This is a genomic window from Thalassobaculum litoreum DSM 18839, assembly GCF_900102465.1.
GTDB lineage: Bacteria > Pseudomonadota > Alphaproteobacteria > Thalassobaculales > Thalassobaculaceae > Thalassobaculum > Thalassobaculum litoreum.
Genome location: NZ_FNBW01000010.1, coordinates 1 through 226,325 on the forward strand (window position 1 = coordinate 1; position 226,325 = coordinate 226,325).

Annotated in this window: 207 protein-coding genes, 4 tRNA genes and 1 other RNA gene (1 of these 212 running past the window's edge); 112 read left to right on the forward strand and 100 right to left on the reverse strand. The window is 68.5% G+C overall.

Annotated elements, in window-relative coordinates; translation table 11 throughout:
• On the reverse strand, window positions 1-5,432 hold a 5,432-nt coding region (locus BLS34_RS16120; RefSeq protein WP_093151848.1), incomplete at its 3' end, for a calcium-binding protein.
• A 205-nt stretch (window positions 5,433-5,637) separates the two neighbouring features.
• Here BLS34_RS16120 and BLS34_RS16125 point away from each other — a divergent pair.
• Together BLS34_RS16125 and rfaE1 are read left to right on the forward strand one after the other, a co-directional pair.
• The gene (locus BLS34_RS16125; RefSeq protein WP_093151852.1) at window positions 5,638-6,225 is read left to right on the forward strand and encodes an SIS domain-containing protein; all 588 of its coding nucleotides are present in this window, start codon (window positions 5,638-5,640) and stop codon (window positions 6,223-6,225) included.
• Window positions 6,222-7,691, forward strand: coding sequence for a D-glycero-beta-D-manno-heptose-7-phosphate kinase (gene rfaE1 / locus BLS34_RS16130; protein WP_093151855.1), 1,470 nt, complete (start codon window positions 6,222-6,224; stop codon window positions 7,689-7,691). Before BLS34_RS16125 ends, rfaE1 begins: the two co-directional genes overlap by 4 nt.
• Window positions 7,692-8,139: 448 nt before the next feature.
• Here the strand turns inward: rfaE1 and BLS34_RS16135 are convergent, their stop codons facing one another.
• Both BLS34_RS16135 and BLS34_RS16140 read right to left on the reverse strand, forming a co-directional pair.
• Window positions 8,140-8,601, reverse strand: coding sequence for an MmcB family DNA repair protein (locus BLS34_RS16135; RefSeq protein ID WP_028795921.1), 462 nt, complete (start codon window positions 8,599-8,601; stop codon window positions 8,140-8,142).
• Entirely contained in the window at window positions 8,598-10,043 is a 1,446-nt protein-coding gene (locus BLS34_RS16140; protein ID WP_093151857.1) for a pentapeptide repeat-containing protein, read from the reverse strand. Before BLS34_RS16140 ends, BLS34_RS16135 begins: the two co-directional genes overlap by 4 nt.
• 119 nt (window positions 10,044-10,162) lie before the next feature.
• Here BLS34_RS16140 and BLS34_RS16145 point away from each other — a divergent pair, with 119 nt between their 5' ends.
• A complete protein-coding gene (locus tag BLS34_RS16145; protein ID WP_093151860.1) occupies window positions 10,163-10,948 on the forward strand; it encodes a methyltransferase domain-containing protein in 786 nt (261 codons plus the stop codon).
• Between the two features lie 62 nt (window positions 10,949-11,010).
• Here the strand turns inward: BLS34_RS16145 and BLS34_RS16150 are convergent, their stop codons facing one another.
• Entirely contained in the window at window positions 11,011-11,841 is an 831-nt protein-coding gene (locus BLS34_RS16150; RefSeq protein ID WP_051245130.1) for a hypothetical protein, read from the reverse strand.
• Window positions 11,842-12,188: 347 nt separating this feature from the next.
• Between BLS34_RS16150 and BLS34_RS16155 the strand changes: the two genes are divergently transcribed.
• Together BLS34_RS16155 and BLS34_RS16160 are read left to right on the forward strand one after the other, a co-directional pair.
• Entirely contained in the window at window positions 12,189-12,944 is a 756-nt protein-coding gene (locus tag BLS34_RS16155; protein ID WP_093151863.1) for a protein phosphatase CheZ, read from the forward strand.
• A 118-nt stretch (window positions 12,945-13,062) separates the two neighbouring features.
• Window positions 13,063-14,163: a hypothetical protein gene (locus BLS34_RS16160; RefSeq protein WP_093151864.1), complete on the forward strand. Its 1,101-nt coding sequence runs from the start codon at window positions 13,063-13,065 to the stop codon at window positions 14,161-14,163.
• Between the two features lie 73 nt (window positions 14,164-14,236).
• Here BLS34_RS16160 and BLS34_RS16165 read toward each other — a convergent pair.
• Window positions 14,237-14,310 (reverse strand) — tRNA-Gly (locus BLS34_RS16165).
• A gap of 13 nt (window positions 14,311-14,323) precedes the next feature.
• A complete protein-coding gene (locus tag BLS34_RS16170; RefSeq protein ID WP_093151867.1) occupies window positions 14,324-15,199 on the reverse strand; it encodes an ion transporter in 876 nt (291 codons plus the stop codon).
• A gap of 84 nt (window positions 15,200-15,283) precedes the next feature.
• On the opposite strand from BLS34_RS16170, the gene BLS34_RS16175 reads away from it, so the two are divergent.
• The 4 genes from BLS34_RS16175 to BLS34_RS16190 all read left to right on the forward strand — a co-directional run bounded on the left by BLS34_RS16175 (window position 15,284) and on the right by BLS34_RS16190 (window position 17,650).
• Window positions 15,284-15,508 carry a hypothetical protein gene (locus BLS34_RS16175; RefSeq protein WP_028795927.1) on the forward strand — a complete coding sequence of 75 codons (225 nt, stop codon included), beginning with the start codon at window positions 15,284-15,286 and terminating at the stop codon, window positions 15,506-15,508.
• A 154-nt stretch (window positions 15,509-15,662) separates the two neighbouring features.
• On the forward strand, window positions 15,663-16,052 hold the full coding sequence (locus BLS34_RS16180) for a c-type cytochrome (RefSeq protein WP_028795928.1): 390 nt from the start codon (window positions 15,663-15,665) through the stop codon (window positions 16,050-16,052).
• 69 nt (window positions 16,053-16,121) lie between these two features.
• Window positions 16,122-16,721, forward strand: a complete 600-nt coding sequence (locus tag BLS34_RS16185; RefSeq protein ID WP_093151869.1) for a GNAT family N-acetyltransferase — start codon at window positions 16,122-16,124, stop codon at window positions 16,719-16,721.
• A complete protein-coding gene (locus BLS34_RS16190; RefSeq protein WP_215906129.1) occupies window positions 16,718-17,650 on the forward strand; it encodes a carbon-nitrogen hydrolase family protein in 933 nt (310 codons plus the stop codon). The genes BLS34_RS16185 and BLS34_RS16190 overlap by 4 nt, the downstream gene beginning before the upstream one ends.
• A gap of 159 nt (window positions 17,651-17,809) precedes the next feature.
• Here the strand turns inward: BLS34_RS16190 and BLS34_RS16195 are convergent, their stop codons facing one another.
• On the reverse strand, window positions 17,810-18,157 hold the full coding sequence (locus tag BLS34_RS16195) for a hypothetical protein (RefSeq protein ID WP_093151872.1): 348 nt from the start codon (window positions 18,155-18,157) through the stop codon (window positions 17,810-17,812).
• Window positions 18,158-18,359: 202 nt separating this feature from the next.
• Window positions 18,360-18,977: a J domain-containing protein gene (locus tag BLS34_RS16200; protein WP_245702000.1), complete on the reverse strand. Its 618-nt coding sequence runs from the start codon at window positions 18,975-18,977 to the stop codon at window positions 18,360-18,362.
• Between the two features lie 346 nt (window positions 18,978-19,323).
• On the opposite strand from BLS34_RS16200, the gene BLS34_RS16205 reads away from it, so the two are divergent.
• Entirely contained in the window at window positions 19,324-21,027 is a 1,704-nt protein-coding gene (locus BLS34_RS16205; protein WP_093151875.1) for an acyl-CoA dehydrogenase family protein, read from the forward strand.
• Window positions 21,028-21,043: 16 nt separating this feature from the next.
• On the opposite strand, the gene phnE (BLS34_RS16210) is transcribed toward BLS34_RS16205, so the two are convergent.
• The 4 genes from phnE (BLS34_RS16210) to phnC form a co-directional block, all read right to left on the reverse strand.
• Complete coding sequence (phnE, locus tag BLS34_RS16210; protein WP_175474257.1) at window positions 21,044-22,402, reverse strand: phosphonate ABC transporter, permease protein PhnE; 1,359 nt, start codon at window positions 22,400-22,402, stop codon at window positions 21,044-21,046.
• A 10-nt stretch (window positions 22,403-22,412) separates the two neighbouring features.
• On the reverse strand, window positions 22,413-23,270 hold the full coding sequence (phnE, locus tag BLS34_RS16215) for a phosphonate ABC transporter, permease protein PhnE (protein ID WP_169400897.1): 858 nt from the start codon (window positions 23,268-23,270) through the stop codon (window positions 22,413-22,415).
• Between the two features lie 84 nt (window positions 23,271-23,354).
• Window positions 23,355-24,281 (reverse strand): phosphonate ABC transporter substrate-binding protein, encoded by a 927-nt coding sequence (gene phnD / locus BLS34_RS16220; RefSeq protein ID WP_028795933.1) that lies wholly within the window; start codon window positions 24,279-24,281, stop codon window positions 23,355-23,357.
• A 77-nt stretch (window positions 24,282-24,358) separates the two neighbouring features.
• Entirely contained in the window at window positions 24,359-25,216 is an 858-nt protein-coding gene (gene phnC, locus BLS34_RS16225) for a phosphonate ABC transporter ATP-binding protein (protein WP_093151880.1), read from the reverse strand.
• A gap of 330 nt (window positions 25,217-25,546) precedes the next feature.
• Here phnC and BLS34_RS16230 point away from each other — a divergent pair, with 330 nt between their 5' ends.
• The 7 genes from BLS34_RS16230 to BLS34_RS16260 all read left to right on the forward strand — a co-directional run bounded on the left by BLS34_RS16230 (window position 25,547) and on the right by BLS34_RS16260 (window position 31,688).
• Window positions 25,547-26,362, forward strand: a complete 816-nt coding sequence (locus tag BLS34_RS16230; RefSeq protein ID WP_093151883.1) for a glycosyltransferase family 2 protein — start codon at window positions 25,547-25,549, stop codon at window positions 26,360-26,362.
• Window positions 26,355-26,711 carry a lipid-A-disaccharide synthase N-terminal domain-containing protein gene (locus tag BLS34_RS16235; RefSeq protein ID WP_211228987.1) on the forward strand — a complete coding sequence of 119 codons (357 nt, stop codon included), beginning with the start codon at window positions 26,355-26,357 and terminating at the stop codon, window positions 26,709-26,711. Before BLS34_RS16230 ends, BLS34_RS16235 begins: the two co-directional genes overlap by 8 nt.
• Window positions 26,711-27,640 (forward strand): ABC transporter substrate-binding protein, encoded by a 930-nt coding sequence (locus BLS34_RS16240; protein ID WP_038015616.1) that lies wholly within the window; start codon window positions 26,711-26,713, stop codon window positions 27,638-27,640. Before BLS34_RS16235 ends, BLS34_RS16240 begins: the two co-directional genes overlap by 1 nt.
• Window positions 27,641-27,787: 147 nt before the next feature.
• Window positions 27,788-28,510: a hypothetical protein gene (locus tag BLS34_RS16245; protein WP_028795935.1), complete on the forward strand. Its 723-nt coding sequence runs from the start codon at window positions 27,788-27,790 to the stop codon at window positions 28,508-28,510.
• Between the two features lie 43 nt (window positions 28,511-28,553).
• Window positions 28,554-29,303, forward strand: a complete 750-nt coding sequence (locus BLS34_RS16250) for an SDR family oxidoreductase (RefSeq protein ID WP_093151885.1) — start codon at window positions 28,554-28,556, stop codon at window positions 29,301-29,303.
• Entirely contained in the window at window positions 29,293-30,465 is a 1,173-nt protein-coding gene (zapE, locus tag BLS34_RS16255; protein WP_245702002.1) for a cell division protein ZapE, read from the forward strand. Before BLS34_RS16250 ends, zapE begins: the two co-directional genes overlap by 11 nt.
• Window positions 30,466-30,644: 179 nt before the next feature.
• A complete protein-coding gene (locus tag BLS34_RS16260) occupies window positions 30,645-31,688 on the forward strand; it encodes a hypothetical protein (protein ID WP_093151890.1) in 1,044 nt (347 codons plus the stop codon).
• A gap of 30 nt (window positions 31,689-31,718) precedes the next feature.
• On the opposite strand, the gene recR is transcribed toward BLS34_RS16260, so the two are convergent.
• From recR to ffs, 4 genes are all read right to left on the reverse strand, one after another.
• A complete protein-coding gene (gene recR / locus BLS34_RS16265; RefSeq protein WP_028795939.1) occupies window positions 31,719-32,312 on the reverse strand; it encodes a recombination mediator RecR in 594 nt (197 codons plus the stop codon).
• A gap of 24 nt (window positions 32,313-32,336) precedes the next feature.
• On the reverse strand, window positions 32,337-32,660 hold the full coding sequence (locus BLS34_RS16270; RefSeq protein WP_028795940.1) for a YbaB/EbfC family nucleoid-associated protein: 324 nt from the start codon (window positions 32,658-32,660) through the stop codon (window positions 32,337-32,339).
• Window positions 32,661-32,663: 3 nt separating this feature from the next.
• Window positions 32,664-34,616, reverse strand: a complete 1,953-nt coding sequence (locus tag BLS34_RS16275) for a DNA polymerase III subunit gamma/tau (RefSeq protein ID WP_093151892.1) — start codon at window positions 34,614-34,616, stop codon at window positions 32,664-32,666.
• 121 nt (window positions 34,617-34,737) lie between these two features.
• Window positions 34,738-34,828, reverse strand: an RNA gene (gene ffs / locus BLS34_RS16280) — signal recognition particle sRNA small type.
• A 161-nt stretch (window positions 34,829-34,989) separates the two neighbouring features.
• On the opposite strand from ffs, the gene eda reads away from it, so the two are divergent.
• The 4 genes from eda to BLS34_RS16300 all read left to right on the forward strand — a co-directional run bounded on the left by eda (window position 34,990) and on the right by BLS34_RS16300 (window position 37,795).
• Window positions 34,990-35,619 carry a bifunctional 4-hydroxy-2-oxoglutarate aldolase/2-dehydro-3-deoxy-phosphogluconate aldolase gene (eda, locus tag BLS34_RS16285; RefSeq protein ID WP_093151895.1) on the forward strand — a complete coding sequence of 210 codons (630 nt, stop codon included), beginning with the start codon at window positions 34,990-34,992 and terminating at the stop codon, window positions 35,617-35,619.
• Window positions 35,620-35,704: 85 nt separating this feature from the next.
• A complete protein-coding gene (locus BLS34_RS16290) occupies window positions 35,705-36,232 on the forward strand; it encodes a PAS domain-containing protein (RefSeq protein WP_175474258.1) in 528 nt (175 codons plus the stop codon).
• Between the two features lie 223 nt (window positions 36,233-36,455).
• Window positions 36,456-37,022, forward strand: coding sequence for a GNAT family N-acetyltransferase (locus BLS34_RS16295; protein ID WP_139189360.1), 567 nt, complete (start codon window positions 36,456-36,458; stop codon window positions 37,020-37,022).
• Window positions 37,019-37,795: a sulfite exporter TauE/SafE family protein gene (locus tag BLS34_RS16300; RefSeq protein ID WP_093151902.1), complete on the forward strand. Its 777-nt coding sequence runs from the start codon at window positions 37,019-37,021 to the stop codon at window positions 37,793-37,795. Before BLS34_RS16295 ends, BLS34_RS16300 begins: the two co-directional genes overlap by 4 nt.
• 78 nt (window positions 37,796-37,873) lie before the next feature.
• On the opposite strand, the gene BLS34_RS16305 is transcribed toward BLS34_RS16300, so the two are convergent.
• Both BLS34_RS16305 and aceA read right to left on the reverse strand, forming a co-directional pair.
• Entirely contained in the window at window positions 37,874-38,077 is a 204-nt protein-coding gene (locus BLS34_RS16305; RefSeq protein WP_028795945.1) for a DUF4170 domain-containing protein, read from the reverse strand.
• Between the two features lie 14 nt (window positions 38,078-38,091).
• Window positions 38,092-39,390: an isocitrate lyase gene (gene aceA / locus BLS34_RS16310; RefSeq protein WP_038015620.1), complete on the reverse strand. Its 1,299-nt coding sequence runs from the start codon at window positions 39,388-39,390 to the stop codon at window positions 38,092-38,094.
• A gap of 239 nt (window positions 39,391-39,629) precedes the next feature.
• Here aceA and BLS34_RS16315 point away from each other — a divergent pair, with 239 nt between their 5' ends.
• The 4 genes from BLS34_RS16315 to fzlA all read left to right on the forward strand — a co-directional run bounded on the left by BLS34_RS16315 (window position 39,630) and on the right by fzlA (window position 45,663).
• Complete coding sequence (locus BLS34_RS16315; RefSeq protein WP_093151905.1) at window positions 39,630-41,066, forward strand: helix-turn-helix domain-containing protein; 1,437 nt, start codon at window positions 39,630-39,632, stop codon at window positions 41,064-41,066.
• A gap of 4 nt (window positions 41,067-41,070) precedes the next feature.
• Window positions 41,071-42,420, forward strand: a complete 1,350-nt coding sequence (locus BLS34_RS16320) for a CoA transferase (protein ID WP_093151907.1) — start codon at window positions 41,071-41,073, stop codon at window positions 42,418-42,420.
• 83 nt (window positions 42,421-42,503) lie between these two features.
• The gene (locus BLS34_RS16325) at window positions 42,504-44,930 is read left to right on the forward strand and encodes a mechanosensitive ion channel domain-containing protein (protein ID WP_093151910.1); all 2,427 of its coding nucleotides are present in this window, start codon (window positions 42,504-42,506) and stop codon (window positions 44,928-44,930) included.
• 64 nt (window positions 44,931-44,994) lie between these two features.
• On the forward strand, window positions 44,995-45,663 hold the full coding sequence (fzlA, locus tag BLS34_RS16330) for an FtsZ-binding protein FzlA (RefSeq protein WP_028795950.1): 669 nt from the start codon (window positions 44,995-44,997) through the stop codon (window positions 45,661-45,663).
• A 16-nt stretch (window positions 45,664-45,679) separates the two neighbouring features.
• Here fzlA and BLS34_RS16335 read toward each other — a convergent pair whose 3' ends face one another.
• Entirely contained in the window at window positions 45,680-46,564 is an 885-nt protein-coding gene (locus tag BLS34_RS16335) for a matrixin family metalloprotease (protein WP_093151913.1), read from the reverse strand.
• A gap of 381 nt (window positions 46,565-46,945) precedes the next feature.
• Between BLS34_RS16335 and BLS34_RS16340 the strand changes: the two genes are divergently transcribed.
• From BLS34_RS16340 to BLS34_RS26235, 3 genes are all read left to right on the forward strand, one after another.
• The gene (locus BLS34_RS16340; RefSeq protein ID WP_245702004.1) at window positions 46,946-47,752 is read left to right on the forward strand and encodes an enoyl-CoA hydratase-related protein; all 807 of its coding nucleotides are present in this window, start codon (window positions 46,946-46,948) and stop codon (window positions 47,750-47,752) included.
• Between the two features lie 58 nt (window positions 47,753-47,810).
• Complete coding sequence (locus tag BLS34_RS16345; protein ID WP_038015623.1) at window positions 47,811-48,008, forward strand: hypothetical protein; 198 nt, start codon at window positions 47,811-47,813, stop codon at window positions 48,006-48,008.
• 139 nt (window positions 48,009-48,147) lie between these two features.
• Complete coding sequence (locus BLS34_RS26235) at window positions 48,148-48,393, forward strand: hypothetical protein (RefSeq protein ID WP_093151916.1); 246 nt, start codon at window positions 48,148-48,150, stop codon at window positions 48,391-48,393.
• 29 nt (window positions 48,394-48,422) lie between these two features.
• Here the strand turns inward: BLS34_RS26235 and BLS34_RS16355 are convergent.
• A tRNA-Arg gene (locus tag BLS34_RS16355) sits at window positions 48,423-48,499 on the reverse strand.
• A 161-nt stretch (window positions 48,500-48,660) separates the two neighbouring features.
• Here BLS34_RS16355 and BLS34_RS16360 point away from each other — a divergent pair.
• Window positions 48,661-50,439, forward strand: a complete 1,779-nt coding sequence (locus BLS34_RS16360) for an FAD-dependent oxidoreductase (protein WP_093151918.1) — start codon at window positions 48,661-48,663, stop codon at window positions 50,437-50,439.
• 78 nt (window positions 50,440-50,517) lie between these two features.
• On the opposite strand, the gene BLS34_RS16365 is transcribed toward BLS34_RS16360, so the two are convergent.
• The gene (locus tag BLS34_RS16365; RefSeq protein ID WP_139189361.1) at window positions 50,518-51,705 is read right to left on the reverse strand and encodes a hypothetical protein; all 1,188 of its coding nucleotides are present in this window, start codon (window positions 51,703-51,705) and stop codon (window positions 50,518-50,520) included.
• Between the two features lie 229 nt (window positions 51,706-51,934).
• Here BLS34_RS16365 and BLS34_RS16370 point away from each other — a divergent pair, with 229 nt between their 5' ends.
• The 3 genes from BLS34_RS16370 (at window position 51,935) to BLS34_RS16380 (ending at window position 56,495) form a co-directional block, all read left to right on the forward strand.
• Entirely contained in the window at window positions 51,935-52,765 is an 831-nt protein-coding gene (locus BLS34_RS16370) for a substrate-binding periplasmic protein (RefSeq protein ID WP_093151925.1), read from the forward strand.
• On the forward strand, window positions 52,762-54,408 hold the full coding sequence (locus BLS34_RS16375; RefSeq protein WP_093151928.1) for a sensor histidine kinase: 1,647 nt from the start codon (window positions 52,762-52,764) through the stop codon (window positions 54,406-54,408). Before BLS34_RS16370 ends, BLS34_RS16375 begins: the two co-directional genes overlap by 4 nt.
• 68 nt (window positions 54,409-54,476) lie before the next feature.
• The gene (locus BLS34_RS16380) at window positions 54,477-56,495 is read left to right on the forward strand and encodes a transglycosylase domain-containing protein (RefSeq protein ID WP_215906130.1); all 2,019 of its coding nucleotides are present in this window, start codon (window positions 54,477-54,479) and stop codon (window positions 56,493-56,495) included.
• A gap of 8 nt (window positions 56,496-56,503) precedes the next feature.
• On the opposite strand, the gene BLS34_RS16385 is transcribed toward BLS34_RS16380, so the two are convergent.
• Window positions 56,504-56,746, reverse strand: coding sequence for a (2Fe-2S)-binding protein (locus BLS34_RS16385; RefSeq protein WP_028795967.1), 243 nt, complete (start codon window positions 56,744-56,746; stop codon window positions 56,504-56,506).
• Window positions 56,747-56,829: 83 nt separating this feature from the next.
• Window positions 56,830-57,504, reverse strand: a complete 675-nt coding sequence (locus BLS34_RS16390; RefSeq protein ID WP_093151930.1) for a DUF1028 domain-containing protein — start codon at window positions 57,502-57,504, stop codon at window positions 56,830-56,832.
• Window positions 57,505-57,588: 84 nt separating this feature from the next.
• Between BLS34_RS16390 and BLS34_RS16395 the strand changes: the two genes are divergently transcribed.
• Window positions 57,589-58,560, forward strand: a complete 972-nt coding sequence (locus BLS34_RS16395; protein ID WP_093151933.1) for a ketopantoate reductase family protein — start codon at window positions 57,589-57,591, stop codon at window positions 58,558-58,560.
• Between the two features lie 195 nt (window positions 58,561-58,755).
• Here BLS34_RS16395 and BLS34_RS16400 read toward each other — a convergent pair whose 3' ends face one another.
• The 4 genes from BLS34_RS16400 to BLS34_RS16415 all read right to left on the reverse strand — a co-directional run bounded on the left by BLS34_RS16400 (window position 58,756) and on the right by BLS34_RS16415 (window position 61,920).
• The gene (locus BLS34_RS16400; protein WP_093151935.1) at window positions 58,756-58,935 is read right to left on the reverse strand and encodes a hypothetical protein; all 180 of its coding nucleotides are present in this window, start codon (window positions 58,933-58,935) and stop codon (window positions 58,756-58,758) included.
• 49 nt (window positions 58,936-58,984) lie between these two features.
• On the reverse strand, window positions 58,985-60,223 hold the full coding sequence (locus tag BLS34_RS16405; protein ID WP_093151938.1) for a pyridoxal-phosphate-dependent aminotransferase family protein: 1,239 nt from the start codon (window positions 60,221-60,223) through the stop codon (window positions 58,985-58,987).
• 96 nt (window positions 60,224-60,319) lie between these two features.
• On the reverse strand, window positions 60,320-61,444 hold the full coding sequence (aguA, locus tag BLS34_RS16410) for an agmatine deiminase (protein WP_093151940.1): 1,125 nt from the start codon (window positions 61,442-61,444) through the stop codon (window positions 60,320-60,322).
• Entirely contained in the window at window positions 61,432-61,920 is a 489-nt protein-coding gene (locus BLS34_RS16415) for a response regulator transcription factor (protein ID WP_084619104.1), read from the reverse strand. The genes aguA and BLS34_RS16415 overlap by 13 nt, the downstream gene beginning before the upstream one ends.
• A 107-nt stretch (window positions 61,921-62,027) precedes the next feature.
• Between BLS34_RS16415 and BLS34_RS16420 the strand changes: the two genes are divergently transcribed.
• Window positions 62,028-62,678 carry a pyridoxamine 5'-phosphate oxidase family protein gene (locus tag BLS34_RS16420; RefSeq protein ID WP_028795973.1) on the forward strand — a complete coding sequence of 217 codons (651 nt, stop codon included), beginning with the start codon at window positions 62,028-62,030 and terminating at the stop codon, window positions 62,676-62,678.
• A gap of 164 nt (window positions 62,679-62,842) precedes the next feature.
• Here BLS34_RS16420 and BLS34_RS16425 read toward each other — a convergent pair whose 3' ends face one another.
• Window positions 62,843-63,094, reverse strand: coding sequence for a hypothetical protein (locus BLS34_RS16425; protein ID WP_051245139.1), 252 nt, complete (start codon window positions 63,092-63,094; stop codon window positions 62,843-62,845).
• A 53-nt stretch (window positions 63,095-63,147) separates the two neighbouring features.
• Entirely contained in the window at window positions 63,148-63,915 is a 768-nt protein-coding gene (locus BLS34_RS16430) for a DUF3426 domain-containing protein (protein ID WP_028795975.1), read from the reverse strand.
• 175 nt (window positions 63,916-64,090) lie between these two features.
• Between BLS34_RS16430 and BLS34_RS16435 the strand changes: the two genes are divergently transcribed.
• The 3 genes from BLS34_RS16435 to BLS34_RS16445 all read left to right on the forward strand — a co-directional run bounded on the left by BLS34_RS16435 (window position 64,091) and on the right by BLS34_RS16445 (window position 68,631).
• The gene (locus tag BLS34_RS16435) at window positions 64,091-64,846 is read left to right on the forward strand and encodes an SDR family oxidoreductase (RefSeq protein ID WP_093151943.1); all 756 of its coding nucleotides are present in this window, start codon (window positions 64,091-64,093) and stop codon (window positions 64,844-64,846) included.
• A 181-nt stretch (window positions 64,847-65,027) separates the two neighbouring features.
• On the forward strand, window positions 65,028-66,905 hold the full coding sequence (gene recQ, locus BLS34_RS16440; RefSeq protein WP_245702006.1) for a DNA helicase RecQ: 1,878 nt from the start codon (window positions 65,028-65,030) through the stop codon (window positions 66,903-66,905).
• Between the two features lie 10 nt (window positions 66,906-66,915).
• On the forward strand, window positions 66,916-68,631 hold the full coding sequence (locus BLS34_RS16445) for a feruloyl-CoA synthase (RefSeq protein ID WP_093151948.1): 1,716 nt from the start codon (window positions 66,916-66,918) through the stop codon (window positions 68,629-68,631).
• An 80-nt stretch (window positions 68,632-68,711) separates the two neighbouring features.
• Here BLS34_RS16445 and BLS34_RS16450 read toward each other — a convergent pair whose 3' ends face one another.
• A complete protein-coding gene (locus BLS34_RS16450; protein WP_093151951.1) occupies window positions 68,712-69,698 on the reverse strand; it encodes an alpha/beta hydrolase in 987 nt (328 codons plus the stop codon).
• A gap of 98 nt (window positions 69,699-69,796) precedes the next feature.
• On the opposite strand from BLS34_RS16450, the gene BLS34_RS16455 reads away from it, so the two are divergent.
• Window positions 69,797-69,994, forward strand: coding sequence for a zinc-finger domain-containing protein (locus tag BLS34_RS16455; protein WP_028795979.1), 198 nt, complete (start codon window positions 69,797-69,799; stop codon window positions 69,992-69,994).
• A 13-nt stretch (window positions 69,995-70,007) separates the two neighbouring features.
• On the opposite strand, the gene BLS34_RS16460 is transcribed toward BLS34_RS16455, so the two are convergent.
• On the reverse strand, window positions 70,008-70,490 hold the full coding sequence (locus BLS34_RS16460; RefSeq protein ID WP_093151954.1) for a YHS domain-containing (seleno)protein: 483 nt from the start codon (window positions 70,488-70,490) through the stop codon (window positions 70,008-70,010).
• Window positions 70,491-70,714: 224 nt separating this feature from the next.
• On the opposite strand from BLS34_RS16460, the gene BLS34_RS16465 reads away from it, so the two are divergent.
• The 5 genes from BLS34_RS16465 to BLS34_RS16485 all read left to right on the forward strand — a co-directional run bounded on the left by BLS34_RS16465 (window position 70,715) and on the right by BLS34_RS16485 (window position 77,879).
• A complete protein-coding gene (locus BLS34_RS16465) occupies window positions 70,715-71,728 on the forward strand; it encodes an endonuclease/exonuclease/phosphatase family protein (RefSeq protein WP_093151956.1) in 1,014 nt (337 codons plus the stop codon).
• A 129-nt stretch (window positions 71,729-71,857) separates the two neighbouring features.
• Entirely contained in the window at window positions 71,858-74,689 is a 2,832-nt protein-coding gene (gene polA / locus BLS34_RS16470) for a DNA polymerase I (protein ID WP_051245141.1), read from the forward strand.
• A 12-nt stretch (window positions 74,690-74,701) separates the two neighbouring features.
• Window positions 74,702-75,628 (forward strand): arginase family protein, encoded by a 927-nt coding sequence (locus BLS34_RS16475; protein ID WP_093151959.1) that lies wholly within the window; start codon window positions 74,702-74,704, stop codon window positions 75,626-75,628.
• A gap of 75 nt (window positions 75,629-75,703) precedes the next feature.
• Complete coding sequence (locus BLS34_RS16480) at window positions 75,704-76,471, forward strand: Hpt domain-containing protein (RefSeq protein WP_028795983.1); 768 nt, start codon at window positions 75,704-75,706, stop codon at window positions 76,469-76,471.
• A gap of 46 nt (window positions 76,472-76,517) precedes the next feature.
• Complete coding sequence (locus BLS34_RS16485; protein ID WP_245702008.1) at window positions 76,518-77,879, forward strand: RsmB/NOP family class I SAM-dependent RNA methyltransferase; 1,362 nt, start codon at window positions 76,518-76,520, stop codon at window positions 77,877-77,879.
• A gap of 16 nt (window positions 77,880-77,895) precedes the next feature.
• On the opposite strand, the gene BLS34_RS16490 is transcribed toward BLS34_RS16485, so the two are convergent.
• Complete coding sequence (locus BLS34_RS16490; RefSeq protein WP_038015649.1) at window positions 77,896-78,489, reverse strand: TetR/AcrR family transcriptional regulator; 594 nt, start codon at window positions 78,487-78,489, stop codon at window positions 77,896-77,898.
• 214 nt (window positions 78,490-78,703) lie between these two features.
• Between BLS34_RS16490 and BLS34_RS16495 the strand changes: the two genes are divergently transcribed.
• The 7 genes from BLS34_RS16495 (at window position 78,704) to BLS34_RS16525 (ending at window position 89,560) form a co-directional block, all read left to right on the forward strand.
• Complete coding sequence (locus BLS34_RS16495) at window positions 78,704-79,852, forward strand: efflux RND transporter periplasmic adaptor subunit (protein WP_093151962.1); 1,149 nt, start codon at window positions 78,704-78,706, stop codon at window positions 79,850-79,852.
• 58 nt (window positions 79,853-79,910) lie between these two features.
• Window positions 79,911-83,108, forward strand: a complete 3,198-nt coding sequence (locus BLS34_RS16500; protein ID WP_051245143.1) for an efflux RND transporter permease subunit — start codon at window positions 79,911-79,913, stop codon at window positions 83,106-83,108.
• 143 nt (window positions 83,109-83,251) lie between these two features.
• On the forward strand, window positions 83,252-83,917 hold the full coding sequence (gene rpe / locus BLS34_RS16505) for a ribulose-phosphate 3-epimerase (protein WP_093152186.1): 666 nt from the start codon (window positions 83,252-83,254) through the stop codon (window positions 83,915-83,917).
• 13 nt (window positions 83,918-83,930) lie between these two features.
• A complete protein-coding gene (locus tag BLS34_RS16510; RefSeq protein ID WP_175474259.1) occupies window positions 83,931-85,580 on the forward strand; it encodes a heparinase II/III family protein in 1,650 nt (549 codons plus the stop codon).
• An 83-nt stretch (window positions 85,581-85,663) separates the two neighbouring features.
• The gene (locus tag BLS34_RS16515) at window positions 85,664-86,677 is read left to right on the forward strand and encodes an MraY family glycosyltransferase (protein ID WP_093151966.1); all 1,014 of its coding nucleotides are present in this window, start codon (window positions 85,664-85,666) and stop codon (window positions 86,675-86,677) included.
• Entirely contained in the window at window positions 86,674-87,615 is a 942-nt protein-coding gene (locus tag BLS34_RS16520; protein WP_093151968.1) for an NAD-dependent epimerase/dehydratase family protein, read from the forward strand. The genes BLS34_RS16515 and BLS34_RS16520 overlap by 4 nt, the downstream gene beginning before the upstream one ends.
• A 40-nt stretch (window positions 87,616-87,655) precedes the next feature.
• Window positions 87,656-89,560, forward strand: coding sequence for a polysaccharide biosynthesis protein (locus BLS34_RS16525; RefSeq protein ID WP_093151971.1), 1,905 nt, complete (start codon window positions 87,656-87,658; stop codon window positions 89,558-89,560).
• Window positions 89,561-89,660: 100 nt separating this feature from the next.
• On the opposite strand, the gene BLS34_RS16530 is transcribed toward BLS34_RS16525, so the two are convergent.
• Genes BLS34_RS16530 through deoA form a run of 4 tightly spaced genes read right to left on the reverse strand, consistent with a single transcriptional unit; the run spans window position 89,661 to window position 93,597 of the window.
• Window positions 89,661-90,173, reverse strand: coding sequence for a DUF2937 family protein (locus BLS34_RS16530; protein WP_093151974.1), 513 nt, complete (start codon window positions 90,171-90,173; stop codon window positions 89,661-89,663).
• Between the two features lie 12 nt (window positions 90,174-90,185).
• Complete coding sequence (locus BLS34_RS16535) at window positions 90,186-91,043, reverse strand: phytanoyl-CoA dioxygenase family protein (RefSeq protein ID WP_093151977.1); 858 nt, start codon at window positions 91,041-91,043, stop codon at window positions 90,186-90,188.
• Complete coding sequence (locus BLS34_RS16540; protein WP_093151980.1) at window positions 91,040-92,278, reverse strand: phosphopentomutase; 1,239 nt, start codon at window positions 92,276-92,278, stop codon at window positions 91,040-91,042. Before BLS34_RS16540 ends, BLS34_RS16535 begins: the two co-directional genes overlap by 4 nt.
• A complete protein-coding gene (gene deoA / locus BLS34_RS16545; protein WP_093151982.1) occupies window positions 92,278-93,597 on the reverse strand; it encodes a thymidine phosphorylase in 1,320 nt (439 codons plus the stop codon). Before deoA ends, BLS34_RS16540 begins: the two co-directional genes overlap by 1 nt.
• Window positions 93,598-93,780: 183 nt before the next feature.
• On the opposite strand from deoA, the gene BLS34_RS16550 reads away from it, so the two are divergent.
• On the forward strand, window positions 93,781-94,158 hold the full coding sequence (locus tag BLS34_RS16550) for a PRC-barrel domain-containing protein (RefSeq protein WP_093151985.1): 378 nt from the start codon (window positions 93,781-93,783) through the stop codon (window positions 94,156-94,158).
• A 48-nt stretch (window positions 94,159-94,206) separates the two neighbouring features.
• Window positions 94,207-94,434, forward strand: a complete 228-nt coding sequence (locus tag BLS34_RS16555) for a hypothetical protein (protein ID WP_028795995.1) — start codon at window positions 94,207-94,209, stop codon at window positions 94,432-94,434.
• 32 nt (window positions 94,435-94,466) lie between these two features.
• On the opposite strand, the gene purH is transcribed toward BLS34_RS16555, so the two are convergent.
• The 3 genes from purH to BLS34_RS16570 all read right to left on the reverse strand — a co-directional run bounded on the left by purH (window position 94,467) and on the right by BLS34_RS16570 (window position 97,863).
• The gene (gene purH, locus BLS34_RS16560; RefSeq protein WP_028795996.1) at window positions 94,467-96,053 is read right to left on the reverse strand and encodes a bifunctional phosphoribosylaminoimidazolecarboxamide formyltransferase/IMP cyclohydrolase; all 1,587 of its coding nucleotides are present in this window, start codon (window positions 96,051-96,053) and stop codon (window positions 94,467-94,469) included.
• 113 nt (window positions 96,054-96,166) lie between these two features.
• A complete protein-coding gene (locus BLS34_RS16565; RefSeq protein WP_245702010.1) occupies window positions 96,167-97,138 on the reverse strand; it encodes a DMT family transporter in 972 nt (323 codons plus the stop codon).
• A 32-nt stretch (window positions 97,139-97,170) separates the two neighbouring features.
• On the reverse strand, window positions 97,171-97,863 hold the full coding sequence (locus BLS34_RS16570) for an alpha/beta fold hydrolase (protein ID WP_093151988.1): 693 nt from the start codon (window positions 97,861-97,863) through the stop codon (window positions 97,171-97,173).
• Between the two features lie 90 nt (window positions 97,864-97,953).
• On the opposite strand from BLS34_RS16570, the gene bfr reads away from it, so the two are divergent.
• Window positions 97,954-98,445: a bacterioferritin gene (gene bfr, locus BLS34_RS16575; RefSeq protein WP_028795998.1), complete on the forward strand. Its 492-nt coding sequence runs from the start codon at window positions 97,954-97,956 to the stop codon at window positions 98,443-98,445.
• A gap of 152 nt (window positions 98,446-98,597) precedes the next feature.
• On the opposite strand, the gene BLS34_RS16580 is transcribed toward bfr, so the two are convergent.
• From BLS34_RS16580 to mutM, 9 genes are all read right to left on the reverse strand, one after another.
• On the reverse strand, window positions 98,598-99,002 hold the full coding sequence (locus BLS34_RS16580) for a hypothetical protein (protein WP_139189362.1): 405 nt from the start codon (window positions 99,000-99,002) through the stop codon (window positions 98,598-98,600).
• A gap of 273 nt (window positions 99,003-99,275) precedes the next feature.
• Window positions 99,276-101,732, reverse strand: a complete 2,457-nt coding sequence (gene gyrB / locus BLS34_RS16585) for a DNA topoisomerase (ATP-hydrolyzing) subunit B (protein ID WP_093151991.1) — start codon at window positions 101,730-101,732, stop codon at window positions 99,276-99,278.
• 15 nt (window positions 101,733-101,747) lie between these two features.
• The gene (gene recF, locus BLS34_RS16590) at window positions 101,748-102,941 is read right to left on the reverse strand and encodes a DNA replication/repair protein RecF (RefSeq protein WP_093151994.1); all 1,194 of its coding nucleotides are present in this window, start codon (window positions 102,939-102,941) and stop codon (window positions 101,748-101,750) included.
• Window positions 102,938-104,059, reverse strand: coding sequence for a DNA polymerase III subunit beta (gene dnaN, locus BLS34_RS16595; protein ID WP_028796002.1), 1,122 nt, complete (start codon window positions 104,057-104,059; stop codon window positions 102,938-102,940). The genes recF and dnaN overlap by 4 nt, the downstream gene beginning before the upstream one ends.
• Before the next feature lie 193 nt (window positions 104,060-104,252).
• Entirely contained in the window at window positions 104,253-105,656 is a 1,404-nt protein-coding gene (gene dnaA, locus BLS34_RS16600) for a chromosomal replication initiator protein DnaA (RefSeq protein ID WP_051245148.1), read from the reverse strand.
• 1,042 nt (window positions 105,657-106,698) lie between these two features.
• On the reverse strand, window positions 106,699-106,965 hold the full coding sequence (gene rpsT, locus BLS34_RS16605; protein WP_028796004.1) for a 30S ribosomal protein S20: 267 nt from the start codon (window positions 106,963-106,965) through the stop codon (window positions 106,699-106,701).
• Between the two features lie 130 nt (window positions 106,966-107,095).
• On the reverse strand, window positions 107,096-107,872 hold the full coding sequence (locus BLS34_RS16610) for an enoyl-CoA hydratase (RefSeq protein ID WP_028796005.1): 777 nt from the start codon (window positions 107,870-107,872) through the stop codon (window positions 107,096-107,098).
• 55 nt (window positions 107,873-107,927) lie between these two features.
• Entirely contained in the window at window positions 107,928-108,308 is a 381-nt protein-coding gene (locus BLS34_RS16615; RefSeq protein WP_028796006.1) for a hypothetical protein, read from the reverse strand.
• A 16-nt stretch (window positions 108,309-108,324) separates the two neighbouring features.
• Window positions 108,325-109,155, reverse strand: a complete 831-nt coding sequence (gene mutM, locus BLS34_RS16620; RefSeq protein WP_093151997.1) for a bifunctional DNA-formamidopyrimidine glycosylase/DNA-(apurinic or apyrimidinic site) lyase — start codon at window positions 109,153-109,155, stop codon at window positions 108,325-108,327.
• Between the two features lie 140 nt (window positions 109,156-109,295).
• Here mutM and ubiE point away from each other — a divergent pair, with 140 nt between their 5' ends.
• Genes ubiE through BLS34_RS16635 form a run of 3 tightly spaced genes read left to right on the forward strand, consistent with a single transcriptional unit; the run spans window position 109,296 to window position 112,604 of the window.
• Window positions 109,296-110,120, forward strand: coding sequence for a bifunctional demethylmenaquinone methyltransferase/2-methoxy-6-polyprenyl-1,4-benzoquinol methylase UbiE (gene ubiE / locus BLS34_RS16625; protein ID WP_093152000.1), 825 nt, complete (start codon window positions 109,296-109,298; stop codon window positions 110,118-110,120).
• Between the two features lie 17 nt (window positions 110,121-110,137).
• On the forward strand, window positions 110,138-111,679 hold the full coding sequence (ubiB, locus tag BLS34_RS16630; RefSeq protein ID WP_093152003.1) for a 2-polyprenylphenol 6-hydroxylase: 1,542 nt from the start codon (window positions 110,138-110,140) through the stop codon (window positions 111,677-111,679).
• Window positions 111,680-111,698: 19 nt separating this feature from the next.
• Window positions 111,699-112,604 (forward strand): DUF4743 domain-containing protein, encoded by a 906-nt coding sequence (locus BLS34_RS16635; RefSeq protein ID WP_093152005.1) that lies wholly within the window; start codon window positions 111,699-111,701, stop codon window positions 112,602-112,604.
• 168 nt (window positions 112,605-112,772) lie between these two features.
• Here the strand turns inward: BLS34_RS16635 and gluQRS are convergent, their stop codons facing one another.
• The gene (gluQRS, locus tag BLS34_RS16640) at window positions 112,773-113,627 is read right to left on the reverse strand and encodes a tRNA glutamyl-Q(34) synthetase GluQRS (RefSeq protein ID WP_093152007.1); all 855 of its coding nucleotides are present in this window, start codon (window positions 113,625-113,627) and stop codon (window positions 112,773-112,775) included.
• Between the two features lie 52 nt (window positions 113,628-113,679).
• Between gluQRS and BLS34_RS16645 the strand changes: the two genes are divergently transcribed.
• Window positions 113,680-114,348 carry an alpha/beta hydrolase gene (locus BLS34_RS16645; protein WP_093152010.1) on the forward strand — a complete coding sequence of 223 codons (669 nt, stop codon included), beginning with the start codon at window positions 113,680-113,682 and terminating at the stop codon, window positions 114,346-114,348.
• Window positions 114,349-114,578: 230 nt separating this feature from the next.
• On the forward strand, window positions 114,579-115,187 hold the full coding sequence (locus BLS34_RS16650) for an HNH endonuclease (protein ID WP_038015660.1): 609 nt from the start codon (window positions 114,579-114,581) through the stop codon (window positions 115,185-115,187).
• A gap of 176 nt (window positions 115,188-115,363) precedes the next feature.
• Here BLS34_RS16650 and BLS34_RS16655 read toward each other — a convergent pair whose 3' ends face one another.
• From BLS34_RS16655 to BLS34_RS16665, 3 genes are read right to left on the reverse strand one after another with little or no spacing between them, the layout of a single operon-like run.
• A complete protein-coding gene (locus BLS34_RS16655) occupies window positions 115,364-116,623 on the reverse strand; it encodes an MFS transporter (protein WP_028796013.1) in 1,260 nt (419 codons plus the stop codon).
• Window positions 116,620-117,054, reverse strand: coding sequence for a hypothetical protein (locus tag BLS34_RS16660; protein WP_139189363.1), 435 nt, complete (start codon window positions 117,052-117,054; stop codon window positions 116,620-116,622). Before BLS34_RS16660 ends, BLS34_RS16655 begins: the two co-directional genes overlap by 4 nt.
• Entirely contained in the window at window positions 117,051-122,009 is a 4,959-nt protein-coding gene (locus tag BLS34_RS16665; protein WP_093152013.1) for an NAD-glutamate dehydrogenase, read from the reverse strand. The genes BLS34_RS16660 and BLS34_RS16665 overlap by 4 nt, the downstream gene beginning before the upstream one ends.
• A gap of 314 nt (window positions 122,010-122,323) precedes the next feature.
• Between BLS34_RS16665 and BLS34_RS16670 the strand changes: the two genes are divergently transcribed.
• Entirely contained in the window at window positions 122,324-123,070 is a 747-nt protein-coding gene (locus tag BLS34_RS16670; protein WP_169400899.1) for a hypothetical protein, read from the forward strand.
• Here the strand turns inward: BLS34_RS16670 and BLS34_RS25505 are convergent.
• Window positions 122,991-123,656: a helix-turn-helix domain-containing protein gene (locus BLS34_RS25505; protein ID WP_139189365.1), complete on the reverse strand. Its 666-nt coding sequence runs from the start codon at window positions 123,654-123,656 to the stop codon at window positions 122,991-122,993. The genes BLS34_RS16670 and BLS34_RS25505 overlap by 80 nt on opposite strands.
• Window positions 123,657-123,836: 180 nt before the next feature.
• Between BLS34_RS25505 and BLS34_RS16675 the strand changes: the two genes are divergently transcribed.
• The gene (locus tag BLS34_RS16675) at window positions 123,837-124,538 is read left to right on the forward strand and encodes a hypothetical protein (RefSeq protein ID WP_139189366.1); all 702 of its coding nucleotides are present in this window, start codon (window positions 123,837-123,839) and stop codon (window positions 124,536-124,538) included.
• An 87-nt stretch (window positions 124,539-124,625) separates the two neighbouring features.
• Here BLS34_RS16675 and BLS34_RS16680 read toward each other — a convergent pair.
• Window positions 124,626-124,700: transfer RNA gene (locus BLS34_RS16680), tRNA-Gly, on the reverse strand.
• A 145-nt stretch (window positions 124,701-124,845) separates the two neighbouring features.
• On the reverse strand, window positions 124,846-125,400 hold the full coding sequence (locus tag BLS34_RS16685; RefSeq protein ID WP_139189367.1) for a putative pterin-binding protein: 555 nt from the start codon (window positions 125,398-125,400) through the stop codon (window positions 124,846-124,848).
• Between the two features lie 207 nt (window positions 125,401-125,607).
• Between BLS34_RS16685 and BLS34_RS16690 the strand changes: the two genes are divergently transcribed.
• From BLS34_RS16690 to BLS34_RS16710, 5 genes are all read left to right on the forward strand, one after another.
• Window positions 125,608-126,147, forward strand: coding sequence for a prolyl-tRNA synthetase associated domain-containing protein (locus BLS34_RS16690; RefSeq protein ID WP_028796018.1), 540 nt, complete (start codon window positions 125,608-125,610; stop codon window positions 126,145-126,147).
• A gap of 111 nt (window positions 126,148-126,258) precedes the next feature.
• Window positions 126,259-127,176, forward strand: a complete 918-nt coding sequence (trxA, locus tag BLS34_RS16695) for a thioredoxin (RefSeq protein WP_093152021.1) — start codon at window positions 126,259-126,261, stop codon at window positions 127,174-127,176.
• A 28-nt stretch (window positions 127,177-127,204) separates the two neighbouring features.
• Entirely contained in the window at window positions 127,205-127,873 is a 669-nt protein-coding gene (locus BLS34_RS16700; RefSeq protein ID WP_028796020.1) for an LON peptidase substrate-binding domain-containing protein, read from the forward strand.
• Window positions 127,860-128,099 carry a Trm112 family protein gene (locus tag BLS34_RS16705; protein ID WP_028796021.1) on the forward strand — a complete coding sequence of 80 codons (240 nt, stop codon included), beginning with the start codon at window positions 127,860-127,862 and terminating at the stop codon, window positions 128,097-128,099. The genes BLS34_RS16700 and BLS34_RS16705 overlap by 14 nt, the downstream gene beginning before the upstream one ends.
• Window positions 128,096-128,479, forward strand: a complete 384-nt coding sequence (locus BLS34_RS16710; protein ID WP_051245150.1) for a gamma-butyrobetaine hydroxylase family protein — start codon at window positions 128,096-128,098, stop codon at window positions 128,477-128,479. Before BLS34_RS16705 ends, BLS34_RS16710 begins: the two co-directional genes overlap by 4 nt.
• A 73-nt stretch (window positions 128,480-128,552) precedes the next feature.
• On the opposite strand, the gene BLS34_RS16715 is transcribed toward BLS34_RS16710, so the two are convergent.
• Window positions 128,553-129,845: a UbiH/UbiF/VisC/COQ6 family ubiquinone biosynthesis hydroxylase gene (locus BLS34_RS16715; protein WP_245702011.1), complete on the reverse strand. Its 1,293-nt coding sequence runs from the start codon at window positions 129,843-129,845 to the stop codon at window positions 128,553-128,555.
• Between the two features lie 358 nt (window positions 129,846-130,203).
• Between BLS34_RS16715 and BLS34_RS16720 the strand changes: the two genes are divergently transcribed.
• The 4 genes from BLS34_RS16720 to BLS34_RS16735 all read left to right on the forward strand — a co-directional run bounded on the left by BLS34_RS16720 (window position 130,204) and on the right by BLS34_RS16735 (window position 135,432).
• Complete coding sequence (locus tag BLS34_RS16720; RefSeq protein WP_028796024.1) at window positions 130,204-130,542, forward strand: P-II family nitrogen regulator; 339 nt, start codon at window positions 130,204-130,206, stop codon at window positions 130,540-130,542.
• 22 nt (window positions 130,543-130,564) lie between these two features.
• Entirely contained in the window at window positions 130,565-131,896 is a 1,332-nt protein-coding gene (locus tag BLS34_RS16725) for an ammonium transporter (RefSeq protein ID WP_028796025.1), read from the forward strand.
• 295 nt (window positions 131,897-132,191) lie between these two features.
• Entirely contained in the window at window positions 132,192-134,642 is a 2,451-nt protein-coding gene (locus tag BLS34_RS16730) for an FtsK/SpoIIIE family DNA translocase (RefSeq protein WP_093152023.1), read from the forward strand.
• A 139-nt stretch (window positions 134,643-134,781) separates the two neighbouring features.
• On the forward strand, window positions 134,782-135,432 hold the full coding sequence (locus BLS34_RS16735) for a LolA family protein (protein WP_038015665.1): 651 nt from the start codon (window positions 134,782-134,784) through the stop codon (window positions 135,430-135,432).
• Window positions 135,433-135,631: 199 nt separating this feature from the next.
• Here BLS34_RS16735 and BLS34_RS16740 read toward each other — a convergent pair whose 3' ends face one another.
• Both BLS34_RS16740 and BLS34_RS16745 read right to left on the reverse strand, forming a co-directional pair.
• Complete coding sequence (locus BLS34_RS16740; RefSeq protein ID WP_093152026.1) at window positions 135,632-136,003, reverse strand: cupin domain-containing protein; 372 nt, start codon at window positions 136,001-136,003, stop codon at window positions 135,632-135,634.
• Window positions 136,004-136,033: 30 nt separating this feature from the next.
• On the reverse strand, window positions 136,034-136,447 hold the full coding sequence (locus BLS34_RS16745; RefSeq protein ID WP_093152028.1) for a RidA family protein: 414 nt from the start codon (window positions 136,445-136,447) through the stop codon (window positions 136,034-136,036).
• A gap of 131 nt (window positions 136,448-136,578) precedes the next feature.
• Here BLS34_RS16745 and yddG point away from each other — a divergent pair, with 131 nt between their 5' ends.
• Window positions 136,579-137,472 carry an aromatic amino acid exporter YddG gene (gene yddG / locus BLS34_RS16750; RefSeq protein ID WP_093152031.1) on the forward strand — a complete coding sequence of 298 codons (894 nt, stop codon included), beginning with the start codon at window positions 136,579-136,581 and terminating at the stop codon, window positions 137,470-137,472.
• Here the strand turns inward: yddG and BLS34_RS16755 are convergent.
• The 3 genes from BLS34_RS16755 to gloB are packed head-to-tail and all read right to left on the reverse strand — an operon-like array spanning window position 137,469 to window position 139,365.
• Window positions 137,469-137,921: a cupin domain-containing protein gene (locus BLS34_RS16755; protein WP_093152034.1), complete on the reverse strand. Its 453-nt coding sequence runs from the start codon at window positions 137,919-137,921 to the stop codon at window positions 137,469-137,471. The genes yddG and BLS34_RS16755 overlap by 4 nt on opposite strands.
• A gap of 4 nt (window positions 137,922-137,925) precedes the next feature.
• The gene (locus BLS34_RS16760; RefSeq protein ID WP_093152194.1) at window positions 137,926-138,537 is read right to left on the reverse strand and encodes a glutathione S-transferase; all 612 of its coding nucleotides are present in this window, start codon (window positions 138,535-138,537) and stop codon (window positions 137,926-137,928) included.
• Between the two features lie 57 nt (window positions 138,538-138,594).
• On the reverse strand, window positions 138,595-139,365 hold the full coding sequence (gene gloB, locus BLS34_RS16765) for a hydroxyacylglutathione hydrolase (protein ID WP_028796033.1): 771 nt from the start codon (window positions 139,363-139,365) through the stop codon (window positions 138,595-138,597).
• 245 nt (window positions 139,366-139,610) lie between these two features.
• On the opposite strand from gloB, the gene BLS34_RS16770 reads away from it, so the two are divergent.
• The gene (locus BLS34_RS16770) at window positions 139,611-140,705 is read left to right on the forward strand and encodes a mandelate racemase/muconate lactonizing enzyme family protein (RefSeq protein WP_093152036.1); all 1,095 of its coding nucleotides are present in this window, start codon (window positions 139,611-139,613) and stop codon (window positions 140,703-140,705) included.
• 158 nt (window positions 140,706-140,863) lie between these two features.
• Here the strand turns inward: BLS34_RS16770 and BLS34_RS16775 are convergent, their stop codons facing one another.
• From BLS34_RS16775 to sdhC, 4 genes are read right to left on the reverse strand one after another with little or no spacing between them, the layout of a single operon-like run.
• Window positions 140,864-141,643 carry a succinate dehydrogenase iron-sulfur subunit gene (locus tag BLS34_RS16775; protein ID WP_028796035.1) on the reverse strand — a complete coding sequence of 260 codons (780 nt, stop codon included), beginning with the start codon at window positions 141,641-141,643 and terminating at the stop codon, window positions 140,864-140,866.
• 47 nt (window positions 141,644-141,690) lie between these two features.
• Window positions 141,691-143,481 (reverse strand): succinate dehydrogenase flavoprotein subunit, encoded by a 1,791-nt coding sequence (sdhA, locus tag BLS34_RS16780; protein ID WP_028796036.1) that lies wholly within the window; start codon window positions 143,479-143,481, stop codon window positions 141,691-141,693.
• Window positions 143,482-143,485: 4 nt separating this feature from the next.
• Window positions 143,486-143,890 (reverse strand): succinate dehydrogenase, hydrophobic membrane anchor protein, encoded by a 405-nt coding sequence (gene sdhD, locus BLS34_RS16785; RefSeq protein WP_028796037.1) that lies wholly within the window; start codon window positions 143,888-143,890, stop codon window positions 143,486-143,488.
• A 16-nt stretch (window positions 143,891-143,906) separates the two neighbouring features.
• Window positions 143,907-144,290, reverse strand: coding sequence for a succinate dehydrogenase, cytochrome b556 subunit (gene sdhC, locus BLS34_RS16790; RefSeq protein ID WP_028796038.1), 384 nt, complete (start codon window positions 144,288-144,290; stop codon window positions 143,907-143,909).
• 1,016 nt (window positions 144,291-145,306) lie between these two features.
• Between sdhC and BLS34_RS16795 the strand changes: the two genes are divergently transcribed.
• From BLS34_RS16795 to BLS34_RS16815, 5 genes are all read left to right on the forward strand, one after another.
• Complete coding sequence (locus BLS34_RS16795) at window positions 145,307-145,822, forward strand: pentapeptide repeat-containing protein (RefSeq protein ID WP_028796039.1); 516 nt, start codon at window positions 145,307-145,309, stop codon at window positions 145,820-145,822.
• Between the two features lie 124 nt (window positions 145,823-145,946).
• On the forward strand, window positions 145,947-146,786 hold the full coding sequence (locus BLS34_RS16800) for a class I SAM-dependent methyltransferase (protein WP_093152039.1): 840 nt from the start codon (window positions 145,947-145,949) through the stop codon (window positions 146,784-146,786).
• A complete protein-coding gene (locus BLS34_RS16805) occupies window positions 146,768-147,052 on the forward strand; it encodes a putative quinol monooxygenase (RefSeq protein WP_028796040.1) in 285 nt (94 codons plus the stop codon). Before BLS34_RS16800 ends, BLS34_RS16805 begins: the two co-directional genes overlap by 19 nt.
• 76 nt (window positions 147,053-147,128) lie before the next feature.
• Complete coding sequence (locus tag BLS34_RS16810) at window positions 147,129-147,950, forward strand: isocitrate lyase/PEP mutase family protein (RefSeq protein WP_093152041.1); 822 nt, start codon at window positions 147,129-147,131, stop codon at window positions 147,948-147,950.
• A gap of 140 nt (window positions 147,951-148,090) precedes the next feature.
• Complete coding sequence (locus tag BLS34_RS16815; RefSeq protein ID WP_093152044.1) at window positions 148,091-148,900, forward strand: isocitrate lyase/PEP mutase family protein; 810 nt, start codon at window positions 148,091-148,093, stop codon at window positions 148,898-148,900.
• Window positions 148,901-148,906: 6 nt separating this feature from the next.
• On the opposite strand, the gene BLS34_RS16820 is transcribed toward BLS34_RS16815, so the two are convergent.
• From BLS34_RS16820 to BLS34_RS16830, 3 genes are all read right to left on the reverse strand, one after another.
• A complete protein-coding gene (locus BLS34_RS16820) occupies window positions 148,907-149,626 on the reverse strand; it encodes a transporter substrate-binding domain-containing protein (protein ID WP_093152046.1) in 720 nt (239 codons plus the stop codon).
• Window positions 149,627-149,693: 67 nt separating this feature from the next.
• Window positions 149,694-151,547: a methyl-accepting chemotaxis protein gene (locus tag BLS34_RS16825; RefSeq protein ID WP_093152049.1), complete on the reverse strand. Its 1,854-nt coding sequence runs from the start codon at window positions 151,545-151,547 to the stop codon at window positions 149,694-149,696.
• 371 nt (window positions 151,548-151,918) lie between these two features.
• Complete coding sequence (locus BLS34_RS16830) at window positions 151,919-154,345, reverse strand: S8 family serine peptidase (RefSeq protein WP_093152051.1); 2,427 nt, start codon at window positions 154,343-154,345, stop codon at window positions 151,919-151,921.
• A 235-nt stretch (window positions 154,346-154,580) separates the two neighbouring features.
• Here BLS34_RS16830 and BLS34_RS16835 point away from each other — a divergent pair, with 235 nt between their 5' ends.
• From BLS34_RS16835 to BLS34_RS16845, 3 genes are read left to right on the forward strand one after another with little or no spacing between them, the layout of a single operon-like run.
• Window positions 154,581-155,357: a chorismate mutase gene (locus BLS34_RS16835; protein ID WP_175474260.1), complete on the forward strand. Its 777-nt coding sequence runs from the start codon at window positions 154,581-154,583 to the stop codon at window positions 155,355-155,357.
• A 28-nt stretch (window positions 155,358-155,385) separates the two neighbouring features.
• Window positions 155,386-156,483, forward strand: a complete 1,098-nt coding sequence (hisC, locus tag BLS34_RS16840; RefSeq protein ID WP_093152057.1) for a histidinol-phosphate transaminase — start codon at window positions 155,386-155,388, stop codon at window positions 156,481-156,483.
• Window positions 156,480-157,424: a prephenate/arogenate dehydrogenase family protein gene (locus tag BLS34_RS16845; protein ID WP_093152059.1), complete on the forward strand. Its 945-nt coding sequence runs from the start codon at window positions 156,480-156,482 to the stop codon at window positions 157,422-157,424. Before hisC ends, BLS34_RS16845 begins: the two co-directional genes overlap by 4 nt.
• 31 nt (window positions 157,425-157,455) lie before the next feature.
• On the opposite strand, the gene BLS34_RS16850 is transcribed toward BLS34_RS16845, so the two are convergent.
• Entirely contained in the window at window positions 157,456-158,076 is a 621-nt protein-coding gene (locus tag BLS34_RS16850) for a DUF1134 domain-containing protein (protein WP_215906133.1), read from the reverse strand.
• A gap of 103 nt (window positions 158,077-158,179) precedes the next feature.
• Window positions 158,180-158,956 (reverse strand): sterol desaturase family protein, encoded by a 777-nt coding sequence (locus BLS34_RS16855; protein ID WP_215906134.1) that lies wholly within the window; start codon window positions 158,954-158,956, stop codon window positions 158,180-158,182.
• 82 nt (window positions 158,957-159,038) lie between these two features.
• Between BLS34_RS16855 and BLS34_RS16860 the strand changes: the two genes are divergently transcribed.
• The 3 genes from BLS34_RS16860 to xth all read left to right on the forward strand — a co-directional run bounded on the left by BLS34_RS16860 (window position 159,039) and on the right by xth (window position 161,580).
• Window positions 159,039-159,836: a gamma-glutamyl-gamma-aminobutyrate hydrolase family protein gene (locus tag BLS34_RS16860; RefSeq protein WP_028796049.1), complete on the forward strand. Its 798-nt coding sequence runs from the start codon at window positions 159,039-159,041 to the stop codon at window positions 159,834-159,836.
• 262 nt (window positions 159,837-160,098) lie between these two features.
• Complete coding sequence (locus tag BLS34_RS16865; RefSeq protein WP_028796050.1) at window positions 160,099-160,785, forward strand: fumarylacetoacetate hydrolase family protein; 687 nt, start codon at window positions 160,099-160,101, stop codon at window positions 160,783-160,785.
• A gap of 3 nt (window positions 160,786-160,788) precedes the next feature.
• On the forward strand, window positions 160,789-161,580 hold the full coding sequence (gene xth / locus BLS34_RS16870; protein WP_028796051.1) for an exodeoxyribonuclease III: 792 nt from the start codon (window positions 160,789-160,791) through the stop codon (window positions 161,578-161,580).
• A gap of 182 nt (window positions 161,581-161,762) precedes the next feature.
• On the opposite strand, the gene BLS34_RS16875 is transcribed toward xth, so the two are convergent.
• The 3 genes from BLS34_RS16875 to BLS34_RS16885 all read right to left on the reverse strand — a co-directional run bounded on the left by BLS34_RS16875 (window position 161,763) and on the right by BLS34_RS16885 (window position 165,451).
• Window positions 161,763-162,254, reverse strand: coding sequence for a class I SAM-dependent methyltransferase (locus tag BLS34_RS16875; protein WP_028796052.1), 492 nt, complete (start codon window positions 162,252-162,254; stop codon window positions 161,763-161,765).
• 42 nt (window positions 162,255-162,296) lie between these two features.
• Window positions 162,297-162,743: a cyclic nucleotide-binding domain-containing protein gene (locus BLS34_RS16880; RefSeq protein WP_028796053.1), complete on the reverse strand. Its 447-nt coding sequence runs from the start codon at window positions 162,741-162,743 to the stop codon at window positions 162,297-162,299.
• A gap of 68 nt (window positions 162,744-162,811) precedes the next feature.
• Window positions 162,812-165,451, reverse strand: coding sequence for an ABC transporter transmembrane domain-containing protein (locus tag BLS34_RS16885; RefSeq protein WP_093152065.1), 2,640 nt, complete (start codon window positions 165,449-165,451; stop codon window positions 162,812-162,814).
• A gap of 244 nt (window positions 165,452-165,695) precedes the next feature.
• Here BLS34_RS16885 and BLS34_RS16890 point away from each other — a divergent pair, with 244 nt between their 5' ends.
• Genes BLS34_RS16890 through BLS34_RS16940 form a run of 11 tightly spaced genes read left to right on the forward strand, consistent with a single transcriptional unit; the run spans window position 165,696 to window position 178,549 of the window.
• Window positions 165,696-166,946 (forward strand): glycosyltransferase family protein, encoded by a 1,251-nt coding sequence (locus tag BLS34_RS16890; RefSeq protein WP_215906135.1) that lies wholly within the window; start codon window positions 165,696-165,698, stop codon window positions 166,944-166,946.
• 2 nt (window positions 166,947-166,948) lie between these two features.
• Window positions 166,949-168,253 carry a glycosyltransferase family 4 protein gene (locus BLS34_RS16895; RefSeq protein WP_215906136.1) on the forward strand — a complete coding sequence of 435 codons (1,305 nt, stop codon included), beginning with the start codon at window positions 166,949-166,951 and terminating at the stop codon, window positions 168,251-168,253.
• A complete protein-coding gene (locus BLS34_RS26680) occupies window positions 168,250-169,353 on the forward strand; it encodes a glycosyltransferase family 4 protein (RefSeq protein ID WP_215906137.1) in 1,104 nt (367 codons plus the stop codon). The genes BLS34_RS16895 and BLS34_RS26680 overlap by 4 nt, the downstream gene beginning before the upstream one ends.
• The gene (locus BLS34_RS16905) at window positions 169,350-169,940 is read left to right on the forward strand and encodes a histidine phosphatase family protein (RefSeq protein WP_093152067.1); all 591 of its coding nucleotides are present in this window, start codon (window positions 169,350-169,352) and stop codon (window positions 169,938-169,940) included. The genes BLS34_RS26680 and BLS34_RS16905 overlap by 4 nt, the downstream gene beginning before the upstream one ends.
• Complete coding sequence (locus BLS34_RS16910; RefSeq protein WP_093152070.1) at window positions 169,937-171,094, forward strand: glycosyltransferase family protein; 1,158 nt, start codon at window positions 169,937-169,939, stop codon at window positions 171,092-171,094. Before BLS34_RS16905 ends, BLS34_RS16910 begins: the two co-directional genes overlap by 4 nt.
• Window positions 171,091-171,858 carry a polysaccharide deacetylase family protein gene (locus BLS34_RS16915; protein ID WP_093152072.1) on the forward strand — a complete coding sequence of 256 codons (768 nt, stop codon included), beginning with the start codon at window positions 171,091-171,093 and terminating at the stop codon, window positions 171,856-171,858. The genes BLS34_RS16910 and BLS34_RS16915 overlap by 4 nt, the downstream gene beginning before the upstream one ends.
• Window positions 171,855-172,460, forward strand: a complete 606-nt coding sequence (locus BLS34_RS16920) for a hypothetical protein (RefSeq protein ID WP_139189369.1) — start codon at window positions 171,855-171,857, stop codon at window positions 172,458-172,460. Before BLS34_RS16915 ends, BLS34_RS16920 begins: the two co-directional genes overlap by 4 nt.
• Before the next feature lie 40 nt (window positions 172,461-172,500).
• Window positions 172,501-174,390 carry an ABC transporter ATP-binding protein gene (locus BLS34_RS16925; RefSeq protein ID WP_093152077.1) on the forward strand — a complete coding sequence of 630 codons (1,890 nt, stop codon included), beginning with the start codon at window positions 172,501-172,503 and terminating at the stop codon, window positions 174,388-174,390.
• Entirely contained in the window at window positions 174,387-176,366 is a 1,980-nt protein-coding gene (locus tag BLS34_RS16930; protein WP_215906138.1) for an ABC transporter substrate-binding protein, read from the forward strand. Before BLS34_RS16925 ends, BLS34_RS16930 begins: the two co-directional genes overlap by 4 nt.
• A gap of 15 nt (window positions 176,367-176,381) precedes the next feature.
• Window positions 176,382-177,380 (forward strand): ABC transporter permease, encoded by a 999-nt coding sequence (locus BLS34_RS16935; protein WP_093152080.1) that lies wholly within the window; start codon window positions 176,382-176,384, stop codon window positions 177,378-177,380.
• Window positions 177,377-178,549: an ABC transporter permease gene (locus tag BLS34_RS16940; RefSeq protein WP_093152082.1), complete on the forward strand. Its 1,173-nt coding sequence runs from the start codon at window positions 177,377-177,379 to the stop codon at window positions 178,547-178,549. Before BLS34_RS16935 ends, BLS34_RS16940 begins: the two co-directional genes overlap by 4 nt.
• Window positions 178,550-178,599: 50 nt before the next feature.
• On the opposite strand, the gene BLS34_RS16945 is transcribed toward BLS34_RS16940, so the two are convergent.
• Complete coding sequence (locus BLS34_RS16945) at window positions 178,600-179,691, reverse strand: class I SAM-dependent methyltransferase (RefSeq protein ID WP_139189370.1); 1,092 nt, start codon at window positions 179,689-179,691, stop codon at window positions 178,600-178,602.
• Window positions 179,692-179,868: 177 nt separating this feature from the next.
• Here BLS34_RS16945 and BLS34_RS16950 point away from each other — a divergent pair, with 177 nt between their 5' ends.
• Both BLS34_RS16950 and BLS34_RS16955 read left to right on the forward strand, forming a co-directional pair.
• Complete coding sequence (locus BLS34_RS16950) at window positions 179,869-181,062, forward strand: phosphoglycerate kinase (RefSeq protein ID WP_093152086.1); 1,194 nt, start codon at window positions 179,869-179,871, stop codon at window positions 181,060-181,062.
• 199 nt (window positions 181,063-181,261) lie between these two features.
• Window positions 181,262-182,863, forward strand: coding sequence for a phosphoenolpyruvate carboxykinase (locus BLS34_RS16955; protein WP_281241213.1), 1,602 nt, complete (start codon window positions 181,262-181,264; stop codon window positions 182,861-182,863).
• Window positions 182,864-182,883: 20 nt separating this feature from the next.
• Here BLS34_RS16955 and BLS34_RS16960 read toward each other — a convergent pair whose 3' ends face one another.
• From BLS34_RS16960 to BLS34_RS16975, 4 genes are all read right to left on the reverse strand, one after another.
• The gene (locus BLS34_RS16960) at window positions 182,884-183,495 is read right to left on the reverse strand and encodes an ATP-dependent Clp protease proteolytic subunit (RefSeq protein WP_093152091.1); all 612 of its coding nucleotides are present in this window, start codon (window positions 183,493-183,495) and stop codon (window positions 182,884-182,886) included.
• A 44-nt stretch (window positions 183,496-183,539) separates the two neighbouring features.
• Complete coding sequence (locus BLS34_RS16965; protein WP_093152093.1) at window positions 183,540-183,914, reverse strand: SRPBCC family protein; 375 nt, start codon at window positions 183,912-183,914, stop codon at window positions 183,540-183,542.
• Window positions 183,911-184,225, reverse strand: coding sequence for an ArsR/SmtB family transcription factor (locus BLS34_RS16970; protein WP_093152095.1), 315 nt, complete (start codon window positions 184,223-184,225; stop codon window positions 183,911-183,913). Before BLS34_RS16970 ends, BLS34_RS16965 begins: the two co-directional genes overlap by 4 nt.
• A 108-nt stretch (window positions 184,226-184,333) precedes the next feature.
• Window positions 184,334-184,792: a phasin family protein gene (locus tag BLS34_RS16975; protein WP_028796067.1), complete on the reverse strand. Its 459-nt coding sequence runs from the start codon at window positions 184,790-184,792 to the stop codon at window positions 184,334-184,336.
• 327 nt (window positions 184,793-185,119) lie between these two features.
• Here BLS34_RS16975 and mdh point away from each other — a divergent pair, with 327 nt between their 5' ends.
• The 6 genes from mdh to lpdA all read left to right on the forward strand — a co-directional run bounded on the left by mdh (window position 185,120) and on the right by lpdA (window position 194,109).
• Window positions 185,120-186,073 (forward strand): malate dehydrogenase, encoded by a 954-nt coding sequence (gene mdh / locus BLS34_RS16980; RefSeq protein ID WP_028796068.1) that lies wholly within the window; start codon window positions 185,120-185,122, stop codon window positions 186,071-186,073.
• 37 nt (window positions 186,074-186,110) lie between these two features.
• The gene (gene sucC, locus BLS34_RS16985) at window positions 186,111-187,280 is read left to right on the forward strand and encodes an ADP-forming succinate--CoA ligase subunit beta (protein WP_093152098.1); all 1,170 of its coding nucleotides are present in this window, start codon (window positions 186,111-186,113) and stop codon (window positions 187,278-187,280) included.
• Window positions 187,280-188,155 (forward strand): succinate--CoA ligase subunit alpha, encoded by an 876-nt coding sequence (gene sucD, locus BLS34_RS16990; protein WP_028796070.1) that lies wholly within the window; start codon window positions 187,280-187,282, stop codon window positions 188,153-188,155. The genes sucC and sucD overlap by 1 nt, the downstream gene beginning before the upstream one ends.
• Before the next feature lie 205 nt (window positions 188,156-188,360).
• Window positions 188,361-191,261, forward strand: coding sequence for a 2-oxoglutarate dehydrogenase E1 component (locus BLS34_RS16995; RefSeq protein ID WP_093152100.1), 2,901 nt, complete (start codon window positions 188,361-188,363; stop codon window positions 191,259-191,261).
• Between the two features lie 100 nt (window positions 191,262-191,361).
• Window positions 191,362-192,669 carry a 2-oxoglutarate dehydrogenase complex dihydrolipoyllysine-residue succinyltransferase gene (gene odhB, locus BLS34_RS17000; RefSeq protein ID WP_093152103.1) on the forward strand — a complete coding sequence of 436 codons (1,308 nt, stop codon included), beginning with the start codon at window positions 191,362-191,364 and terminating at the stop codon, window positions 192,667-192,669.
• Window positions 192,670-192,702: 33 nt separating this feature from the next.
• Complete coding sequence (gene lpdA / locus BLS34_RS17005) at window positions 192,703-194,109, forward strand: dihydrolipoyl dehydrogenase (protein ID WP_028796072.1); 1,407 nt, start codon at window positions 192,703-192,705, stop codon at window positions 194,107-194,109.
• 112 nt (window positions 194,110-194,221) lie between these two features.
• Here lpdA and BLS34_RS17010 read toward each other — a convergent pair whose 3' ends face one another.
• Window positions 194,222-196,426 (reverse strand): primosomal protein N', encoded by a 2,205-nt coding sequence (locus tag BLS34_RS17010; RefSeq protein WP_245702012.1) that lies wholly within the window; start codon window positions 196,424-196,426, stop codon window positions 194,222-194,224.
• A 253-nt stretch (window positions 196,427-196,679) separates the two neighbouring features.
• Between BLS34_RS17010 and fsa the strand changes: the two genes are divergently transcribed.
• The 3 genes from fsa to BLS34_RS17025 are packed head-to-tail and all read left to right on the forward strand — an operon-like array spanning window position 196,680 to window position 199,029.
• Complete coding sequence (gene fsa / locus BLS34_RS17015; RefSeq protein ID WP_028796074.1) at window positions 196,680-197,354, forward strand: fructose-6-phosphate aldolase; 675 nt, start codon at window positions 196,680-196,682, stop codon at window positions 197,352-197,354.
• Window positions 197,351-198,088 carry a DUF484 family protein gene (locus BLS34_RS17020; protein ID WP_028796075.1) on the forward strand — a complete coding sequence of 246 codons (738 nt, stop codon included), beginning with the start codon at window positions 197,351-197,353 and terminating at the stop codon, window positions 198,086-198,088. The genes fsa and BLS34_RS17020 overlap by 4 nt, the downstream gene beginning before the upstream one ends.
• On the forward strand, window positions 198,067-199,029 hold the full coding sequence (locus tag BLS34_RS17025) for a tyrosine recombinase XerC (protein WP_245702013.1): 963 nt from the start codon (window positions 198,067-198,069) through the stop codon (window positions 199,027-199,029). The genes BLS34_RS17020 and BLS34_RS17025 overlap by 22 nt, the downstream gene beginning before the upstream one ends.
• A gap of 75 nt (window positions 199,030-199,104) precedes the next feature.
• Here BLS34_RS17025 and BLS34_RS17030 read toward each other — a convergent pair whose 3' ends face one another.
• The 8 genes from BLS34_RS17030 to BLS34_RS17065 all read right to left on the reverse strand — a co-directional run bounded on the left by BLS34_RS17030 (window position 199,105) and on the right by BLS34_RS17065 (window position 205,821).
• Entirely contained in the window at window positions 199,105-199,911 is an 807-nt protein-coding gene (locus tag BLS34_RS17030; RefSeq protein ID WP_093152105.1) for an N-acyl homoserine lactonase family protein, read from the reverse strand.
• 96 nt (window positions 199,912-200,007) lie between these two features.
• Window positions 200,008-200,607, reverse strand: a complete 600-nt coding sequence (locus BLS34_RS17035; RefSeq protein ID WP_038015683.1) for a GNAT family N-acetyltransferase — start codon at window positions 200,605-200,607, stop codon at window positions 200,008-200,010.
• Window positions 200,608-200,684: 77 nt separating this feature from the next.
• The gene (locus BLS34_RS17040) at window positions 200,685-201,113 is read right to left on the reverse strand and encodes a DUF6691 family protein (protein WP_093152108.1); all 429 of its coding nucleotides are present in this window, start codon (window positions 201,111-201,113) and stop codon (window positions 200,685-200,687) included.
• A 4-nt stretch (window positions 201,114-201,117) separates the two neighbouring features.
• On the reverse strand, window positions 201,118-201,549 hold the full coding sequence (locus tag BLS34_RS17045) for a YeeE/YedE family protein (protein WP_215906139.1): 432 nt from the start codon (window positions 201,547-201,549) through the stop codon (window positions 201,118-201,120).
• A 235-nt stretch (window positions 201,550-201,784) separates the two neighbouring features.
• Window positions 201,785-202,831, reverse strand: a complete 1,047-nt coding sequence (locus BLS34_RS17050) for a site-specific DNA-methyltransferase (protein ID WP_093152222.1) — start codon at window positions 202,829-202,831, stop codon at window positions 201,785-201,787.
• 339 nt (window positions 202,832-203,170) lie between these two features.
• Window positions 203,171-203,875 (reverse strand): ribonuclease HII, encoded by a 705-nt coding sequence (locus BLS34_RS17055; protein WP_425441447.1) that lies wholly within the window; start codon window positions 203,873-203,875, stop codon window positions 203,171-203,173.
• A 136-nt stretch (window positions 203,876-204,011) separates the two neighbouring features.
• Window positions 204,012-205,259, reverse strand: coding sequence for a PA0069 family radical SAM protein (locus BLS34_RS17060; RefSeq protein ID WP_093152113.1), 1,248 nt, complete (start codon window positions 205,257-205,259; stop codon window positions 204,012-204,014).
• Window positions 205,260-205,329: 70 nt separating this feature from the next.
• Window positions 205,330-205,821 carry a MarR family winged helix-turn-helix transcriptional regulator gene (locus BLS34_RS17065; RefSeq protein ID WP_281241214.1) on the reverse strand — a complete coding sequence of 164 codons (492 nt, stop codon included), beginning with the start codon at window positions 205,819-205,821 and terminating at the stop codon, window positions 205,330-205,332.
• A 165-nt stretch (window positions 205,822-205,986) separates the two neighbouring features.
• On the opposite strand from BLS34_RS17065, the gene BLS34_RS17070 reads away from it, so the two are divergent.
• Window positions 205,987-206,409, forward strand: a complete 423-nt coding sequence (locus tag BLS34_RS17070; protein WP_028796084.1) for an organic hydroperoxide resistance protein — start codon at window positions 205,987-205,989, stop codon at window positions 206,407-206,409.
• A 52-nt stretch (window positions 206,410-206,461) separates the two neighbouring features.
• On the opposite strand, the gene BLS34_RS17075 is transcribed toward BLS34_RS17070, so the two are convergent.
• A complete protein-coding gene (locus tag BLS34_RS17075) occupies window positions 206,462-206,665 on the reverse strand; it encodes a DUF4169 family protein (RefSeq protein ID WP_028796085.1) in 204 nt (67 codons plus the stop codon).
• Window positions 206,662-207,693, reverse strand: coding sequence for an aminoglycoside phosphotransferase family protein (locus BLS34_RS17080; RefSeq protein ID WP_093152116.1), 1,032 nt, complete (start codon window positions 207,691-207,693; stop codon window positions 206,662-206,664). The genes BLS34_RS17075 and BLS34_RS17080 overlap by 4 nt, the downstream gene beginning before the upstream one ends.
• A gap of 27 nt (window positions 207,694-207,720) precedes the next feature.
• Between BLS34_RS17080 and BLS34_RS17085 the strand changes: the two genes are divergently transcribed.
• Window positions 207,721-208,458, forward strand: coding sequence for a glycosyltransferase family protein (locus tag BLS34_RS17085; protein ID WP_139189371.1), 738 nt, complete (start codon window positions 207,721-207,723; stop codon window positions 208,456-208,458).
• A gap of 7 nt (window positions 208,459-208,465) precedes the next feature.
• Here BLS34_RS17085 and moaB read toward each other — a convergent pair whose 3' ends face one another.
• From moaB to BLS34_RS17100, 3 genes are all read right to left on the reverse strand, one after another.
• On the reverse strand, window positions 208,466-209,077 hold the full coding sequence (gene moaB, locus BLS34_RS17090; protein WP_093152122.1) for a molybdenum cofactor biosynthesis protein B: 612 nt from the start codon (window positions 209,075-209,077) through the stop codon (window positions 208,466-208,468).
• Window positions 209,055-210,935 (reverse strand): lytic transglycosylase domain-containing protein, encoded by a 1,881-nt coding sequence (locus BLS34_RS17095; protein ID WP_093152124.1) that lies wholly within the window; start codon window positions 210,933-210,935, stop codon window positions 209,055-209,057. The genes moaB and BLS34_RS17095 overlap by 23 nt, the downstream gene beginning before the upstream one ends.
• A gap of 179 nt (window positions 210,936-211,114) precedes the next feature.
• Entirely contained in the window at window positions 211,115-211,993 is an 879-nt protein-coding gene (locus BLS34_RS17100; RefSeq protein WP_093152127.1) for a uracil-DNA glycosylase, read from the reverse strand.
• A 139-nt stretch (window positions 211,994-212,132) separates the two neighbouring features.
• On the opposite strand from BLS34_RS17100, the gene BLS34_RS17105 reads away from it, so the two are divergent.
• The 3 genes from BLS34_RS17105 to BLS34_RS17115 all read left to right on the forward strand — a co-directional run bounded on the left by BLS34_RS17105 (window position 212,133) and on the right by BLS34_RS17115 (window position 216,502).
• Window positions 212,133-213,773: an electron transfer flavoprotein-ubiquinone oxidoreductase gene (locus BLS34_RS17105; RefSeq protein WP_093152130.1), complete on the forward strand. Its 1,641-nt coding sequence runs from the start codon at window positions 212,133-212,135 to the stop codon at window positions 213,771-213,773.
• A gap of 64 nt (window positions 213,774-213,837) precedes the next feature.
• Entirely contained in the window at window positions 213,838-215,586 is a 1,749-nt protein-coding gene (locus tag BLS34_RS17110) for a tetratricopeptide repeat protein (protein ID WP_093152133.1), read from the forward strand.
• The gene (locus tag BLS34_RS17115; protein ID WP_093152135.1) at window positions 215,573-216,502 is read left to right on the forward strand and encodes a 4-(cytidine 5'-diphospho)-2-C-methyl-D-erythritol kinase; all 930 of its coding nucleotides are present in this window, start codon (window positions 215,573-215,575) and stop codon (window positions 216,500-216,502) included. Before BLS34_RS17110 ends, BLS34_RS17115 begins: the two co-directional genes overlap by 14 nt.
• A 29-nt stretch (window positions 216,503-216,531) precedes the next feature.
• On the opposite strand, the gene BLS34_RS17120 is transcribed toward BLS34_RS17115, so the two are convergent.
• The 3 genes from BLS34_RS17120 to BLS34_RS17130 form a co-directional block, all read right to left on the reverse strand.
• Window positions 216,532-218,871 (reverse strand): SEL1-like repeat protein, encoded by a 2,340-nt coding sequence (locus BLS34_RS17120; protein WP_139189372.1) that lies wholly within the window; start codon window positions 218,869-218,871, stop codon window positions 216,532-216,534.
• 79 nt (window positions 218,872-218,950) lie between these two features.
• Window positions 218,951-219,706 carry a hypothetical protein gene (locus BLS34_RS17125; RefSeq protein WP_028796092.1) on the reverse strand — a complete coding sequence of 252 codons (756 nt, stop codon included), beginning with the start codon at window positions 219,704-219,706 and terminating at the stop codon, window positions 218,951-218,953.
• Window positions 219,707-219,848: 142 nt separating this feature from the next.
• The gene (locus tag BLS34_RS17130) at window positions 219,849-220,253 is read right to left on the reverse strand and encodes a hypothetical protein (RefSeq protein ID WP_028796093.1); all 405 of its coding nucleotides are present in this window, start codon (window positions 220,251-220,253) and stop codon (window positions 219,849-219,851) included.
• A 94-nt stretch (window positions 220,254-220,347) separates the two neighbouring features.
• On the opposite strand from BLS34_RS17130, the gene BLS34_RS17135 reads away from it, so the two are divergent.
• Window positions 220,348-220,422: transfer RNA gene (locus tag BLS34_RS17135), tRNA-Gln, on the forward strand.
• Between the two features lie 4 nt (window positions 220,423-220,426).
• Here the strand turns inward: BLS34_RS17135 and BLS34_RS17140 are convergent.
• Both BLS34_RS17140 and BLS34_RS17145 read right to left on the reverse strand, forming a co-directional pair.
• Window positions 220,427-221,263, reverse strand: coding sequence for a class I SAM-dependent methyltransferase (locus tag BLS34_RS17140; protein ID WP_093152140.1), 837 nt, complete (start codon window positions 221,261-221,263; stop codon window positions 220,427-220,429).
• Between the two features lie 54 nt (window positions 221,264-221,317).
• Window positions 221,318-222,148 carry an MBL fold metallo-hydrolase gene (locus tag BLS34_RS17145; RefSeq protein ID WP_028796095.1) on the reverse strand — a complete coding sequence of 277 codons (831 nt, stop codon included), beginning with the start codon at window positions 222,146-222,148 and terminating at the stop codon, window positions 221,318-221,320.
• 248 nt (window positions 222,149-222,396) lie between these two features.
• Here BLS34_RS17145 and BLS34_RS17150 point away from each other — a divergent pair, with 248 nt between their 5' ends.
• Complete coding sequence (locus BLS34_RS17150) at window positions 222,397-223,614, forward strand: MFS transporter (RefSeq protein WP_175474262.1); 1,218 nt, start codon at window positions 222,397-222,399, stop codon at window positions 223,612-223,614.
• A 76-nt stretch (window positions 223,615-223,690) separates the two neighbouring features.
• Here the strand turns inward: BLS34_RS17150 and BLS34_RS17155 are convergent, their stop codons facing one another.
• The 3 genes from BLS34_RS17155 to BLS34_RS17165 form a co-directional block, all read right to left on the reverse strand.
• Complete coding sequence (locus BLS34_RS17155; protein ID WP_028796097.1) at window positions 223,691-224,380, reverse strand: response regulator transcription factor; 690 nt, start codon at window positions 224,378-224,380, stop codon at window positions 223,691-223,693.
• 122 nt (window positions 224,381-224,502) lie between these two features.
• Window positions 224,503-224,808 carry a DUF427 domain-containing protein gene (locus tag BLS34_RS17160; protein ID WP_093152146.1) on the reverse strand — a complete coding sequence of 102 codons (306 nt, stop codon included), beginning with the start codon at window positions 224,806-224,808 and terminating at the stop codon, window positions 224,503-224,505.
• A gap of 20 nt (window positions 224,809-224,828) precedes the next feature.
• Window positions 224,829-225,695, reverse strand: coding sequence for an alpha/beta hydrolase (locus BLS34_RS17165; protein ID WP_028796099.1), 867 nt, complete (start codon window positions 225,693-225,695; stop codon window positions 224,829-224,831).
• 113 nt (window positions 225,696-225,808) lie between these two features.
• Between BLS34_RS17165 and ribA the strand changes: the two genes are divergently transcribed.
• Window positions 225,809-226,325: the 5' portion of a GTP cyclohydrolase II gene (ribA, locus tag BLS34_RS17170; RefSeq protein ID WP_028796100.1), read on the forward strand. 680 nt of this gene lie beyond the right edge of the window; 517 of the gene's 1,197 nt are visible here — the first part of the coding sequence; its start codon is at window positions 225,809-225,811; the stop codon falls past the right edge of the window.

The window sequence follows — 226,325 nt, forward strand, 5'->3', positions numbered from 1 at the left end:
CCCGTCAGCGTGTCGTTGCCGTCGCCGCCGGTAACCGTATCGCCGCCGTCGCCGCCCGTCAGCGTGTCGTTGCCGTCGCCGCCCGTCAGCGTGTCACTGCCGTCCCCACCGGTGACGGTGTCATTGCCGTCACCGCCAGTCAGAGTATCCCCACCCGGGGTGGTGTCCTCTGCCGTTTCGGTGGGTTCGGTGTTCGCACTGAAGCGGAGTTGGGTATAGGGCGCGCCGCTCTCGTCGGTGCCGGTCGAGATCTCCGCAACCTCGAAGCCGCCAATCGCCTGGAAGCTGAAATCGGCAACCCCGTCGCCGTCGGTATCGACATTCACGGTGGTGCGGTCGTCGGCACCGATGGTTCGCGTGACGGTCAGAGCATCGGCATTCAGGGCCGACCCGTTGATCCGCACCGCATCGACCTGCTCCAGATCGAGAATGACGTCCCCATCATCGACCACGAAGGTGTCGGCACCGGCGCCACCCGTCATCCGGTCGGCCTCGGCACCGCCGTCGATCACGTCGTCGCCGGCCCCACCCGACATCTCGTCGCGCCCGGCGCCGCCTGACAGCGTGTCGCTGCCGTCGCCCGCGACGATCCGGTCGTCGCCGGCTCCGCCGTCGATCACGTCGTCGCCGTCATTGCCTTCCAAGTAGTCGGTGCCGTCATTGCCGAACAGCGTGTCGCGACCGGCACCGCCAAAGACTGAATCGCCGCCCTCGCCGCCGGACAGCAGGTCCTCGCCGTCGCCACCGACCAGAACGTCGCGATCGGCGCCGCCGGAAATCGTGTCGTCGCCCGCTCCGCCCGACAGGTTGTCGCGGCCGGCGGCCCCGGTGATCAGGTCGTTGCCGTCACCACCGGACAGATTGTCGCCGGCGCTGCCGCCAGCGAGAGTCGTGCCGTTCCAGCCAGCACCCGCGTCGCCCGCCAGGGAGTCGTCGCCGGAGCCGCCCTCGACCGTGTCGTTGCCGTCGCCGGACTGCACGGTGTCATTGCCGTCGCCACCGACTACGGAATCGTCGCCGTCATTGCCGTCGATGACGTCGTCGCCGCTGCCGCCATCGACGGTGTCGTTACCGGCGCCGCCGTCCAGCGTGTCGTTGTCCGCGCCGCCATCGACCAGATCGTCGCCGTCGCCGCCGGAAAGGGAATCCGCGCCTGCGTCGCCTTCGACGGTGTCGTCGCCGGCCCCACCGGCCGCGGTGTCGTCGCCGGAGCCACCGGCCACGCTGTCATTGCCGTCGCCACCGGCCAGGCTGTCATTGCCGTCGCCGCCCGCAACCGTGTCGTCCCCGTCGCCGCCGCCGACCGTGTCGTCGCCTGCGCCGCCCTCGGCCAGATCGTTGCCGGAACCGCCGTCGACGCTGTCATCGCCGTCGCCGCCTGCGACCGTGTCGTCGCCCGCACCGCCCTCGGCCGTGTCGTTACCGGCACCGCCGTCGACCACGTCGTTGCCCGAGCCGCCATCGACGCTGTCGTCGCCGTCATTGCCGGCCACCGTGTCGTCGCCGCTCCCGCCCTCGGCCGTATCGTTTCCGGCGCCGCCGTCGACCAGGTCGTTGCTTGCCCCGCCGTCCAGGCTGTCATCGCCGCCCCCGCCGGACAGGGTGTCCTCGCCCGAATTGCCGCTGACGACGTCGTTTCCGTCGCCGCCGTCCAGGCTGTCGTTGCCGATGCCGCCGGACAAGGTGTCCTCGCCCGACCCGCCCTCGGCGGTATCGTCGCCGTCGCCACCCAGGGCGATGTCGTCGTCCTCGCCGCCCAGCAGGCTGTCATTGCCGTCGCCGCCGGACAGGGTGTCGTCGCCCGCCTGGCCCGACAGGGTATCGTCGCCGCCGCCGCCGGAGACCACGTCGCCCGCCGACTTGGCCGAGATGTCGTCGTCGCCGTCGCCGGCCTCGATCGTGTCGTTCTCCGGCGTGCCGACCAGGGTGTCGGCGCCATCGGTGCCAAGCTCCGGCTCGAACGCCTCGAGGCTGATATCGACGCCGCCGGACCCGTTGTCGGTGACCGTCGGCGAGGTGAACAGGCCCTCCAGACGGATCGTGGAGTCGGGCGTCCCGTCGCCGTCGGTGTCGAGGCTGAGCGTGCTGCCGGTCTCGTCGCGGACCAGGGTGACGCCCAGTGTGTCGGCGCTGACCCCGGCGACCGAGATCACGTCCACGCCCGCCGCGAAGTCGCGGATCAGGTCGCCGTCGAGATCGTCCGCGGTCCCGGCGAAGGTGTCGGCGCCCGCGCCGCCGGCCAGACTGTCCGAACCGGCACCTCCGACGAGCGCATCGTCGCCGCCGTCGCCGTCGATGTCATCGGCGCCGGCGCCGCCGGACAGCAGGTCGTCGCCGTCGCTGCCGCGCAGGGTGTCGGCTCCCTCGCCGCCGTCCAGCGTGTCGTTGCCGCCACCGCCCGACAGCAGATCGGCACCGTCATTACCCTGGATGCTGTCGTCGGCGGCCTCGCCCAGAAGCTCGTCGTCGCCGGCCCCGCCGGTCAGGGAATCGTCGCTCGGCCCGCCATACAGCGTGTCGTCGCCGTCGCCGCCGGCCAGGGCGTCCTCGCCCTCGTTGCCGGAGAGCAGATCGTTGTCGGCGCCGCCCGCGACCGTGTCGTTGCCGGCACCCCCGTCCAGGGTGTCGGCCCCTTCGCCGCCGGACAGCAGGTCGTTGCCGTCTCCGCCATCGACGGTATCCTCGCCGCCGCCGGCCAGGACGGTGTCGTCGCCACCGGCGCCGGACAGCGTGTCAGCCGCGGCACCGCCGGTCAGCACGTCGTTGCCGTCGCCACCGGTGGCCAAGATCGGGCCCTGATCGCGGATGGTGAAGTCGGTATAGGTGGAGCCGTCGGCCGCGGTCCGGGTGACCGCCTCGACGTCGTTGAAATCGCCCTCAAGGGTGAGGGTCAGGTCGGCATTCCCGTCGCCGTCGGTATCGATCCGGATGCCTGTGGTGGTGCCGTCCTCGCTGCGCACCAGCTCGACCGCGTCCGCATCCAGCGACACGCCCTCGACCCGGACCACGTCGTCGTCGCCGAGATCGGCGATCACGTCGCCGTCGCCGGCCACGAAGACATCGCCACCAGCACCGCCGGTCAGGGTATCGGATCCGGCGCCACCGTCGAGACGGTCGCTGCCGGCCCCGCCGACCAGGACGTCGTTGCCGCCGTCGCCCTCCAGCGTGTCGTCGCCGCCACCGCCGTTGAGGGTGTCGTTGCCGCTGCCGCCTTCCAGGTAGTCGCGGCCGGAGCCGCCCTGGATCGAGTCGGCGCCCGCACCGCCATCGAGGCGGATGCCCGGACCGGACCAACTCACCGTGTCGTTGCCGGCGGTCACGCCGCTGGCGGCGGCGGAGACCTGGCCGCGGTCGAGCACGGAGCCGTCGGCGAACTCGATGTTCTCGATGGTCCGCAGGGTGTCGGTCCAATAGTCGATCTCGACCATGTCGGAGATCGAGTCCCAGCCGACGGCGTCCTCGGCCGCGGCGAGATAAAGCGTGGATCCGTTCAGCCAGAGGGTCACGTCCTCGGCGTTCAGGTCGCTCAGCTCCAGGGTATCGATGCCGCCATGGAGCAGCGTCGGCGTGCCAATATGACCGAGCGGGCTGCGGGTCTGGTACCAGTACTCGTCGATGATCCTGTCGCGGCCGTCGCCGGAGGCATACTGGTAGACATCGTCGCCGCCGCCGGCACGCAACAGGTCATTGCCCTCGCCCCCGACCAGGGTGTCGTCGCCCTCCGGCTCTGCGATGGCCGCGCCGCGGATGCCGCCGCTGCCCAGCAGCGTGTCCGCACCCGCACCGCCGGACAGCAGGTCGTTACCGTCGCCGCCGTCGATCGTGTCGTTGCCGTCGCCGCCCCGCGCCGTGTCGTTGCCGACACCGCCGCGGATCGAGTCGTTGTCCGCGCCGCCGTCGACCACGTCATTGCCGCCGCCGCCGACCAGCAGGTCATTGCCGTCACCGCCGGAGACCGTGTCGTCCGCCGCCCCGGCCACCACCGTGTCGTTGCCGCCCGCCGCATCGACGCCCAGCGCTGTGTCGGTCCAGCTCAGGCTCTCGTCGGCCGAGGTGCCGTCGAGGTTGGCGGTGATATCCTCGACCGACAGCTCGCTGCCATCGTCGAATTCCAGCGTCTCGATCCGGTAGTCGCTGTCGCGCCAGTTCTCGATGGTGATCTGGTCGGCCAGATCGCCGAGTTCATTGACCCCGTCGCGGATGCCGATGACCAGGTCGTCGCCGATGATGTCGAACCACAGATCCTCGGCGCCGATGCCAGGACCGAAGACGATCCGGTCGGCGCCGCCGTCGGTCACATAGGCGTTGTCGACATGGCCGAGCCCGTTCTCCGGGACGATCTTGTACTCGTCGACGATGGTGTCCTGGCCGTCGCCCAGGTTGAAGCTGTAGACGTCGTTGCCGCCGCCGCCGCGCAGCAGGTCGTCGCCGACCCCGCCGGACAGGTGATCGTGGCCGACCGCCTCGTTGGTGGTGCCGGCTTCGGCCGAGCCGTCGAGGGTGTCGTTGCCGATGCCGCCGACCAGAGTGTCGTCGCCGGTGCCGCCGAGCACGGAATCGTCGCCGTCGCCGCCATCGACCCGGTCGTTGCCGCCGCCGACCGACACGGTGTCCTGGCCGGAGCCGCCGGCCACACTGTCGACGCCGGCACCGGTAACCACCGCGTCGTCGCCGTCGCCGCCATCGATCTGGTTGTCACCGCCCGCCGCGTTGACGACGTCGTTGCCCGCGCCGCCGCCGATCGTGTCCGCGGCGTCGGTGGCCGTGATGGTGTCGTCACCGCCGCCGGCATCGATGCCGAGGGCCGGCCCATCCCACGTCACCGTGTCCGACTGGCCCGAACCCTCCAGGTCGGTGACCAGACCGGACACATCGATCGTGGTGCCGTCCTCGAACTGGATCTGCTCGATCGCCCGCAGGGGATTGTCGGCGTCGTTGAGGCGCAGCAGGTCGCTCAGACCGTAGAGATCGGTGTCGCCGTCGCGGATGCCGATGATCAGGTCGTCGCCGTCGAGGGAGACCCACAGGTCCTCATAGGTGATCCCCGCGCCGAACCGGATCGTGTCGGTACCGCCGTCGAGTTCGACAGGACTTCTGATCGACCCAAGGCTGATGCGCTCATGGAAGTAGTAGTAATCCTGGATCTCGTCGTAACCGTCGCCGCGGTTATAGAGATAGGTGTCGTTGCCGCCACCGCCGCGCAACGTGTCCGAGCCCGATCCGCCCGACAGCGTGTCGTCTCCGGTGGGCTGATTGAAATCGTTGATGTTACCGGCTGATCCGTCGATCAGATCGTCGCCGGCACCGCCCAACAGCAGGTCGTTCCCCTCCCGGCCGTCGAGAGAGTCGTTACCATCGCCTCCGAAGAGCGTGTCGTTGACGGCGCCGCCGAACAGCGTGTCGTCAGAATTAGTGCCGGTCAGATCGACCATGGGCAGGTTTCTCCCCCCTGGAGCGCGCAATCTATCCCCTCGACCTGCACATCGCAAATTTTATGCAAATTCTGGCTACCTGAGAATTTCGCAAGAACTGTTGAAGGATTCTCCGACACTTGGCAGGACGCCGCCGACGGGGTAAATCCTGGGCCGCTGCGGGCCTGATCGTCCCCAGCCGAATCGTGCGGAACCGGGGCCCCAGATGACCGCCAAGTCGTTGCTGGAAAAAGATTTCGAAGAACACGCGAGCGTAACGGGCTCAACCCGCGCGGCCGTCGAATCGGCCTTCGAAGAGTTGGTGGCCGCTTGCGCGTCATCCGTGTCCAATGGTGGAAAGTTGCTCTTTTTCGGCAACGGCGGCAGTGCCGCGGATGCCCAGCATCTGTCCACCGAGCTGGTCGTACGCTACGTCACGGACCGGGCAGCGATTGCCGCCCTGGCCCTGACGACGGACACATCCGCCCTGACGGCGGGTGCCAACGATATGGGGTACGACCGGGTCTTCGCCCGCCAGATCGAGGCGCTCGGACGCCCCGGGGACGTTGCCATCGGCCTCAGCACCTCGGGCAAGTCGCCGAACGTGCTGAAGGGGCTGGAGGAGGCAAAGGCGCGCGGCCTGATCGCCGTGGCCATGGTCGGCGCCAACCGGGAGCAGGTGGACCCGATCGCCGATATCGTGGTGTCGGTACCGGCCCGGGCGGCGAACCGGATCCAGGAAATGCACATCCTGATCGGCCACGCGCTGTGCGGCACGCTGGAGCGCCGCCTCGGTCTGGTGGAAGAAGAATGACCGACGAGTCCGAACTCGCCTCCCTCGTCGAGGACCTCGCCGGCATCCGCGTGCTCGCGGTCGGCGACCTGATGCTCGACCGTTTCGTCTACGGCGCGGTCGACCGGATCTCGCCGGAGGCCCCCGTCCCCGTCCTTCGGATCGAGCGCGAGACCGTGATGCTGGGCGGCGTGGGCAACGTGGCGCGCAACCTGCGGGCGCTCGGCGCGACCGTCTGCCTCGTCGCCGTGATGGGACGCGACCAGGAAGCCCGCGACATCAAGGGCCTGCTGCGCGACGACCTGGAGATCGAAAGCCATCTGATCGAGGACGAGGCGCGGCCGACCACGATCAAGACCCGCTACATCGCCGGCAGCCAGCAGATGATGCGCGCCGACCGCGAGCGGATCGTGCCGGTCTCCGCCAACCTGGAGGAGGAGATCGTCGCCCGCGCGGTCGCCGATCTGGCCCAGGCCAAGGCGATGGTGCTGTCGGACTACGGCAAGGGCGTTCTGACCGAGCCGGTGCTGCGGCGGCTGATCGAGGCCGCGGCCGAGCGCGGCGTGCCGGTGATCGTCGACCCCAAGGGAAGCGACTATGCCCGCTATGCCGGCGCCACCCTGGTGACGCCGAACCGCCGCGAACTGGCCGAGGCGACCGGCGGCATGGCGGACGGCGATGCTGGGATCGTCGAGACCGCCACCGCCCTGATCGAGGCGTCCGGCGTGAACGGCGTGCTGGTCACCCGCAGCCAGGACGGCATGTCCCTGGTGCGCGGCGGCGGGGTGGAACCGCTGCATCTCTCGGCAACCGCGCGGGAGGTCTATGACGTCTCCGGCGCCGGCGACACGGTGGTGGCGACCCTGGCGGCCGCGCTGGGTGCGGGGATCGCGGTGGAAGACGCCTGTCGGCTGGCGAATGTGGCGGCCGGAATCGTCGTCGCCAAGATGGGCACGGCGACCGCGGCGGCGAACGAGATGGCCGCAACCCTGCGCCAGCGCGAGCTGGATGTGGGCGAGTCCAAGACCCATACCCTGGAGGAGGCCCGCTCCCTGGCGCAGTCGTGGCGCCGTCAGGGCCTGAAGGTCGGCTTCACCAACGGCGTGTTCGACCTGCTGCACCCCGGTCACGTATCGCTGTTGCGACAGGCGCGCGCGGCCTGCGACCGGCTGGTGGTCGGGCTGAACAGCGATGCCTCGGTGAAGCGGCTTAAGGGGGAGTCCCGGCCGATCCAGAACGACGCCTCGCGCGCCCTGGTCCTGGGTTCGCTCGCCTCCGTGGATGCGGTCGTGATTTTCCCCGACGACACGCCGCTGGCGGTGATCGAGACCCTGCGGCCGGACGTTCTGGTGAAAGGAGCCGACTACACCGTGGCAACCGTGGTCGGCGCCGATGTGGTGCAGTCCTATGGCGGCCGGGTGATGCTGGCGTCGCTCGAGGACGGTCACAGCACGACCGCGACGGTCGCCCGGATTTCCAAGAAGTAAGAGTACTTCTCCAGAAGCCAGGTTTCAGGCAGGCCCGCTCTCGGACCCGCGCAACCGCCCGGGGCAAGGCCATTGAACGGCCTGCGCCCCGGTCTCGGTTGGATACTGGTCCCGGACAGGCCGGGACATCGGGCCCTTAGAGGGCGCCGGCGACCGCGGTCAGGGCGATCAGAGCCCAACCCATGCTGTAAGCGATCACGGTCTTCGCGACATCGATATTGGCCATGTCTGCCTCCACGTTCGGCGGCGGATCATCCCGTCGCCTTCTGCAGTGCAACATAGGGCGGAATAACGGTCAGGATAACTGACCAAAATGGCAGCGAATTAGTCGTGAAATAGAACCAATAATCGGTCGATTAATTCAAATATTGATCATTTATATTTTCAATAAGCCCGGCCTGACGCAGCTTTTCGCACCTGCAGCGCGACAGAACTGTCCGCCCCCCTCTTAGAGCCGGGGGTCCTCCAGGCCGCGCAGGCGGCGAGCGGCGGTTGCGGCAAAGCGCAGGGTGATCGCCTTGCGCCGGGCGGCGGCCAGCCGCACCACCGGGGCCTCGCGCAGGATTTCGGCGCCCCAGGCGTCGGCGACGATCAGGCCGCAGGTGTCGGGATCGGGCAGGCGCTCGAGCGGGAAGTCGGGCGAGACCGCGAAGAAGAACCGGTCGCAGAACGGCCCGTAATCCACCCATTTGCGGTCCGCGGCGAAATCGGGGATGCCGGATTTCACCTCCACGATCGTCACCGTGCCGTCCGGAGCCAGGGCGACGATATCCGCCCGCCGGCCGTTGGCCAGCCGCAGCTCGGTGACCACCGCATGCCCCAGATCCTCGAACAGCCGCGCCGCGCCGCGGGTGACGGCCCGGGTGATCGCGGCAGCCCCGTCCGTCTCCGGCCAGGGCGCCTGCGTCACAGGGCGACGTCCTGCGCGCCCCGGAAATCGGTGTCCCGGGTATCCGCGCCCCGCAGGTCGGCATCGGTGAGGATCGCATCTTGCAGATCGGCGCCGCGCAGGTTGGCGTCGCGCAGGTCCGCGCCTGTCAGATCGGTGTGCATCATGGCGGCGAAGGACAGGTCGGCGCCGCGGAAATTCGCCTGCGCCAGCCGGGCATGCTCCAGATGGGCGGTCCAGCGCTGGACGTTGGAGCCGATGATGTTGATCGGCCCGAGCCGGGCGCCGGTGAGATTGGCGCCGGTCAGGTTGGCACGGCGCAGGGTCACCCCCCGCATGTCGGCCTGGGACAGGTCGGACTTGCGCAGGTCGGCGAAGGCCATGTCCGACATCAGCAGTTCCATGCGGCTGAGGTCGCAGCCGGTGAGGACCACGAATTCCATCCCGGCCGCCGACAGGTTGATGCCGGACAGCGACTGACCGCTGGCGTCGCGCCGGGTCAGCACCGCCCGCTGTCCCTGACGTCCGGAGGACCGGATCCAGGCGTCATGGGCGATCAGCATGGTCCGCATCTCCATGCCCAGCGCATCCAGTACCTTGGGCAGGCGCGCGTCGCGGAACTGCGGCGCGTCCCGGTCCATGTTGGAGAACGCCGCGCCGGCCAGATCGGCGTCGGCGAGCTGGGTGTTGGAGAAGATCACATTGTACAGCACCGCGCCGTGAAGGATGGCACCGGTCAGGTTGGCCTCGGTCAGGTCGGCGCCTTCCAGGTTGCTGCCCGTCAGGTTGGCGTGGCTCAGATCGGCGCGGTTCAGCCGCACGTTGCGCAGGTTGGCGTCCGTCAGATCGGTCTGGACGACGAAGGCGTTCGACATCTTCGCGTTGGACAGGTCGGCGCGCAGGGCGGTGGCCGTCGCCGCGTCGGTGGAGGTCGTCTCGAAACCCGAGGCCACCAGGTTGCCGCGCTCGTCGGGTTTCAGCAGCACGCCGTCGCGCAGATCCGCCTCCTGCAGGACGGCGTCGGTCAGGTTGGCCCCGCGCAGACAGGCGCCGCGCATGTCGGCCCGCGACAGGGTGGCGTGGCGCAGGTCGGCGTGGCGCAGGTCGCAGGCGAACAGGTTGGCGCTGCCCAGCTTGGCATGGCGCAGATCGGCATGGCTGAGGCTGGCGCCGGTGAAATCCGCGCCGCCGAGATCGACGCCCTTCAGGTCGAGATAGCGCAGGTCGCAGCCGGCGAAACTCGCCCGTGCGCCACCGGTGCGGCCGCTCTCGAACTGGGCATGGGACTGGACCATCTGGTCGACGTCGCGCTGGCTGAGCTTGCGCAGCCGCAGCGAGGTCGGCCGGTCGTCGCGCGGGAACTCGTGCCCGGTCGCCTGCTCGGCCAGGGTTCCGGGCATGCTGTCCCGGGTCCGCGTTGTCTTGCCGGATTTTCCGGCGCTGCCGGCTTTACCGTCGGTCATTGACTTGTCGCCCGAACTCACCGGCCCCGTCCTTGGCCGGAAAATATGCTGTATCCTGCGTATCTCTACCATACCCCATGCCCGCCGACCGCCGCCGTCGACCCTCCGGAGCCGCAGAAATGACCTGGGACACCTCGCAATACCTGAAATTTGCCGACCATCGCCTGCGCCCCGCGACCGATCTCCTCGGCCGGATTCCCGTCGACGCGCCGCGTCGGGTGGTGGATCTCGGCTGCGGCACCGGCAACGTCACCGCCGTGCTGGCGGCCCGCTGGCCGACGGCCGAGATCACCGGGCTGGATCCGTCCCCGGAGATGCTGGACCGCGCCCGCGCCGACCATCCGGCCCTGTCCTTCCCGGCCCTGTCCTTCGACGTCGCGGACGCCGCTTCCTGGAGGGCTGAACCGCCGGTGGACGTGCTTTATTCCAACGCGGCGCTGCATTGGCTGGGCGACCACGGGGCGCTGTTCCCGCGCCTGTTCGACCAGGTCGCCCCCGGCGGCTGGCTGGCGGTGCAGATGCCCCGCAACTTCGCCGCCCCGTCACACACATCGGTCGCCGACGCGGCCATGGACGGGCCTTGGCGAAAGACGATAGAGCCGATGCTCAGCGCCCCGCCGACCCACGAGCCGGGTTTCTATATCGACCTGCTGTCGCCGCTGGCCGATATGCTCGACGTCTGGGAGACCGAGTACATCCAGATCCTGGAGGGAGAGAACCCGGTGGCGGAATGGACCAAGGGCACCTGGCTGCGCCCGTTCCTCGGCGCCCTGGAGGGCGCGGAGCGCGACGGGTTCGAGAGCGCCTACCGGACGCGGGTCCGCGCCGCCTATCCGCCGATGCCGGACGGCCGCACGGTCTTCCCGTTCCGGCGCCTGTTCCTGGTGGCCCGGCGCGCGGCCTGAGGGAACCGCAAGGGAGGGAACCCGACCTCCCGGGTAAGGGCTGGAGTTGGGGCCGGGCGCCCTCAGACCCAGTCGTGGGTCTGGGGGAAGTGGAAGGCGACGAAGCGGTAGGTCTCGCGCACCGCATCGCGCAGCCGGTCGTGCTTCTTCTCGACCGGAACGTTCCACATCTTGATCGCCTGGTCCCAGATGATCAGGCGCTGGTGCAACTCGTCGCGGATCTCGCGCACGTATTTCACCATGGCGTCATAGGATTTCAGCACCACCATGATCTCGCTGGTCTGCGCGTCGACCTGCTCGAACAGGCTCATGAAGCCCTGCATCGCAGGCCGCATCAGGATGCCGGCGCGGTTGACCTCTTCGTAGAAGTGCTTGTCTTCCTTGTAGAGCCTGCCGACCTTGTTCAGCTTCACCGCGATGCCGCGGGCGGAGTTGTAGCGGTCGCGCAGGGCCTCGATGTAGCAGAGCTCTCGGGCGAAGCGATCGATCATGTCGAGCACCTCGTCGCGCCGGCCGGCACCCAGCCCCAGGGACTCCGCGATCTTGGAGATGCCGTCGCGCACCTTCTGCTGCATGTTGGAATCCGTCGACATGCGCCGAAGCTCGGTCATATCCAGGACCACGGATTCGTCACCGGTCAGCCAGGTCGCCACCTGCACCATCAGCCGGTTCTTGGCCAGTTCGCGGTGGTGGTCCTCGACCCGCCAGGAGGCGGTGCCGTCCAGCAGTTCCGACGGGATACTGTCACCCGGTCGGATATCCTTCACGAATTTCAGGCTGTTGGCGGCGATGACCAGAAGCTTTCCGTCGGGAGAATCCGGCGAAATCCCGAACTCTGAGGACACGTCGTCGATCGGGATCACCGCGTCGATATCCCCGAGTTTGACATGCATCACGGGACTGCGGTCTCGGCCCGACAGTTCGAACCGCGTGTCCGGAAGCTGAAATACCCGATGCTGAAAAACGAAGTGGGTATTCGGATCCAGTTTGTCGCTCGTCTCAACGCTCGCCCCTGCGACAGCCATCCTGCTCAACCTTTTTTCGCCCAAGCAATTGCCAGACAGGCGCCTGTTCCAAGCCCATCGGCCCGCGGCGCCAATTTTGCGCAATAGCCTGAAAAATTAGTTAATGATGTCGTGAGCGGGTTTCAGTTCGACTCCCTCCCTCTAAGGGTTAACGTTTTTTTTAAGCATCCCGGCGAATATCCGCGCAGATCGTACCGAGGTGCCGGGAGAAGATGATGATGGCCGCCAAGCACGAGAAGCTCTTTTCAATAGAACGCCGGGCCAAAAAGGCCGGAGCGGCGGGTGTGCTTAAGAGCGCCAACACCGACATTCCGCCCATGGCCCTGGCCGATGGCGGCGTGGAGATGATCCTGGCGCAGATCGCCGAGCTCCGGCAGGAGGTCGCCGAACTTCGCGGCGTCAAAGAGACCGAAATCGCCGAAGACGACGACATGAAGCGGGACGTGCGCGTGGAAATCGCGCAGATGGTCCGCAGCATCGGCCGCGCCAAGACCCAGATCGCCGCGATCAAGAACCCGGTCATGGGCCGGGACGAGATGGAGAAGGCCTCACTCCAGCTCGAGGAAATCACCAAGCAGACCGAGGACGCCACCAACGAGATCATGTCGGCGGCCGACGAAGTCGAGCAGCTCTTGAAGCAGATCCACTCGCATACGGTCGAAGATCCGGATGTGGCGCTGCTGATCGACCATGCCAGCGAACGCCTCATCGCCATCATCGAGGCCTGCGCCTTCCAGGATCTGACCGGCCAGCGCGTCACCCAGGTGGTGAAGACCCTGCGGTACATCGAGAGCCGCGTGCTGGCGATGATCGATATCTGGGGCCTGGAGGCGTTCAAGGACGTCGACATTCCGGACGAAGGCACGATCGAGGGCGCGCATGACGAGCAGGATGAGCACGAGCTGCTGAACGGCCCGGCCCTGGGTGGCCAGGGTCTCAGCCAGGCGGATATCGACGCCCTGTTCGACTGACCGGCCGGCGCCGGTGGGTCGCCGACGCAGAGCCCCCGCCGGCATCGCGGTATTTCCTTCCACGGACGATCGTGCGATCTGACGGGGCCATGCCGTCGGACCACGGATGAGCCCTCCCATGAGGCGTGCCCCTTACGCACTGATCGCCGTCGCGGTGGCGGCCGTCGGCCTGCTGGCGCTCCGAGATACAGACGCCTTCCTGCGCCCGGACTTCTGGGCCGAGGACGGACGCGCCTTCTTCCGCGGCTGGAACATGTTCGGCTGGAGCTCCTTCATCGAGCCCTATGCCGGCTACCTGCACCTGATGCCGCGCATCGTCGCGGCGGCGGCCGGGCTGCTGCCGCTGGAATGGACCCTGGTCGTCTTCCTGGTGGGAGCGGCGGCGTTCAGCGCCTGGGCCAGCGTGACCCTCTTTCTGTGCCTCCCCGGACCGGCCGCCTGGCTCGGCGCGCTCACGCCCCTGCTGGCCTTCGGCGGCAGTGAGGTGCTGGGCACGCCCACCAACCTGCAATGGATCACCGCCATCGCTCTGGCCGCGATCGCCGTCTCCGCGCCGGGCGGAACGGCGAACAAGGCGGCGATGGTGGTCGTCGCCGGATTGTCGGGCCCGTTCTCCCTGATCTACCTGCCGGTCTTCGCGACCCGGCTCTGGCTGCTGCGTACCCACCGCCCCGAGGTCATCGTCTGCGCGCTGGCGCTCCTGTGCGGCGCGATCCAGGGCGGTTTCATCCTGTCCCAGCCGCAGGCCGGCGGCGGCACCCTCGGCCTGGCCGCCCTCGGAACCGCCGGCGATCTGGTGAAGGCCTCGGTCGGCTCATCCTGGGGCCTGGTCGCCCTGGCGGCGGCAACCGCCGGTCTGGCGGCCGGAACCTATCGTCTGCCGAGGGTCGGCCTCGCCGTGCTGGCCGGGCTGGTGCTGGCCGGCATCGCGGTCAAGTTCGCCCCCATGCCGGACATGTTCGCCGGCGGCGATGTCGGCCACCGCTACTGGTACGTTCCGTCGGGCCTGCTGCTGCTGAGCCTGGCGCTCATGCTGGCGGAGCCGGGGCGGTGGCTGCGCCGCGCCGGCGCCGTCGGGACCGTGGCCTTCCTGCTGGGCTACGCCTATCAGCCGTTCCTCGTTCCGGAACCGATCCATTACGGCTCCTGGGAGCAGGGCATCCGCGACGGCGTCTATCGATACCCCCCGGACAAGACGGTCCCGGTCCCGCGCCGCTGACGGCGGCCGGCCTGCGATCGGACAAGGGGACAGCGGGGCAATCTGGTCGGGGGAAATCCGGGCCGGGGAAATCTGGAGCGGGCGACCGGGATCGAACCGGCATCATCAGCTTGGAAGGCTGAGGTTCTACCATTGAACTACGCCCGCGAGGCGGCGGACTTTAGCCGCTGTGCCCCTCAGATTCCAGCGCGGACTTTTCCCCCCGCGCCCCCTCCTGCACCTCCCCCCGCGTCGCGGCGATTTCGGCCCGCAGCGCCTTCACTTCGGCCATGACGTCCACCAGGGTCGGCTCGCCCAGATGCAGGGCCGCCTCCTCGGCATGGGCCTGGCTCTGCATGGCGTCGACGATGATGCCGATGAACAGGTTCAGCACCGCGAAGGAGGTCAGCAGGATGAACGGCACGAAGAACAGCCAGGCAACCGGGAACACGTCCATCACCGGCCGCACGATGCCCATCGACCAGCTCTCCAGCGTCATCACCTGGAACAGCGTGTAGAATGACGCGCCGATGGTACCGAACCACTCCGGGAACGCGCCGCCGAACAGCTTGGTGGCCATGACCGCGAAGACATAGAAGAGCACGCCGAGCAGCATGACGACCGAGCCCATCCCCGGAATGGCATGGAGCAGCGCGCCGACCACCCGGCGCAGGGAAGGCACGACCGACACCAGACGCAGCACGCGCAGGATGCGGAAGGCGCGCAGCACCGAGAAGCCCTGCGAGGCGGGCACCAGGGCCACGCCCACCACCACCACGTCGAACAGGTTCCAGGGGTCGCGGAAGAACCGAGGGCCGCGGGCGAAGAGCTTGAGGGCGATCTCCGCGACGAAGACGCCCAGGATGATCGTGTCGGCCAGCACCAGCAGCGGCCCGGCCACCGCCATGGCCGTCGCGCTGGTCTCCAGACCGAGCGTGACCGCGTTCAGCACGATCAGGGCGGTGATCACTGCCTGGGCACGCCCGGATTCAACGACGGCGCGGACCCACTCCCGCGCGCCCGACACCGTACCCGCCCCCGACTGCGTCTCCAACATCCGATCCCCCGGCAGGTCCGCCGAACTGGCGGCCACGACAGCGCCTGAGCTAACGTCACCGGGGCTTCGGTTCAAGAGGCAAGCATGACGGATGGACGGCCGATCAATCCGGATGTGGATTTCCAGGCGGGTCTGCTTGCCGCGAAGGTCGCCCGCCGGGTGATCTCGCTCGACGACGCGGCGGCCGAGCTGTCCGATTGGCAGACGCGGACCCTGAGCGGACCGGCGGCCGAGCAATGGCGGACGGTGGAACCCCGCTCGCTGATCGTCACCCACATGATGAACCGCCTGCTCAAGCGCGGCTACTGATCCGCCCCGAAGGCGCCGACGTAGATGAAGCCGGTTCCGACAGATCGTCGCACGGCCTGTCGGAACCGGCGGCGCAGGGCCAGAATGCGGCCCTCTCGACGGGCCGACGCGACCGCAAGAGCCGCCGCCCACCCTGCTGACGATGGAGATCTCCATGCGTAGAACCGTCCTCGCCCTCGGCCTCGCCCTCGCGGCTGGCTCGATGGCCCTCACCCCCGCCGCCTCCGCCGAGGAGGGCGATGCGGCCGCCGGCAAGAAGGTGTTCCGCAAGTGCCAGGCCTGCCACACGGTGCAGGAAGGCAAGCACCGCCAGGGCCCCTCGCTCTACGGCGTGGTCGGGCGCAAGGCGGGCACCGCCGAGGGGTTCAAGCGCTACTCCGACGCCATGAAGGCCCATGACGTGGTCTGGGACGCGGAAAGCCTGAGCACCTATCTGGAAAACCCCAAAGAGGCGGTACCCGGCAACAAGATGATCTTCGTCGGGCTGAAGGACGCCCAGGATCGCGCCGACATCATCGCCTATCTGAAGCAGGCCGCCGAGTAGCCGGTCCGCCTGCGGTTGACCCGCTGCGGCGTCGCCGGTATTGCGGCGGACGCATCAGAGGGGAACGCCATGGCCGAGGGTGACCTGCGTCTGGAGACCATGACGGGCCGCGCCGCCATCGCGCCGGCGATCGACGCGCTGGCGCATCTGCGGATCCGGGTGTTCCGCGACTGGCCTTATCTCTACGACGGCTCGGTGGCCTACGAGGCGCAGTATCTCTCGGCCTTCGCCAATTCCGACGGCGCCATCCTGGTGGCGGCCTATGCGGGGGACGCCATGGTCGGGGCCTCGACCGGGCTCCCGCTGGCCCATGAGCACGCGGATTTCTCGGCACCGCTCGCCCGGGCCGGCTACGACCCGGACGAGATCTTCTACTGTGCGGAATCCGTTCTGCTGCCGGAATGCCGGGGCCGGGGCGCCTATCGCAGCTTCTTCGAGCGGCGCGAGGCTCATGCCCGCGCCCTGGGCTTCCGCATGGCGGCCTTCTGCGGCGTGCTGCGGCCGGACGATCATCCGGCCAGGCCCGAGACCCACACGCCGCTGGACCCGATCTGGCGGCGGTTCGGCTACCGGAAGCTTGACGGCGCCGTCGCCCGGTACAGTTGGACCGATGTCGGCGACAGCGAGGAGACCGCCAAATCCATGCAGTACTGGATCAAAGAGCTGTGAGCGCCGCCCGCGCCACTCTGCGGGTCGCCGCCGCGCAGTTTCCCGTCGGCCGGCCCTCCAGCCTCGACGCCTGGGCCGCCGGGATCGAATCCTGGGTCACCGAGGCAGCCGAGGGTGGGGCCGAACTGCTGGTGTTTCCGGAATACGGCGCCCTGGAGCTCGCCTCGACCTTCGGGTTGGAGATGGAGGCGGACCTGCCCGGCCAGATCCGCGCCGTCGGGGGCCTGATCGATCAGGTCGACGCCCTGCACGCGGAGCTCGCCCGGCGCCACGGGGTGCATATCCTGGCCGCCAGCCTGCCGGTACTGGCGCCGGATCTGGGCGGGCAGCCGGTGAACCGGGCCCGGCTGATCGGCCCTCAGGGCGGCATCGGCATTCAGGACAAGCGGATCATGACGCCCTGGGAGCGGGAGATCTGGGGCGTCACCGGCAATTCGGCCGCCCGGATCTTCGACACCGAGATCGGCCGGATCGGCGTCGCCGTCTGCTACGACGGGGAGTTTCCGCTGATCGTGCGGGCCATGGTCGCCGCCGGGGCGGAGCTGATCCTGATCCCGAGCGCCACCGAGACGATCGCCGGCGCCACCCGTGTGCGCATCGCCGGCCTCGCCCGGGCGCTGGAGAACCAGGTGCCAGTGGTGACCAGCCCGACGGTTGGCGACGCACCCTGGTCCCCGGCGCTGGACAGCAATCACGGCTCGGCCGGGGTCTTCGTGCCCGCCGACAACGGCCTGCCGTCCTCCGGCATCCTCACCGAGGGCGTGTTCGACCGGCCCGGCTGGGTGCATGCGACGATCGACTTCGCTCCGATCGTCGCCGTGCGGGAAAGCGGCGGCGTGCGGGGCCGACGCGACTGGCTCGAGCAGGTCGGCGCGGCGGAAGCCGACGCTGCGGCCGCCGCCGGCGTCGAGATCGTGCGGGTGGCGTGAGTACCGACGCGGTTCTCTCTTCCACACTGCCTGGACCTGTTCCGGGCCAAGCCCGTCCGCCGCATCGCACCCTCGTTCCGTGAGGGCGAAGCGGCTCCACGGTTCGTCCCGGAACAAGTCCGGGGAGTGCGATGTTGGCGGGCTCCTAAGAGCAACCTCTTAGGCGTAGCTCTTCTGGCTGATGAGCACGCTCATGACCGGCACCATCTGGCGCATGGCGTGGCCGATCAGGTCGGCCTTCTCGCGTTCGAGCCCTTCGACCTGGAGGTCGATCAGCAGCTCGTCACGGCGGCGGCCGCTGAGGTCGCTGTGCCAGCGCGACGGGATCAGGCCGCGCTTGGCGAACAACTCCAGCACCCGGGACATGACCTGCGGGTCGGCCACGGCGGTGATGGAGAAGCAGGCCACGACAGGCTCGGCCGCGGCATTGGCGGCGGAAGCGGTGGCGGAAAAGGCGGTGGCGGCGTTGGACGAGCCCGCGTTGGGACTCAGGTGCTCGGCGAGCATGAGAAATCTCCACAGATCGGTTCCTGGCGAATAGCACTGCCCCGGCCCTCGACGAGGACCGGGCGGCTAATTCGCCGACCGATGCGGCCGTTCCCGTAGGCGGCCTGCATGTGAAGATCGTTGCTCATGCCAGAGACGCTACGGAGACCCGAAGCGGCTGTCAAGCACGCGAAATAATATTACAATCGTATGCTAACCCTCTCTAATGGGTGAGCTTATCAAGCGCCTGGTTCAATTGACTCATCCGGTCGTGGTCGCCGAAGGCGCTGTCCGGATGGTAGATCATCGCCATGCGGCGCCAGCGACGCCGGATCGTGCCCGCGTCGGGCACTGCGGTCGGCGGGAAGCCGAGGGCGAACAGCGCCTCGCCGCGGGTCTGGACCCCGTTCGGCAGCACCGGCATGGCCAGATCGGCGATCAGGCCGCGCAGGGTGGTGTTTTCTTCGGACATCTCGTCGCGCGCCCGCTCCACCGCCGCTTCCGCCTTGCGATCGGCCTCGGTGACCACCGCGAGCTGGGACTCGCCCTTGGCCATCGACAGGGCCAGGGCCAGGGCCCGCCTCAGATCCGCGTGGGCGTGACCGGCCGGCAGGCGCATCTGCAAACGCGGTTTCCGCTTCAGCACCCGGCCCCGCGACGCCCCGGACTGCAGGGCGATCCGCTCCCGGTCCCCGGGCGCCGGCTCCCCCGGGTCCACGGTCCGAGCCAAGACGTCGCGGGGGATCAGCAGGAGCACCGCCCGGGCAAGGTCCGAGGGGCTGGCCTGGCGCTGTTCGGCGAGCCGCAGGACCGCATCGCGAAAGGAGGAGGCGCAGGGCACGACGTATGCCGCCCCCGTCGCGCCGGAACCTTTTGATTTTCCTCGAATATTCTCGTCCGGCGCTGTAGTGTCGGCGGAAATCACGCTCGCTCCATATCGTAGGAACCGTTGAGAAACACACAGGATATTGAGGTGTCGGCCGGATCATATCCGTCGAGTCGGCGCCTCGCAACCAGGAACGGGGTTTCAATTCGATACTCCGTTTCGCATCCATATCAAATTGTAAACAATGGGTTAACCAACAGGGTTAACACGGCGGCTGAATGCATGGGGTCTGGACCTCCAACGCCGACTGCACCATGGTGTGGAAACCTCCGGAAACGCTAGAGAATTGGGAGATCCCAGGATGAACGGCGCCGCCGTCGAGACCTTAACCACCGAAACCACGGACGCAGATACCCTTTCGCTTGCGCGCGAGGCGGTCGATGCGGCCGAAACCGTGCTTGCGACCGCCCGCCGGCGGGTTTCGGACCTCGTGGTGGTAAACGGCCGGTTCGACGGCGCCAAAATGGAGGCGGAACAGACCGCGGTCCACGGCCTCGCCTGGCTGGCGACCACGGTGGAAGCCTTGAAACGGCTGGTTTCCTGGGCCGACGACCTCGCCGACCAGGGCCGTGCCGGCGAGACCGAGAGGCTGATCCTCGGGGTGGCCGCGGGCGAGTATCTAGGGCAGATCCGCGGCGGCATTCCGATGGCGCAGACCGAAATGCTCCGCCCTCACGACCTGGGACTCGAAGAGGAAGATCTGTCCCCGCTTACAAGCAGTTCCTGCCAGAAGTTGATGCGCTATGGTAACGGTCAGACCGCCCGCGTGGCCCTGGCCGCCCGCCTGGCGGAAGCGATGGAGGCCGGCGACCCGGATGCCTTTGGCCATCACGGGTTGGACGAGACTCTGGCCATGGTGCGCGAACAGTTCCGCCGTTTCGGCGCCGACCGGGTCGAGCCCCATGCCCATCAGTGGCATCTGGAGGACCGGCTGATCCCGATCGAGGTGGTCGAGGCCATGGCGGAGCTCGGCACCTTCGGCCTGACCGTGCCCGAGGAGTATGGCGGGCTCGGCATGGGCAAGGAGGCCATGGTGGTGGTCTCCGAGACGCTCAGCCGGGCCTATATCGGCGTCGGCTCGCTCGGCACCCGCTCGGAGATCGCCGCCGAATTGATCCGCCTGGGCGGCACCGAGGACCAGCGCGCCCACTGGCTGCCCCGGATCGCCTCGGGCGAGATCCTGCCCACGGCCGTGTTCACCGAACCCAACACGGGATCGGACCTCGCCCACCTGCGCACCCGCGCCGAGAAGGCCGGCGACGTGTGGAAGGTGAACGGCAACAAGACCTGGATCACCCACGCCGCGCGCACGGACCTGATGACGTTGCTGGTCCGCACCAAACCGGACGAAACCGGCTACCGCGGGTTGAGCATGCTGCTGGCCGAGAAGCCGCGCGGCACGGAGGAGGACCCGTTCCCCGCCGCCGGCATGAGCGGCGGCGAGATCGAGGTGCTCGGCTATCGCGGCATGAAGGAATACGAGATCGCCTTCGACGGTTTCGAGGTGCCGGTCGGTAGTCTGCTCGGCTCCGAGGAGGGGCAGGGCTTCAAGCAACTCATGGCGACCTTCGAGAGCGCGCGCATCCAGACCGCGGCCCGCGCCGTCGGCGTCGCCCAGGCGGCGATGGAACTAGGGCTTCGTTACGCCAACGAAAGAGTTCAGTTTTCCAAGAAACTTCAGGCCTTTCCCCGCGTTGCCAACAAACTCGCGCGCATGGCGGCGGAGATCGCGGCGGCCCGCGCCCTTACCTTGCACGCGGCCCGCGAGAAGGACAGCGACCGCCGTTGCGATATCGAAGCGGGGATGGCGAAGCTGTTGGCCGCCCGGGTCGCCTGGGCGTGCGCCGACGACGCCCTGCAGATCCATGGCGGCAACGGCTATGCGCTGGAGTATCCGATCAGCCGGGTGCTGTGCGACGCCCGCATCCTGAACATCTTCGAAGGGGCGGCGGAGATCCAGGCCGGCGTGATCGCCCGAGGGTTGTTAAACCCAGGGCGGAACTGAGGGCCCGAGACGACCCTCAGTCGCGTCCGGCACCGGTCAGTTTGCGCCGGAGCCAGCCGGAGGTGATGTCCATGGCGATGACCACCATCAGGGTCAGCACGATGATGTAGAGGGTGTTCTCCCAGTCCTTGCCGGTGCGCAACGTCTCGACCAGTTTCAGGCCGATGCCGCCCGCCCCCAGCGCCCCGATCACCGTCGCCGATCGGGTGTTGGATTCCAGGTAATAGAGCGACTGGGAGATGAAGACCGGCAGGATCTGCGGGATCACCCCGAAGCGGTAGCGGGCAAGCGCCCCGGCACCCGTGGACTGCATGCCCTCGACCTGCTTGTTGTCGATGTTCTCGATCGCCTCGGAGAACAGCTTGCCCAGCGTGCCGGTGTCGGTCAGCGCGATCGCAAACACGCCGGTAAGCGGGCCGAGGCCGAAGGCGCGGATGAAGATCAGCGACCAGATCAGCATGTCGACGCCGCGCACGAAGTCGAAGAAGCGGCGGATGACGAAGCGGCTGACCGGCTCGGGATTGACGTTGGCGGCCGCCATGAAAGCCAGGGGCAGGCCGACCGCGGCGGCGACCACGGTGCCCAGGAAGGCCATGATCACGGTTTCCAGCAGCGCCTTGAAGACGTCGCCGTGCTGCCAGCCCTCGTTGCCCCAGAACTCGTCGACGATGAGGGCGGCGTTGGACATCTCCGGATCGATCCGCTCGTCGGACCAGGCCAGCGCCCACAGCTCGCCCGCCGAGAGGCCGTTCAACGGCGAGCGGAAGTCGAACCAGAAATCCTCCCAACCCCAGAAATAACGGAACACCAGGATCCGTCCGGAGGTCACCTGGGCGCGCTGGAACAGGCTGAGCTTGACGTCGACCTTCTTCGGGTTGAGCTCGATCCAGGACGGCACGTCGCCCTCCCAGCTCAGGGTGTCGCCGGCGGTGACCGTGAACGGCGCGCTCATCCCCGGCCCAGTGACGGTCAGGCGCTCGCCCTCGATGACGAAGGAGTATCCGCCGCCCATGTCGATATCGACCCGGCCCTCGTTGCCGCTGGCGCCGGTGACGCCGACCCAGTCGGGCAGCGACGCCTCGTCGTATGTGGCGGTGCGTTCGCCCTCCACGGCGACCTCGAACCGGTCGCGGCGCAGGTTCTTCTCCACGTGAACCTTGTAGGCGACGCTGTCGAGACCGAGCAGGACGCCCCGGTCGAGCCGGGACTTGGCGATCAGCTCGGGAACGCCGAAGGCGAAGAAGGCGTATGCGAGATAGACCACAACCAGGACCAGCAACCCGACCGGCCAGAGAAACTGGCGCCGGTGCGTCCGCAGGACGTCGCCATAGGTGCTCTCGAGACGGCCGGCCTCATCGGCGGTGATGGCGCTCATGGCGGCCTCCTCAGCGCGCGCCGACGAACATGCCGCCGACCAGGCGCCGGCGCACATGGCCGGAGATCTGGTCGATCACCATGATCGTCAGGAACAGCAGGACGAAGAGCGCGGCGATGTCGGCGCCGTTGGCCCAGCTGATCGCCTTGCGCAGCTCGGAGCCGATGCCGCCGGCGCCGACGAAGCCGAGGATCGCCGAGGCCCGGATGTTGATCTCGAAGCGCAGCAGCATGTAGCTGGTGTAATTCGGCAGCACCTGCGGCAGCACCGCCCAGCGCATGCGCTGGGTCCAGCTCGCCCCGGCGGCGGTCATGCCCTCCAGCGGACCGCGGTCGATGTTCTCGTTGACCTCGGAGAACAGCTTGCCGAGCGCGCCGGCGGTGTGGAAGGCGACGGCGATGATCGCCGGGACCGGCGAGGACCCCAGCATGAAGATCAGGAACAGGGCGAGGATCAGCTCGGGAAAGGCGCGGGTGATGTCCATGATCCGGCGTGCCACCGGGATGATCGGCGGCCAGACCTGCAGGTCCCGCGTCGCCGCGAAAGACAGGAACACGGCGAATACCGTCCCGAAAATGGTCGCCACGGCGGCCATGTTGATGGTCTCGATCAGGGCCGGGAGATAGATCCACAGCCGCTCGAACCACCCGGTGCCGGCCTCGGCGGTCTCGGACACGATGTTGCCCGGGTAGTCGAAGAACTTCTCCAGGCCCTGGACGAAGCCTCCGGAGTTCATCTCCTCGGCGCCGATGAAGCCCAGCACGACCAGGATGGCGAAGATCGCCGCCCCGAGGCCGGTATACAGACGCCGCCGCCGCTCCAGGGAGGAGGCGTGGGCCTGCAGCTGATCGACGGTGGTCATGGCCATGGACGGGCTCGCGCGGAGGGGGAGGCGGAATACGGAACGCCGCGCGATCCAGAGAGGACCGCGCGGCGCCGGAATGGGGCAGGATTACTTGCCGATCTTCGACTTGCGGGCGGCGACGATCACTTCGTATTCCGCGTGGGTGATCGGGGCCATGCCCTTCACTTCACCCGCCATGACGCCATAGGCGCACTCGGGGTCCATGGACTCCAGGCTGGCCATCAGGCCGGTCATCAGCAGTTTGACCTTCTCCGGCAGCGCCTTACGCAGCACGATCGGGCCTTCCGGGATGACCTTCGAACGCCAGATCTCGACCAGCTGGGTCATGTCGACCAGGCCGGCATCCGCCGCCTTGCGCAGGGCGCCGGAATTGTAGCCCTCTTCCCAGGCGCCGATGCCGTCGGCCCAGGTGACGCCGGCGTCGATGTCGCCGTTGGCGACCGCGACGATGGTCTGCTCATGGCCGCCGGTGAAGACGACATCGCCGAAATACTCGCCCGGGGTCATCGGGAAGCCGGCCGCCGGGATCTCGATCGACGGGATCAGGTAGCCCGAGGTGGAGTTCGGGTCGCCGAAGCCGAACTTCTTGTCCTTCAGGTCCTCAAGGCTGGTGATGCCGCTGTCGGCGCGGGCGAAGCCGATCGAGTGGTAGCCGTAGGAGCCGTCCACGTTGATCTTCACCAGAACCGGCTCGACGGCCTCGGGATCCTCAAGATAAACGGCGGCGTAGCCGGACGCGCCGAGCCAGGCCATGTCCAGGTTGCCACCCAGCAGACCCTCGATCACGCCATTGTAGTCGGCCGGGGCGAACAGCTTGGTTTCCACGCCGAGCAGCTTCTCGGTGCGCTCGCGCAGGCACTCGTTGGACCGCAGGCGGTCGGAGGCGTTCTCGCCGCCCAGCAGGCCGATGCGGAATTCCTTGATGCCCAGATCGGCCGCGGAGACCGGCGCGGTGCCGGCGAACGCGACCAGGGCAGTGACGGCAGCGGCCGCCGCAGTGCGCAGAAAGGTCATTGGTCTTCCCCTCGCTCAGAAATGAGCCGTTTGGTGTTGGCGTCGCCGGGTCTGGCTGACCGGTACGGTCGGCGGCGTCACCCCCCGGCGGAGGCGACGGCGCTTCCGACCGCCCGCAGACGCGGGCCGTCGGAATCCTGGGAGCCCGTCTCGTCCGGGCGGTCGTTGATGGTTGTGGAGGTCGCGGCCTCGTCGAACTCGGCGCCGGCGCCGTAGATCTCGCGCGCCGCGTCGGTGGTCAGCTCGGCCGCGGTGCCGTCGAACACCACCTTTCCGCCGCGCATCCCGACAATGCGGTCGCAATAGGTCCGCGCCGTGTCCAGGGTGTGCAGGTTGCAGACGACGGTCATGCCCTCCTGGCGGTTGATGTCGCGCAGGGCGTCCATCACCAGCTTGGCGTTCATCGGGTCGAGCGAGGCGATCGGCTCGTCGGCCAGGATGATCTTCGGGTTCTGCATCAGCGCCCGGGCGATCGCCACGCGCTGCTGCTGGCCGCCGGACAGGGTCCCGGCCTGCTGCAGCGCGGTCTCGACGATGCCGAGCCGCTCCAGCGCCAGCAGCGCCTCGTGGCGCTCGGCATCGGTGAACAGCTTGAAGACGCTTTTGACGATCCCCATCGAATTGGCGCGGCCGAGCATGACGTTGGTGAGCACGTCGAGGCGCGGGATGAGGTTGAACTGCTGGAAGATCATGGCGCAGTCGGCGCGCCAGTCGAGCAGGGCCTTGCCCTTGAGGTGGCTGATGTCGCGCGGGCCGAAGCGGATCGAGCCCGCGCTGGGATCGATCATCCGGTTGGTGAGCCGCAGCAGCGTCGACTTGCCGGCACCCGACCGGCCGATGATGCCGAGCATGGTGCCCGCGTCGACCGAAACATTGACGTTGTCAACGGCGGCGTTGGCGCCGAAGCGCTTGGTAACGTTCTGATAAATCAGCATGAGGGGCGAGCGGGCCTTCGAGCGTTGCGATGAGCGTTCGTGCGGTCCGTCCGACCAACCCGCCAGCCCCACCGCGCCAAGTCGCCAGCGCGCCGGGCGGTGCCGGTCGGGCGCTGCGACTTCCCAGCATGGCCGGCGCCGACGATCGGCTCCGTCGGAAGCCCATATAGCCCGCGGTCGATGACGCTTTGTTTGCAGTCGCGTTGCGATTTGGAGACTCAACGGGAACCGGAAGCCTGCCCGCGGCGTACTCCCTGCGTGATCTTCCTTGAAACTCGGACCCTTGCGGGGCTATCAGGGCGCCGACGTCAATACTGAAAGACCACGCCCGTGCCGGAGACATCCACCGCGCCGGCCGAGACCCCGCATACCGCGCCCGCGAGCGATCCGCTCCTGTCGGTGGTCGTCCCGGTCCTGAACGAGGAGGCCAATGTGGGTCCGCTGATCGCCGAGATCCGCGGCGCCCTCGACTCTGTGTGTGCGTATGAGATCGTGTTCGTCGATGATGGCTCGACCGACTCGACCGGCGCGAAACTGGCGGAACTGCGGGGTGACGTGAAGGAACTTCGGGTACTGACCCATTCCAGGCGCTCGGGACAGAGTGCCGGCCTGCGCAGCGGCATCACCGCCGCGCGCGGCCGTCTCGTCGCGACCCTGGACGGCGACGGCCAGAACGATCCGGCGGACATCCCGGCCCTGCTCAAGGCCTGGCAGGACGACCAGGAGGCCACGCCGCTGATGGTGACCGGCCACCGGGTGAACCGGCGCGACACCTGGGCCAAGCGCCGGGCTTCGCGCATCGCCAACGCCCTGCGCCGCGCCATGCTGGGGGACGACAACCCGGATACCGGCTGTTCGCTGAAGCTGTTCGAGCGCGCGCTGTTCCTGCGGTTTCCCTATTTCGATCACATGCACCGCTTCATGCCGGCCCTGGCGAAGCGCGAAGGCGCGCGGGTGACCGTCGTGCCGGTCAACCACCGCGCCCGGCATGCCGGGACATCGAAGTACCGGATCTTCGACCGGCTGGCCGTGGGCATCCCCGATCTGTTGGGCATGGTCTGGCTCATGCAGCGCGCGCCCGCCGACGTTGCGGTACGCGAGTCGGACGACAGCGCCACGGTCAGCGACGGAGCGACCCATGCTTGACACCCTCGCCGACAAGCTCATCGGCGCCTTCACCGGCATGTCGACGGAAGAGATCGTGATGGTCTGCGTCGGTTTCGGCGGTCAGGCCATGTTCACGATGCGGTTCCTGATCCAGTGGCTGAAGAGCGAGATCAGCCGCAAGAGCGTCATCCCCATCGCCTTCTGGTATTTCTCGCTCGCCGGCGGTGCTACACTGTTCGTCTACGCTCTGTGGCGCCAGGATCCGGTCTTCATCCTGGGCCAGGGAACCGGCCTTTTCATCTACGCCCGAAATCTCTGGCTTATCCACCGGGAACGCCGCGAGACCGAAGCCGCCGCCCGGGAATCCGCCAGAGAAGCAGTGCAATAATGGCCCCACGCATCGTCTCGTTGCTGCCGAGTGCGACCGAAGTCGTCACCGCCCTGGGTATGGGCGAGCACCTGGTGGGGCGCAGTCACGAATGCGACTACCCCGCAGAGGTGGTCGATGTTCCGGTGATGACCCGGCCGCGGATCAATCCGGCCAAGCCGTCGCGGGGTCTGCACCGTCAGGTCTCCAAGCTGATCACCAAGGCGCTGTCGGTGTTCGAGGTCGATGCCGACGCGCTGAAGGCGGCCAAGCCCGACATCATCCTGACCCAGCACCAGTGCACGGCCTGCGCGGTTTCCGAGGCCGACCTGAACGCGGCGCTGGCGACCTGGACCGGCAGCCAGCCCGTCGTGGTCTCCGTCGCCCCGGAGACCCTGGATCAGGTCTGGCGCAGTTTCGGCACGATGGCCGACGCCTTCGATCTGCGCTGGGCCGGCAACGAGCTGGCGGAGCGGGCGCGCGAGCGGGTCGAGATCATCGCCATGCGCGGCGCCGCGCTGGATCCGAAGCCGACCATCGCCTGCGTCGAATGGATCGATCCGCCGATGATCGCCGGCAACTGGGTGCCGGAGCTGGTGACCGCCGCCGGCGGCGTGCCGGTCATGGCGAAGAAGGGCCAGCACTCCGAATTCACCACCCTGTCCAAGCTCGCCAAGTCGGACCCGGACGCGATGATCTTCATGCCCTGCGGCTTCGACCTCGCCCGCACCATGGAGGAGGCGGCCCCCTTCATCGCCCGCCCGACCATCGCGGCGATGCGGGCGGTGCGGCAGAAGAAGCTCTGGGCGGTCGACGGCAACGCCTATTTCAACCGACCCGGCCCGCGGCTGGTCACCTCGCTTGAGATCCTGGCCGAGATCCTGAATCCCGGCGCCTTCAACTTCTCCCGCGAGGGCACCGCCTGGGCCACGGTCGCCGGATCGTCGTAACCGACCGCCAGGACCGCACAGGGATGGCACCGCGCCGGTACCGTGGCGGAACCTATCGTGACGGAACCGTCGCCGGATTGCCTTCATTTCGCCCTCTGGCTATGGTCGCCTCACGGTCCGAAATCACCTGACCGTGAGGAACTTTCCATGCGCCTTCCCTTAGCCGCCCTGCTCGCCGCCTCGCTTCTCCTCGCCGCCCCCGTGCAGGCCGAGGAAGCCGGCCCGATCACCCGCCAGGGTGTCGCCGACGACGAGGTCGTGATGATGCTGGAGGTCGAGGACTGGGTCGAGACGACCACCGCCACCGTGCGCATCTCCGCCGATCTGGCCGTCGAGGCCGGGACCTTCGGCGCCGCCCGCGACGAACTGGTCTCCACCCTTCAGGGCTTCGGCATCGACACCACCTGGCGGATCGTCCAGTTCAGCAAGCAGGCCGACGATGCCGGGTTCGAGCGGTGGAGCGTGACGGCCGAGGCCCGGCTGCCGGAAGCCGCCCTGTCGGATCTCTCGGCCAAGGCCAAGGGTGCCACCAAGCCGGGCCGTTCGCTGACCGTCGCCTCGATCGACTACTCGCCGACCATGGCGGAACGCGAGGCCGTCACCGACAGCCTGCGCACGCGTGTCTATGAGCGGGTCGGCAAGGAGATCGCCGCCCTGAACGCGGCCTTCGCCGATCGCAGCTTCCGGGTGCGCATGATCGATTTCACCCAGTCCTACCGCCCGGTGCCCATGGCCAAGGCGGAGATGCAGATGATGCGCTCCGACATGCCCCAGTCCGCCTCGGGCGGCGGCAGCGGTCTGGCCGGCGCCGAGAAGGCGAGCATCACCGCGCGGGTCCACCTGGCCGCCACCGCGCCGGCCGCTCAATAAGCCCGCCACTGGCGACGGGCACAGCTAAACGGGGGAATTCGCGATGTCCGACAAGGTCCTGATCGTCACCGGAGGCTCGCGCGGCATCGGCGCCGCGACCTGCCGCCTTGCCGCGGCCCAGGGCTGGGACGTCGCGATCAACTACACCGCCAACGCGACCGCCGCCGAGGCGGTCGCCAAACAGGTGACGGATGCCGGCCGGCGGGCGATCACCGTCAAGGGCGACATGGCCAGCGAGGCCGACATCCTGTCCCTGTTCGAGACGGCGGAGAAGGAACTGGGCCCGGTCGGCGGCGTCGTCGCCAATGCCGGCATCACCGGCAAGATCACCCGGGTCGAGGACATGAGCACCGCGGCCATGCAGGAGGTGATCAACCTCAACGTCATCGGCCTGATGATCACCAACCGCGAGGCGGTCCGCCGCATGTCGACCAAGCGCGGCGGCAAGGGCGGCCCGATCGTCAACACCTCCTCCATCGCGCCGCGTGTCGGCTCGCCGAACGAGTTCGTGCATTACGCCGCCTCCAAGGGCGCGGTCGATGCCTGGACCCTCGGCCTCGCCCGCGAGGTCGCCGGCGAAGGCATCCGAGTGAACGCCGTGGCCCCGGGCATGATCGACACCGACATCCACGCCACCGCCGGTGCGCCCGACCGGGCTTCGCGTCTCGGCGCCCTGGTGCCGATCGGCCGGGCCGGCACCGCCGAGGAGGTCGCCGAGGCCATCGTCTGGCTGCTGTCGGACCACGCCGCCTATTGTGTCGGAACCGTCCTGGAAGTGAATGGTGGCCGCTGACGGTGCGCAGAAGCTGGTCGTCGACTGCTCCGCTGTTCCCGACGGCCGGCCCCTGGAGCGATATGCCGCGCTGCTGAAGGCCGGCGCGATCACCGCGGATCCGGATCAGGAGGAGGCCGCCAGGCGACTCGACGCGCTTGCCGAGGCGGTTACCGGCTGGCGCGCGAAGTCGCCGAAGGGCGGCGGACTGGTCCGCCGCTTCCTGGGCGGCTGGGATTCCGGCAAGGCGGAGGTACCGCGCGGCGTCTACCTCTACGGTCCGGTCGGGCGGGGCAAGTCCATGCTGATGGACCTGTTCTTCGACGCCGCCGAGGTGGCGCACAAGCGGCGCGTCCATTTCCACGAGTTCATGCAGGAGGCGCACAGCCTCATCCACCACATCCGCCAGCGCGGCATCGGCGGCGAGATGCCCTTCGCCCGCGCCGCCCAGGAGATCGCGCGCGACGCGCATCTGCTGTGCTTCGACGAGATGGAGGTGCGCGACATCGCCGACGCGATGATTCTCTCGCGGCTGTTCACCGCCCTGTTCGAGCGCGGCGTGATCGTCGTCGCCACCTCGAACCGGCATCCGGACGAACTCTATAAGAACGGGCTGCAGCGCGAGCGCTTCCTGCCCTTCATCGAACTGGTGAAAGCGCGGCTCGACATCGTCGATCTCGGCGAGGGCACCGACTACCGCCTCGACCGGCTTGTGGGCGAGAAGGTCTACGTGACCCCCGCGGATGCCGCGGCCGAAAGGACCCTCGACCACCTGTTCGCCGAGATGACCGGCGGCGCCGTCCCCGAGCCGGATGTGGTGATCGTCCATGGCCGGGAAATGCCGGTCGAGCGCGCCGCCAAGGGCGTCGCCCGGTTCCAGTTCGAGGATCTGTGCGCCAAGCCGCTCGGTCCGGCCGATTTTTTGGCCCTGGCGAAGAAGTATCGCGCAATCGTGATCGACGGCATCCCGACCATGAGCGACGCCATCCGCGATCAGGCGCGCCGCTTCATGATGCTGATCGACGCGCTCTATGAACGGCACACCACCCTGGTCTGTTCGGCGGCGGACGAGCCGGAGGCGCTCTACGCCGGCTCCGACTGGGGGTTTGAGTTCGACAGGACGATCTCGCGCCTTATGGAAATGCGGTCCGAAGACTACGTCTCAAAACCCCATCGTCCATAAGGGCTCCGCCCGAGGCGCGATTTAATACTTCGCACCACGCGGATATGGCGAGATGCATTGCGTTTTGCGGAAATTTCCCTAAAAGACTTTGAATATTACGATGATCGTCTGCAGACTGTCGCCGGGACGATGCTTTGACAAAGCTTTATTGAGCGGCGACTGGGGAGAGCGACAATTCCATGCCCGATGCGACCGGCATGATCCACGAGATAGCGGAATACGATCGGGATTCGATCCACACACTTCCGCTTGCGATCGTACCGATTAAGACAGCCGCCATGCGCTCCGCGCGTCTGATCCGCAACGTGCGCCTGGAAACCCGCATCGAGCTGTTTCGCGAGAAGGGCATGGGGTCGGGACAGATCGCCGTCGAGGAAGTGCCGGACTTCTTCCCCGACCAGGGCGATCTGAAGGACGACATCCTGCTGCTGCGCCGGCTCAGCCAGCTTCCGGCCTTCGACCCCTATACCCTGCGGATCGGCCTGCGCCAGGCCGGCGTGGATATCCTCAGCCTGGACGCCTTCCAACTCTCGAGCGCCAAGAAGCGGGAACTGATGCCGCTGATGCAGAACATCACGCGACCGTTGATGCAGCATCTCTACGGCGATGGCGACGCCGCCGGGCCGAACGATCTGGAGACCCTGATCGAGCGGGTGGCGACCCCCGACACGGCCGTGGTCCGCAAGCGCATCGACAGCATGGCCAACGGTCTCGGCATCGGCGTCGAACAGCTCCCGGACATGCTGGAGAGCTATGGCGACACCTATCTGGCGCTGTCCTATTACCGCAGCTACTTCCTGTACTGCCTGCCGGCGGTGAACCGCCTGCTGTCCTGGATCGGCGATGTGAAGGATTCCGGCAACCTGCGCCACGACCAGTCGATGCAGAAGGCGATCGCCCGGGTGGAGGAGATCCTGACCTTCGTCTCCAACTCGGTGACGCGCCGGTTCAATGGTTTCGACCGCGAAACGGTCGTGCGCTGGGATCAGGTGACCGTCGAGACTTTCAACGCCGTGCGCGGCGCCATCTCCCGCCACCAGCGCAGTCTGGCCGAAGTGCTCTGCGGCCTGACGGTCAAGGTCTACGAGTGGGAGCAGAAGTTCCCGAGCGGCGGCGGCAGTCCGGACAAGCGCGCCGATTTCGTCGCCGCCGAGGTGAAGCCGGGTCTCGACCGGCTCTGGGCCATGGAGCGCCGGGCGCCCAAATTCGCCAACGCCGCCTGACCGCAGGCGATCAAACGTATAACCGTCGCGTCAGACGCTCTGCCGGGCCTTCATCGCCTGGGTCAGGGTGCCGTCGTCGAGATAATCCAATTCGCCCCCGACCGGCACGCCATGGGCCAGGCGGGAGACCGCGACATGGGCTCCCGCCAACCGGTCGGCGATGTAATGGGCGGTGGTCTGACCGTCGACCGTGGCGTTCATCGCCAGCACGACCTCGGTCACTTCCGCCGTATCGGCGCGGGCGACCAGGCTCTCGATGTTCAGATCCTCCGGACCGACCCCGTCCAGGGCGGAGAGCACGCCGCCGATGACGTGATAGCGCCCCTTGAAGGCCGCCGCCCGCTCCAGGGCCCAGACGTCGCCCACATCCTCGACCACGCAGATCAGGCCCGGATCGCGGCGCACGTCCTGGCAGATCGCGCAGGGATCGGTGGTGTCGAAATTGCCGCAAGTCCGGCAGGTCCGGATCGACCGCGCCGCCGCCGCAAGGGCCTCGGCCAGCGGCAGCATCAGCGACTCGCGCCGCTGCATCAGGTGCAGAACCCCCCGGCGGGCCGACCGGGGGCCAAGGCCCGGCAGCTTCGCCAGAAGATGCATCACTCTATCGAGATCGCCAGCGGCCATTGGTGCGCGTCCGATCCGCCGTTGTCAAAACGGCAGCTTGAAGCCGGGCGGCAGCGGCAGGCCGCCGGTGAGTTCCTTCATCTGCTCGGCCTGCAGCGTCTCCGCCTTGGCGCGGGCATCGTTCAGCGCGGCGACCAGCAGGTCCTCCAGCACCTCGGTCTCGGTGGCGTCCATCAGCGCCGGATCGATCTTGATCTTCCGGGCCGAACCCTTGGCCGTCATGGTGACCGACACCATGCCGCCGCCGGCGGTGCCCTCGATCTCCGTCTGCTCCATCCGCTCCTGCATTTCCTGCATGCGGGTCTGCATTTCCTGGGCCTGCTTCATCATCTGGCCGAGATTTTTCATCGCCTACGCCTCGTTTGCTTGACCCGCCCGGAGCGGGTCAGGGGACATATCGCTTTGCAGGTCGGCCGCCTCCGGTTCGGGCGCGGCCAGTTCGACCACCGTGTCTATCTCAGCGCCGGGGAACAGTTCCAGCACCTTGGCGACCACCGGGTGGGCCGCGAGTTCGGCCTGAACGGCCGCCTTCTGTGCCGCCTTCTGCTCGCGCAGGGTCGGACCGCCCTCCTGGTCGGAGATCTCGACGGTCCAGTCGCGCCCGGTCCAGCGCTGCAGATGACCGGCCAGCAACCCGATCAACCGGGAATCAACGCCCTTCTGCGGCCGCAGTTCCAAACGACCGGGTTCGACGGCGACCGGATGCACCTTGTTGGTCAACGTCGCGCCCAGGATCGCCTCGCCCCGGCGGAAGGCCAGTTCGGCCACGCCGGCGAAGTCGGTCGGCACCGGATCCAGAGCATCGTCGGGATCGCCGGCCGGCCCCTCGTCATCCTCGGGGGGCGGGCCGGCGGTGACGAAATCCGGCACACCATCGTCCGCGTAGCCCGGACCGTCGAAATCGCCGCCGGGATCGGCCGCCATCCCGTAGTCGGAGGACACGTGGTCCGGCACCGGATCGGGCGCCGGGGCCATCTGCGGCGACGCCGCGGGCGGCGGGGCGGCGGCAACCGTCGCCGCAGTGGCGGCGGGCATCGAGGGGGGTGCAACGGAGGCAGACGGACCGGCGGCGGCGGGCGCCGGCGCGGACGGGGCGGCGCCACCGGCCGGCAGCGCCGCACCGTCGGTCAGCATCCGCACCAGATCGGCGGGGTCGGGCATGTCGGCGCTATGGGCGACGCGGATGAGCACCATCTCGGCGGCGGCGATCGGCACCGGGGCGGTCTGCACCTCGCCCAGGCCCTTGGCCAGCATCTGCCAGGTGCGGGTCAGCGACGGTACCGCCAGAGTCTCGGCCAGCGCCTTGCCGCGCTCGCGCTCGGATTCGCCCAGATCGTTCGCCCCCGCCGCCTGCGGCGCGGCCTTCATCCGGGTGATCGCGTGGGTCAGTTCCATCAGGTCCTGGATCACCACGACCGGATCGGCCCCGCCGTCATACAGCTCCGACAGCACGGTGAGACCATCGGCGATCCGCCCGGCCATCACCGCCTCGAACAGGTCGTAGATCCGCACCCGGTCGACCAGGCCCAGCATGTCGCGCACGCCCTCGACCGTGACCGGTCCGGAGGCCAGCGCGATCGCCTGGTCCAGGATCGACAGCCCGTCGCGGGCGGAGCCGTCGGCGGCGCGGGCCACCAGCCGCAGCGCCTCGGCCTCGGCCTCCACGCCCTCGTCCCGGCAGACCCGCTCGAACAGCTCGACCAGCAGGGCGATGTCGATACGCCGCAGGTCGAAGCGCTGGCAGCGCGACAGCACCGTGATCGGCACCTTGCGGATCTCGGTGGTGGCGAAGATGAACTTGGCGTGTTCCGGCGGCTCCTCCAGCGTCTTCAGCAGCGCGTTGAAGGCGTTCTTGGAGAGCATGTGCACTTCGTCGACGATGTAGACCTTGTAGCGGCCGGCCACCGGCCGGTAGCGCACGTTCTCGATCAGCTCGCGCACGTCGTCGACGCCGGTATGCGAGGCGGCGTCCATCTCCAGCACGTCGACATGCCGGTCCTCGGCGATGGCGCGGCAGTTGTCGCACACCCCGCAGGGCTTCATGGTCGGCCCGCCCTGGCCGTCCGGACCGATGCAGTTCAGGCCCTTGGCGATGATCCGGGCGGTGGTGGTCTTGCCGACCCCGCGCACGCCGGTCAGCACGAAGGCATGGTGCACCCGGTTCTGCTCGAAGGCGTTGCGCAGGGTGCGCACGAGCGCGTCCTGGCCCTTCAGATCGTCGAAGGTCTGGGGCCGGTATTTCCGCGCCAATACCCGATACTCGCTCGGGGCGGCGTCCTGGGCGGAGGGCGGGGCGTCGTTCATCGCGCGATCATAGGGCGGCGTCCCCGCACATGAAAGAACGCGATCCCCGATTTCTCAGGGATCGACCAGTGGGATCGACCGGTGGGATCGATGGATGGGCTCGGACACGAAGGGGAGAGGTGGAAGACTGGCAGCGACCCGGACCGAAACTCGTTACGGCTGCTTCCTTCCGGACCTGACCGGGTTGGCGAGGAGCCCGTCCGCGCCAGCCTTCCACCCCCCATATAGGGTGTCGCCGGGGGGTGACGCAAGGACGGCGTCCCCGACCATGTGCAACGGCCCGGTCTCCTTGAGTTGCGGCCACGCGGCCCCTATCGTTGGGGCGCAGACGGACGCCACGAGCGGACGCACGCCAGAAGCCGAGAGAGCGACCATGACCCTCGCCGTGCGCGATATCCTGACCCGGGGGCCGGTGATTCCGGTCGTCACCATCGAAGATCCGAGCGACGGCCCGGACCTCGCCCGCGCGCTGCTGGACGGCGGCATCTCGGTGATCGAGGTGACGATGCGCACGCCGGCGGCCCTGGAGGCGGTCCGCGCGATCCGCGCCGAGGTGCCGGAGATGATCGCCGGCGTCGGCACCCTGCTCGACCCGGACCGGATCGCCGACGTGCTGGCGACCGGGGCGCAGTTCGCCGTCTCCCCGGGGCTGGACCTGTCGCTGGTCGCGGCCTGCAAGGCGGCGGGACTGCCCCTGCTGCCGGGCGTCCAGACGGTGTCGGAGGCGATGGCGGCGCGGCGCGCCGGGCTGGACACGCTGAAGTTCTTCCCGGCCAAGACGGCCGGCGGGCCGGCGGCCTTGAAGCAGATCCAGCCGGTGCTGCCGGACCTGCGTTTCTGTCCGACCGGCGGGATCGGGCCGTCGGACGCCCAGGACTATCTGGCCCTGGTGAACGTGCTCTGCGTCGGCGGCAGCTTCCCAGCACCGACCGACGCCATCCGCAGCCGCGACTGGGCCGCCGTGCGTGACACGGCCGGGCACGCGGCGGCGCTCAGGGGGTGAGCCGTCCCCAGGCCCCGGCCATCCGCTCTGTCGCCGTCCCCTGTCACGCGCTAGTATGACGACGTGCAAGCTTCGAGCGCATACGATGCAGGCTGACGACGACCCGGTGCTGGTATCCGCCATCGCCTTCTGGACCGAGCATCGCCCGGTCGGCGGATTGCCGACCCGCGGGGAGATCGATCCGCTCCGGATACCGCCGCACCTGTTCCCCTATCTGATCCTCGCCGAGGTGATGACCCCGCAGGGCCGGGTGCGCTACCGGGTGGTCGGCGACGAGATGGTGCATCGCTGGGGGACCAACTTCGTCGGGCGCCGCTCGGACGAGATCTTCTCCGGAGACTACCGCGCCTATCTGGAAGGCGCCTTCGCCCTGGCGATCAAGCATTGGCAGCCGGTCTTTACCGCCAGCCGCTTCCGCTGGGACGTGGGCGGATTCCTGTGGACCCGCCGGGTCATGCTGCCGATCGGCGCCACCGACCAGGGGCCGGTGACCCAGGTTCTGGTGGTGCAGACCTGGCCGAACAGCCGCGAGGACCGCCGCACCGATCCGATGGTCATCGTGCCGGGTACCGCCCCCGTGGAGAACGCCAAGGCGGTCCTGGTGACAACGTGATGTTTCTGCAACGCGCGCCGCACGCGATCCAGACCCGGCGAAAAATCTATGGAGACCCGTCCGGGTTTGCGGTATTTGCAAAGGTCTGACAGGGGACCAGACCTATGAACGACCGGCATACCCGATTGGAGCGACGACGACAGGTGCTTCCCAGCATCTGAACGCCCCCGTGCCGGCCGACCGGAACGGGGTTTCGACGCCCTCTCCGGATCAGGTCATCGCCATGTTTCACATCCGCGCCGAACTTCCCGCCGACACTTCCGCCGTCGAGCATCTGAACGACCTCGGTTTCGGCACCGATCGCAAGGGCCGCACCGTCTGGCGCCTGCGTCAGGGCCCGGTCGCCGAGGGCCTCGCCTTCGTCGCCGACGATCCGATCGACGGCCGGGTGCTGGCCACGATCCGGTTCTGGCAGGTGGATGTGGGCCGAGCCGATGCCGGCCAGGACATCTCCGCCGTCCTGCTCGGTCCGCTCGCCGTCTGCCCGACCATGCAGGGTCAGGGCCTCGGCCGCGCGCTGGTCTCCCACGGCCTGCAGGCGGCACGCGACGGCGGCTGGGACATCTGCCTGGTGTCCGGCGAGCCGTCCTACTACCTCCCCTTCGGCTTCGAGCCCGCCCCGCCTTACGGCTTCGAGATGCCGGGACCGCTGAAGGCCGGATGGCTGCAGGTCCGCGACCTGCGGGCCGGCGCGCTGGATGGGCTGCCGCGCAAGGGCACGCGACCGATCCGGCCCTGGAGGTGGGTTCGAGGAGCCGGTGACGTGACCGCGCTCCGGGCGGCCGGGTGAGCGGGCTCACCGCCGGCTTTCAAGACCTTGTCTTTCTGGGCTGGCAGGCCCCGATCTGGGCGGCCGTTGTCGGCGCCTGCATCGTCGCCGGCGTGGTGCGCGGCTTCACCGGCTTCGGCTTTCCGCTGATCGTCGTGACGTCCACCAGCCTGGTCATCGCGCCGGTGGAGATCGTCCCGATCGCGCTGCTGCTCGACATCCTGGCCGGGGTGCGGATGCTGCCCTCGGTCCGCCACGACGTGGACCGGCGCGGCGTGTCCTTCCTGGTGCTCGGCGCCCTGCCGGCGATCCCGCTCGGCGCCTGGCTGCTGTCCTCCCTCGACGCGGAGACCATGCGGCTCGCCATCGGCGTGATGGTGCTGATCGCCGTGCTGATCATCGCCCGGGGGTTCCAGATGGCTCGGCCTCCCGGTGCGCCGCTGCTGACCGGAACCGGCATGGCGGCCGGTTTCCTGTCCGGCACCATGGGCATGCCCGGCCCGCCGGTGATCCTGCTGTATCTCTCCTCGCCGCTGCCAGTGGCGACGCTGCGGGCGACCTCCATCGCCTTCTTCCTGTTCAGCGATCTGGCCGCGCTGGCCGCGATGCTCTGGTTCGGCATCATCACCGAGACGGTCGGTTGGCGCGCCCTGGTCCTCGCCCCGATCGTGGAGCTGGCCGTGCTCGCCGGTCGTCACCTCTACGGCATCGCCGACCCGAGCCATGTGAAGCGTGCCGCTCTGGTGTTGCTGACGGTGCTCGCGGTCGTCGCCATCGCCAAGAGCCTGCTCTAACGACGCCCGCCCAAATGCAGACCGCCTTCCCGGAGCGGAGCCGGGAAGGCGGTCGAAGGGAGTCCAACGCAGGGCGCATTACGCCGCCCGCGCGCCCTCCTGGACGATGGTGAAGCGGGCGAGGCAGATGGCCCGGGTCTCCACGGCGACTTCCTCCCAGGCCTTATGGGCCTCGTCTCGGCACAGGTATGGCCCCAGGATCCGCTCGGTTCCCTCCACCACGCGGTCGAAGGCGGTGCTGGCGTATTCGCCGCCGATCACCCAGTAACGATGTTCCGGCATGATGTGTCCTCCTCTCACTCGGCCGCGCTCTGCAGCGGGGCCTTCTTTCGGAACTGCGCCGCCTCGGTGCTGTCGGCGAGCGCGGTGGTGGACGACGCGCCGCCCTTGATGGCGACGGAGACCGCGTCGAAATACCCCGTGCCGACCTCGCGCTGGTGGCGGGTCGCGGTGTAGCCGTCCGCCTCGCTGGCGAATTCGGCGTTCTGCAACTCGGAATAGGCCGCCATGCCGCGCTCGGCATAGCCGCGGGCCAGCTCGAACATGCCGTGGTTCAGGCTGTGGAAACCGGCGAGCGTGACGAACTGGAACTTGTAGCCCATGGCGCCGATCTCGCGCTGGAACCGGGCGATATCGTCCTTGTCCAGGTTAGCCGCCCAGTTGAAGGAGGGCGAACAGTTATAGGCCAGCATCTGGTCGGGGAACTCCGACCGGATCGCCTCGGCGAAGCGCTTCGCCTGGTCCAGATCCGGCGTGGAGGTCTCCATCCACAACAGGTCGGAATACGGCGCGTAGGCCAGCCCCCGGGCGACGCAGCGCTCGAAGCTGGTGCCGTCCTTCAGCCGGTAGAAGCCCTCCGCCGTACGTTCGCCGGTGAGGAACGGGTGGTCGCGCTCGTCCACGTCGGAGGTGATGAGCTTCGCACTCTCCGCGTCGGTGCGGCAGATGATCAGCGTCGGCACGCCCATGACGTCGGCGGCGAGCCGGGCGGCGTTCAGCGTCCCGATATGCTGCTGGGTCGGGATCAGCACCTTGCCGCCCATGTGGCCGCACTTCTTCTCCGAGGCGAGCTGATCCTCGAAATGGATGCCGGCGGCCCCGGCCTCGATATAGGCCTTGGCCAGCTCGAACGCGTTCAGCGCGCCGCCGAATCCGGCCTCCGCATCGGCGACGATCGGCGCGAAGAAGTCGGTATCGCCGGACTGCTCCATCGTCTGGATCTGGTCGGCGCGCATGAAGGTGTTGTTGATCCGGCGGACCAGCTCCGGGCCGGAATTCACCGGGTACAGGCTCTGGTCGGGATACATCGCCCCGGCGCTGTTGGCGTCGGCGGCGACCTGCCAGCCGGACAGGTAGATGGCCTTCAGCCCCGCCTTGACCTGCTGCATCGCCTGGTTGCCGGTCAGCGCTCCGAGCGTATTGACATAGGGCTCGGTGTTCAGCAGGTGCCACAGCCGCTCGGCCCCGCGCCGGGCGAGCGTATGCTCGACCCGCACCGAGCCGGCCAGCCGTGCGACATCCGCCATCGCGTAGTCGCGCCGCACATTGTCGAAACGGCCCAGGCCGGTCTGGGTATGCTCCTCGAAACTGGTCATTCCTGCGGTCCTCTCCATCGGTCCCGCGGCGCCTTCTGCTGCGCCGCAATGCAAGGGAACCGTAGAAGCGGATCGAGGAAGACGTCCATAAGACGTTGTTTGAAAAAGAGTAAATATGTAACAGGCGTAAATCCAATCCGCCTATTCCTGTAAAATTCGTAAAGTGTTCGCATCCGCAAAAAACCCGCTCTAGACTGTCTTCCCGACACGCTGAGAGCCCAATGGGCGGACCAAGGGGAATGGAAAGCCTCGATCGCAAGGCCATGCTGGGCCACAAGGTCCGGCGCTTCAGAATGGATACCGGGCTGAGCCAGACCGAAATGGCGGCCCAGATCGGCATTTCCCCCAGCTATCTCAACCTGATCGAGCACAACCAACGGCCGGTGACCGTGCCGCTGCTGTTCAAGCTCGGCCAGACCTTCGAGATCGACCTGAAGGCCTTCGCCGAGGATGACGACCAACGCCTCGCCGCCGGCCTGTCGGAGGTGTTCGGTGACACCCTGTTCGAGGGCCAACGCGTCTCCGACCGCGAAATCCGCGAGCTGGTCGGCGCGGCGCCCGCCGCCGCCCAGGGCGTGCTCAGCCTGTATCAGGCCTACCGCCAGCTCTGGGAGACCGCCCAGGCGCTGGCCCACCGGGAGGGCGGCGACGGCGGCCTCGAAGCCTCGATGACCGTGGCTCCGGTGGAGGAGGTCCGCGACTTCCTGCAGGGCGAGAGCAACTATTTCGATCCGATGGAGCGGCTTGCCGAGCAGGTGTGGGAGAGCGCCGCCCTGGACCGAGACGCCCTGTTCGCCGGCCTGCGCGACCATATCGAACGCGACCACGGCATCGGCGTGCGGATCATGCCGGTTGAGGTGATGGGCGACACCCTGCGGCGCTGGGACCATCACCGCCGCCGCATTCTGATCTCCGAGTCGCTGCTCGCGTCGGGCCGGGTGTTCAACCTGGCGGTTCAGTTCGTGCTGATCACCGAGCGCGACCTGTTGGACGATCTGGTCGCCCGGGCGGGCCTGTGCGGCGAGGAGGCGCACGGACTGCTGCGGGCGACCCTGGCGGCCTATTTCGCCGGCGCGCTGATGATGCCCTATGCCCCTTTCCTGAAGGCGGCCCAGGAGCTGCGCTACGACGTGGAGCTGCTGCGCCGGCGCTTCGGTGCCAGCTTTGAGCAGGTCTGCCACCGGCTGACCACCCTGCAGCGGCCGGGCGCCCGCGGGGTACCGTTCTTCTTCCTGCGGATCGACAATGCCGGCAACATCTCCAAGCGGCTGTCCGGCGGCGGCTATCATTTCGCCCGGTTCGGCGGCACCTGCCCCCGGCTCGCGGTGCATGACGTGTTCCGCACACCGGGTCAGATCCAGACCCAGGTGGCTGCCCTGCCCGACGGCACGACCCTGTTCCTGCTGGCCCGCACCCTGGATGTCATCGGCGGCGGCCGCGACCCTTTGCAGCCGCGCTACGCCATCGCGCTGGGTTGCGAGTGGAAGGAGGCCAAGCACCTGGTCTATGCCGACGGCCACGACCCAAGGCGCAAACCGGCGGCCACGCCGGCCGGCGTGAGCTGCCGCGTCTGCGAGCGGCTCGACTGCACCCAGCGGGCGCATCCGCCCGTCAACCACCGCCTGCGCATCGACGACAGCATGCGCCGGACCCAGCCTTTCGACTTCGCGAGGTAGCCACATGGACGGATTTCTCGACCACATCGCCGGGGCGCTCGGCGATGACGAACCCGCATCCTTCACCGTCACCGGCGAGGGCGGCCTGCCCTCGGTCTTCGCGGTAACCGATCTGGCGGCCGCGACCATCGGCGCCGCCTCCGTCGAAGTCGCGCGGCTGATCGGCCAGGCCTGCGGCACGGTGCCGGGCGTGACGGTCGACCGCCGGCAGGCCTCGTTCTGGTACGACCTGACCTTCGAGGCCCTGGGCTGGGAGATCCCGGGGATCTGGGACTCGATCGCCGGCGATTATCCGACCAGGGACGGCTGGATCCGGCTGCACACCAATGCGCCGCACCACCGGGCCGCTGCCCAGCGGGTGCTCGGCGACCATGCCGACCGCGCCGCCATGGCCCCCGCCGTCGCCCAGTGGAAGGCGAAGGCACTGGAAGACGCGGTGGTGGCGGAGAACGGCTGTGCCGCGGAGATGCGCTCGATCGAGGCCTGGACGGCGCATCCCCAGGGCATGGCGGTCAACGCCGAACCGCTGATCCACATGGACTGGACCGACGGGTCGCCCGACGGCCGCGACGTCGACCCGGCCTGCCCGCTCGCCGGCCTCAAGGTCCTGGACTGCACCCGGGTGCTGGCCGGCCCCGCCTGCGGGCGGTTCCTGGCCGGGTTCGGCGCCGATGTGCTGCGGGTCGACCCACCCTGGTGGGAGGAGCCGCTGCTGGAACCGGATATGACCCTGGGCAAGCGCTGCACCGGCCTCGACCTGACCAAAGAGGCCGACCGGGAGACTTTTGCCCGGCTGCTGTCCGAGGCCGATCTGTTCGTTCACGGCTACCGCAGCGACGCGCTGGAGACGATCGGCTTCGGCTTCGAGACGCGGCGGACCCTGAACCCCACCCTGATCGACGTCTCCCTGGATGCCTATGGCTGGAGCGGGCCGTGGAAGACCCGCCGGGCCTTCGACAGCCTGCTGCAGATGTCGAGCGGCATCGCCCATGCCGGCATGATCCGCCGGGGTGCGGACAAGCCGGTGCCGCTGCCGGTCCAGGCGCTGGACCACGCCACCGGATATCTCATGGCGATCGGCGCCCTGCGCGGCATCGCCGAGCGGCGGTCAACCGGCCGGGTCCTGCGGGTCCGGGCCTCCCTCGCCCGCACCGCCAAGCTGGTGACCGACAACGACCCGGAGGACCTGGACGGCCCTCTGGCGCCGCGCGGCGCCGCCGACTTCTGGCCGCGGCCGGAGAGCACCGGCCGGGGACCGGCGCTGCGTCTGAAGCCGCCGGTGGCGATCGACGGCTGCGCGATGCGCTACGACCGGCCGGCGACCGCGCTTCGCTCGTCGCCGCCGACCTGGTAACCGGCCGCCGTGGTCGCCTGCACGGTTGACCTGGGGCCAGGAACGTTAATTTATGGGGGACCTTGACTGTTCCCGGATCCTTCATGCGCCTTCTGATCGTCTGCCTGGCTCTGGCCGCCGCCCTCCTCGCGGCGTCTCCCCTGTCCGCCCGGACCCCTGGCCTGGCCACCGGGTCGCCATCCGCGGAAACCTCCACAGAGACTTCCGCAGAGGCCCAGGAGACCGCGGGCCCGGAGGGTGCCGCGCCGGAAACCGCCGCCGATCTGCGTCGGCTGATCCAGACCCTTGAGGATCCCGAGCGCCGCGCCCAATTACTGTCCGACCTGCGCACTCTGCTGGAAGCCCAGAGCGGGACGGCCGTTGGCGGGACGGCCGTTGGCGATACCGCCGAAGCGCCCGCCCAAGGCGCGGAGCAGCCCCCGGCCGACGACCACTCGTTCAGCGACCAGCTGTCGGACGCGGTGATCAATCAGGGCGAGCGGGTGCAACTCGTGTTCTCCGAGGTGTGGGACGCGGTGATCGCCATCCGCGACCTGCCGGAGTGGCTGGACAGGCAGATCAACGTCGAATACCGCCGGGATTTCTGGATCGAGATCGCCACCGTCGGCCTCGGCTTTCCGATACTGGTGGCACTGATCGCCCGGTGGCTGACCGGCCTCGCCCTGGGCCGCACGATCCGCCGCCTGCGCGACGCCGAGGTGCCGTCGATCCAGGCGAAGATCTTCACCGCGATCTTCCGCACCATCCTGGAGGCCTTCACCGTGGCCGCGGTGCTCGGCGCCGGCTGGGCCGCCCTGGTGGTCGTGCCCCGCAGCTTTCAGGCCGAACAGATCGCCCTCGTGGTGATCCAGGCGATCGCCGTGCAGACCGGTATCGGCGTTCTCGCCCGGCTGATCCTGGCCCCCTACGCCCCGCATCTCAGGATCCTGCGGGTCGGAGACGAGATGGCCGCCTATCTCTATCTCTGGGTGATGCGCCTCACCGCCGTCGGCGTGATCGGCTACGTGATTTCCCAGACCGCCCTGCCGCTGGGTGCCGGGTATGTCGGCTCCCATGCCCTCGAGGTGGCCGCCGCCGCGGTGATGACCGGCATGCTGCTGATCCTCGTCACCCAGCTGCGGCCGACCGTCCGCGAGGCGATCCGAGGCGGCGGCAAGAGCGTCGTGCGCCGCCGCTTCGCCGATATCTGGAACCTGCTGGCCAGCCTCTACATCCTGGTCGGCTTCGGGATCTTCGTCTCCGGCGCCCAGGACGGCTTCCTGTTCATGCTGCGGGCGACCGTGATCTCGGTGGTCGCCGCCGCCGCCGCCCTCGCCGCCCAGCACCTCGCCAACAAGCTGCTCGACCGGCTGTTCGCCGTCGACGAGGAGCTCGAGAAGCGGTTTCCGGGTCTGCGCAAGCGGGCCAATCTGTATCGGCCGACCCTGAAGAAGGCGGTCGACATCGTGATCCTCGCCCTGGCCGCCGTCGCCATCCTCGAGGGCTGGAACGCCGGCGTGATCAGCGCGCTGGATACCCAGACCCAGACGGCGGTGCTGCGCTCTGCCGGCACGATCATCCTGGTGCTGATCGTCTGCGTGGTCGTCTGGGAGCTGACCGCCAGCGGCATCGCCCGGGCGCTGTCCGGCACCAATTCCGACGGCAGTCCGCGCGAGGCGAGCAGCCGGACCAAGACCCTGCTGCCCCTGCTGCGGCGGGCGGTGCTGGTCGCCCTGGTGGTGTTCGGCGGGCTGATCGTGCTCTCCGAACTCGGCATCGACATCGCGCCGCTGCTCGCCGGTGCCGGTGTCGTCGGTCTGGCCATCGGTTTCGGCTCCCAGGCGCTGGTGCGCGATGTGATCACCGGCCTGTTCATGCTGATCGAGGACACGGTGGCCGTCGGCGACGTGGTGACGGCCGGGGGCCATACCGGCGTCGTGGAGGACATGTCGATCCGCACCATCCGTCTGCGCGATCTGGAGGGCTCGGTGCACGTCATCCCGTTCGGCGACGTCACCACGGTGGTCAACCTGACCAAGGACTTCTCCTTCGCCCTGCTCGACGTGGGCGTGGCCTATCGCGAGGACACCGACCGGGTCAGCGTGGTGATCAAGGAGGTGGCCGACGAGATGCAGGCGGACGAGGCCTGGAGCGCGCTGTTCCTCGAGCCGATCGAGATCCTGGGCGTGAACGAGCTGGCCGACAGCGCGGTGATCATCCGCTGCCGGATCAAGACCCCGCCGATCAAGCAATGGGGCGTGAAGCGCGAGATGCTGCGCCGTCTGAAGAAGCGGTTCGACGCGGAGAACATCGAGATTCCGTTCCCGCACACCACCGTCTATTTCGGCGTCGACGCGGCCGGCAAGGCCCCGCCGGCCCATGTCACCCTGCAGGCCGAGCAGGCCGCGAAGCAGCTGGCGCCGCCGCCCGAGACCCCGCCCTCCGACACCGCGGTGCAGGAGACCCGGCCGCCCGCCCAGCCGGCCTCCGACCCGCCGCCGGAGAGTGAGGAAGGATCGACGCGGAGCTAGCGCTGTAGCGCCGGCCCGACCCGACCTGCTAGACTCCCGCTCTCCGTCGCGTTTCCCCCGGTCCATGCGCACGCTTTATCATCTGGCACTATCTCCGCAGTCCCGCCTGATCCGTCTGGTCCTGGGCGAGAAGCGCATGGAGGTCCATCTGCGCGCCGAACCGGTCTGGGAGCGGCGCGACGAGTTCCTGGCGATCAACCCGGCCGGCGAGGTTCCGGTGCTGGTGGAGGACGACGGCAGCACCATAGCCGGCTCCCAGGCCATCGCCGAATATCTCGAGGAATGCGACGACACCATTCCGCTGCTGCCCGGCACGATCGCGGACCGGGCGGAGATCCGCCGGCTGGTCTCCTGGTTCGACCGCAAGTTCGACCGCGAGGTGACCGACCTGCTGGTCGGCGAGAAGGTGATGAAGCGCTTTCTCGGCATCGGCGAGCCCTCGAGCTCCGCCATCCGCGCCGGCCATGCGAACCTGCAGATTCACCTGGCCTATATCGCCTGGCTGGCGGAGCGCCGGACCTGGCTCGCCGGCGACAAGTTCTCGCTGGCCGACCTCGCCGCCGCCGCCCACCTGTCCTGCGTCGACTATCTGGGCGACGTGCCCTGGGACCACGCGCCGGAGGCCAAGGAATGGTACGCCCGGGTGAAATCGCGCCCGGCCTTCCGCTCCCTGCTCGCCGACGCCGTCCCCGGCCTGCGCCCCGTGGGCCATTACGCCGACCTGGATTTCTGATTCCGGCCCGCGCCGGTCAGACGAAGATCATATCCACGTCGTTCGAAGTCAGGCCGATCAGCTTCACGGTGCCATCGTCCAGCCAGAGGGTGACGCCATCTATCGCGTCGGTCGCCCGCAGCATCACCCCGCTCAGCCGGTCGCCTTCCGCCGCCGAGAAATCGCTGATGGTGTCCTGTCCCGACCCGACGATGAACAGATCGGCGCCGCCGCCTCCGACCATGAGATCGTCGCCGAGACCTCCCGACACCAGGTCGTTTCCGAGATTGCCGAACAGTTGGTCGTCGCCGTTGCCGGCGATCAGCGTGTCGTCGTCCTGGCCGCCATACAGCGTGTCGTCGCCATTGCGGCCGAGCAATGTGTCGCCGGCCTGGTTACCATAGAGAATATCCGATCCGGCATTGCCGACGACCTCCTGCACCCCGTCCCCTCCGGCCTGCACGGTCGCCGCAAGCCCGGTGATCTTCGGGCCGTAAATCTCCTCCAGGTTGGCGATATCCAGATCGGTCGGTGCACTTGCGGCCGACCGGATGGCGGAGATCATGACGCTGTCGCTGGTCTGGTGCTCCAACCCGACGATGTGCCCCACCTCATGGATCGACAGGGTGGTAAAGATCTCGGGCTCGATGCGGTTCATGTCGGAGACGTCATAGACGACCTCACCCCAGTAATAGGCATAGGCCCAGATACCGAAGACGTTGTCGATCGAACCGGCGGTGAAGGCGACCTGATTCTCCGCCCCGGCGGAATGGGTCGAGAAGTCAACATTCGTCAGCGCTTCCCAGGTATCGAGCGCGGTATAGATCGATTCCTTCTGCGCCTCCGTGAAACCGTAGTCGAAGCTGACGGTAGCGGTAGCGATTCCGTTCCCGTCCGTGTCGTACAGCGGCGTGATCGACATCCTTGTATCCTCCCGTCCTGGGCGGAACGAGGGCTCGGTGTCCGACACCGCTCCGGCGGCGGAACGACCGCCTCAGCCTCCTATCCGCGTCGTTGCAGTGGCTATCCTAAGATTGTCGTCTCTTGTCCAGGCCGGCCACTCGCCGCTCCCGTCTCCGAGTTCCGGCGGTCCGCCTCACAACCATTCTTCACATATGGCTATCGTATTAGGATCACCGCAATAAGATCATTTCCCGTAAAAAAGGTGAAGCCCAAAACCCGAACCGCGCGGCTGGATCTACCGCTCGACACCCGAAAACGTCCGCCGCCGCAGAAACCGGTTTGACCGCCGCACGGTCAATCCCGCTACCCTGCGCCCGACCATAAGCGCTGGGAGGCGACCGTGCCCGAGACCTCTGTGACCGACACTCTCGTATCGTTCTCGCTGGAGGGCGGGCTTGCCCGCCTGACCTTGACCCGCCCCGAGGCGGGCAATTCGATCACCCCCGAGCTCGGCCTGGCGCTGATGAAGGCGTCGGTGCGCTGTGCGTCGGACAGCTCGGTGCGAGCGGTGCTGCTGACCGGTGCGGGCAAGAACTTCTGCGTCGGCGGCGACCTGAAGACCTTCAAGGAGGCCGGCCCCGGGGTCGGCGCCCTGATCAAGGAGACCACCGGTTACCTGCATGCCGCCTGCTCGACCCTGGCGCGGATGGACGCGCCGCTGGTGGTCGCCGTCCAGGGTGCCGCCGCCGGCGCCGGGCTGTCGCTGGCGCTGCTGGGCGACCTGGTCTACGCGGCGGAGAGTTCGAAATTCGCCATGGCCTATACCGCGGCCGGCCTGTCGCCGGATGGCGGGTCGACCTTCCTGCTGCCCCGGATGGTCGGCCTGCGCCGCGCCCAGGAACTGACCCTGACCAACCGTCGGCTCTCCGCCGCCGAGGCGGTCGAATGGGGCATCGCCACGGCGACCGTGGCCGACGACGTCCTGCTCGCCAAAGCGGAGGAGACCGCCCGCACTCTCGCCGCCGGCCCGACCCGGGCCTATGGCCGGGCCAGGCGCCTGCTGATCGACAGCTTCGACACCAGCTTCGAGGCGCAGATGGAGAAGGAAGGCACCGCCATCGCCGCCGCCTCGGTCGAGCCGGACGCCCAGGAGGGCCTCGACGCCTTCCTCAACAAGCGGGTGCCGGTCTATCGCGGCACGCCATGAGGGAGCCGATCGGCCGCTGCCGCGTTATCCCTCCGCAATGGCCACAGATGGGACCCCCATGATCGACAGAATCATTCAGACCGGCGTCATCGGCATCTGCACCGCGCTCTTCGTGCTGCTGGTGGGGGTCGCGGCGTGGTTTCAGCACCTCTACACCTGCTTCACCGAGGAATCCTGGGGCTTTCTCATCGCCGGCGCGATCTTCTTCCCGATCGCCATCATCCATGGCATCGGGGTCTGGTTCGGGTTCTGGTGACCATCGCCCGCCTCTGTGTGCGCATCCTTCGCCGTGGCGGGAGAGGGGCCGATTGCCTGCCGGGTATTTGGCCCCTCTCCCGGGGCTAGGGTTGCGCCATAGACAGCACCGCCCCCGCTCTGATTTTCGGTCCGCTGCTGTGCGGCTGTCGCCGCCGAGGCCCGAGGCGTCCCAGCGGCATCTGAGCGTCATCGAGAGCGGCTGCAACGCGCCGAGCCGCGAGATCATCCTGCGTCTGGAGGCTGGTATTCTGTCCTTCCTGAGCACCACGACGGTCTTCGGCACCGCCCTGGACATCATCCTGTCGGAGCTGGCTATGGAAGCGCTCTTCCCGGCCGACGACGAGACCGCGGCAGTGCTGCTGGACGGCCGGAGAAAGGGCTGACGGAGTCTCTGGAGGAGCGTCAGGGAAAATGGCGCACCCGACAGGATTCGAACCTGTGACCTCTGCCTTCGGAGGGCAGCACTCTATCCAGCTGAGCTACGGGTGCGGCTCGGGCGGAACCTACTGGCACTGAGGGCGTAAGGCAAGAGAAGCCTGACAGGTTCCGCATGCCGGCGCGGCGCTCGCCGCGGGTTGCCGTGTTGCGGTGGCTGTCGCACTCTTTTCCTCAATAAAAATCGCCAAACGACCGAACGGGGAAACACCACCATGACTTCCGAGTCCGCGCCAGGGTCGGCACCCGACGCCAAGCCCGCCTCCTCCCCCACCTCCTCCGCTGCGGCCGCGTCGCCCGCCGCCGAGACCGTCGATGTGCTGGTGGTGGGTTCCGGCGCCGGCGGGCTGTCGGCGGCCGTCACCGCCGCCCATCGTGGGCTCAGCGTGCTGGTGGTGGAGAAGGAGCCGGTCTTCGGCGGCACCACCGCGCGGTCCGGCGGCTGGCTGTGGATCCCCTGCAACGGCCCCTCGGCGCGCGAGGGCATCCAGGACACCCTGGAGGCCGCCCGCACCTACCTGCAGCACGAGGCCGGCAACCATTTCGACCCGGCCCGGGTCGACGCCTTCCTGGAGAACGGCCCGAAGATGGTCGATTTCTTCGAGGCCGAGACCGACGTCGCCTTCGTGACCGGTACCGCCTTCTCCGACTATCACCCGACCGCGCCGGGCGGGTCCGACGGCGGCCGGTCAATCTGCGCCGCGCCCTATGACGGCCGCCAGCTCGGCGACGAGGTGAAGCGCCTGCGCCCGCCGCTGAAGGAGATCACCTTTCTCGGCATGATGATCGGCTCGGGCAAGGAGCTGCTGCATTTCTTCAACGTGACCAAGTCCCTGACCTCCGCCGCGTTCGTCGGCCGGCGCCTGGTCAGCCATGCCGTCGACGTCGCCACCAAGGGCCGCTCCATGCGGCTGACAAACGGCAACGCGCTGGCGGGACGGCTGGCCAAGTCCGCCTTCGACCGGGGGGTCCGGCTGTGGACGTCGGCGCCGGCGGTCGACCTGGTCAGGGATGCCGACGGGGCGGTGACCGGTGCCGTGATCGAGCGCGAGGGCAAGCGGGTCACGATCGCCGCCCGCCGCGGGGTGGTGCTGGCCTCCGGCGGCTTCCCGCAGGACCTGGAGCGCCGCAAGCGGCTGTTCCCCCACGCGCCCAGCGGCGCCGAGCACCACTCCCCCGCGCCGGCCGGCAATACCGGCGACGGGCTGCGGCTGGCGGAGACCGCGGGCGCGGCACTGGACGAGAGCCTGCCGAACGCGGCGGCCTGGGTCCCGGTCTCCAAGGTGCCCTGGCCGGACGGGTCCGTCGGCGTCTTCCCGCATTTCATCGACCGCGCGAAGCCGGGGGTGATCGCGGTGGCGCCGAACGGCAAGCGGTTCGTGAACGAGGGCAATTCCTATCACGACTTCGTCCAGGCCCTGGTGACGGCCTGCGCCGGGGAACCCGGCGAGGCGCGCGGCTGGCTGATCATCGACCACCGGGCGATCCGCAAATACGGCCTCGGCTTCGCCAAGCCGTTCCCGCTGCCGCTTACCCCGTATCTGAACTCCGGCTACCTGAAGCGCGGGCGCTCCCTGGTCGAGCTGGCCCGCGCCATCGGGGTCGATCCGGAGACCTTCGAGCGGACCGTGACCCGCTTCAACACCTTCGGCCCCGGCGGCGACGACCCGGATTTCGCCAAGGGCTCCACGGCCTATAACCGCTTCCAGGGCGACCCGGAGATCCAGCCGAACCCCTGCGTGCATCCGCTGAACACGCCGCCGTTCTACGCGGTGGAGGTGGTGGTCGGCGATCTCGGCACCTTCGCCGGCATCCGGACCGACGCCAACGCCCAGGCCCTCGGCGCGGACGGCCGACCGATCCCCGGCCTCTATGCCGTCGGCAACGACAACGCCTCGATCATGGGCGGCAATTATCCGGGCGGCGGCATCACCCTGGGGCCGGCCATGACCTTCGGCTACATCATCGGCAACCATCTGGCCGAGACCGGCTGAGCGGCGCCCGCTCCATCCTTAGAATTAGGTAGAGGGCGATTCACGGCTCAGATCGAAACGATCTGAACCGATCGCGCTCTACACGATCACCCGGTCGAGCAGGCTGAGAAGCTTGGTGAGGTCGTCGGCGGCCAGCTTGCCGTCGCGGCTCTTGGCGGTGTGCTGGCGCCACACGGCCACGCCGTGGTTCATCGCCGAAATGGATGCCGCGATGTCCCAGAACAGGGTGCTGGAATCCTTCAGGAACTCGATGAAGGGCCGGGCATCGCCGCCGCGCACGAACAGGTCCTCATAGGCCTGGTTGTAGATCCGCAGGATCTCCGAGCTGTTCTTCAGGTGCCGGGCGAAGGCGGTCGTCACCTGACGGACCTTCTCCTCCAGCTCCTGGCGGATCTCCGATTTGACGTAGTGGGACGGCACGGCTCCCTTGGTATGCAGCCAGTCGGCGAAGCCCAACAGGGTGCGCTGGCCGCGCTTGTACTGGAACTCGTAATAGGTCACGCCCTTCCAGGAGTAGTAGATCTCGCCCGCCTGTTCGGGGTTGATGCGGAACACCTGGGTGATCGGCGCCAGGTAGTCGAGATCCTTGCCCTCCCACAGCTTCATGATGAACTGCTCGGTGATCTCCGCCGCCTTCGGCGAGGCGGGGTCGACCACCCGGGTGGTGATCGGCTCGAACTTGTTCAGAATGTATTTCTTGATCTCCTGGAACTCGCTGTCGGAGATCTCGAAATAGGCCTCCGGCGCCTTGATCCCGTCGGTCTCCAGCCGGTCCCGCAGCAGGAAGGGATCGAGCGAGGGAAGCTCCTCGATCAGTTCGATCAGACGACGGTCCCGGGCGATCGCCCGGCCCTCGTCCTCCCAGCGGAATCCCGTGAGATTGTACAGCGCTTCAGTCCGGCCGCGGGCCACGCTCAGGTCCAGGCTGTTGCCGCCGCCGGCGATCGCCTCGATGTCGAAGGGAATGTAGAGGAAGGTGGCGATGTCGCCCTTCTCCACCCGCGCCGTCATGTCGAAGGTGATGGTTCTGAGCTGGCCGTTCTCCAGGATCTCGGCGGTGCCGGAGGTTCCGGTCCGGACCGGTGCGGCGGCATCCTTGGGGCGCTTGATGAAGACGCTGTCGTTCAGGCCGCGATGGCCGAAAAGATACTGGTCGGCCTCGCCGCCGGCATCGGTCTCGAGCTTGTGGGTGATCGCGGCGACATTGAAGATGCGACTGGCTCCGGAAGCCAGTGTCTCGCGCAACGCATTCACTTCTGCAGCCATCTCCGGTACCGCCAACCTGTCTGGAGACCGAATGGCATCACGACAGCCACAGTATCGCCGCCAAAACCTCGACGCAATCGGCGCGTAAGATATGCCGACAGGATGCCGGTGGAGACAAAAAAGCGGCGACCGAGGCCGTGTGACACATCTGCGGATCGGCTGGACCTGAGTGATCCGATATGCTTGTTCGAAGCATACGGCCTGGGGAGTCGCTGTGACCCGATACCGGATGATCGCAATCCTGATGTCCGCGCTGATGGCGATGGTCGGCGCGGCCGGACCGGCATGGGCCGAGCCGCCGGCGCGGTTCGAGGGCCGGCCGACCCTGAGCTTCGTCTACGAGACCCAGGCCAATCCGCCGCGCTATCTCGGCACCGGAACGGCGATCAACTGGGACCGGCCCGGCCTGACCCTGGAGCTGCTGCGCGACCTCGGCGCCCGACTCGAGGTCAACCTGGCGATCCGCCGGTTTCCGTGGAACCGCGGGCTCTATCTGCTGGAGACCGGCGAGGCCGACGGCATCTTTCACGCCAGCTACAAGAAGGAGCGCGAGCGGATCGGCGTCTATCCGACGCTAGCGGACGGCATGCCTGACCCATCGCGGGCGATCTTCACCCAGGCCTATTTCCTGCACGTGCTGCGGGGCTCGCCGGTACGCTGGGACGGCGAGACGATCGCCGGTCTCGGCGACAAGGCCGTGGGGGCGACCACCGGCTACTCCATCGTCGGCGACCTGGAGAGCCGGGGCGTGAAGGTGGAGACCGGGAAGATCCAGGGGATCAACCTGAACAAGCTCGTCGCCGGGCGGATCGCCGCCTATGCCGAACTGGAGAACATGGCGGCCGCGGCCATCGCCTCGGACCCGGCCGCCTATGGCGATGTGGTGAAGCTTGAGCCGCCGCTGATCGCCAAACCCTATTACCTGCTGCTGTCCCACGCCTTCGTCGAGCGCGATCCGGCGCTGGCTGAGGCTGTGTTCGAGACCATCGCCGCGATCAATGCCGATCCCGCGTTCCAGGCCCGCGCCGCCGCCTATGCCGCGGGAGCTCCGTCCCGGTGACGGCGGCGCAACAGGGCCCGCCGCGGGACACGCAGTCGACGCCGCCCCAGGCCGGCCGGTCGACCGTGACGGGGCGCCTGTTCCGCACCGCCTTCCTGCTCTACCTGGTGGCCGCGACGGTGATCACCGGGGCCCTGGTCGCGGAAACCTACTTCTCCGCCCGCGCCGACCTGGAGCGGGAACTGACCCTTCACCAGCGCACGCTGGAGCGCACCCTGGCCGGCCCGCTCTGGTCCCTGGACCTCGACGAGGTGGCCAAGATCGCGGTGGCTGCCGCCGATCTGCCCGAGATCGTCGGCATCCGCGTGCTCGACCACAACCAGGCGGGCGAGTTCACGCGTGCCGGGGACCTGCCCGAGGGCAGTGCCGGGGTCGGCGAGGCACCCGGCGCGCAGGCCCTGCCGGGCCAGGGGCTCGCGGTGTCCTTCCCGGTCGATTACAGCCATGCCGTCGGCAGCACGCGCGTCGGCTACGTGACGCTGTTCTCGAGCGAGCTGGTGATCCTGGAGCGGTTGCGCTGGCACATCGCCCTGCTGGTGATCGCCGCCCTGCTCAAGACCGCGATCCTGTGGTTCATCTTCGACCGGGTGAGTCGCTCGATCCTGGTGCGGCCGCTGTACAGTCTGGTGGAGGCGACCCGCCGCACCGGCTTCGACAAGCTGGAACCGGTCGAATTCGACCCGGCGACGGCGAAGGCGGCGGCCGGTACCGAAATCGAGACCCTGCGCACCGCCTTCAACGACATGATCGGCCAGCTCCGCCGCAGCCGAGACGCGCTCTCCGTCCTGAACGCCGATCTGGAGACGCGGGTCGGCGAGCGCACCCGGGAACTGGAGACGCGAACCTCCGAGGCCTCGGCCGCCACCGCCCGGGTCGAGCAGTCGCGCCGTCAGGTCGCCGCCGCCCTGGAGGAGGCCGAGCGCGCCGCCCGGGCCAAGTCAGAGTTCCTGGCCCTGGTGAGCCACGAGCTGCGCACGCCGCTGAACTCGGTGCTCGGCTTCTCCGAGCTGATCCAGCGCCAGGTCGACACCCACCAGGACGACGTGAAACCGGCGCAGATCTCCAGCTACGCCGACGCGATCCACGAGAGCGGCACCCAGCTGCTCACCCTGGTGAACGACATCCTGGACCTGTCGCGCATCGAAGCGGGCCGGATGGAGGTGACGCCGGAATGGATCGACACCGCCGCCACCACCCGCACGGTGGTGGAGATGATGCGGGACCCGGCGACCAAGCAGCGCCTGTCCCTGGAATTCGGGCTGGGCGCCGACACGCCGATGCTGAAAGTCGACCCACGGCGCTACCGTCAGATGCTGATGAACCTGCTGTCCAACGCCCTGAAATACACCGAAGCGGGCGGGTCGATCCGGATCGACGGGCATCGGCGGCCCGACGGTTGGCTCGAGATCGTCGTCGCCGATACCGGCGTGGGGATCCCGGCCTCCGACATTGCCATCGCCCTGGAGCCGTTCGGCCGCACCGGCGACCCCACCACCCGCCGTCTCGCCGGCGCGGGACTGGGCCTGCCTCTGGTCGCCCGGATGATGCAGCTCCATGGCGGCCGGCTGGCGATCGAGAGCGCGGTGAATGCCGGCACCCGGGTGATCCTGCGGTTCCCACCGAGCTCCGTGTCGAACGAGTGACGGACTTTTCTCTACATTCCAGTTAGTTCATCGGCTATCTTCACTGTGAACATAAACTGGAATCGACGATGGCCCGATCCTCTTCCAGCGCGTCGAAGCCGACACGCAAGACCAGGACGCGATCCGGCGCCAAGGCGGCGGCCGGCAGCCGTGCCGAACCGGGTTTCGGCGCGCCGCGCAAGAGCAAGGCCGCGCCGAAGGCCGCTGCGGGCAAATCGGGCGCAAAGTCGGGCGCGCGGCGGCCGCGCGGGTCGGGCCGCGCCTCCACCCGTCGTGGCGGCGGTCGCCAGCGCTCGCCGCTGAGACGGCTGCTCCGTCCGCTGCTGAAATGGGGCTTCCTGGCCGCGTTCTGGGGCGCGGTCCTGGTGGCCGGCCTGCTGGTCTGGCACGCCTTCCAGCTGCCCGACATTCACGACCTCGACCGCTACACCCGGCCGGGCTCGGTGCGGATGACGGCGTCCGAAGGCGCGCTGTTCGCCTCCTACGGCCCGCTGCACGGCGAGCCGGTCACCGTCGCAGAGATGTCGCCGCACCTGCCCGCCGCCGTCATCGCCATCGAGGACCGGCGCTTCCCCTATCATTTCGGCGTCGATCCGATCGGTCTGGCCCGGGCGATGGCGGTCAACATCTGGGCCGGCCGGGTGGTGCAGGGCGGCAGCACCCTGACCCAGCAGCTCGCCAAGAACGTCTTCCTGAGCCACGACCGCAGCCTGTCGCGCAAGATTCGGGAACTGCTGCTGGCCTTCTGGCTGGAGAGCGAGTTCACCAAGGACGAGATCCTGTCGATCTACCTGAACCGGGTGTATTTCGGCGCCGGCGCCTATGGGGTGGACGCCGCCGCCCGGAAGTACTTCTCCAAGAGCGCGCGCGACCTGTCCCTGGGCGAGGCGGCCCTGCTGGCCGGCATGCTGAAGGGCCCGTCGCGCTACAGCCCCGCCGCCGATCCCGCGCTGGCCAAGCAGCGTACCGCCGTGGTGCTCGGCGCCATGGCAGATATCGGCTACATCGATCCGGCGACCGCGCGCCAGATCGCCGCCAATCCCTACCAGCTGCGCGGTCCGGTCGGCCGCGGCGCCGGTCACCGCTATTTCTCCGACTGGATCTACGATCAGGTGCCCAGCTTCGTCGGCACCCGCTCCGACGACATGTCGGTGACCACCACCCTGGACCTGCGGCTGCAGACCCTGGCCGAACAGGCCGTCGGCGCCGGTCTGGAGAAGGGCCGGGCGATGGGCGCCGGACAGGCCGCCCTGGTCGCCCTTGATCCCCGCACCGGGGCGGTGCGCGCCATGGTCGGCGGCGCCGATTTCCAGGCCAGCCAGTTCAACCGCGCCGTCCAGGCGCTGCGGCAGCCGGGCTCGCTGTTCAAGCCCGTGGTCTTCCTCGCCGCCCTGGAGGCGGGCTGGCGGCCCACCGACCTGATCAACGACACGCCGATCGCCATCGCCGGCTGGTCGCCGGGGAACTTCGACGGCAAGTACGACGGGGTGATCACCCTGACAGAGGCGCTGGCGGAGAGCCGCAACGCCGCCACCATCCGCCTGCAGGAGGAGGTCGGACGGCGCAGTGTGCGCGACGTCGCCCGCCGGCTCGGCTTCTCCGAGGAGCTGACCCACGGCCCCAGCCTCGGTCTGGGCGTGGACGAGATGAGCCCGCTCGACGTGGCCGGCATCTACGCGACCTTCGCCAATGGCGGCCGGCCGGTCACGCCGCACGGGATCGAGGAGATCAAGGCGCGCGGCGGGGCGACCCTGTACCGGCTGTCGAGCTCGGGCCTGCCGACGCAGATCTCCGACCGGGCGGCGGCCACCCTGACCGATATGCTGATGGAGACGGTCGCCCGCGGCACCGGCCACAAGGCGGCGCTGGACCGCCCGGTCGCCGGCAAGACCGGCACCAGCCAGAACTACCGCGACGCCTGGTTCGCCGGCTACACGGCCGACCTCGTCACCGTCGTCTGGGTCGGCAACGACGACGGGACGGCGATGAAGAAGGTGACCGGCGGCGGGCTGCCGGCGGAGATCTTCCGCGATTTCATGGATGCGGCCCATGCCGGGCTGCCCCGACGGGCTCTGGCGGGCGGCTAGACGCGCCCTCAGGCGGCGTTGAAGGCCGGAAGCGGGTCGGCGGGCAGGCCCGGAAGCGATCCGGTCCCCTGGGCGCCGGTCATATGCTGCGGGCAGCGCTCATCCAGCATCTCGCGGATGGTGCACTTGCACTTGCCGCATTGGGGAACCGCCCCGCAGGCCTTGTAGACCTGCCCGACCGTCGCAGCGCCGTCATCGATGGCCTGAGTCACGGTCCGGGTGTTCAGAGCGTTGCAGATGCACACGTACATGAGCGTTCCCTCGATTTTGAGGTAAGCTGTCGCTCTTGCGAGTGATTGTCAATAGCGTCAAATCGCTTTTGCAGAACACCGACTTACGGATCGCCGGGAACGCCGTAGCTCGGAGCCTTGGAAGGGTCGAGCGCGCGGGTGACGTAGCTGTCCATGTCCGGCTTCCACAGCTCCCATAGGGCCGTCAGGTCCGCGATCGGCGTGTCCGAATAGTCGACCCGCAGGTCCGCCACCGGCCAGGAGACCTCGGCCTGGATCAGCAGCCCGGCGGAATGCACCGGCCCCGCCTCGCCGCCGGCCGCCAGCCCGGCCTGCAGCGACCGGATCAGCCGCTTGCCGAAAGAGCGCCCGGACCGGGACTCGAAGGCGTCCACCATGGCGGCGACCACGCCTTCGCCGGCCAGCATGTTCCCGGCGGCCACGCAGCCGCGGCCCTCGGCGGAGGCGTAGGTGCCGAGGGTGTTCGCGCCGCTATAGGCCGCCGTGCCGCCCTGGCTGTCGATCAGGGCGATCTGCCGATAGGCGATGTGCTCGGTGCTCTCGACGATGCGCTCGAGCACCGTGCGGGCCGGCAGGCCGGTCTCCAGCAGGTCGAGGCCGCGCGGGCCGATCCGCGGGTCGGTGATGTTCTGGGTCGCCACCGCCCCGACTCCGGCCCGAGCGAAGGCGCAGCGGGCCGCCACGGCGGTCGAGGAGGAACTGACCACCATGCCGAAGGCGCCGGTGATCTCGCAGCGGGCGGTCAGGGAAAATGTCACGGGCTCACTCCGTGGGGTCACAGGCACAGGGTTCGACGCTATACCGGCTTCCTGGCCTGAACAATCCATCTGGAGATCGGACGCATGCGGATCGGCATCATCGGAGCGGGAGCCGTCGGCGGCTTCATGGCCGGGCATCTGGCCCGGGCCGGAACGGACGTGGCGGTTCTGGCGCGCGGCCCGCATCTGGCGGCGATGCGCGAAAAGGGCATCAGGGTGGAGACCCGGGGCGAAACCTGGACCTCCCGGGTGACCGCCAGCGACAGGGCCGCGGATCTGGGCACGGTCGACGTCATCGTCGTGACCGCCAAGGGCCCCGCCCTGCCGGCCATCGCCGAGGCGATCCAGCCGATGCTCGGCGCCGACACGCCGGTGGTCTGCGCCATGAACGGCATTCCCTGGTGGTACGAGTACAAGCGCGACGGCGGCAGCGGCGGGCCGATCGAGCGGCTCGACCCGGGTGCCACGATCTGGAACGGCATCGGCCCGCAGCGCGCCATCGGCTGCATGATCGACTGCCCGGCCACCGTGGTGGAGCCGGGATCGGTGCGTCATGTCGGTCCGCGGCCGGGCATCTTCACCCTCGGCGAGCCGGACAATTCGGAGAGCGCCCGGGTCACGGCGATCGCCAAGGTTATCGAGGACGCGGACATGGGCGCGCCGGTGACGACGGCGATCCGGCGGGCGATCTGGGCCAAGCTGCTGATCAACGCCTCGCGCTCGCCGCTGGGCGTGCTGACCGGCTCGACCGAGCGCGGTCTGGCGGAGAACCCGGAGACCCTGGCGGTCACGCTCGCCATCATGCGCGAGGCCCAGGCGGTCGCCGCCTCCCACGGCATCGAGGTCAGCATCGACGAGGCCGGCCAGTCGGATCCGTCCAAGCGCTCGCTGCACCGCTCCTCGATGCTGCAGGACTGGGACCTGGGCCGGCCGATGGAGATCGACGGGATCGTGCGGATCATCCAGGACTACGGCCGCGCCGCCGGCATCGCCACCCCGGTGCTGGACACGGTGTCGGCCATGCTCGGGGAGAAGGCGCGGGCGGCGGGGATCTAGAGCAGATCGTGCGGTAACGGGATCACTTCGTGATTGCGTCAGCGTGCGTGAATCTGCTCTATCTCATTGTTTTAGAGACAAATTTTTTAGGCAGCTTAGGTTCAGCGCCCCTTCCCTTTCCGAACACTCCCCTTTTTCTCACACCCCGGACTCAATCCGGGGAGTGTTCTGTAAGGGCGGGAGGCGCGAACCCACTCAGCGCTTCTGCCGCGCCACCAGGGCCGCGCCGATCCCGAGCCCAAGCGCGGTGCCGAGCGCACCGCCCAGGGGGATGCCGAAGGCCAGCGTTCCGGTCAGACTCCCCACCACCACGCCGGCCGCCGTCCCGAGCACGATCCCGGCGATCAGACAGACGAACAGCACCGGCCGGTTCATCAGCCCAAAACTCCGCTCAGCCCCGAACCCAAATCACCCAAGACCCCGATCAGAACGTGGTCGGGCCGTTGGCCTTCTTGTAGGCCGTCACGTGCTCGATGGCCGCGGTGACGCCGCCCGGCTTGTAGGGCACGTCGAGATAGTCGAGCGTCGACTCCACCGACGCCAGGGCGGCGTAGAGCATCGGCGCGTTCATGTCGCCCATATGGCCGATGCGGAACGCCTTGCCGCCGAGATCGCCGAGACCACCGCCGATGCCGACCATCATCTCGTCGCGGCAGACCTCGCGGATCCGGTTCGCGTCGACGCCGTCCGCCGTGCGGATCGCGGTCACGCCGACCGAGCGCTGCTCGGGCACCAGGGCGTTCAGCTCCAGCGCGCCGGCCGTGCCCCAGACCTCCACCGCCTTGTGGGTCGCCTGGGACAGCACCCGGTGCCGCTCGAAGCAGCGCTCCAGCCCTTCCTCGAACAGGGTGCGCAGCCCCTCGCGCAGGCCGAAGATCTGCAGCTGCGGGGAGGTGCCGCAGAAGGTGCGGTAGCCGGCGCCGGACATGCGCGGCGTCCAATCCCAGTAGCGGCGCGGGTTGGCGTTCGCCTTGTGCACGGCGATCGCCTTCTCGTTGGCGGCGCAGAAGCCCAGGCCCGGCGGCATCATCAGACCCTTCTGCGAGGCGGCGATGGCGACGTCCGCGCCCCACTCGTCCATGCGGAAATCGGTGGTGCCCAGAGAGGCGATGGTGTCCACCATCAGCAGGGCGTCGTGGCCGCTCTCGTTCATCGCCTTGCGCACCGCCGGCACGTCGCTGGTGATCGAGGTGGCGGTGTCCGTGTGGACCACGAGCACGGCCTTGATCCGACCCTCCTTGTCCTCCGACAGCGCCTGGCCCACGGCGGCCGGATCCATCGCCTCGCGCCAGCTGCCCGGCACGGTCTGGATCACGATGCCCAGCGCCTCGGCCATGTCGGTCCAGCTTCCGGAGAAGTGGCCGGTCTCCGGCACCAGGGCGACGTCGCCCGGCTTCAGGGTGTTGACCAGGGCGGCTTCCCAGGCCCCGTGCCCGTTGGCGATGTAGGTGAAGATCTCGCCCTCGGTCTTGAAGACCTTGCGCAGCCCCTCGAAGGATTCGACGGCGGCGTCGACGAACTCCGGATCGTTCAGGTCCATGGTGTCGCGGTGCATGGCGTTCTGCACGCGCTGCGGCACGTTGGTCGGGCCCGGCGTGTTCAGGAACTTGCGGCCGCGCTTGATGAGGACATTGGGACGGTTGGACACGGAATCGGGGGCCATGCGGGGGGCTCCTGGCAGCGATCTGCGCTTGGGACGTAGGATCAAGGGAACTCGGTGGCGCGGAAGATAGTGCAAACTCGTGGCGTGCTCACGACTTTATTGCGGCTTTCCCGACAGAGTCTGCCCCGCCGGAATCTGCTGCGTGATGCAGTGGATATTGCCGCCGCCGAGCAGGATCTCGCGGGCCGGTATCCCGACCACCTCGCGGTCCGGCAGCGCGTCGGCGATGATCCGGCAGGCATCGTCGTCGGTGCGCGGGTCGAGCAGCGGCACCAGCACCCGCCCCTCCACCAGGTAGAAATTGGCGTAGGAGCCGGCCAGCCGGTCGCCGGCCTCGCGCGGCTTGCCGCCGGGTGCGGCCACCACGCCGCCGGCCTCTCGGTCGCTCATGTGCAGCGGACCGGGCATGGGCAGCTTGAGGATGCGGAACGGCTGATCGTACAGGTCATGAACCCGCTCCAGCACGGCCAGCGCCTCGGCGGAGCGCACATGCTGCGGGTCCCACGGATCGTCGGTCCAGGTCAGCAGGATCAGGTTCGGCCCGGCCACATGCAGCAGGTTGTCCACGTGGCCGGTGGTCTCGTCGGCGAACACCCCGCGCGGCAGCCACACGACCTGCTCAGCGCCGGTATAGGCCTTCAGCATCTCCTCGCAGGTCTGGCGGCCGAGCCCGGCATTGCGGCCGGTGCTGAGCACGCATTCCTCGGTGACGAAGACCGTGCCCTTGCCGTCGGTATGGAGGCCTCCGCCCTCCTGGATCAGCGGCGCGCGGTAGCGCTCCATCCCTTCCAGCGCGGCGACCTTCGCCGCCACCGCATCGTCGGCCCGCCAGTCCGGATAGAGCCCATGCACGTCGCCGCCCCAGGCGTTGAAGGTCCAGTCGACCGCCCGCCGGTCGCCGGCGGCGTCGACCACGACCGTCGGGCCGACATCGCGCATCCAGGCGTCGTCGCTCTCCATCTCCACCAGGGTGACCCCGGCCGGCAGGGCGGCGCGCGCCCGCGCCCTTCGTGCCGCGGAGACCGCGACGGTCAGCGGCTCCGCGGCGACGATCGCCTCGGCGACGGCGGTGAAGGCCTGCTCGGCCGGCGCGGCGTCGTCGCGCCATGTATCGCCGCGCTCCGGCCACAGCATCCAGGTCCCGGCATGGGCCTCGAATTCCCCCGGCATGCGGTACCCGTCGGCCGCCGGCGTGCCCGGCAGCGGCGTCAGCTCCCCCATGTGACGCGGTCCGTGAAGCGTTTCATCATCAGCGAATTCACCCGGTTCTGCAGGCGCTTTGCGGGCACCGGCTTGGTCAGGAGGAGATCGACCTCCAGACGCTTTGACTCCTGCACGGCGAAATCATTCACCGCGCCGGCCAACAAAATCACCGGGATGTCGTCGGGCAGGGTGGTGGAATCCTCGCGGATCCGCTGCAGCAGTTCGAACCCGTCGGCCCCGTCCGGCCCCTCGAGCCGGGCGTCCAGGATCAGCAGGTCGGGGGTGATCTCCTCCGCCGCGTAGAGGGCAGTGGCCGCGTTGTGGGCGTCCAGCGGCGGCGGGAAGCCGAGATCGACCAGGGCGCGGCACAGCAGGGCGCGGTTGTCGTCGTCCGGCTCCACCACCAGGGCGAGCAAACCCTCGTAGTCGAAGCTGGCGAGAACCCCTTCCATGACCCGTGTCAGGCGACGCGTCTGGGTCAGTTCCGTTGGCATATGCCCATGGCCCCACGTTTTCAGGTCTGCTAGCGTCCCGGCCAGCAAACCGAGTCTAGCCGAGTCGCCGGCTCCCGCGAAGCCGGCGCGAACCCGGAGTTCCTACCATGGATACGGCCAATATCAGAGAGACGGGCGCGACGGATGTTCTGGAGAGCGAGGCCGCTCTGCGCGAGATCTACGGCATGCCGGGCGAGCTCGCTGCCAAGAAGCAGCTCACCTATCTCGACAAGCATGCCAAGAGGTTCCTGGAACTGTGCCCGTTCCTGGTCATTTCAACCCAGGGCCCGGACGGCCTGGGCGATGTCTCGCCGAAGGGCGATGCGCCGGGCTTCGTCGCGGTGCTGGACGACCGGACGATCCTGATCCCCGACCGGCCGGGCAACAACCGGATCGACACCCTGGGCAACCTGACGGTGAACCCCGGCGTGGGCATCCTGTTCATGATCCCGGGCGTCAACGAGACCCTGCGGATCAACGGCCGCGCCCGGGTGATCGCTGACACCGGTCTGCTGACCCAGTTCGCGGTGCGCGACCGGCTGCCGAAGACCGGCATTCTGGTCGAGGTCTCGGAGATGTACCTGCACTGCGCCAAGGCGCTGGTGCGCTCCAAGCTTTGGGAAGACGACTACAGGGTGGAGCGCAAGGTGCTTCCCTCTCTCGGCCAGATGATCGCCGACCAGGTGGAGGACGCCTCCGTCGACGTGGCCGCCGCCGACAAGCGCATCGCGGAGTCGGAGAAGAACAACCTGTATTGAGGGCGGGGCAGCTGCGGGCTCGCCACCTACCAACCAAACGCACTCCCCGGATTTATTCCGGGGCCTACGGATCGTCGTGCCTAGCGGTTCGGCGTTGGCGCTGACCCTGGCGTAGGCCCCGGAATAAATCCGGGGAGTGAAAGGGGGATGTGGTTGCGAGACCCTCACCGCCGCTTCCGCGCCGTACGGTGGCGGCTGGTGAAGGTCGGGGGTTTGCCGCGCAGCCAGACCAGGAACCGGGCGATCTCCGGATGGGCGCGCAGCTTCTCCGGCGTGTCGTAGTCCCGCGCCAGGGTCCGCTCGTCCAGCACGCTGTGGATCTTGCGGTGGCAGACCGTATGCATCGGCTCGGCCGCGCGGCCGCCCTTGCTTTTCGGCACCCAGTGATGGCGATCGACGCTCGGCCCCGCGACCATCGGCCGGCCGCAGAGCGGACAGGGCCCCAGATCGCCGTCCCGCCCCGGCCCGCTCAATAGCCGAGCCCGGCCTCCGGGCGTGCGTCGGTGAAGGTGACGTTGACCTTGGCCGCCCCCGGCGCCGTATTGGCGAATTCGGAGACGAACGCCGTCTTCTCGCCCGGCAGGAGCTGGTAGGATTCGGTGGTGAACAGCCAGCTCGCCAGGGTCTGCCCGCCCTCGGCGAACACCGTGGCCCGCAGCGCCGGCAGGCTCATCATCAGTTCGCCCGGATTGCGGATCTCGCCATGGACAACCAGGACCTCCACGGTGCCCTCCTGGCGGCGTTCCACATAGACGTTCTGCAGCACCAGTCCCTCGCCCGGCACCGGCACCGGCATGCCGACCTTCTCGTAGAGCAGCGCGCTCGCCGGCCAGGCATGGACCAGGGACGTGCGGGCGGCGAACAGACCGGCCGGGATCGCCACTGCGAGGAACAGCAGGCCGTAGAGGATATACGGCCGCGACGGCTTCTCGTCCTCTGTCCCGCGCACGGCCCGGAAGCGCGACACGTCACCCAGCGGCGGCGGGTCGATCTCCTCGCCCATCTGGTCTTGGCCAACCGCCTCCTCGAGCGGCTCCTCGGCGACCGGCTCCGGCGGCGGGGCCTTTTTCTTCTTCTTGGCGACGGGCGGCGCCTCCGGCTCCCCGTCTTCGGCGCCGACCGGCATCTGGTGCCACTTGTGCTCGCAGCTGCTGCATTTGAGCTTGCGGCCCTTGGTGCCGAGCGCGGAGTCCGGCACCTTGAACTTCTGCTCACATTTCGGGCAGGTGACGAGCATTCGGATCCTCAGAAAATCGAGTCCGACAAACTATATCGCCGCGCCCGTCACCGGCAAGAACGCTGCGCCGGGCTCGCCCTGACCGGGGTCCGAGGGGCGCGATATTGGCGTCTGTGCCCGGGCGGAGCCCGGTGCTACCGTCCCGGCAAACATCCAATCCGGGAGGGAAAACACCATGAGCACCATCAAATCGGCCATCGTCACGGGGGCCGGCTCCGGCATCGGCAAGCGTAGCGCGCTGGCCCTGCTGAAGGCCGGCTGGAGCGTGGCCCTGGCGGGTCGCCGCGCCGACGCGCTGGAGGAGACCAAGAAGGAGGCCGGCGCCGACGGCGACCGCGCCCTGCCCGTGCCGACCGACGTGACCGATCCGGGGGCGGTGAAGGCGCTGTTCGACAAGACCGTGGAGGCCTTCGGCCGGGTCGACTTCATCTTCAACAATGCCGGCATGAACGCCCCGGGTATCCCGCTGGAGGAGCTGTCCGACGACCAGTGGCGCGACGTGGTCGACGTGAACCTGACCGGCTGCTTCTGGGTGATCCGCGAGGCCTTCCGGGTGATGAAGGCGCAGGAGCCCATGGGCGGACGCATCGTCAACAACGGGTCCATTTCGGCCCATGCGCCGCGGCCGGACAGCATTCCCTACACCGCGACCAAGCACGCGGTCTCCGGCCTGACCAAGACGGCGGCGCTCGACGGCCGCAAATACGACATCGCGGTCGGCCAGATCGACGTCGGCAACGCCTTCACCGAGCTGGCGGCGCGCATGAAGACCGGCGTGAAGCAGGCGAACGGCGAGATCAAGCCGGAGGCGATGATGGACGTGGACCATGTGGCCAACGCCATCGTCCACATGGCCAGCCTGCCGCCGGAGGCCAACATCCTCAACCTGACCGTGATGGCGACCAAGATGCCGTTCGTCGGCCGGGGGTAGCCGCCTCAAGAATATGGATCGTCATTCCGGACAGCCCCGGGTCGAGCCCGGGGCCTCCCGGGATGACGGTGAGAGAGAGAGAGAGACGGCCTCCCGCTCCGAGAACACGGCGATTCGCGCCCTGCCGGTGCCATAGCCAACGCCCCACAACCCCCGCGATCCGCCGGACTGGCAAGGCCTCATGACCCGCACCCGCGACAGTGCTACCTCTGAGGCCATGGCTCTCGCCCATCCCGATACCCTCGACGATTCGCCCGCATTCCCCGGCCGCTGCCCGGAGACGGCGCTGCACGACGTGTTCGGCTTCGCCGAGTTCCGGCCCGGCCAGCGCGATGTGATCGACAGCATCCTGGCCGGCCGCGACACCCTCGCCGTCATGCCCACGGGCGCCGGCAAATCGCTCTGCTTCCAGCTGCCCGCCGTCATGGATGGCGGCCTGACCGTCGTCGTCTCCCCGCTGATCGCGCTGATGGAGGATCAGGTCCGCTCGCTGCGGCTGCAGGGGGTCTGCGCCGCCGCCATGCATTCCGGCAACGCGCCGGGCACCAACGGCGACATCTGGCGCCAGGCCCGCTCCGGCGAACTGCGGCTGCTCTACATCGCGCCGGAACGGCTCGCCCTGGACGGCATCCTCGACGACCTGTCGGATATCGGCGTCACCCGCCTGGTGGTGGACGAGGCGCATTGCATCAGCCAGTGGGGCCATGCCTTCCGCCCGGACTACCTGACCCTGGCGCGGGTGCGCGAGCGGCTGGGCGTGCCGACCGCCGCCTTCACCGCCACCGCCGACGCCGCCACCCGGCGCGACATCGTCGATCGGCTGTGCGGCGGCGACGCCCGGGAGTTCGTCTTCGGCTTCGACCGGCCCAATCTCGACCTGCGCATCGCCGAGAAGCGCAGCCCGGTGAAGCAGCTCCTGGCCTTTCTGGAAGACCGAAAGGGCGAGAGCGGCATCGTCTACTGCCTGTCGCGCCGGGCGGTGGAGGAGACGGCGGCCGCCCTGTGCCGCCAGGGCATCCCGGCCGTGCCTTACCATGCCGGGCTCGACCCGGAAGTGCGCTCAGCCAACCAGGACCGGTTCGTAACCGAGGACGGGCTGGTGGTCTGCGCCACCATCGCCTTCGGCATGGGCATCGACAAGCCGGACGTCCGCTTCGTCTTCCACACCGACGTGCCGGGTTCGGTGGAGGCGTATTATCAGGAGATCGGCCGCGCCGGACGCGACGGCCTGCCGGCGACGGTGCAGATGCTCTACGGCCTGGCCGATATCGCCCAGCGCCGCCGCTTCGTCGACGAGAGCGGCGCCAGCGAGGACCAGCGCCGGATCGAGCACCGCCGACTGAACACTCTGCTCGGCATCTGCGAGACCGCCGGCTGCCGCCGCCAGGCCTTGCTCGCCGCCCTGGGCGAGCCGCTGGCCCAGCCCTGCGGCAACTGCGACACCTGCCGCGAGCCGCCGGAGACCCTGGACGGGCTGGTCCCGGCGCAGAAGGTGCTGTCCGCCATCCTGCGCACCGGCCAGCGCTTCGGCGCCGGCCATATCGTCGATGTGCTGGTCGGCGGCAAGACCGAGGCGGTGCAGCGCCACGGCCACGATTCCCTGCCGACCTTCGGTGTGGGCACCGAGTTCGATCGCAACGGCTGGCGCTCGGTGATCCGCCAGCTCGTCGCCTGCGGCATCGTCGCCATCGACACCGCCGGGTTCGGCGGGCTGACGGTCGGCGAGACCGGCCGCGCGGTTCTCAAGGGCGAGGCCGGGGTCACCCTGCGCCGCGACACCGCCAAGCGGACCAAGACCAGCCGCAGCAGCGGGCAGGCCGCCGCCACCGTGTCGCCGGAGAATGCCGACCTTTTGCGGGCCTTGAAGGAGGAGCGGCGCGACATCGCCCGCGAGCTGTCGCTCCCCGCCTATACCGTCCTGCACGACCGCTCGCTGATCGAGCTGGCGGAGCGCCGGCCGTCCTCGCTGGAGGATTTCGCCGGCATCCACGGGGTCGGGCAGGCCAAGCTGGAAAAGTTCGGAGAGCGGTTCCTGGCGGTGATCCGCTCGGCTGCGTGAGCGGGGCCGCATGAAACCGGCGCGAAAGCGGGCGCCCTTCGCGCTGCCCGATATCGCCATACGCCGGGATTCCGACGGCACCGTCCACCTGCGCTCCCGCACGCCGCCCGCCCCACATCCCGAGACCATCATCGACCATCTCGACCGCTGGGCGAGCCGCACGCCGGACCGCACGCTGGTGGCCGAGCGCCAGGGCGACGGCTGGCGCGCGGTCAGCTTCGCCGAAGCGGCCCGGGCCAGCCGGGGCATCGCCACCGCGCTGATCGCGCGCGGGATCGGCGCGGTCATGGCGCTGTCGGAGAACTCGGTCGACCAGGCGCTGCTGATGCTCGGCGCCTTCCGGGCCGGGGTGCCGTTCTGCCCGGTCTCGCCGGCCTATTCGCTGCTGTCGCGCGACTTCGTCAAGCTGAAGCAGATCGTGGCGATCGTCCGGCCGGGGCTGGTGCTGGCCGAGGGGCTGGAACCGTTCGAGCGGGCACGGGCCGGAGTCGATTTCGGCGGGGCGGAGATCGTCGGCGACGTATCCGCCCTGGCCGAGACCGAGCCGGGCGATCTGCCGACAGTCAGCGGCGACGATGTCGCCAAGATCCTGTTCACCTCCGGCTCCACCGGCACGCCCAAGGGCGTGATCAACACCCACCGCATGCTCGCCTCCAACCAGGCCGCGCTGGGGCAGGTCTGGCCGTTCCTGGCCGAGCGGCCGCCGGTGATGCTCGACTGGCTGCCCTGGAGCCACACCTTCGGCGGCAACCAGAACCTCGGCCTCGCCATCAGCCATGGCGGCACCCTGTATATCGACGACGGCCGCCCCACCGCGGAGCGGATCGCCCGCACGGTGGAGAACCTGGCGCTGGTCCGCCCGACCCTGCATTTCAACGTGCCGCGCGGGCTCGACATGCTGCTGCCCTATCTGGAGGCGGATGACGGCCTGCGCGACCGGTTCTTCGAGAGCCTGGAATTCGTGTTCTACGCCGGCGCCACCCTGCCCCTGTCCCTGTGGCGGCGGGTCGAGGCTCTGGGGCTGGCGGCGACGGGCGAGCTGCCGGTACTGACCACCTGCTACGGCACGACGGAGACGGCGCCCATGGCGCTGGCCGCGCATCTGGTGCTGGAGGAGACCGGCGTGGTCGGGGTTCCGGTGCCGGGAGTCGAGGCGAAGCTGGTGCCGACCGGCGACAAGCTGCAGATCGCCCTGCGCGGCCCGAACATCACCCCGGGCTATGCCGGGCGCGACGACCTGACGGCCGAGGCGTTCGACGCCGACGGCTATTTCCTGAGCGGCGACGCAGTGCGGCTGGCCGATCCGGTGGATCCCAACGCCGGGATCGTCTTCGACGGCCGGATCGCCGAGGATTTCAAACTCTCCACCGGCACCTGGGTCAGCGTCGGCGCCCTGCGGGTGGCGGTGATCGCCAATTGCGGCGCGGCGGTCAGCGACGTGGTGATCGCCGGTCACGACCGGGACGCGGTCGGCGTCCTGGTCTTCGCCAAGCCGGGTGCGACGGTGGCGACGATCCGCGAGGGGCTGGCCCGGCACAACGCCGCCAACCCGGCCTCCAGCACCCGGATCGCCCGGGCCCTGGTGATGGACGAGCCGCCGAACGTCGACGCCGGAGAGATCACCGACAAGGGCTACCTGAACCAGCGCCGCATCCTGGAGCGCCGCTCGGACCGGGTCTGGCACCTCTTCGCGGTACCGCCGGCGCGGGACGTGATCGTTCTGTAACCCTCCGTTATTGTTCCCACCCCATTCGTCATCCCGAAACAAGTTCGGGATGACGAATGGGGTTTACGCCAACCGCCGGATTACCCCCCGCAGAACCGCTTAAGCGTCGCCGCGCCCGCCTCCTCGCCGGACGGCAGCACCGCTGTCGGATCGCGGGTCCAGGCGGCGATGTCGGCGATCACCTGGGCGCGCTCCAGGTCGCGGAACAGCATGTGATAGCCGTCGGCGTACAGCGCCACCCGGCGGCCCGGCGGCAGGGCCTTCAGCATGGCGCAGGTCGGCCGGCGCGGCACCAGCTCGTCCTTGCGGCCATACAGCACCAGGATCGCGCCGTTCAGCTCCGGGGCGGCCGCCTGGGCCGCGTCCATCAGCGCCACCAGCCCATGCACCGCGTCGACCCGCGGGCGCTTGATGAACAGCGGGTCGCGCGCCAGCGCCCGCAGCATGGCGATGTTGTCGCTGGGGATGAGGCGGATGCCGCGCGGCTCCAGCGGCAGCCAGGGCACGGTGTGGGCCATGATGTCGAGGCTGAGGGACTGGACCAGCGGCATCCAGTCGCGGCCCCAGACCGCCGGCGCCGACAGCACCGCGCCGTCCGCTTCGGTCTGCGGGTCTGACAGGGTCAGCATCGCCACCGCCCCGCCCATGCTTTCGCCCAGCAGGTAGACCGGCACGCCGGGCGCATCCCGCTTCGCCAGCCGTACCAGAGTCTCGGCGTCGCGGGCCATGCGCGCGCGGCCATGCCACATGCCGTAGCCCGGCGCCTCGCCGAAGCCGCGCTGGTCGGCGGCATAGACCGTCACCCCCTGGGCCGCCAGGTCGGCGCCGAGCTGGGCGAAGGCGTTGGAATAGTCGCCGAAGCCGTGCAGCGCGACCACCGCTGCCTCGGCCCCGCCCTCCGGTCGCCAGATCCGCATCGGCAGGCGGATGCCGTCCTCCATCACCGCGAAGGGCCGCTGCACCAGCTCCGGGGTCACCTGCTCGGTCCCCGGCCGGGCGATCTGCGGCGCGCAGGCGGCCAGGACAAGCAGGCACGCGAGGGTTAACGACAGGCGGACCGATCCCATGACCCCATCCAAGCTGATCAAAACCTTGCGGCAGACGCGCTCGTGGGTATCATCCGGGGAAGACGTGAACAAGCGCGGGCAGCGCGGAGGATCGGGCCATGGCGGCGGCAAGCAACGACGCGTTCGAGACCATCGAGGTGACGGGACACCGGGTCGCCTGCGACGGCGGCGACGGTCCGCTCGGCCATCCCCGGGTGTTCCTGGAGATCCCCGAGGACGAGCACAAGGTGGTCTGTCCCTATTGCTCGAAGACCTATGTGATGGTCTCCGGCGACGAGGGCGAGCACGCCGCCTGAGGCTTCCAGGCCTCTATTCCAGTACCTTCGGCCAGTTGCCGTCGGCCGCCGTGATGTGGCCGGGGATGTCGGCCGTCCATTTCTTCTGAACGTCGGCGTTGTAGTTCAGGTACAGCTTGCCGTCGACGATGCGCCAGTGCTGCGGGTCGCCCTTGGCGGTGTAGCCCTGGGAGACCGCCCAGGCGCAGTAGCCGCCGTATTGCGGCGCGTATTTCGCCGGTTCGGCGATGAAGGCGTCGCGGTGCTCGGCCGAGGTGAAGCGCCAGGTGGCACCGTTGTACTCCGTCTCGTACTTGTCCGAACCCTCGACCGGCTTGCCGTCGGTGAAGTAGGCGACCGGGTCGTAGCCGTCCACCGCGGTATCGGACAGGAACTCGGTATAGACCGGGTCCTGGCCGGCATGGGTGATCCGGGGGCCGAAGAGGGCCACCAGCCCGGCGATGGCCACGACCCCGACGATGCGGGCGAGCGCCCTGGAAAAAGCTGCGTATTGCATGACCCTGTTCCGCTTTCCTGTTCAGCCGTTCCCTGATCGGCCAATCCCGATCAGGTGCCCGAGGATATGAGCAGGTGGCGCTCGCGCGTCATCACGCACCCGCGACCCTGCGGTAAAGGCTCCGTGAGGCAGGATTGGGGCGCTGGAACAAATGTTTCATTTGATTGCCCATCACAAAAATAAATAAACTTATCCGAGCGCGGCAGCTGCCGGCGGGGGAACCCATGCCACAGACATACAAGATCGCCTTCTGGAACCTTGAGAACCTTTTCGCCCCTGACGGTCATCCAAGTCATGAGCCCAAGGTTTACAACCAGGTGAAGAACGACCTCGCCGGATGGACCGACGCGCTTTTCGAAACAAAGCTCACCCAACTCACCAGGATCATCACGCAACTCGACCCGACGGTCCTGGGTGTTTGCGAAGTCGAGAATTCCTTCGTACTGGAAGCATTGGTCGAAAAGGTGCGGGCCACGACCGGACGAGCCTATGACGTGGTTCACGCGGACTCAACGCGCGACCGCCGTGGAATCGATACTGCTTTTCTTTACGACACCGGCCGGATCGCCTTTGTCCCGGGCACCCTGTTCTCCCATTTCGTGCTCCGCAGCACGGGCACCCGCGACATCTCCCAGGCCACGTTCCGCACGGCGTCGGGGAACGACCTGATCCTGCTCGCCAACCACTGGCCATCGCGCAGCGGCGGCACCGAACTCAGCCGCGGGTACCGCATGGTCGCCGGCGAGACTCTCGGCTATTGGCACAAGCGCATCCGCGAAGAGACGACCGAAGACGCCGCGATCCTCGCCATGGGCGACATGAACGACGATCCGTTCGACGAATCGGTCAGCATTCATGCCCGGGCCTCCCGGGAACGGGGGGATGTGGAGCGATCGCGCACCGCCGCGCGGTTCTACAATCTGACCTGGAACTACATGCGGCAGGTCTGCACGGACCCCACCGGTGCGACGCGCCTGCTTCACGGCACCCTGTATTATCAGGGCGATGCTAATGCCTTCGACCAGATCATGGTGTCGAAGGCCCTGCTCACCGCCGGACAGCCCTTCAGCGTCCGGGAGGAGACCGCCAAGATCGAGGCGATACCCGAAATGGTCAGCACGCGTGTCTCGCCGGAACCTGTCAGGTTCGGGCTGCCGAAGGGAAACGCCGCCGCCAACGTCAATACCGCCGGCTTCAGTGACCATTATCCGGTCTCGGTCCTGATCGACGAAATCTAGGCTCCGGGCGTCGCTGGACGACGCCGTCCCGGCAGGGGAAACGCGCTTCAATGGTTGCCGATGCGCCCCGGTCCGCTAGAGTCGCGGCCGGTAACCTGCATCCCTGCCCAACCAGCCCCGGAAGACCCGATGGCCGACACCGCCGCCACGCCCGACACGGACATCCCGCCCCCGGCCGAGCCCGGGCAGAGCCATCTCTTCCTGGTGGACGGGTCGGGCTACATCTTCCGCGCCTATCACGCCCTGCCGCCGATGACCCGGCCGGACGGAGTCCCGGTGAACGCGGTCTTCGGCTTCTCCAACATGCTGGTTAAGCTGATCGACGACATGGACGCCGACCACATGGCGGTGATCTTCGACGCCAGCCGGTTCAGCTTCCGCAACGACATCTATCCCCAGTACAAGGCCCAGCGCCCGGATGCGCCGGAGGATCTGGTTCCGCAGTTCCCGCTGATCCGCGAGGCGACCCGCGCCTTCAACGCGCCCTGCATCGAGATGGACGGTTTCGAGGCCGACGACATCATCGCCACCTATGCCCGGCAGGCGGTGGAGAAGGGCTGGCGCGTTACCATCGTGTCCTCCGACAAGGACCTGATGCAGCTCGTGCGCGACGGGATCGACATGTTCGACCCGATGAAGAACGTGGCGATCGGCCCCGACCAGGTGATGGAGAAGTTCGGCGTGGCCCCGAACAAGGTCATCGACGTCCAGGCGCTGGCAGGCGACAGCGTCGACAATGTCCCGGGCGTGCCCGGCATCGGCATCAAGACCGCCGCCCAGCTCATCGACGAATACGGCGACCTGGAGACGCTGCTTGAGCGGGCCGGCGAGATCAAGCAGCCGAAGCGGCGCGAGAACCTGATCGAACATGCCGAGCTCGCCCGCATCTCCAAGCAGCTCGTCACCCTGAAGGACGACGTGGACGTGCCGGAGCCGCTGGGCGATCTGGTCGTGCGCGGCATCGATTCCGACAAGATCCTGGCCTTCCTGCGCGAGCAGAACTTCAAGCGGCTGATCGCCCGGTTCGAGAGCGAGGCCGGCCAGGCCGCCGGCGAGACCGCCGCCACCGCCGCAGTCTCCGCCCCGACCGGCGAGGAGGCCGACTACGCGCTGGTCACCACCCTGGAGGGGCTGCACGGCTGGATCGCGGCCGCCGAGGCCCAGGGCACCGTCGCCTTCGACACCGAAACCACCTCGCTCAATGCCATGCGGGCCGAGCTGGTCGGCGTGTCCCTGGCGCTGGCGCCGGGCAAGGCCTGCTACATCCCGCTGCGCCATGTGGGCACGGCCGCCCAGGGCGAGCTGCTGGCGGCCCCGTCCTCCGGCGACGGGCCGGAGCAGATCCCGTTCGACGACGCCATCGCCGCACTGAAAGGCCTGTTCGAGAACCCCGCCGTGCTCAAGGTGGCGCATAACGCCAAATACGACTGCCTGGTGCTCAGCCGGCCGGCGAATGGCGGCATCGCCGTCGCCCCGATCGACGACACCATGTGCGCCTCCTACGTGCTGGAGGGCGGGCTTCACGGCCACGGGCTGGACGAGCTGTCGCTGCTGCATTTCGAGCACAGGAACATCAAGTTCGAGGAGGTCTGCGGCAAGGGCAAGAGCCAGATCGGCTTCGCCGAGGTGCCGCTCGACAAGGCGCGGGACTACGCCGCCGAGGACGCCGACATGACCTGGCGCCTGCATCAGGTGCTGCGCCCGCGCCTGGTCGAGGAGCACATGACCACGGTCTACGAGACCCTGGAGCGGCCGCTGATCCCGGTGCTGGTCGACATGGAGCGCAACGGCATCCGGGTCGACCCGAAGATCCTGAACGACATGTCGGCCGATTTCGCCAAGCGCATGGTCGAGCGCGAGGGCGAGATCCACGACCTGGCCGGCGAGCCGTTCAACGTCGCATCGCCCAAGCAGCTCGGTGAGATCCTGTTCGACAAGATGGGCCTGGCCGGCGGCAAGAAGGGCAAGACCGGCGCCTACGGCACCGGCGCCGACGTGCTGGAAGGACTGGCCGCGCAAGGCATCGAGCTGGCCGAAAAGGTGCTCGACTACCGCCAGATCGCCAAGCTGAAGTCGACCTATACCGACGCGCTGGTCGACGACATCAACCCGGAGACGCGGCGCGTCCACACCTCCTATTCGATGACCGGTGCGGCCACCGGCCGGCTGTCCTCCAACGACCCGAACCTGCAGAACATTCCGATCCGCACCGAGGAGGGGCGCAAGATCCGCACCGCCTTCGTCGCCGAGCCGGGCAACCTGCTGCTGTCGGTCGACTACTCGCAGATCGAGCTGCGGCTGGTCGCCGACATCGCCGGGCTGGAGACCATGCGCGCCGCCTTCCGCGAGGGCATCGACATCCACGCCCAGACCGCCTCCGAAGTGTTCGGCGTGCCGCTGGGGGAGATGACCTCGGAGATCCGCCGCAAGGCCAAGGCGATCAATTTCGGCATCATCTACGGCATTTCCGGCTTCGGCCTGGCCCGCCAGCTCGGCACGCCCCAGGGCGAGGCGCAGCAGTACATCAACGCCTATTTCGAGCGCTTCCCCGGCATCCGCGACTACATGGACGAGATGAAGAAGCGGGCGCACGAGTGGGGCTTCGTTGAGACCCGGTTCGGCCGCAAGGTGCACATCAACGCGATCCGCGAGAAGAACCCGGCCATGCGGAACTTCGGCGAGCGCGCGGCGATCAACGCGCCGATCCAGGGCACGGCCGCCGACATCATCAAGCGCGCCATGGTCCGCCTGCCGGTCGCCCTGGAGAAGGCGAACTCCAAGGCCCGCATGCTGCTGCAGGTGCATGACGAACTGCTGTTCGAGGTGCCCGAGGGCGACGTGGAGGCCACCGCCGCCCTGGTCAAGGAGGTGATGGAGGGGGCCGCCGCCCCGGTCCTGAACCTGTCCGTCCCGCTGGTTGCCGACGCCGGCTGGGGCGAGAGCTGGGCCACCGCACACTAAGGACTTGAAGCCATGACCCTCGACACCACCGCCCCCGCGCCCGCCTTCTTCGGCGCCCGTGCCGACCTGCCCCTGGCCGAATCCCGGATCGTGCTGTTCGGCGCGCCCCACGGCACGCCCTATCCGGAGTTCAGCAACGAGGCGCTGGCCGGCACGGCGGCGACTCTGCGCCGGGCCCTGACCCACGATGCCGGCTGGGCGCATCACTGGGATTTCGACCTGGGCCGGCCGCTCGACGACGACGGGAGCCTGGCGTTCCTGGATGCCGGCGATCTGAAAACCGCCTCTCTGGACGGCGCCGGCAATCGCGAGAAGATTCAGGCGGCGACCGGCGCCATCCTGCAGGCCGGAGCGGTGCCGATCATGATCGGCGGCGACGATTCCGTGCCGATCCCGTTCATCGAGGCGCTGGCGCCGCTCGGCCCGCTGACAATCGTCCAGGTCGACGCCCATATCGACTGGCGCGACGAGCGGCGCGGCGAGAAATACGGCTTCTCCAGCACCATGCGCCGGGCCTCGGAGATGGCCCATGTGGATCGGATCGTGCAGGTCGGCATCCGCGGCCTGGGGTCGGCCATGCAGGAGGAGGTGCAGATCGCCGAGACCTGGGGCGCGGAGATCGTCACCGCGCGGGAGATCCACCGCCACGGCATCGAGGCGGCGCTGGAGCATGTGCCGGCGGGGGCCAACTGCCTAATCACCCTGGATTGCGACGCCCTGGATCCGTCGATCATGAAGGCGGTCGTCGCCCCGACCCCGGGCGGGCTCACCTATACCCAGGCGATCGAGCTGATCCACGGGGTGGCCGCGAAGGCACGGCTGCGGGCCTTCGACATGATCGAGTTCATCCCCGAGCGCGACCCGGACGGATTGTCCGCCCTCACCGCCGCCCGGATCGTCGTCAACGCGGTCGGCGCAGTTCGCTCGAGCCATCGTTGACGAAACTTTAACTGTCCTGCGGCAGGGTTTTGCGCCGTCCCGCTTTGGGACGCCGGGCAGATGGGGATGGGGTCAATGGCACTTTTCGACGATATCGTTGCAAACCTCACGCAGGAGTTTCTTGGGGAATCCTCGGACCGGCTTGCCCGGATGCAGGTTTCGCTGACCAACCTCGCCGGCGCGAAGGTGGCCAACCGTGACGCGATCATGACCCTGTCGCGCGAGATCCACAGCGTTAAGGGCGCGGCCGCGAACTTCCATTTCCGCACGGTCGCCACCGTCGCCCACCGCTTCGAAGACTACATGTCGGCGACCCTCGACCAGGCGCCGCTGCCGATCGAGGACTACCAGCGCTTCGTCGACTGCCTGTCCGATCTGATCGAGCTCGGCCGCGAGCCCGACCCGAAACAGGCCGCCAAGATGCAGAGCCGGCTCCCGGTCCTGGCGGATTTCGATCCGACCAGCGTGTCGGCCAAGCCGGGCCGCGCGCTGGTGGTGATCCGGGCCCGTACCATGGGCCACATGCTGTCGCGCGAACTGGCCAATTGCGGCTTCCGGGCCCAGACGGCGCTGGATGTCTACGATGCCCTGCGCCTGTCGGTCACCGACCGCCCGGATATCGTGCTGACCTCCGCCGTGATGGACGGGATCTCCGGCGTCGACCTGATCAACGCCATTCGATCGATCAAGGCGACGGCGGACCTGCCCTGCGCGGTGGTGACCTCGTTCGACCGGGACCATCCGGAGCTGGCCGGCCTGCCGAAGAACGCGGGTGTGGTGCGGCTCGGCAAGACCCTGTCGGACGACCTCGGCACGGTCCTGACCGGCGTGGCGCCACGCTGAAACCGAGGCGGAGGGGCGCCTTTCCCCTTTGCTTGGCGGGCCAGTCGTGCTCAAACCCGCCGCCATGACCGACCAGACTCCCGACCCGCTTCCGCCCGGGGCTCCCGGAGAGCCGCCGGCGGATGCCAAGATCTCCGCCGCCCGCAGCGTCGCCTTCGACCTGTTGCGTGCGGTGCTGGCCAAGAACACGCCGCTGGACGAGGCCCTGGTCGCCCATGACGGCATGAACTGGCTGCCCGACCGCGACCGCGGCTTCGCCCGCACCCTGGTGGCGACGACCCTGCGCCGCCTCGGCCATGTGGACCGGCTGATCGACGGCTGCCTCGCCCAACCGCTGCCGCTGAAGGCGTCGGCCGTGCGCGATGTGCTGCGGATCGCCGCGACCGAGCTGCTGGTGCTGAAGGTCGCCCCCCATGCCGCCGTGGACAGCGCGGTCAATCTCGTGCGCTCGCGCGGCCACGAGAAGTTCGCCAAGCTGACCAACGCCGTGCTGCGCCGCCTCGACCGCGAGGCGCGGGAAACCATCGACACCCTGCCCGCCCTGGACGCCCTGCCGGCCTGGCTGGCGCGGAACTGGCGCGCCACCTATGGCGACGAGACTGCCGAGGCCATGGCCGCCGCCGTCCAGCGCGAGCCGGTGCTCGACATCACCGTGAAGGCCGATCCCGACCAGTGGGCGGAAACGCTCGGCGCCACGGTGCTGCAGACCGGGACCCTGCGCCGGCCGATCGAGGGCCGGATCGACGCCCTGCCCGGCTTCGACGAGGGCGCGTGGTGGGTGCAGGACGCCGCCGCCGCCCTGCCCGTCCGTCTGCTCGGCGATGTCGCCGGTAAGACCGTCGTCGATCTCTGCGCCGCGCCGGGCGGCAAGACCGCGCAGCTCGCCGCCGGTGCGGCCCATGTGATCGCCGTCGACCGGGCGGCCAGGCGGGTCAAGCGGATGCAGGAGAACCTCGCCCGCCTGCAGCTTGCCGCCACCTGCGTGACCGCCGACGCCGCCAAATGGCGCCCGCCAAGCCCGGTGGACGCGGTGCTGCTCGACGCCCCGTGCTCGGCCACGGGCACCATCCGCCGGCACCCGGACATTCCCTGGCTGAAGGGCGAGGGCGACGTGGCCAAGTTGGTGGTGTTGCAGGACCGGCTGCTCGACGCCGCCGTCGCGATGGTGAAGCCCGGCGGCACGGTGGTGTTCTGCACCTGCTCGCTGGAGAGCGCCGAGGGTGCCGAGCGCATCGCCGCCCTGCTCGCCCGCACCCCGGGGGTTCGACGGGTCCCCATCACGGCCGACGAGATCGGCGGCCTGTCGCAGTCGATTACCGCCGACGGCGACCTGCGCACCCGTCCCGACCACCTTGCCGATGCCGGCGGGATCGACGGCTTCTACGCCTGCCGGCTGGTCAAAGACTGAGACGGCGCTTTCAGGCTCAGGCCTGGTCCGGTACTGGCCAGGCGCGCATGGCCATCTTCGCCACCTCGCGCAGCTGCTCGCAGGTGGCACCGCCGCTCGCCTGCACCGACATGCCGTGGCTGACGGTGGTCACGAACCGGGCCAGCACCTCCGGGTCGGTCCCCGGCGGCAGACGGCCGTCGCGGCATTCCTCCTCGAAGCGCTGGCGAAGCCGCGCCTCATAGGTCGCCCGGAGTTTCGCCAGTTCGTCGTGCACCCGCTCCGTGTCCGTCGTACAGGCCAGGGCGCCCTGGACCGACAGGCAGCCCACCGGATGCTCCGGATCGGTCAGGATCGCCGCACCCTCGTAGAGCAGCTTGGCGACCATCTCGCGGGCCGTGGGTTCGGCCAGGGCCTGGTCGAAAAACTCGTTCTTCAGATCGACGTAGCGGGCCAGCGCCTTCTGAAACAGCTCTTCCTTGTTGCCGTAGGTGGCATAGAGGCTCGGCCGGTTGATGCCCATCGCCTCGGTCAGGGCGGAGATCGACGCGCCTTCGTACCCGGAGCGCCAGAACACCTCGAGGGCCCTGTCGAGCGCAGTTACCTCACAAAATGTCCGGGGCCGACTCATGGCCAGAATCCTCCACTCGATTTTTTTTGTACCGATCGGTAAGGTGGGTACTTGATCCACCCATGTCCACCCTCCATATCCGGCCGAACCGATTTCTTACCAATCGGTACAAAACGAGACATGAAGCGATCCGATGGCTGGTGCACATTCCAAAGGACGTGGGTACAAAATCATACTGGGGTCGGCCGCGGTAGCCGCAATCATTGCCGCCGGAATGCTTGCCCTCTCGCCATCCTATTCCGAGGAGACAGCCGCCACGGGCGAGGCGCCGCCGGCCGCTCAGGCGCCGGTTGCGGTGCCGGTGTCCGTGGCCACGGTCGAAGCGCAGGATCTGGTCGGCTGGAAGGAGTTCTCCGGGCACCTGGAGGCGGTGGAGCGGGTGGAAGTCCGCTCCCGGGTCGCCGGACAGGTGCGGGCCGTGCATTTCCGCGAGGGCAGTCTGGTCCGGGAGGGCGACCTGCTGGTGACCATAGACCCCGAACCCTTCGCCGCCGAGGTGGCGCGGGCCGAGGCACAGACCACCGCCGCCCGGGCGCGGCTGTCCTTCACCAAGAAGGAGCATGAGCGGGCGCAGGAGCTGGTGAAGACCCGCACCCTGCCGATCCGCGAGGGCGACAGCCGGACCAACGCCTATCGCGAGGCGCAGGCCCATTATCAGGCGGCCGAGGCGGATCTGCGCCGGGCCAAGCTCGACCTGGGCTACACCGAGATCCGGGCGCCGGTCTCCGGCCGGGTCGGCCAGATCCTGGTCGATGTGGGCAATCTGGTGCCGGCCGGCGCCGGCGCCCCGGCCCTGACCACCCTGGTCTCGGTCGATCCGATCTATGCCAGCTTCGACGCCGACGAACAGGTGGTGCTGGAGGCGATCCGCGACCTGGGCACCGGGGCCGACGGCAACCGCGACGTCAGCCGGATCCCGGTCGAACTGGCCGCCCCGTTCGGCAGCACCGATCCGATCCACGGTCACCTGCAGTTCATCGACAACACCGTCGATGCCGGCAGCGGCACGGTCCATGTCCGCGCCCAGTTCGACAATCCCGGCGGCTTCCTGATCCCGGGTCAGTTCGCCCGGTTGCGCATGGGCAAGGCGGTGGCCGAGCGGTCGCTGCTGATCACCGAGCGCGCGGTCGGCATCGACCAGGGCAAGAAGTTCGTGCTGGTCGTCGCCGAGGACGACACGGTCGCCTATCGCGAGGTGACCCTCGGCCCGACCGCCGGCCGCCTGCGGGTGGTGACCAGCGGTCTCGAGGCCGGCGAGCGGATCGTCGTCAACGGCCTGCAGCGGGTCCGCCCGGGCACACTGGTCGCCCCCGAGATGGTCGCCATGACCCCGAACCTGCCGCTGGAGACGGCGTCGAACTGACGCCGCCTCTCGCTCGCCGCTCTCTCCCGCCGATCACCCCGAAAACCGGACGCGTGACATGAACCTCTCCAGATTCTTCATCGACCGTCCGGTTTTCGCCGGGGTGCTGTCGGTCCTGATCTTCGTCGCCGGGCTGCTCGCCCTGCGCAGCCTGCCGATCTCCGAATATCCCGAGGTCGTGCCCCCCACCGTCGTCGTGAACGCCCAGTATCCGGGCGCCAACCCGAAGGTCATCGCCGCCACCGTGGCGACGCCGATCGAGGAGGCGATCAACGGCGTGGAGGACATGCTCTACATGAGCAGCCAGGCCACCACAGACGGCCTGATGACCCTGACCGTGACCTTCAAGCTGGGCACCGACCCGGACAAGGCGCAGCAGCTCGTGCAGAACCGGGTGACCCAGGCCGAGCCGCGGCTGCCGGAAGAGGTCCGCCGCCTCGGCGTGACCACGGTCAAGAGCTCGCCCGACCTGACCATGGTCGTGCACCTGCTCTCGCCCAACGACCGCTACGACATGACCTACCTGCGCAACTACGCCGTCCTGAACGTGAAGGACCGGCTGGCGCGGATCGAGGGCGTGGGCCAGGTCCGGCTGTTCGGCTCCGGCGACTACGCCATGCGGATCTGGCTCGACCCGCAGAAGGTGGCCGAGCGCGGCCTGTCCGCCGGCGACGTGGCCGACGCGATCCGGTCGCAGAACATCCAGGCCGCCGCCGGCATCATCGGCGCCTCGCCGGGCCTGATCGGCGTCGACCTGCAGCTTCCGGTGAACGCCCAGGGACGGCTGGAGACCGAGGAGGAGTTCGGCGACATCATCGTGAAGACCGGCACCGACGGGGCGGTGACCCGCCTGCGCGACATCGCCCGGATCGAGCTGGGGGCGGCGGAATACGCCCTGCGCTCGCTGCTCGACAACAAGTCGGCGGTCGCCATCCCGATCTTTCAGGCGCCGGGGTCCAACGCCATCCAGATCTCCGACGACGTGCGCGCCACCATGGCGGAGCTGAAGGGCTACATGCCCGAGGGCGTGGACTACGAGATCGTCTACGACCCGACCCAGTTCGTGCGCGCCTCCATCGAATCCGTGATCCACACCCTGCTGGAGGCGGTCGGGCTGGTGGTGCTGGTGGTGATCCTGTTCCTGCAGACCTGGCGGGCCTCGATCATCCCGCTCCTGGCCGTGCCGGTCTCGGTGGTCGGCACCTTCGCCGCCATGCACCTGCTCGGCGTGTCGATCAACGCCCTGTCCCTGTTCGGGCTGGTGCTGGCCATCGGCATCGTGGTCGACGACGCGATCGTCGTGGTCGAGAACGTGGAGCGCAACATCGAGGAAGGGCTGGCGCCGAAGGCCGCGACCTACAAGGCGATGCGCGAGGTCTCCGGTCCGATCGTCGCCATCGCCCTGGTGCTGGTGGCGGTGTTCGTGCCGCTCGCCTTCATCAGCGGCCTGACCGGCCAGTTCTACGAGCAGTTCGCACTGACCATCGCGATCTCCACGGTGATCTCGGCGGTGAACTCCCTGACCCTGTCGCCGGCGCTCGCCGCCCTGCTGCTCAAGGGCCACGACGCACCGAAAGACTGGCTGACCCGGGCGATGGACTTCGCCTTCGGCTGGCTGTTCCGCGGCTTCAACGCGGTGTTCCGGCGCGGCTCCAACGCCTATGGCGGCGGGGTGGCGCGGGTGACCCGGCACAAGACGGTCACCGTTGGCCTGTACCTGGCGCTGCTGGGCGCGACCTACGCCATCTTCAACCAGGTCCCCGGCGGCTTCGTGCCGATGCAGGACAAGCAGTACCTGATCGGCTTCGCCCAACTGCCCAACGGCTCGACTCTGGACCGCACCGAGGGCGTGATCCGCGAGATGAGCCGGATCACCCTGGAGGACCCGGACGTGGAGCACGCGGTCGCCTTCCCCGGCCTGTCGATCGCCGGCTTCACCAACAGCTCCAGCGCCGGCATCGTCTTCGCCACCCTGAAGCCGTTCGATGAGCGCCAGGGACCGGCCCACAGCGCCGGGGCCGTCGCCGGCCGCCTGAACGCCCAGTACGGCGCGATCAAGGACGCCTTCGTGGTGATCTTCCCGCCGCCGCCCGTCCAGGGGCTGGGCACCACCGGCGGCTTCAAGCTGCAGATCGAGGACCGGGCCTCGCACGGCTACGAGGCGCTGGACGCGGCGGTGAAGACCTTCCTGGGCGCCGCCCGGCAGGCGCCGGAGCTGGCCAATCTGTTCACCAACTTCCAGGTGAACGTGCCGCAGCTCTACGCCGATCTGGACCGCACCAAGGCCCAGCAGCTCGGCGTGCCGGTGACCGAGGTGTTCGAGACGCTGCAGATCTATCTCGGCAGCCTCTATGTGAACGACTTCAACCGGTTCGGGCGAACCTACTCGGTGCGGCTGCAGGCGGACGCCCCCTACCGCGCCCGGCCGGAGGATATCGGCGCCCTGAAGGTGCGCTCGACCTCCGGCGCCATGGTGCCGCTGTCGGCCCTGCTGAGCGTGGAGCCGGCGGTCGGGCCGGAACAGGCGATGCGCTATAACGGATTCATCGCCGCCGATGTCAGCGGCGCGCCCGCCCCCGGATACTCGTCGGGGCAGGCCCAGGCGGCGGTGGAGCGGATCGCGGCGGAGACCCTGCCGGCCGGTTTCAGCTTCGAATGGACCGACCTGACCTACCAGCAGATCCTGGCGGGGGATTCCTCGCTGATCATCTTCCCGCTGGCCCTCCTGCTGGTCTTCCTGGTGCTGGCCGCCCAGTACGAGAGCCTGAGCCTGCCGCTGGCGATCATCCTGATCGTGCCGATGAGCGTGCTGGCGGCGATGACAGGTGTCTGGCTGACCGGCGGCGACAACAACGTCTTCACCCAGATCGGTCTGGTCGTGCTGGTCGGGCTGTCGGCGAAGAACGCCATCCTGATCGTCGAGTTCGCCCGCGACCTGGAACTGGCCGGGCGCGGTCCCGTGGCCGCCGCGATCGAGGCGAGCCGACTGCGGCTACGGCCGATCCTGATGACGTCGATGGCCTTCATCATGGGCGTGGTGCCGCTGATCACCTCCACCGGGGCGGGGGCGGAGATGCGCTACGCCATGGGCCTGACGGTGTTCTCCGGGATGATCGGGGTGACCGCCTTCGGGATCTTCTTCACGCCGGTGTTCTACGTCGTCGCCCGGGCGCTGACCGGGAACCGGCCGCTGCGCCACGCGGCGGAGGCGGAGCATATCGGTACGCATCACACGGTCCCGGCGCCGGGAGAGTAACCCCCCTCCGCCCTCCCGGCGGCCGGTGCGGGCGTCCTTCGCGCAAGCGAGGGGCGCCCGTCGCTTTCATGGCCGACGCGCCGATCGGCGGCTCGGGGGCACAGGCGCTTGAAGCGGCCGACGCAACCTGCTACCGACCCGCCATGGCCAACGCTCCGCTGATCGCTCCCTCCATTCTCGCCGCCGACTTCGCCAAGCTCGGCGAGGAGATCCGTGCCATCGACGCCGCCGGCGCCGACTGGATCCATGTGGACGTGATGGACGGGCATTTCGTCCCGAACATTTCCCTGGGTCCGGCGATCGTGAAGGCGATCCGGCCGCATACGCGGAAGACCTTCGATGTGCACCTGATGATCGCGCCGGTCGACGCCTATGTGGGCGGCTTCATCGAGGCCGGCGCCGACATCGTCACCGTGCATCCGGAAGCCGGCCCGCACGTCCACCGTACCCTTCAGCTCATCCGCTCGCTGGGCGCCAAGGCCGGGGTCGCGCTGAACCCGGGCACGCCGGTCGAGGCGCTGGACAATCTGATGGACATGGTCGACCTGATCCTGGTGATGACCGTGAACCCCGGGTTCGGCGGCCAGGCCTTCATCGCCTCCCAGCTCGACAAGATCGCCGCCGTCCGCAAGCGGATCGACGCCACCGGCCGCGCCATCCACCTGGAGGTCGATGGCGGGGTGACGGCGGAGACGTCCGGGCGCATCGTGGCGGCCGGGGCCGACGTGCTGGTCGCCGGAACCGCCACCTTCAAGGGCGGGAGCGATGCCTACGCGGCGAACATCGCCGCGATCAGGGCCGCCAACTGACGGGAGAACGGTGGTGAGCAGGCGGCGGGATAGGCGCGGACTGTCGGATCGCCTGCGGGACGCCTATTTCGCCTCGCCGGTGCATGCCTGGCGCCTGTCCGGACCGGTGCCGGACGGGCTGGCCGTGGCCGTCGCCGACGCCTGGACCGGCGATTCCGACCTCGGTCGCGAGCTTCTGGAGGGCACCTACGCCGTCGGCGGCACCGCCGTGCAGGTGGGTGCGGATCCCTGGGATCAGAGCGGCTACAGCGACGCCGCCCGGGAAGCCCTGCACCGGTTCGAATGGCTGCGCGACCTGCGCGATCTCGCCGGGGACGCCGCCCGGCGCCGCGCCCGCGACCTGGTGGGCGCCTGGATCGAGCGGTATCCGGGCTGGGACCGGCTGGCCTGGCGGGCCGATCTGCTGGCCGCCCGCGTCGCCGCCTGGGTCCATACCTTCGGTTTCTTCGCCGACTCCGCCGATGACGACTTCCGCCGCCGGGTGCTGGAGAGCCTGACCCGCCAGTACCGCCACCTGCTGCGCGCGCTGGAAGCCGGCCCGCCCGGTGTCGCCCGGCTGGAGACCCTGCGCGGCGCCCTGATCGCGGCAGTGGCGCTCGGCGCCGACGGCGAGGAGATCCAGGGCCTGGCCGACCGTCTCGACGCGGCGATCCGGGCCCAGATCCTGCCCGATGGCGGCCATCGCTCGCGCTCGCCGGCGATGCAGACCGACGCCCTGGTCGCCCTGGTGGACGCCCGCGCGGCGCTGCGCGCAGCCGGCCGGGAATCCACCGCTGCCCTGGACGAGACCATTCAGCGCATGACCGGCGTGCTCCGCATGCTGCGGCACGGGGACGGCGGCCTCGCCCTGTTCAACGGCGCCACCGAGGGTCAGGTCTGGCGCCTGGACACCCTGATCGCCCGCGCCGAGACCAAGACGCGCGCCGTGACCTCGGCCCTGGAGGCCGGGTTCGAGCGGCTGGTGGCCGGCCGCGCCGTCGCCATCCTCGATACCGGTGCCCCGGTCGCCGACGACGACACCGCCCATGCGGGCACCCTCAGCATGGAGTTCTCGGTCGGCAAGGAACGGCTGGTGGTCAATTGCGGGGCGGCGCCGGGCGATCCGCGCTGGCAGGGGCTGCTGCGCGCGTCGGCCGCCCATTCCGGACTGGTGATCGACGACACCAACACCACCGAGCTGCGCGCCGACGGCAGTCTCGGCCGCCGTCCGGCCCAGGTCCGACTGGAGCGCTGGGAGGCCGACGGCGCGGTCTGGGTCGAGGCCGAGCATGACGGCTACCGCGAAAGCCATTCGGTCGTCCACCGGCGCCGGCTGTTTCTGGCGGCCGGCGGCGACGACCTGCGCGGCGAGGACGTTCTGAGCTATACCGGCGGCCCCGGCGCGAAGCCGCAGGAGGCGGCGATCCGCTTCCATCTGCACCCCCGGGTCTCGGCCTCGCTGATCCAGAACGGCGCCTCGGTGCTGCTGCGCATGCCGTCGGGCGGGGGCTGGCGGCTGCGGGTCACCGGCGGACGGCTGGCCCTGAACGAGAGCGTGTATTTCGGCGAGGGCGGCCGTCTGCAGCGCACCCGCCAGATCGTCATCGGCGTACCGCTGGCCGAGCTGCGCGCGCTGGAGTCGATCTCGGTGAAATGGGCCCTGCGCCGCGAGGACCGGCGGTAGTCCAGGCCACTGAAGCCGCAGGTTTCCGGGTCGTCCGAAAGCGTCCTATCTCCGCCCGCACCGGCTGTGTATAAGCCCTGGCGATGACTGCGATTCTGATCATCGTCGGCCTGGGCGCCGCCCTCTCCTGCCTCGCCACCCGCGCGGTCCTGTCCCTGCTGCGGCGCGCGGCGGTGCTCGACCATCCCAACGACCGTTCCAGCCATGTGATCCCGACCCCGCGCGGCGGCGGCATCGCGGTGATCGCCGCCATCGCCACCGTCGCCCTGGGTGCCACCGTGGTCGAGGGCGCGCCGGTCGGCGGCATGGGCATCGCGCTGGCTCTGGCGATCGGCCTCTCGGTGGTCTCCTTCATCGACGACCTGCGCAACCTGTCGGCCGGCGTGCGGCTCGCCGCCCATGGTCTGGCGGTCGCCGGCGGGCTCTGGGCCCTCGACGGCCACGGCGCCTTCGCCGCCTACCTGCCGCAGCCTCTCGATCTGGCCCTGACCGCCCTGGCCTGGCTCTGGTTCATCAATCTCTACAATTTCATGGACGGGATCGACGGGATCGTCGGCAGCGAGACCGGCGCCATCGCGGTCGGCGTCGGCGGACTGGCGCTTCTCGGGCTGGCCCCGGCCACCCTGCTCGCGCCGAGCGCGGCGGCGCTGGGAGCGGCCCTGGGATTCCTGGTCTGGAACTGGCACAGGGCGAAGATCTTCCTCGGCGATTCCGGCAGCATCCCGCTCGGCTTCCTGATGGGCTACCTGCTGGTCGCCACCGCCGCCCCCGGTGGGCCGGCGCTGGCCGCCGCCCTGGTCCTGCCGCTGGTCTTCGTCATAGACGCCTCGGTGACCCTGATCCGCCGACTCGCCCGGGGCAGGAAGCCGACCGAGGCGCATCGCGAGCACGCCTATCAGCGCGCGGTGCAGGGCGGGTGGAGCCATGCCCGGGTCTGCGCCGCGACGCTCGCCGCCAACGCCGCCCTGATCGCCCTGGCCTGGTGGGTGGCGCCGGTGCAGCCCTGGATAGCCCTCGTGGCCGGCCTCGCGGTGGCGGGGTTGTGCTACGGCCTGCTGCTGCGGGTCGGCACAAGAGCCTCGGAGCCGGCGGTATGAAGGTCCTGGTCACCGGCGCGAGCGGCTATGTGGGCCGGGCGATCCTGCGCGACCTAGAGGCCGGCGGGCATGACCCCGTCGCCGCCATCCGCGATCCGGCCGGTCTGGCCCCGCGCTGGCGCGACCGGGCGGTGACGGTGGGCGATCTCGGCCCGCTGACGGAGTGGTCGGCGGCCCTGGCCGGGGTCGAGGCGGTCATCCACCTGTCCAGCCCCAGCGCGCCGGGCGGCCTGTCCGACGAAACGCTGGACGGCAGCATCGTTAACGGAACGAAACGGCTTGCCGAGGCGGCGGTGGCGGCCGGCGCGCGCCGATTCGTCTTCATGAGCTCGGTCAAGGCGGCCGGCGAGACCACGCCGTTTTCCGGCATCGACGAGACCGCGGCCCCCGCGCCCGGCGATTCCTACGGCCGGGCCAAGCTGGCCGCCGAACGGGCCCTGGCGGACACGGGACTGGAGGTGGTGATCCTGCGCCCGCCGCCGGTCTACGGGCCGGGAAGCGGCGGCAATCTGCGGCGGATCATCGACTTCCTGCGCCGCGCGCCGGCGGTGCTGCCGCTCGGCATCTCCGGCAACCGGCGCTCCTTCCTGCACCGCGACAACCTCGCCTCGGCCACCCTGGCCTGTCTGGAACGTCCGGAGGCGGCGGGCCGCACCTTCTTCGCCACCGACGGCGAGGCGCTGTCCACCGGGGCCCTGACCCGGCGGATTCTCGACGCGCTCGGCCGCCGGGCGCTGCTGCTGCCCGTCCCGGCGCGCGGGCTGGCCCTGCTGGGCGATACCGGCCGGCGGCTCGGCGGCTCCTGTGCCTTCGACGACACCGCCCTGCGGCGGACCCTGGGGTGGAAACCGGTCGTCGATCCGCAGGCCGGGATGCTAGAGGCTGTCCGGCAGACGGCTGACCCCCTGCTGACCGGCGGTGACGGGGGGCAACCGTGATAGACTCCCTCGGCCCAGCCACTCCAGCCCGCGACATCGCATGAACGCCCGCGCTTTCAGACGCTCCCTGCTGATCTTCGCCCACGACACGGTGATGGCCGCCGTGTCGTTTCCGCTGGCGCTGTATGTGCGGCTGGGCGACCAGATCGCCTGGTGGCCGATGCAGGCGATCCAGACCGGCACGGCGCTGTTCACCCTGACCGCGCTGGCGGTGTTCCTGGTGATGCGCCTCGACACGGCGGTGTGGCGTTACACGTCGATCGGCGATCTCGGCCAGATCGTCCGCGCGGTGGCGGTGATCATCGCGGCCTTCCTGGTGCTGCAGTTCATCGTCACGCGCCTCGATTCCCTGCCCCGCTCGTTCCTGGTGATCGAGGCGGCGCTGCTGTCGATCCTGCTGATCCTGCCCCGGGTCGGCTACCGGCTGCTGAAGGACGGCACGATCTCCGCCCTGTTCGAGCGCAACGCCCGGGACCGGGTGCCGGTGCTCTTGGTCGGTGCGGGGGACGGGGCGGACCTGTTCATCCGCGAGACCGCGCCGGGTCACGAGATGCCCTATCGGGTGGTCGGCATCGTCGACGACCGGGAGTCGCGGAACGGACGCCGTATCCGCGGCGTGCCGGTCTTCGGCGGCCTGACGGACCTGGAAGCGGTGGTGCAGCGGCTGACCGGACAGGGGCTGCGGCCGCAGCGCATCGTGCTGACCCGCCGGCAGATGGACGGCGCCACCGTCCGCGGCGTTCTGGACCGGGCCGACGCGCTCGGGATCCCGGTCAGCCGCATGCCGGTGCTGAGCGCGCTGGAGACGCCCGGCGACGCCCAGGTGCAGCTCCGCCCGATCAACGTGGAGGATGTGCTCGGCCGGCCGCAGGCGACCCTGGACCGGCCGGCCATGCAGCGGCTGATCGCGGGCCGTCGGGTGCTGGTCACCGGCGCGGGCGGCACCATCGGCTCCGAGCTGGTGCGCCAGATCGCCGATCTCGGACCGGCCCGCATCACCCTGGTGGACCAGTCGGAATACGCGCTCTACCGGATCGACCTTGAGCTGGCCGAGCGGGTGCCGGAGTTACCGCGCGCGGCGCTGATCGGCGACGTGCGGGACCCCGCCCGGGTGACCGAGATCCTCAGCGAGGCCAGACCCGAAATCCTGTTCCACGCCGCCGCGCTGAAGCACGTGCCGCTGATGGAGGCGAATGTCTGCGACGCGGTGCTGACCAACGCCATCGGCACCCGCATCGTCGCCGACGCCGCGCGGGCCGCCGCGGTCGGCACGGTGGTGGTGATCTCCACCGACAAGGCGGTGAACCCGACCAACGTCATGGGCGCGACCAAGCGGCTGGCCGAGGCGTACTGCCAGGCGCTGGACCTGGACGGCGGCACCCGCTTCGTGACCACCCGCTTCGGCAACGTGCTGGGCTCCACCGGCTCGGTCGTGCCGCTGTTCCAGCGCCAGCTCGAACGCGGCGGGCCGCTGACCGTGACCCATCCGGACATCACCCGCTACTTCATGACCGTGCGCGAGGCGGTGGAGCTGGTGCTCCAGGCCGCCGCCCTGGAGAACGCGACGCCGCGGGAGCGGGGCGGCATCACCGTGCTGGACATGGGCGAGCCGGTGAAGATCGTCGACCTGGCCGACCGGATGATCCGGCTGGCCGGGCTGGAGCCGGGCAAAGACATCCAGATCGCCTTCACCGGCCTGCGTCCCGGCGAGAAGCTGCACGAGGAGCTGTTCCACGGCGCCGAGACCCTGGAGGCGACGGAGATCCCCGCCATCCGCCGAGCCCATCCCCGCACCGCCGACCATGCCCTGATCGAGCGCGGCCTGGACGAGCTGGAGGCGGCCGCCCGCTCCCGGCAGATGGTCGCCACGGTCGAGATACTCGGCCGCATGGTGCCAGAGTACGAGTCCGGCACGGCCAAGGTCGTGGCGGCGGAGGGGTCTTAGTCACGGCGCGTTCCTGACCCGATCCCCTACCGTCGTCCTGAACTTGATTCAGGATGACGGAAATATCGGGTGAGAGCGGGTGCGTCAGCGGGCGGGTGCGTCAGCGGGCGGGCGCGCGGCGACGGGGGGAGCGGAAGCCGCGCACCAGCAGCGTGGACACCGCCGCGAACAGCATCCAGGCCAGAACCGCGCCGACCACGCCCCAGCGCGGATCGATCGTCAGCCCCGGCCGCCACTCGGCATAGGCGTTGCCCAGGATATCGCTGTCGGAATGGCGCAGCGCCACCGCCGGCCGGGTCCACGGACCCGCCGCCTCCAGCTCCGCGCGGGCGGCCCGCAGGTCGGTGAGCCGGTCCACCATGGCGGTCAGCCGCCGGCCGGAGCCCTGGATCGCCGGGTCCGCGTTGGTGCGGTGGCGCTCCAGATAGGCCTCCAGGGTGAGGTTCTGGGCGGCGGCCTCGGTCCGATGGGCGGTCACCTGCCGATCCAGCTCGTCCACCGCCCCGCCCAACCGTTGCGCATAGGCATCGACGAAGGAGGAGACCTGCGATCCGCCCGTGAGCCCGAGGATCACGACGAGGAGCAGGCACAGGTCGCGCAGCATCCGAAACATCGTCTCTCCCGGTCAGAAGCCTCGGAACGGATCGTCCGGACGGCGGCGGATCCAGTTGCCAGGGTGCCATGCCGCCGCCCCGTCCACCATGTGCAGCGTGTACGCCATGCGCGAGCGCGGCGAGGTGTTGGCCGCGCTGCCATGGGGCAGCAACCCGTGCAGCACGACCAGGGTGCCCTTCCGCGCGGGCAGGGGCACGAAGCCGTCCGCCGGGTAGGGCGTGGCGTCCAGGGTCTCCAGGGACAGCCCGCCGTCACGGTCCAGGAACCGCTGACGCAGCGGGCCCTTATGGCCTCCCGGCTGGGCGATCAGACAGCCATTGCCCTCGTCCGCGTCCTCCAGCGCCAGCCAGAAGCCGGTCACGCTGGGCGGGTCGGTGACGAGAAAAGCGGCGTCCTGATGCGGCACCACCGCGCCGCCGATGGCGGGCGGTTTCCAGATCACCATCGACTGCACCAGCTTCGGTGCGCCGATGCCGAGGGTGGCGGCGATACGGGCCAGCACCGGACGACGCGACACGCGGTCGAAGTCCGGGTCGAGATCGTGCATGGCGTGGCCGAGCTTGTTCACCGCCCGGTGCCGGTCGACGGTCAGCGCGCCCTCGGCATCCACCGCGCCGTCCTCCAGGAACACCCGGATCTTGTCGCCGCTCTCGCGGAAATACGCGTCGGAGGCGTGCCTCGGCGCGGTGGTGGAGAACACCGAACGCCCCTCCGCCGGGTCCCAGGCGTCGACGATCGCATGGGCGCGCTCGATCAGGGCGTCGCAGTCGGCGGACGGGATCGCATCCTCGACGACCAGCACCCCGTCGCGCCCATAGGCGGCGGCGAGTTCGGCCGGGTCGCTGTCGACGGCGAAGCGCGGGATCATCGCCGCGTCCCCAGCCGGCCAGACCTCAACCGATCTATGCCGTGATCGCCCGGCGCCAGGCCCAGATGGGCGGCCAGGGTGGCGCCCAAATCGGCGAAGGCGAGTTGGCCGAGATCCCCTGGCGCCAGGCCGGGGCCGGCGAACAGCACCGGCACCTGCTCGCGGGTATGGTCGCTGCCGCGCCAGGTCGGATCGCAGCCATGATCCGCCGTGAGCACCGCCAGATCGCCCGGCCGCAGGGCGCCGAGGAAAAGCGGCAGGTCGCGGTCGAACGCCTCCAGGGCGGCGGCGTACCCGGCGACGTCGCGGCGGTGACCGTAGAGCGTGTCGAAATCGACGAAATTCGCCACCACCAGCGCGTTGTCCAGATCGCGGCCGGTCACGGACATCAGGGTCTCGAACACCCCGTCATTACCGGCAGTCTTGATCTCCTCGCCGGTGCCGGCATGGGCGAAGATGTCGCCGATCTTGCCGATGGAGACCACCGACCCGCCGGACTCGGACTGGCGCTGCAGCAGGGTCGGTGCCGGCGGGGTAACGGCCAGGTCCTTGCGGTTGGCGGTGCGGGTGAAGTCGTCGGGTCCGGAGCCCAGGAACGGCCGGGCGATGATCCGACCGACCGTGTCGGGCACCAGGGTGCGGGCGACCCGGCAGACCTTATAGAGCCGCTCCAGCCCGAAGCTCTCCTCATGGGCGGCGATCTGCACCACGCTGTCGGCCGAGGTGTAGAGGATCGGCTTGCCGGTCCTCATATGCTCGGCGCCGAGATCGGCGATTATGGTCGTTCCGCTTGCGTGACAATTTCCCAGGATGCCCGGCAGCCCGCAGCGCTCGACCAGGGCGGCGGTGAACTCGGCCGGGAAGGTCGGAACGGTGTCGGGATAGTAGGTCCAGTCGAAGGCGACCGGCACGCCGGCCAGCTCCCAATGGCCGCTCGGCGTGTCCTTACCCAGGCTGATCTCCGCCGCGTGGCCCCAGGCCCCGATGCGGGCCGGCGCCGCGTCCAGTCCGACGGGCTCGGTGCCCGTCGCCCCGCGATGCGCCGCCCCCAGTCCGAGGGCCAGCAGGTTCGGGAGGTGCAGCGTGCCACTGCGGCCGTGCCCGTCGCCCCGGCCGGTGGCGCAGGCATCGGCGATATGGCCCACCGTGTCGGAACCGGCATCGCCAAAGCGCTCCGCATCCGGGGCGCCGCCGATCCCGACGGAATCCAGCACGATGAAGAAGGCGCGGGCCATCAGCCTTCCCCCGTCCGCCGTTCGATCACCACCGGCCCGACCTCCGGTGCAGCGTCGCCCAGGGTATAGGCGGCGCGGATGGAGGCAGCCGCCGGCTCGGCGGCGGCGGCATCGCGGCAATGGATCACCGCCAGCGGCACGTCCGGGCCGACCGCCTCACCGATGCCGGCGATCTCCGTCAGCCCGACGGCATGGTCGATCCTGTCGGATGCCTGGCGACGCCCGCCGCCCAGCTCGATCACCGCCACGCCGAGCCGGCGGGCGTCGATCCGGGCGACGATGCCCGGAGCCTCGGCATAGACCGGCACGGCGGCGGGAGCGGTCTCCAGATGTGCCTCGGGTCTGTCCATCAGGTCGGCCGGGCCGCCCAGCGCGGCGACCATGCGGCCGAAGACCTCGGCCGCGCGCCCGTCCTCCAGCGCCGCTCGGGCCATGTCGCGGCCGATATCGGGAGTCTCGGCGATCTTTCCCTGGGCCAGCATCTCACCGGCCAGCGCCAGGATCACCTCCAGGCTGCGCGGCTCGCGCTCGGCGCCGGTCAGGAAGGCGACGGCATCGGCCACCTCCAGCGCGTTGCCGGCGGTGCGGCCCAGCACCTGGTTCATGTCGGTGATCAGCGCCACCGTCGGCAGGCCCGCCGCCCGCGCGGTCTCCGCCAGGGCGTCGGCCAGGTTCCGCGCCTTGGACAGGTCGTCCATGAAGGCGCCGCTGCCGCATTTCACGTCCATCACCAGCCCGTCCAGGCCGGCGGCAAGCTTCTTTGAGAGGATGGAGGCGGTAATCAGGGCGGCGGATTCCACCGTCGCGGTGACGTCGCGGATGGCATAGAGCCGCCGGTCCGCCGGTGCCAGGTCGTCGGTCTGGCCGATCACGCAGCAGCCGACCTCCCGCACCACCCGCTGGAACGTCTTCAGGTCCGGATTGGTGCGGTAGCCGGGGATCGAGTCCAGCTTGTCCAAGGTGCCGCCGGTATGGCCGAGCCCGCGCCCGGAGATCATCGGCACATAGCCGCCGCAGGCGGCGACGATGGGGGCCAGCATCAGGCTGATCCGGTCCCCGACCCCGCCGGTGGAGTGCTTGTCGAGCACCGGGCCGTCGAGCCCGTCCCAGCGCAGCACGGTGCCGCTGTCGGCCATCGCCCGGGTCAGGGCGGCGCGCTCGTCGGCGTCCATACCCTGGAAGAACACCGCCATGGCGAAGGCCGCGGCCTGTCCCTCGCCCACCGCTCCGCCCGTCAGCCCGGCGATGAATTCGGCGATCGCCTCGGCCGATAGGGTCTGGCCGTCGCGTTTGGCGCGGATGACTTCCTGGGGGAGCACGGAGCTGTCCTTCGCTGATCGATGGGTCGGCAACCAGACTACATGTGGGGTCCGGGCCTCGCCACTGCGACGGCGGAGGCCGGCGATCACCGCCACTTACGCCGGTAATCCCGGCAAAACCTGTGGAACCGGTCCTGCCTCAGCCCCGTTGGCCAGGGACATGCACAACGCAAGGAGGAGCATATGAGGAGGAAATTACTGGCCGGTGCCGGCGCTCTCTCGCTCGCCGTCGCGGCTCTCGCCATCGTCCCGAGCGCGCCCGTGCAGGCCGATACCTCGGTCGTCGTGGTCGATGCCACGGACCTTTATCGCAGCCCCAGCACGGGGAACGGCCCGCGCCTCTCGGAGCTGAGCGGCCAGGCGGTCTACAGCAATTCCGGCAAGCAGCTCGGCGTGATCGAGGATTTCGCGATCGGCCGCGGCGGCGAGGTCGTGGCGGTGGTCGATACCGATAACGGCCCGCTCGACGAGCTCTTCGAGGCCGGGGATGACGACATGCTGATCATCCCGCTGCGCGAGCTGCGCACCGCTCCGATGGCCAGCCTGCACGGCGCCCAATAGGCGCCGGGTCTGGCCCTCCATCAGCCACCAAGATCCTTGGAGGATGACATGCCTAGAACTCTCATGACTGCGGCGGCCCTTGCCGCCGGCGCGCTCGCCCTCTCCGCCTGCGGCAACACCGCGACCGAGCGCGGCGTCACGGGTGCCGGTCTCGGCGGTGCCGCCGGCTACGCGGTCGGCGCCCCGCTTCTCGGCGCCGCGGCCGGCGGTGCCACCGGCGCCTTCACCGAGGAAGACGACATCAACCTCGGCAGCCCGATCTGGGATTGGGACTGACCCGACCCCGCACTTCCGGCACTTCCGGCCGATCAGTGCCGGAAGTGCCGCATGCCGGTGAGCACCATCGCCAGCCCCCGCTCGTCGGCGGCGGCGATGATCTCCTCGTCGCGGATCGACCCGCCGGGCTGGATGATCGCGGTGGCCCCCGCTTCGGCGACGGTGATCAGGCCGTCGGCGAAGGGGAAGAACGCGTCCGACGCGGCGACCGAGCCCACTGTGCGCGGCTCGGCCCAGCCGGCGGCTTTGGCGGCGTCCTTGGCCTTGATCGCGGCGATGCGCGCGGCGTCCACCCGGCTCATCTGCCCGGCGCCAATGCCGGCGGTGGAGCCGTCCTTCACATAGACGATGGTGTTCGACTTCACGTGCTTGCCGATGCGGAAGGCGAGCAGCAGGTCGCGCATCTCCGCCGCGCTCGGCGCCCGCTTGGTGACGACCTTCAGCTCGGTCTCGCTCACCCGGCCGGCATCGCGCGACTGGATCAGCAGCCCGCCGGCCAAGTTCTTGATCGTCAGGCCCTTGGCGGTCGGGTCCGGCATGCCGCCGGTCTTCAGCACCCGCAGGTTCTTCTTCGCGGCGAAGACCTCCAGGGCGGCCGGATCGAAATCGGGGGCGATCACCACTTCGCTGAAGATAGCCGCGATCTTCTCGGCGGTGGCGGCGTCCATCCGGCGGTTGGCAGCGACGATGCCGCCGAAGGCGCTGACCGGGTCGCAGGCGAGTGCTGCGTCCCACGCATCCGACAGCGAGCCGGCGACGGCGACGCCGCACGGGTTGGCATGCTTGATGATGGCGATGCCCGGCTCGTCCAGCTCGGCCGCCAGTTCGAAGGCGGCGTCGGTATCGTTCAGGTTGTTGTAGCTGAGTTCCTTGCCCTGGACCTGCTCGGCGGTCGATACGCCGGCCCGGCTCTCCGCGGTGCGGTAGAACGCGGCCTGCTGGTGCGGGTTCTCGCCGTAGCGCAGCACCTGCGGGGCGGAGCCGGCCAGGGTGAAGCGGCGCGGGAAGACCTCGCCCACCTCGCCGGCCAGCCAGCCGGCGATGGCCGCGTCATAGGCCGCCGTGCGGCCATACGCGGTGGCGGCGAGCTTGCGGCGCAGGGCGAGGCTGGTGGCGCCGTCGTTCGCGCGCATCTCCTCCAGCACCGGGCCGTAGTCCTCCACATCGACGATGACGGTGACGAAGTCGTGGTTCTTCGACGCCGCGCGGATCATCGCCGGGCCGCCGATATCGATGTTCTCCACGCTCTCGTCGTAGCCTGCCCCGCGGGCGCGGGTCGCCTCGAACGGATAGAGGTTCACCACCAGCAGGTCGATCGGCGCGATGCCGTGCGCATCCATGGCGGCGACATGGTGGTCCAGGTCGCGTCTGGCGAGCAGGCCGCCATGGATCACCGGATGCAGGGTCTTCACCCGGCCGTCCATCACCTCCGGGAAGCCGGTCCGCTCCGCCACCTCGACCACCGGGATGCCGGCCTCGGCGATCGCCTTGGCGGTGCCGCCGGTCGACAGGATCTCCACGCCCATCTGCGACAGAGCGGCGGCGAACTCGATCAGGCCGGTCTTGTCGGAGACGGAGATCAGGGCGCGGGCGACGGGAACCAGATCGGGGGCGGCCATGGGGGGCGACCTCGGCAGTTGTTCAGGGATGCGGGCTTATCCCCATTGAAACCGCTCCGGTCAACCGGACACAGCGTCCCAGCCGGGGCTCGGCCCTCTTTTCCCGCCGGGGTTCAGCCCTCTTTTCCCATCGCCCGGGGCGAGGCGACGGGCGGCACCCGGTCCACCGCGGTCGAGGGCGGTCCGGCCGGCAGCTTGCCCTCCTTCTTAAGCCGCGCCTCGCGGATGCCGATATAGGTGGCGCTGGAGAAGATCATTGCGCCCCCCACCCAGGTCCACACGTCCGGCAGTTCGCCGAAGACCACATAGCCGATGGCCGCGGCCCAGAGCAGCTTGGAGAAATCCACCGGCAGAACGGCGGAGGCGTCGGCTATCTTGAAGGACTGGTTCATCGCCGTCTGGGCGATGGTGCCGACAATGCCGATGGCGATCAGCCAGAGCAGGGATTCCAGCGACGGCCAGGCCCAGAACGGCAGGGCGACGACCAGGCAGACCGGCGACAGGAAGATCGAGGCATAGGCGGTGATGGTGACGCTGGACTCCGTGCGGGTCAGCACCTTGATCACCATCAGCGCCACCGACCAGACCACCGAGGACCCGAGGATCAGCATCGGACCGAGGCCGACCTCGATCACCCCGGGGCGCAGGATGACCATGGCGCCGACGAAGCCGATGACGATGGCCGTCCAGCGGCGCAGGCGTACCACCTCGCCCAGCACCAGCATGGCCAGGACCGTGGCGAAGAGCGGAGCGGTGAAGCCCAGCGCCGCCACGGTGGCCAGCGGCGTGATCGACAGGCCGTAGAAGAACATCAGCATCGCCGCGGCATTCAGCATGCCGCGGATGCCCAGCAGCTTGACCTTGCTGGTGCGCAGCGGCGCCCAGCCCTGGCGCAGGAAGACCGGCGCGAGGGCGAAGAACCCGAAGAAGACCCGGAAGAACGCGATCTCGAACGGATGCAGCTCCAGGCTCACGTGACGGATCGCAGCGTGCATGAAGCTGAAGGCGGCGGCGGCCACCGCCATCATCAGGACGCCGGCGAGCGAGCCGGTGAGCAGCGGGGACAGGGCGGATCTGACTGACACCCAGGCAACCTACCCGCCGGGCCGAGGCCTGCCTAGAGCCCGTTCAGAAACGCCATGATGCTGTCAGCCAACTGATCCGGCTTTTCCATCGGGATGATGTGACCGCAGTTCTCGAAGATTTCCAGGCGCGCGTTCGGGATGCCGGCGGCCAGCGCCTCCAGTTCGGCGAGCGGCCGAAGCAGGTCCTCGCGGGCGGCGACCACCAGCGTGGGCGCGGCGATGCGGGGCAGGTCGCCATGGCCGTCGACCCGTGTGGCCAGGAGCTGGCGCGCCATGACCTCGCCGCCGAGTTCGGCCCCCATCGCCCGCAACCGGGCCACCAGGGCCTCCCGGTCCGGATGATCCGGATGGATGCCGCGGGCCAGGGCCTTGCGCGACATGCCCTTGAAGCCGGTCTCGGCGAGCTGTGAGAGGATCGCCTCCTTGCGGCCATGCTCCGCGTCGGAGGTGGCGCGGGCCGAGGTGCCGATGAGGATCAGCGCGTCGACCCGCTCCGGCGCGCTCAGCGCGATCTCCCGGGCCACGAAGCCGCCCATGGAGAAGCCGAGCAGCGCGAAGCGGTCGGGCGCGTCCCGGAGCACGCGTCGGGCCATGCCGGCGATGGACGTGTCGCTGTACACATCCCCGTGCAGAAGCCGGAGCCGGTCGCCGAGGCTGTCGGCAAGATCGTCGAAAAGACCGGGCCCCAGCATGAAGCCGGGCAGGCAGACTGTATTGCGGATCATTCTCAATTACTTGAAATCATTACGTTTTTTCTTGCCGATTTGAACCGTTCTTGTACTCTGCGCGCAATGATCCGACCGACGGAGGGCGCCATGAAGGGCGACAAGACAGTCATCGAACACCTGAATCGCATCCTCAAGAACGAGTTGACGGCGATCAACCAGTACTTCCTGCACTCCCGAATCCTCGGCGACTGGGGTGTTTCGAAGCTTTCGAAGAAGGCCTATGAGGAATCCATCGAGGAGATGGAGCACGCCGACAAGCTGATTCAGCGCATCCTGTTCCTGGAAGGCCTGCCGAACCTGCAGGAGCTGAACAAGCTGCGCATCGGCGAGAGCGTCAAGGAGATCCTCGAGTGCGACCTGGCGGTCGAGCTCGACGCGGTGCCGGACCTGCGCGAGGCGATCGCCCATGCCGACTCGATCCGGGACTACGTCAGCCGCGATCTCTTCAACGAGATCCTCAACGACGAGGAAGAGCATGTCGACTACCTGGAGACCCAGCTCGACCTGATCGGCCGCATCGGCATCGAGCACTACACCCACCTGCAGAGCGAAGCCAACGCGATGACCGAAGGGTCCTGAGCCCGCCTGCTCTATCTTCAATAGATTGCGAGCCTTTCCCGATCACGGGTGATCTGGAAAGGCTCTAGCGGTGCGTTGGCGCCGCTCGACAACTCTAGCGCCATGAGACGGTCACCCGCCTTGGGGCGGGTGACCGGATTGCGTCTCCGACGTTAGGCTTGCGGCTCCAGGATCCACAAATATCTGGTATCGCGCTGCACCAGATCCTGGGCTTCCAGACTGTCGGTCTGACCTCGGGAATGGGGATCCAGGATCGACCGTCCCGACACGACCGAGGTAATCATGATCGCGTCGGGGTACTCGGCGGACACTTCACATTTCCAGTGCTGATCCGCCGGGCTCTTGAGAACCTCATCGTCCGTTCGATAGCCGCTGACGGCCGGACCGTTGCTGTAGATGACGGTACCGAGCCACGCCAGGCTCATGATCCGGAGATAGTCGCCCTCCTGAAGGAAATACCAGAGCTGGTCGTTACTTATCGCGCCGCCTCCGTAGGCGCAAAGGCCGCCGCTCCTCGGAAACTCCGGTGTTTGAGCGATGACATTGTCGGTCGACATGTTCCTGAGCCTGTACGGCACAGCACTGATTGGCAGCATAACAAGTCCCCCATCTATCGGTTGATTAAGTAGCTGGTGATCGAAGGTATTTTCGACCTGACGAGTCTGCGTCCGCCAAAGGGCAAAGTCCTGAAATTCACTCAACTAAAAGCCGAAATAATAACGAAGTTGCGGGCTCGTATCGGCCGAATCTGATGGCACGCTGGGGGAGCCTGAACAAAGAAAGGGCCGCTTTGCAGCGGCCCTCATGTCCTCACGCCCTACCGGGAGAGATCACACGTCCAGGTTGGCGACCTTGAGCGCGTTGGACTGGATGAACTCGCGGCGCGGTTCGACCACGTCGCCCATCAGGGTGCTGAACACCTCCTGTGCCTCGTCGGCATGGGCGATCTTCACCTGCAGCAGGGTGCGGCGGTCCGGATCCAGGGTGGTCTCCCAGAGCTGGTCCGGGTTCATCTCGCCGAGACCCTTGTAGCGGTTGATCGTCAGGCCCTTGCGTCCGATCTCGAAGATCGCCTCGATCAGCCCGACCGGCCCGTAGACCGTACGCTCGCTGCCGTCCTTCTGCACCAGGGTGGCCGGCTCGGCGAACAGTTCGCTCAGGTCGGCCGCCCGGTCGGCCAGCGCCCGCGCCTCGGCGGTACGCATCAGTACGCCGTCGATGGTGTAGGTCTCGGTCACGCCGCGCAGGGTGCGGGCGACGACGATGGCCGGGCCGGTCTCGGTCTGCTCCTCGTAGGAGGCGAACCAGCCGCGCTCATGCTCCTCCGACAGCACGTCGAGCCGCCGGGCGAAATCGGCGGCCGCGGCGGCCGCTTCCGCCGGCTCCGACAGCAGTCCCGGGCGCAGCAGGCCGGCGACGGCCGCCTGCTCGGTGACGACCGGGCCGCCGAGACGGCGGACCAGCGGCTCCAGAAGCTGGCGGGCCTGGCGGGCCAGCTCACCCTGATGGGCGAGATCGGCCGCCCCGATCTGCGCGCCGGAGGAGGTCCGCAGCACCGCCCCCTTGGTGCCCTCGTCGATCAGGAAGCGCTCGAGCGCCTTGTCGTCCTTCAGGTACGTCTCCTCATTGCCCCGCTTCACCCGGTAGAGCGGCGGCTGGGCGATATAGAGATAGCCGCGCTCCAGCAGCTCCGGCATCTGCCGGAAGAAGAACGTCAGCAGCAGGGTGCGGATGTGCGAGCCGTCCACGTCGGCGTCCGTCATGATGATGATCCGGTGATACCGGGTCTTCTCGATGTTGAACTCCTCCGGCCCGATGCCGGTGCCCAGGGCGGCGATCAGGGTGCCGATCTCGGCGCTCGACAGCATCTTGTCGAAGCGGGCGCGCTCGACGTTCAGGATCTTGCCGCGCAGGGGCAGGATCGCCTGGTTCTTGCGGTCACGGCCCTGCTTGGCCGAGCCGCCGGCGCTGTCGCCCTCGACCAGGAACAGTTCGGCCTTGGAGGGATCGCGCTCCTGGCAGTCGGCGAGCTTGCCGGGCAGGTTGGCGATGTCCAGCGCGCCCTTGCGCCGGGTCAGTTCGCGCGCACGCCGGGCGGCGTCGCGGGCGGCGGCCGCCTCATAGGCCTTGGTGACGATCCGCTTGGCCTCGTTCGGATGCTCGTCGAACCACTGGTCCAGACGCTCGCCGACGATGTTCTCCACCACCGGCTTGACCTCGGAGGAGACCAGCTTGTCCTTGGTCTGGGAGGAGAATTTCGGGTCCGGCACCTTGACCGACAGCACGCAGGTCAGACCCTCGCGGGCGTCGTCGCCGGCCAGCGAGACCTTCTCCTTCTTCGCGATCCCGGTCTGGGCGGCGTAGTTGTTCACCTGACGGGTCAGCGCCGCACGGAAGCCGGCCAGATGGGTGCCGCCGTCGCGCTGCGGGATGTTGTTGGTAAAGCACAGCATCGTCTCGTGATAGGAGTCGGTCCACTCCATCGCGATCTCGACCGTGATGCCGTCCTTCTCGCCGATGGCGGAGATGGTCGGATGCAGCGCCGTGCGCGAGCGGTCCAGATACTCGGCGAAGGCCTTCAGCCCGCCCTCGTAGAACAGGTCGGTGGTCGTCGGGTCGCCGCTGCGCTCGTCGGTCAGCAGGATCCGCACGCCGGAGTTCAGGAAGGCCAGCTCCCGCAGCCGGTGCTCCAGGGTCGGGAAGTCGAACTCGACCATGGTGAAGGTGCCGGTGGACGGCTTGAACGTGACCTCGGTGCCGGTCTTGCCGTTGGACGGCCCGACCTCGACGAGATCCGCCTCGGCGTCGCCGTGACGGAACCGCATGAAGTGTTCCTTGCCCTCGCGCCAGACCTTGAGTTCCAGCCATTCGGACAGGGCGTTCACCACCGAGACGCCGACCCCGTGCAGGCCGCCAGAGACCTTGTAGGAGTTCTGGTCGAACTTACCGCCGGCATGGAGCTGGGTCATGATGACCTGGGCCGCCGACACGCCTTCCTCTGAATGGATCTGCACCGGAATGCCGCGCCCATTGTCGCGCACGGTGACCGAGCCGTCGCCGTTCAGGATGACCTGGACCGCGTCGCAATAGCCGGCCAGCGCCTCGTCGATGGCGTTGTCCACCACCTCGTAGACCATGTGATGCAAGCCGGAGCCGTCATCGGTGTCGCCGATATACATGCCCGGTCGCTTGCGCACCGCATCGAGGCCGCGCAGGACCTTGATGGATTCCGCGCCGTATTCGTTGTCTTGACCGTTTTCGGTGCCGTTGGTGGCGTCGTCAGCCATGGGGGGAGACTCCGGTTAGGACACGACCTCAGCCGGCCGGACCTTGCCGTCGGCGACGTCGAACAAGCGCGCGCGATCGGCGATCGGCGCGAAGGTTGATAGATCGGTTCCGGTCAGCCAGGCCTGCCCACCGAGGTCGAAGACGGCCTCGAACAGGGCGGCGCGGCGCCGGTCGTCGAGATGGGCGGCGACCTCGTCCAGCAGCAGGATCGGCGCCGCATGCTCGTCGATCGCCTGCAGCCGGGCATGGGCGAGCACGATGCCGACCAGCAGCGCCTTCTGCTCGCCGGTGGAGCATTGGGCCGCCGGCATGGCCTTGCCCACATGGGTCACCGCCAGGTCGGAGCGGTGCGGCCCTTCCGCCTCCTGCGGGCCGAAACGGGCGGCCGCCAGGGTGGCGCGCAGCCGGTCCTCGACCTCCAGGGCCGGGGTGCCGACCAGCCAGCGGTCGATCTCGCCGTCCAGCGCCAGCTCGGCGGCCGGGAACGGGTCGCGGGTGGCGGCGCAGATCCGGTTCAGCCGGGCGATCAGCGCGGCCCGGGCGGCGGCGATGGCCACCCCGGTCTCGGCCAGGGTCTCCTCCAGCGCGGCGTACCAGGCGGCCTCGCGCCGGCCGTCCTTGATCAGCCGGTTGCGCTCGCGCCAGGCATGTTCATAGCCGTTCACCCGCCCCGCATGCTCGCCGTCGAAGGCATAGACCAGGCGGTCCAGGAACCGGCGGCGGCCCGACGCCCCTTCGGTGAACAGCCGGTCCATCGCCGGGGTCAGCCAGGACACGGTCAGGTGGTCGCCCAGCGCCGACTGGCTGCGCGCCGGGGCGCCGTCGACGCGGACGATCCGCCGCTCGCCCTCGGCCGCCGCATCGCGGCCGGTGCCGACCCGCGCGTCGCCGAGCTTGCCGGTGATGGACGCCGAGACCGCCCAGGGCCCGGAATCGCCCACCCGATCGATCTCCGACAGCCTGGCCCGGCGCATGCCGCGGCCGGGGCTGAGAAAGGAGAGCGCTTCCAGCAGGTTGGTCTTGCCCGAGCCGTTGGCGCCGGTCAGCACCGCCACCGGCCGGTCGATCTCCAGGGAGGTCGCCGCGTGGTTGCGGAACCGGGTGAGGCTGATCGAATTCACCGCCAGCCGCAGCGGTGCCCCGGCGGCGGAGGCGGCACCGCTATGTTCGCTGAGAATGGGACCCTCGACCGACACGCGCGCCGTCACACCCTCATCGGCATCAGGACGTAGAGCGCGCCGTCATCGGCCTCGTCCGTGACGATGGTCGGCGAGGCCGCGTCGGCCATCTGGAAGACGGCCTTGCCGCCGTCGTCGACCTGGTCGGCGATGTCCAGCAGATAGCGGGAATTGAAGCCGATCTCCATGGCGGCGGCGCCGTATTCCACGTCCATCTCTTCCGTCGCCTGAGCATTGTCCGGGCTGTTGGCCGACAGGGTCAGGGTGCCGTTGTTCACGGCCAGCTTGACCGAGCGCGACTTCTCCGTGGAGATCGTCGCAACGCGGTCGACCGCCTTCTTGAAGGAGCGGCAATCGACCCGCATGATCTTGTCGTTGCCGGCCGGGATCACCCGCTCGTAATCCGGGAAGGTGCCGTCGATCAGCTTGGTGGTCATCACGGTGTCGGCGAAGGCGAAACGCAGCTTGTTCTCGCTCAGGCCGATCTGCACGTCGCCGTCGGTCTCGTCGATCAGCTTGCGGATCTCGGTCACCGCCTTGCGCGGCACGATCACCGACGGCATGCCCGACGCCCCTTCCGGCAGCGGCATCTGCACCCGCGCCAGCCGGTGACCGTCGGTGGCCACCGCCCGCAGCACGGCCATGCCGTTGGCCTGGGTCTCGTGCAGGTAGATGCCGTTGAGGTAGTAGCGCGTCTCCTCGGTGGAGATCGCGAAGCGGGTGCGGTCGATCAGCGTCTTCGCATCGGCCGCCGACAGCACGAAGTTGGTCGTCAGCTCGTCGCCGGACAGGGCCGGGAATTCCTCCACCGGCAGGGTCGGCAGCGAGAAGTTCGAGCGCCCGGCGCGGATCGCCATGCGGCCGCTGTCGCCGGCGACGGTCAGCTCGACCTCCGAGCCGTCCTGCAGCTTGCGGGCGATCTCGTAGAGGGTCAGGGCCGGCACCGTGGCCGAGCCCGGCTGGTCGACGGAACAGGCGACGCTCTCGACCACGTCCATGTCCATGTCGGTCGCCGTCAGGGACACCCGCCCTTCCTTCGCCTGCAACAGGACATTGGCCAGGATGGGAATGGTATTCCGGCGCTCGACGACGCTCTGAACATGGGCCAGCGGCTTCAGGAGGGCCGCCCGGTCAATGGTGATCTTCATGTGCTCGCTCGAACTGGATTGACGCCTGACGGACCGGCGTATCGCGAGTTTCGGCGCCACCCGATCCGGTGGAATCCGACCGCCCGCGACCCGGCGAATCGAAAGTCAGACTTTATAGCACGAAACGCTTGTGCACAGGGAGTTTTTCACCGTCCGGCGAGGCGGTTTCCGCCACCGCCGGACGGCAAGGGACTCACCCCTCCAGCATGCGCCGGAGCAGGTCCACATCGGCGTCGAAATGCCGGTCCGTGGACCGCAACTCGTCGACCTTCTTGACGGCGTGCATGACCGTCGTGTGGTCGCGGCCGCCGAACTTGCGGCCGATCTCCGGCAGGGAGCGCTGGGTGAGGTGCTTCGACAGGTACATGGCGATCTGCCGCGGTCGGGCGATCGCCCGGGCCCGGCGGGCCGAGTACATGTCGGAGATCCGCATGTTGTAGTGCGAGGCCACCTGACGCTGGATCTCCTCGATCGTCACCCGGCGGTCGTTCGCCTTCAGCAGGTCGGACAGGACCTCCTGCACCATCTCCAGGGTGATCGCCCGACCGACCAGGGTCGAATGGGCCACCACCCGGTTCAGCGCCCCTTCCAGCTCGCGCACGTTGGAGCTGATCTTGTGCGACAGGAACTCCATGACCTTCGGCGGAATGTCCACGTCCACCCGCTCGACCTTGGACTGCAGGATGCCCAGCCGCAGCTCGTAGTCGGTCGGATGGATGTCGGCCACCAGGCCCCAGCCCAGGCGCGAGCGCAGCCGCTCCTCCAGCCCGTCCAGATTGGTCGGGCTCTTATCGGCGGAGATCACCACCTGGCGGTTGTTGTCCACCAGGGCGTTGAAGGTGTGGAAGAACTCCTCCTGGGTGCTGTCCTTGCCGCTAATGAACTGCACGTCGTCTATCATCAGCACGTCGACGGAGCGGAACAGGTCCTTGAAGGCGACCGTGTCCCGGTACCGCAGGGCGCGGATGAACTGGTACATGAACTTCTCGGCCGAGAGGTACAGGACCCGCCGTTGAGGGTGGTTCCGGCGGATCTCCCAGGCGATGGCATGCATCAGGTGGGTCTTGCCGAGCCCGACCCCGCCATACAGGAACAGCGGGTTGAACGGCACGGTCTCGCTCTCCGCCACCCGGCGGGCGGCGGCGAAGGCCAGCTCGTTCGGCTTGCCGACGACGAAATTCTCGAAGGTGAACCGGGCGTCAAGAGACGCCGAGATGGCGTTCAGGTCGCTCGGCGGTTCCGCCGACACCAGCTCCGGCGTCGACAGCGGCTCGGCGACCGGCTCGTCGTCCTCGAACACGTCGGGGACGGCACGGGCGACCGCCTCCTGACGCGCTGCGGCGACCACCTCGACGGCGGCGATGGCCGGATCCTCGCCCTGCCACAGTCCCCGCAGGCGATCCCCGTACTGGGTGACCACCCGGTCCCGCTCGAACTTCGACGGGATGGCCAGATAGACCACCTGACCGTCGCGGCGCGCCAGCGTCAGCGACTTCAGCCAGCCGCGATACGCCGTCTCCCCGCATTCCGAACGCAGACGTGTTTTAACCCGCGCCCATTGGGCGGCTAGGCCGTCCCGATCCGCCAGTTCAGCCATGACGACCCTCCCTCGAAAGATCGCCCGCCGGCCGGTCGACGTTGGTCAGCGCGATGCTCCAATAGTTCCACTTTGACGATACATCCCCCGATTGGCTCCCCCAGCCGATCCGTGTCACCGTCCTTCCCTCGCATTCCTCTGAACCCCGACATGCGGCAGTTCAATTTGCCCAACCACTTGCGGAGGCATCCCTGTGACCTCCACACCGACATCATTCGATCGTCTACACACACTCGTTCCGCCGCGGCCGACGCCGCTTCGTTTAGCATTTAGCCAGTATTCGGAAAATCACCCCGAGAACTTGATCCGGGAAAATCCATTCGACCGAATGAAACCGCTCAGAGTAGTAGACGAATTACTCGACATGTTTATTCCCTATGCTTCGCAACTCGTCATCTGCGGTAAGATCGCTAAGGTACTAGGCAGACCATCGGCGCGCAACCGAGTCGAACACTCTATGACGATTTTTTTTCGAACCCTTGTGCAAGGTCAACACGATCACTTCAAAGAGTCATTGTGATTCAGCGGATTGAGGCGGTTTCCTCACCCCGGACTCAACGAATCGGGCCAACTACTTCACCGGTCAGAATCGTGTTGGGGATTCAGATTGCTAAGCATGGACTCCCAATTGTCACACAGAAAGAAGGTGCATACGATCGCGAACCAAAACAATCATGAGGCGCGGCCCAAAAAACCCTTCCGTGACCAAATGCGACGGCACCCGCATGACCGTCGCCGCGGTGAACAAGGACAATGTGATCCTGGGTGACGGGGACCAGGGCCTGGATGACGGGCCTGGCTGACCGGGGCGGCGACGACCTTGCCGCACGGGGTGCCCGCACGCGACCGGCGGCAGAGCTGCTCCTGATCCCGCCGACAGTCAGCGCCCCCTCGACTTCAGCAGGGTCCGCAGGATCCTCCGGACCCGATCAGACGGGCCGGGACGCGGGCGCAGGGTCGGTGCCGATACACAGCGGTGCCGGCACAAAAAAGCCGCCGATCCCGGCGGCTTCCTCGTCGTCGTCTCGGCACGGGCCTGAGATCAGGCGCCCAGCGCCTTGATGCGGGTGTTCAGACGGGACAGCTTGCGCGCCACCGTGTTGCGGTGCAGGACGCCCTTGAGGACGCCGCGGTGCATCTCCGGCTGGGCGGCCTTGAAGGCCTCCATGGCAGCGGTCTGGTCGCCGGAGGCGATCGCCTTCTCGACGCGCTTGACGTGCGTACGGATGCGCGAGATGCGCGCGTGGTTGATTTCGTACCGCCGTGCGTTGCGCCGGATGCGCTTTTCAGCTGAAGCGTGATTGGCCATGTTCGTCTCTCAAAGTACGGCAGATCCGTGGAAGGCGCGCTTATAGCTGTCACCCCGGACGCCGTCAACAACGAGTCGCGTCGACCGGGGTGATTCTTTGGCGGAGAAGAGTCCCGCCGGAGTCCTGCGGTCAGCGATTCTTGAAGACCGGCTGGCGCTTCTCGACGAAGGCGGCCATGCCCTCCTTCTGGTCTTCGGTGGCGAACAGGGAGTGGAACAGCCGGCGCTCGAACCGCACGCCCTCGCTGAGCGTGGTCTCGTAGCTGCGGTTGACCGCCTCCTTGGCCATCATCACCGACGGCAGCGACAGATCGGCGATACGGCCGGCGACCTTCATCGCCTCGTCCAGCAGGTCGGCCGCCGGCACGATGCGGCTGACCAGGCCCGAACGCTCGGCCTCCTGGGCATCCATGTTGCGGCCGGTCAGCACCATGTCCATCGCCTTCGACTTGCCGACGAAGCGGGTCAGGCGCTGGGAGCCGCCGGCGCCTGGAATGACGCCGAGATTGATCTCCGGCTGGCCGAACTTGGCGCTGTCGGCGGCGATGATGAAGTCGCACATCATCGCCAGCTCGCAGCCGCCGCCGAGCGCGTAGCCGGCGACCGCCGCGATCACCGGCTTGCGCACCCGCAGGATCGTCTCCCAGCCGGAGGTGATGAAGTCCTCGACATACGCGTCGGCGAAGCCCTTGGACTGCATCTCCTTGATGTCCGCGCCGGCGGCGAAGGCCTTCTCGCTGCCGGTGACGACGATGCAGCCGATCTCGGCATTGGCATCGGCCGCCAGCAGCGCATCGCCCAGCTCCGCCATCAGCGGCGAGGACAGGGCGTTCAGCGCCTTCGGGCGGTTCAGGGTGATCAGCGCGACACTGCCGCGCGTCTCGGTCAGAATGTTCTCATAAGCCATAGCGGCCACTCCCGGGTCGCGCCGACCGCCCGAGCAGGGGCGGCGGCGGTTGTGATCATCGCGGCACGAGCTCGAAGCGGACCACCAGTCCGCCCCGCTCGGCCACCGCGTCGAAACTCAACTCCTCGCCCGCGCGCACCCAGCGATCGCCCTCCAGCCTGTCCCAGCCAAGCTGGGGCAGTGTGGCGTCGTAGAAGGCGCGGACATCCTCCATGGCAACCGTGCCTTCAGCGAAGGCGACGACGATGCGGCCGGCGAGCCCGTCGAACGCGACGCTCGCGGCCGGCACGCTCTGCAGTTCCGGCATCAGGGGCAGATCCTCGATGCCGTCCACGAACCGCCCGTCGGCCGATGCCGGCATACGGACAAGCAGCAGCACCGCGATCGCCAGGGCGGCGAGAGCGGTCGGTTTGACGCATCGGAACGGCAGGCTCATGGCGCCGGCTTCTACCTCAGCGTTGACAGCGGGGACAATAGAAAGTGGACCTCCCGGACTGCACCAGACGTTTCACCGTGCCGCCGCATTCCGGGGTCGGACATCCCTCCCCCTCGCGATCGTACACCCGAAAGGTGTGCTGGAAATACCCGAGTTCGCCCGACACCTGACGGTGATCGCGCAGGCTCGAGCCGCCGGCGGCGATCGCCTCGGTGAGCACGGTTTTGACCGCGTCGGCCAACCGCTCCGCTCGACCACCCCAGACGTTCAGGGCCAGCCGCCGCGGCGCGATCCCGGCGCGATGCAGCGCCTCGCAGGCGTAGATGTTGCCGACCCCGGCCACCACCTTCTGGTCCAGCAGAGCGGCCTTTATCGGGGTGTATTTGCCGGCCAGCGCGGATTCCAGCGCCGGACCGTTGAAGGCATTGCCCAGCGGCTCCGGCCCGATGCCCTTGAGCAGCTTGTGCCGCTCAACCTCCTGGGTCGGCCAAAGGTCCATCATGCCGAAGCGGCGCGCGTCGTTGAACTTCACCCAGGTGCCGTCATCGGTGCGGAAGACCACGTGGTCATGGGTCTCCAGCGGCGATTTCGGGCCGTCGGAGATCAGCATCCGGCCGGACATGCCGAGATGGATCATCCAGCTCGTCCCGTCGTCGAGATCGACCAGGATGTATTTCGCCCGGCGGCGCAGTCCGAGGATCCGGCGCCCGGTCAGACGCTCGGCCATGCGGTCGGGCAGAGGCCAGCGCAGGTCCGGCCGGCGCACCTCGACCTCGGCCAGCACGCGCCCGTCCATGCGGCTGGACAGCCCGCGCATCACGGTTTCGACTTCAGGCAGTTCAGGCATGATGGCGGACGGTATCCCGACGGCCGAGCCGCGCCAAGCGGCAGATTGGCCGGCACGGCAGACCGGTGCCCGGCCTTGATTCCGGGCGCGTAGAGGCCTAATCCACGTCAGACCGAAACCGGTGGGCGGGTGCAGACGCGATGGCTGCCGAGGGCAAGAACGCGAATTCAGCGCAGGCGACGGCGGCGGCGACGGCCGGCGACCCCTCCGCCACCGATCCGAAGATCCGCGACGGGGTGACCGATTTCGGCTTCACCTCGGTGTCCGTGGAGGAGAAGAGCACCCGGGTCCGCGAGGTGTTCGACAGCGTCGCCTCCTCCTACGACCTGATGAACGATCTGATGAGCCTGGGCATCCACCGGGTGTGGAAACAGGCCTTCGCCGACTGGCTGGCGCCGCGCCCGGGACACCGGCTGCTCGACGTGGCCGGCGGCACCGGCGACATCGCCGCCCTGTGGCGTAAGCGCGGCGGCGGCCCGGTCACGGTCTGCGACATCAATGCCGAGATGATCGCCGTCGGCCGCGACCGCCTGGAGAAGGCCGGCGGTGACGACGCGGTGGACTGGGTGGTCGGCAATGCCGAGGATCTGCCGCTCGCCGATGCCTCGGTCGACCGCGTGACCATCGCCTTCGGCCTGCGCAACGTGACCCGCATCGATCGGGCGCTGGGGGAGATGACCCGGGTGCTGCGGCCCGGCGGCCGGTTCATGTGCCTGGAGTTCTCGCGTCCCACCCAGGCCTGGCTCGACCCGATCTACGACACCTATTCCTTCAAGGTGCTGCCCTGGCTCGGCGACAAGGTCGCCCAGGACCGGCCGGCCTACCAGTATCTGGCCGAGAGCATCCGCCGCTTCCCCGACCAGCAGGACCTGGCCGAGCGCATGCGCCGGGTCGGGCTGGAGCAGGTGAAGTGGCGCAACCTGTCGGCCGGGATCGCGGCGATCCATTCGGGCTGGCGCCTGTAGGCGATGATCCGGTCCCCATGATCCGTTCCCTGCGCAACCTGATCCGCCTGCTGCGGATCGCCTGGGTCCTGGCCCGGCACGGCGTGTTCGAGCCGCTGGAGACCGTGGCGGAGGCGCCGACCGTCTCGGGCCTCGCCCGTCTGGCCCGGCACCTGCGCAGCCCATCGGTCACCGGCCGCTGGGGCCAGCGGCTGGCCTCCGCGCTCACCCAGCTCGGGCCCACCTTCATTAAGCTCGGCCAGTCCATGGCCACCCGCGCCGATCTCATCGGCGAGCAGGCGTCGGAGGATCTGACCCAGCTCCAGGACCGCCTGCCGCCCTTCGACGAGACCGTCGCGCGCCAGACCCTGGAATACGAACTCGAGGCGCCGGTGGCGGCGCTGTTCGCGGAGTTCGAGACCAGCCCGATCGCCGCCGCCTCCATCGCCCAGGTGCACCGCGCCGTCACCACCGACGGCCGCCGGGTCGCGGTGAAGATCCTGCGCCCGGGCATCGAGGTGGCGGTCGCCCGCGACCTGGACCTGTTCTCCTGGATCGCCGAGACCCTGCAGCGCCACCTGCCCTGGTCCCACCGCTTCAAGCCGGTCGACACCGTCGAAGTGTTCCGCGAGACGGTCGAGATCGAGATGGACCTGCGCCTGGAGGCCGCCGCGGCGGTGGAACTGGCGGAGAACTTCATCGGCGACGACAGCTTCGCCGTGGCCGAGGTGGATTGGGACCGCACCACCCGCCGGGTCTTCACCAATGCCTGGATCGACGGCTTCCGCATCGACGACACCGAGGCGCTGGCCAAGGCCGGCCTCGACCCGACGGTGCTTCTGGCCCGCTCGGCGGCGGTGTTCTTCAACCAGGTGTTCCGCGACGGCTTCTTCCACGCCGACATGCATCCCGGCAACATGCTGGTGACCCCGGACGGCGTGCTGATGCCGGTGGATTTCGGCATCATGGGCCGACTCGACCTGGAGACCCGCTACTACCTCGCCGACACCCTGACCGGCTTCCTGCTCGGCAACTGGCGCTCTGTCGCCGAGGTGCATTTCCGCATGGGCATGGTGCCGGCCAACAAGTCGATCGACCTGTTCACCCAGGCGGTGCGCTCGATCGGCGAGCCGCTGATGGACAAGCCGCTGAACGAGGTCTCCGTCGCCAAGCTGCTGGGTCAGGTGCTGCGCATCGCCGAGACCTTCGCCATGGAGGCGCAGCCCCAGCTGCTGCTGCTGCACAAGACCATGGTGGTGTCCGAGGGCGTGGGTCGGCGGCTGAACCCGAACGTCAACATGTGGGAGATGGCGCGGCCGCTGATCGAGGACTGGATGCGCGAGAACCGCGGGCCGGAGGCGCGCCTCGCCCGGGCCGGTGCGGATATCCTGCGCGGCGTCGAGCGCCTGCCCTCGCTGATCCGCCACGCCGACATGGCGTTGAGCCATGTGGAGAAGGGCGGTCTGCGGCTGCATCCGGACACGGTGCGGCTCATGGCGCGGGAGCGGGCGCGGCGGGCTTATTGGCCGGTCGGCGTCGCCCTGGCGCTCGGCCTGCTCTTCGGCATGATGCTGTCCTGAACCCCGGCGTCCGAGTTCCATGGCCTTCCTCGACCATATCCGCTTCTGCAACGCCTACGACCTGAAGGATTTCGTGCCGTTCCGCGTGGGCCAGGCCCGGGTCGGCCTGATGCGCCGGGGCCTGTCGCTGGAGCTGCGCCGGTTCGGCGGCCTGTTCCACGTGTTCGAGGACCTGGTCCATCTCGACCCGCGCCTGACCACCTACGCAGACCGTACCAAGGCAGTGGACGAGGCCCTGTCGGCCCTGTCCGAGGACGGGCTGCTGCCCCGGCTGCGCGGCGAGAAATATCCGGTGATGGAGCGGCTCTCGGACGATCCGGTGTTCGAGATCGACCGGGCGGCGGCGACCGCCTTCGGCATCATCAACCGCGGCTTCCATCTGAACGGCGTGGTCGGCGAGGGCGACGCGGCGCGCATGTGGGTGGCGCGCCGGGCCTGGGACAAGAGCACCTATCCGGGCAGCCTCGACAACATCGTCGCCGGCGGCCATCCGGTCGGTTACGGCCCGCAGGAGAACCTGATCAAGGAATGCGCCGAGGAGGCCGGCATCGCCGAGCCTCTCGCCCGCCAGGCGGTGGCGACGGGAATGGTCTCCTACACCATGGAGGTGGACGACGGCGGCCCGTCCAGCACCGGCGGCGAGATGGGCGGCGGCCTGCGGCGTCACGCCTTCTGGGTCTACGACCTGGTCCTGCCGGAGGACTTCACCCCGCGGCCGGTGGATGGCGAGGTCGCCGAATTCATGCTGATGCCCTGGCGGGAGGTGGCCTCGATCGTCGAGCGCGGCGTGGTCCAGGGGCCGGCGGGGTTCAAGTACAATTGCAACCTGGTGGTGATCGACTGGCTGCTCCGCACGGGCCGCATCGATCCGGACCACCCGGACTACCTGGAGCTCTGCACCGGCCTGCACGCGGTGTTTCCGTAGGGGACCGGGGGCCCGCTCCGCCTTATCCCCCCCTTCCTCACTCCCCGGACCTCTTCCGGGGCGATCCGGAGAGCAGGCGTGGAGGTTCATTCCAAATTACCCGGCGCCCGTCCAAGCTGATCGGACTACCCCGGAATACATCCCGGGAGTGCGTGAGGGTGCGGGGCCTTAAAAGCCCATCCGCTTGCGCACCTCCGCCGGACTCACCCCGCTCTCCCGCAGTGCCTTCAAGGTCAGCGACCGGTCGCGTTTGGCGAAGCGACGGCCGGTTGCCGGGTCCACCAGCAGCGGATGATGCGCATACTCCGGCACCGGCAGGTCCAGCAGCGCCTGGAGCAGGCGGTGGACATGGCTCGCCTGGAACAGGTCCTCGCCCCGTGTCACCAGCGTCACGCCCTGCAGCGCATCGTCCACCGTCACCGCCAGATGGTAGGACGTCGCCGCGTCCTTGCGGGCCAGCACCACGTCGCCGAACACCTCCGGCCGGGCCGGCTGCTCGCCATGGGTCCGGTCACGCCAGCTCAGCGGCCCCGCCCGGCGAACCGCCTCGGCCATGCGCAGGCGCAGGGCATAGGGCTCGCCGGCCGCCTCGCGCCGGGCGCGTTCGTCTTCCGGCATCAGCGCGTCCGTGTCGGTCACCGCCGGACCGTCCGGCCCCATCATCGGCCGGTTGTGCGGCGCCGACAGGGCGTCGTCCAACTCCTTGCGGGAGTGGAAGCACTTGTAGAGCAGCCCCATCGCCTCCAGCCGGTCCAGGGCGGCGCGGTAGTCGTCCATATGGTCCGACTGGCGGCGCACCGGCCGCTCCCAATCCAGCCCCAGCCAGGACAGATCCTCCAGGATGGCCGCCTCGAACTCCGGCCGGCAGCGGGTGACGTCGATATCCTCGATGCGGACCAGGAACCGGCCCCCGGCCGTCCGGTCTGTGAACTGACCGGCGAAGGACGCCGCCTGCAGCGCCGAATAGGCGTGGCCCAGATGCAGCAGGCCGGTCGGGCTCGGGGCAAAGCGGGTGGTGGTCATGACGGCTCGGTACCGCTAGGGTCTCGCCCGGTCAACTGAAGGAAAGACGGCCATGGCGGAGACTCAGGCAACAGAGCTGGACGGCCCCCGGTTCGGACCGGCGACCGGCGGCGAGGCGGACGCCCTTGTGGTGATGCTGCACGGCCTGGGAGCGGACGGGAACGACCTGATCGGCATCGCCCCGGTCTGGGCGCGCGAGATGGGCTCGGTCGCCTTCGCCTCGCCCAACGCGCCCTATCCCTGCGACATGGCCCCGTTCGGCCGCCAGTGGTTCAGCCTGCAGAGCCGCGATCCGGCCGACATGCTGGCCGGCATCCGCGGCGCCGCGCCGATGCTCAACGCCTTTCTCGACGCCGAGCTGGCGCGTCTCGGCCTCGGCGCCGACAAGCTGGCGCTGGTCGGGTTCAGCCAGGGTACCATGATGTCGCTCTATACCGCCCTGCGCCGGCCGGCGCCGGTCGCCGGAATCGTCGGCTATTCCGGCGCGCTGATCGCCGGCGATCTGCCGGACGATCCGGTCACCGCCAAACCGCCGGTCCTGCTGGTCCACGGCACGGCGGACGAGGTCGTGCCCTTCGGCGCGATGGAGGCGGCCCAGACCGGGCTCACAGCCGCCGGAGTGGCCGTCGAATCGATCGCGCGGCCGGGTCTCGGCCATGGAATCGACGAGGTCGGGCTCGGGGCCGGGGCGGCGTTTCTGCGGAGAGTTCTTGGGGTTTGACCGACCCCCGCGATGGGCCTTGCGGGGACCATAAAACTGTAACAACATATAGATATATAACGCCTCGAAGCCTGGCACGAACTCCCCACTAAATGGGCGGTCACTGCGATGCGAAGCGACTGGGACGACAAGATGTTGTGGCAAAACATGCAGCAAAGCGCTGCGTGGCATGCCGCTGCTCTCCCTAGTCGCGCGCCGCGTGCCCTGCCGAGAAATCGGAGGAGCACGCGGTGACGGGGCCGGACGCAGCACCCGCGCTCGTCCTCAATGCCGATTTCCGGCCGCTCTCCTATTTTCCGTTGTCGCTCTGGTGCTGGCAGGATGCCGTCAAGGCGGTGTTCCTCGACCGGGTGAACATCGTCTCCGAGTACGACACGACCGTGCGCAGCCCGAGCTTCGAGATGCGGCTGCCCAGCGTGATCGCGCTGAAGGAATACGTGCACCAGTCGCGCCGTCCGGCCTTCACCCGGTTCAACGTGTTCCTGCGTGACCGTTTCTCCTGCCAGTACTGCGCCGACCGCTTCCCGACCCAGGAGCTGACCTTCGATCACGTCATCCCGCGCTCGCGCGGGGGGCGGACGAGCTGGGAGAACGTGGTCACCGCCTGCGGCGCCTGCAATCTGGTGAAGGGCAACCACATGCCGCGCGATATCGGCATGATCCCGATCACCGCGCCGAAACAGCCCACCGCCTACGAGCTGCAGCAGAGCGGCCGCGGCTTCCCGCCGAACTACCTGCATGAGAGCTGGCGGGACTACCTGTACTGGGACATCGAGCTCGACCACGACGACGCGCCCGAGGGCCTCACCCGGATCACGGCGACCTCGCCGGCGTTCTGAGAGCCTCTCTTCCTCCCACCCTTCTCACACTCCCCTCACACACTCCCCGGACTTGTTCCGGGGCGAGCCCAAGTGGAATGCGGCGCGTTTCACGCCGATTCCCGAGCTCCCGCCCAAGCGTCGCCGCTTACCCCGGAATGAATCCGGGGAGTGTATTTGGTGGAGAGGAAAGCCCCCTACCGCTCCTCGCGCACCGTGGTGAGCAGCGCGAGGCCGGCCACCAGGAACAGCACGATCGTCGCCATCCCCGCCCGCTGGCTGTCGAAGGCCAGCGTCGCCCAGCCCAGCAGCAGCGGGCCGGCGAAGTTCGTCGCCTTACCGGAAAGAGCGAACAGACCGAACATCTCGGCGCGCTGATCCGGCGGGGCGAGCTTGGCCATGTAGGTGCGCGAGGCCGCCTGGGCCGGGCCCATGAAGGTCCCCAGCGCCATGCCGATCCCCCAGAACCAGGTCTTGTCCGGCGCCAGCAGGGCCGCCACTCCGAACAGCACCAGCCCGATCAGCGCCAGGAAGATCGTGCGCTTCGGCCCGATCCGGTCGTCGAGCCAGCCGAAGGCGGCCGCCCCGATGCCGGCGGTCACGTTCAGCGAGATGCCGAAAATGATGATCTCGTCGAACGCCATGCCGAAGGTGCCGGCGGCGTAGATCCCGCCGAAGGTGAACAGGGTGGTCAGCCCGTCGGCATACAGCATCCGCGCCACCAGGAACCGGGTCACCGGCTGGGACCAGCGCAGGCGGCGCAGGGTGGTCCAGATCCGCTTCAGCCCGTCGCCCACCGCCTCGTCCAGCGCCTCGTTCTCCCGCAGCCGGGATTCCGGCACGAACAGAAGCAACGGCAGGGAGAAGACCGCGAACCAGACCGCCACCAGGATGAAGGTCGCGCGCACCGGCTCCTCGGCCTCGGTGCCCATGCCGAAGGGTGGCGGATCGGCCTGGATGAAGCCGAACAGCGCCACCACCAGGCAGGCGAGCCCGCCGAAATAGCCGAGCCCCCAGCCCAGCCCGCTGACCCGGCCGATCTTGTCGGGCGGCGCCACCTCCGCCAGCATCGCGTTGTAGAAGATCGTTGCGAATTCGAAACCGAGCGTGGCGACGATCACCAGCGCCAGGGCCCGGGTGATGAAGGACGGATCGGGCTCCACGGTCCACAGCGCCGCCGACGCCACGATGCAGACCAGGGAGAACACCGCGAGCCAGGGCTTGCGCTTGCCGGTGCGGTCGGCGATCGCCCCCAGCACGGGGCTCAGCAGGGCGATGCAGACGGCGGCGATGGCCGTCGCGTTGCCCCACAGGAAGGTGCCCGTGGTTTCGTCCGGCGCCACCGCCTTGGTGAAATAGGCGGCGAAGACGAAGGTGGAGATCACCGTCGGAAACGCCGAATTCGCCCAGTCGTACAGGCACCAGCCGATGACCGGCGCACGCGGGAGGCGGCTCATCTCATTCCCAGCCAATCCTCGGCGTCCTCGACGGAGAAAAAGATTCGGAACACGGACCCCGGATAGTCGAAGCTGACCGCCCGGGCGAGCTTGGTCAATAGGGTGTCGCGCAGCACGATCGCCACCCGGGTGCCGGCGTCGCGCCCCATGGCGAAGCGCTTCCAGGCGCTCGACACGTCGCGCAGGCCGCGCCAGCCGTATTTCCCCTCGCCGGTCAGCTCGCGGGCGTCCACCAGGGTGGCGCAGTCGAGCACCTCGGGGTGGCGGTGCCAGATCTCCGGGACGCCGTTGGACAGATCGTCATCGGTCACCCCACCGCACAGACGGATGATCAGGACCAGCCGGCGATAGTCGACCTCCCACGAGATCCGGCCGCCGGGAACCTCGCCCGTGGCCACGCTCGCCGGATGCGCCGTACCCTCCGGGCTCATCGCGACAGCAGCGCCCGCATCTGGCCGTTGGCCACGGCAAGCATGGCCAGATCGACATGGTCGGCGGAGCGGATGTCGTCGAGCAGCCGGTCCGCCCGATCCACATCGTCCACGCGGTCGGCGCTCCAGGCGGTGATGGCGGCATCGGTGGCGGCGACGTCGCCGTTGCCGACGGCCGCAGTGTCGGCAGCCGCAGTGTCGGCCACCGCAGTGTCGGGGGCCTTCTTGCCCGTCGCCTTCTTGGGTTTCGTACCCGATCCGCCGCCGCCCGCATCCACATGGCCGAGCACGTGCTGCGCCAGCTGGCTCTGGTGCTGGTAGAAATCGTCCACCAGGGCGTTGACCGCCAGCTTCTGCCAATAGGTATCGGCCGCCAGTTCCGAGGCCCGGTCACGCAGCCAGTCGAGCGAGAAGCGCGCACCGACCTTGAAGTAGACGATGGCGACCGTCCGCACCTCGGATTTCGAGGCGAGGGCGAGCCGGACCACGTCGCAGGCCGAGGACAGGGCCTCCAGGGACGCAATCTCGTGGGCGAGGTCCTTTGGCACGCCCTTCTCCTCTAGCTCGGAACAGACCAGCCTCAGGTCGTCGCGCTCAACATCGCCAATGACCTCGACGAGGCAGCCCTTCAGGGCGCTGACGCCGGGCTCGAACTCGTTGACGTGGCTGGCGATGTCGAGCGGACGGCGGCCGTTGCGCAGGAACCACAGGGTCTCGCGCTCGACCAGCCGCTGGATGTCCAGCAGCATCCGGGTCTGCAGGGCGGCCGGCACCTTGTTGTCCAGGGCCTCGATGGCGTCCCAAAGCCCGCGCAGTCCGAACACGTCGCGCACGACGGTATAGGCGCGGGCGATCTCCGCCGGCTTCGCGCCGGTCTGCTCGTGCAGGGTGTTGAGGAAGGTCGCCCCGACCCGGTTGATCATCGAGTTGGTGACCGTGGTGGCGATGATCTCCCGACGCAGGCGATGCTCCGTGATCGCCTTGCCGTGCTTGGCGCGCAGCCGCTCCGGGAAGTACAGCGCCAGATCCTCGGCCAGGGCCGGGTCGTCCGGCAGGTCGCTGTCCAGCAGGTCGTCGTACAGCTCCATCTTGGCATAGGCCAGCAGGACGGCCAGTTCCGGACGGGTCAGTCCCTTGCCGGCGGTCACCCGGTCGGCGATGGCCTCGTCGTCCGGCAGGAACTCGATGCGCCGGTTCAGCTTCAGATGGCCGCGCTCCAGTTCCCGCATCAGCCGGCTCTGGGCATCGATCAGCGACAGCCCCTTGTGGGAGGCGATGGAGAGCGCCTGGGTCTGGTCGTAATTGTCCGCCAGCACCAGCTCGGCCACGTCGTCGGTCATCGCCTCCAGCAGCTTGTCGCGCTGCTTCAGGGTCATGTCGCCGTCGGACACGATCGCGCCGAGCAGGACCTTGATGTTGACCTCGTGGTCGGAGCAGTCGACGCCGGCGGAGTTGTCGATGGCGTCGGTGTTCAGCTTCACGCCCCGCAGCGCCGCCTCGATCCGGCCGCGCTGGGTGACGCCGAGATTGGCGCCCTCGCCCAGCACCTTGGCGCCGATCTCCTTGGCGTCGATCCGCACCGGGTCGTTCGCCCGGTCGCCGACATCGGCGTTGCTCTCGCGCTCGGACTTGATGTAGGTGCCGATCCCGCCGAACCAGAGCAGATCCACATCGGCCTTCAGCATGGCGCGGATCAGCTCGCTCGGCGGTACCGAATCCTCGGTCATGCCGAACGCCTTCTTGATCTCCGGGCTCAGCTTGATCGACTTGGCCGAGCGGTCGAACACGCCGCCGCCCTTGGAGATCAGCTTGGCGTTGTAGTCGGACCAGCTCGAGCGCGGCAGCTCGAACAGCCGCTGGCGCTCCTTGAAGCTCCTGGCCGTATCCGGGTCCGGATCGACGAAGATGTGCAGGTGGTTGAACGCGCCGACCAGGCGGATGTGCTTGGACAGCAGCATGCCGTTGCCGAACACGTCGCCCGACATGTCGCCGCAGCCGACGACCGTGAAGTCCTCGCTCTGGGTGTTGTGGCCGAGCTCGCGGAAATGCCGCTTCACGCTCTCCCAGGCACCGCGGGCGGTGATGCCCATCTTCTTGTGGTCGTAGCCGGCCGAGCCGCCCGACGCGAAGGCGTCGTCCAGCCAGAAGCCGTAATCCTGGGACACGCCGTTGGCGATGTCGGAGAAGGTCGCCGTGCCCTTGTCGGCGGCCACCACCAGATAGGGGTCGTCGCCGTCGTAGCGCACCACATGCCTGGGCGGAATGATGTCGGGGCCGGAGATGTTGTCGGTGATGTCGAGCATCCCGCGCATCAGCGTCTTGTAGCACTCGATCCCCTCGGCCTGGACCTCCTCGCGGGTGCCGCCGACCGGCGGGCGCTTGACCACGAAGCCGCCCTTGGAGCCGACCGGCACAATGACCGCGTTCTTGACCTGCTGGGCCTTCATCAGCCCGAGGATCTCGGTGCGGAAGTCCTCGCGCCGGTCGGACCAGCGAATGCCGCCGCGCGCCACCTTGCCGCCGCGCAGATGGATGGCCTCGACCCGCGGACTGTAGACCCAGATCTCCACCATGGGGCGCGGCAGGGGCAGGTCCTGAAGCGACTGGCTGTCCAGCTTGAAGGAGGTGTAGCTCTTCGGCTCGCCGTCCTCGCCCATCTGGTAGAAGTTGGTGCGCAGGGTGCTGCGGATCAGGTTCAGGAACCGGCGCAGGATGCGGTCCTGGTCCAGGTTGGCCACGTCGTCGAGGGCGGAATGGATCTTGTCCTCGAGCCCCTCGACCGCCTTCGTCCGGTCCTGTTCGGCCGCCGGATCGAAGCGGGCGGCGAACAGCTTCACCAGCAGACGCGCGATCGGCGCATAGGCCAGCAGCGTCTCCTCCATGTAGTCCTGGGAGAAGGTGAAGGCCGCCTGGCGCAGGTATTTGGCGTAGGCGCGGATGACGGTGACCTCGCGCCAGGTCAGCCCGGCGTTCAGCACCAGGCCGTTGAATCCGTCATTCTCCATCCGCCGGTCCCAGACGGCGGCGAAGGCCTCCTGGAACGGCGTCTTGATGGTGGCGAGATCGCACTCAGTCTCGGCGCGCAGCCGCATCTCGAAATCGTGCATCCAGATCGGGTGTTCCAGGCCGCCGCCCTCGATCTCGAACGGCACCTCGGAGAGCACGCGCACGCCCATGTTCTCCAGCATTGGCATGACGTCGCTGAGCGGTACCGGCTCGCGGCCGTGGAACAGCTTCAGGTGCAGGACGTCTTCATCCACCCCGATCGGCCGGAACAGGTTCATGCCGAGCGTCTGGTCGGACCGAATCTCCTCCATGCGCTCCATGTCGAAGATCGCCGCATGGGCGGGGTAGGCTTCCTTGTAGGCGGTCGGAAAGGCCGGCCCGTATCGCCGCAGCAGCTTCTGGGAGCTCTCCTCCCCCTTGTCGGCGACCAGGGCGTCGTGAAGCTTGTCGGCCCAACTCCGCCCGGCATCGATCAGCCGCTGCTCCAGCTCGTCGAAATCGACCTTGGGGATCTCGCCGCGGGTGGTCCCGATGATGAAATGCAGGCGCGCCAGAACGCTGTCCGACATCAGCGTGTAGAACGCCGTCACCTCGCCGTTGAAGGCGGTGGCCAGGATCGCCTGGAAGCGCTGCCGCAGCTGGGTGTTGTAGTGGTCGCGCGGCACGAAGACGAGCGCGCTGACGAAACGCTCGAACGCGTCACGGCGCACGAACAGCGCCGTCTTCTGGCGTTCCTGCAGGTGCAGGATGCCGATCGAGATCTCGAACAGCTCGTCCTCGCTGGCCTGGAACAGCTCGTCGCGGGGATAGGTCTCCAGAATGTTGACCAGCGCCTTGCCGTCGTGGCTGGCCGGGCGGAAGCCGGCGCGCTCGACGATCTTCTCCACCCGCCGGCGCAGCAGCGGGATCTCCTTCGGGCTTTCGTTATAGGCGACCGAGGTGAACAGCCCGATGAACCGGTGCTCGCCGACCACCTTGCCGGACTTGTCGATCTTCTTGACGCTGATGGAGTCGAGCGGCACCGGCCGGTGCACGGTGGAGACCTTGTTGGCCTTCATCACCAGCAGCGGCGTCGGGTCGAGCAGGAAGCCCTGGACCTGGTCGGGCAGCGCCGAGATGTCGCGCAGACCGTCGAACACGCTGACCTCGGGCGACCGGATGATGCCGAGGCCGCTCTTCTCGACCACCTCCATGCGGAGCTTCTTGCCGGTGGTCTTGTAGTCGTACTGGCGGTAACCGAGGAAGGTGAAGTGATTGTCCTCGATCCAGCGCAGGAAGGCGCAGATCTCGGTCAGATCGTCCTTGCTCGCGGCCTTCGGCGGCGCCTTCTCCAGCTCGGCAATGACGTCGACCATGGTCTTGCGCATGGTGCGCCAGTCCTCGACGGCGGCGCGCACGTCCTTCAGCACCTGGGCCAGGTCGGCCTCGATTTCGGCCAACGCCTCGGAGGAGGTCTGTTCCGACACCTGGAGGTGCATGAAGGATTCACCGGCGGCGCCCTGTGCCCCCGCATCCTCCTTCAGCAAGGACGTCACCACCCCCTTGTCGTCGCGTACGACCCGCAGGATCGGGTGGATGACCAGATGCACCGTCAGGTCCCGCCGGTTCAGGGCGGCGGTGACGGAATCGACCAGGAACGGCATGTCGTCGTTGACGATTTCGATGACCGTGTGGGTCGACTGCCAGCCCACTTCCTCGAAACGCGGATTGTAGGCCCGGATCCGGGCCTGGCCCGGCTTGCGTTCGCGGCCGTAGGTCCAGATCGCGATCGCCGCGCCGAACAGGTCCTCGACCTCCTCGTCGATCAGGTCCTGCGGTGCCACGTTGGCGAAGAACTGACGCACGAAGGTCTCCGCCGTCTCCGCCTTGGCTCCCTGCAATCGCGCGAGAACCAGGGCGCAAACGGCATCGATCTTCTCCAGCTTCAGGGTCTCAGTGCGGTTGCGCATAGCGGTCCCCCCTTAGAAATTCGGTCGCCAGCGAGCCTATCAGAACGGCCGAACTACCGGAAACAATTCAGGGATTATGGATATTTACGGGTCGGGGCCTCCATCGGACACGCGCGCCGCGGTTTTTTCTTTGGCTGTCTTCCGTCTATCAAAAATTGATAGAATAGATAGGAAACTGATCAAATATTGATTGGATTTCTTCACCTGCGATAAAGTTCAGCGTTTGCCGAATCCGAGTCAATACGTCGCACGGTTGTTTGTTTCTCTTTCAGGTGACGGCTGGCCCGGATGCCCATTCGCCAATGGAGGATCAAATGCAAAGAACTCGACTGCCCCAGGCCTTGGCCGGAACGATCATGGGTGACCTCATCGCCGAGGGTCAGCGCGCGCTGGCCCGCCACGGTGCGGAAATGACCATCCACGGCGACTTCGCGGCCTTCGCGAACGTCGACCGGGATACTGCCATTGCCTTCCCGGGATATTTCAACGAGACCACAAACGCCGACCGTGGAATGTGCGTCCTGATCCACAAGGACGGAGAGACCATCGGCACCTATGCCTGCGGCCTCTACCTGCCGGTCGACACCATGGCCGAGTACATCGACGAGATCGGCCTGCACAACGCCTGCGCCAAGCCCGATATCGAGATCTTCGGGACGGTGCGCGAGTGGTTCGAGGCGATGGAAGGGCCCTCGGCCTTCTCCGGCGGCATCTGGGTGCGCCCGGATCTGCGGGGCACGGATCTGTCCAGGCTGCTGGTGCCGTTCCTGCCGATGATCGGTCGCAGCTTCGCGGTCGATGTCTGGGATGCCAAGCACGTCTTCTTCATGGTGCCGGAGATCATCATGAAGAAGGGCATCGCGGAGCGGTACCGGCCGCTGTTCCTGGAGCCGGGCGCCACGTGGCACTACACCACGCCGCCCACGCCCCTCTGGTTCGGCTACGCGGCGCCGGTGCAGATCATGAAGGATGCCCTGGACTTCATCTCCAAAGGTCCGGACGTCCTAGTTCCGACCAAGACACCACAGCCTGCCGTCCAGCATGCCGAACTGGTACGCTGAGCACGGTGAACTCGAGGTCGCCGCGGCGGCAATACGCAAGGTTCGGCTCATTGGCGATGATCGATCGCCAATAGCGTTCTGAGGCGGACACCGCCACGTCCTGATCCGCGAGCTCCATCAGGGGGCGTCCGACCATGTTGTTGGACGCCCACCGGAGCCCGTGACCGAGCAGGCCGATCCGCAGCCCGCCGTCGTCGCCGACATTGACGCTGGACATTCGGTCGGTCGCCCCGCCGAGGCGGCGCACCAGATCCTCCAGATCTTGAGTTTCCATCGACTGGGCCCACAGCCGGGTCAGACTGGTGAACCGTCCGGGCATGCGCCGGATCAGCTCGGCCGGTAGCGCGACCGTGATCAGCGGATCCAGCTCGCCCGGCGCCTTCGGCCGGTCCAGCGCCCCCTCCGCCGCCAGCGCGGTGGCCACCTTGTCGATCGAGCTGCGCCTGGCCTGAATCGCACCGTTCTGCGCCAGCATGCGGTAGACCGTCGCCTCGCCGAGGCCGGCCGCCACGGCCAATCGCTCGCGGGTCCAGTTCAGCCGCGCCAGCGCGGCCCGCAACGCCTCGCCTGTCAGGTAGTCGTCCATTGGACGAGACTACATCCAGCGGCTGAATTTTTAAATATGATAGATGGATGATCGGTTTGACTTGGCTAAAAATCGGCATAGATCAAAACCTGATCGATTTTCGATAGGCAAGATGCAATTATATCGCTAGTCTGATGCTTCGATACTCGCGCATGGCAGAACAGGTGACGGATCGGACACATGCCTCCATCGGATGACAGAGTTGGCGGCGGTGCCGGTCCCGGCACCTCGGGGCCGCAGGATCTCGATACACTCTTTGATTTCACCCGGACCCTTGCGCCCCCGCGCGGCGCGGCCGGCGCGGGAGCCTCGCGCGCCGACATGTCGCGTGCCGACGTCCTGCGCGGTCACGGGCTGCCCGTGGGGCTCACCGTCCCCTCGATCCAGCTTGCCCATGCGCTCGAGCTGCTGACCCGGCGCCCGCTGCGGACGGATCCCCGCAGCCCGGATCAGGACTTCCCGGAGGACCCCGACCTCGCAGAGGACGCCGAGGAGGCGCGGCGCCTGGTGGCGGATGCCCTGGCCTCGCTTGCCGGCTCGTCCGGGCTGAGCGTTCCGATGGGCGCCCTGACTCAGTCGCCGGCGCCGACGGTCGTCGATCCGGAGGTGGAGGCGGTGTTCGTGGAGTTCGACATGGCGCGGGAAGCCTGGAAGGCGCTACCGCCCTCGGCGGAGGCCTGGAAGCCGCACCCGGACGTGGACCGGTATCTCGCGGCGGAGGATGCGGTCCTGAACCTGACGGACGGCAACGCCGTGGTGCTGAGCCGCCAGGCCGGTCTGCTGCTGGAGCTGGCCGACGAACTCGCCGACCAGATGGGGCCGGCGGCGGCGAACGCGATCGCCAATGTCGCCCAGGGTCTGCTGCTCAGGCTGCGTCGCTGACACGAATGCCCGGACCGCGCCGGTAGCCCCGTGGTCGCCACGGGTCCCCCGGTGGGGGACTGATACACCGTCGATGTGCAGGAAAATTGGAGCGGGCGATGAGATTCGAACTCACGACCCCAACCTTGGCAAGGTTGTGCTCTACCCCTGAGCTACGCCCGCGCTCCGTCGAGGCCGCGGATAATACCGGCGGATCGCACGATTGCAAGAGCGATTAACGCCTTTTTCCACGGATTTTTTTTGCCCCCGAAATATGGCTAAAACCCAAGCGTTTTCAAATAGCTATGGCACGGCTCGCGGCGCAGGCTCACTCGCCGGCAGCGATTTTGATATGAAAGACGGCCCAGGCGAGGCCGGAGTCGTCATCCGCCGTCTGACCCTCGTAACTGCCGGCCGGGAACGCCAGCCATACGGGACCTCGCCCGCCCAGGGCCAGCGGCTTCCCGCCCTGGGACGTGGCCAGCACGAAGGTTCCAGCGCGCACCTCGGCGATCTTGAAGGACGGGGCATACCCGTCGACGGCCTGGACCAGCACCTCGCTGCCCGTCGCCCCGACGAGGTCGAGCACGGCGGCGAGCGTCGGACCGCTGACGGTCACCGGCCCGGGCCAGTTCGAATAGCCGATCTCGACCGTCTTCTGCGGCAGCGCGGCCAGATCGTCCAGCGTCAGCGCGTAGGCTTTCTCGAACGTCTCCTGCAGCGTGCCGAACAGCACGTCGGAGAACGGGTCGAACGGTCCGCGGTTGGTGTTGTCGATGGCCCCCGTCACGGTGAGGACGACCGGGCCGGCGGCCCGGGCCGGGGCCGACAGGGGCAACAGGACGAGCAGGGCGGCGAGAAGGGCGAGGGCGACACGGCGCATGGGACACTCCATACCGAGCAGGAACACCGAATTCGGTTCTTCCCAGGATAGCACGCGCCGCGGCAGACGCAGACCGTTCACGGCTTCCCGCCGGCGCGGCGCGGCGCGAAAACCCTCCGGTGCTGCACCCGGAGCGCAAAATGCGCTAGACAAGCCCATCACACACCGCGACAAGCCACCGAAACCGCGCATACCGGAGCTTCCCAGATGGCCGAAAGCGAGACGCCTACCTCGCCCGAACTGCCCACCTCGCCCGAGACGCTGCTGGCCCGACTCGACGCGCTGGACATCGCCTACGACTTGCACACCCACCCGCCGCTGTTCACGGTGGAGGACAGCAAGGCGCTGCGCGGCGACCTGCCCGGGGGGCACTGCAAGAACCTGTTCCTGCGCGACCGCAAGGGCGCCATGTGGCTGGTGGTCTGCCTGGAGGACCGGCGGATCGACCTGAAGGCGCTGGGCGCCCTGCTCGGCGGCGTGCGCCTGTCCTTCGGCAGTGCGGACCGGCTGATGAACACCCTGGGGGTGATCCCGGGCGCGGTGTCGCCGTTCACGCTGATCAACGACACCGAGACCTCGGTCACCGTGATCCTGGACAAGGAGATGATGGGCATCTCGCCCCTCAACTATCACCCGCTGTCGAACGAGATGACCATCGCCGTCACGCCCGACGCCCTCACCCGCTTCATCGAGGCCTGCGGGCATACTCCGCAGATCCTCGACCTCTCCGCCGCCTCTGGCGATTGAGCCTCGGCGGCCCCAATTTCAGGGCGCGGCGACGAAAATCGCCCCCCTTCACCCTTGTCGCGACACGGTCGCACTTTAGATAGTCACTCCCAGAACAGAGGAACGCAGCAGATGGAACCGATCCTGGGCGCGGCGCAACCCGGCGGACAGACCGGAGAGGCCGCAATCGTCGATGCGACCACGGCAACCTTCATGGCCGAGGTGGTCGATGCCTCCATGCAGATGCCCGTGCTGGTCGATTTCTGGGCACCGTGGTGCGGCCCCTGCAAGCAGCTCACCCCCGCGCTGGAGAACGCCGTTCGCAAGGCCGGCGGCTCGGTGAAGCTGGTCAAGATCAATGTGGACGAGAGCCCCGAGATCGCTGGCCAGCTGCGCATCCAGTCGATCCCCACGGTCTACGTCTTCAAGGACGGCCAGCCGGTCGACGGCTTCCAGGGCGCGGTTCCCGAGAGCGAGATCACCGCGCTGATCGAGCGGGTCGGCGGTGCCGCCGGCCCGTCGCCGATCGAGCAGGCCCTGGAGCAGGCGGACCAACTCATGGAGGCCGGCGACCACCAGCAGGCGGGCGCCCTCTATCAGCAGATCCTCCAGCACGAGCAGACCAATCCGGCGGCCCTCGCCGGGCTGTTGAAGTGCCTGCTCGCCGATGGGCGGTCGGATCATGCCGAGAAGGTGCTGGAGCAGATCCCCGAAGACGTGAAGGCCGACAAGGCCGTCCAGGCGGTGATCGCCCAGATCGAGTTGGCGAAGGAAGGGGCCAAGGCCAGCGCCGAACTCGACACCCTGCGCGCCAAGGTCGAGGCCGATCCGAAGGATCACCGCTCGCGCATCGACCTCGCCGCCGCCCTCTACGCCACCGGCGACCGCGCGGGCGCGGTGGAGCAGCTTCTGGAGAGCATCCGCATCGACCGGAAGTGGGAGGACGAGGCGGCGCGCAAGCAGCTGCTGAAATATTTCGAAGCGATGGGCCCGACGGACCCGGTCACCGCCGACGCGCGGCGCCGTCTGTCCTCGCTGTTGTTCTCCTGAACCCGGGGAAAGGAAAGGCGGCGACGCGATGAGTCCAAGCCCGTTCGACCCGAGCTTCGACGAGCTGCCGGCGACCCTGCCGGTGTTTCCCCTGCCCGGCGTGCTGCTGCTGCCACGGGGAAAGCTGCCGCTGAACATCTTCGAGCCGCGTTACCTGAACATGACCCGCGACGCCCTCGCCACCGACCGGCTGATCGGCATGATCCAGCCGAAGCCGGCCGAGGGCGGTTCCGAGGCGGGATCGCGCTGCCTCTACCGGATCGGCTGCGCCGGCCGGATCACCCAGTTCGCCGAGACCGATGACGGCCGGTTCCTGATCACCCTGACCGGAGTATGCCGGTTCGTGGTCGACGAGGAGATCGCCTCCATGCGCGGCTACCGCCGGGTCATCGCCGACTGGGGACCGTTTGCCGGAGACCTGGAGGGCGACTGCGACGCGGAACTCGACCGCGGCCTGCTGGTCACCCGGCTCAAGCAGTATTTCGACGCCCAGGGCATCACCGCGGACTGGGGCGTGATCGAACAGACACCGGACCACCGGCTGGTCACCACGCTGGCCATGGTCTGCCCGTTCGAGAGCAGCGAGAAACAGGCTCTTCTGGAATGCGATTCGCTCAAGTCACGGGCCAGCATGATGCTGGCCCTGCTCGACATGGCGGTCGCCGATACGAGCGGAGGCGACCATGCCCGACACTAACGCGCCGGAACCGGAGTCCGGCCCCGTCGGCCCGACCGGCGCCGGGATCGACCCGAAGCTGCTGGAGATCCTGGTCTGTCCGGTGACCAAGCAGGCCCTGACCTATGACCGGGTGGCGCAGGAGCTGGTCAGCGAGAAGGCGGGCCTGGCCTTCCCGATCCGCGGCGGCGTGCCGATCATGCTGGTCGAGGAGGCGCGACGATTGGACGAGGGGTCGCCGGCGTGAGCGATCCCGGCGCCCCTGACGCCACGACCGGCGACTGGCCGACCGAACTGCGGGTCACCCGCGACCGGAGCGCCCTGGCAGTGACCTTCGAGAGCGGCGTGTCGGGGACCATCGCGGCCGAGCTGATGCGGGTGGAGAGCCCCTCGGCCGAGGTCCAGGGCCACAGTGCTGCCGGAAAGACCCTGGTGGCCGGCAAGCGCGCGGTGACCATCAAGGCGGTCGAGCCCGTGGGCAACTACGCGGTGCGGATCGTCTTCAGCGACGGCCACGACACCGGCCTGTTCACCTGGCGCTACCTGCGCAAGCTCGCCGAAGAGGGCGCCACGATGATGGCGGCCTACGAGGACGCGCTCGCCAAGGCCGGCCTGTCGCGCGGCTGAACGCATTCTAAACGCCGAATTTTCTTGCACGCTCCGGCCTTGTGCCGGGGGGCGAATTAAGGTGCTAAACAGCCTAAACCGGCTCGCCGCGCAGCAGCCGGGGCAGGGTGCCCAGGGTCCCCATGGCATGGCGGATCGCGGCCCGTTTGAACATCGGGACCTGCTGCACCACCGACAGGCCGATACGGCGGGCCGTGCGCACCGGGGCGATGTCGTTGGAGAACAGCCGGGTCAGCCCGTCGGTCGAGGCCACCATCGTCATGATATCGAAACGACGCTGGCGCTGGTAATCGCGCAGCACCGGCACGCCGCCGATGTCGAGGCCGAGACGGGCCGCGTCGGCCAGCACTTCCGCCAGCACCGCGATGTCGCGCACCCCCACGTTGAACCCCTGCCCCGCGATAGGGTGCAGGGCGTGGAAGGCGTCGCCCACCAGCGCCACCCGGTCGGCGATGCCGGACTCCGCCAGGGTCAGGGTCAGCGGATACACCGCGCGCGGCCCCACCGGCCTCATCGTTCCGAGGGAATCGCCGAAGCGCTCCTCCAACGCTGCGGCGAAGCCCGCGTCGTCGAGCTGGGCGATCCGCTCGGCGACGGCGGTGCGCTCCGACCAGACCAGGGCCGACCGGTTCCGGTCGAGCAGCGGCAGCAGCGCCAGCGGCCCGCCCGGCAGGAAGCGCTCATGGGCCAGGTTCCGGTGGTCTTCGGTATGGTCGATGGTGTCGACCACCGCGCTCTGGTGATAGTCGACGGTGGTGGTGCGGATGCCGGCGAGCGCCCGAACCCGCGAGCCGCGCCCGTCGGCGGCGATCACCAGCGGGGCCGAGAGCACCCGACCGTCCTCCAGGGTGAGGCAGGCCCGGCCCGCGGTGACCGCCAGGGCGGCGGCGGAGCCCGGCTCGACGAAGGTCACCCGGTCGCCATGGTCGGCGAGACGCGCCAGCAGCGAGGTCTTCAGCGCCCCATTGTCGACGATATGGCCCATCGGCTCGTCGCCGACCGTGCTGTGATCGTAGTGCAGATAGCGGCTGGAGCCGGAATCGGACACCCGGATGTCATGGATCGGCCCGGCGCCGTCGGCCACGGCCTGCCAGGCGCCGAGCACGGTCATCAGCCGGCGCGAGGACAGGGAGATGGCGGTGGTGCGGATGTCGTTGCGGCCGGCGACCGCGGCGCGCGGATCGACCCGGTCGACGATGATGCTGGACAGCCCGGCCTCGGCCAGCGCCAGGGCCATGGTCAGCCCGGACAGTCCGGCTCCGACGATCACCGTATCGGCCTCGTCCTGCGGCATGTCGCGCTTGGCCTGCGCCGGCGGAAGCCCCGTGGAAGTGCCCCGGGAGGGTCCCTTGGAAGTCGAAGCCATGGTCGGTCTCCTGATATCCCGTTCTCAGAATGGCGCGCCGGGCGCTCAGGACAAGGGGCAGATGGTCGCGTATCACGCATTTGATCTGCCTGATTTTTAGGCAGTCCCGTTTTTTCGGCTAATTTCTGACCATTCTATTCGGGGCACGCCGCACGGCTGAACCATACCCGGCGTTTAACACCCCGGAATCAATCAATGATTCAACAAACCTCGCTTTCGGCACGCTTCTTGATGATGGAACCACTGGCCTGCATGACGCGGCCGCTCCGCTCGGCGCGCGGGCAGTACCTGGGGGGTTTCCGGACCGCGCGGGCGCCGATCGGAGTTTTGGGGAACACAAGGTGCGAGGTTGGGCGATATGAAACTCGTCATGGCCATCATCAAGCCCTTCAAGCTCGACGAAGTGCGCGAGTCGCTGACGGGCCTGGGAATCCAGGGTCTTACCGTCAGCGAAGTGAAGGGTTTCGGCCGTCAGAAGGGCCAAACCGAAATCTATCGAGGCGCGGAGTATTCCGTGAATTTCCTGCCGAAGGTCAAGGTCGAGGTCGTCGTTGCCGACGACATGGTCGGCCAGGTGGCGGAGCAGATCCAGAAGTCGGCGAATACCGGCCGGATCGGCGACGGCAAGATCTTCGTGCTGGACGTGGCCCAGGCGGTTCGTATCCGCACGGGCGAAACCGACGCGGACGCGCTCTGAGTAGCGGCGGGGAGCACAATCGATGAAGAAGTTCATGTCCTTCAGCCTGCTGGCCCTCGCGGCGTCCGTCGCGACGGTTGGCTTCACCAAGAGCGCCTCGGCCGAAGTCTCGATCGAGACCGCGTTCATTTTCAACACTTTCTCCTTCGCCTTCCACGGCGCATTGGTCATGTGGATGGCCGCCGGCTTCGCGATGCTCGAGGCCGGACTGGTCCGCACCAAGAACACGACCATGCAGCTCACCAAGAACGTGTCGCTCTATTCGATCGCCGGTCTGATGTACTGGGTGATCGGCTACAACCTTATGTATGCCGACGTTTCCGGCTTCTTCGGCGTCCCGGGACCGTGGTCGGCCGCCGATCCGTTCGACGCCGAGGGCGCGTTCACCGGTGACGACGCCGCCGGCTACGGTGCGGCCTCCGACTGGTTCTTCCAGATGGTGTTCGTGGCCACGGCCGCCTCGATCGTGTCCGGCACCCTGGCCGAGCGCATCAAGCTGCTGCCGTTCCTGATCTTCACGGTCGTTCTGACCGGTATCCTCTACCCGATCCAGGGGTCCTGGAGCTGGGGTGGCGGCTGGCTGTCGGAGGCCGGCTTCCTGGACTTCGCAGGCTCGACCATCGTGCACTCCGTGGGTGGCTGGGCGGCTCTGACCGGCGCCATCATCCTCGGCGCCCGCAAGGGCAAGTACGGGGCCGACGGCTCGATCAACCCGATGCCGGGCAGCAACCTGCCGCTGGCCGCGCTGGGCACGTTCATCCTGTGGATGGGCTGGTTCGGCTTCAACGGCGGTTCGCAGCTCGCCATGGGCTCCGCCGCCGACGTGGTCGCCATCGCGACCATCTACATGAACACCAACCTGGCCGCCGCGGCCGGCGTGGTGATCGCCCTGATCCTCACGGGCATCATGTACAAGAAGGTCGACCTGACGATGCTGCTCAACGGCGCGCTGGGCGGCCTTGTGGCGATCACGGCGGAGCCGCTGGCCCCGTCGCCGTTCCTGTCGATCATCATCGGCGGTATCGGCGGCGCGCTGGTCGTGTTCGCGGTGCCGCTGCTCGACAAGCTGAAGATCGACGACGTGGTCGGTGCCATCTCGGTCCACCTCGTCGCCGGCATCTGGGGCACGATCGCGGTCGTGTTCTCCAACGGCGATGCGACGATCGGCGGTCAGCTGACCGGCATCGTCGGTGTGGCGGTCTTCATGATCATCACCTCGGCTATCCTGTGGTTCATCCTCAAGCTGATCTTCGGCCTGCGGCCGAGCGAAGAGGACGAAGCCCTGGGTCTGGACCGTGCCGAGAACGGCATGGAGGCCTATCCGGAGTTCGGTCGCGGTTCCCAGACCTTCTGATCAGGGACCGATCGACCAATCCAATGGCGGGACCGCTCCGGCGGTCCCGCTTCCCAGGCGGCAGGGTCCTTTCGACGCCGCACTCTCCCATAACTCGGGCTCGATGCTGGTCATCGGGCCCGCTTTCTGTTTGAGGGGATTCGATTTTTTCTTATCTTCCCTGTGAAGGTTGCCCGCTAACTCCCTGTCGTATAGAGTTGTTCGGCGTTTGGAACAAACCCGATACGCGTGAACCGCCCGGAGTTGGCCCTCCGGCGGCACCGCGCGTCTCCGAGATCTGGGAGGGCTGAGGCGCATGGCACGGGCGTCCGGCGGCAATGAGAATCGAACCCTTCTGCCGGTCGAGGCGACCCGGTACCTGCAGCGGCGCGGCGAAGAGGCGGGCGGTCTGGCGCTGATCGCCGCCGCCGGTCTGCTGGCGGCCACCATCGGCGCCTATGACCCGGCCGATCCCTCGCTCAACGCGGCGGGGTCCGGCGCGATCTCCCATCCCTTCGGCTTCGTCGGCGCGGTGATCGCCGACCTGCTGCTGCAGTCGCTCGGCGCCGCCAGCGCCCTGCTGGCGCTGATCCCGGCCGTCTGGGGCTGGCGGATCCTGCGGCACGAGCGGGTCGGACGCTGGCCCCTGCGCATCGCCCTGCTGCCCCTGTCCATGGTTCTGGCGACCGCCGCCCTGGCGCTGATCACCCCGCCCGCCGCCTGGCCGCTGCGCGCCGGGCTCGGCGGTTTCCTCGGCCCGATCGTGCTGTCCCCGGCCGGCGCTGTCGCCGCCCAGCTCGCCCCGATCGGCGGGCTGCTGCCGGTGGCGATCCTGTCCGGCCTCCTGGCCCTGGCCGCCGGCCTCTGGTCCGCCGGCATCGGCCTGATCGAGGCCATCCGGGGTGTCATAGGCCTGTTCCGCCACGCCGCCAGCGGTGCGGCCAGCGGCGCCCGCATGGGCGCCCGCGGCGCCGAGGCCGGTGTGCGGCTCGGTGCCCGGCTCGGCGCCGGTTTCAGCGCCGGCGTGCGCCGCAAGGAGCCGCGCCTGGACGGCGGCGATGGCGAGGACGACGAGGGCGACGTCCCCTGGAAGGAAGAGCGCCGCGAGACGGAGGCACCGCGCCAGGCCGTGCGCGCCGCCAAGGCGGCCGCCGACCGGCCGGCCGAACCGTCGATGCGCCGGGTGGAGAAGCCCGCCAAGACCGCCAAGCCGCGCCAGGCCACCCAGCGCCAGTTCGACCTCGGTCCGAATGACGGCAGCTACGTCTATCCCGAGCTCGACCTGCTGACGGATCCGCCGGCGCAGACCACCGGCCCGGACGAGGATTCCCTGGAGCAGAACGCTCGCATGCTGGAAAGCGTGCTGGCCGATTTCGGCGTCAAGGGCACCATCGGCAAGGTCCGTTACGGCCCGGTGGTCACCCTGTACGAACTGGAGCCGGCCCCCGGCACCAAGTCGTCGCGGGTGATCGGCCTGTCCGACGACATCGCCCGCTCCATGAGCGCGGTCTCGGTCCGCGTCGCCGTGGTCCCAGGACGCAACGTGATCGGCATCGAGCTGCCGAACGCCCGGCGCGAGACCGTGTATTTCCGAGAGGTGTTGGAATCCGACTCGATCAACAGCTCCTCGCACAAGCTGGCGATCGCCCTGGGCAAGGATATCGGCGGCACGCCGATCGCCGTCGATCTCGCCCGCATGCCGCACCTGCTGATCGCCGGCACCACCGGCTCGGGCAAGTCGGTGGCGGTGAACACGATGATCCTGTCGCTGCTCTACCGGCTGCCGCCGGAGCGCTGCCGCTTCATCATGATCGATCCCAAGATGCTGGAGCTGTCGGTCTATGACGGCATCCCGCATCTGCTCTCCCCGGTCGTGACCGACCCGAAGAAGGCGGTCGTCGCGCTGAAATGGACCGTGCGCGAGATGGAGAGCCGCTACCGGGCCATGTCGAAGCTCGGCGTGCGTAACATCGACGGCTACAACGCCCGCATCGCCGAGGCGGTGAAGAAGGGCGAGGTGCTGAAGCGCCGGGTGCAGACCGGCTTCGACGCCGACAGCGGCAAGCCGGTCTTCGAGGAGGAGCCCCTCGACCTGGTGCCCCTGCCCTATATCGTCGTGGTGATCGACGAGGTGGCCGACCTGATGCTGGTCGCCGGCAAGGATATCGAGGGCGCGGTCCAGCGTCTGGCGCAGATGGCGCGCGCCGCCGGCATCCACGTCATCATGGCGACCCAGCGTCCCTCGGTCGACGTCATCACCGGCACGATCAAGGCGAACTTCCCGACCCGGATCTCGTTCCAGGTCACCTCCAAGATCGACAGCCGCACCATCCTGGGCGAGCAGGGGGCCGAACAGCTCCTGGGCATGGGCGACATGCTCTACATGGCCGGCGGCGGGCGCATCACCCGCGTGCACGGGCCGTTCTGCTCCGACGAGGAGGTGGAGGACGTGGTCCGCCACCTGAAGACCCAGGGCGAGCCGGAATACGACGAGACCATCACCGAGGACGACGACGGGGTCGGCGATCCGCTCGGCTTCTCCGGCGCCGGCGAGGGCGGCGGATCCGGCGACGAACTCTACGATCAGGCGGTGGCGATCGTGGCGCGCGAGGGCAAGGCGTCGACCAGTTTCATCCAGCGCCACCTGAAGATCGGCTACAACCGGGCGGCCACCCTGATCGAGCGCATGGAATCCGAGGGCGTGGTCAGCCAGGCCAACCATGTGGGCAAGCGCGAGGTCCTGGTCGGCGACCATTCGGCCGAGTAGCGGTTAGGTTAGGCCGAGTGACGGTTCGGCCGACCGCGGCTTCGGGCGGCGCACAGGCAGAGTGTCGTGGCGCAATCGTGACGCGGCCGTCTCCGATTTGCCGCTTGCCATTCGCCCCGCGACACGCCAAGTCAGCGACATGATCCGAGCACGCTCCCTCCTCGCCGCCCTGCTGTTCACCGTCGCCGCCGCCGGGGGTGTCGCAGGGGTACCCGCGTCCGCCGTCGCCCAGGGGCTCACCGCCGAACAGCGGGCGGAGGTCCAGCGGGTGGAGGACTACTTCAACCAGCTCACCAGCATGCGCTCGACATTCCTGCAGGCGAGCTCGACCGGGCTGGTCGCCCGCGGGGTGGTCTGGCTGGAGCGCCCGGGCCGCATGCGGTTCGAATATGCCCCGCCCTCGCCGGTGCTGATCACAGCCGACGGAATCTGGCTCACCTACCAGGACAACGACCTGGAGCAGACCACCCAGATCCCGCTGATCTCCTCGCCGCTTTCGGTGCTGGTCTCCGACGAGGTCGACCTGATGGACGAGCTGGTGGTCGAGGACGTGCAGAAGGGCTCCAACGTGATCCGTCTGCAGCTTCGCCAGCGCGACGATCCGGATCAGGGCAACGTGATCCTGACCTTCCAGGACAACCCGCTGTCCCTGAAGCAGTGGATCATCACCGACGCCCAGGGCGTGGAGGTGAAGGTGGCGCTGCTCGATCCGGTCTTCGGCCTGGACCTTCCGCCGGACCTCTGGCGTCCGAACGATTTCGGCCGGCCGTCGGACGACGTGGGGCGCTAGAGTGCGATCGGTTCAGATCGAAACGATCCGTACCGTGAATCGCCCTCTATCCCAATAGAGATAGAGGGCGATTCACACGAGCAGATGTTTCCATCGGATCGTGATTTGCTCTAGGCGCTCTTTCCGCTTCTTCCGACCCCACGCCACACCTCCGGCATTGTGCCGGGGAGTGCGCGTATCGAAAGACCGCGCTTCCGCCTCACAGAAACTTGTTGGGCTTCAGAAACGTTCCCAGCAGCAGCGCCCCGTTCCGCGACTTCGCCACGTGCTTGGAGCCCGCCGGTCGCCAGACGAAGTTGCCGGCCGTCACCTCGCCCTCCTCGTCCTCGATGGAGCCTTCCAGCACGAAGGTCTGCTCGATGCGGGTGTGCTCGTGCAGCGGCAGCTCCGAGCCGGGCGCCCATTTGAACAGGGCAGTCAGCAGCCCACTCTCCTCGTCCTTCAGCAGGATCTTCCATTCCACGCCGGGATAGGGCGTTGGCTCCCAGTCCATACCCTCCACATCGACATAGCGTGAGGCCAGCGGGTCGAGCCCGTTGTGGTTCGCAGCCTTCGGGGTCACGGCGGTCATGGTTTCCTCCTCCAGTCGTGTTGGGTGTCGCTAATCCTCTTGCGGGATCACGGCGATCACGTCGATTTCCATCAGCCATTCCTCTTTGGCGAGCCCGGCGACCATCAGGCCGGTGGAGACCGGATAGACGCCCTTCAGCCACTTGCCGACCGTGCGGTAGACAGGTTCGCGATCCTCGCGCCGGGTGATGAAGATGGTGATCTTGACGATATCCTCCAGCCGCGCCCCCGCCTCGGTCAGCAGGGTCTCCACGTTGCGCATCGCCTGGTCGGTCTGGGCGGCCGGATCGTCGCGGCCGACCAGGTTGCCGTCGAAATCGGTGCCGACCTGGCCGCGCAGATAGACCGTGCCGTTGGCGACCACCGCCTGGCACAGGTCGTTGTCGAGCGCCTGGTCGGGATAGGTGTCGCGGGTGTTGAACTTGCGGAGTCGGGTATGCGGCATGTCGGGTGCACCATGAGAACGGGATTTTGACGATTGTTTCGTGTGGCAGCGTTCCCGGCAAGCGCGTAAACCGAATGGCTCCCGCCCACGCATGCCAGCCAGCCCATAGGTTCCCCGATGACCGACGCCGCATGACCCGAGGCCGCGCTACCCTGATCGGCTTCACCGCCGTGCTGAGTTGGGCGCTGCTCGCCCTGTTCACCGCCCTGTCCGGCGACGTGCCGCCGTTCCAGCTCCTGGCGATGACGTTCAGCGTCGCCACGGCGATCGGCATCGTCGGCTCGCTGGCCCGGGGGAGCTCGCCGCTGGCCCATCTGCGCCAGCCGGCGCCGGTCTGGCTGCTGGGGGTCGGCGGGCTGTTCGGCTATCACTTCTTCTACTTCCTGGCCCTGCGCAACGCGCCGGCGGTGGAGGCGAGCCTGATCGCCTATCTCTGGCCGCTGCTGATCGTCGTGTTCTCCGCCCTGCTGCCGGGCGAGCGGCTGCGCTGGTTCCATGTGGGCGGCGCCCTGCTCGGTCTCGCCGGGGCGGCCCTGCTGGTCACCAAGGGCCAGAGCCTGGAGATCGACCCGCGCTACACGCTGGGCTACATCGCCGCCGGGGTCTGCGCCCTGACCTGGTCGAGCTATTCGGTCGCCTCGCGTCGTTTCGGCCACGTACCGACCGACGCGGTCGGCGGGTTCTGCGCCGCGGCCGCGATCCTGGCCGTCCCCTGCCACCTGATCTTCGAGACCACTGTCTGGCCGCAGACAATCGTGGAATGGCTGGCGGTGCTGGCCCTCGGTCTTGGGCCGGTGGGCGGCGCGTTCTTCACCTGGGACATCGGCGTGAAGAAAGGCGACATCCAGGTGCTCGGCGCGTCGTCCTACGCCGCCCCGCTGTTGTCGACCCTGGTGCTGGTCGCGGCCGGCCTCGCCCCGGCAACCCCGGAAGTGGCCATCGCCTGTGTCCTGATCGTCGGCGGCGCGCTGCTCGCCGCGCACCGCCTTTTGCGACGCAAAGCCAGCCGCGCTGAGGCGGTCTAGCCCCCCGCCGGCGTCCGTGGCATCGGGCGCCAGTCGGGCGGGGCCATCTCGAAGCCGGAGAACTCGAAGGCCGGGGCCACCGTGCAGCCGCACAGGGTCCAGCGGCCGAGACTCTCCGCCGTCTGCCACCAGCCCGGCGGCACAACCACCTGCGGCTTCTGACCGGCCAGCACGTCGTCGCCCAATGTGTGGGCCTCGGCGTCGTGGCCGTTCGGCGACAGGGTCAGCACCAGCGGTGCGCCGGCATAGTGGTGCCAGATCTCCGTCGCGTCGTTAACCCGGTGCCAGGCGGAGACATCGCCCGCCTCCAGCAGATAGTAGATCTGGGTCACCACACCGCGTCCGCCGCCTTCCGGCGCGTCGCGGTAGGTCTCCGCGTACCAGCCGCCTTCCGGATGGGCCTGCATGCCCATCCGGTCGATCAGTTGTTTGGCCGTGTCATCCGTCATCGGATCAGGCCGGCGGCTTGGTGGCTTGCATGGACGGCCGGGCGGAGAACCGCTCGTACCAGGTGGCCAGGGCCCGGTTCTCACCGCGCCAGTCCTTGTCGGCGAAACGGAAGTCCAGATAGCCCAGGGCACAGGCGGTGGTGATGGTGCCGATATCGACCCTGTCGCCGAAATCCTCCGACCAGGTGTTCAACGCGGCGAGCGCCCCGTCGACCTTGCCCATCTGAGCGTCGGTCCAGGGCTTGTAATGCAGCTCTTCCGGCCGGATTCGACCCTCGTAGATGATCAGGATTGCCGCATCCATCAGACCGTCAGCGGCCGCCTGGAGGCGCAGGGCGTGCCAGCGCGCGTTGCCCGGCTCCGGGAAGATCTTCGGACCCTCGTGCTGGCTGTCGAGGTATTCGCAGATGACCGGGGAATCGAACAGGGCCAAACCGTCATCGGTGACCAGGGCCGGGATCTTCTTCACCGGATTGGCCTTGGCGACGCCGGCATCCGGCGACGCAGGCGCGGTGGTGACGCCTTCGACCTCGATCAGGTCGACCAGCCCGGTCTCATGGGCGAGCACCATGACCTTGCGGACATAGGGGGAGGCAGGGGCGTGATACAGCTTCATCTGCATTTCCTCATGCGGCCGGTTTCGGCCATGGTTTGGAAGGTCTCGGGTATCGGGTCAGAAGTTGTCCTTGCCCTTGCGCACGGCGGCGAAGACATCCACCGGATCGGCACCGGGCTTGCCCACGGCGGCGGCGATCGCCGGATCGTCGGCCCGCAGGAACGGGTTGATCGTCTTCTCCTGGCCGAGCAGGGAGGGTATCGTCGGCTCGCCGTTGGCGCGCTGTTCCTCGATCTCCTTGGCCCGCGCCTTAAGGGCGTCGTTGTCGCCGTCGATCGACAGGGCGAACTTCGCGTTGGCGGCCGTGTATTCGTGGCCGCAATAGATGTAGGTCGTGTCGGGCAGCTTGCGCAGCTTGGTGAGCGAGTCCCAGAACTGGGCCGGCGTGCCCTCGAACATCCGCCCGCAGCCGAGCGAGAACAGGGTGTCGCCCGGGAACAGCGCGTCGCTGTCGGCGAAATACAGGGAGATGTGCCCGGTGGTGTGGCCCGGCGTGTCGAACACCTGGGCGGTATGGCCGGCGAAGTCGTAGGTGTCGCCCTCGGCCACGGTGACGTCCATGTCGGGGATCCGGGCCGCCTCGGCCTTCGGCCCGACCAGAGTGGCGCCGTACTTGGCCTTCAGCGCCTCGTTGCCGTCGATATGGTCGGCATGGTGGTGGGTGTTGAGGATATGGGTCAGCTTCCAGCCGCGCTCGGCCAGGGCCGCCTCCACCGGGGCCGCCTCGCCGGGATCGACCACGGCGGTCGCACCGGAGGCCGCGTCGTGCAGCAGATAGACGTAATTGTCCGACAGGGCCGGGACGAGAACGATTTCGAGAGCAGGCATCGGCGGTTTTCCTCGCGTTCTTGTGGCAGTTCGGTGCTGCACGCTGAGATGGGGTGTTTGGTCCCGGTGTCGAGACGGCACGGTCGATCGGATGAGCGGCCGGAACCCTAGCACCGTCCCTCCGAGGCGGCCAATCGGTCATTGGACGCGCCGGATCAGTGCCAGATGCGGGCTCGACAGGACGCGCCCCGCGCAGCCTAAGATGGCGGACAATCACAAACACCATCGTTCCCGGGAGGACGCCCATGAAGATCGCCGCCGTCGAGGCCATTCCGCTCCGCATCCCCTTCAGCCATAGCGGCGAGACCAAGGCCTTCGCGACGGGCAGTTGGGCGATGCTGGACACCTGTCTGGTCAAGGTGACGACCGATACCGGCCTGGTGGGCTGGGGCGACGCCTTTGCCTACCACTGCCTGGACGCGGTGACCGCGGCGGTGGAGCACATGATCGCGCCGGCCGCGATCGGCGAGGACGCCACGGACATCGTCGGGCTGAACCACCGGCTGCAGCAGAAGATGCACCTGTTCGGCCGCCACGGGATCACCATCTTCGCGATCTCCGGCCTCGACCTGGCCCTGTGGGACATCGCCGCCAAGGCCGCGAACATGCCGCTGTGCCAGCTCTTCGGCGGCTCGACCTCGGCCAAGCTGCCGGCCTATTCCTCGCTGTTCATCCTGCGCGACCAGGAGGCGGTCGTTAAGGATGTGAAACAATCCCTCGAGGAGGGGTACAAGTACATCAAACTGCACGAGATCGCCGCCGAGGAAGTGGGGGCCGCGCGCGAGGCGGCCGGCGACGACATCCCGATCATGGTCGACACCAACTGCCCCTGGACGCCGGATCAGGCGCGGCGCATGGCGGTGGAACTGGACGCCTTCGACCTGCACTGGCTGGAGGAACCGATCTTCCCGCCGGAGGATTTCGCCAGCCTCGCCCATCTGCGGCGCGAGACCGGGGTGCCGATCGCGGCCGGCGAGAACTGGTGCACGGCGATGATGTTCGGCCAGGCGGTCCAGGCTGGTGCCGTCGACTATGCCCAGCCCAGCGTGACCAAGGTCGGCGGCATCACCGAGTTCCGCAAGACCGCGGCGCTCTGCGAGGCGGCCGGGGTGCAGGTGATGCCGCACTCGCCATATTTCGGGCCGGGCTTCCTGGCGACCCTGCACCTGGCGGCGGGTCTGGCCAATCCGGGGCTGATCGAGCGGTTCTACATTCGCCCGGAGGCGATGCTGTACCAGCGCTGGCTGGATCCGGTGGACGGGTTCTTCGCGGTCCCCGACATGCCCGGCCTCGGCCCGGAGCCGGACGCGGACGTGATCAAGGAGTATGGGGTGCGGTAGAGCGCTGAACTCTCCTCTCCCGTATTCACACACTCCCTGGATTCATTCCGGGGAGTGTGGAAAGGGGAGGGGGACACAAACAAAACCCGGCGCCTTTGGGGGCACCGGGTTTGATGTTGCCGTGACGAAGGAAGATCCCGCGGGATCCGCCGCTCCATCTACTGGCGCAGCACCATGAGCTTCTTGATCTCGGCGATCGCCTTGGCCGGGTTCAGGCCCTTCGGGCAGGTCTTGGTGCAGTTCATGATCGTGTGGCAGCGGTACAGGCGGAACGGATCCTCCAGCGCGTCCAGACGGTCGCCGGTGCGCTCGTCGCGGCTGTCGGCGATCCAGCGATAGGCCTGCAGCAGCACGGCCGGGCCCAGATAACGGTCGCCGTTCCACCAGTAGCTCGGGCAGGACGTCGTGCAGCAGAAGCACAGCACGCACTCCCACAGCCCGTCGAGCTTCTCGCGCTCCTCCGGCGACTGCCGGCGCTCCTCGGTCGGCGAGGGCGGGGTGTCGGCCTGCAGCCAGGGCTCCACCGAGGCGAGCTGCGCGTAGGGCACCGAGAGATCGGGGACCAGGTCCTTGATCACCGGCATGTGCGGCAGCGGATAGATGTGGACGTCGCCCTTCACATCCTCGATCGGCTTCAGGCAGGCCAGCGTGTTCGTGCCGTCGATGTTCATCGAGCACGACCCGCAGATGCCCTCGCGGCACGACCGGCGGAAGGTCAGCGTGGTGTCGATCTCGTTCTTGATCTTGATCAGCGCATCCAGAACCATCGGCGCGCAATCGTCCATGTCGATCTCGTAGGTATCGAGACGGGGATTGGCACCCTTGTCCGGGTCGTAGCGGTAGATCTTGAACTTCTTGACCCGCTTGGCTCCGTCCGGCGCCTTGTAGGTGTCGCCGATCTTGACCTTGGAATTCGCGGGCAGAGTGAACTCGGCCATCGGTGTTTTTCCTTCGCTATCTGGCTATCCGGTGCGGCGGGCGCGGCTCAGTAGACGCGCGCCACCGGCGGGATCACCTCGACCTCGTTCGAAAGCGTGTTCATGTGGACGTCGCGATACGAGACCCGGGTCTCGTTCTTGTCGTTCAGCCACATGACCGTGTGCTTCATCCAGGTGTCGTCGTCGCGGTCCGGGAAGTCCTCATGGGCGTGCGCACCCCGGCTCTCCTGGCGCAGCGACGCCGAGTTCAGGGTGACGATCGCCTGACCCATCAGGTTGTCGAGCTCCAGGGTCTCGACCAGATCGGTGTTCCAGATCAGCGACTTGTCGTTGACGCCCACATTCGGCATCGAGTTCGCCACCTCGTGGATCTTCTTCAGGCCGTTCTCCATGAGCTCGGTGGTGCGGAACACCGCGGCATGGGTCTGCATGGCGCGCTGCATGTCGAGCCGCACCTCGCCGGAGCGGAGCTCGCCCTTGGCATTGCGGATCCGGTCGAGTCGGGCGATCGCCTTCTCGGTGGAATCCTTGGTGATCGGCTTGTGGCCCTCGCCCGGCTTCACCGTCTCGGCGGCGCGGTGGGCGGCGGCACGGCCGAACACCACGATGTCGAGCAGCGAGTTGGTGCCCAGGCGGTTGGCGCCGTGCACCGACACGCAGGCTGCCTCGCCGATCGCCATCAGGCCCGGGACCACCCGGTTCGGATCGTCGGCGGTCGGGGAGATGACCTCGCCGTGATAGTTCGTCGGGATGCCGCCCATGTTGTAGTGCACGGTCGGCAGCACCGGGATCGGCTCCTTGGTCACGTCGGAGCCGGCGAAGACCTTGGCGGTCTCCGAGATGCCTGGCAGGCGCTGGTGCAGGACGTCGGGGTCCAGGTGCTCCAGGTGCAGCATGATGTGGTCGCTGTTCGGACCCACGCCGCGGCCCTCGTTGATCTCGATGGTCATCGCCCGGCTGACCACGTCGCGCGAGGCCAGGTCCTTGGCGGTCGGCGCGTAGCGCTCCATGAAGCGCTCGCCCTCGGAGTTGGTGAGGTATCCGCCCTCGCCGCGCGCGCCCTCGGTGATCAGGCAGCCGGCGCCGTAGATGCCGGTCGGGTGGAACTGCACGAACTCCATGTCCTGCAGCGGCAGGCCGGCGCGCAGCACCATCGCGTTGCCGTCGCCCGTGCAGGTATGCGCCGAGGTGCAGGAGAAGTAGGCGCGGCCGTAGCCGCCGGTCGCCAGCACCGTCTGGTGGGCGCGGAACCGGTGGATGGTGCCGTCCTCCAGGCACAACGCCATGACGCCGACGCACTCGCCTTCCTCGCTCATGATAAGGTCGAGGGCGAAATACTCGATGAAGAACTCGGCGTTGTTGCGCAGCGACTGCTGATACAGCGTGTGCAGGATCGCGTGGCCGGTGCGGTCGGCGGCGGCGCAGGCGCGCTTGGCCATCGACTTGCCGTGGTTCAGCGTGTGGCCGCCGAACGGCCGCTGGTAGATCTTGCCTTCCTCGGTGCGCGAGAACGGCACGCCGAAATGCTCGAGCTCGATCACCGCCGGAATGGCGTTGCGGCACATGTACTCGATCGCGTCCTGGTCGCCGAGCCAGTCGGAGCCCTTGACCGTGTCGTACATGTGGAACTTCCAGTTGTCCCCCTCGCCCATGTTGTCGAGCGCGGCACCGATGCCGCCCTGGGCGGCAACGGTGTGGCTGCGGGTGGGGAACACCTTGGTGATGCAGGCCGTCTTCAGCCCTTCCAGAGACATGCCGAGCGTGGCGCGCAGACCGGCGCCGCCGGCCCCGACGACGACCACGTCGTACTCGTGTTCGATGATGGGGTAGGCGTCCATGATCTCAGCCTCCGAAGGCGATTTTCAACACGGCGAAGATCGAGGCCACCGCGAGGATGATCATGGCGAACTTCACCAGGACCAGGGCGGCGATCTTCAGACCTTCGTTGTGGATGTAGTCCTCGATGACGACCTGGAGACCCAGCTGGGCGTGGTAGAAGGTCGCACCGATCAGAAGGACCAGGGTGATGGCGACCGACGGCGAGCCGATCCAGGCCAGGGCGCCGGCGTAGTCCATCCCGGCCAGGCCGGCGACGGACACCACGAACCAGAGCACCAGCGGCACCAGGGCGAGGGCGGTGAGGCGCTGCATCCACCAGTGGTGCACGCCCTCCTTGGCCGAGCCCAGATGGCGGACCCGCCCCAGGGTGCTCCGCATCGAGGTGCTGCGCATCGAATTCTCAGACATTCTCTTGTCCCCCTCGTCAGCCGGCGGCGACGATGATCCAGGCGACGACGGTGAGCACCGCCGCGGCGCCCAGCGTCATCCAGCCCGACTTATACGCCGTCTCCAGCTCGAAACCGTAGCCGGCGTCCCAGAACAGGTGCCGGATGCCGTTGCACAGGTGGTACATCAGCGCCCCGGTGAACCCGAACAGGATCAGCATCCCGAACCAGGAGCCCAGGAACCCGTGCGCCGTGGCGAAGGCCTCCGGTCCCGCGGCGGCGGCGACCACCCACCAGACCAGCAGCAGCACGCCCGCCGCCAGCGCGATCCCGGTCGCGCGATGGCAGATGGACATGACGCTCGTGAGCTGGGGCTTGTAGACCTGAAGGTGCGGAGACAGCGGCCGATTGTGAGCGCTCATACTTCCCTCATACTGGCGGGCCTCGTAAGTGTAGGCCCCCTGACAGGCGCCGCCGCGAGGCGGTGCCGGTTCGCCCGAATGGCAGCGCGCTCCCCGGTCCGGACCGCGCGCCCCTGACAATTTCGACACGTCTTATAGACCATCACCCGGCGCCCTCAAACCCGGCGTAGGGTCGCACCGCGCAAAAGTCTCGTTCTCTTTAAAACAGCATACGGTTTTCCACAACCGGCAGCGCGGCCTGGAGCGCCCCCGGGAAGCCGTTGATTCCACGTAACTTCTCTGGGCTTTTCCCGAAAAATTCTTGTGGATAAGTTGGTGGAAAATAATGGAATGAATTGTTGAGAAGTAATTATCGGAATTTCATTATAAAACCCATACGCTATATTGAATTTTCACTTGCCGCATCGAGGCGCCGATGTCACGCTTCTTTCATCGCGCGGGGCCTTTGATGCTTTGCTCTCGGACGATCCGGCCTCGCCGGACCACCACCGGGTGCGGCGGACGGGCCCGGTCCGGGCCGACAGGATCTCATGCAGGCTCTCTCCTGCGGGGTGGTGCCGGCCTCCGTTGACGCTCCCGTGCGGTGCGTGCGGCCCCCTTCGGGAGGCGCCGCCCGGGGTCTCCGCCCCGCGACGCCGATCTCTCCGGGCCAAGGGGAGGATCGGATGCGCACCCAAGGCGAGCGACCGTCCCAACGGACCGGACCGGTGGCGGGAGGGACTGTCGGCCCCGTGCCGGCGGAGTCCGTGCCAAGACAATCGCTCATGGCACAGCCGACGCCCTTCGCCCCCGCGCGACTTTCGCGCCTCCTGCTCGAACTGGTCTCCTCAGCTGTCTGGTCTCCCGGGCGATCTGGCGGACAGCGGCCTGTTGGCGCATGACCCTTTGCTGATCCGATCCCCGTGATAGTCTTCCGCCCCGACGCACCCAGGTACAGAAACCGACGGGCGCCGGGGCCCGCTTTCGCAAACCCTATCAAGTGCGCTGGCCCCGTCGCCCCGCGAACAGAGGCCCCCATGCCGCGTCTTTCCCGTCACCTCCTCCCAGTTCTTCTCGCCCTGCTCGCCGGGATCGCGTTCGGCGCGGCACCGGCCCAGGCCGCCTGCTCCGATCCACCGGCACCGGGCGTCGACTGGCGGCGCTGCAGCTTCGACCGGGTGGATCTGGAGAAGATCGACCTCAGCGGCGGGCGGCTGGACGATTCCAGCTTCAACCGCGCCAAGCTTGCGGGCTCCATCTTCAACGGCGTCCAGGGCGGCCGCGCCCGATTTCTGGGGGCCGATCTGCAAGGGGCGAGCTTCGAGGGGGCCCGGCTCAAGTTCGCCGATTTCAGCCAGGCCAATCTCCAGAACACCACCTTCGCCGGGGCCGACCTCGCCGACGCCCGCATGGTCTCGGCCAATCTGCGCGGCGCCGACCTGACGGGCGCGCGAGTGCGCGACGTGGATTTCTACCGGGCCGACCTGTCCGGCGCGACCTGGATCGACGGCGAGCGGGTCTGCGCCGAGGGCTCCATCACCTTCTGCCGCTAGCCGCCTCCATATCTTTGTTGATCGTCACCCCGGGCAGCCCCGGGATGACCGTCCGGGACTATGGGAAAGGCCCCCTTTCCCGCGGGCGATGCCATTCCCCCCGGAAATGCACTAGGCTCCCGGCATGTTCAACGACGCCGTCGATCTGCGCGACTTCTACGACTCGCCCCTCGGCCATCTGGCGCGGCGGATGATCCGGCGTCAGGTGCGCGGGCTGTGGTCCGATCTGCGCGGCCAGTCGCTGCTCGGCCTCGGCTTCGCCACGCCCTATCTGCGGCCCTTTCGCGGCGAGGCGGAGCGGGTGCTCTCCTTCATGCCGGCGCAGCAGGGCGTGCTGCACTGGCCGCCGGAGGGGCCGAACCTCTCCGCCCTGGTGGACGAGGGCGAGCTCCCGCTGGAAGACGCCTCGGTCGACCGCATCATCGTGGTGCATGCGCTGGAGGGGACCGAGCAGCGCGCGGCGATGATGAGCGAGCTGTGGCGGGTGCTGGCGGCGAACGGGCGGATCCTGTTCGTCGTGCCGAATCGCCGGGGCCTGTGGGCGCGCTTCGACCACACGCCGTTCGGACACGGCCAGCCCTACACGGTCGGCCAGCTCTCCCGGATGCTGCGCGACAGCCGCTTCACCCCGACCCGCACGGTCAACTCGGTCTATACGCCGCCCTATGTCAGCGGCCTGCTGATTCGATCCGCCCCGGCAATAGAGCGGATCGGCGACCGCTGGTTCAACACCTTCGCCGGTGTCGTCATGATCGAGGCGCAGAAGCAGGTCTATGCCATCCGCCGCGATCGCAAGCGTGTGCTGGCCCGGGCCCGCGACCTGATCGCGTCGCCCCGGCCGACCCCCGCGCCGGCGCCGCGCAGCCTGTATCTGGAGACCGCCTGCCCGACTACCTTTACCGACCGCCTACCAAAAACCCACCAAACTCCCGGAGGAGATCCCGCATGTACGTTGTCGCCGTGAATCTTGTCGTCGATGCCAAAGACGCCGACGCCTTCGCCGACCGCCTGAAGCAGCACGCCAAGAACAGCCTCACCCAGTCCGGCTGCCTCGGCTTCTCGGTCAGCGCCGACCACGACGCGCCGGGCTCCTTCCACCTGTGGGAGGTCTACAAGGACGCGGCCGCCTTCGAGGAGCACAAGAACGCCGATTTCATGGCCGATTTCCGCGATTTCTCCGGTCCGCTGGTGAAGAACCGGGTGCTGGCCACAGGCGACCAGATCGCGTAGGCCGCGCAAAAGTTCTTGTTATGTTCTCGTCCTGGATCTAGAGTGGCGCCGGTCGCAAACGCGGAGGGCGCCAACCGTGGTCCAGGCAGCAACGACATTCCGGGCCCTGCATGAAGGGCCCGGCGCCTTCATCATCCCCAATCCCTGGGATATCGGGACGGCCCGCATCCTTGCCGCCCAGGGCTTCAAGGCCCTGGCGACGACCAGCGCCGGCATGGCGTTCGCGCTCGGCATCCGGGAAGGACGTGCCACGCCGGAACAGGTGCTGCAGCATTGCCACACCCTCGTCGCCGCGACCGACCTGCCGGTCTCGGCCGATCTGGAGAAGGGCTTCGGCGACAGCCCCGAGAGTGTCGGGGAGACGATTCGCGCCGCCGCCGCCACCGGCCTCGCCGGCGGATCGATCGAGGACCACACGGGCGATCCCGACCACCCGATCTACGAGTTCAGTCTTGCGGTCGAGCGGATCGCGGCGGCGGTCGAGGCGGCCCGCGCCGTGCCGGGCGATTTCATGCTGACCGCGCGGTGCGAGAACCTGCTGTGGGGCCGGGACGATCTGGACGACACGATCCGCCGCCTCCAGGCCTTCGAGGCCGCCGGGGCCGACGTGCTCTACGCCCCCGGCCTGTACGACCTGGACACGGTCCGGACCGTCTGCTCGGCCGTCACGAAGCCGGTCAACGTCGTCATGGGCATGCCGGGCGCCACCTTCAGCGCCGCCGATCTGGCGGCGGCCGGGGTGAGGCGGATCAGCGTCGGCTCGGCGCTCGCCCGTCTCGCCTACGGGGCGTTCATCGATGCCGCCCGCGAGATGAGCGGCGACGGGACCTTCCGGTTCGCCCACAAGGCGATGGGCTTCGCCGAGATCGAGGGGCACTTCGCCGACCGCGACCCGTAACGGGACGAGGCTCCTCCAAGACCGAGCCTTAGCTGTACGGAGGCTTGTCCCATAGGGCAAGCGCCCGCTTGGTTCCTGCGCCCCCGCGGCGGAGACCTTACCTGCACGCATGACCATCCGACCTCAAAGAGGGCTCCGCCATGTCGTCCGCGTCCGACTTCAAACGCCTGCATGAGGGCTCCGGCCCGCTCGTCATCCCCAATCCCTGGGATATCGGCTCCGCCCGCATCCTCGCCTCCCTGGGGTTCAGGGCACTGGCGACCTCCAGCGCCGGCATGGCCTTCGCCTATGGCCTGGGCGACGGCAAGGTCGCACCCGATCAGGTGCTCACCCATTGCCGCCAGATCGTCGGCGCGACCGGCCTGCCGGTCTCGGCCGACCTGGAAAACGGCTTCGCCGACAGCCCCGAAGGGGTGGCGGAGACCATCCACACCTTCGCCGGCACCGGCCTCGCCGGCGGCTCGATCGAGGATTCCACCGGCAGGCCCGAGACGCCGATCTACGATTTCGATCATGCCGTCGAGCGGGTCGCCGCGGCGGCGGAGATGGCGGGCAAGGTCGCCGGCGGCTTCGTGCTCACGGCGCGGGCGGAGAACTTCCTCAACGGCCGGCCCGATCTGGACGACACGATCCGCCGGCTCCAGGCCTTCGAGGCAGCTGGCGCCGACGTGCTGTTCGCCCCCGGCCTGCCCGATCTCGACGCCATCCGCACGGTCTGCGCCGAGGTGACGAAACCGGTCAGCGTGATGATGGGCATTCCCGGCCGCACCTTCTCGGTGGACGAGCTGGCGGCCGCCGGCGTGAAGCGGATCAGCACCGGCCCGGCCCTCGCCCGCGCCGCCTATACCGCCCTGATCGCGGCCGCCGAGGAGATCAACGACAGCGGCACCTTCGATTTCGCCGTGAAGGCGCTGGGCTCAAGCAAGATCGTGGAGCGGTTCGGCGGGTAGCGGGCCTCAGTCCCCGGCAACGCTCAGCTTCTCCTGCACCCCGAACGTCTCCAGCAGGCCGGCGATGGTGCCGTCGGCCTTCGCGGTCTTGAGATACGCCGCGATGGCCGCCTGCAGGGCCGCGTTCTTCGGCTTGGTGCCGACCGCCTGGCGCACGGCGGTGTAGCGGCCGTCGAGGATGCGCTGACCGCCGAGATCGGCCGCGTTCTCCTTCAGCGCCGGGCGCAGGCCGGCCAGCGCGTCGAGCTTTTCCGTCACATAGAGATCCAGCGCCCCCTGCAGCCCCTTGGCGCGGACCAGTTCGGCCTTCTGGAGCGTGCGCGACAAATACAGGTCATAAGCCGAACGGTCGGACACCGCGATCCGCACGCCGGCCGCGTCCACGTCGGCGATGGTCTTCAGCGGCGAGGCCTCGGGGACCATGTAGGTCGCCTCGATCTCCACATAGGCATCGACGAAGGCGATGGTCTTCGCCCGCTCCGGCTCCTCGGCGATCAGGGCGATGTCCCAGGCGTCGTCGGCCAGGGCGTCGGCCACCTCGCCCGGCGAGGCGAAGGGTACCAGCTCGACCGTGAGGCCCAGGTGGTCGGCGATCCGCCCGGCCAGGCTCGGCGCCACGCCCTCCGGGTCGCCGTCGGCCGCCGTGCCCGTCACCAGCAGGATGTTGCCGAGGTTGATGCCGGCGCGCAGCACGCCGGGGCGGGACAGGTCGGTGTCGATAGTCATGGCAGGCTCCGGACAGCGAAGGGAGCGCCATCCTAGGGGCCCGGCGCGGCCTTGCCCATGGCCGCCGTCACGCTGCGGCCCCCGCCCCAGTGCCCGCCTCGGTGCTCGCCCCTGTGCCCGCCTCGGTGCCCGCCCCGGCATCGGCCAGGATTTGGCGCAGATGCACCCGCATGTCGGTGAGCGCTTCGGTGATTCGGTTGGAGGAGGCGGACATGGTCCCGCTCATGGAGCCGGTCTTCTCCGCCGCGCTTGCCACCCCTTCGTTGACGCCGGCGACCCGGTGGGCGCGGTCGGCCACGTCCTCCACGGTCCCGGTGATGGTTTCGGTCTTCTCGCTCAGGCTCTCGATGCCGTCCGCGACCTCGCCCATGCCGCAGTCGACCGTGCGCAGGCGCTCCTGAATGGCGCCGGTCGCCTCGGACACCCGATCGATGCTGGCGCGGAAGCCGCCGACCTGCCGGCTGATCCGCAAGGTCGCGTCGGCGGTCTGGCCGGCCAGGATCCGCACCTCGCCGGCGACCACCGCGAAGCCGGCACCCGCCTGGCCGGCCCGGGCCGCCTCGATGGTGGCGTTCAGGGCCAGCAAATTGGTCTGCTCGGCAATCTCCTGGATCACCCCGACGACACTGCCGATCTGCCCGGCGGTGGCGGTCAGGTCGGCCACCGCGTCGGCCACCGTATCGGCCTCGGCGGCGACCTCGCTGGTGAGCGTCCGCTGGCCGCGCACGTCCCGGGCGATGCGCTGGGCGGTGTCGCTCAGGTTGCGGACCACCGCGCGCACGTCCTGGATGAAGACCGCGCTCTCCTCCGCCAGGGCGTGGGATTCGGTCGAGCGCGACAGGGTATCGCTCGCCAGCGCGTTCAGCTCGGCGGAGATCGCCACCAGCTGTTCGACGCTGTCGGTCACCACCGACACCCGCGCGCCCATCCCGGTCTCGATCTCCGAGCTCAGGGTGGAGAGCTGGTCGGCGAGCTGGCGCTCCCGCGCCGCGCGTTCGGCCTCGCGCTGCACCCGCATCGCGTCGATCTCGTCCAGGGCGGCCTTGAAGCTCTGGATCCCGCCGGCCAGCGACCCGATCTCGTCGACCCTGTCGGTATCGCTGATCTCGGCCTCCTCGCCATCGGCGATGGCCCGCAGCGCGGCGGACAGCCGGGACAGCGCCCGGGTCACCATGTGGCGCATCACCGCCCAGACCGCGACATTGGCGACCAGCACGCAGCCCAGGCTCACGGCCGCGATCAGCACCAAAGCCTGGGTCAGCGTCCGCTCGACCTGGGCCTCGGCCTCGTGGATATGGTCGATCTGGCCGAGGATGGCGTTGCGCGTGGTCTCCGCCGCCAGCGCCTCGTCGACGATCGCGCTCCTCAGCTCGGCGACCTTGCGCTTCAGGGCGTCCGGACTCGCCGCCGCCCCGGTCAGCTCCTCCGCCTTGGCCGCCACCGTCACCGGATCGGCGCCGGCCAGCACGACCTCCTCGACGGTGTCGGTGAAGGCGTCGTTCTCGAACAGGCCATAGGCGATGCCGACGCCGCCCTCGGTCTCCTTGACCACGATGCCGCCGGCCCGCTGCACGTCACGGCGCTCGCCGCGCCTGGTGAAGCGCTCGACGATCCGGTCGCGGCCCTCGTAGCGCCGGGTCTCCGTCGGATAGGTCTCCGAGGCCCAGCTCAGCAGGATCGGCAGCGCGTCGGTCTGAAGCTGGTCCGGCACGGCGGCCAGCTTCTTCTGCAGTCCGAAGACCTCGGCGCGCAGCTCGGCGTTCATGTCCCGCAGCAGCCCAGCGCGTGCCTCCTGCTCGGCCATGAGCGTGTTCACAACGGTGATATAGACCCCGGCCAGGGCGCCGAGGACGAGGCACAGGGTCAGGGCCAGGGCGGCGGTCAGCTTGACGTTCAGATGGGAGCGGATGAACGCGAGCATGCGGCAGCCTCATTCTGGCCTGGGACGGAGGCGCTCAGACCCCGCCGGGACAGGGCGGGCCGAAACGTCGGGGGGCCAAGCTATCCACGCCGCATGACAGTGCGATTGCGCTTCTGTTTCGTCATTATGAGTATGTTTTTGTTCATATTGATTATATTTTGTCTTTAATCCTTGCGTCTCCTTCTTCGGGGTCAAATGAACAGCTTTATGAACGCGCGCATCTAGAGCCAAATCCGATCATCAAATCCGACCATATTGAATCATTTCATGGTTCAATATGGTCGGTGAATTTGTCTCTAAAACAATGAGATAGAGCGGATTCACGCACGCTGACGCGATCACGAAGTGATCCCGTCACCGCACGATCAGCTCTAGCCGAACAGCGGATCCGACTGGAACAACCTGCCCTCGCCGAAGCCGACGGTGAGGTAGTGCAGCATCGGGTCGATCCCGGCGCCGGCCACGTCCGGATTGGCCGCCAGATAGGCCTCGCCGTCGAACTGGGCCCCGGCGTCCCGACCTTCGAGGTGCCCGTACAGGTGATAGTGCAGCAGCGGATTCATCCCCGCCGCCGCCACGTCCGCATTGACCGCCAGATAGTCGCCGCTGTCGAACAGCGCGTTCGGCGCCCGGTCCTCGAACCCGCCAAATTGCAGGTAATGGAGATAGGCGTTGCCGCTGTCGAAGCCGGCGGCGACGACGTCGTCGTTGGTGGCGAGGTAGAAATCAGCGTCGAAGCCGATCTCACTGACCGAGACCGGGGCGGTGGACAGCCGGTTGCCGTCGTCGAACGCTAGGATCTCGGTGTTGCGCAGGATGTCGCGGCCGTCCGCCCCGTCGACCACGGTCTCGCTGTCGGAAACCCCGATGGCGTAGGAGGAGGACAGGCCGGAGAAGCGGGCCGTGTCGAGGCCGCTCCCGCCGTCGAGGATGTCGTCCCCCGCCCCGCCGGTCAGGCTGTCGCTGCCTCGGCCGGCGACCAGGACGTTGGCCAGGGCGGAGCCGGCCAGCAGGTCGTCGCCGTCGCCGGTGTACAGGTTCTCGATCTCGGTGCCGTCGGCGACACGGAAGGCCGCGCCGTAGATCGCGCCGACGGTGCCGTCCAGATGGATCGCGACGGGACCGCTGACGGCGGCGGCGTTGATGGTGTCGGTGCCGCCGTCGCTGTCGACCAGGACGCTGCGGCCCGCATCGGCGGTCGCCAGTGTGGCGTACTGGTCGGTGTAGACATACCGGTCGTCGGCGGTGGTCGCATCGCCGTAGAGCGTCAGGCTCCAGCTCTCCAGCGTGCCGACCGTTCCGGTCTCGGTGTCGGTCACCCTCAGGGTCCAATCGCCGGCGGCGCTCTCCCCGTAATGCTGACTCGACATCAGGGTCGTCACATTGGCGCCGAAGAAGGTGAGATCCGGCAGTTCGTCGAGCAGACCGTCCTGCCGCGCCAGGATCTCATAGGCCTCGAAATCCGGGTTGTAGATCAGGTAGCTCGTGGTGCCGTGCGGCGAGGTCAGCTCGATCCGGAGCTGGCCCAGATCGCCATGGGGGATATCCACGTCGACCGTGGCGAACTCCACGTCCATCGCCGCATCGACCGTCAGCGACTGCGATACGCCGGCGGCGTCGCCGTCCGGCACCGCGACCGCCGTGGTCGAGGTCACGGTGACGACCGCCTGGTTGGTCACCGTGTTCGGCGTGGCGTCCCAGGTCTCCGCGAGGCGGGTGGCAGCACGGGCATCGACCTGGCCGAACCCGTAGTCGTGGCTGGCCGTCAGGCCGCCGCCGTTCCAGTCGGTGGCACCGTTCTCAACCGTGGTCCAGGGATAGGACAGGGCGAGGGAGATCCCCGCCTCGTAGGCCGCGCGGACCGGCTCATCCAGTTCGGCAAGCGCCGCTTCGCTGCCGACCGTATCGGCCAGGATCTCCGCCCGGGTCAGCGGGTCGGCGCCGGTATCGTAGGCCGAGTAGGCCAGGATCTCCTGAACGTCGCGCATCCCCAGCGTCGGGTTGGCCTGAAGCACCAGAGCGGCCACGCCGGAGACGATCGGCGCGGAGAAGGAGGTGCCGTCGGTGAGGTCGTAGCCGTCGTCCTCGCCGCTGACCCCGAGCACGCCGGCACCAGGTGCCGCGACCAGGACATTGGCCCCGGGCGACGAGAAGGTCGCGATCTGACCGTCTGCATCGGTGGCGGCGACGGTGATCTGGTAGGGCGAGTTCTGTTCCGGCCCGTGGGTCGACAGCGTCCCCTGGATCCGGGAATTGCCCGACGCGAAGACGTGCACCGTACCCAGGCCGGCGCGCCCCGTGGTGGCGGTGTCGGCGATCGCGTCGAGGCTGCCCGGTTCCTCGTAGAAGATCTCGTTGCCGTAGCTGTTGTTGGTCACATCGGCGTCGCTGGCCAGGTGGAAGGCCGGTGCGGCGTTCACCAGCTCGCCGTCCGCATCCGAGATCCGGATCCCGGTGAAGGTCGCGCCATAGGCGACGCCGACAAGGCCGGTACCGTTGGCCGCGGCCGCCGAGAACCCCGACACCTGCGTGCCGTGGGAATAGGCGTCCGCGATCGGCGTGGCGTCGCCCTCGCCGGTCACGATGTTGTGGTCGTTCTCCGCATCGTAGGTGCCGGACAGGTCGGGGTGGGTATAGCGCACCCCGTCGTCGATCACGGCGATCCGGATGCCCTCGCCGGTATAGTCCGGCCAGGCGCCCAGCACCCGGATATCCTGGCCGACGGTGCCGCCGGACTGCCCGGTATTGTGCAGGTACCACTGGTCGCCGAATAGGGGGTCGGACGGAATGACCGTCATGGTTCGCGCCTCCTCCAGAGCGTTTGAACCGGGATTCTCCCGTTAGGTACACAATCCGCGAATTTTGCCGCGAACCTTGGCCGAGCCGTGGAAACCCGATCAAGCGAAAGTTCGCCCGGCCGGCCCGATGCCGCGCTTTCGACACCGGCACCGGTCCGTGGCGGCTTGCCTTAATCCGCCTGCTCCGATAGGTCTTGCCGGTTTCCTTGTGACCGACCTCTCCAGGAAGTACCGCATGGCGGATGTCGCGCCCTCGCTGGCCCAGCTTCGGGCCGAGATCGACCGCATCGACGACGCGCTGCTCGGGCTGCTCGAAAGCCGGGTCGCGATCGGTCGGCGCGTGGCCGCGGCCAAGGGCGACGCGTCGGGTCCCTATCTGCGTCCGGGCCGCGAGGCGGCGATCCTGCGCCGGCTCTGCTCCGCCGCCAGCGCCGACCTGCCGACCGCGACCCTGGAGCGCATCTGGCGCGAGATCCTCGGCGCCAACCTGGCGCGCCAGGTCGATCCGCTGACCGTCGTCTACGCGCCGCAGGGGGCGGAGGCCTGCCTCGACCTCGCGCGCGACCGCGGCGGCGCGGCGACGCGGCTCGAGACGGTGGAGAGCGCCGAGGCGGCGATCGCCGCGGCGGTCGACGGACGCGCGACCCTGGCCGTGCTGCCGGACGTGGCGGATTCCCGCTGGCGCTGGTGGCCGCAGCTCGTTTCGGCATCGCAACAGGATACCTCCACCCAGAAGCCGTGCGTCATCGCGCGGCTTCCGCTTTTCGGGGAGGGCGGCGTGCCCGCCTATGGCGTGGCTCCGCAGGGTCCCGACCCGTCGGGCGACGACGTGACGCTCTATGCCGTGCGCGGCACCGCCGAGAGCGCGCTGGACACAGCGGAGATCGAAGGGGCCCATTGGTCGCTGATCGCCGCCGACGGCTATCTGGAGGCCGGGCATATTCCGGCCGGCGCGGCGCTGATCGGCGCCTACGCCCGGCCCGAGACCTCCCGCTCGAAGACGAGCACCTGACCCCATTCTTCCGTCCGAGGACTGTCCGATGCCCAGCGTGGCCCCTAAATCGTCGATTTCCGATCTCGCCGCCTACAAGCCGACCAGCTATCCCAAGAGCCTGCAGCGGATCATCCGCCTGAACCTGAACGAAGGGGCGCTCGGCCCGTCGCCGAAGGCGATGGAGGCCCTGGCCGGCATCGCGTCGAAGATCCACACTTATCCCGCCGTCGCCGCCTCCGGCCTGGCCGAGGCGATCGGCGAGCGGCACGGGATCGACCCGTCGCGCATCATCCTGGGCTGCGGCTCCGACGAGCTGATCCAGGTGCTGACCCAGGCCTATCTTGAGCCGGGCGACGAGGTGATCCACACCCAGTACGGCTTCCTGCTGTTCCCGATGGCGACCAAGATCGCCGGCGGCGTGCCGGTCTCGGCGCCGGATGACGGGTTCACCGCCAGCGTCGACGCGATCCTGGCGCGGGTGACCGAGCGCACCAAGATCGTCTTCCTGGCCAACCCGAACAACCCGACCGGCACCCACGTGCCGACCGAGGAGGTGCGCCGCCTGCGCGCCGAGCTGCCGTCGCGGGTGCTGCTGGTGCTCGACGCGGCCTATGCCGAATACGTCCAGCGCAACGACTACACCGCCGGCATCGAGCTGGTGGAGGAGACCGACAACACGGTCATGCTGCGCACCTTCTCCAAGATGTACGGCATGGCCGGCCTGCGCCTGGGCTGGGCCTATTGCCCGGCCGACATCGCCGCCACCCTGTACGCGGTGAAGCCGCCCTACGGCGTCAACACCCCGGCCCTGGTCGCCGGCATCGCGGCGGTGAAGGATCTGGAGTTCCAGGAAAAGTCGGTGGCCCATAACGGCGCCTGGCTGCCCTGGCTGCAGGACGAGTTCCGCAAGCTGGGCCTGGAGCCGTACCCGTCGGTCACCAACTTCTTCATCACCCGCTTCCCGACCGAGGCCGGCAGAACCGCCGCCGAGGCGCGCGAGTTCCTGGCCAAGCGCGGCATCATGGTGCGCAGCATGTCCGACTACGGCGAGCACGACTTCATCCGGGTCTCGATCGGCCAGGAGGACGAGAACCGCGCCCTGGTCCAGGGTCTGGCCGACTTCTTCAACGGGGTGCCCGCGTGACCGCATCCCCGGACAACGGCGCCGCCAAGGGAGAGCCGATCTTCGGGACCCTAGCGGTCGTCGGGATCGGCAATCTCGGCTCCTCCGTCGCCCGTGCCGTACGCAAGTACGGCGCGGTCGACCGGGTGGTCGTCGCCGACCTGTCGGCCGAGGCGCTGGCCCGGGCGAAGGAACTGAAGCTGGCCGATGCCTATTTCGAGGCACCGTCCAAGGCAGTGGCGGAGGCGGACATCGTCGTTCTCTGCACGCCTCTCGGCGCCTTCGGGGCGATCGCCAAGGCCATGGCCCCGCACCTGAAGCCGGGGGCGATCGTGACCGATGTGGGGTCGGTGAAGGGGGCGGTGGTCGCCGCCGCCGGTCCGCACATGCCGGACACCGTCGCCTTCGTGCCCGGCCATCCGATCGCCGGCACCGAGAAATCGGGCCCCGACGCCGGATCGTCAGACCTGTTCGTCGGCCGTTACTGGATCCTGACCCCGGACGAGACCACCGACCGGGCGGCCGTCGCCCGGGTGACCGAGCTGTGGACCCGATGCGGCGCCATCGTTGAGGAGATGAAAGCCGAGTATCACGACAAGGTGCTGGCCGTGACCTCGCACCTGCCGCATCTGATCGCCTACACCATCGTCGGCACCGCCTTCGACCTGGAAGGCCAGGAGCAGCAGGACGTGATCCGCTTCTCCGCCGGCGGCTTCCGCGACTTCACCCGCATCGCCGGCTCCAGCCCGATCATGTGGCGCGACATCTTCCTAAACAACCGCGAGGCGGTGCTGGAGATGCTGCAGCGGTTCAGCGAGGACCTGAGCTACCTGCAACGGGCCATCCGCTGGGGCGAGGGCGACAAGCTGCAGGACCTGTTCACCCGCACCCGCGAGGTGCGCCGCGGGGTGATCGAGGCCAAGCAGGACAAGCCGTTCCCCGAAGGCGGCAACGGCAAGTAGGGCGCCGCGCGCCCTACCCTCACCCCGTCCGTCAGAACGGGAACCAGGAGAACTCCCGGCCGTAGTGCAGGTAGCCGATATTGACGCCGGAGCGCAGGCCGACGCCGGTGCGGATCGGCGCCAGGGTCAGCTCGCCGTCGGACTGGTAGTTCACGCCGACGCCGGCGAAGAAGTAGTAGGATCCCTCCACGCCCGGGATGCGGCGGTAGATCTGGTCCGGCGAGTCCAGGTTGTAGACCAGCACGAACACCTTGGACGCGTTGCCGCCCAAATCGAAGCCCAGGGACGGACCCTGCCAGAACACCTTGCTCTGCCCGCCGCCGGCCTTGTTCAGCATGCCCTCGCCATAGCGCAGGCCGACGACGATGGCGCCGGAATACTCGCTGCCGGCGATATAGGCGCTCGGCTCGCCCATGTCGGCGAACACCTTCTCGATGACCTTGGCCAGGCCTTCGGTGGTCTCCCCGAACAGATCCTTGGCGGCGGACACGACCTCCGGCTCGCTGTAGGTCTTCGCCCCCGATGTGGTGGAGGAGGATGACGTCTCCGACGAGGAACTGCCGCCGGTCGTGGCGGTCTGGGCCTCAGCCCCGGCCGGCATGAAGAGGAGAGCGGTCAGGACGAGAGCGGCGGCGGACAGCCAGCGGGTCATTGAAACCTCCATTGTGTTGAGACCGGTGTCTCACCCGCGCACTATAGAAGCAACCCGATGGCATTTGTGAGAATTCGGCCCGTCGGATGGGCGGCCCGCAGGTCTATCCGGACCCGCTCCGGGACTTGAAGGGGCGGACCAGCAGGGCGAGAAAGCCGGTATCGTGCAGCCGCTCCACGCCGATCGCCATCTCCGGCGTCCGCGGGGTCGGGCTGAGGGTGGCGAAGATCCGGTCCCAGACCGACAGGGCGGTCCCGTAGTTTGAATCCGTGTCCTGGCGCACCGCGTGATGATGCACCCAATGGATCGAGGGCGTAACGATCACCGTCGACAGGGCCTTCTCCAGCCATCCGGGCAGGCGGGTGTTGGAATGCTGGAACACGGACGCCACCAGCACCAGGGTCTCGAACGCCAGCACCGAGGCCAGCGGGATGTCGAGCAGCACGATCACCACCGCCCGCACCGCCGCCGACATCAGCACCTCGCCGGCATGGAACCGCACCGCCGAGCTGGCGTCGAGGAACTCGTCCAGATGATGGATCTCATGGAACCGCCACAGGAACGGGACCGCGTGGTTCGCCCGGTGCCAGAAATAGATCCACAGATCCAGGATCAGCAGATCGGCCAGCAACGCCCAGCCGCCGTCCCACCACGCCGGCCGCCAGTCCAGGGTCATCGAGGTGGCGAGCACGGTGATCGGGATCACAGCCAGCCGGGACAGCCCGATATTCACCGCGAACAGCCCGGCATTGCGCAGGATCCGCGGCCAGCCGCCGCGTCGCACGACGGCGGGTGCCGCCCGTTCGGCCGTCAGGATCAGCCCGATCCAGGCGGCAACGGCAAGGCCCTTGGCGATGGTCAGCGTCTGCGGGTCCGACATGTCCAACATCATCGGGATATGGCATGGTGCGAGGGCCGGGCCAAGCGTCCGTGCCGTTGTCGTGACCGTCAGGAGAGTTTCCGTGAGCCGCCGCACGTCTTCAGGCCGACTGCCTCTCGTCGGCGTCACCGCCTGCCGCATCATGGGGGAGCACAACGCCAGTCACCGGGTCGGCGAGAAATATGTCACGGCCATGTCCGAGGTGGCGGGCGTCTGCCCGGTGATCATCCCGGCCCTGCCCGGCGGCGTGGAGATCGACAGCCTGCTCGACCGGCTGGACGGCGTGTTTCTCACCGGCAGCCCGTCCAACGTGGAGCCTGCGCGCTATGACGGCGGCGACAGCGCCACCCCGGACGAGCACGACCCGGCGCGCGACGGCGTCACCCTGGACCTCGCCCGGGCCGCCGTGGCGCGCGGCATCCCGCTGCTCGGCGTCTGCCGCGGCGCCCAGGAGCTGAACGTGGCCTTCGGCGGCACCCTGCACCAGGAGATCCATACCAAGACCGGCGGGCTCGACCACCGCATGCGCCGCGACGTGCCCTACGACTGGAAATACCGCCCCGCCCATTCGCTGGAGCTGGTCGCGGGCGGGCGGCTGGCCGCCATCGCCGGTCCCGGCCCGCATCTGGTGAACTCGCTGCACGGCCAGGCGATCGAGCGGCTCGGCCCCCGCGTCGTGGCGGAGGGCCGCGCGCCCGACGGAGTGGTGGAGGCGATCTCCATCGCCGACGCCCCCGCCTTCGCCCTCGCCGTCCAGTGGCATCCCGAGTGGCCGCGTCCGGTGGAGGGGATCAACCGGGCGATCTTCGAGGCGTTCGGCAAGGCCGCCCGCGCCGCCGCCAAGGACGCGCGCACCGGCGTCGATGTGGCGGCCGAATAGCCGGCCTGGCGACCCTCGCCATTCTGTCTCGATAGCGAAACGGTCGTGACCGGCCGGCGGGCTGGCGGGAGACTGCGGCACCGCAGCCGGGGCACCGACGCGCCCGACGCACGATGGGGACTGGACCGGGCGGGGGGATGCCCGCCATAGTCACGCAACCGAGCGCCTCCCGCTCCGGAGCGCGGCGACGACACTGTCGAAACTCCCGCGGAGGCCGGCGCTCGAAGAGCGATATATCGAGACGAAAAAGGAATTGGCTTCAATGGAATATGTGATCACCCCGCCGCGCACCGTGGCCGTGCCGGTGGCCGGCAGTGACCAGGGATTCCCGGTGCGCCGCATCTTCTGCGTCGGTCGCAACTACGCCGCCCATGCCCGCGAGATGGGCCATGATCCGGATCGCGAACCGCCGTTCTTCTTCATGAAGCCGGCCGACGCGCTGGTCACCGGCGGCGCGGCGATGCCCTATCCGTCAATGACCTCCGACGTGCACCATGAGATCGAGCTGGTGGTCGCCCTGTCCGGCGGCGGCCGCGACATCCCCGTGGAGGAGGCGAACAGCCTAATCTGGGGCTATGGCGTCGGTCTCGACATGACCCGCCGCGACATCCAGGCGGAGGCCAAGAAGATGGGCCGCCCCTGGGACATGGCGAAGGGCTTCGACCATTCCGCCCCGATCGCCGACCTGCACCCGGTGACGGAGACCGGCATCCTCGAGGATGCGGCGATCTGGCTCGACGTCAACGGCACCCGCCGCCAGGAATCCACCCTGAAGGCGCTGATCTGGTCGATTCCGGAGACCATCAGCTACCTGTCCGGCCTGGTGATGCTGGCCCCGGGCGACCTTATCTTCTCCGGCACGCCGGAAGGGGTGAACGCGGTTCAGCGCGGCGACGAGCTGCACGGCCATGTGGACGGTCTGAGCGACCTGCATGTGAAGGTGGTCTGACCGGTGCGGATCGTTACCTGGAACATCAACTCCGTCCGTCTGCGCCTGCCGCTGGTGCTGCGCCTTCTCCAGGAGATGCAGCCCGACGTGCTCTGCCTGCAGGAGACCAAAGCGCTCGTCGACGTGTTCCCGACCGGTCCCCTGGCCGAGGCCGGCTGGTCGCACCAGCTCGTCGCCGGCATGAAGGGCTATAACGGGGTCGCGATCCTCTCCCGCCTGCCGATCGAGGAGACGGTGTCGCGCGAATTCTGCGGCCGCACCGACGCCCGGCACGTGGCGGCGCGGATCGACGGCGGACCGGAGGTGCATAACTTCTACGTTCCCGCCGGCGGCGACGTGCCGGACCCGGCGGTGAACGACAAGTTCGCCCATAAGCTCGACTTCCTGGCCGAGATGACCCAGTGGCTCGGCACCGAGCGCAGCCCGGATCACCCGATGATCCTGGTGGGCGACCTGAACATCGCGCCGCTGGAGACCGATGTCTGGTCGCACAAGCAACTGCTCAACGTCGTCAGCCACACGCCGGTGGAGGTGGAGGCCCTGGACAAGGTCCAGGCCTCGGCCGGCTGGATCGACGCGGTACGCAAGATCGTTCCGCCGGAGGAACGGCTGTATTCCTGGTGGAGCTACCGGGCGAAAGACTGGTCGGCGGCGGACAAGGGCCGGCGTCTCGACCATGTCTGGGTGACTCCGCCCCTCGACGGCGGCATCCGCCATGCCGAGGTCATCCGCGACGCCCGCGGCTGGGAGAAGGCCTCCGACCACGCACCGGTGGTGGTGGACCTGGATCTTTAGAGGACTGCGGCGGGTCTACAGCCGCGTTTCCCACTTCGCCTTTCTCGTCATCCCGGTGGACCCCGGATCAAGCCCGGGACGATCCGGGATGACGGTCAGAAATTATTTTCTAAGACAAGGCACTAACGTACCGAATTTCCTTCGTACCGGCCCCGCAACTTTTCCGACACGACCGCCCTGGCTCACACCCGCTCGTACAGATAGATCCGCCCCGGCTTCACGCCCGGCGGCAGCGGCAGCGGGCTGAACGCATCCACCCCGTCCAGCGGCTGGTCGCTGACCACCACGCCGCCCGGCGCCAGCAGGTCGGCCACCATCGGCGCGGCGCGGCGCGACAGGGCGACGCTCTCCTCCTTGTCGCCGGTGCCGATATCCAGATGCGCCAGGACCGCGGTGCCGCCGAGATCGGCCGCGGCCCGCGGCAGGGTCTCGAACAGGTCGCCCAGATACAACCGGTCGTCGGGGGGAATGCAGTCGGGATGCGCGGCGACCTGGCGGTCGAACACGTAGATCTCGCGGCCCGGCAGGATCGCGCGCAGATGATCGTAGGTCCGCCCGTTGCCGAGCCCGAACTCCAGCGCTATGCCGCTGCGTCCTTGCACCCGGGCGGCGGCATCGTTGAGCGTGGAACGCTGGGCTTCCAGACGCCGGATCATGCTGTCGAGTCTACTCATGGGCCTGTCCGCTCTTGGACCAGTGTGCTGATTGGCTACCGGTCACCGGTTCAGCGCTTCGCGCAATTGGACATTGGTGCGTTCGAGCCGGGCCGCCAGTTCGCGCATGATCTCGATGGAGATCTGCGGGAACTCGCTGATCAGGCGGAAGAACAGCTCCTTGGTGATCCGCAGGGTGATCAGCTTCCCGGTCGCCTCCACCGAGGCGGTGCGCGGCACGTCGCACAGGATGGCGATCTCGCCGACCACGTCGCCCTTGCCGAGCTCAGCCACCTGGATCTCCCCGCCATCGGTGCGGATCCGGACCGAGGCCTCGCCGTCGATGATGATGTAGGCGGCATCGCCGACATCGCCCTGCTGGAACAGGCGCTGGCCGCTCTGGTAGGTGAGCCGCTCGGAGGTGAAGGCCAGAAGCTTCAGCTTCGACGGCTCGATCTTCGCGAAAAGCGGGATCTTGCGGAGCAGTTCCACCTCTTCGTTGAGGCTCATGGCGACCCTCCTTCATGGACCGGTGCCGTTATCAGAGGTGGGAAAGACGCGTCCATTGTGAAACCCCCTCAGTTCCGCGCGGCAATTTCGTGAAACACCCGGCCTTCCCGGTCGAGATCCTCCGGCGCGCCGGTCTCCGCCAGCCGTCCGCCGCGCATCACCGAGATCACCGGGAACAGGCGGGCGATATCCGGCCGCTGGGTCGACCAGATCACCGTGCGCCCGGACATCGCCTGCAGGATGTTGGCGACGAGCCGGCGCTGGGCGGCGGCGTCGAAGGTGGCGACGGCGTCGTTCAGCACCAGGATGTCCGGACGGCGTAGCATCGCTCGCGCGATGCCGATCTTCTGCCGCTGCACCGAGGACAGCCGGGCGCCGGCGATGCCGACCTCGAAATCCAGGCCGACCTCCATCACCGTCGGCCGCAGGTCCAGATCGTCCAGCACCGAGCCGATCACCGTTCCCACCCGGGCCACGCTGTCGGCCTGGCCGTAGGCGATCTTGCCGAACAGGATGTTGTCCTGCAGCGAGGCGGCGGCGTTGTAGGCATCGGCGCTGAAGAACGCGACGGAGCCCTGCAGCTCCTCCGGCAGGTCACGGGCGAAGGCGACGCGGGCCTCCAGGACCCGGGCCTGAATTCCGTCGTCGAGCATGCCCAGGCGATGACGCGCCGGGATCAGCTTGAACGGCAGCGACAGCAGCCGGGCGCGATCCTCTTCCGACACCTTCTCCAGCCCGATCCGCTCGACCCGGTTCAGCAGCGCCTGGAACTCCGGCAGATCGTCGGGTGAGATGAAGCTGAACTGGCCGAAGAACTCGTGGTCCGACGGCAGGTCGGCGAACAGCTCGACCATGGTGGCGGCCACGTCCCGGCCCATCTTCAGCAGATCGTCGGTCAGCCCGACGCTGGCCAGCGTGCGGCGTACATAGGGATGGGCGGCGATGGTGTCCGGCTGGAACGCCGGCCCGACCGGCGTGCCGAACAGCAGGTTCTCAGCCAGCGAGGCGTTGGTGTTGTAGCGGTCGGCGGCGAACGGCTCGACCAGGTCGACCATCTCCGGATCCTCAGCGAGCCGTTCGGCGAAGGACCGGCGCGCCGCCAGGATCCGCTCGGCGATCTGCGGCCGGGCCTGGGGATCGATGGTCCCGCGCAGGCCGAGGCCGTAGCAGTCGTCGTCCAGCTCGACCAGCATGAGGTCCTCGACCAGCCGGGAGACCAGGCCCTCGCCGTCGCCCACCGCCTCGGGATCGACCCAGGGGCCGCCCGGATCGTCGGTGGAGTTGGCCGCCTGGGCGGCGGTTTCCAGGGCCGCGCGGACCGCCGGATCGTCGCGCGCCTCGCCGGTCGGCCGGTGCATCACGCCGAGCAGCAGGTTCTCGCGGATGGTCGAGCTGAAGACGTAGGTGGACGGCCCCACATAGCCCATGCGCCGTCCGGTGATCGCCTCCGGCAGGGCGTGCAGATCGGCCTGACCGACGGTGATGCGGCCGCTGGTCGGATGCATCAGGCGCGCGATGGTCATGGCCAGCGCCTCGTTGCCGGCCCCGCCCGGGCCGAACAGCGCCATGTGGGTGCCCGGCGGCACGGTCATCGCCACGCCTTCGAACTGGACCTCGCCGTCGTCGTCGATCAGACCCAGGTTGTTCGCCCGCAACTCGCCGTCCAGCGGCTGCGGTGCCTCCGGCTCGGCGATGAGGGTCTCCTGCGCCATCATCTCCGGCAGGTCGAACTGGTCGATCACCTGCTCGTACTTGATCCGGGCGTCCTCCTTCTGCTGATAGAAGTTCAGCAATTCCTTCCAGGGGGCCGACAGGTCCTTGTAGGCCGCCAGGACGGCCACCAGCGCGCCGAGCGACAGCTCGCCCATGATCACCAGATAGCCGCCGATGGCGTAGAAGAAGAACGGCGTGAGCTGGGCGATGAAGTTGTTCAGGAACTTGATGACGAACTTGCGCTGATAGATCTCGAAGCGGATGTCGTAGATCACGCCGAGCTGGGCGGAGAACCGCGCCAGCATCAGCCGCGCCATGTTGTTCGCGTGGATCTCCTGCACGCCGGAGATCGTTTCTCCGATGCGGTCCGACAGCACGCGGACCGTGCGCACCCGCTGCTTGCCGAGCGCGTTCACCCGGCGCTGCAGCTTCGGAATGACATAGGCCTGAACCGGCGACAGGGCGATCGCCGCCGCCCCGAGGATCGGGTCCTGCATGAACATGAAGAACAGGATCGTGATCAGGGTCCCGCCCTGGAACGCCGGCAGCGAGATCGAGTCGCCGATGAAGCCGCCCAGGGGCTCCACCTCCTGGGTCACCATCGGGATGATCTCGCCCTGGCTGACCCGGCGGAAATGCGGGATCGGAAAGCGCAGGATGCGGGTGTAGAGCTCGTAGCGCAGGCGGCGCAGCATCCGCTCGCCCAGGCGCCCGCGATAGACGTTGATCCAGTACTTGAACCCGCCGTTGATGAACACCAGCACCAGGAACAACCCCGACAGGGTCCAGAGGTATTCGAGCTGATGGAACTCGATGCCGAGGAACGTGATGGGGAAATCGGTGGTGCCCTTGGCCCCGAGCGCCTCGTTCACGATCCGCTTCGGCAGGTCGAGCGAGTAGTAGAGGAAGGGGAACGAGATCAGCGTCATCACCAGCAGGATGATCTGTTCCCGCTTGGAATAGCGCAGAATGAACCGGTAGATCGTGGATTCCATCGCCCCGGTGACCTGTCGTCTCGACCTCGGATGCGGGCCAGTCCCGCCGCGGGCCGCCGACCGCTCCACCCACCGCAGGGCCACCCGGAGCCGATCTTGCTGCGGAAGGCCCAGCGGCGCAACGCCAAGCTGCGTCAAAAGGTTACCATTTCTCGGCCCGGCGCGATGTGCCATAGTGCGGCGGACATCGGCCTCCGCCAGAATATCGACATTTCCGGGCAGCGATGACAGCGACGGGGAACCCATGACGAAGACCAAGGCCCCCGCGACCGCCAAGCTGCTTGCGGACCGTCCGGCCGCCCGAGTCCTCATGTACAGCCACGACACGATGGGCCTCGGCCACCTGCGCCGGTGCCGCGCCATTGCCCACGCGCTGGTCGAGGATCATCCGGGCCTGTCGGTGCTGATCCTGTCGGGTTCGCCGATCATCGGCAGCTTCGACTTCCGCACCCGGGTCGACTTCGTCCGCATTCCGGGCGTCATCAAGCTGCGCAACGGCGACTACACCTCGCTGTCCCTGCATCTGGACATCGAGGAGACGGTGGCCCTGCGCAGCGCCATCATCCGCCACACCGCCGAGGTGTTCGATCCCGACCTGTTCATCGTCGACAAGGAGCCCCTCGGCCTGCGCGGCGAGGTCAAGGAGACGCTGGAGCTCCTGAAGGAGCGGGGCACGCCCCTGATCCTCGGCATGCGCGACGTGATGGACGAGCCGGAGCTGCTGGAGCAGGAATGGGAACGCAAGAAGGTGCTGCCCGCTCTGCAGGACCTGTATGACGAGGTCTGGGTCTACGGCGTGAAGGAGGTCTGCGACCCCTATGACGGGCTCGACATCCCGGCCGAGATCAAGCTGAAGACCCGCTACACCGGTTACCTGCGTCGCTCGGTCTCGCCGGCGCCGAGCCCGTCCTCCGCCCTGCCCTTCGGCGACGATCCGTTCATCCTGGTCACCGCCGGCGGCGGCGGTGACGGCGAGCCGGTGATGGACTGGGTGCTGCGCGCCTACGAGGAGGACCGGCAGCTTCCCTATCCGGCGCTGCTGGTGCTCGGTCCCTTCATGCCGCAGGAGCAGCAGCACGAATTCATGGAGCGCGCGAGCAAGCTCGATCGGGTCGAGGCGATCACCTTCGACAGCCGGATCGAGACGCTGATGGCCCGCTGCGCCGGCATGGTCGCCATGGGCGGCTACAACACGTTCTGCGAGATCCTGTCCTTCGACAAGCGGTCGATCGTCGTGCCCCGGACCGAGCCGCGGCTGGAGCAGTACATCCGCGCCCGCCGGGCCGAGGAGCTGGGCCTGCTGCGCATGCTGGTGGATGACGGCGACCGAAATCCGATGCAGATGGCCGCCGCCCTGCGGCAGCTGCCGGGCCAGAAGACCCCGTCCCAGGCCAAGGCGGTCGCCATGCTGAACGGGCTCGACCAGGTCGGCCGGCTCACCAAACGCTGGATAGACGAGCGGCGCCGGGCCGCTACGGCACGCCGGACCGCCTGACCGTGACCGGAAACGCGGAGAACGGAGCCACCGCTCACGCGGGCGTCCGTGGCCAGGTCGGCATCGTGGTGAAGGGCTATCCGCGCCTGTCGGAGACCTTCATCGCCCAGGAGATCCTCGGGCTGCAGCAGCGCGGCCTGCGCTTCCGCATCATTTCCCTGCGCCATCCGACCGACAAGGCGACCCACCCGGTGCATGACGCGATCACCGCGCCGGTCGACTATCTGCCGGAATACCTGGGAGACGATCTCGGCCGGGTCTGGCGCGGCTGGCGGACGGCCCGGCGGCTGCCCGGATACGGCAGGGCCCTGCGCACCTGGCTGCGCGACCTGTTGCGCGACCCCACCCCGAACCGGGGCCGGCGCTTCGGCCAGGCCTGCGTGCTGGCGGCCGAGCTCGACCCGGCGATCACCCATCTCTACGCCCATTTCCTGCACACCCCGGCCTCGGTCGCGCGCTACGCGGCGACGATGCGGGGGATTTCCTGGTCGGTCTCGGCCCATGCCAAGGACATCTGGACGACTCAGGACTGGGAGAAGCGGGAGAAGCTGGCCGATACCGCCTGGGCGGTGACCTGCACCGCGATCGGCGCCCGCCATCTGGCGGCTCTGGCACCCGATCCCGACCGGGTCAGCCTGCTGTATCACGGGCTGGACGCCTCCGCTTTTCCGCCGCCCGCCAGCCGGGTCAAGCGCGACGGCCGCGATCCGCACGCCCCGGTGACCATCGTCTCGATCGGCCGGGCGGTGCAGAAGAAGGGCTATGACGACGTGCTGGCCGCCCTGCGGGTGCTGCCGAACGACCTGAACTGGCGCTTCGTGCATATCGGCGGCGGCGCTCTGGCCGGTCGGCTGAAGCAGGCGGCCGACATCATGGGCCTGTCCGACCGGATCGAATGGCGCGGCGCCCAGTCCCGCTCCGGCGTGATCGACGCCCTGGCGGAGGCCGACATCTTCGTGCTCGCCAGCAAGATTGCCCCGGACGGCGACCGCGACGGGCTGCCGAACGTGCTGATGGAAGCCCAGCTCATGACCCTGCCGGTGGTGGCGACCTCGGTCTCCGCCATCCCCGAGCTGATCGACGACCGCGTCAACGGCCGGCTGGTGAAGCCGGGCGACCATCTGGCCCTGGCGAAGGCGCTCGAGGATCTGATCGGCGATCCGACCGCCCGGCTTCGGCTGGCGGCGGCCGGCCGCGCGCGGGTCCTGACCGAGTTCTCCGCCGATGCCGGGCTGGACAGACTCGCCGCCAAATTCGGCCTTGGCGACGCCGCATCACGGGCCGAGGGCCGGCCCGACGCGGCGTGAGGATCGCCTTCCATTCCCCTCTGAAGACCCCGGATTCGGCCGTTCCCTCCGGGGACAGGCGGGTCGCGCGCCTGCTGATGGCGGCCCTGACCCGTGCCGGCCACGAGGTCGATCTGGCCACCCGCCTGCGCAGCCGCGACGGCGAGGGCGACGTCACCCGGCAGGCGCGGCTGGCCGAGCTGGGGACCCGGCTGGCGGCGCGCTATCTGCGGCTGGTGTCGCAGGGGCGGCGGCCGCGCCCCGACCTCTGGTTCACCTATCACCTGTACTACAAGGCGCCGGACCTGATCGGCCCGCTGGTCGCCGAGAGCCTGGGCATCCCCTATGTGGTCGCCGAGGCCTCGGTGGCGCACAAGCGCGCCGGCGGGCCCTGGGACCAGGGGCACCGGGCGACCCTGGCCGCCCTGGCCCGGGCGGATCTGGCGGTCGGCCTGAACCCCCATGATCGGGCACTGGTCCAGCCCTGCCTGTCGCCCGGAGCGCGCTATCTCGACCTGCCCCCCTTCCTGGCGATCGACGGCCCGCCGCCGGCGCGCGCGGACGGCATCGATCGCCCGGTGGCGCTCCTCGCGGTCGGCATGATGCGGGCGGGCGACAAGCTCGCCTCCTACCGCGTGCTGGGGACCGCCCTGGCGCAGGTCCCCGGCGACTGGCGCCTCACCGTGGTCGGCGACGGCCCGGCCCGGACGGAGGTGGAAGCGGCGCTGGCTTCGGTCGCCGACCGTGTCACCTGGCGCGGCGCGCTCGACGCGCCCGAGCTTGACGCCGCGTATGGGGCCGCGGACCTGCTGGTCTGGCCCGCGGTGAACGAGGCCTACGGCATGGCCCTGCTGGAGGCGCAGGCGGCCGGGCTGCCGGTGGTGGCCGGCGACACCGGCGGCGTGTCGGCCATCGTGCGCCACGGGACGACCGGCCTGCTGGCCCCGGTCGGCGACGCCGACGCGTTCGCCGGAGCCGTGAGGACGCTGGTCGCGGACCCGGCCCGGCGCCGGTCGCAGGGCGCCAAGGCGGCCGAGATCTCCCGTGCCGAGCACGGCCTGCCTGCCGCCGCCGCGGCCCTGGATGCCGCCCTGCGAACCTTGGTGGAGGCGCGCCGATGACCCGGCTCGCGTTGCTGCGCCACGGCCCGACCGCCTGGAACGCCGAGAAGCGGCTGCAGGGCCGCGCCGACCAGCCGCTCTCCCCGGACGGCGCGGCGCAGGTGCGCGGCTGGATCCTGCCGGCCGAGGTCGCCGGTTTCCGCTGGCTGACCAGCCCGCTGATCCGCGCCCGTCGTACCGCCGAGCTGATCGGCGTCGAGGCCGCCATCGAGCCCGCCGCCATCGAACTCGATTTCGGGGCCTGGGAAGGCCGCCGCCTTGCGGAGATCCGCGCCGAAGATCCGGACGGCACCGCGGCGAACGAGGCGCGCGGCCTGGATTTCACCCCGCCCGGGGGCGAGAGCCCGCGCGCCGTGCAGGCCCGGCTCGCCCCCCTGCTCGTCCGCCTCGCCCTAGAGGGCCGGGATACCGGGATCGTGACCCATAAGGGCGTCATCCGCGCCCTGTTGTCCCTGGCCACCGGCTGGCCGATGGTCGATAAGCCGCCGGTGAAACTTTTCTGGGACCGGGTGCATCTGTTCGACCTCGCCGCCGACGGCACGCCGCGCCTGACCCAGCCCAACCTGCCCCTGAAGGCCGACCGATGACCCGACCGACCGTCATGCTCTATGTCCAGAACCTGCTCGGCATCGGCCATCTGCGCCGGGCGGCGGCGGTGGCGCGCGCGCTGGTGACGGCCGGCGCAGATGTCGCCTTCGTGTCCGGCGGCATGCCGGTGCCGCATCTGCCGCTCGGTGGGGCGAAGATGGTGCAGCTGCCGCCGATCCGCACCGAGGATGGCAACTTCAAGGTGCTGCTGGACGAGACCGACACGCCGATCGACGACGCCTTCCGCGACGCCCGGCGCGACCGGTTGCTAGCCCTGTTCGAGGAGCTGCGGCCGGCGGCGCTGATCACCGAGCTGTTCCCCTTCGGCCGCCGGCAGATGCGCTTCGAGCTGCTGCCGCTGCTGGAGCGCGCCCGGCAGGCCGAATGGCACCCGCAGACCTTCTCCTCCATGCGCGATATCCTGGTGACCAAGCCGCGGCGCGACCGCAACCAGGAGATCGTCGATACCCTGAACGCCTATTACGACGCCGCCCTGATCCACTCGGACCCGGAGCTGATCCGGCTGGACCGGACCTTCCCCATGGCGGCCGAGATCACGGTGGAGCAGCACTACACCGGCTATGTGGTCAACGCCGACGACATCGCCGTGCCCGAGGCCGATCCGGCGGCGACGGGCGAGGTGCTGGTCTCGGCCGGTGGCGGCGCGGTGGGCGACCGGTTCATGCCGACCGTGGCGCGCATGATTCCGGACCTGCCCCTGGCCGACCGGCCCTGGCGGCTGGTGACCGGCCACCACATGCCGTCCTCCGCCCTGGCCCGGATCGAGGCCGCCGTTCCCACCAACGCGGTAATCGAGCGCAGCGTGCCGAACCTGCCGGAACTGATGGCGGGTGCCGCCCTGTCGGTCTCCCAGGCCGGCTACAACACCCTGCTGGAACTGCTGGCGGCGCGGACCCGCGCCGTGGTCGTGCCCTATGAGGGCGGGGTGGAGACCGAGCAGCGGCTGCGCGCCGACCTGCTGGCCGATGTCGGCGCGCTCGAGGTGGTTGCCGAGGACGCGCTGACCGCCGAGAGCCTGGGGGCGGCGATGGAACGGGCGCGCGGCCGGTCGCGCGACGCGGTGCCGAGCGTCGATCTGGACGGCGCGCGCAAGACGGCGGCCTATGTCATGGACCGTCTCGCCCGGCGATGAGCGCACGCGACACCCTGGCGGCCCTTCTGGACCGGCGCGGCGAGCAGGACCGGCCGCTGGCCCTGTGGTGGCGCGACGACGATCTGGAAACACCGTCCGGCGCGCTGTCCGTCTGCCTGGAGGCCCTGGGCGAGGCCGGCATCGCCGCCGCCTTCGCTGCCATCCCCGGCGGCCTGACAGCCGAGGCGGTCGCGGCGCTGGACGGCACCGGCTCGGCCCTGTTCGTCCATGGCTGGGCCCACACCAACCACGCGCCCGCCGGAGAGAAGAAGTGCGAGTTCGGCACGACCCGTCCGCTGGCCGACAGGCTGGCCGAGATCGCCCGCGGCTGGGCGCGGCTTCGCCAGGTCGGCGGCGAGCGGGCATTGGCCTGCTTCGTGCCGCCCTGGAACCGGATCGGCGAGGATCTGCTGCCGGTACTGGGCGCGGGCGGGATCGCGGCCCTGTCCGCCTTCGCCTCGCCGAAGCGCCCTGCCCCGCCGGCCTCGGTGCCGCGGCTCGACGCCCATGTGGACCTGATCGACTGGCGCGGCACCGGAAAACCGGTGCCCGGCGCGACCCTCGCGACCGAAATTATTAAACACGACGGGGTGGACGGACCGGTCGGAATCCTGTCCCATCACCGCGTCACCGACCGGGGGGCATGGACCGACTGGCAGCCGATCCTGCGGCTGCTGTCGGATCATCCCGCGGTACAGTGGCTTTCCCCGGGCGACGCGCTTGCCCGGGTGGGTGTGGAACCGGGGAAACGGAGGCGCTTGTGACAGTGCACCGCTATGAGCGCGGCGCGATCGTCTGGGACATGGCACGGGGCGGACTTGGCCTGCTCGTGACCGGCCTGCCGCTGGTCGTCACGCCGATGGCGACGACCATGACCGTGATCTTCGGCGCCCTGGCGACCCTGTTCGGTGTCTATGTGGTCCGTACCTGGCTGCGCACCGCTCAAGCGGTCGAGGTCGATGCCGACGGGATCCGCCGCACCGGGCCGCTCGAAATCGACATTCCCTGGGCAGACCTGGACTCCATGGGCCTGCGCTACTTCTCGACCCGCCGCGACAAGAACGCCGGCTGGATGGAGCTGAAGCTGACCGGCAACGGCAAGAAGCTGCCGGTGGAGAGTTCGATCGACGATTTCGAGGGCCTCGTGCGCCATTGCATGCTGGTGTCGCGGCGCAAGAATCTTGAACTGTCCGAGACGACGCTCGACAATCTGCGCGCCCTCGGTCTGATGGGGCCGGCGCCGGAGGCCGACGGGAGCGACGGGCCACCGAGCTTCGACTCGAGTGGGCATATCGCCCCGAAACTCGAACCGGGTCTGCGGCAAGGAATCGGGCGGCAGGGAATTGGACCGGATCGGGACCGCTGATAAGCTGCTGACTCAGGGCTAACCGGAGGGGGACGGAGACTTGGATCGCTCAACGCCGCTCCTGCGCGTGCACGACCTGCGGATCGGCTTCGATCTGCCGGAGGGGCGGCTGGTTGCGGTGGACGGCGTCTCGTTCCAGATCCGCCGGGGCTCGACCGTCGCCCTGGTCGGCGAATCCGGCTCCGGCAAGTCGGTGGTCAGCCAGGCGATCATGGGCCTGCTGCCGCGGCCGGCGAAGATCCTGGGCGGCTCGATCCTGTTCGCCGACCCCGAGAAGCCCGGCACCATCACCGATATCGTGCGCCTGCCGGTGGACGGCCGCGAGATGCGCAACGTGCGTGGCGGGCGGATCTCGATCATCTTCCAGGAGCCGATGACGTCGCTGTCGCCGCTGCACACGGTCGGCAATCAGATCCGCGAGGCGCTGGAACTGCACCGCGACGTCTCGGCCCACGAAGCGACGGAACTGACCCGCGACATGCTGGCCATGGTCGGCTTCCCCGACCCCGACCGGGCGCTGAAGACCTATCCGTTCGAGCTGTCCGGCGGGCTGCGCCAGCGCGCGATGATCTCCATGGCCCTGGTCTGCCGGCCGGCCCTGCTGATCGCCGACGAGCCGACCACCGCGCTGGACGTGACGATCCAGGCGCAGATCCTGAAGCTGATCAAGGACCTGCAGTCCGAGCTCAACATGGCCATGCTGATGATCACTCACGATCTCGGCGTGGTCTCCAACGTGGCCGAGGAAGTGGTGGTCATGTATCGCGGCCGGGTGATGGAATCCGGCGACGTGGAGGACATCTTCCGCCGGGCCCAGCATCCCTACCTGAAGGCGCTGATGGGAGCGGTGCCGCGCTTCGACATGGCGCCGGGCGAGCGTCTGAAGCCGCTGCGCGAGATCAAGGCCGAGACCGGGCACCTGCTGGCCGACCGGCCGAAGGCGACGACGGCCGACAACGCGCCGATGCTCGCGGTGGAGGGGCTGACCAAGGCCTATACGATCCGCAAGGGCGGCTGGGTCTCGACCTCCCGCAAGTCGATCAAAGCGCTGGACGACGTTTCCTTCACCGTGCAGCCGGGCGAATGCCTCGGCCTGGTGGGCGAGTCGGGCTGCGGCAAGACCACCCTGTCCAAGGTGATCATGCGGGCGCTCACGCCGGACGCGGGCAAGGTGACCTTTACCGACGAGACCGGGCCGACCGACGTGCTCGCCCTCGACGGCAACCGGCTGACCGAGTTCCGCCAGAAGCTGCAGTTCGTCTTCCAGGACCCGTTCTCCTCGCTCAATCCCCGGATGACCGTGTTCGACATCATCGCCGAGCCGCTGGTGATCCATGGCATCGGCGATCCGGCCTGGCGGCGCGAGATGGTGTCGGAGCTGATGCGGCTGGTCGGGCTCGACGTGCGCCACCTGAACCGCTACCCGCACAGCTTCTCCGGCGGCCAGCGCCAGCGCATCGGCATCGCCCGCGCGCTGGCGCTCAAGCCGAAGATGCTGATCTGCGACGAGCCGGTCTCCGCGCTGGACGTGTCGATCCAGGCCCAGGTGCTGAACCTGCTGAAGGACCTGAAGGAGAAGCTGGGCCTCACCTATCTGTTCATCAGCCACAACCTGGCGGTGGTCGACTACGTCGCCGACCGGATCGCGGTGATGTGCGCCGGCCGGATCGTCGAGCTGGCGCCGCGCGAGGCACTGTTCCGCGACCCGGTGCATCCCTATACCCAGGCGCTGCTGGCCGCCGTGCCGGACCCGGATCTGGACAACCCGCTCGATTTCGACGCGGTGATGGATGGCCGGGCCTCGAACCCCGCGGCCTGGTCGGCGCCGTTCACGGTCGATGACAGCCACATGCCGGGTTTCGTCGAGCTGGGCGACGGCCATTTCGTGCGGGCCGACCCGGCAATCCTGAACCTGAGGCTGGCGTCGTGAAGCGTCTGGCACTCGCCCTGGCCCTGCTGCGCGCCCCCGCCCTGCTGCTCGCCCCCGCCCTGCTGCTCGCCCAAGTCCTGCCCGCCGCCGCCCAGAACGAACCGCCGCTGCTGGCGGAGAAGGTCGCGACCGGCGCGCTGCCCGAAACGGCGGGCCGGCTTCCCTTCGACCCGCTGGTGGTCGACCTGAAGAATCAGGACCGCGAGCTCGGCGACTACGGCGGCACGCTGAACATGGTCATGGCCGGGGCCAAGGACGTCCGCCAGATGGTGGTCTACGGCTACGCCCGGCTGGTCGGCTACGACCCGGCCACCATGGAGCTGCGCCCCGACCTGGCCAAGGAGGTGATCGTCGAGGACAACCGGTCCTTCACCTTCGTCCTGCGCGAGGGTCACCGCTGGTCCGACGGCACGCCCTTCACCACCGAGGACTTCCGCTACTTCTGGGAGGATGTGGCCAACAACCCGGAGATCTCACCGACCGGCCCGCCGATCGAACTGATGGTCGACGGCGAGCCACCGACCGTGAAGATCCTGTCGCCGACCCGGGTGCGCTATTCCTGGTCGCAGCCCAATCCGGACTTCCTGCCGCAGCTCGCCGGGGCCCGGCCGCTCTATCTCTACCGGCCGTCCCATCACCTGAAGATGTACCACGATCACTACGCCGAGCACGGTCCCCTGAAGGCGAAGGTGGAGGAGGCCCAGGCGCGGAACTGGGCCGCCCTGCACAACCGCGAGGACAATCCCTACAAGTTCGACAATCCGGACCTGCCGACCCTGCAGCCCTGGGTGGCGCGGACGTCGCCGCCGGCGAACCGCTACGTCTTCGAGCGCAATCCCTACTACCACAAGATCGACGCCGAGGGCCGCCAGCTCCCCTATATCGACACCGTGGTGTTCCAGATCGCGTCCCCCGGCCTGATCCCGGCCAAGACCGGCGCGGGCGAGTCCGATCTGCAGGCGCGGTACCTGAACTTCGAGGACTACACCTTCCTGCGCCAGGGCGCGGAGCGCGGCGCGTACGAGACCTATCTGTGGAAGTCCGCCAAGGGCTCCCATCTCGCCCTGTTTCCCAACCTCAACATCGAGGATCCGCTCTGGCGCGAGGTGATGCGCGACGCGCGGTTCCGCCGGGCGCTGTCGCTGGCGGTGAACCGGCACGAGCTGAACGAGGTGATCTATTTCGGCCTGGCGCTGGAGGGCAACAACACCGTGCTGCCCTCCTCCCGGCTGTACGAGCCGGAATATCGAAGGAAATGGGCCGAGTTCGACCTGAAGCGGGCCAATGCCCTGCTGGACGAGATGGGCCTGACCGAGCGCGACGACCGCGGCGTGCGGCTGCTGCCGGACGGACGGCCGATGGAGATCATCGTGGAGACCGCCGGCGAAAGCACCGAGGAGACCGACCTGCTGGAGCTGATCCACGACACCTGGCTGGCGGCCGGGATCAAGCTCTACACGCGCCCCTCGGAACGGACCGTGTTCCGCAACCGCATCTTCGCCGGCCAGACCATGATGGCGATCTCCTTCGGCATCGAGAACGGGATCCCGAGCGCGGAGTCCAGCCCGTCCGAATTCGCCCCGACCGCCCAGACCCAGTACATGTGGCCACGCTGGGGCCAGTACTACCAGACCAAGGGCAAGGCCGGCACCGCGCCGGACATTCCGGAGGCGGTGGAACTGATGGAGCTGTACGATACCTGGCGGCGCTCCTCCACCACCGAGGCGCGGCGCGCCGTGTGGCACGAGATGCTAGAGATCTGGAGCGATCAGGTCTTCTCCATCGGCCTGATCGCGGGCGTGCTGCAGCCGGTGGTGGTCAGCCTGAAGCTGCACAACGTTCCGGTGCAGGCGATCTACAACTGGGACCCGGGGGCCCATTTCGGCATGCACCGCCCGGACACCTTCTTCTTCGGCGCCGAGCGGCCGCGCACACCCGACCGGGTGCTGACCGCGGCCGCCCGGTCCCGCCAGTAAAGGATCCGGCCGCCCGTGCTCGACTATCTCGCCCGCCGGATCCTCGTGATGATCCCGACGCTGATCGCCATCAGCGTCATCACCTTCATCATCATCCAGCTGCCGCCGGGGGATTACCTGTCGACGCTGATCGCCGAGATGGAGAGCCAGGGCGAAGCGGTCGATCCGGCCAAGATCGAGGCGCTGCGGGCTCAGTACGGCCTGGATAAGCCGATGTGGGAGCAGTATCTGGTCTGGGCCACGGGCATGCTGCGCGGCGATTTCGGCTACAGCTTCGAATATCAGCTGCCGGTCAGCGACGTGGTCGGCGACCGAGTGCTGATGACCATCGTGCTGAACTTCGCCACGATCCTGTTCATCTACGTGGTCTCCTTCCCGATCGGCATCTACTCGGCGACCCACCAGTACAGCGTCGGCGACTACGGCCTGACCTTCATCGGCTTCCTCGGGCTCGCCACGCCGAACTTCCTGCTGGCCCTGATCCTGCTGTATTTCGCCAATGTCTGGTTCGGCACCTCGATCGGCGGGCTGATGGACCCGTCCTATATCGACCAGCCCTGGAGCTTCGGGAAAGTGATGTCGGTGCTGGAGCACCTGTGGGTCCCGGTGGTGGTGATCGGCACCGCCGGCACGGCGGCGATGATCCGGCGGCTGCGCGCCAACCTGCTGGACGAGCTGCAGAAACAGTACGTGGTCACCGCCCGGGCCAAGGGCCTGCCGCCGTTCCGGGCGCTGATGAAGTATCCGCTGCGCATGGCCATGAACCCGTTCATCTCCGACATCGGCAACATGCTGCCCCAGGTGGTCTCCGGCTCGGCCGTGGTGTCGATGGTGCTGTCGCTGCCGACCACCGGGCCGATGCTGATCAACGCGCTGCAGAGCCAGGACATGTATCTCGCCGGCTCGTTCCTGATGTTCCTGGCGGCACTGACCGTGTTCGGCATGCTGCTCTCCGACCTGGCGCTGGCCTGGCTCGACCCGCGGATCCGTCTCGGCGGGGGGACCGCGCGATGAGCGCCGCCAATCCGAACCGACCCAAAGCCCGGCATTTCGTCGACGCCGCCCCCTTCGATCCGGAACGCGACGAGGTCCTCACGCCGGAGCAGGAACGCTATTACATGGCGTCCCAGTGGCGGATGATGTGGTGGAAGCTGAAGCGCCACCGCCTCGCGGTCGTCTCCGGGCTGTTCCTGCTGCTGCTCTACGCCTCGGTGCTGATCTCCGAGATGATCGCGCCCTACGCGCTGACCAGCCGGCACACCGACCATATCTATGCCCCGCCGCAGACCGTGAAGCTGTTCCGCGACGGCCGTTTCGTCGGCCCCTATGTGCTGGGATACGACTACGAGCTCGATCTGCGCACCCTGAAGCGGGTCTACACCGCCAATCCGGACAAGGTGCAGCCACTGCGGTTCTTCTGTTCCGGCGATGGGTACCGGTTCTGGGGCCAGATCGAGATGGATTTCCATCTGGTCTGCCCGGCCGACGGGGGGACCCTGTTCCTGCTCGGGACCGACCGGCTGGGCCGCGACGTGTTCTCGCGCATCGTCTACGGCACCCGGATTTCGCTGACCGTGGGGCTGATCGGCATCATCGTCAGCTTCGTGCTGGGCATCGTGATCGGCGGGCTGGCGGGGTATTACGGCGGCTGGGTGGACGCCTGTGTCCAGCGGGTAATCGAGGTGATCCGCTCGTTCCCGGAGCTGCCCCTGTGGATGGCCCTGTCGGCCGCCCTGCCGGTGACCTGGTCGCCGATCCTGATCTATTTCGGCATCACCCTGATCCTCGGTCTGCTGGACTGGACCGGCCTCGCCCGGGCGGTGCGCTCCAAGCTGCTCAGCCTGCGCGAGGAGGATTTCTGCGTCGCCGCCGAGCTGATGGGGGCGAAGCCGAAACGCATCATCGGCCGCCACCTGCTGCCCAGTTTCATGAGCCACCTGATCGCCTCGGCCACCCTGTCGATCCCGACCATGATCCTGGGCGAGACGGCCCTGTCGTTCCTCGGCCTCGGCCTGCGCCCGCCGATCACCAGTTGGGGCGTGCTGCTGACCGAGGCGCAGAACATCAACGCGGTGGAGCTGTATCCCTGGATCATGACCCCGGTGGTGCCGGTGATCCTGGTGGTGCTGGCGTTCAACTTCTTCGGCGACGGGCTGAGGGACGCGGCGGATCCGTATAAGTAGGCGTTCCCCCGGAACAGGTCCGGGGAGTGATCTAAGGGGGGTGAGGACGCCTACCGCTTGCCGCCGACGAACACCTTCGACAGATAGGCCTTGTCCACCGCGTCCACCGCGAACCCGGCCGCCGCCAGGAGCGACGGAACGTCGGCGCCGATCCAGTCGGCGTAATACGGCTCGTGGAACTGCTCCGGGAAACTCCGCAGCACCGGGTCCAGCGCCGGGGTGTCGCCGAGCTGGAGCGAGTCCACCAGCACCAGCCGGCCGCCCGGCCTCAGCACCCGCCGCACCTCGGCCAGAACCTCGGCGCGGATCTTCTTCGGCAGTTCGTGGAACAGGTAGCTCGCCGTCACCAGATCGACCGAGCCGTCGGGCAGCGGGATCGCCTCCGCCTTGGCGCGGTGCCAGGTCACGTCCCGGCCGGCGAGGCGGCGCTGCGCCTTGTCCAGATACGCCCGCGACAGGTCGAGCCCCTGCAGGTCCAGCGCCGGGGCCGCCTGACCCACCGCCTCCAGCATGGCGCCGGTACCGGTCGCCAGGTCGAGCAGGGTGACGCCGGCGCCGAAGCCCGGACCGTCGGGCGAGCCACGCGCCCGCAGCCACTCCACCACCGGCACCACGCCCTGGCGGCGCATGGCCTGGGCCAGCCCGCCGAACAGCACCTCCACCTGGGTGTCGTAGAGATCCGCCGACTCCTCTGTCAGCCAGCCGCCGGACTGGTAGTGGAAGTTCTGCAGGTAGTAGCGCGGATAGCCGTCCTCCTCCGGCACCGGCTCGACGGCTGGCTCCTGGCCCTGCTTCAGGCGCCGGCGCAGGGCCACCCTGGGCAGGTCGCGCCAGTAGCCGGCCATCTCGCCCACCGCCGCCGGTCGCGGCCGCAGATCGGCCGGCATCGGGTAGGTGCCGTTCCGGACATGGGCCGCGTCGCGGGCCATCAGGGCCAGCGCGCCCCGGCTGAGGGCCGCCTGGATCCGGGCGCCCCGGAGCCGTCCGCGCAGGGTCGGCCGGCGCTTCTCGGTCGGGTCGATCCGCGCGAACCAGGACCGGGTCGCCAGGTAGTTCCCGAGATACCAGGCCATCCGTGTGCCCTGGCCGAGGCCGTAGCCGAGCAGTGCGCCGGGCCGGCCCGATTGTGTCGTGATACTCATAGGGAAGAAATCGGTCCGCGCGGCGGTCAATCAAGAGTTGGGGCAAGAGTTCGCCCCTGGACGCCGCACACGGCCGGAGCCCGCGTCGCAAGGGTTGTCGCACCGGCTGCGCTGTGGCACATCCCGGCGCAACCCGGATCGACAAGGGCCGGTTTCGTAGCTGGGGAGAGACCCGAGATGGCCGATTACCGTACTCTCGACGGCGCCGATGTCGCCGGTAAGCGCGTGCTGCTGCGCCTGGACCTGAACGTGCCGATGAAGGACGGGGCCGTGACCGACGCGACCCGGATCGAGCGGGCCGCCCCGACCGTCGCCGAACTGGCGGAAAAGGGCGCGAAGGTCGTCGTGGTCTCCCATTACGGCCGGCCCAAGGGCAAGCCGAACGCCGGGATGTCCCTGAAGCCGATCGTCGAGCCGCTGTCCGCGGCCGTCGGCCGCCCGGTCGCCTTCGCCGAGGACTGCATCGGCGCCGCGGCCGAGAGCGCCGTCGCCAAGTTGGGTGACGGTGACGTCGTGCTGCTGGAGAACCTGCGCTTCCATGCCGGCGAAGAGGCGAACGACCCGGCATTCGTCGCCGGCCTGGTCAAGCTGGCCGACCTCTATGTGAACGACGCCTTCTCCGCCGCCCACCGGGCCCACGGTTCGATCGACGGGGTGGCGCGCAAGCTGCCGGCGATCGCCGGGCGGCTGATGGAGGCCGAGCTGAAGGCCCTGACCCGCGCCCTGGAGCGCCCGGAGCGCCCGGTCGCCGCCGTGGTCGGCGGGGCCAAGGTCAGCACCAAGCTGGACCTGCTCGGCAATCTGGTCTCCCGGGTCGACGTGCTGGCCATCGGCGGCGGCATGGCCAATACCTTCCTGCATGCCGGCGGGGTGGAGATCGGCAAGTCCCTGGCCGAGCGCGACCTGGCCGACACCGTGAAGGAGATCCAGGCCAAGGCGGAGTCCGCCGGCTGCGACATCCTGCTGGCGGTGGATGCGGTGGTCGCCGACACCCTGGCGGCGGGGGTGGAGACGCAGACCGTCGATATTCTCGATGTTCCCGCGGATAAAATGATCCTCGATGTCGGTCCCAAGACCGTGGCCGCCATCGCCAAGCGGCTGGAGGACTGCAAGACCCTGGTGTGGAACGGCCCGGTCGGCGCGTTCGAGACGGCGCCGTTCGATGCCGGCACCAACGCCCTGGCGAAGGCCGCCGCCGACCTGACAGATCGCGGCCAGATCCTGTCGGTGGCGGGCGGCGGCGACACGGTGGCGGCCCTGGCCCATGCCGGGGTGATCGACCGGTTCTCCTACGTCTCGACGGCGGGCGGCGCCTTCCTGGAATGGCTGGAGGGCAAGGACCTGCCGGGCGTGGCGGTGCTGAAGGCGTGACGCCCGGTGCCGACGGCGCGACACTCGGTGCCGACGGCATGACGCACAGGGCATTGTGCGACGGCATCGCGCGACGTATCGCCGCGCCGCCGGAGACCGAATTTCCGGGCGGATCGTTGCCTTTCGGTGACAGTTCGCCTATCCAAACGACGTCCGGCCACGAAATGAGCCGGCATTCAGCATTACCTGGAGAGGACACGTGGGCAACAGCGCGACACGCATGGACCTGACCTCGCACGGCCTGACCAATCTCGGCACCCAGCACTGGGATCTCGGCTCGGCCCTCCTGACTGAACACGCCATCCGGCGCGGCGAGGCCCGGTTGTCCGCCCATGGGGCGGTGGTCGTATCGACCGGCGAACACACCGGCCGCTCGCCCAAGGACAAGTTCATCGTCCGGGACGGCGCGACGGAGAGCACGGTCAACTGGGGCAGCATCAACCAGCCGATCGACCGCAGCCAATTCGACGCGATGCATGCCCGGGTCCAGGCCTACTACCACGGCCGCGACGCCTTTGTGCTGAACTGCTACGCCGGCGCCGACCCGGACCACCGCCTGAAGGTGCGGGTGGTCACCGAGACCGCCTGGCAGAACCTGTTCGCCCGCAACATGTTCATCCGTCCGCCGGCGGAGGACCTGCCGGGCTTCGAGCCGGACTTCACCATCCTGCACGCGCCGGGCCTGACCGCCCGTGGCGAGCGGGACGGGGTGCGCTCCTCCACCTTCATCCTGGTCGATTTCGACCGCCGCATGATCCTGATCGGCGGCACCAGCTATGCCGGCGAGATCAAGAAGTCGATCTTCGGCATCCTGAACTACCTGCTGCCCGAGCGCGGCGTCATGCCGATGCACTGCTCGGCCAATGTCGGCCCCAAGGGCGACAGCGCGATCTTCTTCGGCCTGTCCGGCACCGGCAAGACGACCCTGTCGGCCGACGGCAGCCGCACCCTGATCGGCGACGACGAGCACGGCTGGTCGGAGAACGGCATCTTCAACTTCGAGGGCGGCTGCTACGCCAAGGTCATCAAGCTCAGCCAAGAGGCCGAGCCGGAGATCTGGGCCGCCTCCCACCGCTTCGGCACGGTGCTGGAGAACGTGGTGATGGACCCGGTCACCCGCCTGCTGAACCTGGACAGCGCGGAGCTGACCGAGAACACCCGGGCCTGCTATCCGATCGACTACATCGCGAACACCTCGGCCACCGGCATGGCCGGCCATCCGGTGAATGTGGTGATGCTGACGGCCGACGCCTTCGGCGTGCTGCCGCCGATCTCCAAGCTGACGCCGGAACAGGCGATGTACCACTTCCTGTCCGGCTACACGGCACGGGTGGCCGGCACGGAAAAGGGTGTGACCGAGCCGCAGGCGACCTTCTCGACCTGCTTCGGCGCGCCGTTCATGCCGCGTCACCCGAGCGTCTACGGTGAGATGCTGCGCGAGCGGATCGCCCGCCACGGCGCCACCTGCTGGCTGGTCAATACCGGCTGGTCCGGCGGCCGCGCCGGTGCCGGCGGCGAGCGCATGAAGATCGCCTATACCCGCGCCATGGTCCGCGCCGCCCTGGACGGCACCCTCAGCGGCGCGCCGGTGCAGGATGACGGTCATTTCGGCCTGCTGGTGCCGGAGAGCTGCCCGAACGTGCCGACCGAGGTGCTGCGTCCGCGCGGCGCCTGGAGCGACGGCGCCGCCTACGACACCACCGCGGGCGAGCTGCGCGGCCGGTTCGTTGAGAACTTCAAGCCGTTCGAGGCCTTCGTCGACGACAGCGTCAAGGCCGCCGGCGTCCGCCGCGCCGCCTGATCCGAGTTGCCTGCCGGGCCTCAGTGTCCGGCAGGCGCCACACTCCTCTCGACCACCCGATCGATGAGCCCCCACTCGACCGCCTCTTCCGCCGTCATGAAGCGGTCGCGGTCCAGGGTGCGTTCCACCTCCTCCTCGCTGCGGCCGCAGTGTTCGGCATAAAGCCGGATCATCCGTCGCTTGGTGCGCTGCATCTCCTCGGCATGGATCAGGATGTCCGACGCCTGGCCCTGGAAGCCGCCGAGCGGCTGGTGGACGTGCAGGCTGGCATTGGGCAGTGCCGCCCGCGCCCCCGGCTCGCCCGCCATCAGCAGGAACGACCCCATGGAGCGCGCCGTGCCCATGCACAGGGTCTCCACCGGCGCCCGGATGTAGCGCATGGTGTCGTACATCGCGAGACCGCTGGTGACCACGCCGCCGGGTGAGTTGATGTACAGATGGATCGGCTTGCGCGGGTTCTCGGCCTCCAGAAACAGCAGCTGGGCGCAGACCAGGGCCGAGACCGTGTCGTTCACCTCGCCGTTCAGGAAGATGATCCGCTCCCGCAGCAGCCGTGAATAGATGTCGAAGGATCGCTCTCCGGCACTCGATTGTTCCACGACCATGGGGACGAGCTGCATCGCGTCACGCATCGGTGACCTCCTGGATACCGGTGATATGGATTGGGTCGGGGGGATCAGGCCGCCAGCATGACCGGGCCGCGATCGGTGTTCGCCGGCACCAGCCGGTGCCCCGACAGCCGGGCATCCGTCAGATCGTGGATGATCGTCAGCCGGGTCCCGCCGGCAAGGCCGGGAGCAATCCGGAAGGTCACCATGCTCTCCAGATGCGGCGGCTCGGCGTCGCGCATGCGATAGCGGATCTCCTTGCCCGGTACGGTGTGGACCGGCTCCGGATCTGCAAGATCCTTTTCCGGCAACCATTTCTTCCGCATCTCCGGCGAACTGATCGCCCGCCAGGCGGTTTCCACGGGGGCATCGAGGTCGTAGTCGAACTTCAGGGTCGCGGGATGTTCTGTCGACTCCCCCGGCGCGCGCTTCGGATCGCTCATGGCTCCATGTCCTTCAGAAGGTCCGACAAGGCATTGACCCGGGCCGGCCAGTAGGCGCGGTACCGTTCCAGCCATCCCGCGATCAGGGCCAGGCCGTCCGGGTCGATCTCATAGTTCACGACGCGTCCCTGGCGCTCCTCGCGCACCAGTCGCGCCTGACGCAACACGGAGAGATGCTGGGAGATGGCCGGCTGGCTGATCGACATGCCCTGGCGCAGCGCGCTGGCATTCATCCGGCCTGCGGCAAGCTTCTCGAAAAGGGCCCGTCTGGTCGGGTCGGCCAGCGCCCTGAAGATCTCGTTCTCGATCATGCCAACACATAAGCACAGACTTATGTGTTGGCCAAGGGCAAAACGAGACCGACCACGCAGCGCGGTTCATATCGCTGCGTGGTGCTGTTCGAACGGTGCTTTGCCCGTTTAGGCCGACGGCGTCTGGGTCACGTCGCTGACGACCTTCTGTCCGATCTCGCCCAGCTTCTTGGCCTCGGTCATATAGTCGTCGGCCGCCTTCTTCATCCATTCCTGCTGCATCTCCGCGGCCTGGACGAACGAGCCGCAGCCCGCCAGGGCGTGGCCGAACTCGGCGTCGTAGCGCAGACGCTGGGCGACGAACCGGGTCATTTCCTGATTCAGCTCGGCCATGCCCTCGACATAGCGGCCGAAGGCCTGGGACGTCGCCTCCACCAGCGGCCCCTGAAAGGCGGTGAGGGTCGCGGCCTGCTTGTCGGCCGTCTCCGTCCACCCGTTGGATTGCGCGACATCGTGCGCGGCCTTGGCCATCGACTTCGTCGTCTTCTCCACCGCCTCGCGTCCGGCCTTCACCGACTCGTCGACGGTCTGTTCGATTTCGGAGGTCTCTTTCGACTGCTTGTTCATGGTGCACTCCCTTGACATTGGCGACCCCCCGCCCGGGTCAAACGGCGGCACTTGTGGCGCTCCGTACGGTCTGCGGACCCGGCTGTTCGCTACGGTATGGGAGTCAGGTTGCAATCGTGTTGATCTGAATCAACCGGGTTGAAAAAGTCGATTTTTCCGCTCTCAGCCCCTTCCGATCCCCCCAAGCTCACGATTCGCTCCCACACGCGGTTGCCCGCGCAACGGAAACGCGCTATGCCGCATCGCACATATCTCGGGCCGTCGCCGGCCGCCTCAGCCGCCGGCAGCCGCGGGATGTCCAGGCCAACGCTTGCGACAGGGGAAATCATGGCTCGCAACAAGATCGCGCTCGTGGGCGCGGGTAATATCGGTGGCACGCTGGCGCTTCTCGCCGGCCTCAAGGATCTCGGCGACGTGGTGCTGTTCGACATCGTCGACGGCGTGCCGCAGGGCAAGGCGCTGGACATCGCCGAAGCCTCGCCGGTCGAAGGCTTCGACTCGGTGCTCACCGGCGCCAGCAGCTACGAGGCGATCGCCGGCGCCGACGTGGTGATCGTCACCGCCGGCATCCCGCGCAAGCCGGGCATGAGCCGCGACGACCTGATCGGCACCAACGCGAAGGTCATGAAGGCCGTCGGCGAAGGCATCAAGGCCAACTGCCCGGACGCGTTCGTGATCTGCATCACCAACCCGCTCGACGTCATGGTCGGCCTGCTGCAGAAGTACAGCGGCCTGCCGAAGAACAAGGTCGTCGGCATGGCCGGCGTGCTCGACAGCGCTCGCTTCCGCTATTTCCTGGCCGAAGAGTTCGGCGTGTCGGTCGAGGACGTGACCGCCTTCGTGCTCGGCGGCCATGGCGACACCATGGTGCCGCTGATCCGCTACTCCACCGTCGCCGGCATCCCGGTTCCCGACCTGATCAAGATGGGTTGGTCGAGCCAGGAGAAGATCGACCAGATCATCCAGCGCACCCGCGACGGCGGTGCCGAGATCGTCGGCCTGCTGAAGACCGGCTCGGCGTTCTACGCCCCGGCCAGCTCGGCGATCCAGATGGCCGAATCCTACCTGAAGGACAAGAAGCGGGTCCTGCCCTGCGCCGCCTATGTGGACGGCCAGTACGGCCTGAACGGCCTGTATGTCGGTGTCCCGACCGTGCTCGGCGCCGACGGCGTGGAGAAGATCGTGGAGATCGAGCTGAACGCCGACGAGAAGGCGATGTTCGAGCACTCGGTCAACGCCGTTAAAACCCTCAACGAAGTCGCCGCGGGCCTGCCCGATTGACGGGTAAGCGCGTTCGCACCGTACGGAGCGGGGAACGATGAACATTCATGAGTATCAGGCCAAGACTCTCTTGGCCAAATATGGCGTCGCCGTGCCCAAGGGCGGGGTGGCGTTCACCCCGGACGAGGCCGTCAAGGTCGCCGAAGGGCTGGGCGGACCGGTCTGGGTCGTCAAGGCGCAGATCCACGCCGGCGGCCGCGGCAAGGGCGGCGGCGTCAAGGTCGTGAAGTCGATCGACGACGTCCGGGCCGAGGCGGAGCGCATGCTGGGCATGACCCTGGTCACGCACCAGACCGGCCCGGAAGGCAAGGAAGTGAAGCGGGTCTATGTGGAGGACGGCTCCGACATCGCCCGTGAGCTGTACCTCTCCTTCCTGGTCGACCGGTCGACCTCGCGGGTGACCGTGATCGCCTCCACCGAAGGCGGCATGGACATCGAAGAGGTCGCCGAGAAGACCCCGGAGAAGATCCTGACCGTGGCGATCGACCCGGTGACCGGCATGTCCGGCCACTACGCCCGGCGGATCGCCTTCGCGCTCGGCCTCGAGGGCAAGCAGATCGGTGCGGCGGTCAAGTTCATGACCGGCCTGTACGACGCCTTCACCGGCCTCGACGCGTCGCTGATGGAGATCAACCCGCTGGTGGTGACCGGTGCCGGCGACCTCATCGCGCTCGATGCCAAGATGAACTTCGACGACAACGCCCTCTACCGTCACAAGGACGTCGCCGAGATGCGCGACGAGGACGAAGAGGATCCGATGGAGCTCGAGGCGGGCAAGTACGAGCTGAACTACGTGAAGCTCGACGGCTCGATCGGCTGCATGGTGAACGGCGCCGGCCTGGCGATGGCCACCATGGACATCATCAAGCTGTACGGCGGCGAGCCGGCCAACTTCCTCGATGTCGGCGGCGGTGCCACGAAGGAGCGGGTGACCGCGGCCTTCAAGATCATCCTGTCCGACAAGAACGTCGAGGGCATCCTGGTCAACATCTTCGGCGGCATCATGCGCTGCGACGTGATCGCCGAGGGCGTGGTCGCCGCGGCCAAGGAGGTCAGCCTCCACGTGCCGCTGGTGGTGCGCCTGGAAGGCACCAACGTGGAGCTCGGCAAGCAGATCCTCGAGGACAGCGGCCTGCCGATCGTGTCGGCCGACAACCTCGGCGACGCCGCCCAGAAAATCGTCAAAGCCGTGAAGGAGGCCGCATAATGGCCGTTCTTATCGACGAGAACACGAAGGTCATCTGCCAGGGTTTCACCGGCAGCCAGGGCACCTTCCACAGCGAGCAGGCGATCAAGTACGGCACCAAGATGGTCGGCGGTGTGACCCCCGGTAAGGGCGGCCAGACCCATCTCGACCTGCCGGTGTTCGACACCGTCGAGGACGCCGTCAACAAGACCGGCGCCAATGCCAGCGTGATCTACGTGCCGCCGCCCTTCGCGGCGGACTCGATCCTGGAGGCGATCGACGCCGAGCTGCCGCTGGTGATCTGCATCACCGAGGGCATCCCGGTCATGGACATGATCAAGGTCAAGCGCGCCCTCACCGGCACCAAGACCCGTCTGATCGGTCCGAACTGCCCGGGCGTGATCACCCCGGACGCCTGCAAGATCGGCATCATGCCGGGCCACATCCACAAGCGCGGCAAGATCGGCATCGTGTCGAAGTCGGGCACGCTGACCTACGAGGCGGTGGCGCAGACCACGGCGGCCGGCCTCGGCCAGTCGACCTGCGTCGGCATCGGCGGCGACCCGGTCAACGGCACCAGCTTCATCGACGTGCTGGAGATGTTCCTGGCCGATGACGAGACCCAGGGCATCATCATGATCGGCGAAATCGGCGGCTCCGCCGAGGAAGAGGCGGCCGAGTTCCTGAAGTCGAACGCGAAGAAGAAGCCGGTCGCCGGCTTCATCGCCGGTGTGACCGCCCCTCCGGGCCGTCGCATGGGCCATGCGGGCGCCATCATCGCCGGCGGCAAGGGCGGTGCCGGTGACAAGATCGAGGCCATGAAGTCGGCCGGCATCAAGGTGTCGGACAGCCCGGCGGCCCTCGGCGAGACCATGGTCGCGGCGATGCGCGGCTGACAAAAATCCAGGGCGGGGCTGCCACGGCCCCGCCCTTCGGTCCCCGCCCTTGATCCGTCAGGGAGATCGGTGGACCATGGAAATATCACTGAATGTTAACTATTCATTCGGTGTAGTGGCAGGGACGACGCCGGGGAGAGCCGGCAGGTGGGGCCGCCGACGCGGGTGGATGGCTCCGCAGCGAGCGCAGAGGCGGTAGACGCACATGTCCATGGACTATCAGGACTATACCTTTCTGAACGGTGCCAACGCGCCGTTCATGGCGGAACTTTTCGCACGTTACCTGGAGAATCCGGCCTCGGTCGACGAGAGTTGGCGTCAGTATTTCGACGCCCTGAGCGACGATGTCGACGCCGCGACCACGGATGTGCGCGGGCCCAGTTTCGCGGCCCGGACCACCAAGATCATCGGCGCGACCGACCCCGACGCGGCCCCCAAGAAATCGGGCAAGAAGGCCGACGCGACCGCGCTGTCCACCGACGACGTACGCGCCGCCACGCTCGATTCGCTCCGCGCGATCATGATCATCCGCGCCTATCGGATCCGTGGCCACCTCAAGGCCAAGCTCGATCCGCTGGGCCTCGAGGAGCCGACGCCGCATCCGGAGCTCGATCCGGCGACCTACGGCTTCACCGAGGCCGACTGGGACCGGCCGATCTTCATCAACAACGTGCTCGGCCTGGAAACCCCGACCCTGCGCGAGATCATGGACGTGCTGGAGGGCACCTATTGCGGCTCGATCGGCGTCGAGTTCATGCACATCCAGGATCCGGCCCAGAAGGCCTGGATCCAGGAGCGCATCGAGCAGATCCGCAACCAGACCGACTTCACCCCGCTGGGCAAGCGCACCATCCTGGAGCGGCTGACCGCGGCCGAGAGCTTCGAGAAGTTCCTCGCCGTGAAGTATGTCGGCACCAAGCGCTTCGGACTCGACGGCGGCGAGACGCTGATCCCCGCGCTGGAGCAGATCCTGAAGCGCGGCAGCCAGCTCGGCCTGGAGGAGGTGGTGCTGGGCATGCCGCACCGCGGCCGCCTGAGCGTGCTCTGCAACTTCATGAGCAAGCCGTTCCGCGCCATCATCTCGGAGTTCCTGGGCAATCCGGCGAACCCGGAGGATGCCGGCGGGTCGGGCGACGTGAAGTACCACATGGGCGTGTCGGCCGACCGGGAGTTCGACGGCGCCAACGTGCACCTCACCCTGAACGCCAACCCGTCGCATCTTGAGATCGTCAACCCGGTCGTGCTCGGCCGCGTGCGCGCCAAGCAGCAGCAGCGCCAGGACACCGACCACAAGAAGGTCATGGGCATTCTGCTGCACGGCGACGCGGCCTTCGCCGGCCAGGGCGTGGTGGCGGAGACCTTCGATTTCTCCGGCCTGCGCGGCTACAAGACCGGCGGCACGATCCACATCATCGTGAACAACCAGATCGGTTTCACCACCAGCCCGCACTACTCGCGCTCCTCGCCCTATCCGACGGACGTGGCGAAGATGGTGATGGCACCGATCTTCCACGTGAACGGCGACGACCCGGAAGCCTCCGTGCATGTCGCGCGGATCGCCGCCGAATTCCGCCAGGAGTTCGGCTGCGACGTGGTCATCGACATGATCTGCTACCGCCGCTTCGGCCATAACGAAGGGGACGAGCCGCGCTTCACCCAGCCGCTGATGTACGAAAAGATCGGCGGCCATAAGACCACGCGGGAGCTCTATTCCAACAAGCTGGTCGAGGAAGGCACCCTGACCAAGGACGAGGCGGAAAAGATTCTCGCGGACGAGAACGCCTATCTCGCCGAGGAATTCGAGGCCGGCCTGTCCTACAAACCGAACAAGGCCGACTGGCTGGAAGGCAAATGGTCCGGCCTGAAGGTCGCCTCCGGCGATGCCCGGCGCGGCGCCACCGGCGTCGACATCGAGGAACTGAGACGTATCGGCGCCAAGCTCTGCGAGGTGCCGGAAGGCTTCAACCTGAACAGCAAGCTCAACCGCTTCATCGCGTCGCGCCAGAAGGCGTTGGACAGCGGCGAAGGGATCGACTGGGGCACCGGCGAGGCGCTGGCCTTCGCTACCCTGCTGACCGAGGGCTTCATGGTCCGTCTGTCCGGCCAGGACAGCCAGCGCGGCACCTTCTCCCATCGCCATTCGGTCTATATCGACCAGAAGACCGAAGAGCGCTACGTCCCGCTGAACAACATCCAGGACAATCAGGCGCATTACGAGGTCATCGACAGCCCGCTGTCGGAGGCCGGTGTGCTCGGCTTCGAATACGGCTACAGCCAGGCCGAACCGAATGCCCTGACCTGCTGGGAGGCCCAGTTCGGCGATTTCGCCAACGGCGCCCAGGTCATCATGGACCAGTTCGTCTCCTCCGGTGAGGCGAAGTGGCTGCGCATGTCCGGTCTGGTGATGCTGCTGCCGCACGGCTACGAGGGCCAGGGGCCGGAGCATTCCTCGGCCCGGATCGAGCGGTATCTGCAGCTTTGCGGCGAGGACAACATGCAGGTGGTGAACTGCACCACCCCGGCGAACTTCTTCCATGTCCTGCGCCGCCAGCTGCATCGCGATTTCCGCAAGCCGCTGATCATCTTCACGCCGAAGTCGCTGCTGCGCCACAAGCTGGCGGTGTCGAAGCTGGAGGAGATGGGCAGCGACACGACCTTCCACCGGGTGCTCTACGACAACGAGAGCCTGTGCGCCGACAAGGATGTGAAGCGCGTCGTGATCTGCTCGGGCAAGGTCTACTACGACCTGTACGAGGAGCGTCAGAAGCGCGGCATCAAGGATGTCTTCTTCCTGCGGCTGGAGCAGATGTACCCCTTCCCGCGCAAGGCGCTGCTGCAGGAGCTCTCCCGCTTCCCGCAGGCCGACGTGGTGTGGTGTCAGGAGGAGCCGGCGAACATGGGTCCCTGGACCTTCGTGGACCGCCGCCTGGAAGACGTGCTGATGGAACTGGACGGCGCCTGCAAGCGGCCGCGCTATGTCGGTCGCCGCGAGGCCGCCTCGCCGGCCACCGGCAATGCCAGCCGCCACGCGCGCGAGCAGGCCGCCCTGGTCGACGAAGCCCTTACCGTGGACATGGCGAGCAAGGGACGGATGGCGGCCGAGTAAGGCCTGAAACGTCGAGACGCTGACACCATATGCAACCCAACACGACGGACGCCCCGGCGGGCCCGCCGACGCATGACGAAAGATGAAGAGGACCAAGGGTATGGCGACGGAGATCAAGGTTCCGACACTCGGGGAGTCCGTCTCCGAAGCGACGGTCGCGAAATGGATGAAGGCGCCGGGCGACGCCGTAGCCGCCGACGAGCCGTTGGTCGAGCTTGAGACCGACAAGGTCACCCTGGAGGTGAACGCGCCGGCCGCCGGCGTGCTCTCCGAAATCTCCGCCAAGGAAGGCTCCGAGGTCGAGGTCGGCGCCGTGCTCGGCACCATCGACGAGGGCGCGACCGCCGCCCCGAAGAAGGACGAGCCGAAGAAGGAAGCCGCGCCGGCCAAGGAAGAGGCCTCCAAGGAGGAGCCGAAGAAGGCCGAGACGCCCAAGGAAGCGCCGAAGGAAACCGCCAAGTCGGCGCCGGCCGCCCAGTCTTCCGGCAGCTACGACGTCAAGACCATGTCCCCGGCCGTGCGCAAGCTGGTCGACGAGAACAACCTGGACCCGGCCAAGATCAAGCCGACCGGCAAGGACGGCCGTCTGGTCAAGGAAGACGTGCAGAAGGCGATCGAGGCCGGCACGGCGAAGCGCTCGTTCAGCGCCGCCCCCGCCGGCGGTGCCGCCGCCGCGCCGTCCGGCCCGCTGCCGCCACGCCCGGAGGACGAGCGCGAGGAGCGGGTGAAGATGACCCGCCTGCGCCAGGCCATCGCCCGGCGCCTGAAGGAAGCCCAGAACACCGCGGCCATGCTGACCACCTTCAACGAGGTGGACATGACCAACGTCATGGCCCTGCGCAACGAGTACAAGGAGAGCTTCGAGAAGAAGCACGGCGTGAAGCTCGGCTTCATGAGCTTCTTCGTGAAGGCCTGCATCGCGGCCCTGCAGGAGCTGCCGGCGGTCAATGCCGAGATTTACGGCGACGAGATCATCTACAAGAACTACTTCGATGTGGGCGTCGCCGTCGGCACCCCGTCGGGCCTGGTGGTGCCGATCCTGCGCGATGCGGATCAGCTCTCCTTCGCCGGTGTGGAACAAGGGATCAACGCCCTCGGCGTGAAGGCGCGCGACGGCAAGCTGTCCCTGGCCGAGATGCAGGGCGGCACGTTCACCATCTCCAATGGCGGCGTCTACGGTTCGCTGATGTCGACGCCGATCCTCAATCCCCCGCAGTCCGGCATCCTCGGCATGCACAAGATCCAGCCGCGGCCGATGGCGATCGGCAACTCGGTCGAGATCCGGCCGATGATGTACCTGGCGCTGAGCTACGACCACCGGATCGTCGACGGCCGCGAGGCGGTGACCTTCCTGGTCAAGGTGAAGGACGCCATCGAGGACCCGCGCCGCCTGCTGCTCGACCTGTAAGCCAACCGCCACGATTACCCTTGGGGAGTTCCCATGTCTGACAAGTACGATCTCGTGGTCATCGGCGGTGGGCCGGGTGGCTATGTCGCCGCCATTCGGGCCGCTCAGCTCGGCATGAAGACCGCCTGCGTCGAGAAGCACAGTGCCCTCGGCGGCACCTGCCTCAACATCGGCTGCATCCCGTCCAAGGCGCTGCTGAACGCCTCGGAAAAATACGCCGAGGCGGAGCACCATCTGGGCGATTTCGGCATCGAGGTCTCGGCCCCGAAGCTGAACGTCAAGAAGCTGATGGAGAAGAAGACCGAGATCGTCACCGGCCTGACCGACGGCATCGGCTTCCTGTTCAAGAAGAACAAGGTCGACTGGCTGCAGGGCACCGGCAAGGTCACCGCCCCGGGCAAGGTCGAGGTCACCCCGGCCAAAGGCAAGAAGCAGACGGTCGAGTGCGACAAGATCCTGATCGCCACCGGCTCTGAATCCACCCCGCTGCCGGGGGTCGAGGTCGACGAGAAGCAGATCGTCACCTCCACCGGCGCGCTGGAGCTGACCAAGGTGCCGAAGCACCTGATCGTCATAGGCGGCGGCGTGATCGGCCTGGAGATGGGCTCGGTGTGGAAGCGCTTCGGCGCCAAGGTCACCGTGGTCGAGTTCCTCGACCGCATCGTGCCGACCGTGGACCAGGACATGGGCAAGCGCTTCAAGCGGGTCCTGGAGAAGCAGGGCATCGAGTTCAAGCTGTCGACCAAGGTCACCGGGGCGAAGACCACCAAGACCCAGGTCACCCTCACCCTGGAGCCCGCCGCCGGCGGCGATACCGAGGAGCTGAAGGGCGACGTGGTGCTGGTTTCCATCGGCCGGCGCCCGTATTTCGAGAGCCTGGGCCTGGACGACCTCGGCGTGGAGCGCGACAAGCGGGGCTTCATCCAGGTGGACGAGGACTATCAGACCAACGTGAGCGGCATCTTCGCCATCGGCGACGCCATTCCGGGTCCGATGCTGGCCCACAAGGCCGAGGAAGACGGCATTGCCGCGGTGGAGATCATGGCCGGCCAGTCCGCCCATGTGGACTACAACCTGGTGCCCAACATCATCTACACATGGCCGGAAGTGGCCTCGGTCGGCCAGACCGAGGAGCAGCTGAAGGAAGCCGGGATCGAGTACCGCAAGGGTGTGTTCCCGTTCTCCGCCAACAGCCGCGCGCGGGCCAATGCCGACAGCGAGGGCCAGGTGAAGATCCTGGCCGACAAGAAGACCGACCGGGTGCTCGGCGCCCATATCCTGGGGCCCGATGCCGGCACGCTGATCCACGAGATCTGCGCGATCATGGAGTTCGGCGGCTCTGCGGAAGACGTCGCCCGCACCTGCCACGGCCACCCGACGCTCAGCGAAGCGGTCAAGGAAGCGGCCCTGGCGGTCGACGGCCGGCCGATCCACATCTGAGGTCAACGGGGGGCGCCGGATGCCGGCGCCCTCCCCTGACATTCCCGAGCCGCCCCGCTCCCTTACACACGGCCCGGACCTGTTCCCGGGCCGACCCGTCCGCGCGCCGCGGTCACATGAAGCTGTAGGGATCCACGTCGACCTGCAGCCGGACCGAGGTCTCCAGCTTGATCGGTGCCAGCCAGTCGCGCAGCACCTGCTGGACGTTGACCTGTCGGCCCGCCTTGACCAGCAGGCGGCGGCGGTGGCGGCCGCGCAGCATGGTGATCGGAGCGGGGGCGGGCCCCAGGATGGTCACGCCGTTCAGTCGCGGCGCCGCCCGGGCCACCATCCGGGCCGCCGCATCCGCGCGGTCGGCGTCGGGTGCGGAGATCACGATCCCCGCCAGCCGCCCGTAGGGGGGCATGCCCGCCGCCTTGCGCTGGTCGATCTCCGACTGCAGAAACGACTCGCGGTCGCCGGCCGCCAGGGCCTGCATCACCGGCGTCTCCGGCGCGTGGGTCTGCAGCAGCACCCGGCCCGGCCGCTCGGCCCGCCCGGCGCGGCCGGAGACCTGATGCAGCAGCTGATAGGTCCGCTCGGACGCCCGCAGATCGCCGCCGGCCAGCCCGAGATCGGCATCCACCACCCCCACCAGGGTCAGCCAGGGGAAGTTGTGCCCTTTGGCCACCACCTGGGTCCCGATGATGATGTCGACCTCCCGCGCCCGCACCGAGCGCACGAAATCCGCCGCCTTGTCCGGGCCGGTCAGGGTATCGGAGGAGGCGAGCTGGAAGCGGGCGTCAGGGAAACGGACCAGCACCTCCTCGGCGAGCCGCTCCACCCCCGGGCCGCTGGCGACGAAACTGTCCTCCGCCTCGCAGGACGGACACTGCTTAGGCAACCGGGCCGACAGGCCGCAATGGTGGCAGACCAGACGGCCGAGCAGCCGGTGCTCCACCAGCCAGGCGGTGCAGTTCGGGCATTCCAGCCGGTGGCCGCAGGTCCGGCACAGGGTCAGCGGCGCGTAGCCCCGGCGGTTGAGGAAGAGCATAGCCTGCTCGCCCTCGTCCAGGGTGCGCTGCACCGCCTCGACCAGCGGCGGGGAGAGGAACGTGCCGCGCTCCGGCGCATGCTTGCGCAGGTCGATCAGCGCGACCTCGGGCAGGGTGGCGGAGCCGGGCCGGGCGGTCAGGTGCACCGCGCCGTAGCGGCCCTGGCGGACGTTCTCCACCGTCTCCAGGCTCAGCGTGGCGCTGACCAGGGCGATGGGGATGCCCTCGAGCCGGGCGCGGACCACGGCCATGTCGCGGGCGTGATAGGCGACCCCGTCCTCCTGTTTGTAGGCCGATTCGTGCTCCTCATCGATCACGATCAGGCCGAGCTCGGCGAAGGGCAGGAACAGGGCGGAGCGGGCGCCCACCAGCACCCGCACCGAGCCCTCGGCCACCGCCCGCCAGGTCTCGCGCCGCACCTTCGGCTTCAGATCCGAGTGCCACACAGCCGGTTCGACACCGAAACGATCGGCAAACCGCTCCAGCCACTCCGCCGACAGGGCGATCTCCGGCAGCAGCACCAGGGCCTGACGGCCGGCAGTCAGGGCGGCGGCGATCGCCTCGAAATACACCTCCGTCTTGCCCGAGCCGGTGATGCCGTCGACGGCGGTGACGGAGAAGGCATGGGCATCGACCTTGGCGCGCAGGGTCTCGGCGGCGGCCTGTTGCTCGCCGCTGAGCGTCGGCCCGTCGCGGGTGGCGTCCGGCGTCTCGAAGGGGGCCGGCTGGGCGACCGTATGGGGCGCGACCATGCCGCAGTCGATCATGCCCTTGATCACCGAGGGACCGACCCCCGCCTCGCGGGCGAGATCCTTCTGTTCCAGGGCCGGACCGTCGCTCAGAACCGACAGCACCCGGCGGCGGGCGGGGGTCAGGCGGGCCTGGCCGGTCCAGTCCTCCTGCGGGCCGGCGGTGTGAACAACCACCGGAGCCGGCGGTTCGAAGGCCGAGGGCGTGCTGATCGCCATGCGCACCACATTGCCGCGCGGCGCCAGCGTCCAGGCCGCCGTCCATTCCACCAGATCGATCACCGTCCTGGGCAGGCGCGGCACGTCCAGCCGCCGGAACACCGCGCGCAGCCGCTCGGGCGCGACCGCGTCGTCGCCGCCGGGACCGAGCACGACCCCGACCATGCGCCGCTGGCCGAGCGGCACCTCCACCACATCGCCGCGCGCCAGCTCCAGAGCCGGATCGGCCTTGTAGTCATAGGCGACGTCCAGCGGCAGCGGCAGCAGCACGCTGACGCGGTCGAACGGCTCGTCGAGGGGCAGAAGATCGGTCACGGTCGGATCATGATGGAACAGACTGAGTTGGGAACAGACAGGGTTAGGAACAGACTGGGTCGGGCGTTGCGGGAGAGGTCGCGCGCACGAAAAATCGGGCGAGTGTGGCCCGGCGAGGCCGCCGTCACAACGCATGCCTAATTTGCACATGCGAAACCCGGCTCTCCGGTGGCCGCTCACCGGGGGATGGGGTAGACTCTCGCCTGCGACTCGCGTACGCCTCCGCCAACTGCCGAACACGGAGACGAGCCCCATGAAGTTCTTCATCGACACTGCCGATGTCGCGGAGATCCGCGACCTTGCGTCGACCGGCATGGTCGACGGGGTCACCACCAATCCCTCGCTGATCGCCAAATCCGGCCGGCCGATCGCCGAGGTCATCGCCGAGATCTGCGACGTGGTCGACGGCCCGGTCTCCGCCGAGGTCACCGCCACCGATCACGAGACCATGCTGCGCGAGGGCCGCTACCTGCGCGGCATCGCCGACAACATCGCGGTCAAGGTGCCGCTGACGGTCGACGGCCTGAAGACCTGCAAGGTGCTTGCCGACGAGGGCACGGCGGTCAACGTCACCCTGTGCTTCTCGCCGGCCCAGGCGCTGTTGGCCGCGAAGGCCGGTGCCGCCTTCATTTCCCCCTTCGTCGGCCGGCTGGACGACATCGGCACCGAGGGCATGGGCCTGATCGCCGAGATCGTCGAGATCTACGGCGCCTACGACTTCGCCACCGAGATCCTGGTCGCCTCGGTACGCGGTCCGCATCACGTGGTGGAAGCCGCCAAGCTGGGCGCCGACGTCTCCACCCTGCCGCCGGCGGTGCTGCGGGCGATGTACAATCACCCGCTGACCGACAAGGGCCTGGCCGCCTTCATGGCCGACTGGGCCAAGACCGGCCAGTCGATCCTCGCGCCGGAGAGCGACGCCGCATGACCGAGAAGGGGCCCGTTCCGACCACAGCTGCCGGCAAGCCCCGTTCGGGCGAGATGCGCGCGCTGACGGCCGACCGGGTCGCTGCGTATCTGCGGGAGAATCCGGAGTTCCTGAACGAGCATCCGGATCTCCTCGCGGTGCTCGTGCCGCCGGGCCAGTCCGAGGGCAATGTGGTCGATTTCCAGCAGGCGATGGTCACCCGTCTGCGCGAGGAGAACGACAAGCTGCGCGCCGCCCAGGACTATCTAGTCACCACCGCGCGCAACAACCAGTCGATCCAGGCCCGGGTGCATGACAGCGTGCTGGCGATCCTGCGGGCCTCCAGCTTCGAGACCATGATCCAGACGGTGACGGCCGATCTCGCCGTGCTGCTGGACGTGGACGCGGTCACCATCGGGGTGGAGACCGGCGACGTGCCGATCCCCAAGGCCTATGCCGCCGGTATCCGGGCGCTGCCGACCGGCGCGGTGGACGGCATGCTGGGCCCGAACCGGGACGTGCTGCTCTGTTCCGACATCAACGGCGATCCCCGGCTCTTCGCCTCAGCCGCCGGTCTTGTGCGCAGCCAGGCGATCTGCCGCCTGCGGGCCTCCAGCCAGGCGCCCGTCGGGCTGCTGGCGCTGGGCTCGCGCCGGCCGGACGCGTTCCAGCCGGGCCAGGGCACCGAACTGCTCGGCTTCCTCGGCCGGTCGCTGGAATGCATGATCCGACAGTGGCTGCACCTGCCGAGCTAGAGGCGAGCGGGGCGACCGCCACCCATGCGGACGCGCTGGCGCCGCTGATCGCCGCGTGGCGGGACTGGATGCGGGTCGAAAAACGCATGTCGGCCCACACGCTCGCCGCCTACGAACACGATCTCGGCACCTTCCTGCAGTTTCTCTCCGCCCATCTCGGCGGCCCGGCCAGCCCCGGCGACCTGTCCCGGCTGGGACCGGCAGATTTCCGCGCCTGGCTCGGCCAGCGGGCGATGGTCGGCCTGTCCAAGACATCGACCGCCCGGGCCTTGTCGGTGATCCGCGGCTTCTTCCGCTTTCTGGAACGGCGCGGGGCGGTCTCCAACGCCGCCATCGGCGGCGTGCGCGGTCCGCGGGTGCCGCGCTCCGTCCCCAAGGCGCTGACGGTCGGCGAGGCCGCCGATACCCTGGAAAGCGTCGGCGATCTGGAGGACGAGCCCTGGGTGGCGGCCCGGGACGCGGCGGTGGTGTCGCTGCTCTACGGCTGCGGGCTGCGCGTCGGCGAGGCGCTGGGGCTCGACCGGTCGGTGGCGCCGCTCGGCGAGGCCCTGTCGGTCACCGGCAAGGGCAACAAGACCCGGCTGGTGCCGGTCCTGCCCGAGGTGCGCCAGGCGGTCGACACGTATCTGAAGCAGGTGCCCTTCGCGCTCGCGCCGGACGGGCCGCTGTTCGTCGGGGTGAAGGGCGGGCGGCTCAGCCCCCGCCGGGTGCAGGAGCGGCTGCAGGTGCTGCGCGCCTATCTCGGCCTGCCGGAGAGTGCGACGCCCCATGCGCTGCGGCACTCGTTCGCGACGCACCTGCTGGCCGGCGGCGGGGATCTGCGGGCGATCCAGGAGCTGCTGGGCCACGCATCGCTGTCTACGACCCAGCGCTATACCGATGTAGACGCGCGGCGGCTGATGGACATCCACCGCCTGGCCCATCCCCGCGACCGGCGATAGAGCAAGTCACGATCGGATGGACACATCTGATCGTGTGAATTTGCTCTCTCTTTAATGGGTTAGAGCGCGATCGGTTCACCCCTTGTTCGGCATCTCGTCGAGGCGTACCACCGCCCCTTCCAGATCCGCCGACGGCGCCGGGTAGTACCGCATCACCAGCGGGTCATGCCCCGGCACAACATGGTCGGGGCTGTCGGCCAGCATCTCCAACGTATTGAAACCGTTCATCATCTCCCCGAGATTGTAGCAGATGATGAAGGGCGTGCGCTGCTCGATGTTCATGTAGAAATGGGCGCAGTCCGAGGCCAGCACGACCCAGCCGCGCTTGGTCCAGACCCGCACCGCCATCAGCCCGGCGGAATGGCCGCCGACCTTGTGGATCGACACGCCCGGCGCCAGTTCGGCATCGCCGTCGTGGAACTTCACCCGGCCGCCATAGACGTTGCGCACCATGTCGGTGACGTGTTCGACATCGAACGGCCGGCGGATCGGCTCGAAGCACATGCAGCGGCCGGTGGCATAGGCCATCTCGCCGTCCTGCAGGTGGAAGGTGGCGTTGGGGAACTGGTCCTGGCCGCCGGCATGGTCGTAATGCAGGTGGGTGATAATCACGTCCTCGACCGTGTCCGCATCGATGCCGAGCAGCTTCACGCCTTCCGCCGGGGTGCGCTCCAGCGGCACGCCCCGCTCCTTGCTCTCGCGCTCCCCGAAGCCGGTATCGACGACATAGGTGCGGTTCTCGTTGCGGATCACCCAGACGAAATAGTCGAGCGGCATCGGCCGGTCGTGCAGGTCGCTGAAGATCAGGTTCTGCGAGGCCATGCGGTCGGCCTTATGGGCGTATTTGACGGCGAAGACTTCGTACTGCTCGCGTTCGGCCACGGCGTTTCTCCCTTGGGTCGGTCTTGTTGGTATGTCGGTAGCAGCCCGCGCCCGGATCGGGAACGGGCGATCTGCGCATCACGGCGGGCGGGCGGGTCAGGTGGGCGGCAGGGTCGGATCGAATTCCTCGCGCAGCAGCGCGAACAGGACATGATCCTGCCACTTGCCGTCGATCTTCAGGTAGCGCCGCGCCAGGCCCTCCTCCTCGAAGCCGCATTTGCGCAGCACCCCCTGGCTCGCCTCGTTATGGGGCAGGGTGGCCGCCTCGACCCGGTGCAGGGACAGCCGGTCGAAGGCGAAGCAGCAGGCGCCATGCACCGCCTCGGTCATGAAGCCGTGGCGCGAGAACGGCTTGCCGATCCAGTAGCCGAAGGTGCAGCTCTGGGCGACGCCGCGGCGGACATTGGCGATGGTGATGCCGCCGAGCAGCGCGTCGTCGTCGCGACGGAACAGGAAGAAGGAATAGCTCTGGTCGCGGGTCCAGTCCTCGGCGTAGCGCGCCAGGCGGCGGCGGAAGGCGGCGCGGGTCAGCGCGTCTTCCGGCCAGGTCGGCTCCCAAGGCACCAGGAAATCGCGGGACAGGGCCCGCAGCTCGGCCCATTCCTGCCAGTCGCCACGCTGCGGCTGGCGCATATAGATGCGCGGCAGCAGCAGGGTCGGATCGGACCGGGACGGCGGAAACAGCGTTAGGACCAAGGAACCGGCTCTCGTCCAAGGATAAGAGCCATATTCTCCACGCCGGACGGCCCCCTGGCAAGCTGGGGTGTGGGCGGTCAGCCCGTTCCGGAGCCACGCAGAACGAGACGCCCGCCGATCCAGAAGCCGGCGGTCATGGCGGCGACGAAGATCAGCACCGGCCCTCCGCCCTGGGTCAGGGCCGCGAAGGCCGGGCCGGGGCAGAAGCCGACGAGCCCCCAGCCGGCGCCGAACAGCGCGCTGCCGGCCAGCAGCCGGGCGTCGATGGTCGCGGACGCGGGCTCGGGAAAGCTGCCGCCGCAGACCGGGGCCGAGAGGCGGCGGCGCACCGCCCAGGCGATCGCCATCGGCACCAGGGCGCCGCCCATGACGAAGGCCAGGGTGGGATCCCAGGACCCGTCGGCGACCTGGAGGAAGCCGAGCACCCGGGCGGGGTCGATCATGTCGGAGACCGTGAGGCCGAGGCCGAACAGCAGGCCGCCGACGAGGGAGACGAGGATGCGCATTGCCCTATTCCCCGATGACCAACGGCGCCAGACCGGCGACCAGCACGGCGACGGCCATGAAGGTGGCGGTGGCGACCATCGAGCGTCGGGACAGCCGCGACAGGCCGCAGACCCCGTGGCCGCTGGTGCAGCCGTTGCCGATCCGGGTGCCGATGCCCACGAGGAGTCCGGCGGCGAGCAGCAGCGGGACGGAGGGCGTGACGCCGATATCCACGGGCCCCGCCAGGGCGGCATAGGCCAGCGGGGCGAGGATCAGACCGGCGACGAAGGCAGCGGATTCGAGCCGACGCTTTGTGCCGGCGGCGGTTGCCATGGAAACGGCGATGCCACTGATCCCGGCGATCCGGCCGTTCGCCAGCAGAAACAGCGCGGCGGCCAGCCCGATCAGCAGGCCGCCCAGCAGGCCGTTCAGCGCATCCGACAGGTCGAACATCATGAGGCGATCCCCTCAGACGGGTTGAGCTGCGCCACTATCGCCTTGGGAGACGACGAATGTCGCAGAAATCGACGGGCTGCGACGAAGGGCGCGGGGAAGCTGACCGAGGTCCCCCGCGCTCCCCGGCCTTGTGCCGGGGCAAGCGCAGAAGCCCGGACGGGCGCCCGCAATCGTACTCCCCAGGTCGACGCCGCACCCGTCCAGGCAGGATAGCGCTCGCCGGGTCGGACCGGTTCTACGCTCCGACCTTCTCCCCCATTCCCAGGCGGATCTGGGAGCGGAAGGCGTCGATCGGCACCGGCATGCCCTTGCGTTCGGCATGCCAGAAGGTCCAGCCGTTGCATGCCGGCGCGCCCTGCACGGCGGCCCCCACCGAATGGATCGAGCCGCGATGCTCGGCGCTGATCAGGTGGCCGTCGGCCCGCACCTTGGCGGTCCAGCGGCGGCGCGCGTCGAACAGCACCTCGCCGGGCCGGATCAAGCCCTCCTCGATCAGCCGGCCGAACGGGACCCGGGGCTGGTCTCGCTTGTTGGCCAGCGCCAGGGCCAGCGGATCCTCCGCCGCCTCGGTCTCGGCGATGCGGCGCTTGGCGACCTCGATGTACTTCGCCTCGCGCTCCACGCCGATCCATCGCCGGCCCAGCCGCTTGGCGACGGCGCCGGTGGTGCCGGTGCCGAAGAACGGGTCGAGCACCACGTCGTCCGGCCGGGTGGAGGCCAGCAGCACGCGGGCCAGCAGGCTCTCCGGTTTCTGGGTCGGATGCGCCTTGTCGCCGTTGTCGTCCTTCAGGCGCTCCGAGCCCGAGCAGATCGGCAGGAACCAGTCCGAGCGCATCTGCTGGTCGTCGTTCAGCGCCTTCATGGCGTCGTAGTTGAACGTGTATTTCCGCGCGTTCTCGCTGCGCGCCGCCCAGATCATGGTCTCATGGGCATTGGTGAAGCGCTTGCCGCGGAAATTTGGCATCGGGTTGGCCTTGCGCCAGACCACGTCGTTCAGGATCCAGTAGCCCAGATCCTGGAGTGTGGCGCCGACCCGGAAGATGTTGTGATAGCTGCCGATGACCCAGAGGGTTCCGGTATCCTTCAGCACCCGCTGGCATTCCGCCAGCCAGTCACGGGTGAAGGCGTCGTAGGCCTCGAAGCCGACGAACCGGTCCCAGTCGTCATCGACCCCCGCGACCCGCGTGTTGTTCGGGCGGTAGAGCTCTCCGCCGAGCTGCAGGTTATAGGGTGGATCGGCGAAGACCAGGTCGACGCTTGCATCCGGTAGTGTGCGCAGCATGTCCACGCAGTCGCCGGTGAGGATTCGCCCCACCGGCAGCTTGGTCTCTCCCACGTTCTCGCCCCCGTCCGTGCCAAGAAGGAGGGTCGGAGAATCTCACGTGCCGGGACTCCCGTCAACGCTCATAGGCGAATCACTAAATAGACTCAATGAGTTATGAGTCATACCCAAGATATAGTGCTAACTGTGGGCTCTAGACGCTTGGGATGGGGCGGTAGCGGGATGGGGTTGGGTTCTCCAATCCCCTCTTCCCCATCTTCACTCCCCGGACTTGGTCCGGGGCCTACGGGAGGAATGGCAAGCCCGGGGAGTGTAAGAGGGTGGTGGGGTTGGGGAGGCTTACCCCAGCCCCCGCGCCTCCAGCACGGCGCGGACCGGCGCGAAGCTGCGGCGGTGGTGCGGGGTGGCGCCGAGCGCCGCCAGCCCCGCCCGGTGCTCCGCCGTGCCGTAGCCGGCATTGCGCTCCCAGCCGTAGCCCGGATGGTGCCGTGCCAGGGCGGCCATCTCGGCGTCGCGGGCCTGTTTGGCGGCGATGGCGGCGAGGGCGATGGACAGGGAGAGGCAGTCGCCCTTGACCACCGCCTGGGCCGGCCAGGGCCAGGCAGGCAGCCGGTTGCCGTCGACCAGCACATGATCCGGCCGCCGTCCGAGGGTGGCGACCAGGGCGTCCACCGCCCGGGCCATGGCGGTCAGGGCGGCGGCAAGGATGTTAGTGGTGTCGATCTCCGCCACCTCGGCCCGGCCGAGCGCGATCACCGCATAGGGCCGCGCAGCTTCCAGGGCGGCGGCGCGGCGCTCCGCCGTCAGGGCCTTGCTGTCGGCGATCAGACAGGCCACGGAGTCCGGCATCCGGTCCACATCGATCCAGGCGGCTCCGGTGACCACCGGCCCGGCGAGCGGACCGCGCCCGACCTCGTCGACCCCGAACACCGTCGCCGCCCGGCCGAGACCCATCCCGGCCGCCGCCGCCCGTTCCAGCTCGGCCGTCGGACCGGGGAGGGACGGTCTCAAGCCCGGTGCACCAGATTTCGGGGCTTTGGCCATTTCAATCGGTCCAGCATATCAAGATCTTGCGGCGACAACTTACATGTCGGTTTCACGGTGCGCTACAGGGCGCTACCGGATTTTATACATGAATCCAAAGATTTAACCCAGAGGCAACGGTCGCCCGAAACCCCGCTCAGCCCTCGAACAGCGACATCTGCCGGCTGACCGCGGCCGGAACCGTGAAGCGCGAGGTGTCCAGCCCGCCCATCCGCCGTCCCAGACCCAGCTTCTGGCAGGTGCGGCGGAACCGCTGGGAGATCATATGGGCATACGGCCCTTCGCCGGACATGCGCTTACCCCATTCCGCCTTGTACAATGCGCCGCCGCGGCTCTGGCGCACCAGGGACAGCACCCGCTCCGCCCGGTCGGGGAAGTGGGTGTGCAGCCATTCCTCCACCAGGTCCTTGATTTCCAACGGTAGTCTCAGCAGCACCCAGGCCGCGTGCCGCGCGCCCTCGCCATGGGCGCGTTCCAGGATCGCCTCGATCTCGCTGTCGTTCACGGCGGGGATGATCGGCGCTACCAGCACGCCGCTCGGCACCCCGGCAGCGGCGCAGGCGCGGATCGCCGCCAGCCGCTTCTCCGGCGTCGACGCCCGCGGCTCCATCAGCCGGGCCAGGTCGCGGTCCAGGGTGGTCACCGACATCGACAGCGACGCCAGGCCCTTGGCGGCCATCGGCCCGAGGATGTCCAGGTCCCGCACGATCAGGTCCGACTTGGTGACGATGGTCACCGGATGCTCGTGCTCGGCCAGCACTTCCAGGATGCCCCGGGTGATCTTCCGCTCGCGTTCCACCGGCTGGTAGGGATCGGTATTGGTGCCCAGCGCGATCGGCTGGCAGGTGTAGCCCTTGGCCGCCATTTCCTTGCGCAGCAACGCCGGTGCGTCCGGCTTGGCGAACAGCCGGCTTTCGAAATCCAGCCCCGGGGACAGGCCGAGATAGGCATGGGTCGGCCGGGCGAAGCAGTAGACGCAGCCATGCTCGCATCCGCGGTACGGATTGATGGAGCGGTCGAACGGCACGTCGGGCGACTGGTTACGGGCGATCACCGTGCGGCTGGCATCGATGGCGACGGTGGTCCGCAGCCGCGGTTCCTCGTCCTCGGCCCGCTGCCAGCCGTCATCGACCCGCTCCTGGGCGAAGCGCTCGTAGCGCCCGGCCACGTTGGTGACGGCACCCCGACCCTTGCGCGGCGCCGGCGGCACCACATCGCTCGGCGCCTCGTAGCTCGGCGCTACCGCCTCGATAAGCTTGACCGGCTCCTCCGCTTCGTCCGCCTGGCCGAAATCGTCGACGAACGGGTCGCGGGCGACGTCCTGGGCGAACTCGTCAGCAAAGACTTCGAGCGGATCGACCGCAATGGAACGGCGACGGGACATGCCGTCAAAATAGGACGACCGAGAGAACAAAGCAAGAACTTCGATACCCGGGACGGGCGGCCGCCTCGGCTCACTCCCGGTCCAGAAAAGCCTCCAGCCGGTCACGCAGGGCCACCAGCCGGTCCCGCTCCGCGCGGGCGTCCTCGCGGTTCATCCCGGCCGCCTGGCCGATCGCCAGCGGGATGTCCGATGCCCGCGCCCCGAGGGACCGCCCGGCTTCGGTCAGCACCACCCGGACTCGCCGCTCGTCCTCCGGGTCCCGGCGGCGCTGCAGCAGGCCGCGGGCCTCCAGGCGCTTCAGCAGGGGCGTCAGCGTCCCGGAATCCAGACGCAGCTGCGCGCCGAGGGCATTCACCGGGATGTCGTCGCGCTCCCACAGGGCCATCATTGCCAGGTATTGCGGGTAGGTGAGATCCAGCGCTTCCAGGATCGGACGGTAGACCTTGGTCAGCGCCAGCCCGGCCGAATACAGGGCGAAGCAGAGCTGGTCGTCGAGCTTCGGCGGCGCGGAAGGGGTCGCCGGCGGGGCGGCGGTGGGCAGGGGGGGCGTCTGTTCGTCCACGGCAGGCTCCAGATGAGCCCGGCAGCATACCGGGCGGCCGATTAGATCATACACAATCTTATTGCATGGCTGTCATGTCGTCTGATTGGTTGTCAAAAATTCAATCGCGCACAATCTTTATCGCATCTGGACCGTATCGACTCTCTCAGAAATCAGGAGACCGAGATGAACATCCTGTACAAGACCTCCGCCAGCGCCACCGGCGGCCGCGCCGGTCAGGCCCGCACCGAAGACGGCGTGCTCGACGTCACGCTGACCTCGCCGAAGGAGCTGGGCGGCGACGGCGCCACCGGGACCAATCCGGAGCAGCTCTTCGCCGCCGGCTATTCCGCCTGCTTCCTCGGCGCGCTGAAATTCGTGGCCGGTAAGGAGAAGGTGACGATCCCGGCCGACGCCAAGGTCACCGCGACCGTCGGCATCGGCCCGCGCGACGACGGCACCGGTTTCGGCATCGAGGCGGCCCTGGCCGTGTCGATCCCCGGCGTCGATGCCGAGACGGCCAAGTCCCTGGTCGACAAGGCACATGTCGTCTGCCCGTATTCCCACGCCACAAAGGGCAATATCGACGTGGCGCTCAGCGTCGTCTGACCGGCTGGGTCTGACCGGCCCGCGCGTCACTGGCGTGCCGCGACGGCACGCGTCAATCGGGGTCGGACCGGTCCTTGTCCGGTTCGACCTTCCGGCCCTCATGCGCCCGGTCGGCGGCCTCGCGCCGGGCCTGCTCGACCTGGCGTTCGGTCTTGGTGCGGCCGTGCAGTGCGCGATTCTGAGCCGCCTTCTCCGCCGCGTCGGCCCGGCCGCGGCGCTTGCGTTCGGTACGCAGGTTGACGATCTTCCCGCTCACGGGATCAGTTCCTCCCCGCTGAAGGCCCGGTCTCCGATCCAACCGGACCGCGCCTCCTCCATCATCGCCGGATCGACGAAGCGTGCAAGCCTGCGCGCCAGGCCGGAGGTCGCCGCATCGGCCGAGGCCAGCGCCGCCGACAGGTCGTTCGTCGCCGCCCAGGCGCAGGCCCAGCTCGTGGTCCGCAGCCAGATCAGCCGGCGGTAGGGCAGGACCCACGGCCGCACCGCCGCCGCCAGATCCGCCGGTACCTCCGCCGCCCAGGCGCCGTGAAAGGCGACGATGTCGGCGCGCTCCGCACCTCCCCGCACCGCCGGATCCCAGGCCAGCGAGGACGGCAGGGAGGCGTGGGCGAGGTCGACCGCCGCGCTGTCGTAGACCGGCCGCTCCACGTCGAGCAGCACCGCCGCCCCGTCCGGCAGAATCCGGAAATTGCCCGGATGAGTGTCGGCGGCCACCAGGCTGGGGGCCGGCCGGGGCGGAGCCTGGGCGATCAACCCCTCGGCCCAGCCCATCTCCTCATCCAGAATCCGCCGGGCATCGCCCTCCAGACGGTCCTGCACCGGGGCCAGTTGCCGGCGGGCGACGGTCAGCAGATATGTCAGCGGATCCGCGGGGTCGACGAAGGGCGCCCGGCGCGTCGGCACGGGCAGACGGTGGATCGCGGCCAGCGCCCGGCCGATCGCCGGCAGATCGGTCGGCAGGGTCGGCACGGCGCCGTCGACGTCATCGACCACCAGCGCGCCCCAGGGCAGATCGGGCGACACCCGCAGCATCCCATGCAGCCGGGGCACCGCGCCGCTGGGCGCCATACGCCGGAACGCCCGGGCGGCATAGATCAGGTTACGCCGGGGCGACAGGCCCAGATGGCTCATCCGGGGGACCCGCACCAGGCGTCCGCCGGCGAGCCGCCAGTGGCGGTGAACCCGACCCTCCACCGGCTCGGCGGCGATGGCGTCCTCGGACAGAGCGAGGGCTGCGGCCAGGGTGGTCCGGGTGGGGTCGACGGAACGGGAATCGGTTATCATTGCGCGGACTTACCATAGGCGAGACCGATGCACCTACCCCGTCCCCGCGCCATGCGCACCGACGCCGCCGCCCATGTCGGCCCTCCGGGGACCCGGCGCATGGGTCTGTCCGTGGTGATCGCGGCGAACGGGGACGCGGACCAACTCGCACGCTGCCTAGCCGCCCTGGTGGGTACGGAGAGCCGCGGCCTCGACCTGGAGACCATCGTGGTCGACCCCGACGGAAACCCGGGCCTGGCCGCCGTCGCCGAAGCCCGGGGTGCCACCCTGATCACCCTGCCCGCCTCCCGCGGTGCGCGCCTCGCGGCCGGGGCCAAGGCCGCCACCGCGGACTGGCTGCTTCTGCTGCGGGCCGAGACGGTGCTGGAGCGGGGATGGGATGCGACGGTCGTGGTGTTCGCCGCCGAAGAGCGCAACCGCGAGCGCGGGGGCTTCTTCCCGCTGGACGTGGTGGGCGACCCCCTGGCCACCCGGCTGATGCGGTTCCGCAACCGCTGGATGGGGCTGCCCTCGGGCGCCCAGGGGCTGGTGATCCGGCGGCGGTTCCTCGTCCATCTGGAGGGAGTGGCGGATCTGAAGCGCGGCGAGGATCTGATCCTGGCCCGCGCGCTCGGCCTCGCCCGCATGGTGGTCTTCGACGTCGCCGCCAGGGTCGAGGCCGGAGATTGGCCGACCGGGGCCGGTGCCGTTCTGCTCGGCGCGCTGAGGATTTTCCTGTTCCGTCTGCATATCCCGGCGCGCTGGCTGCAGCGGCTGGGCGATTGACGCGGCCTCAGGCCTTGGTCTTCTCCCGCGCCAACTCGTGCTCGCGCAGGCGGGGCATAATCTCGACGAAATTGCAGGGCCGGAACCGGAAGTCGAGCTGATAGGCGAAGATCTCGTCCCAGGCATCCCGGCAGGCGCCGGTCGAGCCGGGCACGGCGAACAGATAGGTGCCGCGGGCGACGCCGGCGGTGGCCCGGCTCTGCATCGCGGAGGTGCCGATCTTCTGGAAGCTGATCCAGCGGAAGGCCTCGCCGAAACCCTCGATCCGCTTCTCGTAGACCTGCTCGAAGGCTTCCGGGGTGACGTCGCGGCCGGTCACGCCGGTACCGCCCGTGGAAATCACCGCGTCGATCCCGTCATCGGCGATCCAAGCCTTCAGACGCTCGGTGATGGCGCTCACGTCGTCCGGCACGATGGCTCGATCGGCCAGGACATGGCCGGCGGCGGTCAGCCGCTCCACCAGGGTGTCGCCGGACCGGTCGGTCTCCGGCGTCCGGGTGTCGGAGACGGTGAGGATGGCGATGTTGACCGGGATGAACGGCCGGCTCTCGTCGAGGCGGGCGCCGGGCGCCGCCCTGTTCAGCGCCGTGCCGCCGTCAGTCTTGTCCGAATCGGGCATTGCGGATCTTGAATCCTGTCTCGTCGTCGATGCCGCGATAGATCGCCCAGTCTCCCGCGGCGACGCGGTCGAGGGACGGTGCGGTCTGTCCGAGACGATGTCGGTAGATCCAGACATTTGACAAGACCCGTTCGATGAACTCCCGGGTTTCCCGCGACGGGATGGACTCGATGAACAGCAGCGGATCGTCCTTGAAGTTCACACTCCGCGCCCACCGGCCGAGATTGCCCGGCCCGGCGTTATAGGCGACCAGCAGGCGGAACAGGTCGCCATCCACCCGGTCCAGATGCAGCAGGTGGTCGACGTAGCGCTGACCGAGCTGGAGGTTCAGGGCCGGATCGTAGAGCTCGTGCCGCTCTTCCAGATCGTCGTTGGCGTCCATGTAGTTGGCGGTGCGCGGCATGAGCTGCATCAGCCCGCGCGCACCGCGGCCGGAGCGCGCCCGCGGATCAAAACCGGATTCCTGCCGGATGATGCCGTAGATCAGCGCCCGGTCGACGGAGAACCCGTCGGCCGGCGCCCAGCGCGGCACCGGATAGAGCGCGGCATGATAGATCCGCCCGGTCGATACCCGGATGATGCCGGCCAGACGGATCGCCAGGCCCGGCATGTTGTGGCGGGTGGCAATGGTCATCAGCGGCTCGCGCAGCGACCGGTCGAGGCGCGGGAACAGCTTGCGCCATTCGCGTTCCGCCCGGCTGCTCTCGCCGACCTGCATCAGGGCGATCGCCCGGCGCGCGCCCTCGTGGGAGAGCAGCCGCTTGGCCTTGCGGTCGGTGATCTCCGGCAGCGACCAGTCGAACGGCACCTCCACGCCGAGCGCACGACGGCCCAGCAGACCGTAGAAGGTCAGCGGATACTGTGCGGCGCGGGCAAGCCAGCGGGTCGAATCGGCCGGCTTGCGCAGCTGCAGAGCGGCACGGGCCGCCCAATAGGCGCCGGCGGACCGTTGGGTGCGGGCCGCGTTTTCGGACATGGCGAGCGCCGAGAAGTGCTTTTCGGCCTCTTCCACCTTGCCCAGCCGCCAGGCTGCCATACCGGCGATCCAATAGGCGGCCGGAACATCGTCGCCGGCTTCCTCCGCGCTCTTCGCCGCCAGGCGCAGCGCCTCGGCATCCTTGCCGAACACGAACATGCCCTTGGCGATCTGGCCGCGCTGTTCGGCGAATTCCACCGGATCGAGCAGCCTGCGCACCGCCTTGGTGTCCAGCTTGCGGAGCGCCGCACTCGGAGACCCCTTGCCGATCAGCGACCGGATCTCGCGCGCCAGATTGCGGATGCTGGCCTGTTCGGATCCGCTGCGCTTGCGGGGCGAGACGTAGAAATGCACGTCGCGGACGGCATCCGCGCCGTTGCCGCCGAGGTATCCACGCTCCGGCGCGCGCGGCGCCTTGGCGGAGGCCGGCTTGCGCCGGACGGCCAGACCGTAGATGCGCTTGGCATCCGCCAGATCGGCATAGTCCCGCAGCCAGTCCCGCAGCTCCACCCAGCTCGACCGGTAGGCGGTCGGATGCAGGTAGCGCTGCGCCTTGACGTGACCGAGCAGGATCTTGTTCTGGACCCGGGCGATCAGCGTGTCGGCCGTCTTCCAGTGGCCTTCGCTCTGTTCGGCGAAGATCTTCCGGTAGAGCTCGACATCGCGCTGAGTCAGAATCCGCGGCAGCGGCTGAGCGGCTTCGAGGCGCGACTCATCGAGAATGGCCGGCGGCAGAAGCGCCGTTTCCTGCGCCCGCTCCTGGGCCCGGACACCGGTCGCCACGCCGAACAGCAGGGCGGCACCGAGGAGTCCGACAACCAGGCGATGAATACCACCCCCAAAGGTCGACGGGGATTTGTGGCGGGATTGTGGCGGAGACATGCGATCCAGTTAGTAGGATTCGTTCTACACGGCAAGGTGAGTCACCCCGGCCACGGAACCATTCCTGTGGATAACCGACCCGAAAATCGCTGTCCGAATGCGGAATGAAATTTAATTCTGTATTGATGAATTCAAATAACGTATTTATTGCTCAATATTACATTAATTTATTGCGATAATTATACTGCCTTCGCGACTTCATCCAGACGGCGACGCAATGCAAGCAAGTCCTTCCAGGCACTCGCCTTTTGTCCGGGGGTCCGCAGCAGATAGGCCGGGTGATAGGTCGCGAGCGCCGGGATCACCCCTCCCGAATTGGGCAGCGGCCAGTCCATCCAGGTGCCCCGCAGGCGGGTGATGCCCTCCTTGCGGCCCATGAGCGTCTTCGCCGACGTGCCGCCGGCGAACATCAGAACCTTGGGTGCCGCCAGCTCGATATGGCGCTCCACGAAGGGGACGCAGGTGGCGATCTCCGCCGGTGTCGGCTGACGGTTGCCCGGCGGCCGCCAGGGCAGGATGTTGGTTATATATACCGAGTCCGCGCGCGACAGACCGATGCTGGCCAGCATGCGGTCGAGCAGCTGGCCACTGACCCCGACGAAGGGCTTGCCCTGACGGTCCTCGTCGGCGCCGGGCGCCTCGCCGATCACCATGAGATCGGCACCGGCCACACCGTCGGCGAAGACCGTGTTGGTCGCCGTGATCTTGAGGCCGCAGCCCTCGAACCCCTCCATCACCCGCTTGAGGCTTTCCAGGGAGGTGGCGCCCCGCGCCGCGGCCCGGGCGGCGTCCGCCGGGCGATCCAGCTCAGCCTGGGCGGCGCGCGGCACGGCGCGCGGCACGGCGGGACGCGGCGGTGGTGCGCTCGGGCCGTGGGTCGGCGTCTGCGGGGCGGAGGCGGCGGGTCTCGGCGCCGGCGCCGGATCTGATCTCTGGGCCGGTTTCGGGGCCGGCGCCAGCCGGTTCACCGGGTCGGCGAGTATTGCCTCATCGACCCCAGCCTCCACATACCAGGAAAGCAGCGCGCGGGCTGCCGAGTGGATATCGGCCGCCGTCACGGTCTGTCCCAGGCCCGGATCGGGGCCAGCGCCCCTGGTTTCGCGTACATGGGTGAGTTATGACAGGTCGAAGGGCCGGCGGCCACCGCGCGGTGACAAAGAGATAGAATGTGCCATTGCTTCGAAGCGGGAGTGCAGGATGGAACGGGAGTCGATGGAATGCGATGTCGTCATTGTCGGAGGCGGACCGTCCGGTCTCGCCGCCGCGATCCGGCTGAAGCAGCTCTGTCAGGAGAATGATGTCGATCTCTCGGTCGTCGTCCTGGAGAAGGGGGCCGAGGTCGGCGCCCATATCCTGTCCGGCGCGGTCATGGAGACCCGGGCGCTCGACGAGCTGATTCCGGACTGGAAGGAAAAGGGGGCGCCGCTGAACACGCCGGCGACCGAGGACGAGTTCCTGTTCCTGACCAAGGGGTCGTCGTTCCGCCTGCCGACCCCGCCGACCATGAACAACCACGGCAATTATATCGTCAGCCTGGCCAATGTGGCGCGCTGGCTCGGTGAGCAGGCCGAGGGGATGGGCATCGAGGTCTATCCCGGCTTCGCCGCCGCCGAGGTGCTGTATCACGAAGACGGCAGCGTCAAGGGCGTGGCCACCGGCGACATGGGCATCGGCAAGGACGGCGAGAAGACCGCCCACTACCAGCCGGGCATGGAACTGCACGCCAAGGTGACCCTGTTCGCCGAGGGCTGCCGCGGCTCGCTCACCAAGGGGCTGATGGAGCGGTTCGACCTGCGCAAGGACTGCGATCCGCAGACCTACGGCATCGGTATCAAGGAACTGTGGGAGATCGAGCCGGAGAAGCACACGCCGGGCAAGATCGTCCACACCATCGGCTGGCCGATGAGCGGCGACACCTATGGCGGCTCGTTCCTCTATCACCTGGAGGACAACCAGGTCGCCGTCGGCTTCGTCATCGGGCTCGACTACAAGAACCCGCACCTGTCGCCGTTCGACGAGTTCCAGCGCTTCAAGCAGCACCCCTCGATTCGGCCGATCTTCGAGGGCGGCCGTCGGGTCTCTTACGGCGCGCGCGCCATCAACGAGGGCGGCTGGCAGTCGATCCCGAAGCTGACCTTCCCGGGCGGTGCGCTCATCGGTTGCGCCGCCGGTTTCCTGAACGTGCCGAAGATCAAGGGCAGCCATAACGCCATGAAGTCCGGCATGACGGCAGCCGAAGCGATCTTCGAGGCGCTGAAGGGCGGCGACGCGACGCAGGGCGTGGAGCCGACGGCCTACCCGGACATGCTCAAGAAGACCTGGGTCTACGACGAGCTTTACAAGGTCCGCAACATCCGGCCGGCCTTCCGCGCCGGCCTGCTGCCGGGCCTCGCCTATTCCGCGATCGACACCTACATCTTCCGCGGCAAGGCGCCCTGGACCCTGCACCACCACCCGGATCACGAAAGCCTGATGCCGGCGTCCCAGGCGCAGCCGATCTCCTATCCGAAGCCGGACGGCAAGATCAGCTTCGACAAGCTCTCCTCGGTGTTCCTGTCGAATACCAACCATGAGGAGAATCAGCCAGCCCACCTCACGCTGAAGGACCCGTCGATTCCGGTGGACTACAATCTGGCGCTCTACGACGCTCCGGAACAACGCTATTGTCCGGCCGGCGTTTATGAGATCGTACGCGACGACGACGGTGGGAACCCGCGGCTGCAGATCAACGCTCAGAACTGCGTGCACTGCAAAACCTGCGATATCAAGGATCCCACGCAGAACATTCACTGGGTCGTGCCGGAAGGAGGGGGAGGTCCGGTCTACCCGAACATGTGAGGCTTTGCCTTTGCCCCAGACCGCCCTGCGACCCGCTTCCGCTGCCGGACGACGGACCGGCATCATGAGCGGCCTTCGCACGTTCGCCCCGGCATTCTGCGTCGCGCTGGGCCTGTCGGCCTGCGCCTCCGCCGGCCCCCGGGCCGGGGATGCAGCCGCCGTCCCGCTGTCTCCGAGTGAAATGTCGGCCTCCGGCGCCTTCCTCGCCGGACGGTACGCCGACCGAATTCGCGATGTCGGCCGCGCCAGCAGCTTCATGGACCGGGTCCTGGAAGACGGCGATATCGGCATCGCGCTGAAACGACGCGCCTTTCTGCTGCGGCTGGAGGCCGGACGCTACGACGACGCGGCCCGGCTCGCCCCCGAGATCGCCGACACCCTCGATGCCAACGCGCCGATCGCCAACATCTTCCTGGCGGTCGAGGCGGCGCGGACCGGCGATTTCGCCCGGGCCGGCGCCCTGATCGACACCCTGCCGGACAACCGGCTGAACCGGGTGCTCAGCCCGCTGCTGGAAGGCTGGATCGCGCTCGGCCAGGGCCGTCGCGACGACGCGGAGCACGAGATCGAGGGGGTGCTGGAGCTCGAGGGCTTCGCCGTGCTGCACGCCCTGCACAGCGCGATGCTGGCCGATGCCGCCGGCGAAACAGCGCTGGCCGCCGAACGCTACGAGGCGGCCGTGGTCAGCATGCCGGATCCGCCGCTGCGGGTGCGCCTGGTCGCCGCCGACTTCCAGGCCCGGTTCCTGGGCGTCGAACCCGCCATGGCGACGGCGATCGTGACCGATACCGTGTCCGCCGATCCGAGCGATGTCCGCACGTATCTGCGCCGGGCCGCCGATACCCGGAGCGGCGAGCATCTGACCGTCACGGACGGACTTGCCCAGGCCTTCTTCGACCTGGCCAGCGCCCTGCAGCGCGACCGCCGGTCGGAGCTCGGGATGGTGTTCAGCCGCCTGGCCCTGCGGCTCGATCCGGATTTCGACCTGGCGACCCTGCTGATCGCCGAGATCCTGGACGACCGCGAGCAGTACGCCGATGCGCTTGCCCTCTACGATACGGTCCCGGAAAGCTCGGCCTACCGCCTGATGGCCGAGCTGCGGGCGGTGAGCAGTCTGGTCGACCTGGATCGCATGGACGAGGCGGTGGACCGGTTGAACGCGCTGGCGGACCGCCGACCGCAGCAGATCGACCCGCTGGTCCGGCTCGGCGATCTGTACCGGTCCAACGAAAACTGGAAAGGCGCGATCTCGGCCTATAACCGGGCCTTCTCGCGCCTGTCGGCGGACGATCCCGGCTCTTGGTCGATGCACTATTCCCGCGGCATCGCCCTGGAGCGCGACGAGCAGTGGGACCGTGCCGAGGCCGATTTCCTGAAGGCGCTGGAGCTGCGGCCGGAGCAGCCCTATGTGCTGAACTACCTGGGCTATACCTGGATCGACCAGGGCCGAAACCTGCCTCGGGCGACGAAGATGATCGAGCAGGCGGTCTCCCTGCGGCCGAACGACGGCTACATCGTCGACAGCCTGGGCTGGGCCATGTACCGCCAGGAGCGCTTCGCCGAGGCGGTGGAGCATCTGGAGCGGGCGGTCGAACTGCTGCCGACCGATGCGACCATCAACGACCATCTGGGCGACGCCTATTGGCGGGTCGGCCGCCGTCAGGAGGCCCGGTTCCAGTGGCAGCGGGCTCTGAGCTTCGACCCGGACAAGGACCTGGCCAGGAGCATCGAGCACAAGCTCCAGGCCGGCCTGCCCGCGGTGCAGTCGCAATCGGTGAAGACCGCGGACACAAAGACGGATGTCGACGGCTGACCGGCGGGGCGCGCCGAGGCACCGCATCGCGCCCGCCAAGGTCAATCTCGCCCTGCACGTGGTCGGCCGCCGCGCCGACGGCTATCACCTGCTCGACATGCTGGTGGCCTTCGCCGATATCGGCGACCGGGTGACCTGGCAGCCGGGCGGCGGAGCCTGCCGGCTCGACATCGAGGATCGGCTTGAGCGTCCGGAGCCGGTGCCCACGAACACCTCCAACCTCGCCTGGCGCGCACTGGCCCTGGCCGGCCGTCTCAGGGCAAACAGGCTCGGGGCAAACAGGCTCGGAGCAAACCGTCTCGGAGCGGCGTCTCTCGCCGGCACGCTGACCGTCCGCAAGGAGCTGCCGTCCGGCGCCGGGATCGGCGGCGGGTCGAGCGACGCGGCGGCGGTGCTGCGGCTGCTGCTGGAGGATGCGGGTATCGCTGAGGAGACCCTGCGGATCGAAGCCCTGGCGCTGGGGGCCGATCTGCCGGTCTGCCTGGCCGGCCGCCCCGCGCGCGTCGAAGGCATCGGCGAGCGGATCACGCCGGTGACCCTGGGGGCCGCCCTGCCCGTGGTGCTCGTCTGGCCCGGCGCCGGCCTGTCGACCCCGGCCGTCTTCAAGGCGCGCCGGCCGGAGTTCGAAGACGCGGTGCCCGATGTGGCGATCGACGGCCTCGGGCGCGATCCCGTGACCGCGATCGCGGGCCTCCGCAACGACCTGGAAGAGACGGCCTGCCGGATTCTGCCCGTGGTGGGCCGTGCGCTGTCCGCCCTGCAGGCTTCTGCGGGATGCCGGCTGGCCCGCATGTCCGGCAGCGGCTCGACGGTCGTCGGCTATTTCGCCGATCCCGAGGCAGCAACGGAGGCGGCGGCGCGCCTGGCCGCCGACATGCCGGGATGGTGGATCCGCGCCGGAACCCTGCAGGTTTAGCGAAAGTCCGGCTCAGTTCAGCCACCGCTTCAGTTCAGGCGCTGGCGCAGGCTGCGCGACGGCAGGCCGGTGGCCGGCAGGCCGTTGTCGCTCTGGAACTTGCTGATCGCCGCCCGGGTCATCGGCCCGGCGATACCGTCCATCGGCCCGTCGTAATAGCCAAGGGCCGAAAGACCCTCCTGGATCTCGGCGATGTCCGGCGCACCGGTCGGCGTATCCAGCATGAGCCCGGCCGGCGGACCCAGCGGCGCCTCCGGCACGCCGCCAGCGGATTTCACCCGAAGCCACTCCTGCGCGGCCTCCGCCCCGGCCTTGGCGGCGGTGTACATCTTGCGCTCGCGCTCCAGCTCGTCGGTCTCGAACCGGGCGAGTTCGTAGAGCCCGGCCGAGACCCCTCGGTCGGCGGCCCGCTGAAACCACCGTTTCGCTTCCGCATCGGATTGCGGGATCCCCTTGCCCAGGGCATAGAGCCGGCCGAGATTGTACTGGGCCAGCGAATACCCCTGCTCCGCCGCGCTGTGATACCAGAGCAGCGCGCGGGTCTCGTCCTCGGGCACGCCCAGACCCCGCTCGTACATCACGCCGAGATTGAACTGCGCCACGTCGAGGCCGTTGATCGCCGCCTCCCGGAACCAGGTCGCGGCTTCCCCCGGGCGCGGCTCGGCGGCCCGCATCATGCCGGCCGCCACCTCGAACTGCGCCGCGGGATTGCCGGCCTCGGCCCGGCTCAGGGGTGCTGTGCCCTGCGTCACGGGCGCGGCGGCGGCCGAGGCCCGGCGCGGCGGCTCGCTCAGCGCCGGGGCCGGTGGCGGCGCGACCGGGCGCGGATCCACATCGATCGGCTTCTCCGGCAGCGGCGGGGCGGGCTGCACCGCCGGCTCGGGCGGGGTCACGGCAGCCGTCTCCGCCGGCGCGGGTTCGGTCGCGGGCTTGCCGGCCTGACTGTCGGTGCCGGCAGGGGGGGTGGCGGCCGCCGGGCTGGCGGGTTCCGCCGGCGGCGCGGAGGCGACGGTTTCCGGCGGCGGCGCGGGTTGGGGATGGGATTCGACCCCGTCCTGCGGCACATGCGGGTCGGAGCCCACCAGATGCATCACCCAGTCGGTTGCCTCCACCAGGGCGAGGTGGACACTGGTCTCGGCCTCGGCCAGCCGGGCGCCGACCGCCCCCAGGCTCAGGGTGCCCTGGCGATGGGCGGTCCAGGCGGCGCCGCCGAGCAGCGCCAGGACGAGGGCGGCGGCAATGGCCAGCCGGCCGCGACTGGCGAGGCGCCGCGGCGGCAGCGGCTCCGGGATCGGCTCGCCCGAGAGACCCAACGCACTGGTGTCGATCGGGTCCGCGGGGAAGTCATAGGCGGGCGGCGTCGGGTCGGGTCGTTGCGGTTTCGATACGACCTCGGACTCGGGCGCCGGCGGCGCCGGGATATCGTCCGGGGCGGTCTGCTCGGTCGGCTCCCAGGTCTCGACCGCAGCCGTCGCGGCATCTAGATCGGGCCTTTCCGGCTCCTGATCGGAAGTCTCTCGCGGCCGATCCCGGACTTCGTCGGCCGCATCGGCCAAGGCGGCGCGATCGAGCTCGAAATCCGGGCTCCAGTCCTCCGGCGGACCCGGTGGAGGTGCCGGAACCGGCTTTACATTCCGTTCTATCGGCTCGAAATCGTCATGTTCTTCAGACGGTTCGATCGGCGGCGGCGGTATCGGCCGAAATGCGATCGGTGTCGGCCGAGGCCGCTCCGGCGGGGCCGTTTCCTGCGGCTCGCTGTCCCAGACATCGTCTTCTGAGGCGGACGCCGAATCGCCGCTGACCGGATCTTCGGCAACCGGATCGTCAGACACCGGCGCCGGCGGCTCGGCGGGCGGCTCCGGGGTCCGGATCGGGCGGAAGGCGATCGGCGTACGCACGGGCGCCGCCGGCGCCGCCTCGGCAGGAGCAGACTCGGCAGGGCCGGCCTCGGGAGAGGTCGGACCTGGGTCCGCCGCAATTTCCGAGGGCGCGAACTCTCTGGGTGCGCCGGGCGGCGGCAGGCGCTCCGCCTCGCGCTCCAGCGCCACCACCCGCTCGGCAACGTCCTTCAGGGCATAGCCGATCGGCCGCAGCCGGGCCTCGAACAGGCGCTCGCCATCTGAGATTCGGCTGAAGATGGCCTCGACCGTGTCGGCGCTGATCCCGTCGACCCGCTGCGGCGCGGCGGCGCCCGGGGCGCCGTCACGGCCGGCGGGAACCGGTATGCCCCGGTTGGCGGAGTCCGACTTGATGGCGTGGTCGATCCACTCGCCGATCGTCATGCCGGAAGCCGCCGCCGCACGACGCGCGATATCGCGCGTCGCCTGGTCAACTCCCTTTACGCTCCAGGCGGTGGCGTCTCGGGACACCTTACCCTCACTACCGGCATCAATACCGCATCATAACGTGGTAGCGATGATCATGGAAGCAAGCCGAAATATAACGGGTTTACCGGGATTTCCGGCGGAACAACCGACCGAAGAATCCGGGCTTGCGCTTGCCGGGAAGGACGAAGGCCTCGACCACCCGCATGCGGTCGACGAGCTGCTCGATCCGGCGCGCCAGACCGTCCAGGGAGTCCGAGGTGTCGGCCGGGATGCGCCGCACGAAGCGGTCCATCTCCAGAAACTCCGTCTCCAGCCGGTCCATCTTGCGGTCGACATCGCCCAGGCCGCGGGTATTCTCCAGCGCCTCCAGCCGGTCGGTCAGCTCGGCGATGCGGCCGGAGATCGACCGGATCCGCTGGTCCAGCTCGGCGATGTCGTCGGGCTTGGTCTCCAGCCGGCCCTCGACCGCCCGAACGCGGTCGCGCAGGGCGGCCAGCCCTTCGGTGTGGCGACTCTCCTCGCGTGCCAGGATGGTCTCGCGGGCCTGGCGCCAGTTGCCCGGGCCGAAGCCGAAATCGGGATGGTCGGTGGCGCGGCGGCCCAGTGACGGATCCCCCTGGACCGGCCCCCCCCGCCGACGGTCGTTCTCAGGCGACACCGCCCGGGCCGACGGGTCCGGCTGGCGGTCGGGTGCGTCGAGGCTCCCGCGGTCGACGATCTGGCGGCCGTCGACCGGTGCTCCGCCGGCGGACGCCTCGCGAATCCGCCGCGACAGCCACGCGCCGATGGGTTCGCCGCTTTTGCGCGCCTCATGCTTGGCGACCTCGCGGTCCTCCCGCGAGACACCCTTTATGCTCCATGGCGACGATCCCGACATCGACCTGTCACCCTTCCTCGCGGACAACTACCGACCCGGTACCGGGATTACTACCCGGTAAGACTTTGGCCGCATTATACAGAAATCACTGCGAAGGGGCAGAGATTTGACGAGATCGCAGGGCCGCCGTCCCGCACGCGGGTCAGTCGCGGCCGTGGGTCCGGCGCTCCAGCCGGCCGATGCGGTCGGCCAGCTTCTCCACCACGTCCTCCAGCCCGTCGAGCACATCGAGCAGCCGCGCCTCGCTGCGTTCCAGGCGCTGGTGCACACCGGCGATCAGGGCGGCATCCTCGACCACGCCCTGCGCGCCGCCGGACACGAGGGAACGACCGGTACCGTCGCCGTCATCCCCGATGTCCTGCAGTGATTCGGCCGGCGTCAGGGGTCGTCCCGAGGCTTCGGCCGCCCCCACCCGGCGGATCACATGGCTGAGCCATTCCCCCATGGTCGCCTCGTGATCGGCTGCCGCGGACTTGGCGAGATCGCGGGATTCCGGGGTCACGCCCTTCACACTCCAGGGCAGTTTGGCCTTGCTGCGCGTTGCCACGGTCAGTCTCCGGCTAGGGGCGGACGGCACCGCCATGATATCGTAACCTGACGCTTGCTTGAAATGGCATGAGTTGCGTATGTTCCGCCGCGCATGGGGCGTAGCCAAGTGGTAAGGCAGCGGTTTTTGGTACCGCCATTCCCAGGTTCGAATCCTGGCGCCCCAGCCATGACCTATAAGCCGGCCGCGATCCGCTGCGGCGAGCGCTTCACGCACCACAGCGACGTCTCGTGCGCACCGGCCGAAACCGGGATGCGCGCGGCCGCCGACTGCGCCACCAGGCCGGCCAGCCGGGTGCGCGTATAGTGGCTGGAGAACAAAGGCTCCAAGCCGCCCGCCGCCAGCCAGGCGGCCACCACCTGATGCTCGGAATAGGCCCGCCAGTCCCAGGCCCTGGGATAGCCGTCGGGCAGCAGCACGTCGTGAACATGGACCAGCACGCCCGGCGCCAGCGCGGGGATGATCTGCGAGAACAGCAGGTCCACGTCCGAGCCCGGCAGGGCCAGGTGGCTTGAATCCACGAACAGCACGTCGCCCTGGCCAAGCTCGGGCAGGGTCGCCAGGTTGGTTTCCTGCAGTGTCCGGCGGCGCAGGCGCACGTTCAGCGCCGATATGTCGGCCCGCGGCGCCGGGTCGATGCAGTGGATCTCGGTGTCCAGTTCGCCATCGGCGACCGCCTGGGCCATGAACCGGGTCGAGTGGCCCGAGCCGATCTCCAGGATCTTGCCCGGCCGGCCGGCCCGCACGATCGCGTAGGCGGCGGCGCCGTCCAGCCCGGGAAACCAGTCCTGGCCCCAGCGCGGTGTCGGCGGCTTCGCCCCGTGGAACCGCGCGACGATATCGGCGTAGCGGTCGATCGCCGCCAGCACCTCCGCCATCGTCGGCTCGGCGGCAGCGAAGATCGGCTCCAGATTGCTGTAGGTGGAAGGCGGACGCAGCGCGGCGGCATACCGGTGCGGCACGAACACGCCGCCCTGAGCAATACCAAGCGTCGTAGCGACCGCTATCATCCGTTTTTTCAAGGAGTTATGCCTCGCTACCGCGAAGGGGACACAGGGTCGGCATCAGAGGCTGAATTCCACGCCTTCACGCGCCACGAGCGTGCCCGGACGGGCTTCGGCCGCCAGGTCGCCGATCCGGTCCAGATCGGCATCCTCGTGCTTGGGGTCGTGGTGGAACAGCACCAGGGTCCCGACCCCGGCGATGTCGGACAGGCGGACCGCCTCCTCCCAGGTCGAATGGCCCCAGCCGAGATGGCAGGGCAGCTCCTGCTCGGTATAGGTGGAGTCGTAGAACACCAGGTCGGCGCCGCGCATCAGGTCGAGCACATTCTGGTCGTCCTGACCGGCGACGTGCTCGGTATCGGTGACATAGGCGACCGACCGGCCGCCATGGCTGATCCGGTAACCGCAGGCGCCGCCGGGATGGTTCAGCGGCCGAGTGTCGACCCGGATGCCGGGGGCCAGATCGAAGCTGGTGCCGGAGGCGAAATCCTCGAACCGCACATCGGCGCGGAACTCGTCCAGCGGAATGGGGAAGAGCGGCGGCGACATCATCTTGTGCAGGATCTCGCGCAGGCCGAAGGTCTGCTGCAGCCGGGCGGCGCGGAACACGATGCTGTTGCCCGGCGTATAGGCGGGCCCCCAGAACGGCAGACCGGCGATGTGATCCAGATGGAAATGGGTGAGCAGCACATCGACCGGGCCCGAGGGCTCTCCGGACATGGCATGTCCCAGCTCGCGGATCCCGGTGCCGCCGTCCAGGACGATCCGATGGCCGGCGCAGCGCACCTCGACACAGGAGGTGTTGCCACCATACTTCACGGTCCGCGGCCCGGGACAGGGCACGCTGCCGCGCGCTCCCCAGACCTTGACGACCATTGCGTCATCCGCCAACCGACGTCTCCCGTCCTTCTGCCTCGGGCAGCCTGCCGCCGCAGCCCCACATCACCGCGACCCCGCGACGACGCGGCACCCATACCACAGGCATGTTGCCGGAAAAATCCGGTCAGGAACACCTGTACGTGCGCGGTTGTGACGCCCGGCCCGATGGCCCACAGTGGCGGACCCCGCCTGATTCCGACAGCCCCCTCCGGCACCCGTCCCCGCCACTGCACCGAACCCGACCGATGGTCCGACCCGACATGCGACGAACGAACTGGACCGGTATCCTGTTCGGCTTTCTTCTGGCGACGCTCGCCGCCTTCCAGCAGTTCAAGCTGCCGCCGCTGCTGCCCGCGCTCCTGGCCGAGTACGCCTATCCCAAGGTGATGGCCGGCGCCTTCATGTCGATCTACGCGGTGGTCGGGCTGGCGGTGTCGTTCGGGCTGGGCTGGGCGCTGCAGCGCATCGGCACCGTGCCGATCCTGCTCACCGCCTTCGCCACCGCGATCGCCGGCAACGTGCTCGCCCTCGTGCATCCGGAGAGCGCGATGATCATGCTGGCCGCCCGGGGGCTGGAGGGTCTCGCCTTCGCAGTCTTCGCCATCGCCGGGCCGGTCTTCACCAACCGCAGCGCCGGGCCCAGCCACCTGCCCCTGGCGATCGCCCTGTCGGCGATCTGGATCCCGCTCGGACAGATCAGCGCCAATCTGCTGGTGCCGCTCGGCCATCTGGCGGAGGGCGAAGCCTGGGGCGGCTGGCGGCTGTCCTGGATCGCGACCGGGGTGGCGACGGTGCTGCTGGCCGGCTGGATGGTGGCGATCCGCCTGCGCGGCTCGGCCGATCTCGACCTGCGCCGCCCGGCCGGCACGCCCCATGCGCCGTTCTCGCGGGACGAGCGCTGGGCGCTCGCCCTGGCGGCGCTGATCTTCACCCTGTGGTCGACCCAGTACTTCGCCTACATGACCTGGCTGCCGCAGTTCCTGGTCGAGGCGCACGGCCTGTCGGAGGACTGGGCGACGGTCGGGTATTCGGTGCCGGTGGTGATCCTGATCGTGGTCGGCCTGCTGACCTCCATCGCGATCCGCCGCGGCCTGCCCCTGGCGCCGATGTTCGTCGCCTCCATCGTGCTGCAGGCGGCGGTGTGGTGGACGATCCCGTATACGACGACGCTGGGCCCCGGCATCGTCTCGCTGGTCGCCTACGGCCTGGGCATCGGCGTGACCCCGGTCTGCCTGTTCGCCCTGCCGAGCACCATTCTCGGCTCGTCGCGGGCCGGACCGGGCGCCTTTGCGGTACTGATGACGGGACGCAATCTCGGCGTGCTGATCGGCCCGATCCTGCTGCCGCAGATCCTGCTGGTCATGCAGGTCTGGGCCGACGTGACCTGGGTATTCGCCGCCCTGACCACGCTCTGCGCCCTGGGCGCCCTGCTGCTCGGTCTGGGCCTCGCCCGCATGGGCCGTTACCGGCCGGACTGAGCGAATTTAGGGCCCGTTCGGATCCGCAAACAGGGTCAAACGTATATATTTACAGATATACCGATCGGAATTGCCCTTACGGGACAAGCCGATAGCCGCCGGTGTCCGTGACCAGGATCTCGGCGCGGGAGGGATCGGGCTCGATCTTCTGGCGCAGACGGTAGACGTGGGTTTCCAGCGTGTGGGTTGTGACCCCGGCGTTGTAGCCCCAGACCTCGTTGAGCAGGGTCTCGCGGCGGACCATGCGGTCGCCGGCCCGATAGAGGTACTTGAGGATCGCCGTTTCCTTCTCGGTCAGGCGGATCTTGCGGTTCTTGGTCTCGTCGACCATCAGCTTGGCCGCCGGCTTGAAGGCGTAGGGGCCGATGGAGAACACCGCGTCGTCGCTCTGCTCGTGCTGACGGAGCTGGGCGCGCATCCGGGCCAGCAGCACCGCCACCTTGAACGGCTTGGTCACATAGTCGTTGGCCCCGGCGTCGAGGCCGAGGATGGTGTCGGCGTCGCTGTCCTGGGCGGTGAGCATGATCACCGGCGACTTCACCCCGGCCTTGCGCATCAGCCGGCACAGATCGCGGCCGTCCATGTCCGGCAGGCCCACATCCAGCAGGATCAGGTCGAAGGTCGCCGTCTTCGCCGCCTCCAGCCCCTCGGCTCCGGTACCCGCCTCGCTGGTGTCGAATTCCTCGTGAAGCTGAAGCTGCTCCGCCAGCGTGCCGCGCAGCGCCTCGTCGTCATCCACCAGAAGAACCTTGCGTCCCGTCGTCATCGTCATTCCCATCCGGTTTTGCTGCGGCCGGTTATGCTGCGGCGACCCTGCCAAGCGAGCCCCCGCCAAGAAAGCCAATGCCAGCGGACGGCATCAGGTTACCTCAAATCATCGCGCGACGCTCATTCCACCAGTCCGCCCTCGACGCCCTGGACCTCCACGCCCTTCCAGAAGGCGACCCAGCCGGCGATCCGCCGGGCCTTGCGCTTGGGTTCCAGATAGCGCCAGGCGGCGTCCCGCTCCTCCCGGTCGCCCACGCGCACCGTGTAATAGGTGGCGATGCCGCGCCAGGGACAGCCGGTGCGGGTCGCCGTCTCCTCCAGGCAGTCGAGACGCACGGATTCCGGCGGAAAATAGGCGACGCCCTCGATGGTGATGACGTCCTCGGCATCGGCGATGACCTCGCCGTTGAAGGTTGCGGTCGGCATCGTGCCTCCCTGATCGGGTTTCAGAATCCGGGGGACAGCATCTGGCGCAGCATGGCCTGGCACAGCGGGTGGTGCGGATCGCCGAACGCCTCCAGGGCGGTGAAATGGTTGCCGCCCTCCACATCGACCGACAGGGCCGGCTGACCGGCGGCATGCAGCGCCGTCACCAGCTCGTCGCGCTGGCGCAGGTATTCCGGCCCCTCCTCCAGCCCGACCGTGGCGATCAGCGGCGGCAGGCGCTTGCCGCCCTTCTCCAGGTCGCGGGCGATGGCGATCGGGCTCAGCGGCGCCACGTCGTCGGGTGTCAGGTGCAGGCTCTCGTTCAGGTAACACAGGCGGATCGGCTCCAGGTCGTGCAGGCCGGAGACGGAGCAGCCGCCCTTCAGCAGATCCGGCCGGCCCTTGGGTCCGCACAGCATGGCCGCCAGATGCCCGCCTGCGGAATGGCCGGCCACGTGGATCTTGTCGGCCCGGCCCCCGACGCGCTCGGCATGGGCGTGAATCCAGCCGATGGCGGCGGTCACGTCATCCACGATGTCGGCGATCTTGACCTCCGGGCACAGCCGGTACTCTACCGAGACCAGGGTCACGTCGGCGGCGACGAAGGTCGGCGCCAGGAAGTGCACCAGGGTCTTGTCCCGCGTGTGCCAGTAGCCGCCATGGATGAAGGCGAGGATCGGCGCGTCGGGACGGTGCGCCGGGAACACGTCCAGCCGGTGCCGGTCATGCGGGCCATAGGCCAGGTCCAGATCGCAGGACAGTGCGTTGCGCGCCTCCTCGCCCCGGGCCATCCAGCGCTGGCCGATGCCGGCCACGTCGGGCACCTTGGCCTGGTTGTTGTACTGGGCGTCGAGCGCCGCCTGGTCGTATGTCCCGAACACCGCCATCGCTTTCTCCCGTATCGACTTTTTTTGACCCGACCGTTTTAGCATCCAAGCGCACGGGCGTCGTGCGGTCCATTCGTCTTGACCTGACGGGTGCGGCGATCAATATGCCCGCCATGCCCGATGACCGCGATCCCTCCGCAGGCGCCACGCCTGCCCTCACCCAGCCATCCCCTGAAGCCGCCGCCAACGCCCGGCCGTTCGTGCGCGCGACGGGGCAGCTCGCGGTCGACCGCGCCATCGCCGAACTGCGCCGCGGCGGCCTGGTGGCGATCCGCGCCGGCCGCGACCTCGACCGGCTGGCCGTGGCCGCCGGCAGCGAAATGGCGACGCGGGAACTGATGGGCCAGATGTCGGCCATCGCCGGCTCCGAGCCGCGCGTGGTGCTGACCCGCAATCGGGCGGCCGTGCTCGGTTCGGGCACCGAGGCGCCGGCCGTGTCGGTCGCGCTGGGCAACGCCCTGGACGTGGACGCCGTGCTCGACCTGGCCGACCCGACCCGCAAGTCCGGTATCCCGGCCGGGCTAACAGCCCTGCCCGAACGCGCGGACACCCCCGCAACCGCCGCGGTGAAACTGGTGAAGCTGGCCCGGCTGCTGCCGAGCGCGCTGGTCGCCTCGGTCCACGGCATCT

Excerpts from the sequence above, each read along its gene's own strand:
- BLS34_RS16445 (WP_093151948.1), top strand. The coding sequence starts at position 66,916 with ATGAAACCGGCGCGAAAGCGGGCGCCCTTCGCGCTGCCCGATATCGCC.
- BLS34_RS16245 (WP_028795935.1), top strand. The coding sequence starts at position 27,788 with ATGCGCCTTCCCTTAGCCGCCCTGCTCGCCGCCTCGCTTCTCCTCGCC.
- sucC (WP_093152098.1), top strand. The coding sequence starts at position 186,111 with ATGAACATTCATGAGTATCAGGCCAAGACTCTCTTGGCCAAATATGGC.
- sdhA (WP_028796036.1), bottom strand. The coding sequence starts at position 143,481 with ATGGACGCCTACCCCATCATCGAACACGAGTACGACGTGGTCGTCGTC.
- BLS34_RS16260 (WP_093151890.1), top strand. The coding sequence starts at position 30,645 with ATGCCCGATGCGACCGGCATGATCCACGAGATAGCGGAATACGATCGG.
- BLS34_RS16195 (WP_093151872.1), bottom strand. The coding sequence starts at position 18,157 with ATGCTCGCCGAGCACCTGAGTCCCAACGCGGGCTCGTCCAACGCCGCC.
- BLS34_RS17095 (WP_093152124.1), bottom strand. The coding sequence starts at position 210,935 with ATGTCTCCGCCACAATCCCGCCACAAATCCCCGTCGACCTTTGGGGGT.
- gluQRS (WP_093152007.1), bottom strand. The coding sequence starts at position 113,627 with ATGACCACCACCCGCTTTGCCCCGAGCCCGACCGGCCTGCTGCATCTG.
- BLS34_RS16495 (WP_093151962.1), top strand. The coding sequence starts at position 78,704 with ATGCTTGCCCTCTCGCCATCCTATTCCGAGGAGACAGCCGCCACGGGC.
- BLS34_RS16730 (WP_093152023.1), top strand. The coding sequence starts at position 132,192 with ATGGCACGGGCGTCCGGCGGCAATGAGAATCGAACCCTTCTGCCGGTC.
- BLS34_RS17155 (WP_028796097.1), bottom strand. The coding sequence starts at position 224,380 with ATGACGACGGGACGCAAGGTTCTTCTGGTGGATGACGACGAGGCGCTG.
- BLS34_RS16965 (WP_093152093.1), bottom strand. The coding sequence starts at position 183,914 with ATGAGCGATCCGAAGCGCGCGCCGGGGGAGTCGACAGAACATCCCGCG.
- BLS34_RS17085 (WP_139189371.1), top strand. The coding sequence starts at position 207,721 with ATGCACCTACCCCGTCCCCGCGCCATGCGCACCGACGCCGCCGCCCAT.
- BLS34_RS16945 (WP_139189370.1), bottom strand. The coding sequence starts at position 179,691 with ATGAGTATCACGACACAATCGGGCCGGCCCGGCGCACTGCTCGGCTAC.
- BLS34_RS16465 (WP_093151956.1), top strand. The coding sequence starts at position 70,715 with ATGCCACAGACATACAAGATCGCCTTCTGGAACCTTGAGAACCTTTTC.
- BLS34_RS16805 (WP_028796040.1), top strand. The coding sequence starts at position 146,768 with ATGTACGTTGTCGCCGTGAATCTTGTCGTCGATGCCAAAGACGCCGAC.
- BLS34_RS16905 (WP_093152067.1), top strand. The coding sequence starts at position 169,350 with ATGACCCGGCTCGCGTTGCTGCGCCACGGCCCGACCGCCTGGAACGCC.
- BLS34_RS16725 (WP_028796025.1), top strand. The coding sequence starts at position 130,565 with ATGAAGAAGTTCATGTCCTTCAGCCTGCTGGCCCTCGCGGCGTCCGTC.
- moaB (WP_093152122.1), bottom strand. The coding sequence starts at position 209,077 with ATGCCCGATTCGGACAAGACTGACGGCGGCACGGCGCTGAACAGGGCG.
- BLS34_RS16385 (WP_028795967.1), bottom strand. The coding sequence starts at position 56,746 with ATGTACGTGTGCATCTGCAACGCTCTGAACACCCGGACCGTGACTCAG.
- BLS34_RS16825 (WP_093152049.1), bottom strand. The coding sequence starts at position 151,547 with ATGCTCGCGTTCATCCGCTCCCATCTGAACGTCAAGCTGACCGCCGCC.
- BLS34_RS25505 (WP_139189365.1), bottom strand. The coding sequence starts at position 123,656 with ATGGACGACTACCTGACAGGCGAGGCGTTGCGGGCCGCGCTGGCGCGG.
- BLS34_RS16205 (WP_093151875.1), top strand. The coding sequence starts at position 19,324 with ATGAACGGCGCCGCCGTCGAGACCTTAACCACCGAAACCACGGACGCA.
- BLS34_RS16570 (WP_093151988.1), bottom strand. The coding sequence starts at position 97,863 with ATGATCCGCAATACAGTCTGCCTGCCCGGCTTCATGCTGGGGCCCGGT.
- BLS34_RS16460 (WP_093151954.1), bottom strand. The coding sequence starts at position 70,490 with ATGCAATACGCAGCTTTTTCCAGGGCGCTCGCCCGCATCGTCGGGGTC.
- fsa (WP_028796074.1), top strand. The coding sequence starts at position 196,680 with ATGAAGTTCTTCATCGACACTGCCGATGTCGCGGAGATCCGCGACCTT.
- BLS34_RS16875 (WP_028796052.1), bottom strand. The coding sequence starts at position 162,254 with ATGAGTAGACTCGACAGCATGATCCGGCGTCTGGAAGCCCAGCGTTCC.
- BLS34_RS16615 (WP_028796006.1), bottom strand. The coding sequence starts at position 108,308 with ATGAGCCTGCCGTTCCGATGCGTCAAACCGACCGCTCTCGCCGCCCTG.
- BLS34_RS16415 (WP_084619104.1), bottom strand. The coding sequence starts at position 61,920 with ATGCCAACGGAACTGACCCAGACGCGTCGCCTGACACGGGTCATGGAA.
- BLS34_RS16655 (WP_028796013.1), bottom strand. The coding sequence starts at position 116,623 with ATGAGCCGCCTCCCGCGTGCGCCGGTCATCGGCTGGTGCCTGTACGAC.
- BLS34_RS16735 (WP_038015665.1), top strand. The coding sequence starts at position 134,782 with ATGATCCGAGCACGCTCCCTCCTCGCCGCCCTGCTGTTCACCGTCGCC.
- BLS34_RS16480 (WP_028795983.1), top strand. The coding sequence starts at position 75,704 with ATGGCACTTTTCGACGATATCGTTGCAAACCTCACGCAGGAGTTTCTT.
- BLS34_RS16155 (WP_093151863.1), top strand. The coding sequence starts at position 12,189 with ATGATGGCCGCCAAGCACGAGAAGCTCTTTTCAATAGAACGCCGGGCC.
- BLS34_RS16175 (WP_028795927.1), top strand. The coding sequence starts at position 15,284 with ATGACGGATGGACGGCCGATCAATCCGGATGTGGATTTCCAGGCGGGT.
- ubiB (WP_093152003.1), top strand. The coding sequence starts at position 110,138 with ATGATCCGTTCCCTGCGCAACCTGATCCGCCTGCTGCGGATCGCCTGG.
- BLS34_RS16740 (WP_093152026.1), bottom strand. The coding sequence starts at position 136,003 with ATGACCGCCGTGACCCCGAAGGCTGCGAACCACAACGGGCTCGACCCG.
- BLS34_RS16610 (WP_028796005.1), bottom strand. The coding sequence starts at position 107,872 with ATGGCTTATGAGAACATTCTGACCGAGACGCGCGGCAGTGTCGCGCTG.
- gloB (WP_028796033.1), bottom strand. The coding sequence starts at position 139,365 with ATGCCTGCTCTCGAAATCGTTCTCGTCCCGGCCCTGTCGGACAATTAC.
- BLS34_RS16430 (WP_028795975.1), bottom strand. The coding sequence starts at position 63,915 with ATGCTCGTCACCTGCCCGAAATGTGAGCAGAAGTTCAAGGTGCCGGAC.
- BLS34_RS16420 (WP_028795973.1), top strand. The coding sequence starts at position 62,028 with ATGGATACGGCCAATATCAGAGAGACGGGCGCGACGGATGTTCTGGAG.
- BLS34_RS16830 (WP_093152051.1), bottom strand. The coding sequence starts at position 154,345 with ATGACGGTCATTCCGTCCGACCCCCTATTCGGCGACCAGTGGTACCTG.
- phnC (WP_093151880.1), bottom strand. The coding sequence starts at position 25,216 with ATGCTGATTTATCAGAACGTTACCAAGCGCTTCGGCGCCAACGCCGCC.
- BLS34_RS17165 (WP_028796099.1), bottom strand. The coding sequence starts at position 225,695 with ATGGCGGTGTTCGGGACATACGACCAGGCGGCGCTCGACGCCCAGTAC.
- BLS34_RS16500 (WP_051245143.1), top strand. The coding sequence starts at position 79,911 with ATGAACCTCTCCAGATTCTTCATCGACCGTCCGGTTTTCGCCGGGGTG.
- BLS34_RS16760 (WP_093152194.1), bottom strand. The coding sequence starts at position 138,537 with ATGAAGCTGTATCACGCCCCTGCCTCCCCCTATGTCCGCAAGGTCATG.
- eda (WP_093151895.1), top strand. The coding sequence starts at position 34,990 with ATGACCCTCGCCGTGCGCGATATCCTGACCCGGGGGCCGGTGATTCCG.
- recR (WP_028795939.1), bottom strand. The coding sequence starts at position 32,312 with ATGGCCGCTGGCGATCTCGATAGAGTGATGCATCTTCTGGCGAAGCTG.
- BLS34_RS16755 (WP_093152034.1), bottom strand. The coding sequence starts at position 137,921 with ATGACGGATGACACGGCCAAACAACTGATCGACCGGATGGGCATGCAG.
- BLS34_RS16850 (WP_215906133.1), bottom strand. The coding sequence starts at position 158,076 with ATGACCCGCTGGCTGTCCGCCGCCGCTCTCGTCCTGACCGCTCTCCTC.
- BLS34_RS17060 (WP_093152113.1), bottom strand. The coding sequence starts at position 205,259 with ATGTCCCGTCGCCGTTCCATTGCGGTCGATCCGCTCGAAGTCTTTGCT.
- BLS34_RS16450 (WP_093151951.1), bottom strand. The coding sequence starts at position 69,698 with ATGGGATCGGTCCGCCTGTCGTTAACCCTCGCGTGCCTGCTTGTCCTG.
- BLS34_RS16720 (WP_028796024.1), top strand. The coding sequence starts at position 130,204 with ATGAAACTCGTCATGGCCATCATCAAGCCCTTCAAGCTCGACGAAGTG.
- BLS34_RS16915 (WP_093152072.1), top strand. The coding sequence starts at position 171,091 with ATGAGCGCACGCGACACCCTGGCGGCCCTTCTGGACCGGCGCGGCGAG.
- BLS34_RS16700 (WP_028796020.1), top strand. The coding sequence starts at position 127,205 with ATGAGTCCAAGCCCGTTCGACCCGAGCTTCGACGAGCTGCCGGCGACC.
- BLS34_RS16940 (WP_093152082.1), top strand. The coding sequence starts at position 177,377 with ATGAGCGCCGCCAATCCGAACCGACCCAAAGCCCGGCATTTCGTCGAC.
- yddG (WP_093152031.1), top strand. The coding sequence starts at position 136,579 with ATGACCCGAGGCCGCGCTACCCTGATCGGCTTCACCGCCGTGCTGAGT.
- BLS34_RS16295 (WP_139189360.1), top strand. The coding sequence starts at position 36,456 with ATGTTTCACATCCGCGCCGAACTTCCCGCCGACACTTCCGCCGTCGAG.
- rfaE1 (WP_093151855.1), top strand. The coding sequence starts at position 6,222 with ATGACCGACGAGTCCGAACTCGCCTCCCTCGTCGAGGACCTCGCCGGC.
- BLS34_RS16775 (WP_028796035.1), bottom strand. The coding sequence starts at position 141,643 with ATGGCCGAGTTCACTCTGCCCGCGAATTCCAAGGTCAAGATCGGCGAC.
- BLS34_RS16150 (WP_051245130.1), bottom strand. The coding sequence starts at position 11,841 with ATGCATGTCAAACTCGGGGATATCGACGCGGTGATCCCGATCGACGAC.
- BLS34_RS17020 (WP_028796075.1), top strand. The coding sequence starts at position 197,351 with ATGACCGAGAAGGGGCCCGTTCCGACCACAGCTGCCGGCAAGCCCCGT.
- BLS34_RS16425 (WP_051245139.1), bottom strand. The coding sequence starts at position 63,094 with ATGGTCGCGGGGCCGAGCGTCGATCGCCATCACTGGGTGCCGAAAAGC.
- sdhD (WP_028796037.1), bottom strand. The coding sequence starts at position 143,890 with ATGTCTGAGAATTCGATGCGCAGCACCTCGATGCGGAGCACCCTGGGG.
- BLS34_RS16970 (WP_093152095.1), bottom strand. The coding sequence starts at position 184,225 with ATGATCGAGAACGAGATCTTCAGGGCGCTGGCCGACCCGACCAGACGG.
- BLS34_RS16960 (WP_093152091.1), bottom strand. The coding sequence starts at position 183,495 with ATGCGTGACGCGATGCAGCTCGTCCCCATGGTCGTGGAACAATCGAGT.
- gyrB (WP_093151991.1), bottom strand. The coding sequence starts at position 101,732 with ATGGCTGACGACGCCACCAACGGCACCGAAAACGGTCAAGACAACGAA.
- BLS34_RS16335 (WP_093151913.1), bottom strand. The coding sequence starts at position 46,564 with ATGTCGATCACGCCGCTGTACGACACGGACGGGAACGGAATCGCTACC.
- BLS34_RS17080 (WP_093152116.1), bottom strand. The coding sequence starts at position 207,693 with ATGATAACCGATTCCCGTTCCGTCGACCCCACCCGGACCACCCTGGCC.
- BLS34_RS16865 (WP_028796050.1), top strand. The coding sequence starts at position 160,099 with ATGGAATATGTGATCACCCCGCCGCGCACCGTGGCCGTGCCGGTGGCC.
- BLS34_RS17040 (WP_093152108.1), bottom strand. The coding sequence starts at position 201,113 with ATGCGCATCCTCGTCTCCCTCGTCGGCGGCCTGCTGTTCGGCCTCGGC.
- BLS34_RS16515 (WP_093151966.1), top strand. The coding sequence starts at position 85,664 with ATGACTGCGATTCTGATCATCGTCGGCCTGGGCGCCGCCCTCTCCTGC.
- BLS34_RS16125 (WP_093151852.1), top strand. The coding sequence starts at position 5,638 with ATGACCGCCAAGTCGTTGCTGGAAAAAGATTTCGAAGAACACGCGAGC.
- BLS34_RS17055 (WP_425441447.1), bottom strand. The coding sequence starts at position 203,875 with ATGGCCAAAGCCCCGAAATCTGGTGCACCGGGCTTGAGACCGTCCCTC.
- BLS34_RS16345 (WP_038015623.1), top strand. The coding sequence starts at position 47,811 with ATGATCGACAGAATCATTCAGACCGGCGTCATCGGCATCTGCACCGCG.
- BLS34_RS16525 (WP_093151971.1), top strand. The coding sequence starts at position 87,656 with ATGAACGCCCGCGCTTTCAGACGCTCCCTGCTGATCTTCGCCCACGAC.
- BLS34_RS16455 (WP_028795979.1), top strand. The coding sequence starts at position 69,797 with ATGGCGGCGGCAAGCAACGACGCGTTCGAGACCATCGAGGTGACGGGA.
- BLS34_RS16170 (WP_093151867.1), bottom strand. The coding sequence starts at position 15,199 with ATGTTGGAGACGCAGTCGGGGGCGGGTACGGTGTCGGGCGCGCGGGAG.
- BLS34_RS16535 (WP_093151977.1), bottom strand. The coding sequence starts at position 91,043 with ATGATCCCGCGCTTCGCCGTCGACAGCGACCCGGCCGAACTCGCCGCC.
- BLS34_RS16675 (WP_139189366.1), top strand. The coding sequence starts at position 123,837 with ATGCCTCCATCGGATGACAGAGTTGGCGGCGGTGCCGGTCCCGGCACC.
- odhB (WP_093152103.1), top strand. The coding sequence starts at position 191,362 with ATGGCGACGGAGATCAAGGTTCCGACACTCGGGGAGTCCGTCTCCGAA.
- BLS34_RS16555 (WP_028795995.1), top strand. The coding sequence starts at position 94,207 with ATGCCTAGAACTCTCATGACTGCGGCGGCCCTTGCCGCCGGCGCGCTC.
- BLS34_RS16690 (WP_028796018.1), top strand. The coding sequence starts at position 125,608 with ATGGCCGAAAGCGAGACGCCTACCTCGCCCGAACTGCCCACCTCGCCC.
- BLS34_RS16880 (WP_028796053.1), bottom strand. The coding sequence starts at position 162,743 with ATGAGCCTCAACGAAGAGGTGGAACTGCTCCGCAAGATCCCGCTTTTC.
- BLS34_RS17045 (WP_215906139.1), bottom strand. The coding sequence starts at position 201,549 with ATGATGTTCGACCTGTCGGATGCGCTGAACGGCCTGCTGGGCGGCCTG.
- BLS34_RS16660 (WP_139189363.1), bottom strand. The coding sequence starts at position 117,054 with ATGAGCCCGGAGGGTACGGCGCATCCGGCGAGCGTGGCCACGGGCGAG.
- BLS34_RS16365 (WP_139189361.1), bottom strand. The coding sequence starts at position 51,705 with ATGGCTGCAGAAGTGAATGCGTTGCGCGAGACACTGGCTTCCGGAGCC.
- BLS34_RS16540 (WP_093151980.1), bottom strand. The coding sequence starts at position 92,278 with ATGGCCCGCGCCTTCTTCATCGTGCTGGATTCCGTCGGGATCGGCGGC.
- BLS34_RS17115 (WP_093152135.1), top strand. The coding sequence starts at position 215,573 with ATGTCGACGGCTGACCGGCGGGGCGCGCCGAGGCACCGCATCGCGCCC.
- BLS34_RS16360 (WP_093151918.1), top strand. The coding sequence starts at position 48,661 with ATGACTTCCGAGTCCGCGCCAGGGTCGGCACCCGACGCCAAGCCCGCC.
- BLS34_RS16520 (WP_093151968.1), top strand. The coding sequence starts at position 86,674 with ATGAAGGTCCTGGTCACCGGCGCGAGCGGCTATGTGGGCCGGGCGATC.
- dnaA (WP_051245148.1), bottom strand. The coding sequence starts at position 105,656 with ATGGCTGAACTGGCGGATCGGGACGGCCTAGCCGCCCAATGGGCGCGG.
- BLS34_RS16745 (WP_093152028.1), bottom strand. The coding sequence starts at position 136,447 with ATGCCGCATACCCGACTCCGCAAGTTCAACACCCGCGACACCTATCCC.
- trxA (WP_093152021.1), top strand. The coding sequence starts at position 126,259 with ATGGAACCGATCCTGGGCGCGGCGCAACCCGGCGGACAGACCGGAGAG.
- BLS34_RS16490 (WP_038015649.1), bottom strand. The coding sequence starts at position 78,489 with ATGAGTCGGCCCCGGACATTTTGTGAGGTAACTGCGCTCGACAGGGCC.
- BLS34_RS16475 (WP_093151959.1), top strand. The coding sequence starts at position 74,702 with ATGACCCTCGACACCACCGCCCCCGCGCCCGCCTTCTTCGGCGCCCGT.
- BLS34_RS16530 (WP_093151974.1), bottom strand. The coding sequence starts at position 90,173 with ATGTTTCGGATGCTGCGCGACCTGTGCCTGCTCCTCGTCGTGATCCTC.
- BLS34_RS16885 (WP_093152065.1), bottom strand. The coding sequence starts at position 165,451 with ATGGAATCCACGATCTACCGGTTCATTCTGCGCTATTCCAAGCGGGAA.
- BLS34_RS16715 (WP_245702011.1), bottom strand. The coding sequence starts at position 129,845 with ATGGCTTCGACTTCCAAGGGACCCTCCCGGGGCACTTCCACGGGGCTT.
- BLS34_RS17105 (WP_093152130.1), top strand. The coding sequence starts at position 212,133 with ATGGAACGGGAGTCGATGGAATGCGATGTCGTCATTGTCGGAGGCGGA.
- BLS34_RS16670 (WP_169400899.1), top strand. The coding sequence starts at position 122,324 with ATGCAAAGAACTCGACTGCCCCAGGCCTTGGCCGGAACGATCATGGGT.
- BLS34_RS16665 (WP_093152013.1), bottom strand. The coding sequence starts at position 122,009 with ATGCGCAACCGCACTGAGACCCTGAAGCTGGAGAAGATCGATGCCGTT.
- BLS34_RS16290 (WP_175474258.1), top strand. The coding sequence starts at position 35,705 with ATGCAGGCTGACGACGACCCGGTGCTGGTATCCGCCATCGCCTTCTGG.
- phnE (WP_169400897.1), bottom strand. The coding sequence starts at position 23,270 with ATGGCCATGACCACCGTCGATCAGCTGCAGGCCCACGCCTCCTCCCTG.
- rpe (WP_093152186.1), top strand. The coding sequence starts at position 83,252 with ATGGCCAACGCTCCGCTGATCGCTCCCTCCATTCTCGCCGCCGACTTC.
- BLS34_RS16995 (WP_093152100.1), top strand. The coding sequence starts at position 188,361 with ATGTCCATGGACTATCAGGACTATACCTTTCTGAACGGTGCCAACGCG.
- BLS34_RS16395 (WP_093151933.1), top strand. The coding sequence starts at position 57,589 with ATGCGGATCGGCATCATCGGAGCGGGAGCCGTCGGCGGCTTCATGGCC.
- BLS34_RS16275 (WP_093151892.1), bottom strand. The coding sequence starts at position 34,616 with ATGAACGACGCCCCGCCCTCCGCCCAGGACGCCGCCCCGAGCGAGTAT.
- BLS34_RS17140 (WP_093152140.1), bottom strand. The coding sequence starts at position 221,263 with ATGATAGCGGTCGCTACGACGCTTGGTATTGCTCAGGGCGGCGTGTTC.
- rpsT (WP_028796004.1), bottom strand. The coding sequence starts at position 106,965 with ATGGCCAATCACGCTTCAGCTGAAAAGCGCATCCGGCGCAACGCACGG.
- BLS34_RS17110 (WP_093152133.1), top strand. The coding sequence starts at position 213,838 with ATGAGCGGCCTTCGCACGTTCGCCCCGGCATTCTGCGTCGCGCTGGGC.
- ubiE (WP_093152000.1), top strand. The coding sequence starts at position 109,296 with ATGGCTGCCGAGGGCAAGAACGCGAATTCAGCGCAGGCGACGGCGGCG.
- mutM (WP_093151997.1), bottom strand. The coding sequence starts at position 109,155 with ATGCCTGAACTGCCTGAAGTCGAAACCGTGATGCGCGGGCTGTCCAGC.
- BLS34_RS16795 (WP_028796039.1), top strand. The coding sequence starts at position 145,307 with ATGCCGCGTCTTTCCCGTCACCTCCTCCCAGTTCTTCTCGCCCTGCTC.
- phnE (WP_175474257.1), bottom strand. The coding sequence starts at position 22,402 with ATGAGCGCCATCACCGCCGATGAGGCCGGCCGTCTCGAGAGCACCTAT.
- BLS34_RS17125 (WP_028796092.1), bottom strand. The coding sequence starts at position 219,706 with ATGTCGGGATCGTCGCCATGGAGCATAAAGGGTGTCTCGCGGGAGGAC.
- BLS34_RS16380 (WP_215906130.1), top strand. The coding sequence starts at position 54,477 with ATGGCCCGATCCTCTTCCAGCGCGTCGAAGCCGACACGCAAGACCAGG.
- BLS34_RS16145 (WP_093151860.1), top strand. The coding sequence starts at position 10,163 with ATGACCTGGGACACCTCGCAATACCTGAAATTTGCCGACCATCGCCTG.
- phnD (WP_028795933.1), bottom strand. The coding sequence starts at position 24,281 with ATGACCTTTCTGCGCACTGCGGCGGCCGCTGCCGTCACTGCCCTGGTC.
- BLS34_RS16950 (WP_093152086.1), top strand. The coding sequence starts at position 179,869 with ATGGCCGATTACCGTACTCTCGACGGCGCCGATGTCGCCGGTAAGCGC.
- BLS34_RS16635 (WP_093152005.1), top strand. The coding sequence starts at position 111,699 with ATGGCCTTCCTCGACCATATCCGCTTCTGCAACGCCTACGACCTGAAG.
- BLS34_RS16315 (WP_093151905.1), top strand. The coding sequence starts at position 39,630 with ATGGAAAGCCTCGATCGCAAGGCCATGCTGGGCCACAAGGTCCGGCGC.
- BLS34_RS16910 (WP_093152070.1), top strand. The coding sequence starts at position 169,937 with ATGACCCGACCGACCGTCATGCTCTATGTCCAGAACCTGCTCGGCATC.
- BLS34_RS16705 (WP_028796021.1), top strand. The coding sequence starts at position 127,860 with ATGCCCGACACTAACGCGCCGGAACCGGAGTCCGGCCCCGTCGGCCCG.
- BLS34_RS16800 (WP_093152039.1), top strand. The coding sequence starts at position 145,947 with ATGTTCAACGACGCCGTCGATCTGCGCGACTTCTACGACTCGCCCCTC.
- BLS34_RS16645 (WP_093152010.1), top strand. The coding sequence starts at position 113,680 with ATGGCGGAGACTCAGGCAACAGAGCTGGACGGCCCCCGGTTCGGACCG.
- polA (WP_051245141.1), top strand. The coding sequence starts at position 71,858 with ATGGCCGACACCGCCGCCACGCCCGACACGGACATCCCGCCCCCGGCC.
- bfr (WP_028795998.1), top strand. The coding sequence starts at position 97,954 with ATGAAGGGCGACAAGACAGTCATCGAACACCTGAATCGCATCCTCAAG.
- BLS34_RS16325 (WP_093151910.1), top strand. The coding sequence starts at position 42,504 with ATGCGCCTTCTGATCGTCTGCCTGGCTCTGGCCGCCGCCCTCCTCGCG.
- BLS34_RS16975 (WP_028796067.1), bottom strand. The coding sequence starts at position 184,792 with ATGAACAAGCAGTCGAAAGAGACCTCCGAAATCGAACAGACCGTCGAC.
- BLS34_RS16235 (WP_211228987.1), top strand. The coding sequence starts at position 26,355 with ATGCTTGACACCCTCGCCGACAAGCTCATCGGCGCCTTCACCGGCATG.
- BLS34_RS16320 (WP_093151907.1), top strand. The coding sequence starts at position 41,071 with ATGGACGGATTTCTCGACCACATCGCCGGGGCGCTCGGCGATGACGAA.
- BLS34_RS16240 (WP_038015616.1), top strand. The coding sequence starts at position 26,711 with ATGGCCCCACGCATCGTCTCGTTGCTGCCGAGTGCGACCGAAGTCGTC.
- aceA (WP_038015620.1), bottom strand. The coding sequence starts at position 39,390 with ATGACCAGTTTCGAGGAGCATACCCAGACCGGCCTGGGCCGTTTCGAC.
- BLS34_RS16305 (WP_028795945.1), bottom strand. The coding sequence starts at position 38,077 with ATGCCGGAACATCGTTACTGGGTGATCGGCGGCGAATACGCCAGCACC.
- BLS34_RS16835 (WP_175474260.1), top strand. The coding sequence starts at position 154,581 with ATGGCGGATGTCGCGCCCTCGCTGGCCCAGCTTCGGGCCGAGATCGAC.
- purH (WP_028795996.1), bottom strand. The coding sequence starts at position 96,053 with ATGGCCGCCCCCGATCTGGTTCCCGTCGCCCGCGCCCTGATCTCCGTC.
- mdh (WP_028796068.1), top strand. The coding sequence starts at position 185,120 with ATGGCTCGCAACAAGATCGCGCTCGTGGGCGCGGGTAATATCGGTGGC.
- BLS34_RS16180 (WP_028795928.1), top strand. The coding sequence starts at position 15,663 with ATGCGTAGAACCGTCCTCGCCCTCGGCCTCGCCCTCGCGGCTGGCTCG.
- lpdA (WP_028796072.1), top strand. The coding sequence starts at position 192,703 with ATGTCTGACAAGTACGATCTCGTGGTCATCGGCGGTGGGCCGGGTGGC.
- BLS34_RS16890 (WP_215906135.1), top strand. The coding sequence starts at position 165,696 with ATGACGAAGACCAAGGCCCCCGCGACCGCCAAGCTGCTTGCGGACCGT.
- BLS34_RS16160 (WP_093151864.1), top strand. The coding sequence starts at position 13,063 with ATGAGGCGTGCCCCTTACGCACTGATCGCCGTCGCGGTGGCGGCCGTC.
- BLS34_RS16820 (WP_093152046.1), bottom strand. The coding sequence starts at position 149,626 with ATGACTATCGACACCGACCTGTCCCGCCCCGGCGTGCTGCGCGCCGGC.
- BLS34_RS16185 (WP_093151869.1), top strand. The coding sequence starts at position 16,122 with ATGGCCGAGGGTGACCTGCGTCTGGAGACCATGACGGGCCGCGCCGCC.
- aguA (WP_093151940.1), bottom strand. The coding sequence starts at position 61,444 with ATGGGGGAGCTGACGCCGCTGCCGGGCACGCCGGCGGCCGACGGGTAC.
- sdhC (WP_028796038.1), bottom strand. The coding sequence starts at position 144,290 with ATGAGCGCTCACAATCGGCCGCTGTCTCCGCACCTTCAGGTCTACAAG.
- BLS34_RS16815 (WP_093152044.1), top strand. The coding sequence starts at position 148,091 with ATGTCGTCCGCGTCCGACTTCAAACGCCTGCATGAGGGCTCCGGCCCG.
- BLS34_RS17070 (WP_028796084.1), top strand. The coding sequence starts at position 205,987 with ATGAACATCCTGTACAAGACCTCCGCCAGCGCCACCGGCGGCCGCGCC.
- BLS34_RS16550 (WP_093151985.1), top strand. The coding sequence starts at position 93,781 with ATGAGGAGGAAATTACTGGCCGGTGCCGGCGCTCTCTCGCTCGCCGTC.
- BLS34_RS16405 (WP_093151938.1), bottom strand. The coding sequence starts at position 60,223 with ATGGCCCCCGATTCCGTGTCCAACCGTCCCAATGTCCTCATCAAGCGC.
- BLS34_RS16580 (WP_139189362.1), bottom strand. The coding sequence starts at position 99,002 with ATGTCGACCGACAATGTCATCGCTCAAACACCGGAGTTTCCGAGGAGC.
- sucD (WP_028796070.1), top strand. The coding sequence starts at position 187,280 with ATGGCCGTTCTTATCGACGAGAACACGAAGGTCATCTGCCAGGGTTTC.
- BLS34_RS16770 (WP_093152036.1), top strand. The coding sequence starts at position 139,611 with ATGAAGATCGCCGCCGTCGAGGCCATTCCGCTCCGCATCCCCTTCAGC.
- BLS34_RS16400 (WP_093151935.1), bottom strand. The coding sequence starts at position 58,935 with ATGAACCGGCCGGTGCTGTTCGTCTGTCTGATCGCCGGGATCGTGCTC.
- dnaN (WP_028796002.1), bottom strand. The coding sequence starts at position 104,059 with ATGAAGATCACCATTGACCGGGCGGCCCTCCTGAAGCCGCTGGCCCAT.
- BLS34_RS16250 (WP_093151885.1), top strand. The coding sequence starts at position 28,554 with ATGTCCGACAAGGTCCTGATCGTCACCGGAGGCTCGCGCGGCATCGGC.
- BLS34_RS16140 (WP_093151857.1), bottom strand. The coding sequence starts at position 10,043 with ATGACCGACGGTAAAGCCGGCAGCGCCGGAAAATCCGGCAAGACAACG.
- BLS34_RS16855 (WP_215906134.1), bottom strand. The coding sequence starts at position 158,956 with ATGTCGGACCCGCAGACGCTGACCATCGCCAAGGGCCTTGCCGTTGCC.
- BLS34_RS17050 (WP_093152222.1), bottom strand. The coding sequence starts at position 202,831 with ATGCTGCGCACACTACCGGATGCAAGCGTCGACCTGGTCTTCGCCGAT.
- fzlA (WP_028795950.1), top strand. The coding sequence starts at position 44,995 with ATGCGCACGCTTTATCATCTGGCACTATCTCCGCAGTCCCGCCTGATC.
- hisC (WP_093152057.1), top strand. The coding sequence starts at position 155,386 with ATGCCCAGCGTGGCCCCTAAATCGTCGATTTCCGATCTCGCCGCCTAC.
- recQ (WP_245702006.1), top strand. The coding sequence starts at position 65,028 with ATGACCCGCACCCGCGACAGTGCTACCTCTGAGGCCATGGCTCTCGCC.
- BLS34_RS16270 (WP_028795940.1), bottom strand. The coding sequence starts at position 32,660 with ATGAAAAATCTCGGCCAGATGATGAAGCAGGCCCAGGAAATGCAGACC.
- BLS34_RS17160 (WP_093152146.1), bottom strand. The coding sequence starts at position 224,808 with ATGCCGACCGCAACCTTCAACGGCGAGGTCATCGCCGATGCCGAGGAC.
- BLS34_RS16685 (WP_139189367.1), bottom strand. The coding sequence starts at position 125,400 with ATGCGCCGTGTCGCCCTCGCCCTTCTCGCCGCCCTGCTCGTCCTGTTG.
- BLS34_RS16435 (WP_093151943.1), top strand. The coding sequence starts at position 64,091 with ATGAGCACCATCAAATCGGCCATCGTCACGGGGGCCGGCTCCGGCATC.
- BLS34_RS16370 (WP_093151925.1), top strand. The coding sequence starts at position 51,935 with ATGATCGCAATCCTGATGTCCGCGCTGATGGCGATGGTCGGCGCGGCC.
- BLS34_RS17150 (WP_175474262.1), top strand. The coding sequence starts at position 222,397 with ATGCGACGAACGAACTGGACCGGTATCCTGTTCGGCTTTCTTCTGGCG.